The following is a 230686-nucleotide window of genomic DNA, read 5'->3' as shown; positions in this document are numbered from 1 at the left end:
GAGCACTGTGCGCATCTGCGCCTTGTCGTGGAACATGAAGGGCAGGACCGGCACCATCATCGCCGGGCAAATGGTGTTCAGCGTTCCGGCATTGACGCGGATGAAGTCCAGCGCGCCGAGCTTGACCTGCTCGATCGTGTCCTTCTCGCTGCCGAGCTGCGAGTTCGGGAACACCTTGATGGTATATTTTCCGTCCGACGCCTTGCTGAGCGCGTCGCTCATGAACTGCACGGCTTTGACGGTCGGGTAGTCCGGTGCCTGGACGTCGGCCGAGCGGAACTGGCGCGCCTGTGCCGGCGCGAACGTGCCGAGTGCCAGCAGGCCGGCAAAGGCAGCAGTGATGATCTTGCTGTGCGTCATTGTTTCTCTCTCTCCCAGTACGAAACAAAATGGCCGTGCGCTTTGGCTCTGTCAGAGAGCGAGGCGCCGGTTAGGCGTAGAAATCGATGTTGCAGGGGATCGGGACGTTCAAACGCTACTCTACGCCCCGCTGTCCTCCCATGCCGATGCCGAAACCTCCCCGTTCCGGCAAAACCTCAAGCCACCGTGCCGTTGGCAGGCGGAAATCCAAAAAGCTGCTGCGGATTATCGACCAATGCCAGCTTTCGGGCATGGTCATCCGAAAGCCAGCCAAGCACGGTATCCGCCAGCGCAGCATCGTCAGGATATTGCTCCTGCTCCCGCGCCAGATTGTGCGGCCAGTTGGTGCCCCAGACGATCCGCTCCGGCGCATGGGTTGCGATTGCACGGGCGACCGCCGCGATATCGGCAAAGTCAGGACCGCCGGATTTCGACGATTCATAGCAGCCGGCAAACTTAAACCAGCAACGGCCGCCATCGATGAGCCGCTTCAGCGCTGCGACCTCTGGTCCGTCAGGCGCCGCGCCCGCAAAAAACTTGCCGTGATGATCGAGAACCCACCGTGATTTCAGCGTCGCGAGCCGCGGTTCATGGCTGATGATGTCGCTGCCGTCGAACTGTATCGCCAGCATCCAGCCCCGGACACTTGCCTTTGCGTCAATATCCTCGAGAGCCTCCAGCCCGATCCCCCCGCCAGGCAGATCCATGATCCGCGCTCCCACGACGCCGGCCTTAGCGAGCGCGTCGAGTTCGGCGTCGGTCGTGTCTGCATCGATGACCGCAACGCCGCGAGCGCTGCTGCCCATTTCGGCCAGGCAGGCCATCAGGTTGCCATTGGCGCGCTGGTGGGAATTGCCCTGCGTGATCACCACGCGCTCGATGCCGAGCCACCCCATCAGCTGACGATATTGCGATGGTGTCGGCAGGTCGTCGGCGGGCAGAGGCGGTCCGCCGGGAAGTGCCGGGAAGCCGGGCAGGTACATATGCGTCTGGCTGTCGATCGCACCGGCGGGAAGGGCGATGCGCGGCTTGCGGCCGGAGAGGGGACGGACGAGCATGTCAGTCGTCTCCCATGCGGAACTCGGCGAGTGCCGCGCGGTCGATCTCGATGCCGAGCCCCGGACCATCCGGTATCGCCACGACGCCGTCGACGTGTTCGATGGGCGTCGTGATGACGGCCTGGCGGAAAGGATTGTCGGTGCGGTCGAATTCGAGGATCGGCTCGATAGGATTGACCCGCACCGGGTTGGGGATCATCGACGCCATGAACTGCAGTGCTGCGGCGATATGGACCGCAGTGCCCCAGACATGCGGCACGACGCGCACGCCATGCAGCGCCGCCATGTCGGCGATGCGGCGGGCTTCGGTGAAACCGCCTACGCCGCAAAGGTCCGGCTGGATGATGTCGATGGCGCGGCTCTCGATGGGCTCCTGCATGCCCCAGCGCGTGTGCCAGGTCTCGCCTCCCGCCACCGGGATAGGCTGGCCTGCGCGCACCGCGCGATAGGCGCCCAGTTGTTCCGGCACGACGGGCTCCTCGAACCAGTCGATGCCGTGTTCGGCGGCGCGCTTGCCGAGCGACACTGCCTCGATGACATCGTAGCCGTGGTTGGCGTCGATCATCAGCCGGGTGTGCGGTCCGATGGCTTCGCGCACGGCGCGGATGACGCGCAGGTCCTCCTCGACATCGAAACCGATCTTGATCTTGACCGCATGAAACCCTGCCTTGGCATGGGTTCCCATCTCGTTGGCATTGTCCTCAATCCGGTCGACGCCATCGCGTTTGAAGCTGCCGGTGGCATAAGCGCGGACGCTCTTGCGGAAACGACCGCCCAGAAGGGTGGAGATCGGCACGCCGAAATGCTTACCCTTGATATCCCAGAGCGCAATGTCGATGCCGGACAGGGCGGTAATGGAAAGGCCTCGTTGGCCCTGGTCGCGCAGCGCGTTGTAGAGGACCGCCCAGATCTTTTCGGTCTCCAGTGGATCGGCACCGATCAGCCGGCTTGTATAGGCAGCCACAACTGCCGCATTCGGTCGCGCGGGGCCGAGGCATTCGCCCCATCCGATCGTGCCGTCGTCGCAAACGATCTCGACGAGCATATGCGCGCGGCGGTCGAAGCGCATCGATGCACTTTCGAAGGGCACCGGCAGGCGGTATTCGAGCAGGTGCGTGTTGACGGCAGCGATCTTCATCGGCCTAGCGCTTCCAGGGCGAAATGAGCTTCTCGAGCATGGCCTCTTCGTCCCGCGTCAGGTCTTCCAGCGGCGGCCTGACCTTGCCGGCATCGAAACCCTGCAGCCGCACGCCGGCCTTGATGGCAGCGACGGCATAGCCCTTGCGGCGATTGCGGATCGCCATGAACGGATAGAAGAAGTCCTTGAGGATCGTCTCGCAACGGGCGCGATCGCCGGAACGGAGTGCTTTGTAAAAGTCGACGGCAAGATCCGGCACGAAGTTGAAGACGGCCGACGAGTAGGTGGTAAAGCCGGCGCCGAGATAGGCTTCGGCGAAAAGCTCGGCCGTCGGCATCCCGCCGAGATAGGTGAGACGATCGCCGAGGGTCGCGGTGATCTGGCGGACGTTGCCGATCTCGCCGGTGCCATCCTTGAAGCCCACCAGATTAGGGCAAGCATCGCAAAGACGCTGCAGGGTGTCGACCGACAGCACCGAATTGTCGCGGTTGTAGACCATGACGCCGATATCGACCGACTGGCAGATGCGCTTGATGTGGGTGAAAAGACCTTCCTGCGGCGCATCGATCAGGTAATGCGGCAGCAGCAGGATGCCATCGGCGCCTGCCTTCTCTACGGCCTGCGCCAGTTCGACGCCGACATGGGCGCCGAAGCCACAGCCGGAGACGATGGCGGTCGAGCCGGCCGCTTCCTTGGCGGCCTTGACGATTGCCGGAATTTCATCGGGCGACAGCGAGAAGAACTCGCCAGTGCCGCCAGCTGCAAAAAGCACCGGCGCATCGTAGCTGGAAAGCCATTCGATGTGGCGCTGATAGCTTTCCGGCTGGAATTTTTCGTCCGCCCCGAAATGGGTGACGGGAAAGGATAGAAGGCCGGCACCAAGCGCGGTCTTGATTTCTTGTGGTGTCATCGGGTTCCCCTCCAGGCTCCTCCAGCTGCATTTGTCGTATAGGCAGCAGAGCCTATTGTCAACAACTCATCATACAGGTTTGCGTTGCCCGCGCAACAGTGTGCGGTAGCGGTCCTGGCTGCCCCTGAGGTGGCGGCGCATGGCGGCCCGGGCGGCTTCCTCGTCGCCGGCAGAAATGGCGGCGACGATCTGTTGATGCTCGTCGTCGATGAGGAGGATGTAGGTCGACTGGTCGGCTTCGTTCTCTCCGTCACGGATGGCAGCACGGGGAATGATGCGCGGTCCGATCATCGACAGGAATTCGCGAAACCGACCGTTATTGGTCGCTTCGGCGATGGCCAGATGCAGCGCGAAGTCGGCCTCGCTGGTCGGCACCCCGGCGTCGAGACAGTCGCGCACGGCGTGGTGGCGCTCGAAGATAGCCTCTTCCTGGGCCGGCGATCGGCGCAGGGCAGCAAGGCCCGCCGCCTCGACTTCGACGGCTGTTCTTAACTCCAGAAGCTCGATAACCGAGGAAACACGGGCGTGATCGAGGCTGCCGAAGGCCTGGATCTGGGCAGGCGGGTCCAGCACGAAGACACCCGCACCCTGTTGCGCCTCGACCAAGCGGTCGGCGCGAAGAGCAGCGATGGCTTCGCGCACCACCGTTCGGCTGACCCCGTGGGTTTCGGTCAGTTGCGCTTCGCTCGGCAGCTTGCTGCCCGGGGGGAACTGGCCGGCGGCGATGGCGCGGCGCAATGTGTCGCTGAGACGGGCCACCAGGGTCTGCGACTTTGCTTCGGTTTGTGACTTAGGCTGTAGGGCCACGCCGTCGGTTCCTTCGATCTGCAAGACTTCTATCGTGGAAATGCCTATATCATATCGGCGACATAAGCCATGACGAAGCTGCATCGTTGACGCAAATCCGCCAACATGTATGATGAGTTGGAATGGGTTTGGAGGAGTTGGATATGAAGAGATTGCTGGTGACCGGCGCTGCCGGCGGTTTGGGCCGGGCAATGCGCACACGTCTGGCGTCGATGGCGGATGTCATCCGGCTGTCGGATATCGTCGAGCTCGGTAAGGCTGAAGCCCACGAGGAAGTGGTGACCTGCGACCTCAGCGATGCCGAGGCCGTCGATCGGCTCGTGGAGGGTTGTGAAGGTATCCTGCATCTGGGCGGCATCTCCGTCGAAGACAAGTTTTCCAAGATCCTGAATGCCAACCTGCTCGGCCTCTACAATCTCTACGAGGCGGCCCGTGCCCACGGAAAGCCGCGCATCCTGTTTGCGAGCTCGAACCACACCGTCGGTTTCTACAGGCAGGACCAGCACCTCGACACAGTCGCGCCGATGCGCCCCGACGGGCTTTATGGCGTGTCGAAATGTTTCGGCGAGGCCCTCGCGCACATGTACTTCGACAAGTTCCAGCAGGAGACTGCCATCGTGCGGATCGGCAGCTGCATGGAAAAGCCATCCAATCATCGGATGCTGTCGACTTGGATGTCCTTTGACGATTTTGCCAGCCTGATCGGCTGCGTCTTTCGCGCGCCGATGCTGGGATGCCCGATCATCTGGGGCGTTTCGGACAATGACAGCCGCTGGTGGGACAATTCCGCCGCCTCCTTCCTGGGTTGGCATCCGAAGGACAATGCCGAGCGCTTTCGTGCCGAGCTGGACGCGGCCGTCGTTCGCCCCGATCCCCGTTCGCCCATGGCCGTCTACCAGGGCGGGCAGTTCACGCAGGATCCGATCTTCGTCGAGGATTGAGGCAACTCTGCCCACCCGCTAAACCCGGCTGCCTCCTCGAGACAGCCCGCAGTCGCGGCCTCTGCTCGCGGCTGTGTCACACGCATGCCGCATTTTTTTTGCGAGCGCTCTCTGCCCCGAGCCCACGCAGACTGCAAAACCTCCAAATCTTTATAGCTTTTTTATATGGGCCGCCGCGATCACGTCTCGAACGTTTATGCGGATCGGGTGCATATCATTGGTGCGGGAAGCGCGTGCTTTCTCGCCGGGCGTAAGCCCTGTGGCTCCCTGTTTCTCGACAATCTGAAAGGACATGCGCGCGATGGATATCGCCATGCTTGGCATCGTCATCATCTTTTTCGGGCTTTGTTTTGCCTACACCAAAGCCTGCGACCGTCTCTGAAGAGGAATAACACCCATGCTGTTCGACTACATTTTGAGCGGTGCGGTGACCGTCTTCCTGACGGTCTATCTCACCTATGCCCTCATTCGCCCAGAGCGCTTCTGATCCGCCCGGCGCCGGGACCTGAAAGATAACCCCATGACCCTCAACGGATGGCTTCAGATCCTGCTTTTTTGCGGGATCGTCATAGTGCTCGTCAAACCGCTCGGCGGTTACATGACCCGCGTGTTTGCGGGCGAGCGCACCTACCTTTCGATCGTGCTCGGCCCTGTCGAGCGCGGCCTTTACCGCCTTGCTGGCACCAGTGAGCGCGAGGAGCAGCACTGGACCTCCTATGCATTCTCCTTGCTGATGTTCAACCTCTTGGGCGTCGCCGTGCTCTATGCCCTGCAGCGCCTGCAGGCCGTTCTCCCCTACAACCCCGCCGGCATGGCTGCCGTGCCGACCGACCTGTCGTTCAACACCGCCGTGAGCTTTGTCACCAACACCAACTGGCAGAACTACGGCGGCGAAAGCACGATGTCGTACCTGACGCAGATGGCAGGCTTCACGGTCCAGAACTTCCTGTCGGCAGCGACCGGCATGGCCATCGCGATGGGCCTCATCAGGGGCTTTTCGCGCGCCTCCGGCAAGGCGATCGGCAATTTCTGGGTCGATATGACCCGCGCCACATTCTACATCTTGCTGCCGATCTGCATCGTCATGACGCTGGTCTTCGTCTATCTCGGCGTGCCGCAAACGCTGGGCGCCTATGTCACGGCAACGACGCTCGAAGGCGCGCAGCAGACCATCGCTGTCGGCCCGGTCGCCTCGCAGCTGGCGATCAAGATGCTCGGCACTAATGGTGGCGGCTTCTTCAATGCCAACTCAGCCCACCCGTTCGAAAATCCGGATGCGATTTCCAATCTCATCCAGATGGTGTCGATCTTTGCCATCGGCGCGGCCCTCACCAATGTCTTCGGCCGGATGGTCGGCAATCAGCGGCAGGGCTGGGCAATCCTCGCAACGATGGGCATCCTGTTTGTCGTCGGTGTCGGTGTCACCTACTGGGCCGAGGCTGCCGGTAATCCCTTGATGCATGCCTTCGGTCTGCAGGGCGGCAACATGGAAGGCAAGGAAGTCCGCTTCGGCGTAGTGCTTTCCTCGCTCTTCGCCGTCATCACCACGGCGGCCTCATGCGGCGCGGTCAACGCCATGCATGGTAGCTTCACGGCGCTCGGAGGCCTTATTCCGCTGATCAACATGCAGCTCGGCGAAGTCATCGTCGGCGGCGTCGGCGCAGGCTTCTACGGCATCGTGCTGTTCGTGATCATCGCCATCTTTGTTGCCGGCCTGATGGTCGGCCGCACGCCGGAATATCTCGGCAAGAAGATCGAGGCCAAGGAAATGAAGATGGCGATCCTTGCCATTCTTTGCCTGCCGACCGCGATGCTGATCTTCACGGCGATTGCCTCCGTGCTTCCGAGCGCCGTTGCCTCCATCGGCACGGCCGGGCCACATGGCTTCTCGGAGATCCTCTATGCCTACACCTCGACGGCTGCCAATAACGGTTCTGCCTTCGGCGGCCTCTCGGGCAATACGCCCTGGTACAACATCACGCTTGGCATCTCGATGCTGATGGGTCGCTTCCTGGTGATCATCCCGGCTCTGGCGATTGCCGGATCGCTGGTCACCAAGAAGCGGGTCCCGTCGTCCGCCGGGACGTTCCCGACCGATGGTCCGCTGTTCGTCGGCCTACTTGTCGGCACGATCGTCATCGTCGGTGGCCTGACCTTCTTCCCGGCGCTGGCGCTCGGACCGGTGGTCGAGCATCTGATGATGATCGCCGGACAGACATTCTGAGGTCTTCCAGATGATCCTGCGACACATGCTGCGCAAACGTACACGCCCTCGCGCCGGTTCGCCGGCACGAGGGCCGGCAGCCACGACCCGCGCCTCGGACGTCATCCTGATGATGATGGCCATCCTGCTGGTCGTGCTTGCCGCTTTCAAAATCCTTCACGGCTGACCGGCCCATCCGATCACGCTTCCTCTTTCGCTGGAGTCTCTCAATGAGCCAGGCAAAATCTGCGAGTATCCTCGATAGTCGCATTCTCATACCCGCCATCGGCGGTGCATTCGCAAAGCTTAACCCGCGTACGCTTTCCAAGAACCCGGTCATGTTTGTCGTTGCGACAGTTTCCCTGCTGACGACGGTGCTGTTCATCCGTGATCTGGCCACCGGCGGAAGCAATCTCGGCTTTTCGCTGCAGGTCAATATTTGGCTCTGGTTCACGGTCCTGTTTGCCAATTTCGCCGAAGCTGTTGCGGAAGGGCGCGGCAAGGCGCAGGCGGCCTCGCTGCGCAAATCGCGCACGGAAACCCAGGCCAAGCTGCTGCAGTCGGGAAGCCGGGATGCCTTCACCATGGTGTCTGGCACGAGCCTCAAGGTCGGCGATGTCGTGCTGGTCGAGGCCGGTGACATCATCCCGTCGGACGGCGAAGTGATCGAAGGCGTTGCCTCCGTCAACGAGGCGGCAATCACCGGCGAATCCGCCCCTGTCATCCGCGAGTCCGGCGGCGACCGTTCGGCTGTGACCGGCGGCACGCAGGTGCTCTCCGACCAGATCCGGGTCCGCATCACCGCGGCTGCCGGCTCGACCTTCATCGACCGCATGATCGCCCTGGTGGAAGGCGCCGAACGTCAAAAGACCCCGAACGAGATCGCCCTCAACATCCTGCTCGCCGGGATGACGCTGATCTTCGTTCTCGCTACCGCCACGATCCCGAGCTTTGCCTCCTACGCCGGCGGCTCGATCCCGATCATCATCCTGGTCGCGCTGTTCGTCACGCTCATCCCGACCACCATCGGCGCGCTACTGTCGGCCATCGGCATTGCCGGCATGGACCGTCTGGTCCGCTTCAACGTGCTCGCCATGTCGGGCCGCGCCGTGGAAGCTGCCGGTGACGTCGATACGCTGCTGCTCGACAAGACCGGCACGATCACGCTCGGCAATCGCCAGGCAACATCCTTTAGGCCTGTGCGGGGTGTTACCGAGCAGGATCTCGCCGACGCTGCGCAGCTGGCCTCGCTTGCCGACGAAACGCCGGAAGGCCGCTCGATCGTCGTGCTCGCCAAGGAGAAGTACGCGATCCGTGGCCGCGACATGACGGCGCTGTCGGCCACCTTCGTGCCATTCACGGCGCAGACCCGCATGAGCGGCGTCGATGTCGATGGATCGTCGATCCGCAAGGGTGCCGTCGACTCCGTGCTTGCCTATGTCACCGGCGCCGGTGCGTCTTCCGGCAGTGCCGATCATGACGTCGTGCGAGAGTTGCAGGCTATTGCCGACGAGATCGCAAAATCGGGTGCGACACCGCTGGCCGTTGCCCGCGACGGGCGCCTGCTCGGCGTCATCCAGCTCAAGGACATTGTCAAGGGCGGCATCCGCGAACGCTTTGCCGAACTGCGCCGCATGGGCATCCGCACCGTGATGATCACGGGCGACAATCCGATGACCGCAGCGGCCATCGCTGCCGAAGCCGGTGTCGACGACTTCCTCGCCCAGGCGACGCCTGAAATGAAGCTGGCGCTGATGCGCGAGGAACAGGCTAAGGGCAAGCTCGTCGCCATGTGCGGCGACGGCACCAACGACGCTCCGGCGCTGGCCCAGGCCGATGTCGGCGTGGCTATGAACACCGGCACGGTTGCGGCACGAGAAGCGGGCAACATGGTCGATCTTGACAGCGATCCGACCAAGTTGATCGAGATCGTCGAGATCGGCAAGCAGTTGCTCATGACCCGCGGCGCGCTCACCACCTTCTCGATCGCCAACGACATCGCCAAGTATTTTGCGATCATCCCGGCCATGTTCATCGCCTTCTACCCGCAGCTGAAGGCGCTCAACATCATGGGGCTGGCCTCGACGCAGAGCGCTATCCTGTCAGCGATCATCTTCAACGCATTGATCATCATCGCCCTGATCCCGCTGTCGCTGAAGGGTGTCAAATACCGGCCTATCGGTGCCGGCGCGCTGCTCAGCCGCAATCTGCTCATCTACGGTCTCGGCGGCGTCATCGTGCCTTTCATCGGCATCAAGGCAATCGACATGATCGTCACGGCGCTTGGCCTTGCATAACCCGCGTCGCCACCGCCGCATTCTCGCTTTCACCCCAACCAGGGAGTACTCATAAATGCTGAACCAGCTCCGCCCCGCCATTGTGATGATCGTCGTGACCACGGCTCTCACCGGCCTTCTTTATCCGCTGGCAATGACCGGCGCCGCCCAGGCGCTGTTTCCGACACAGGCCGCCGGCAGTCTTGTCGTCAAGGACGGCAAGGTCATCGGCTCCAGGCTGATCGGACAGGCGTTTGCCAGCGACCGATATTTCCACGGACGTCCGTCTGCTGCCGGCGATGGCTATAATGCTGCCAGTTCCGGGGGCTCCAACCTCGGCCCGACGTCGAAGAAGCTGATCGACCGCGTGAAGGCCGACTATGAGGCCGCCAAGGCTACTAATCCGAATGCAGAGGTGCCCGCCGATCTCGTGACCGCTTCCGGCAGCGGCCTCGATCCGGCCATTTCTCCGGAGGCGGCATACTTTCAGGTACCCCGGATTGCCAAGGCTCGCAACTTGGACGAAGCCAAGGTAAAGACGTTGATTGACACTGTCGTCCAAGGCCGCGAACTCGGCATTCTGGGCGAGGCCACGGTCAACGTTCTGGCTCTCAACCAGGCTCTTGACGCCATGGCCACCTAACAGGCCTTGGCCCGCCCCCGGGCATGGGCCAATTGCGAAAGAATGACTTGATGTCTGCAGGCGACCGCGATCAATTGCTGAGACCTTCACCCGACGCCCTGTTGGAGAAGGCCCGGGCGGAAACACGCGGTCGCCTGAAGATCTTTCTGGGTGCTGCTCCGGGGGTCGGCAAGACCTACGAGATGCTTGTCTCCGGGCGAGCCAAGATCGCCGACGGTTTCGACGTCGTCATCGGCGTCGTCGAGACCCATGGGCGCACGGAAACGCAGGCCCTGCTTTCCGGCTTCGAGATTGTCCCGCGCGTCAAGCTGCCCTACAAGGGGCAGCTGCTCGAGGAGATGGATCTCGACGCTATCCTCGCCCGGCGACCGGACTGGGTGCTGGTCGACGAGCTGGCCCACACCAACGCCGAGGGCAGCCGCCACCCGAAACGCTACCTCGATGTCAAGGAGCTGCTTGACCGCGGGATCAACGTCTACACGACCCTGAACATCCAGCACGTCGAAAGCCTCAACGACGTCGTATCGCAGATCACCCGCATCCGCGTTCGCGAGACCGTTCCGGACTCAATCATCGACATGGCCGACGACGTCGAGATCATCGACTTGACGCCGGACGATCTTATCAAGCGCCTGCACGACGGCAAGGTCTATGTCGCCAAGACGGCGGAGCGGGCGCTGACGAACTATTTTACGCCGGGCAACCTCACGGCCCTGCGTGAACTGGCCTTGCGCCGCACTGCCCAGCGCGTCGACGACCAGCTTTTGACGCACATGCAGGCCAATGCGATTGCCGGGCCCTGGGCTGCCGGCGAGCGCATTCTCGTCTCCGTCGATGAAGATCCGCGCTCGGCATCGCTGGTGCGCTACGGGGCGCGGATGGCATCGCGCCTGCGGGCGCGGTGGGCGGCGGTCTATGTGGAGACAAACCGTTCGATCAATCTCTCGGAGACGGAGCGCGACACGATCGCGGCCACCCTGAGGCTTGCCGAACAGCTGGGCGGCGAGGCGATCACCATTCCGGGGCGGGACGTCGCCGAGGAACTGCTGCAGCACGCTGCCAGCCAGAACGTCACCCATATCGTCACCAGCGCACCGCGCAAGCGGCGCTGGCGGGACACCTTCATGGGGTCGGCATCGGACGCGCTGATCCGGCGCGCCGGCGATATTAGCGTCCACGTCATTTCCGGCAACGACAAGGATGCGCCGGTGGCAGGGCGGGGTGTCGCCAGCGCCACAGCCGTTCCGTCGTTCGACTTGAAAGCCTATCTCCTTGCCACCGGTTATGTCGTCATCGCGCTGATGGTCGGCGCACTCCTCGACCAGTTCCTCGATGTCCGCAACCTGGCACTCGTCTTCCTGATGGCGGTGCTGACCTCGGCTGTCATGCACGGGCTGCGGCCGGCGCTCTATTCGTCGGTGCTCGGTTCTCTGGCCTTCAACTTCTTCTTCCTGCCGCCACGCTACACCTTCACGATCAGCGATCCCGAAAGCGTGCTGGCGCTGTTCTTCTTCTTTGGCGTGGCGATCATCGCCAGCAACCTGACCGCAACGGTGCAACGGCAAGCCGCTGCGGCCCGCCATCGAGCCCGGACCACCGAAGACCTGTATCTGTTTTCGAAGAAGCTCGCCGGCACCGGCACGCTGGACGACGTGCTGTGGGCAACGGCCTTCCAGCTGGCCTCCATGCTCAAGGTTCGCGTCGTGCTGCTGTTGCCGGAAGACGGCACGATTGCCGTCAAGGCGGGCTATCCGCCGGACGACACGCTGGACGACGCCGACATCGCGGCTGCGCGCTGGGCCTGGGATCATAACCACGCCGCCGGTCGCGGCGCCGATACGCTGCCAGGCGCCAAGCGCCTCTATGTTCCGCTGCGCACCGGCCGCTCGGCCGTCGGCGTGATCGGCCTCGACAGCGATCGGCGCGACGGCCCGCTGCTGACGCCGGAGCAGCAGCGCCTGCTGGACGCGCTGGCGGATCAGGCCGCACTCGCCATCGAGCGCATTCAGCTCGTCGGCGACGTCGACCGCGCCAGGCTTGCGGTCGAGGCGGATCGGTTGCGATCGGCATTGCTGACCTCCATTTCCCATGATCTGAAGACGCCGCTGGCGGCCATCCTCGGTGCTGCCGGGACGTTGCGCGACTATCTGGATTCGATGACTGCCGAGGACCGCGCCGACCTGCTGTCGACCATCGTTGACGAGTCCGAACGGCTGAACCGCTTCATTGCCAACCTTCTCGACATGACGCGCATCGGGTCGGGCGCGATGGAGCCGAACAGTGCGCTGTACTTCATCGAGGATATCGCCGGCAGCGCGCTTCGGCGAAGCGCCAAAATCCTCGCCCATCACCAGACGCAGCTGCAGATCGCCGCAGACCTGCCGATGGTGCGCGTCGATCCGGTGCTTCTCGAGCAGGTGTTCTTCAACCTCCTCGACAACGCCGCAAAATATGCCCCGGAGGGGTCGACCATCAGTATCCGCAGCTGGGCCAATCCCTACAACGTCTTCGTCGAGGTGGCCGACGAGGGACCGGGCATTCCGGGCGATGACCTCGAACGCGTGTTCGATACGTTCTACCGCGTCCGCAAGGGAGACCAGGTGCGCGCCGGGACAGGCCTCGGATTGTCGATCTGCCGCGGCTTTGTCGAGGCGATGGGTGGCACCGTCACGGCAGCAAACCGTATCGACCGGGCAGGCGCCGCCTTCACCATCCGCCTGCCGCGCGCAATCGACGCTCACCCAATGGAAGATCTCAGATGACAGGCGCAGCGATCAAGATCCTCATCGTCGACGACGAACCACCGATCCGTCGGCTCTTGCGCGTCGGGCTGACGGCGCAGGGCTACGATGTCATCGAGGCTGCCGATGCCCTCTCGGCGGCCCGGCTTGTCAAGAACGAGCCGCCTGACCTCATCATCCTCGATCTCGGACTGCCGGACAAACCCGGTCACGAATTGCTGCAGCAATGGCGCGACGAGGGGGTCATCATCCCTGTCGTCATACTCTCCAGCCGGACGGACGAGGGCGGCATCGTCCAAGCGCTGGAAATCGGCGCTGACGACTATGTGACCAAGCCCTTCGGCGTCAACGAACTTGCCGCCCGCATACGCGTCGCTTTGAGACACCGGTTGCAGCAACAGGGCGAGAAGGCCATTTTCCAGACCGGAGGACTATCCGTCGATCTCGTCAAGCGGATCGTGCGGGTGGATGGCGTCGAGGTCAAGCTGTCGCCAAAGGAGTACGACATCCTCCGCGTCATGGCGCAATATGCCGGCAAGGTGCTGACGCACCAGTTCGTCCTGAAACAGGTCTGGGGACCTGCCGCCGATGTGCAGTATCTGCGCGTCTATGTCCGCCAACTCAGGCAGAAGATCGAGGCATCGCCCGACCAGCCGGTTTATATCACCACGGAAACGGGCGTGGGCTACCGGCTGCGGGCGCCAGACTGAAGCATTAGCTTCAGGCCGAAGGAACGTATCGGCGCTCACGCGATGAGGGCAGGCCTCGGCGGCTATGTCTGAACTAGATCGCGTCTGCATACGAAATATTTATATTGCTCGACGCTAATGTCCTTCACTGGCGCACCATGCAGATTTTGAACGACTGCCTGGTGGGCCGATCCGTGAAGACATCGTGGGGAAAATACCTTGGATCGCGCGTTGGGAGTACCAGTCACATTCCAGGGATGCGCCGGGTTCATCCATGATGGCAGCGGCAGCACCGGAGTAGTCATGCTTCCCGCCTGGGGGTTCGAGGAACTGACGATCCGGCGCGGCTGGGCCGGGTTTGCGGAGAGACTGGCGAAAGCCGGTTATTGCTGTCTGCGCTTCGATTGGCCCGGCGCCGGCGACAGTATCGGAGATACTAAAGCCGGTATCTCCTTGGCCGACTGGCTGGATGCCGTCAAGGCAGCGGCGAACGTCCTGACCGAACGTTATTCGTTGGAAAGGGTCGTCCTCGTCGGCCATGGCGTCGGGGGGCTGCTGGCACCCCACTGCGCCGATCTCGTGTCTGCCGCCGCCGTCGTTCAGATGGCGCCTCAAAGCGAAGGCAGGACTGGGCTGCGCGAACAGGAAATCCTCGGTCGTCTGATCGGCTCTTTCCTCGGCCTGCCCAATGCCCCCTCGAAGGATACGATAGAGATCGCCGGCCACTCCATCTCCATGGCCCTGGCCAAGGAGATCGCTGCGCTACGGCTCGATGAGAGCACCCATCTCCGTTCGGCAATTCCGCTTCTATCCGTGTTGAGGCCGGGCATTCCAGGCGCGGCAGACTGGCCGAAGCGGCTTGCCACTGCAGGATTTACAGTCACGGCTGCGACATATACGGGGTCGGAAGGCTTTCTCGCCTATAACCAGGCGTCGGTTTCGCCGCTCGAATGTTTCGAAAATGTTTGCGCGTGGCTGGTGCAGACGGTGCCGCCGGGCACACGGGAGGTCCCCGGGCAACGGCCATTGGCGGAGGCTCTGCGAGGGGACGGATACAGCGAGAGGCCGGTGCTCTTCGGGCACGGGGGACGCCTGTTCGCCATCCTGTGCCTGCCGGATACATCGCCGCCGCGAGCAACCGTCATAATGATCAATTCAGGCGACAACTACCACATCGGCTGGGCGCGCATGCATGTCGAGTTCGCGCGGAAGCTGGCGCGGCAAGGCATTGCCAGTTTCCGGATCGACACCGGCGGTATCGGCGACGCTGAGGATATCGATGGGCACGCCTACTACGTCGATGGGCAAACCCGCGACGTGATCGAGGCCGTCACGACGGTCGAGGCGCTCGGTCTCGGTCCCGTCCTCGTATCGGGCAGATGCAGTGGAGGATATGCGGCGATCCAGACGGCGGTGGCAGATCCGCGCATCCGAGGACTGGTCGCCGTCAACACCGTACGGCTCGGACTTTCGCCATCAGAGACGTTCGAGCAGATCATGAGCGGCGGAACATCTTCCGTCGCAAACTATCGCCGGCGTGCATTTTCGACGCAGATCGCAAGGGATGTTCTCAGCGGCCGCAAGTCGCTACTGGCAGTCAGTGCAAAAGGCCTGCGTATCGCCAGGAGACAGCTCTCGGCGCGCCTCCCGCCTTTCGCAGGCGCTCTTTCGAGTGCCGGGAGGCTGACGGCTTCCATCCGCCAACAGGCACAGCAACTACAAGACCGCGGGGTTGCGGTGTTTTTGCTTTATGCCGAGAACGATGGCGGCCTGGACGAGCTGGCTCGCCATTTCGGCAAGCGCCATGCCTCCGAATATGACCATGCGACGATCCGTATCGCAGCCGGTGCGGAGCACAACATGACCGCCCGGTACGCTCGCGACGAAATCCTCAAGGAGCTGCTGGCATGTGTCGAGGCGATTGAGCGCCTCGGCAAGGCAGCTCTCGTGCTGCCGCCGGCTGATATGGCTAACAAAGGCTTAACCTAAGGATGTACGGACTAACATAATTTTAAGCTGTCGGATTGTATGAGGAAAGTGGATCAAAGGATTTTCCCGATGCGCGTGGCGATTGTACATGATTGGCTTTACACGATCGGCGGTGCCGAGCGGGTATTGCAGGAGATGCTGCGATGCTTCCCACAGGCCGATGTCTTTTGCCTCTTCGATTTCCTGACGCAGGAAGACCGTGACCGCATCGGTCTCAAGCAGACCAGAACAAGCTTCCTGCAAAAAATGCCCTTCATGCAGCGGGCGCACCGGGCCTTCCTGCCGCTGATGCCGCTTGCCATCGAGCAGCTCGATCTGTCGTCCTACGACCTCATCATTTCCAGCAGCTATGCGGTGGCCAAGGGCGTGCTGGCCGGGCCGGACCAGCTGCATGTTGCCTACGTGCATTCGCCGATCCGCTACGCCTGGGATCTGCAGCATGCCTATCTCGCCCGCAATCGAAATCCCGTGACGCGGCTTTTGGCGCGGCCGCTCCTGCACAAGCTGCGCATCTGGGATACCCGCACCGCCAACGGACCGGATCTGCTGCTGGCAAATTCGCACTTCGTCGCGCGGCGCATCCGCAAGGTCTATGGTCGCGAGGCGAAGGTGCTCTATCCGCCGGCCAATCTTTCGACGCGCCAGCAAGAGGCGGCGAAGGGCGACCACTTTCTCGCCGCCAGCCGGCTTGTGCCTTACAAGAACATCGAGGCGATTGTCCGTGCGTTCGGCGAGTTGCCCGACCAGCGGCTGATCGTGGCCGGCGACGGCCCCGAGGCGGCGCATCTTCAGAAAATCGCTGGAGCCAACGTCACGTTTTCCGGCTTTGTCAGCGACACCGCGCTGCGTGACCTGATGGCCACTGCGCGTGCCTTCATCTTTGCCGCAGAAGAGGATTTCGGCATCATTTCGGTCGAAGCCCAGTCTGAGGGAACGCCGGTGATTGCTCTTGGGCGCGGCGGCTCCTGCGAGACCGTCGTCGACGGCCGGACCGGCCTGTTCTTCGATCGGCCCGAGCCATCCGCCATCGCTGCCAGCGTCCGCTTGTTTCTTGGCCGCGAGGGTGAATTTTCGCCGGAAAACTGCAAGGCGCAGGCCGCGCGTTTCTCCGCCGAGCAATTCCGCTCGGGTCTGCGCGCACATGTTAACGAAACCATTTCAGCGTATAAGTCGTCTGTAGTCGGATACGTTCCCCGCGATAGATTTACGATGGAAGACGGATGACGCAATGATCGACAGGCGTGACATGGCGGAGGATCGGTCGATCGACGCACCGGCTAGCGTTGAGCGCAGCGGTATCGTCGCGACGATATGGCGCCACCGCCTGCTGGCGCTCGCCATCCTTGCGACAGTGGTGCTGCTCTCCGTCGTCGCGACCATCGTCATTCCGCCGCGTTACCTTGCAACCGGCTCGGTCATCGTTGCCGAAGACGATCCGGCCACGCGCACGTCGGATGTCTGGGCCCAGAAACAGGGCGACCCGGCCGATCTGGAAAGCCAGATCATGATCGTGCGCTCCTCGCGGCTGCTGAAGATCGCGTTGGCGCAACCCGGCGTCTATGACGAGGTGATCGCCGAATGCCGCAATGCCGGCGCCCGCTGCGCAACTCTTCCGGCCGATTCCCAGCTGCTGGCCGACACGGTAGCGCAACATTACGCCGTCGCCGCCGTCGGCCGGTCCCGTGTTCTGTCCATCTCGTACAATTCCGCACTTCCGGCCACCGCGATGACGTTGGCGAATGCTCTGGTCACGGCCTATCTGGACGACCAGCGCAGCTCTCAGTCCAACAGCCGTGAAGTTGCCGCAAAGTATCTGTGGCAGGAGATCGCCAATCTCGACACCGAAATTCGCGACAGCCTTGCCAAGATCGAGGCCTTTCGGCAGCAGAACGGACTGGTGCAGGGATCGACTGCAGCGATCAGCTCCGAAGGCCTGACCAGCGTCAGCCAGCAGCTTGCCGCCGCCGAACAGGCCAAGGCGCAGGCACAGGCCCGCCTCGATGCCATCAAGGACACGCGCAACGGGCAGGATGCCTCGACCATGGCGCTGGAAAACCGCACGGTTGCCGATCTCAGGCAGCAGATGGCGACGATCGGCAACCAGCTGGCTGCCAGCAACACAGTGCTCGGACCGCGACACCCGCAGCGTCGCATGCTCGAAGCCTCGATGGAGCTGCTGCAGAAGCAACTGACCGCCGAGATCGACCGCATATCGGCCAATGCCCGCAAGGATTACGAAACAGCCTCCAGCCTGGCGACAGCGCTCAAGGCACAAACCGCCAAGGCCAAGGACAACGCTGCCGATGCACGCTCGCATGAGGCTTCCATCGAAGGTATGGTTCGGGATGTGGAGGCCAAGCGGCAGCTTTATACGCAGCTCTATCAGCGCGCCAGCGAACTGGAGTCGGAGCGCAGGTCGCTAAACGGCGGTGCCCGCCTCGTCAGCCTCGCCGAAATGCCGACCACACCCTATTTCCCGAAAAAGATGCCCATGGTGGCTGCGGGACTGGCCCTTGGGCTGTTCTTCGCTGGCGCAGGCTGCGTGTTCTGGGACCGCTTCCGTGCAGATCTGCAACCACGGGGAAAAATCGTTCGTCCGTTTGCCAGGACGCGGAAGGAGCCGGCGCCAGATCCCGCTGCCGTGGCTGCAGCACCCGATGCGGTCGTTGTCGCTGAGAAGCTTCCGGTCATCGCCGCACTGCCGGCGTCGGGTCTGGCAGAAAAGCCCGACGAGACGCTTTTGACCATGGCGTGGTGGAGTATGCTGTCCGCCGGGTTCCGACAGAGCGTGCGGCAGATGGCGGCCGACCTCGTCGAAACCTCGGGCGGACGGCCGCTGGTGTTCCTGCCCGTCGGCAATGACTCGCGCAATGCGCCGTTTGCCTGTCTGCTGGCGGGACAGGCGTTGGTGAAGGGCGGGCTCAGGGTCCTGATGATCGAATGCGCGCCCTCGTCTCTGGAGTTTGCAGCTGCGTTCGAACTCCCCGCAGATCACCCGACCCTTGGCGACGTGCTGGCTGGAAAGGTCGAACCTGCGGCCTCTGTCTCCCGGACGCAAACGCCCGGTCTCGATGTCATCCCCGGCAGGCCAGCCGATCTCGACCTTTTTGCCACCGCCAAGCGGCAGGGGCTGACGGCGATGATGGACTGGGCCGGCCACTATGACTTTGTGCTGCTTAGCGGCCCGGCGTTGTTCGATTCCCGCTCTAACCATGTCCTTGCCATGCTCGCAGCCCAGCTGCAAATCCGTGCCGTCGTTTGCGCAGACAGCGGTGGCGAGACCGACAAGGAGCTGGATGAGGCGAGCGCAGTGATGGCGGAACTCGGTCTGCTCAGCGTCGGGGCGCTGCTCTTGCCGCCAATTGGCCCGGACAGACACTCGGCGGATATTCCAGCCCGGCTGCAGAGAAGGAGCGCCTGATGGGCGCACCGCGCGTTCTTTTCGTGAACCAGGCAGGGGTGATGTCGGGCGCAGAATACGTACTTGCCAGCCTGACTGTCGGCTGGAAGGATGCTTCCGCATTTCTGCTCGAGGGTGGGCCGCTCGAAGATGTCCTTCGCCGGCAAGGCATCGATGTCTCGGTCGCTTCCGGCGCGAAACTCGGCACGATCAAGCGCGACCAGTCCCTGTTTGCAGCCTTGCCGCTCGTGGCGCGGCTTTTGAGACTGGTCCGCGCGATCGCCGCTGCCGCTCGCCAAAACGACGTGGTCTACGCCAATTCGCAAAAGGCGTTCCTGCTGTCTGCTCTCGCCTCGTTTTTGCTCCGGCGTCCGCTTATCTGGCATCTCCACGACATCATGGACGGTCGCCATTTCGGGTCAATGCAGCGCCGGATGCAGGTCATGCTGGCGACTATGCGGGCAGCCTGCGTCATCGTGCCGTCGCAAGCTGCCGCAGACGCGTTTGTCGCTGCCGGAGGCCGTGCCGGCTCTGTACACATCGTCCCAAACGGGATCGCGCTCGACCAGCCGCCGACGCTCGACCGCGCCGCGCTCGGGCTTCCGCAGGGCCCACTCATTGGCGTCTTCAGCCGGCTGGCGCCTTGGAAAGGCCAGCATGTGGTGCTTGAGGCCCTGGAAGCTCTTCCCGGTGTTCAGTGTATTATCGTCGGCAGTGCGCTGTTTGGCGAGGATGAATACCGCAGTCGCTTGATCGATATGGTTGGCAGAGCCGGACTGGCGGATCGCGTCCACTTTCTCGGCCAGCGTGCCGATGTGCCCTGCCTGATGCAGGCGGTGGATGTCGTTGTTCATCCGTCCGTCGATCCGGAACCATTCGGGCTGACGCTCGTCGAGGCAATGCGCGCGGGGACTCCGGTCATTGCCACCGACACCGGCGCCTCCGCTGAAATTCTGGATGGCGGCAAGGCGGGAACGCTCGTTGCTGCAGGCGACGCCAGAGCGCTCGCAGCCGCCCTGTTACGCTTCCTTGAAAACCGTAAGCCCTTTGGCGAAAAGGCGACGGTCGGAAAGCAGCGCGTCAACGCCGTCTACGACATCGTCACCATGCGGCATACCGTGTCCCGCATCGTGGCAAAGGTTGCGGCGGCATGACGGCCATGAGGATGGATGTGTCCGGCGGGCTGCATGGAAAAAACTGGGGCAGAATTCCTGGCTGGCTCACCGCGCTGGCGTTGATCGGCCTATTCGCGGTCATCGGCAATTTTACCGGCGGGCTTGGCAGGCCGCTGTTCGTTGCCGGTTGCATCGGCGTGGCAATCCTTGCCTGGCGCAACGGCATTGCCTCGCATTTCCAGGCAAGCCTCGTGCTGTTTGCCTTTGCGCCGTTCGTCAGGCGGGTCATCGACAACGGCGCCGGCTACGATGAACTCGGCTTGGTGCTGATCGGACCACTGATGGCGCTTCTCGTGCCCGTCGTCGAACTGCGCCATATCGTCAACCGCAAGGAAAGCTTCGACAGCCGTCTCGGTCCTCTCGTGCTTGTCTGTGGCTGCATCGTCTATGCCGGCGTGCTGTCCCTCCTGCAGGGCAAGATGAACGATGCGGCGAGCGGCCTGCTGAAATGGATGACACCGGTGCTTTACGCAGCCGTGCTGACAATCCGCGCAGACCGCGACGAGATCCTGGATGCCGCCGTGCGCGCCTTTTTCGTCATCCTGCCGATCACCGGCCTCTACGGCATTCTCCAATATGTCGATCCCCAGCCGTGGGACCGCTACTGGATGCAGTTCGCGCCCATCTTGTCCATCGGCGATCCCGTGCCCTATGGCGTCCGGGTATTCTCGACGATGAACAGCCCGGCGAGTTTTGCAAGTTTTACGGCGGCAGGCCTCCTGCTCGTTGCCTTCCTGCGCACAGGGTGGATTTCGTTGTTCGTCGCCGCGCCGTCGATCCTCGCCTTGTTGTTGACGCTCTACCGCACCGCTTGGCTGTCGCTGATCCTGGCCCTGATCTTCTGCCTGGCCTTTACCAGCACGCGCCTGAAGGCGCAGGCGATCGCCATCTTCCTGGTTCTGGCCGGCGCCATTGCCGTGACCATTCCGCCCTTTTCGGATGTCATCGGAGAGCGCCTGGCAACACTCGGTCAAGGCAGCCAGGACGGCTCGTTCCAGGAGCGCCTGATGCAATACTATACCCTGTGGATGCAGCCGGACAGTTCGGTGATCGGCAACGGCTTTACCGTCACCGATGTCGGCTCGGCCGGCCAGATGCCGATCGACGGCATGATCATTGCCTGCTGGATAACGATGGGGATCGTCGTCGGCATTCTGTGCCTCTGCAGCTTCGGCTGGGCGATATCGAACGCCGTCGTGCGGTCCCTCGTGCAGCGCTCGCGCCAGGCGGTCATGATCGGGGCAATGGCGATGGGCAGCCTGCTGCAGATCCCTTTGGCCAATATCACGGCGGCCGAGGCGGGGTTCCTGTTCTGGAGCTTCGTCGTCCTGATGCCGCTCGATCCGCGCCCCGGCGAAACGCGCAGTGGCCCAGCTTCATGACGAAAACAGAACAGGAAAACGAGCCAGCACCGGCGGCAGAGCCTTCGATCAAGAAGGTCGCAGCGAGGCTCTCGAGCGGTGCCTTGTTCAGCAAGACCCTCGGCTTCGTACGCGAAGTCTTCATGGCGCATGTGGTCGGTGTCGCAGCACTCGCCGACAGCTTCCGAAGCTCGATGACGATCATTCTGCTGCCGCTCGCCTTCCTGCAGAACGAGAGCGTTCCCGCAATCCTCATTCCACGCATGCAGGAGGCGGGGCGCAATGGCGAAGCCGCCCGCCGCCTGGCAGCGATGACCGTCGCTCTCTCCGCCATCGGTGCACTGCTGATGGTGCTCACCATCGTTATCGCCGATTTCCTGGTGGATACGATGATGGCAGGCGTTTCGGCTGCAGATCAGCAGGAGACGATCTATTTCGTGCGGATCATGGCGTTCTCGATGCCGGCCTCCGTGGCGATCAATTGCCTGGCAGCGGGCGAAATCGCCTTTGGCAAGACACGCGTGACCAATGCGCGTGCCGCCATGCTCAACATCGGCGTGATGCTCGGCCTCTGCATGCTGGTGCTTACCGGCAAGGGCCAGATGCTTGCCATCGCCTTCACCTTGTCGTTCAACGGCCTTGCGATCTGGGCGATCTGGGCTTTGTGGCGCGAGGGGAACCTTGCCCTTCGCGAGCTCAGCGTCGCTGACATCCGGACCGAGACAAACATCTTCCTCGGCCGCCTCGTGCCGTTCCTGCCGCTGCCGGCCGCCGAACAGACGAGCATCTGGCTCGAGCGGCTGCTTGCCTCAAGGCTGACGACTGGCGCCATCGCATCCATGGATTATGCGCGTACACTGACCGACAGCGCGCTGCTGCTCGTCAGCCAGCCCATAGGGCTCGCGGTCCTTTCCCACGGTGGAGACGGCAAGCTGAAGGAGCAGGCTGCGGCGATTACGCGTTTCGTCGCCATCGTGATGATGCCGGCCTCGGCATTCATCTTCATCTTTGCGCCCGATATCGTCCGCATGATCTTCCAGCGCGGCGCCTTCAATGCGCTTGGCGTCGAATTGACCAGCGAGGCGTTGCGCGGCATTTCCATCGGCCTCTGGGCATCGACGCTTGGATGGATCCTGCTGCGGCTGTTGAACCGGGCCAACCGCAGCACGCTTGCCGCCGGCATCCTCGTCGCCTCCTACCTTGCCAATATCGGCATCAATGCCACCTCGGCGGCGCTGCAGCACACGCATACCTACGGGACCTTCTTCCTGGGGCTCGGCGAGACTGTCCGCAGCCTCGTCATGTGCACTGCCGTCATCATCGCACTCGGCACGCCGATGTCGCTGTTCAAGCTGCTGGCACGGGGGCTCCTGCCGGTCGCGCTGATGGCCTTTGCGGGCAAGGAGATCATCGGCTTTTTCGACGGCGGACTTGCGCGACTTGCCTGCGGTATCGGGGTCTATCTCGTCTCGGTCGTGTTTGCTGCCGCCTTGCTCGCCCCGGAAATATTCGGGAAGCTCTACCGTTCGATAATGTCAAGGAAAGGAACGCCGCCTGATGCCTGACAGCGCTTTGTCGCCTCCATCGTTTTCCTCGTCCATGCTGGCTGCCATGGCGCGGTGGATCGATGCCATGCGCAGTGCGCGGGGCTGTTTCTTCACCTTTCACCGGGGCGCGCCCGCCGCGATGTGGCCAACCCTGCCAAACCGCAACTTCTATCTCGATCTCGATTTTCTCGATGCGTTGCTGAGCTATCTGGCAGCCAGCCGACGCAAGGTGGTGACGATCGAGGAAGGGTTGACGCTGGCGAGAGACCCTCTGACACGCAATAGCTTCGTCAATTTCTCCATCGACGATTGCTACCGCGACACCTACGAGACGGTTGTCCCGCTGTTTCGCCGGCACGGCGTGCCGATAACGCTGTTCGTGACGACCGGAATTCCGGACGGGACCCTCCCGATGTGGTGGATCGGTCTCGAGGAGACGATCCAGCAGAGGGATTACATCATCGTAGACGGCAGCCGTGTTGCGACGGAGACGGCACAGTGCAAAGTCTCGGTGTTCGAGGACTTGCAGAACAGCTGGAGTGGCCGCGAGGCCAACACCCGCTACGAGACGTTCTGCCATGAGAACGATGTCGACGTCGCGGCGGTGCATCGGCGGCATGCGATCACCTGGGACATGCTGTCGGAGCTGGCGAAGGATCCGCTGGTGGAAATCGGCTCGCACACTCTGTCCCATCCCCGGGTTTCCGGACTTTCGCCAGAGGATGCACGGCGCGAACTGGCGGAAAGCCGCACGCGCCTGCGCGAAAAGCTCGGCGTTCCCGTTGCCCATTTCGCATTCCCCTATGGGCGCGTGAACGACTGCGGTCCGCGCGATTTCGAGATTGCCCGCATGTCAGGCTACGAGAGCGTCGCGACGACCACGAAGGGCGTGCTCAAGGCTGGCGACGTTCCATATGCCTATCCGCGCGTCACCCTGAATGGCGCTCACCGCAACCTGTTGATACCGGAGCTTCATATCGCCGGCGCGTCGGCAGCTGCCGCGAGGATGCTCGGTCGTGTCTGAGGAGAAACTGAGGGTCATCTCTATCGCCCATACCGGCGTTTCGCGCGCGGCCGGCCGCTTGCGTTATGCACCGTTCGAAGGTCGAAGCGATCTCGACGTCCACCTGGTCGTGCCGAGCCGCTGGAAGCAGTTCGGTCGCAGCCTGTCTGCCGATCCCGGTGGCGACCCCGGCGTGACCACGCATGTCCTGCCGATCCTGTTCCCTCATGCCGGGCCGTTCAGCTGGTACCTGCACGTCTATCGCGGCCTCGGTCGTCTCATCCGGGAAACGCAGCCTCACGTCATCCACCTCTGGGAGGAGCCCTGGAGTTTCATCGCGCTACAGGCCCGCATGCTGAAGGGCGATGCCGCGCTCGTACTTGAGGTTGACCAGAACATCCTCAAGCGGCTGCCGCCGCCCTTCGAGGCGATCCGCAAGGATGTGCTTGGCCACACCGCCCATCTCCTGTCCCGCAGCAGCGACGCCACCATGGTGGCCCAGGCAAGGGGCTATCGCGGGCCGGTGAGCACGATCGGCTACGGTGTCGACCAGCAGGTCTTCAGGCCGATGCCCGCAACAGGCGATGCCTCCGGATCGTCGCGGCTGGTCCTCGGCTATGTCGGCCGCCTGATCGAGGAAAAAGGCATTCACGATGTTCTTGATGCCATGGCCCTGACGAAAGCGCCGGTTTTACTGAAACTGATGGGCGAGGGGCCCTTCGAAGGCGAATTGCGCGCACGGGCAGAGCGGCTCGGTCTCAGCGACCGCCTGACTATCCGCCCATGGGACAATCCCGAAGGCGTTGCCGACTTCATCCGTTCGCTGGATGCACTTGTGCTCATGACGCATATGACCCCGGCGGTGAAGGAACAGTTCGGGCGAGTCATCATCGAGGCGCAGAGCTGCGGGGTTCCGGTGATCGGCGCGCGCTCGGGAGCCATTCCGGATGTTGTCGGCAAAGGCGGATGGATCGTGCCTGAGCGGGATCCCGGTGCGATTGCCGAGCTTTTGACGCATATCCATCAAAACCCGCAGGCCAGGTTCGACAAGGCGGTTGCGGGGCTCGAAAATGTGCGCAACTCCTTCACCTACGAGGCAATCGCCGACCAGCTCCATTCCGCCTGGAAAGCTGCAGCGGCAGCCCGCCGCCATCGCTGAAGCCTTCAGCGCGTGACAAGTGCCATGTATGTCTCGCCACCGGGAAGGGCTTCGAAGACGTAGCGGTCACCGGAGACTTCGTGGGTCTCCCGAAGACCGTCCCAGCCCCAAAGCTCGATCCGGCGCGCGCCTTGTGGCAGGTCGATGGTCCAGCGACCACCCGAGATATCCGTCCATCCGCGCAGGTTGTGCCATACGAACAGATCCGACTTCGGTCCGGTCAGATGCATCGTTCCGCTGTGGTAGGGATCGGAGGCATCGATGGTCATGTCGCCGGCAATGCCGAGAACACGCTGCATCACCTTGGAGCGCTCCTCCGGCCGCCAGGGTGACTCGCTTGCCGCCATCGCGTAGCCTGGCCCATCGACGCGCGCGGTATCGCCGATATTCCACGGGAATGCGAAGACGGTGACGGGCTGGCCCTTCGCGCCGACGACCCCAAAATTGTCCCAGAAAGCCGTCAGGAAGAGTTTGGCCGAGAGTTTCTCATCCCCCCAGCCTTCACTGCGGGAGATGTTGAATTCCGTAGCGTAGAAATTGATATCGCGCTTCAGGCCCATGTTGGACTTGATCTTGTCGAAGCAGGTCTGCGCGGAAAATTGGCGGCCTTCCGTCAGGGGGTACCAGCGGTCGTTGTAATAGGTGTGCAGGTCGAGGCCATCCAGCTTGCCGTTCTCCAGCAGGTCGGCGATGGCCGGACCGTAGCCCCTGAGCGTGGCATCGCCGTCGATATTGCAGGCGGCAAATCCTCCGGGAACGACTTTGAGCGTCTTGTCGATCGAATGGATGCCGTCGGCCAGTCCTGCGAGCGCGTCGTGATAGTCCTTCTTCGGGATGGTGTTCTGCACATCCGGTTCGTTAATGGCGGCAAAGATCGTTGCGCCGAAATCCTTGATGCCGTTTTCGCGGCCCCAATCGCCGTTCGGACGGAACCGCCGGGCATACTCGGCGCCGGAACGGAACCAGTCGCTGTAGGCGCCGACCGGCTGCGGCGGATCGATGTACTGGTAACTGCCCTCGTATTCCAGAAGCATCACCGGCGTTATGCCCTTGTGAAAGGCTTCCATCATGGCGGCGTCGAAGTCGTGCGGCGTGGGAATGCGCTTAAGATCCCGCCAGCCGTAGGAGTTCATCCGCCCAAGGCGGGCACCGATCGCATGCAGGCCCTCGTAAAGCGGAGCCGTCGCCTCTCCTGTCAGATGCGTGACAATGTTGCCGCTTCCCGTTCGCCACCGCAGCGTTCCCTCGGCGGCAAAAGCTTGCCCGGCGATAGACGCCAGGACGAGGCTGACGCAGCCTGCCCAGCAGAGGAAAGCCCGAGGCAATCGGCTCATGCATATTTCTCCCGGAGCACGTCTTCGGCAAGGCTCACATAGCGCCGGCTTATCTCATTCCAGCTGTAGCTGTCTGCCGTGGCAATTGCACCTGCCTTGAGTGTCTGGAGGCCGCTTTCGCCGGAAAAAACGAGGGCAAGCTTCCTGGCGATGTCGTCCCGGTCGCGGTCGATGCCGTATCCGTTGACACCGTCCTTCAGATACTCCTCGATACCACCGACACGGGTTGCCAATACGGGCACGCCACAGGCCATTGCCTCCATGCAGACCAACGAGAAAGTCTCGTAGGCCGTGGGCAGGACGAAGGCGTCGGCAGCGGGGTAGATGCGCTCCATATCACGGCGTTCGCCGGCAAAAACGATACGGGATGCGAGGGACCCTGCCATGGCGACATAGGGTTTGCGATTGTCAGAGCCGACAACGAGGAGCCACAGGGTCGGATCGTTCAGCGTCTGCATGGCCTGTATGACGTAGGCGAGGCCCTTGCGGCTGAATTCGTGGCCGACGAACAGCAACAGTCTGGCGTTATCCGGAATTCCGAACTCGGCACGCAGCGCATGGCCGCCTCTCGGTTCCGCCCTGAACTTGGACAGGTCTATCCCGTTCGGAATGATGGCGATACGGTCCGATGGAACCCTGTAATTGTCCATCAGCTCGTGCTTGACGCGGCCCGACACGGCCACATAGCGGCGATACCTGAGGCCGCCGATCATCAGCCTGTCGCGGACGGCAACCCAGGCATGGATCGGGTTGAGGAGCCAGCTCCACTGCCCGGCACGTCGCTTTTCCTTCAGGTTCTCGGCATTGACGGCGTGCACCACCAGGATGTCGCCATAAAACGTATCGCCATGGCTGATCAGCACGCTTTCTCTTTTGGGCAGGTTCGCAAAATTGGCCGCGATCGTGAAGATCGGCACGACCACCATCCGCCCGGCATGGCGAAACAGCCCCCGCTTCGGGAGGCGTGCGAGCCAGGGCACAATCGGCCGGAGCTTGACATTGGCAGGGGGAAATTGCGGCGTCGTCGATGCCACGACCGAGTTTACCTGGCCGAGCTGGCCAAAGGCGATCGACAGGTCCCAAGCGACCCGTTCTGCACCCCCCACGGTGTTGAATTCCTGGATGATCTGGACAATCTCGAAGGTCATGGGTGTGGTGGTGCCTGTCGTTTGTCAACGCTTTATTGAGGATAACGTAATAGAAGCCTTATCTAATCATTAACCTTCTCAGATCGCTTGTCGACCGCTTAAGTCATTGATGGTTAATGCCAAAATTTTTTCCCGACATGATACATTTCGGGCTATCCACTGTATTTCTGATGTATTTTTGCATCGATAGGCAGTCGTAATGTTCACTTTTGGCACGCCTCCAGTTCGTCCGAAGTCATTTCTGGCAAGGTGGCGGTGATCTCTTTCGCCGCCCTAGATTGTTTTGGCGCCGTATCACCGAGTTTTGATCGGGGCTCTCATTTTTGCAGCGATGGCGGCGCTCGGACGTTGGCGATAGGGTATGCACGCATCGTCGCCAGCAGGCCGGTGTCCTTTGCATTCCGTCGCGTGTGTCATCGACAAGGATGCAACTGTCGGCGTTGTCATTGGTTCAGTTGGTGCGGAATTGACCGGCTAGTGCTGCCGGCGCGAAAATGGGAGAGAGAAATGGAATATCGGCAACTCGGCCGTTCGGGCCTGAAAGTCTCGACGATCACGATGGGCACCATGACCTTCGGCGGTGTCGGCTGGGCGAAGACCGTCGGTGATCTCGGCGTCAACGAGGCGCGGCGCCTCGTCGATATCTGCGTCGATGCCGGCGTCAACCTGATCGACACGGCCGACGCCTATTCGCAAGGTGTCTGCGAGGAAATTCTCGGCGAGATCATCGGTGGGCCCCGCAAGAACGATGTTCTGGTCGCCACCAAAGTGCGCTTCCCGATGGGCGACGGCCCGAACAGCAGCGGCCTCTCCCGCCAGCACCTGATCGCCGGTTGCGAAGCCAGCCTCAAGCGCATGAAGACCGATGTCATCGACCTCTATCAGGTCCACGAATGGGACGGGACGACGCCGGTCGAGGAAACCATGGAGGCGCTGGATACGCTCGTGCGTCAGGGCAAGGTCCGCTATATCGGCTGCTCCAACTTTTCCGGCTGGCACATCATGAAGGCGCTTGGCGTTGCCGAGCGTGATCGTTACCAGCGCTTTGTCAGCCAGCAGATCCACTACACGCTGGAAAGCCGAGACGCTGAAAACGAACTCATCCCGATCAGCATCGACCAGGGTCTCGGTATCCTGATCTGGAGCCCGATTTCCGGCGGTCTTCTGTCAGGCAAGCATCGCCGCAATCAGGCAGCTCCGGAAGGTACGCGCCAGTTTGCCGGCTGGACCGAACCGCCGATCCGCGACGAAGACCGCCTCTGGAATATCGTCGACGCGCTGGTCGAAATCGGCGACAGCCGTGGCGTGTCTGCCGCCCAGGTGGCTCTTGCCTGGTTGATCGGCCGCAAGGGCGTGACCTCCGTCATCATCGGCGGCCGCACGGAAGTGCAGTTCAGGGACAACCTTGCTGCTGCCGAACTCAAGCTTACCGACGAGGAGCGGGCAGGGCTCGACAAGGTCAGCCAACCCTGGCTGCAATACCCCTACTGGCACCAGAAAAACACCGCCACCGATCGCCTGAGCGAAGCCGACCTCAGCCTGATCGCGCCCTATCTGCAGGACGCATGATGATCACGACATCAGACCCCGGATAGGGTCTGCGCAAACTGCCGGTCAGGCGGGCTCGTCGAGCCGCACGAGGTGACCGGCAGATACTTCGCGGTAGCGGCGTACAGGCGGCTCATAGCCGATGGCACGGATCGGGCTTCTGAGCTCATCCGTCGACATATCCCGCTTGATGCCCCGGCGCGAGGGATCGGGGACTGGAACCGCCGCGATGAGTTTCTTCGTATAGGGATGCTGCGGGTTTTCGAACACCGCCGCGCGCGGTCCGATCTCGACGATCTCACCCAGATACATCACGGCGACACGGTGACTGACGCGCTCGACAACCGCCATGTCGTGGGAGATGAACAGGAAGGCGAGGTGCAGGCTCTGCTGCAGGTCCATCAGCAGATTGCAGACCTGCGCCTTGATGGAGACATCGAGCGCCGAGACGCTCTCGTCGGCGACGATGACCTTCGGATCGAGCGCCAGGGCACGGGCGATGCAGATGCGCTGGCGCTGGCCGCCGGAAAACTCGTGCGGGTAGCGGCTCATCATGTCGGCCTTCAGGCCGACGCGTTCCAGCAGGTCGGCCGCCTTGTCGCGCGCCTGGGCGCGGGTAGCGAGGCCGTGCTCGATCACGGGCTCAGCGACGGCAAAGCCGACGGTCAGCCGGGGATTGAGGCTGGCGAACGGGTCTTGGAAGATCATCTGGATGCTGCGGCGCATCTGGCGAAGGGAAAGTGAATCCAGCTTCATCACGTCGTAGCCGTCGAGATGCACCTCTCCGCCATCGGGCTCTATGAGGCGCATGATGGAGCGCCCGGTGGTCGACTTGCCGCAACCGCTTTCGCCGACAAGCGACAGCGTTTCGCCTTGGAAGAGATCGAACGAGACGTTTTCCACCGCATGGATGGCGCCGGTCTTTCGCCCCAGCAGGCCGCCATGGATATCGAAGCGGGTGGTGAGGTTCTTGACGTCGAGGATCGGCGTCTGGCGGCGATCGACGGTGTCTGCCACCTCGCCCGGTTGCTGGAGGACACCGGTGGCAGCATCGACGACGGGGAAATGCAGCGGCCAGGCCTTGTCCGTCATCGAACCGAGGCGGGGGACGGCGGAGAGGAGAGCCCGGGTATAGGGATGCTTGCCGCGATGGAAGATATCGTCGGTGGCGCCGCTCTCGACCGCTTCGCCGCGATACATGACGATGGTGCGGTCGGAAATTTCGGCGACGACGCCCATGTCGTGGGTGATGAAGAGGACGGACATGCCTTCCTCCTCCTGCAGGATCTTGATGAGGTCTAGGATCTGCCCCTGGATCGTCACGTCGAGCGCGGTGGTCGGCTCGTCGGCGATCAACAGCTTCGGCCTCGAGGCTAGCGCCATGGCAATCATCACTCGCTGGCGCATGCCACCAGAGAACTGGTGCGGATACTCATTGAAGCGCGAGGCGGCGTTGGGAATGCGCACCTTCTCAAGGAGGCGAATGGTCTCTGCCTTTGCCTCGGCCTTCGAAATATCGCCGTGGCAGGTGAGTGCCTCCGAGATCTGGCGGCCGATGGTGAAGATCGGATTGAGTGAGGTCATCGGCTCCTGGAAGATCATCGCGACGTCCTTGCCGCGAACGCCTCTCATTTCCTTGTCCGACAGCGAAAGGATATCGCGGCCGCCAAGCAGGATGCCGCCCTCGATCCGGCTGCTGTTGGCAGCAAGCAGGCGCATGATCGACAGCGAGGTCACACTCTTGCCCGACCCGCTTTCCCCGACGATCGCCACGGTTTCACCGGGCATGACATCGAAGGAGATGTCGCGGACGACCGAACGCCACTGGCCATCGACGCGAAAAGAGGTCGTCAGATGGGAGACTGACAGCACCGGCACTGCACCGGTCATGGTCTTCTCAGCGGCTGTATCGGTCATGGAGTACCTCGATATCTGCTATGGGCGGCCGAGTTTCAAACGGATTTCGGCGAGGTGGCAAAGGAGGCCGACGATAGCCCGGCGGCCTTGCGCTCGGTCTCCATCCGCGCAATTTCCGCATCGATTGCGCTGCGGTCGATCATGCCGCTCGGGTTTTCCCGGGTTGGCGCGGTTTCGGCGACGGGCAGGTAGCGCTCCTTTGCCACGGCGTAGAGACGCCGCAGTTCGGCGAGCGGTTCGGCGTGGTCGTCGACGCGGATGTTGAGCCAGGCATAGTCCTGGTCGCGGTAAATCACGAGCGCTGCAGATTGCTGCCCGCGCTTGTCGCCGCCGGCGTCTTCGCCGGCCTGCATCGCTTCCAGCAGCCGTTCGGCCAACGGCGCTCCGGACGTCTTTTTGAATGTCTCGAGCGTTTTGGCGATCACCTGCGGGCCGGACAGCATGTTGCCGGCAACGGAGACGTTCTCGTCGACGAGATGGCCGGCCCAATCGATGCATTTTCCCCCGGTAAAGGCGGCGTTGCGGCCCTTGCCGTCGATCAGGTGCAATTGACGCTGCTCGTGGCCGTCGTCGCGATTTGTGAGCGCAGCAATGGTCTGCTGCGGCGTCTTGCCCTCGGCCAGCATGATCAGGCCGTCCGTTCCATAGAGCGGGCTCGAGAAAGCCTGCGTCGCGATGGCGCCGACACCCCCGCGTATATGAGGCACGATGCTGCCGACCGCGAAAAAACGCGTGGCGACGGCGATGGCGAGGTGGCCGGTTTCGGGATCGCGGGTAACGATGGACCAGGTCATATCAACGCCCCACTGCATAGGCTTGCATCAGCCGCGGTGTGGCCGCTGCCCGGAGCAAGCCGCAGGCGTCGCGTCCGGCCGCAGTCAGCCGGCCAACGGTCCACTCGTCCGCAACCGTCAACCGGTGACCCTTGGCGCGCAGGGCTTCCAGCACCTCCGACCCGAAATTCGCCTCCACCGTCAAACCGCCTGGCTCGCGGGTGCGGGGATAGAACGAGCTCGGAAAATGGGTCGTGTGGAACAGCGGCGTGTCGATCGCCTGCTGCAGGTTCATCTTGTGGTGGACGTAGTGCAGGAAGAACACCAGCTGCCACTGGTCTTGCTGGTCGCCACCGGGCGTTCCGAAAGACAGAGCCGGGCGGCCCTCGTTGAGTGCTATCGACGGCGTCAGGGTGGTCCTCGGCCGCTTGCCGGGTGCAAGCGACGAGGGCAGCCCAGGCTTCAGCCAGAACATCTGGGCCCGGGAATTGAGGCAGAAGCCGAGGCCCGGAATGGTCGGAGACGATTGCAGCCAGCCGCCCGAGGGTGTCACGGACACCATGTTGCCCTCGCGGTCGATCACGTCGATATGCACGGTGTCGCCGCGCTTTTCGGTCAGATGCGACATGGTCGGCTCGTAGACGGCGCCCGACTTGGCAGCCGAGTTATCCAGCATGGCCATCGTCGCGTCCCACTGGGCCTCGAAACCCACAAGCTTGCCGGGGCGCAGGTCGATCGAGGCTTCGGGTGCGATCAGCTTGCGACGTTCCGCAGCATAGGCTTCCGACAGGAGGTGGTCGAGCGGTACGTCGCAGAAATCGGGATCGCCGTAGTAGATTTCGCGGTCGGCAAAGGCGAGCTTCATCGCCTCGGTGACGGTGTGGACGAAATCGGCGCCCGCCGGGTCCATCGCGGCGATATCGAAGCCTTTCAACAGCGACAGCGCCTGCAGGAAGACGGGTCCCTGACCCCAGGTGTCGGTCTTTGCCACCGTCCAGCCATGATAGTCGAACGTCTGCGGCGCCTCGACGGTCGCCGACCAGCCGGCCATGTCTTCGCCGGTCAGTACGCCCTTGTGCCTTGTTCCGCTCGCGTCCATCACCGCATTGTTGCGCACGTAGCCATCGATCGCCTCGGCAATGAACCCTTTGTAGAATGCGTCTCGGGCAGCATCGACCTGCGCCTCGCGGCCGCGCTTGCTTTCCGCCTCGGCGATAACCCGGCGCCATGTTTCGGCCAGTGCCGGCTGTCGAAAATTCGAATGTGGCTCCGGATGAGAACCGCCGGGAAGCCAGTGGGCATGGGATGTAGGCCACTCCGTTTCGAAGAATTGGGAAAGGCCCTTGATGGTTGCCGAAACCCGGGGAAGGACTGGATGGCCATTTTCGGCGTAATAGATAGCCGGCTCAAGAACATCGCGGACGGTCATCGTGCCATAGTCGCGCAGCATTAGCATCCAGCCGTCGAAGGCGCCCGGAATGACGGTCGATAGCAGCCCATCGCCGGGGATGAGCGTCAGGCCTTCACTCGTGTAGTGCTCGATGGTGGCGCCGGCCGGGGCGGGACCCTGGGCGCAGATCACCTCCACCTTGCCCTTCTTCTTCGAATAGATCAGCGCCGGCAGATCGCCGCCTGGACCGCACAGATGCGGTTCTATGATCTGCAGGACGAAACCGGTAGCAACAGCGGCGTCGAATGCATTGCCACCCTTTTCCAGGATGCTCATACCGACCGCCGAGGCGATCCAGTGGGTGGATGTGACAACACCGAAGGTGCCGAGGATCTCGGGGCGCGTGGTAAAAGCGTTCATGGCAAAGTCCTTTGAGAGTAATCAGGCGTCGCGCGGGTCGAGGGCATCGCGTCCGTCGCCGAGAAGATTGAAACCGATAACGACGAGGAAGATCGCCGCTCCAGGCCACATGGCCATCCACGGCGCCTGGCCGAGAAAGTTCTTGGCGACGTTGAGCATGGAGCCCCAGCTCGGTGCCGGCGGCTGCTGGCCGAGGCCGAGGAATGAGAGGCTCGCCTCGGCAATGATTGCAGTCGCGATGGTTAGGGTGGCCTGTACGAGGATCGGGGCGAGCACGTTGGGCAGGATGTAGCGGGTGATGATGCTGAAGTGACGAAGACCGATCGAGCGGGCGCCTTCGACATATTCCTCGGTCTTGACGGCCATCACCTGGCCGCGCGTCAGGCGGATGAAGACGGGCATGGCGGAGAGGCCGATGGCAATCATGGCGTTGGTGAGGCTTGGTCCGAGGAAGGCGGCAAGCGCGATGGCCATGATCAGGAAAGGCATGGCGAGAAACGCTTCCGTCACACGCGAGATGATCATGTCGATCCAGCCGCCGAAATAGCCGGAGACAAGGCCGAGCGGCACGCCGATGACGACTGCGATGGCCACCGAGAAGATGCCGGCCATCAGCGACGCCCGCGCGCCCCAGATCATGCGCGAAAGGATGTCGCGACCGATGTCGTCGGTGCCCAGCCAATGGGCCGCTGAGGGTGCCTTGCGGATGGAAGACCAGCTGGTGGCGATAGGATTGGGGATGGGCAGCAGGGGTGCTGCAATCGCCATGACGACAAAGAACAGGATGATGACAAGCCCAATGAGCGCGCCCTTGTTGGCTTTGAGCTTGCGCCATGCGCGGTTGGTCAAGCGCGGGCTGGCGGTTGAAACCGGGATGGAAGCGACGGGGTTGATCGTGCTCATAGGGCGGCCCTTAGTCTCGGATTGAGAAGGACGGAAAACACGTCGGCAACGAGGTTCATGAAAATGAAGCCCACGGCGGTGCAGAGCACCACGCCCTGGACGACCGCATAGTCGCGGTTGAAGACGGCATCGACGATCAGCTTGCCGAAGCCGGGAATGGTGAAGATCTGCTCGGTCAGCACCGCGCCCGCCAGCAGTTCGCCGAACAGCAGGGCACTGATGGTGATGATCGGCAGCAGCGCATTGCGAAACGTATGCTGCAATACCACGGCAGATTCCTTGAGACCCTTGGCGCGCGCCGTTCGGATGTAATCGGCGCTGAGCACGCTCAGCATGGAGGATCGTGTGTGGCGCATCAGGGTTGCCGCCAGCGCATTGCCCAGCACGAAGGCGGGCATCAGCATCGTCTTGATCGATTGCAGCGGATCGTCGAAGAAGGGCTGGTAGCCGGAGGCCGGCAGCCAGCCGAGCTTTACCGAAATCAGCAGGATCAACATGATGCCGAGCCAGAAATTCGGGATCGACAGGCCGCACAACGCGACGATGTTGGCGAAAAAGTCGATGATCGTGTTGCGCTTGACGGCCGCGAGGATGCCCATCGGAATGCCGATGACGACGGCAAAAATCATCGACATGATGGCCAGCTGCAAGGTCACCGGCAGTTTCTGGGCGACCAGGGTGAGGACGGGCTGGTTGGTGCGCAGCGAGATGCCAAGGTCGCCCTTGAGCACCGCGCCCAGCCAGTACCCGTATTGATAGACGACGGGATCGTTCAGCCGGTATTTCTCACGCAGGAATTCTATGACCTGCGGGTCCCGCTCTTCGCCCGCCATGGCAAGGACTGGATCGCCGGGCAAAAGCTTCTGCAGCGAAAAGACGAAGATCGAGATGATGATGAGCGTCGGTATGGCGACGAGCAGTCTCTTTCCGATGTAGGTGTACATGGCCGATCCCAACCTTTTGCATCGGCCGCGCGAGAGTTCCCCGCGCGGCTGGCTCGATTAGCCGCTCTTCTTGACGCCGACCATGCGGATCATGCCATCAGGCGAGGGGACAAAGCCGGTGACGGCCTTGTTGTAGGCCCAGATCCGAGCGGAATGGCCGAGATAGATGATCGGCAATTCATCGTTGAGGATGGCGAGCGCCGCATTGTATTTTTGCTTGCGGACTGCGGCGTCTTGCGACTGGCGAGCTTCGACCAGCAGCTTGTCGACCTCGGGGTTGCTGTACTTGGAATCGTTCAGTCCGGCGCCGGTGGTAACGAACTGCTGGATGTTACCATCCGGATCGGCCCGTCCCGACCAGTCGGAGCGGCTGAGCTGATAGTTTCCGGCCGTCTGGGCATCGAGCAGGGTGGCGAATTCCGTCGGCTTCAGCGTTACGTCGAAGCCGGCTTCGGCGACCATCGACTGGATGATTTGCATCATCTGCAGGGTGACGGGATCGTTGGTGACGGCGATTTCTACGGGCACGCGCTCAAAGCCGGCCGCCTTGATCAGGGCTTTGGCCTTGTCCACATCGCGGGCGGGCACCGGGATATCCTTGTCGAACCAGGGGCTATTGGGCGAAAACGGCTGGTTTCCGGCCAGCGCCGTGCCGTCAAAGACGATCTGCATTGCCGCCTCCCGGTCGATGGCAAGCGAGAATGCCTGGCGCAACCGCTTGTCCTCACCCATCGGGTTCTTGGCGCGCGGACCGTTGCCGATGTTGGCGTAGATGCCGAGCCAGCCCGTGCCGACGGCGTCGGCATAGGCGAGCTTGGGGTCGCCCTTGACCGTCGCCACATCGGTGGCTGAAACGCGCTCGATCATGTCGAGATCGCCCGAGCGCAGATTGGCGAGGCGCACTGTCGTGTCCGGGATCGGAAGATAGGTGATCTTGTCGATGAAGATATTGTCCTTGTTCCAGTAGTCCTGGAACTTCTCAAGCACGATGCGGTCCTGTTGCACCCGCTCGACGAACTTGAACGGGCCGGAGCAGACGGGATGATCTCCGAATTTTGCACCGGCGGCCTTGGCGGCTGTGGGCGACACCATCATGCCGGCGCGGTCGGAGAGCTGGGCAAGCAGTGTCACGTCCGGCGCTTTCAGCGTGAACTTCACCTCGTATTCGCTGGTTGCCTCGATGTTGGTGACGGAGGAGAGTTCGCTCTTACGTCGCGATTCCGGCATCGTCTTGTTGCGCTGGATATCGTCTACGACAGCCTGGGCGTTGAAGGGTGTGCCGTCGTGGAACTTGACGCCCTGGCGTAGCGTCATCGTCAGCTCCTTGCCATCAGCCGACCACTTCCAGGCTGTCGCCAGCTGCGGAACGAACTCGAGCTTCGCCGTCACATCGACCAGCTTGTCGCACAAGGCCGTATAGACGATGCGGCCGACGAAGGTACGGGATTGGGCGGGGTCGAGCACATCGGCGTCGTCCTGCAGCCCGATTTTTAGCTCGGCACCGAGCGCCGGCAGGGCGCAGAGGGTGCCGATGGAGAGTAGCGATAGAAATTTGGCGATTTTCATTTTTGTTTCCCCTGTTTATGGCGCGGTCCGGTCAAGGCCGGATCCATCTGTGGTATTCTCAATGCTGCCTCAGGCATCCTCTTGCCGCAGTGCCGGCAGTTGGGCGTCGAAGGAGGTGACGCGGATCAGGCTTTCCTGCAGCAGCAGAAGGTGCTGTCGCATCGCTTCGGCAGCGCCCATCGGGTCGCGTGCCGCGATCGCGTCGATGATGGCCCGATGCTGATCGTGGGTCCGCTCCCGCGTGCGGCTGTTGCTGCGGGCCAATTCGCGAATGGTTTGCCACGCTTCGTCCTGGCGAACGTGATTGATAAAGTCGAAAATTGTCAGGAAGAACTGGTTACCGGCGCTCTGGGCGATCAGCCGGTGCAGGGCGCCGTCCCACAATTCCCGACCGTCCGCATCGTCGCTGCGGTAGATCTTTTGCGCCAGTTCGTACATGCGCCTGATCGAAATGTCCTTGGCGCGGATCGCGGCAAGCTGGGCCAATTGCGGTTCGATCCGCAAGCGGACTTCCATGATTTCCGTAATATCGGTGCTGGCGACGATCGAGCCGACGTGCTCGCTCCAGCCATCGGGGCGCGGTCCGGCATAGGTGCCGGATCCCTGCTTGCGCCAGATCAAACCCTCTGCCTCCAGCACCTCGAGAGCCCTGCGCAGGGCGCGACGGCTGACGTCGAACTGTTCCGACAGCGCCCGCTCGGTGGGCAGCTTGCCGTCTGCATCGAGCTCGCCCGAGTGCAGCAGGCCTCTCAGCCGTTCCAGAGCATAGGTCGAATTTTCCGGCAGGTTGCTCACGGTCATATTCCAGCTCAAGGCGAACCAATGTTTGATTGGTTCCATTCAAGCCACGTTGCAGCGAGGCGTCAAGCGCTTTTTTGTGCATCCATGAAATTGCATAATTATTGGGCTAAGCGCTTAGGCCGCAAATGTGCCCGAGCCGGGTCGGCTCAAGCGTGCTGCCGGGATCGGCTGCCCCGGCAGATGCTGCAGCGCGCTTGGATGGGCGCACGGTGCAAATGACTATTTGTTTTAAAAGACCGAGCCTACTTCCAGCTCTTGCCGTCGGCAGCGGCGCAGCCGTATGGGGGCAGGTTGTTGGAAAACGTCGTCTTCAGGCGCGCGCAGCCCCAGGCGTTGATCGGGGCGGGCATGGAGGAATTGAGCGTGATGCCGACTTCATCATAGGGGCTGTCGGTGTTGGTGACGTAGCGATACCAGCGAAAACCGACCGTCGCGACCAGTGCGATGACGATGACGAGGATCAGGCGAACCAGCATTTTCATAATCTTTTCCTTGCTTCAAAACGCCGCCCTCTAGCAGCCTTGTCGCCAAAGCAAAAGCGTTTGTCTGGGGCATTTAGGGAACGGCGGCTCCGGCGCCGACAGGCCGGAGCAAGGCCAATAGGCGATGAAATGCTTGGAATTGCCGGTGAAGCGCCTCATCTGGCACATTGTTAAAATAAGATATGCTTTCTTCTGTAATCGATAATCGACAGGTGTTAGCTTGTGATCAGACGCATTGGAGCGTCAGCTTGAACAGATTTCCCATGACAAACTCAACAGAGCAAGAGCGCCTCGAGGCGCTATACAATCTCGGGCTTCTCGATACGCCAGCCAGTGAAAATTTTGATCGCATAACGCGAATGGCAAGCAAAATTTTCAACCTGCCGATCGCTGCCGTGTCACTGACAGACGTCGATCGGCAATGGTTCAAATCCCGCGTCGGCGTCGATCACGACTCCATTCCTCGGGATCGCGCGCCGTGCGCGCAAGTGGCGGAATCCAAGGACCTGTTGGTCATTCCGGATATGGCAGGGGACAGTTGCTACCGGGAAAGCGTTCTTGGCAAAAGCGGCATTCGCTTCTATGCCGGCGCCCCTTTGATAACGCGCGAGGGGCACGGCCTCGGCGCCCTCTGCGTCCTTGGAACGGAGCCGCGCACCGCGACGGAGGAAGAGCTTTCGGGCTTGCGGGACCTCGCCGCGATGGTAATGTCGCAAATCGAACTGCAGCATTCCATCGGCCGGATCGACCCGATCAGCGGTCTGCCAAACCGGGTGCAGTTCTTCGACGACCTTTCCGACCTCGTACTGGACGATGCCAGCGGGCTTCAACGTTTTGCCGTTCTGGTCGATCTTGCCGATAGCGCGCAGATCGATACGCTCGCGCGGGTGATGGGTCCGGCCCATGTCGACACCTGCATTCGGGAGGCCGGACGGATCATCCGGTTGTCCCTCGGCCACGCAAGAACCACCTATCACGTGTCATCGACGCAATTCGCTTTCATCGCTCCGAAAGCGGTCCGAAAACAAAAATATCTTGCCAGACTTGGCGTTATGCTGGCGCAGATCGAAGCTGGATTGAGCCTCAGGTTCGTGATGACGCCGGTGATGGGTGTTGCGCCGTTTATCGCCAGAAAAATCATCCCGGCGGAACTTTTGCAGCAATTGAACAGTGCCGCCCAGGATGCACGTAGCACCGAGGCCCGGGTCAGCCTTTTTTCGGCCTCCAGCCACGCCAAGCACGAACGCGCCTTCCGGTTGCTGGAGGATTTCGGCACGGCTCTCGATTCAGACAATCAATTGTCGGTCGTGTTCCAGCCGCGCATAGATCTTGCAAGTGGTCGCTGCGTGGCGGCCGAAGTGCTGTTGCGCTGGCGCCACCCGGACTTTGGCGCCGTCTCGCCCGGCGAGTTTGTGGCGATCGTCGAGCATTCGCCGCATGTGCGGAAAATGACAGCCTGGGTTCTGGATGCCGCCCTTCGCCAGACAAGGGCCTGGAAGGACACCGGCCTGCATATGCCGCTGTCCGTCAACGTCTCTGCAGCCAATCTGGAAGAGGAAGACTTTGCCGAGCAGGTCGGTCTTGCTTTGCGTCGTCACGAAATTTCGGTTGAGATGCTGGAGCTGGAGGTGACGGAAAGCTCGATCATGAAGGACGCGGCAAAGGCAATGGAAAAGCTGCGCTCTCTGGCGGAGGCCGGCATCCGTCTCTCCATCGATGATTTCGGCACCGGCTACAGCAGCTTGTCCTATCTCCAGCTGCTGCCGGCAACCGTCGTCAAGATCGACCGGTCCTTCATCAGAAACCTGGAGGACGGAACGCGCGAGCGCAACCTCGTGCGATCGATGATTTCCCTCAGCCACGACCTCGGCTACCGCGTCGTCGCCGAGGGTGTGGAAACCAGGAAAGCCCGGGACATTCTTGCCGGCATCCATTGCGACGAGGCGCAGGGCTATCTCTTTGCAAAGCCGCTGAAGCCTCGCGAGTTCGAACGCTGGCATGATTCGCAGCAGAAGAGTCTGGCTGCCACCGGCGACACTTATCGGTCGGCTTGAGGCAAGTCCCTGATGTCAATTGCACCCTTGGATGGCGCGGCGCCGCGCCGGTGTTTCTGCCATGGTTGTGACGCGATCCCTAAGGGCGCCCGGATCGTCACGGAGGCCGCTAAGTGTTTGTGTTTTCACTTCTTGTCAATTTACGATATTCCACCACTTTGGAGGTTCTGCTAATTTCTGCAGGGCTGGCTCCGACGGGGCCATGTGACAGAGTGGGGATCAAGGGTGACGGCTTCGTTCGAAGGTATTTCTGGGCTGGCTCTGGAAAAGATGGATGACACGACGTTCGACAGCCTCGCATTCGGGGTGGTCGGCCTCAATGCAGACGGTATCGTCGAACGCTATAATGCGACGGAATCATCTCTTGCCGGACTTCGTCGGGAAACCGTCCTGGGTTCGGACTTTTTCGATGAAATTGCCCAGTGCATGAATAATTTTCTGGTCGCGCAACGGTTCGAGGACGAAGATCAGATCGACGACATCATTCCTTATGTCCTGACATTGCGTATGCGTCCCACCCCTGTTCGGCTTCGCCTGCTGAAAGGGTCGGATTTGGCGCTGAGATACATTCTGATACTGCGCTGATCGGGCACCGTCATGGAACAGTCGCAAGAGATCGAATACGAAAAGCTTCTGCAATTCGTCTACGCATGTCCCGTCGGCCTTGTCGACATGGCGCGCGACGGCGCGATAAACCTGATGAACCCGCTTGCCATGAAACTCGTCATACCGCTGGCGACAGACGGCATCATGACAAACTTGCTGACGGTGTTTGAAAACACGGCTCCCGAATTGCGCTCGCTGATCCAGGATTTTGCCGGCAGGCGGGGAACGATTTGCGATAACCACCGCATTTACGCCGGGCCGATAGCCGCCGACAAGCCCGACGAGCAGCGCATCCTGAACTGCACCATCGTCAAGCTGAAGGACGAGCGTTACGTGGTGACGCTGACCGATGTGTCGCTTCAGGTCCGCCAGGAGCGACGGCTGAGGGAAGCCGAGACGTGGTTCGGGTCGCTGCTGGAGGGTGTCAAGGATTTCGGCGTCGCATCGCTTGGTACGGATGGCGTGATCGATGCGGTAAATTCCACCCTTCTGGAGCAGACCGGCTTCGACGCGTTCGAGTTGGAGGGGATGCCGATTGGCGATCTGGTCGAGCCGCAGCCGGGCGGGCAGGGGGCCTATATGGACCGTCGCCTCGAACACGCACGAAGGGACGGCTGGCATATCGACGAAGGCTGGGGCCTGCGACGCGACGGCGAGCGTTACTGGTGCCAGAGCCTCATCGCCGTATGCGCCGACAAAACGGCTGGCAGCGACACGTCGATCCAGGGATACACCGTCATCATGCGCAAGGTGGAGCGGCGTGACACGGATATGCTGGAACTCAAGCGGCTGTTGCGAACCGACCACCTGACCGGCGCCTACAACCGCGGTGCGTTCTTCGAAGCTGCCGAAAAAGAGTATGTGCTAAGTCGCGGCTCCGGACGATCCTTCGCCATCCTCATGTTCGACATAGACCACTTCAAGCTGATCAACGACAGCTACGGCCACAGCGTCGGCGACGATGTGCTGCGTTCGGTGGCCAACGCATGCCAGACAATGATGCGGCCCGGCGACACGTTTGCGCGCATCGGCGGCGAGGAATTCACAATCCTCCTGCCCGACACGTCTCTGGAGGAATCGGTCGAAATCGCCGAGCGCGTCCGGATCGCCATTGCCTCCGTGCCCGTGAGTGTCGGAGATTCGCTGCTGAAGGTTACGGCAAGCTTCGGCTGTGCAGCCGGTCCCTTGTCAGTCGGAAGTGCGGCAGCACTGCTTGCCGCTGCCGACGGAGCGCTCTACAGGGCCAAGCGCGCGGGCCGCAACCGGACGGAATCCGCACCTATGAAAACCGTGTTGGCCTGATCCTCATGCTCAGCCGCGCTGCGACTGCCCGCGTTCTGCAAAGCCTGATCGAGGCGGAGGTGAAGAGCGCGAGAAACCGGTCAAGCGGAGCCCGCAGCGTGAGAGCCTCCACTGCGGGGTCATGGTCCGAGGACCTGTCCATGGGGCGCGACGACAACGCAGGCCTTGGCTTGGATTCGCTGGAAATGATGATGGTCGGGTCTGCCATCAACGAGATGTTTCACCTCTACGAAGGCGAGCAGGATCTCGATCCGACCGCAATGGACACGTTTGGCGATTGGCTCGATGCTATCGAGGCCGCCTGGGCGGACGGTGTTTCGAAGATGACCTTCCTGACGTCGGGCTCGACAGGCCTGCCGAAGAGATGCGTGCATGGCGCTGCTGTGCTGAACGGGGAGGCTGGATTTCTTGCCGGCCTTTTTACCTCGCGCCGCCGCATCATTGCGCTCGCACCGGCGCATCACATCTACGGTTGCCTGCTGACTGCCTTCCTCGCCGACCGGCTTTCTGTGGATGTCATCTCCGGCGCGACCTCATCTCCACGATTTCTGAACAACGGGCTGTTGCCGGGAGACCTTGTCGTCTCCTTCCCAGACAGGTGGGCGGCAATCGATCGCACTGTCTCCACCTGGGTCGCCGACGTCGAAGGTGTCGTGTCTACCGCGCCATGCCCCGCTCCGCTGATGACGTCCCTGATCGATCGCGGGCTTGGCGGCATGACCGAACTCTACGGATCGAGCGAGACGGCGGGGATCGGCTGGCGCCGGCATCCATCCGACCGATACACCTTGATGCCGCTCTGGAGTTTCGAAAACGGTCGCGGGAATACGGCTTCGGGCGTGAGGCTGCGTCGTTGGGATGGAGCGATCCATGATGTTCCAGATGCCTTGGAGAGGATAACCGACCGGGCGTTTACCGTCGGCAGCAGGCGCGATGGCGGCTTTCAGATCGGTGGAATAAATGTCTGGCCGCAGCGTATCGCGGCCGTGCTGGAGCAGCATCCCAAGGTACAGGCGGCGTCGGTGCGCGTCGCGCAGATGCCGGCCGGCGCTCGCCTGAAGGCGTTCGTCGTCCCCGTTTCGAGCTGTGCCGAAGAGGAACTTTCATCCGATCTCGAGACGTGGTGCAGGCAGCGGCTTTCAGAAGTGGAATGCCCACGCATCTGGACGTTCGGCGCCACGCTGCCCGTTAATGAATTCGGCAAGGCGGCGGACTGGCACAACTAGGGCCGGTGGCTGAGAGGAAGATGCTTCTCTCGTGCCCGGTAGAGACTCTCGCAGCAATCCCGTGACGAATTCACGGATTGGTCGCGGCGTGCGTGCCTGATGCAGCGGTGTCGGCGGGCGGCGCGGTGGCGAGGATCTGCGAGGCATTGTTGTCGTCCGATGTCGGTCCTGCGAGCCACCATCCGATGGCGGCTGATGCCACCATCAAGGTGCCCGCAACCAACCATTTCGATTTTCGCCTATCGTTTTCGGGCTTTGCGCCCTTGCCGGTGTCCATGGGGTCGTCCTTTCCAGAATTTAGATGCTGATGATAACGGGGCTGCTTGCCAGCGGCTGATTGCGCCCGCTGAGCGCTTCGACGGATACCCGCAATAAGGGGCGTTCATCGATGCCTTTATCACTGACGAAAGAGCTGTGGTCGCCTGAGGCTATGCTGCCGCCGACCCATAGCGACCACATCACTTTCGTCAAGAGAACATCCGTCAGTGCCGCAGCTTTCTTGAGGACGTCAAGCAACATCGGTGCCGGGAACAAGACAGCGCCGGCCACGGCAGCGACAATCACGGTGCTCAACAGGATCCTCGCCGAACTGCGCTTGCGGTTACGCGGCGCTGCCCCGTTGTTGCGCCGCAGACCGCACTTGGTCATTGCCATCGGTTGGTCCTTTGCAGGTCTTAACAGCCGGGTCTGTCGCTGGCAGAGGCGTTGGCCGTCGGGTGGGGAGGGACATGCCTCAGCACTTCGCCGAGCGATTTCGCCAAGCCCTTCAAGATATCGGGCGGGACATCCTGGAGGGCATCGACATAGGCGCTGGTGGTGGAGGCCTGCAGATGCCGCAGGTTTTCAGCGCCCTTTTCGGTGAGCGAAACCCGGCCGTTCTCATCGGCAATGCTGCCGCCGTCGCACAGCGACCACATGACTTCAGTCAACAACTCGTCCGTGACCGACGCCGTTCTCTTCAGCGCATCAAAGGTCGTGGGGCCAGAGATGACGAGATGGCGGAGCACGCTGAGTTCGACAAATGTGAATTTGTCGTCCGAGAAGGCCGACGGGATGGTGTCGCAGACAACGCCGGCAACCAACGCGGTTATCCGGTCAAGGCCGATGGCGACGTCAAGCACGGTTCCTTGGTCCAGTTCAGTCATGGTTGGCTCCTGCAAAAGCGGTCGTCTATGTCCGCGGGCCCTTGTCGGTACCCGCATATCCCGCGCCGATCGCAACGTTCAAAGACACGTAATCGGTGGCGCTCTGCTGGATTGCGGCAGCCAGGCTTTCCTTTGCGGTCGCAAGCGAAAGCTGGGCGTCGATGACGTTCAACAGAGACGACGCGCCGTCCTTATAGCTATCGGTCGAGAGCTGCAGGGCCTCCTGGTAGGAATTGACCTGGGCACGCAGGGCGGAGATCGTCTGTGCATCGCGACGGACAGCCGAAAGTGCATTCTCCACGTCTTCGACGGCAGTCAGCACCGTGGACTTCCATGTCAAATAGTCGGCCCGAGCGTTGGATTCGGCGATCTTGACGTTGGCGCGTAGCGAACCTCCGTCGAGGATCGGAAGATTGAGCGTCGGCCCGAACGACCATGAGGTCAAACTGCCATGCGATCCGCTGGATGTGACATAGGAGGGCGAAATCGAGCCGCTGAGCGAGATGCTCGGATAGAGCTTGGCTTCGGCGACGCCGATCTGGGCCGTTGCTGCTGCGAGGTCCCGTTCTGCCTTGCGGATGTCCGGGCGGTTGCGGATGAGGTCGGCGGGAACGCCGGTGGCGACATTGCCGCGGAAGACAGGTTGCCTGCCTCCACTGCGCATGTCGGCAATGACGGTTGTCGGGGGCATGTTCAGCAATGTCGCGATGTGATGGACCTGCTGTCGGTAGCTGATTTCGAGGCCCGGCGCTTCGGAAAGCGTCGAATTGACGAGACCTTCGGCCTGTACTACGTCCAGGCGCGAGGCCGCTCCCGCAACCATCTGGAACTTTGTCAGCTCCAGCGTCTTGCGGCGGGAGGCGAGACTATCGGCAGCGATGGAAATGCGCGCCTGATAATAGCGGGCATTGATATAGCTTGTCACCAGATCCTGGAGATAGGTCAGCCGCGTGACGTCGACCGTGGCGTAGGCGGCGTCGAGCGAGTCGAGTGCCCCTTCGCGGGCGCGGCGATACTGGCCGAAAAGATCGAGCAACCAGGATGCCGTCAGGTCGCCGGCAGTCGAGTTCGTGGTGGCCAGCTGGGTGCGTAGCTTGCCTTTTTCGCCGCTGGTGGTGTTCGACCCATCGGCCGAAAGGCTGGGAAGGGCGCCGGCACCGGCAACCGTGACGTCACCCTGGGCGGCGACCGTGGCCTCGATCGACGACAGGATCGATACGTTCTGGGCGAGGCCGGTGGCGACGAGGCTCTCGAGCTTCTTGTCGTGATAGGCCGTCCACCACTGGCGGCCAGCGATGTCTTCGTTGGCCTTCGTGGTCCCTTCCGAGAAAGTAGGAGGCAGCGGCATCACCGGCGGCTTGTGATCAGGACCGCTCACGCAGCCGGCGAGAAGAAGGAGGATGGCGGGGGAGGCCGCGCGAGGAAAAATCATGAAGCTATCTCACGAATTGATCGAACCGAACCGTTCGGTTCGACTCTCGAGTATAGAGTTTGGCTTGATCCGACAAGGTCGGCGCGTTGGCATTTTTCGCCCATGCGTCTGGTGTCTGGGTTAGCGGGGCAGCAATCCGTTGAATATCATGTCGAAATGCGCCGCGAGAGAGGTCTCCCTGTCGAATGCGCGACGATCGTCGAAGATCAGCCTGAAAACCATGGCCAGCATGATGGGAGACATCACGACTTCGGCCGTCGAGGCAGGTCCGGTCTTGAACTCGCCGTTGCGCTGGCCTTCATCGATGATGGACTGGGCAAAGCTTATCAGCGGTTCGATGAACCGCCTGTGATTCTCGTCGATCACGTGGGGAAAGCGCGTGCCTTCTGCAATCACAAAGCGCAGGAGTTCCCGCATCCGCCGGCTCCCGAGAAAATTGTCGTAGAGGATCTCGATCAGCGTCCGCAGGCGATTTTCACAGTTTCCCTCGAGCTTCCTGCCGCTTGTCAGTATATCTTCAAAAGGCGTGGAGATGTGGTTGATCATGGCTGAGAACAACTCCTCCTTCGTTTCGAAATAGACGTATATCGTCCCCTTCGTGACGCCGACGCGTTCCGCAATGTCTTCAACCCGCGTGGCAACGTAGCCGCGCTCGACAAACTCTTCGAAAGCAGCATCGAGAATTTGCTTTGGCCGCCGTGCTTTTTGCTCGGCACGGGTGATTTTTACTTCATTAGTCATTTGTATGTCTCTCTGCTTAACTGTCTGTGGAGATTTGGTGCAAAAATCCATTGACTGTTGAGTTAGTCAATTATATCAAGCGGAAACTCATAACAAGAGGCCACTTCATGAAAAGCGTTTTTAGCATCGCGCTGCTGGCTTCGGCTGCCGCCGTGCTGTGCTCCTGCGACAAGCAGCAGAGCAGCGAGGCCAAACCGAAGCTGGTGGAGACGGTCGTCGCTTCAACCGCGCCAATTGCCGCGAGCAATTCCATTACCGGCGAGATAGACGCACGCGTCCAGAGCGACCTTTCGTTCCGGGTGAGCGGACAGATTATCGAGCGGCTCGTCGACGTCGGTTCGGCCGTCAAGGCTGGACAGGTTTTGGCAAGGATCGATCCCGCCGAGCAGAAGGCCGATCTGGCGGTGGCAAAGGCCACCCTTGAATCGGCGCAGGCCGTAGAGACGCAAGCTCAGCTCGCCTACCAGCGCCAGCTCAACCTCTTCAAGACGCAGGTGACCACCAAGGCCTCGCTCGACCAGGCGCAGGAGACGCTACTGACGGCACAGGGGACCACCAAGTCCGACCAGGCCTCGCTCGAGACAGCGCAGGACGCTCTCTCCTATACAGAGTTGCGGGCTGACTCCGATGGCGTGATCACCGCAAGGAATGCCGAAGTTGGTCAGGTCGCCCAGGCAGCATCCGCGGTCTTCACGCTTGCGCATGACGGGCCGCGCGATGCCGTGTTCAACGTCTACGAGTCGCTTTTCCTGAAGAACAAGCCCGTCGACAAGGTCACCATCACGCTGCTCTCCGACCCGACCCGCCATGTCGAGGCATCGATACGCGAGATCTCGCCGACGATCGATTCCACGACGGGGACCATCAAGGTCAAGGTTGGCCTCGAAAATGCTCCGACGATGCCACTGGGAGCACCGGTTGCAGGAACGTTCCGCTCACAGGCCGAGCCGATGATCGAGCTTCCATGGTCTGCAATGGCCTCCAAGGCCGGGCATACGGCTGTCTGGGTGGTCGACCCCGCATCCTCGAAAGTTTCCATCCGTCCCGTCGATGTCTCCACTTATGGAACGGGGAAATTCGGCGTCATCAAGGGCGTCGCGCCCGGCGACATCATCGTCGTCGATGGCACCAAGTTCCTGCGTCCCGACCAGGTCGTTTCCTACGGTAAAGGCGCCGCCCAATGAATTTCCGTCATTACATCTTACCCATTCTCGGGCTGGCCATGCTGACCTCCTGCGAAAAGCAGGAAGCCCACCAGGAGCCCATCCGTCCGGTGCTCTCCATCGTCGCCAAGTCCTCGGAGGCGTCCACGCTTTCGCTGCCGGGCACGGTGGAAGCCAGGATCGAGACGCAGCTCGCCTTTCGCGTGCTCGGCCGGGTCATCGCCCGCAACGTCAGCGTCGGCGACCTCGTCAAAAAGGGTGATGTCGTCGCCGCGATCGATCCGATTTCGCTCGAACTTGCGGTCAGGAGCGCCCAGTCCGATCTGGCAAACAGCCAGGCAACGCTTGCCAATGCCGCGTCCAGCCAGGAGCGCCAGCGCGCTCTAGCGGCCAGCAAGTCGGGAAGCCAGGAATCGCTCGACGAGGCGGTTCAGGCCTATAAGAGCGCCATTGCCGGTGTCGGTAAATCGCAGGCCAGTCTTGACAAGGCGCAGGAACAACTCGGCTACGCCAAGCTGCATGCCGAGTTCGATGGCGTCGTGACGGCAACCTCGGCCGAAGTCGGCCAGGTGGTTTCCGCCGGATCGAGTGTCGTGACGATCGCTCGCCCCGACCAGCGCGATGCGGTGATCGATATCCCGGAAGCAAGCTTCGGCAAGCTCACCGTGGGAGCCCCGTTCCAAGTGGCGCTGCAGCTCGATCCGACCGTGGTCGCCAAAGGCGTGATCCGCGAGGTCGCCCCGGAGGCCGAGTCGCTGACCCGCACAAGCCGAACGAAAATCACGCTCATCGACCCGCCCGACGCATTTCGCATCGGCTCGGTGATCACGGCGTCGGCGACCATTCCTTCCCAGCCGTTCATCGTGCTGCCGTCCTCGGCCATTCTGCTGAATGACGACAAGCCGAATGTCTGGCTCGTCGATACGGCTGCGGCCAAGGTCTCCCTTCATCCGGTGACGCTTGACGGACCTGTCGTCGACGGCGGCTCCGTGAAGGTCACGGGCGGCATCAATCCTGGCGCACGCGTTGTCGTCGCCGGAGTTCATAAACTGAGCGACGGCCAGGCTGTCCGGATCGATCAAGGTGAAAATCCGTGAAAAAATTCAATCTTTCCGACTGGGCGCTCGAGCACCGTTCGCTCGTCTGGTATTTCATGATCGTCTTCCTGATCGCCGGTGTGTTTTCCTACATCAATCTCGGCCGCGAGGAAGATCCGAATTTCACGATCAAGACGATGATCATCCAGGCCCAGTGGCCGGGTGCATCGGCCGACGAGATGAGCCGGCAGGTCACCGACCGCATCGAGAAGAAACTCGAAGAACTGGATGCGCTCGACGTCACGCGTAGCGAGACCACAGCCGGGCAAAGCACCGTCTTCGTGGATCTGCTCGATACCACCAAGGCCAAGGATGTTGCGGGGATCTGGGTCAAGGTTCGCAACATGATCGCCGACATCAAGGGCGATTTCCCTTCCGGTGTCACGGGACCGACCTTCAACGATACATTTGGCGACGTTTACGGCAACATGTACGCCTTCATGGGCGACGGCCTGACCCAGAGGCAGCTGCGCGATCTCGTCGAGACCGCCCGCTCCAGTATCCTGACTGTCCCGAACGTCGGAAAGGTCGATGTCATCGGGGCGCAGGACGAAGTCGTCTACCTGGAGTTCTCGACCCGCAAGATCGCAGCATTGGGGATCGATCGCCAGTCAATCATCGATACGCTTTCCAACCAGAACGCTGTCACCCAGTCCGGCTTCGTTGATGCCGGGCCGGAGCGGATCGCCTTGCGCGTCGGTGGCCAGTTCACGTCTGAAGAGAGTCTGAAATCCATCAATCTTCGTGTCAACAACCGCTTCTTCCCACTCTCGGACGTTGCCACGATCAAGCGCGGCTATGTCGACCCACCCTCGGCCCTGTTCCGCTACAACGGACAGCCGGCAATCGGCCTCTCGATCGGCATGCGCGCCGGCTCCAACCTCCTGGAGTTCGGCAAGGGTCTCGATCAGAAGATGGATGCCATCATCGCCGACTTGCCAATCGGCGTGGACGTGGCACGCGTTTCCGATCAGCCGGCAGTCGTCGACGAAGCGGTATCGGGCTTCACACGTGCGCTGTTTGAAGCCATCGTCATCGTTCTTGCCATCAGCTTCATCAGCCTTGGCGCCCGCGCGGGCCTGGTGGTGGCGATCTCGATCCCTCTGGTGCTGGCGATCACCTTCCTCGTCATGTCCTACAGCGGCATCTCGCTACAGCGAATTTCGCTCGGCGCGCTGATCATCGCCCTCGGATTGCTGGTGGACGATGCGATGATCGCGGTGGAAATGATGGTTGCCCGCCTCGAGGAGGGCGACGACCTGAAGACGGCCGCGACCTATGTCTACACTTCGACGGCTTTCCCGATGCTGACCGGGACATTGGTGACTGTGTCCGGATTCATTCCGGTGGGCTTGAACAGCAGTGCTGCCGGCGAATTCACCTTCACCCTGTTTGTCGTCATTGCAGTTTCCCTGGTGGTCTCTTGGATCGTCGCCGTGGTGTTCACGCCGCTCCTCGGCGTCACATTCCTGCCAAAGACCTTGAAGTCCCACCACGACAACAAAGGTCGCGTCGCACGCACGTTTTCCTGGTTGCTGCGGCTCGCCATGCGCTTCCGCTGGATCACCATCGGCCTGACCGTGATTGCCTTTGCACTCTCCGTCGGCGGCATGGGCATCGTGCAGCAGCAATTCTTTCCGTCGTCAGACCGCCCGGAACTCGTCGTCGACTGGAACCTGCCGCATAACAGCTCGATCTCCGAGACCAACAGGCAGATGGCGCAGTTCGAGAAGGAAGCGCTTGTCGGCAACACCGATATCTCGCACTGGACCAGCTACGTCGGCCAGGGCGCACCGCGCTTCATCCTGTCCTTTGACGTCCAGACCCCGACGTGTCGTTCGGCCAGATGGTGATCGTGACCAAGAGCGTCGAGGTGCGCGACCAGGTGCGCACCAAGCTGCAGGCCTATCTGAACAAGACGTTCCCAGGCACCGACGCATTCGTCAAGCTGCTCGACATCGGGCCTCCCGTCGGAAAGCCTGTCCAGTATCGTGTCAGCGGCCCGGACATCCAGCAGCTGCGCGACATCACCCAACGGTTTGCCAGCATCGTCGGCAACCACCCGCTGCTGAGCAACATGACCTTTGACTGGAACGAACCCTCGCGCGTGGTGAAGGTTGACGTTCTCCAGGACAAGGCCCGCCAGTTGGGCGTGACATCCGCCGATATCGCCACTGCGCTGAACAGCGTCGTGCAGGGGTCTTCGGCCACGCAGATCAGGGACGATATCTACCTGATCGACGTCATCGGCAGGGCTCAGGGTGCTGATCGCGGCTCGATCGAGACGTTGAAAAATCTTCAGCTCCCCGGTACCAGCGGCAACTCCGTTCCACTGTCGGCGGTTGCCAACTTCCACTATGAGCTGGAACAGCCGGAGATATGGAGGCGCGACCGTGTGCCGACAATCATCATCAAGGCAGCGGTGGTCGGTCCGACGCAACCTGCGACCATCGTCCAGGATCTGAAGGGGAAGGTCGACGAATTCCGCAAGACGCTCCCTCCCGGCTACAACATCGTCGATGGCGGCGCCGTCGAGCAGAGCGCAAAATCTCAAGGGCCGATCGTTGCCGTTGGACCGCTCATGCTGTTTGCCATGGCAACCATCTTGATGCTCCAGTTGCAAAGCTTCAGCCGGCTGTTCCTGGTGTTTGCTGTCGCTCCGACCGCATTGATCGGCGTGGCATCGGCACTGCTCATCAGCAACTCGCCCATGGGCTTCGTGGCGATCCTTGGCATCCTGGCGCTGATCGGCATCCTGATCCGCAACTCGGTCATCCTGGTGGTCCAGATCGAGCACCTCAGAAGCGAGGGGCGGCCTCCATGGTTTGCCGTCATCGAGGCGACCGAACATCGTATGCGGCCGATCATGTTGACGGCGGCGGCGGCCACCCTAGCTCTCATCCCGATCTCCCGCGAGATCTTCTGGGGACCGATGGCTTACGCCATGATGGGCGGCATCGTCGTCGGCACCGTCCTGACGCTGCTGTTCCTGCCGGCACTCTATGTGGCCTGGTTCCGCATCCGTCGGGAAGAAGAGCCGGCCAGGCACGAGCCCGCCGCCGGATAACCGACTTGTCTGCGAGCGCCGGTGTTATCGTCGGCGCTCACCTATCTCACGAATGATGCCGTTGAGAACGGTGTCGCGCCAACAAGGGCCGTGCCTTCATGATGTTTCCAGACAGATCGTACCGCCGCGCGGTACAATTGACGGTCGTAATGGCTATAGGCCTTTCCGGCTGTGCGTCCCGGCCGTCCGCCGCCGTTCTCGACCCAGCCCGGCTGACCAATCTTCCGCAGAAACGCATCGTTCTCTTGACTGCGACAAACCGCAACGCGCTCGGGCCTTCAAAGGGTTACGGGGTCAACTGGTCCGAGACCGTCGCCTATCAGAGCTATGAGATGTCGGTGCCGCCAGCCCATAAGGTCTCGGCGATCGAGTACCCCACGGATCGCCCGGATCCGCAGAAGCAATTCGTGGTGACGAAACGTCAAGACCTGTCCGAGGGCGATTTCACCGCCGCTGCGGCTCGTTCTGTCGGCAGCGACGGAAGCGTCGAAGTCTATGTTCATGGCTACAATAATTCTTTTCAGGAAGCGCTTTATCGGGAAGCACAAATGATTACCGATTCAGGGCTCGACAGTCCCATCATGTTTTCTTGGCCGTCGCAGGCATCGGTCGTCGGATATGTGGCTGACAAGGACGCTGTGCTCTATTCCCGGCATGATCTTGAAACTGTCGTCAAAGCCCTTTCATCGGCAGACAAAGTCAAGCGCATCGTTCTTTTCGGCCACAGCATGGGCGGCTTTCTCGTCATGGAGGTTGTGCGCCAATTGAGGCTCGAGCATCGTGAGGACGTCATCGCCAAGTTGCAGGTGGTGCTTGCCTCGCCCGACATCGACCTCGACGTCTTCAAGTCGCAGATGAAGGAGATCGGCAAACTGCCTTCTCCGCTCACCCTGCTGATCTCCAAGGACGACCGCGCCCTTGCGGTATCCAGCCTTCTGGGTGCTGAGCGACCGCGGATCGGACGGCTGGATATCAGCGATCCGATTATTCAGCAGGAGGCCGTCAAGAACCACATCCGGGTTGTCGACCTGAGCTCCCTGAAGGCCACCGACGGCGTGGGACATGACAGGTTTGCATCGCTTGCCCGATTCGGTCGGCAGCTTGAAATGCTGGACAGAAAGCCATCGGCTGCGCGGGTTGGCGCATTCGTCTTCGACGCGGCAGGCTTTGCGGTATCGAGCCCGTTCAAACTGGCCTCGAGCGTCGTGACGCCGCGGTAACGTCGCTGCGGGCGGGCACCTCATTTGAATAGGAGGTCCTTGTGGACGCTGCTTATGTTTCGGCCTTTTTCGGCCTGGCTGGTGCATTGGTGGGTTCTGTCACGTCATTCACCACGTCCTGGATCACCCTGTCGTCACAGGTGAAAGAGAAACGGCGCGAGGCCAATCGCACCCGTCGTGAGGCGCTTTTCGAAGGGTTCCTGTCGGAGGCTGCCAGATTATATGGTGATGCTCTCAGTCACGAGAAGGACGATATAGGCGATATCGTCATGATCTATGCGATCCTCGCCCGAATGCACCTAGTGGCGTCAAAGGCTGTCACCGACGCCGGCGAGCGGGTCATGGACGCCATCGTCGGCGAGTACATGACGCCGAACCGGAGCCTGTCAGAGCTCCGTCTTCTTGCTCGCAGCGGTCATATGAACGTCCTCGAAGAGTTCGCTGCCGCGTGTCGCAAGGAGCTGGATGCTTTCTAGGGCCGCAAATCCGAAAACGCGATTGCGAGGCCGCCTATGCTTCAAGCAGCGCGACATGCGGAGCGGCAGTTTTCGGTATCGAGCCTGAAAGCCGCGGATCGGCGATGATTTCGACCATAAATTGAAACGGCTTAAAACCAGACCTACAGTAAAATGCGTAAGCTGATGGATGATCGAAGTGGCAGGTATGCAACCATAGGCGATCGATGTCCCTCGACCAGGCGGCGTTCAGCGCACTGGCCATCAGGTATCGTCCGCCACCTCGGCCGATAGCGCTGGCCACAAGCCCGCAATAGACGATTTCGCACTGGCCCGCTTCTCGAAAGTCGAGTTCAAGGAAGCCGATCTTCTGCGAACCGGCTTCGAGATAGTAGGTCTCGACATCGCGATCCGCGAGGGTTGCGGTGAGTTCGTCGTCCGGCATCTCGAGACGCGATACCCACAGCCAGTTTTCGCCGACCGCTCGATATAGTGCACGATATTCGCCGAGGTCCGGCGATTTCCAGCGCTGAAATGACATGCCGTCTTGCTCCGGGAGGCTGATTTCCGGGCGCTGGCGCATCTCCAGACACGTGACGACGCTTGCAATCTGGCCAGGCGATACGGTCGAGTAGCCAGGCGGTAGCGGCGGCTTCAGTTCCATCAGTCATATTCCTTGTCGCGTACGGGGTAGAATGCGCTGCCCGTTAAAATTAACCTTAATTGATGATGAACAAAGTTTTGGCTAAGTCCCATGGATACCATAGGGCATTATAGGAAGTGATCACCGGGACGCCAGCGCGTTTCCAACAGCATCGAGGTCTCCATGAGCCGCCGTGCAAATCATTATGCCGAACTGTCCGGCCGCATCGTGTCGGCAGCGAAATTTTGCGAATTCCTTGACGCGGGGGGACGGGTGATGACGGGGGAGGACAGCAGCGGCTGGCGCGATGTCACGGCCGATGTCTTGCACAAGGAACGCATCAAGGTGCGAGAGCTCGAACGTATCCGCTCGCTTCTCTACTCCGACATGGTCCGAAAGGACAATGAGCCGAGCTTTATGATGCACTGACGTTGACAGACACAAGCCCCCAGTGAATGGGCGCGCGGAAGCAGCATGGGGCTGGGACGTCGCATTATTGTCCGGTTGCACCCAGCTGCGGTCTGAACCGGGTTCCCGAATGTCCGTTCCTGGCGCGCGCGCGAAACTGCAGAACCTCTGCTCCGTCAACTGATGCCCGCGTTTTCATCATCATTTCGTATTCCGCAACAGCCTTGCACCACGTTTCGTGATCCCTGCCGTTCGGTCTGCCGGCCTCCTCCCAGAGGGCGTAAGAGCGTTTGCTGATCCATCCGTCCCTGTCGATATTCATCCTCTCCTCCTCCTTGGCCAGAATCAACCAGCAACTGTGGTTTCGGTTCCCGGAGGACTGGGGAACCATTGGGCAGAACACAGGTTGGAGCTGTGTAATTGCTGTGGACACGATGGAGGAAAGAGATGGCCAACCCGGACAACCCAAGCAAAGCTAAGGCTGCCGATGTCGAAAAAGACGCCGCCGGCCAATACGGCAAGCTCATCAAATCAAGTGACAATAATGGTGTCGCAAGTGCCAAGCCGCGTGTCCTCACGGGCTCGGACGACGCCACGGTCAACAAGGCACCCGATGGCAAGGAGCCGAAGAAAGACTGGGAGCTGAACTATGACCCCGCCGACATGAACGAAGGTAAGTTCAGGGGTTAACGGCTGGGTTTGGGGCGCTTGCATTCGCCAAGTTGCCCGGACCGGACGGAGGCAGCGATGCGTTCGATTGCGCACACTGGTATTCACCCGGTTACAATATTGACCCGGTTTCGGCCGCTAGCCTTGGCGAGGTACAAGTGTTGGTCCGCAATGGAAAACAGTTCGTCGTACGAAGCGGGGCGTTGGAAGGTGACGCCTCCGACGCTCACCGAAAGCGGGTTTGTGTCGTTTCCGGCGGGAAACTGGGCGTTTCGGATTGTCGACCGAATACGCTCGGCGATCTTGGATGCCTCCGTCACCGCCGCACCTGGCAGAAAAACGCCGAACTCCTCGCCGCCAACCCTGCCGACAAGGTCCGCTGGTCCGAGGCAAAGCTTAATGCTCTGCGAGATGATCTTCAGAGCTTCGTCGCCCTTTTGATGCCCGAAAGTATCGTTGATAGCTTTGAAATGGTCGGCGTCTATCAAGAGGAGTGAACCGGAACGCAGCGTAACCTGCTCCTCGGCTCTTGCCAGATAGCTTTCGACCAGAAGAGTGAATGCGCCTCGGTTTAGGACCGCTGTTAAGCTGTCTGTCGATGCTGTGATGGTCAGTTCGCGGTGGGAGATTGCGAGTTGCTGAACTTTCCTCAACAAGAGAAAAAGCAATGGGCCAGCCAAGCATACGGGCAGAAGGATATCCACGACAAGCGAGCGGTTTATTGCCTCGTCCGTCAAGTTCACGAAATTGAACGAGTCAACGAACACCGAAATGCCTACGCACGCCAGTGTGATGGAGATCGTGCCAGCGATGACCCGCGTCCAGCCGGTTGGCGTCCAGTCCAGTTTCATTCAGAAGTCCTAGTACAATTTCGGCAAGGCGGCATTTATTCGGCAAGGATATATGCATCATAGCTTTAATTCATTAAGCAAATTTGCAGGCCGACGTTGAGCTATGCCCGCCATAACGGTGTGGCTGCGTGCGTCAGAGGGATTATCGAGCGACCGCAGCACCAGAGTTTTTTTAAACATCAGAAGCAATGGGAACAGTCGGCATCCCTTCTATCCGTCAGCATCAATCCGCATTCAGAAAGTCGAGGAGTTTGCTCGCTCGGTGGTGTTTGTAACACTGGCCAATCACAGCGCTAGTGGCAACGTCCAACGCAGCAAACAGCTGCGACGTGCCACTACGAACATCGTGTCCCATGTTGTGGTGTAGCTCCGGCTGTCGCCGTGCCTTCCGGACAGAGCCGGGAACGGATCAGCTTGCGTCTGGCAGGCTAATGAGCGGATCATCGCTCATTGTGGCGATGGTCTCAAGTGTCATGTATCGGGATCGCTGAACGACCCACTCGTCATTCTGCTCAAGCAGTAAGGGCACCGACCAATCTGACGATGGCATCGTGTTGGGGAAGATGCCGACGACCTCAGTGCGCCGTTTGATCTCACCATTGAGGCGCTCGATCGGGTTTGTCGAATGAAGCTTTGCCCAATGCTGTCTGGGAAAGGTCATGTAGGCGAGCACGTCATGCTCAGCGCTATCGATGATATTGGACATTTTCGACACCTTCGACCTGATCTGGTCGGCGACATTGCGCCACTGGTGCTTGCAGCTTCGGGAGTGTCATGGGCAAGGGCCGTTGCGATGAAGGCGGACACGACACGCCGTCCGCTCTTTCCGGCATTGGCCAGGGCGTTACGCACGAAGTGGAAGACGGCACCTCTGCCAAGCGGCGGAGAGCACCTTCGACGCGGCTGCCTTGATACCCTCGTGCGCATCGGCAGACGGCCAGCTTCACGCCCCGCAGGCCCATCAGTGGTATCCTTCAGGTTGGCTCTAAGCAACCCGACCCTAACGGAAAACACTGGCGCCTCGTCAGCGACACCACGGTGGGGGACACGATCGCAACGAATGTGGGTGTGGGTTCGCGCCTCAGCGACGCCCGTCAGCGCAAGTGCTGGAAAATGCCATGGTGATCCCCCGCATCCACGCGGGGCGTGATAAATTCCTCCCAATATTGGTCTGCTTCCGGTGGGTCCAAGCCCTCGTCTCTGCTTATTGTTTCACCATCTTCCATTAATCGGCCTACGCCGCCTCGCGATCTGTATTCTTTTGCAATTTCTAGGTCTCGTTCTTCGGACATCTGAATCTGCTCCGCAATGATGGAATTTCCGCCTTGTCGAGCGAACGCTCGGCACGTGGTAGAGTGATGAAGGTCGTTCGGCGAGTGCATCGCGCTCGGCTCAACGTCTAGAACGCGCTAAGCCCAACGGGCGAAGGTCTGATGGGTTCCGGCTTAAATACAAAAACAAGCCCGGCCGTAGAGGTAGCCAAAACACCGAGCTTTCGGGTCGGCTAGCACTATGGGCGCCATCCAAACAGCGATCGTGCCCGATTTCTGTCCTGGTGATAAGAAAATTCAACACGGCCTTTCAGGTGGATCATCCTCCTTCGGTTCAGTGCGTGTCACCTCTCCAGCATCGATCTGAAGCGAATGAGGTGTTTGTGTCGACGAATCTGAGATTCAAGAACGTTTCCATCTTCATGCTCAGCGTCACCCTCGGCATGAGAAGGCGATCACCTGTCTGAGGCGCCCCGTCTGGAAGTCAGATGTCGATACCGAACCCAGGATCGAAGGTCTGGTAGCATTCCTGGCCGAGGTAACCAGAACCCGCGTCGATCCCACGACGTGGTCCGGCCTGCTATGCAGGCGACGTGGAGCTAAATTTCGGGTCGCGGCAGGCTGCCTTTATGTATCCCAAGTTCCAGGCGTCAGCCGCCGATAGCGGGTCTCCCCGCTGCCGGTCCTCGCCCGAACGCTGGCTCGGCGCGTTGAGAGGCAGGAGCACGAGGCTGCCGTCGCCGCCCTCGCAAACGCTGTCTTCGAGGAACCGTCGGCTGACACCGTGCTTCTGGGCCGTGTGAACCGGATGCAAGGGATTTAACGGCAGCTTGGAATCCTTAGGCAGCGTGTACTCGTCAAGCTCCGCCGCCTTGTCCTCCAGAGTACGCAAGTTTTCGCTTCCCTTGTCGTGACGGCAACCTCGATGCTAACCCCGCAGGAAGGCGCGGCAGGACGCGTGGTTCCCGGCGCAGAAGCCGATCGGCATGCGGGGTGCCACGTTCCCGTCCAGAAGTCGAAGACTTGGAAGGGCGCCGATTGTCAAAACGTCCCCAGCGACCACACAGGACCGGGCAAGCCCTTCGACAGAAGACTTCAGCTAAGGGCCAAATGCTCCGCGTGCAGGATGACATTTGTGAACGCCTATTGAGAAGAAGCACGCCCTACGGCGGCGCAAGAGCGATTTGTTGCGCAGCACAACATTTCATAACTTTACAAAAAAATATAAAGATGTGAAGTAGGCGCGGTCGATAACGATGCGAGCGTAGTCCAGTGACCCAGTTGAAATTCGCCACCCGCCTCAATTCATTTGCTTCCCGGCCGCAGGCGGAATGGCCGGACCTTTCCGGCAAGCCAACCGTTTCGCAGATGGTCGCCCGGGCCGCGAAGGTGAAGGGCCTGACGGATCTGGATCTCAACTACCCCGACCACGTTTCGGAAAATCCCCGCGAGCTGGCCAAAAAGATCAACGATCTCGGCCTTTCCATCAATGGCTTTGCCATGCGCTACTATACCAACCCGGCTTTCAAGATCGGTGCCTTCACCAATCCTGACGCTGCGGTCCGTCGTGAAGCGGTCGAACTGACCAAAAAAGGTATCGACGCAACGCGTGAAGCCGGTAGCAACCTGATGACCATCTGGCTTGGCCAGGACGGTTTCGACTACGCGTTCCAGGCCGACTACGCCACGCTGTGGAAATACGAACTGGACGGCATTCGTGAAGTCTGCGAGCATGACAAGGATTGCCTGATCAGCATCGAGTACAAGCCGAACGAGCCCCGTTCCTATAGCCTGATGCCCGACTGCGCGACGACGCTGCTGGCGATCAAGGACGTCGACATGCCAAACCTTGGCGTCACGCTCGACTTCGCCCATGTGCTCTATGCCGACGAGCAGCCGGCCTTCGCGGCAGCATTGATCGCCCGCTACAGCCGCGTGCTCGGTGTGCACCTCAACGATGGCTACGCCAAGCGCGACGACGGCCTGATGGTGGGCGCGGTTCATACGCTGCAGACCATCGAGCTGCTGCGCCAGATCCGCAAGGACGGCTATGACGGCGCCATCTATTTCGACACGTTCCCAGACATGACCGGGCTCGATCCGGTTCACGAATGCGAGGTGAATATCCAGACCGTGCAGCGGATGCTGAAGGTCGTGGATCGCCTCGAGCAGGACAATCGCCTGTCCGGCGCGATTGACCGACAGGATGCTGTTTCCGCTCAAGCCGTCATCCAGGAACTGATGTTCGGCGCGGGAGCATAACGCAATCTCCGCAGCGCAGACGCTGCTGTTTCCATTTCATATTCGGGAGGAACCGATGAAGACTTTTCTGAAGACCACGCTTGCCGGCGGTTTGGCGGCGACCTTGCTGTTCAGCGCCGCCATGGCACAGGAACTGGCGCCCTTGAATTCGGACACCGAGAAGGACCGCATCGACTGGTCGCAGCTCGATGCGAAGCTCGGACCTCTTCCCAAGCCAGCCGCTGGCACCAAGGCTGGCGCTGTCTCCAAGACACTGACCAATGAATACTGGCGCTCGCTCGGCGATGGCTACAAGAAGTTCGGCGAAAAGATGGGCGTTTCCGTCGCCTACCAAGCAGCCCAGAGCGAGGGTGACCAGCTCGGCCAGCTGACGATTGCCGAAGGCTTGATTACGCAGGGCTTCAACGTGCTGCTGGTATCGCCCCAGACCGATGCCAATCTGCAGCCGGTGATGGAGCAGGCAAAAGCAGCCAATGTTCCTGTCGTCAACGTCAACGATGCCGTCATTCCGCAGGCGGAACACTATGTCGGCAACGTCCAGCGCGATAACGGCGCCCGTGTCGCCAAGTGGTTTATCGAGAACCGCCCTGAAGGTGGCAAGGTTGCCATCGTCGAAGGCCAGGCCGGCGTCTACGCCGCCATGCAGCGCACCGACGGCTTCAAGTCGACGATCACCCAGAACGGCAAGTTCCAGGTGGTTGCCAGCGTTCCCGGCAACTGGGATCGCCAGACGTCCTACGACGCTGCCACCAACATCCTGCAGCAGCATCCCGATCTGATCGGTTTTTATGCCAACAACGACGGCATGGCGCTCGGCATCGTCGAGGCCGTCAAGTCGGCTGGTCTCCAGGGCAAGGTCGCAGTCTTTGGCACCGACGGCATTTCGGACGCCTACAAGTCGATCAAGGCCGGCGAACTCACCGGCACCGTCGACAGCTTCCCGGTTCTGACCGGCGAAGTCGCTCTGGAAACCGCCCTGCGGCTCGTTGCCGGCCAGAAGGTTCCGCGCGTCGTCGCAACGCCCCAGGCGCTGATCACCAAGGACAACATCGCACGCTACCAGGGTGACGACACCGCCATCCGCGCCGTCCTGATGGAAGACGCGGCCAAGGCTCCCTGACATTCAGCGGCCAGTTATCCGACGCCGGCCAGCAATGGCCGGCGTCTCCGAGTACAAGAGGTGCCGAGACATGACGCAGACGCCCAGACTAAGATTTGAATCCATATCCAAGTCGTTCCCCGGCGTCCTTGCCCTGTCGGACATATCCTTCGATGTTCCGCCGGGCGAAATCCACGGGCTTCTCGGGGAAAACGGCGCCGGAAAATCCACGCTACTTCGCATCCTGTCCGGCGTGTTCCGGCCAACCAGCGGCAGCGTGTTCGTTGATGGCGAGGCGGTCTCCTTCCGCAACCCTTCCGACGCCCGCCTGGCCGGCATTGCCATGATCCACCAGGAACTGCAGCAGGTGCCGCATCTCAGCGTCGCCCAGAACATGTTCCTCGGCCATCCCCTGACCACGGGCGGCGGCATTTTCGTCGCACGGCACGAGCAGGAGCGCAGGGCCGCGGAAGCGCTGGCGATGATCGACCCGACCATCGATCCGGCCGCGCCGATTTCGACGCTGAAGGTCGCCCAGCGCCAGATCGTCGAGATCGGCCGTGCGCTGCTCGACCGCGCCAAGATCATCGCGATGGACGAACCGACCTCGAGCCTGACACCCAGTGAATTCGAAAAGCTCGCCGAGGTCATCGCCAATCTTTCCGCGACCGGCGTCTCGATCATCTACGTCTCGCACAAGATGAACGAAGTGTTCCAGATCTGCCAGGGCGCCAGCGTCATGCGCGACGGCAAGTTGGTTGGTCGCGTCGATATCCGCACGGCATCCCACCAGGATGTCATAACCATGATGGTCGGCCGCCAGCTGATGCAGGAAAAGCAGGTGTCGCATGCAACGACCACGGTGAAGCTCGAGGCCAAGAACCTGTCTTCGGCGACCAAGATCCGCGATGCCTCGTTTCGGCTACACCGGGGTGAAGTACTCGGCGTGGCCGGGCTCGTCGGCTCCGGACGCACGGAACTGCTGCGCCTGCTCGCCGGCGTTGACCGCATCACTTCGGGCTCGGTTGAAATCGACGGGAAGCCGCTTCCTCTCCGCAGCCCGCGCGATGCAATCGCTGCCGGCATCGGCCTTGTGCCGGAAGAGCGCAAACGCGAAGGCATCATTCCCGGTCGCTCCGTGACCAACAACATGGCGCTTGCGTCCTTGGGCAGCTTTTCCAAGGCGGGCATCATCCGCAATGGCAAACTTCGGGCGACCGCGACCGACCTGCTGCGCCGCGTCAACCTGCGGCCTTTCCAGTTGGACCGGCCCATCCGGCTCTTCAGCGGCGGTAACCAGCAGAAGGCGATCATTGCGCGCTGGCTGGCCGCCAAATCGCAGATATTGTTGTTCGACGAACCCACGCGCGGCATCGATGTCGGAGCGAAGTCGGAAATCTACCAGCTGATCGAGGCCCTGGCCGCCGACGGTCACTCGATCATCGTTGTCTCCTCCGAGCTGCCGGAAGTCATTCGTCTCTCCGACCGGGTGCTTGTCATGCGCGAGGGGCGGATTGCCGCCGAGATCGAGCGCGCCGATCTGTCCGAAAGCGCCATCGTCGCCCATGCCATTCCCGGCGTCAGTCAATCCCCCATGTCAGCTCCGGCTGCGTGAGCGCTGAAAAGTATAGGAGCTCATCATGAGTCATACGTCACCCGCCGATGCGACAAAGCTTTCCTCCGGTTTCGGCCGCTTCTCCTTTTCGCTGCGTGACGCCGGCACCCTGATCGGACTGATCGTTATTCTGGCGGTGTTTGCAGCGATCGTCCCGGGCTTCATCTCCGAACGCAACCTCGTCAATATCCTGCAGCAGTCCAGCATCAATGCCTGCCTCGCGCTCGGCATGACCCTGGTCATCATTTCCGGCGGTATCGATCTTTCGGTGGGCCCGACGGCTGCCATCGCGGCTGTGATATCGGCAACAATGCTGCTTTCGGGCGTTCCGATACCGCTGGCGATCCTTGCCGGCATCGGCATCGGCGCCGTCTGCGGTTTCATCAACGGCGTGCTTGTCGCCTATGTCGGGCTTCAGCCGTTTATCGTCACGCTGGGTACGCTCAGCACCTACAGGGCGATTGCGCTGATCTACACCGGCGGCAATCCCGTGCTCGGCATTCCTGTCGGCTTCCGCAGCCTGTTCAACGGTAACCTGCTTGGCTTGCCGACGCCCGTCTGGATCGTCGCAGCCGTGGCAGTTGCGGCATGGATCCTGTTGAAAAAGACGCCGATCGGCGAATATCTCTTGGCCGTCGGCGGCAATGAGGAGGCAGCCTACGTCGCCGGCGTCCCCATCGCCCGCACCAAGATCACCGCCTACGTCATCTCCGGCGCACTGGCGGCACTGGCTGCCCTGATCCTCGTCGGCCGCCTCGGTGCTGCGGAACCTATCCTCGGCAATCTCTGGGAACTCGACGCGATTGCGGCCTCTGCCATTGGCGGCGCTTCGCTGATGGGCGGCAAGGGGAGCGTGCTCGGGACGATCCTCGGGGCGATCATCCTCGGCGCGATGCGCAACGGGCTTACCCTGATGAATGTGCAGGCCTTCTATCAACTGCTCGCCACTGGCCTTATAATCCTTGTCGCAATGATGATCGATCGCGCCACAAGGGGACGAGGATGAATACCGAAAGCTTCGATACTAAGGCTGTTGGCCCACGCATCCGGATGATGATGCCGCTGCTGACACCACTCGAAGCAAAGGTCGTCGATACCGTCTTCGCCCTCCGTGACTTCAGCGACAGCACGTCGCTGAAGCAGATCGCCGACGATGCCGGCGTCTCGGAGGCCATGGTGGTGAAAATCACCAAGAAGCTCGGATTTGCAGGATACCGCGATTTCCGCACCGCTGTTAGCCAGTACAACCGCCAGCCGACGGCGGAGATGCATCAGGAACTGTCGGCAGACGATACGTCTCAGGAAATTGTTCAGAAGGTGTTCCGCACATCCATCAATGCGCTTGAGGAAACGCTGTCGATCCTCGACATGGAGGCGTTCGACCGGGCCTCCGACCTCATACACCGCGCAAGGCAGCGCGATTTTTACGGCGTCGGCGGATCGGCACAGATTGCCCGGGATGTTGCGCACAAATTCCTGCGGATCGGCGTGCGGGCGAATATGTTTGACGACAGCCACATGATGCTGATGTCGGCATCGTTGCTCGGCGACGGCGATATCGCCATCGGGTTTTCCCATTCGGGAAATACGACGGCAGTGATCGAGGCGATCCAGCTTGCGCGCCGCAACGGCGCCCGGACGATTGCCATCACCAATTACAATTCTTCTGCCCTGGCGCAATCCGCAGACGTGGTGCTGTGTTCGACTGCGCAAGGTTCGCCCCTGATGGGCGAAAATGCTGCAGCCCGCATAGCGCAGCTGAATATCCTCGACGCCATCTTCGTGTCGGTCGCCCAACGCGATTATCAGGCTGCCGAACGAAACCTCGACCGGACCATGTCCGCAGTTACATCCAAACGGAAAGAACGACCTTTATGACGTCTTCGCCCCTCGTTACCGTGTTCTGAAGCCTGCATTACGATATCGCCGTCAATGGACCTGCGCGACCGCGCAAGGGCGAAACCATTACAGGCGTGTCGTGGCACCCGAAGAGCGGCGGCAAAGGGGGTAACCAGGCGGTGTCTGCCGCCCGCACCGGCATTGCGACCGCCATAATAGGCGCTGTCGCCGATGATGATTTCGGCCATGCGCTGCTTGCCAACCTCGAGCGCAAGAAGGTCGACGCCCGGTTCGTACGGCGCAACGCGTCGCTGTCCACCGGCATGAGCGTCGCCATCTTCGACGCCGACGGCGACTACGGTGCCGTCATCGTCTCCGGCAGCAATCTGACGCTCGGCCACGACGATATCGCCGCTGCTGCGGATGTGCTGCAAAAGACCACGGTCCTCGTCCTGCAGAATGAGGTGCCAGATGCGGCCAACGTCGCTGCAGCGCGGGCAGTGAGGAATGCCGGCGGTCTGGTGCTTCTCAATGCAGCCCCGGCGCGCGCGCTGTCGGACGAGCTCCAGTCTCTTGTCGATGTGATCGTCGTCAACGGGATCGAGGCGGAAATGCTGGCAGGCGTGCCGGTGGTCGAGACACTGGAAGGCGCTCTCGCCGCAGCGCGGCTCTTGTCGAAAAGCTACCGGCAGGCGGTGGTTACCGCCGGCGGAGCAGGGGTTGCCTATGCGGATGCCGATGGCAAGGAGGCTTTCATGGCCGCCCTGCCGATCAAGGTCGAGAGCACCCACGGTGCGGGCGACGAATTCATCGGCGTGCTGGCCGCAGGCATGGCCTCGGGCGATGACATCGAGATCGCTCTGCGTCACGCCAACGAGGCGGCCGCATTGCTGGTCTCGACGCCCGAGCGCGAACGGGGCTAGATGACGCCCTTGGTCAGGATAAAGCAGCCGTAAGGTCCGGGATCGGACGTCCTGACGATGGTAAAGGCGCGCTTGGCGGCATCGTAGAACGCAAATCGCTCCAGCGCCTCTACGGTGATGGGTCGGCCTTCCGCCGCATCGAAGACTGCCTGCATCGCCGGAAAGATCGGCATCTGACCGTCGGGATCGCCGACCACCTGCATGCGCTTGACGGGGGCATCGACGAAAGTATCCAGCGGCATCAGCGTCAAAATTGCTTCAGTCGCCCGCGGCAGACCGCATCCCGATACGTTCAGCAACTGGCCATGGGTCGTCTGCCGTGCGATCGTCTGGGCCGGATGGTTGATATCGCAGACGACAAGCGTATCGCCGTGACCCATCAGCATCAAAACGTGGATGAGTTCCGCGCTGATGACCGGATCTATGCCTTTGAGCATGGCTGTTTCCTCCCGAAAAAGCTTTCCATGACTTCACGAAATACACAATAATCGTGATGCATGCAATCCGGACCTAGAGTGCACCGCAGTGAAATCCCGGTTATCCATTTTCCTTAACCTGCAATGAGGTTAAGATCGAAAAAAGAACCTTTTCAATAGAGACATTTAGGCAATAATGTCAATTCACCAAAACTTTACACTTTACAGTTCGAATTTTACATGTGAAGTTTTGGTCATGTGATTGAGCCTCCCAGGGCAGACTGCACGGGGCGGGTGTCGGTGATCCGGCGCTCGCCACCGCAGGTAGCCGAGACCGATCGCATGCTGCGGGGAGAGCGCGGCGTAATGGGCAGGAGATTTGTTTTTGGCATCGATGAATATCGTCAATGTCGGTAAGGCCTACGGTAGCCTGACGGTTATCCACGGCGTTTCCGTTGAAATCCCGGACGGCGAATTCGTCGTTCTGGTCGGGCCGTCTGGCTGCGGAAAATCGACCTTGCTGCGCATGGTCGCTGGCCTTGAGCCCATCAGCTTCGGTGACATCGAGATCGATGGGAAGGTGGTGAACAACCTGCCGCCCAAGGATCGCGACATCGCCATGGTGTTCCAGAGCTACGCGCTTTATCCCCACAAGACCGTGGCCGACAATATGGGTTTTGCGCTGAAGATGCGCGGCGAGCGCAAGGCCGATATTGACGCCCGTGTCCGCAAGGCAGCCGAGATCCTCGATCTCGTGCCCTATCTTTCCCGCTAGCCGCGCCAGCTTTCCGGCGGCCAGCGTCAGCGTGTGGCCATGGGACGCGCCATCGTGCGGGACCCCAAGGTGTTTTTGTTCGACGAGCCGCTCTCCAACCTCGATGCCAAGCTGCGCGTCCAGATGCGCGCCGAGATCAAGGAACTGCAGCGCCGCCTTGCGACGACGATGATCTACGTGACCCACGATCAAGTGGAGGCCATGACCATGGCCGACCGTATCGTCGTCCTCCGGGATGGCCGGGTCGAGCAGATCGGCTCGCCGCTGACGCTCTACGACAAGCCGGCCAACACTTTTGTCGCCGGCTTCATCGGCTCGCCGTCGATGAACCTTGTCAAGGGCCATATCCTTGCGGGCGAAGAGCCGTTCTTCGAAACCGACGAGGGCATCCGGCTTCCGCTCTCCGGGGCACCGGCAGGGTCCGATCGAACGCCTGCCTATTACGGGATCCGACCGGAGCATTTCGTGCTCGGCGGCGACGTCAGGGCTGATCTCACCATTGTTGAATCGACCGGCTCCGAAACGCAGGTCTTTGCCCGGCTCGGACAGCAGAAGATCATCGGCGTCTTTCGCGACCGCGTCGAGGCTGCACACGGCCAGCCCTTTGCGATGACGCCCAATCCGGCGATGGTGCATCTTTTCGATGCGCAGAGCGGCTTGCGTCTCGACTGAGTTTTCAGGAATGCGCTCCGAGGGGGGAGCGCCAGACGCCACGATGCGTGGCAACTTCAAGGGAGGAGAGAGAAATGAAAGTTGGCGATTACGAACGAATGATGGCCATGGCGCTCAGCCGCCGCGCCATTTTGAAGACGAGCGCAGGCCTTGGTGCGCTTGCGGCCGCTGGCAGCGTGCTTGCACCATTCGGCAATGCCTTTGCGGCCGACGCGTCGCTGCGCTCGCAGATCCTTCAGGTGCCGGGTGTCGGCAAGGGGTCGCCGACCGATGCAGACTGGCAGAAGGTCGGCCAGATGTGCCTCGATGCGACCAAGGCCAACGTCAAGCAGGGTGAGTTCGCCGGTGTCCAGCTCTCCTTCATGGGGCTGAACAACCAGAACCTCCACAACCTCCTCTTCCGCGGCTTCCTGAAGCCCTGGGAAGACTATACCGGCGCCAAGATCACCTGGATCGACCTTGCGCAGGCCGACTATAATCCGCGCCTGCAGCAGGCGATTGCCACCGGCACCGTCGACTTCGACATTCTCGAAATGGGCGCACCGTTCGAGGGTGACGTCTGCGGCAAGGGCCTTGCCTCAGTCATGCCCGACTGGGTCAAGGCGCAGATCGACATGGACGATTACGTCGACTATCTAAAGGCGCCGGTTGGCACCTGGGATGGCAAGACCTACCGCGTCTCCGTCGACGGCGACTGCCACAACTTCAACTACCGCACCGACTATTTCACCGACGCCGACCTTGCCAAGGCCTGGAAGAGCGAAGGCCATGGAGGGGAGTGGGGCGTGCCGAAGACCTGGCAGAAGGTCCAGGAAGTCACCAAGTTCCTGAAGGGCAAGAAGATCGCCGGCGCCGATGCCATCGGCTACCTCGATGCGCCCAAGGCCTGGGGCGGTTTCGGCTTCTACTTCCTCGGCAGCCGCGCCACCGCCTATGCCAAGCACCCGGACGACAAGGCCTGGCTGTTCGACATCGACACGATGAAGCCACGCATTAACAACCCGGCCTGGGTGCGCGCAATCCAGGACGTGGTCGACGCGCTGCCATCGGAGGCGGGCGACCAGCTGAACGCCGATCCAGGCACGACGGCATTCCAGCAGTTCCTTGCAGGCACCGGCTCGATGATCTCCTGGTGGGGCGACGTCGGCCAGAGCGCCCAGACCAGCGACAGTTCCGTGGTCGGCACGACGGTCGCCTTCGACATCCTGCCCGGATCGGACGATGTCTACAACGCGAAGACCGGCAAATGGGACAAGCTCGCCAGTGGGCCGAACTATGCGCCGAACATGGCGTATCTCGGCTGGGGCGTCTACGTGATGGCGCGGGTCGACAGCGACGAGAAGAAGAAGAAGGCTGCCTGGAGCGCTGCCGCCCATCTCGGCGGCAAGGACCTGGCACTCTGGACTGCCGCCTATCCTTCAGGCTTCCAATGCTATCGCAAGAGCCAGTTCGACATCAAGGAATGGGTCGCGGCCGGCTACGAGGAGGCCTACATCTCCAACTATCTCGCCTCGCAGTCGAACTCCTACAACCATCCGAATGCGGCAATCGAACCCCGCATTCCCGGCATCTTCCAATACTACAGCGTTGCGGAAGATGAGCTGGCCAAGGTGTTCGCCGGTCAGGTTAAGCCTCAGGACGGCGCCGATGCTATCGCGGCGGCGTGGGAGAAGATCACCGACCAGCTCGGGCGCGAAAAACAGGTCGCGCTCTACAAGGCCTCGCTCGGCGTCTGATCACGCCGAAGAAGCCTACCCCGTCAGGCGCCGCTGCGTGCGTTGCCTGACGGACCGCGGGACCGAAGTCCGGCCGTCTGCAGATTTTGTCCGGGTTAGCCAGGGATGTGCTTATGTCGCATGCGAATATGCCGGTTATCGGCACGATCGAGCCGGTGGGGGCGCCAAGCCCGTCCGCGCGGCAGGGCCGCGTTCTGCTGATCGGGGCGACCGTCCTGCTTGTGGCCGTGCTCATCCTGCAGATCCTCGATGCATCCGGCGTGACGGCCATTGGGCTCGTCAGCTGGCGACCGCTGGTCTATGCCTATGTTGTCTGGTCGGTGGCGCTCTGTGCAGCCCAGGTGATGATCCGTGGCGAAGCCGGTCAGCGCGCCGCGTTCGTGCTTCCGGCCGTTCTCTTTACCGTGGCGATGGTCATCTTCCCGACGGTCTTCGGCCTCTACATCGCCTTCACCGACTGGAACCTCAGCGCTGCAAACGGTCGGCAGTTCAACGGCCTCGACAATCTCCGCAGCCTGTTTGCGGATGTGTATTTCTGGAACGCGCTGCTGAACATGGTCTATTATGTTCTGTCCGTGCTGGTGCAGTACACGATCGCATTCGGACTGGCGCTGCTTCTCAATGCTGAGATCCGGGCTCGTAAGTTTTTCCGCGTCGCGTTCCTGTTGCCGCTGATGCTGAGCCCTGTTGCCGTCAGCTGGATGATCGGCAAATCGCTGATGGAATATCGCTTTGGCCCGGCGGCAACGCTGGCGCGTCATCTCGGCTGGGAAAATCCCGCCTTCTTCTCGACGCCGGCGCTGGCCCGCGCGTCCATCATGGCGATGGATGGATGGGTGTCCATCCCCTTCATGATGATCCTGCTTTTGGCGGGCCTCCAGGCCCTGCCATCCGAGGTCAAGGAAGCAGCCAAGGTGGATGGTGCCTCGGGCTGGCAGAGCTTCAAGGAAATCACTTTTCCGCTGATGCTGCCAGTCAGCCTGACCGTCGTCATCCTGCGCGTCATCTTCGAGCTCAAGCTTGCCGATATCGTCATCAATGTCACCGCGGGCGGGCCGGGCGGCGCCACCGATACGGTGTCGAGTTTTATCTTCCGCGAATATCGGGATCGCTCGAATGTCGGATACGGCACGATGCTCGCGGAATTCTACCTCGTCGTCATCATCATCTTCGTCTCGCTGATCCTGAAATTGGCGAGCCGGTGGATGCAACGTGCAAATTGAGGGCAGACCGATGTCGACAAGCCAACCCCTTCACGCGCCCACCGAAAGCCAGCCCGGCCTCTGGGCCCGGCGTCCGGCGTTTCTTACCAGCAGCCTTCTGATCTATGCCGCACTGGTGTTCTGGGCGTTCATCTCACTCTTTCCGATCTACTGGACCATCACCACGTCGTTCAAGACGGCTGTGAATGTGACGCAGGGCAATATGATCCCGTTCGTCGACTTCACCCCGGACTGGAAAGGCTGGCGCTCTCTCGGCCTGTCGCCGGACACGATCTTTGTGCAGTCGACCGTGCGCGACGAGTTCATGATGCGGTTCCTGAACAGCATCATCGCATCGTCCGGCGGGGCACTGCTTGCGGTCATCATCGGCTCGCTCGCCGCCTATGGGCTCAGCCGGTTCTCCTACCGGTTTCTCTGGATGCGCAACAAGGATATCTCCTTCTTCTTCCTGTCGCAGTTGATCCTGCCGCCGGTGGTTCTCGCCATGCCTTTCCTCGTGCTCTACAAGCACCTGATGCTGCTCGACACGCTCGTCGGCCTCATCCTCATCTACACGCTGATGGTGCTGCCGATCGTCATCTGGATCATGCGCGACCAGTTTGACACGATCCCGGTCGAGCTGGAACAGGCAGCCCTGGTCGATGGCTGCTCCATCTGGGGCGCCTTCGTGCGCATCGTCCTGCCGATTGCGTTGCCAGGCATGGTGGCGGCGTTCATCCTCTCCGTCATTCTCTGCTGGAACGAATATTTCTTTGCAGCCCTGCTGACCAGTTCCAGCGCCAAGACCCTGCCGGTCATGGTGGCGAGCCAAACGGGGTCGCAGGGGATCAACTGGTGGTCGATGGCCGCCATCTCGACCGCCGCGATCCTGCCGCTGATCCTCATCGGTATTTTCCTCGAGCGCTACATCGTCAAGGGCCTGACGGCAGGTGCGGTCAAGTAACCGGCTTGCGTAGAAGCTGGCAGTTGCGAGACGGTCGATAGGACGGATATGATCCGGCGCAGACACTGAACGTCGACAAGGGGTGGTCATGGTGGGAACAGGCGTTACGATCCTCGGCATCTTCGTGGCCGACACAGCTTATCTGGCACACCGGATGCCGGTTGTCGGCGAGACCATTAAGGGCAGCGGCTTTGCCGTTGGCCCCGGCGGAAAAGGCTCGAACCAGGCGGTCGCTGCCGCCAAGGCCGGCGCCGAGGTCTCGTTCATCTCCAAGATCGGCCGCGATACATTCGGCGATCTTGCGCAGAAAACCTATGCCGATGCCGGGGTTAAGCCGCTGCTGGTGATCATGGACGACGAGCCGACGGGCGCGGCCTTCATCTATGTCAACGATAGCACCGGCGACAACGCCATCATCGTCTATCCGGGCGCCGCCGGCACGATCGGGGTCGATGATGTCGAGGCAGCCCGCGAGGCGATCCGCCAGTCGGCAGTCTTCGTCACGCAGCTCGAGCAGCCGGCCGTCGCCGCACTGCATGCCCTTGCCATTGCACGCGCGGCCCGCGTCACAACGATCTTCAATCCGGCACCCGCCGAAACTTTTCCCGAGGCGATGCTCGACCTGTGCGACTATATCATCCCGAACGAGACGGAGGCTGCAGCCCTCGTAGGCTTTCCCCTCGACACGATCGCGGATGCGAAGCGGGCCGGCGAAGCGCTGGTCGCGCGCGGTGTCGGTGCCGCCGTCATCACGCTCGGCGGGCGTGGCGTCTATTACCATGACGCAGGCACATCCGTGCATGTTCCGGCCATGAACTACGGACCGGTGATCGACACCACGGGCGCAGGCGATGCGTTCGTCGGCGGTTTTGCTGCCGCGATATCGCGCGGTTCGGCGCCGCTCGATGCCGTCAGCTTCGGCTGCGCCACCGCCGGCATCGCGGTGACGCGACGCGGAACAGCGCCCGCCATGCCGACGCGCAGCGAGATCGAGGCGGTGCTTGCTTCGACGAAGTAAATTCTGGTGTAACGTCCCGTCGTCCAGGCCGCAGCCTCAGGATCTAACTGTGGGCCCAGTCCACTGCGCGCGGGAAAACTCGCGCGTGAAATGCTCGATCACGGCCTTGACCCTGAGAGGCCGCAAGGGGCTGGGCGGAGTGACGAGGTAGAGACCCAGCGATGTCGCCGACCACTCCGGCAGGCCTGTTTCGAGCTTGCCCGCCTCGAGGTCGCGCCACACCATGAAATCCGGCTGCAGGGCGAGCCCTTGGCCGGCCAGCAAGGCGGGGTTCAAGATGTCGACATTATCCGTCCACATGGAGACCGGCGGCGCGACGATCTGCTCGCCAAGGACGGGATGCGTGAATTTCCAAACCCCTCTGGAGGGGCCGCCCGTATAGGCAAGCGCCCGATGGCCTGCAAGCTCGCCGGGAGTTTTGGGGCGTCCGTATCTGTCGAAATAGTCCGGCGACCCCACCAAAAGGATCCGCACAGTGGCAAGGCGTCTGGCAAGCAGCGACGAATCCTCCAGGCTGGCGATGCGGAGTGCGAGATCGTAGCCCTCGGCAATCAGATCGACCTTTCGGTCGCTCAGCGAGAATTCCAGCGTGATCTCCGGATAGGCTTTCAGAAGGGGCGGCAAGGTCGCCCCGAGATACGCCGTGCCGAACGACAGCGGTGCGCTGACCCGCACGAGGCCGCGCGGCATATCCGTCTGCTCCGACGCCTCTTCTTCCAGCGCCCGGGCCTCATGAAGGATGCGGGTCGCACGCTCAAGCGACGACCGCCCGGCCTGGGTGACCGAAAGGCGCCTGGACGTGCGGGCGAACAGCGAGAAACCCAGCCGCTGTTCCAGCCGGGAAATCGCCTTTGAGACGGTCGGGTTCGACAGGCCCAGCTCTTCCGCCGCCCGCGAGAATGAACCGAGTTCGGCGACTTTGGCGAAGATGGCCCAGGCTTCAAGATCGGGGAGTCGCGTTTTCATTGTCATTTCAGGAAACAATATGTTTACAATGTTTCTATTTCGTCAAGTGGAAATCAAGGTTATCTTCAGGGTGTCGGAAAACGCGGTTCCTAACCAGCCGCCCGGCCGTCAACGACCCGAGCTCATCATCATCTGAAACCCCAACATTGGAGACGACCATGCCCACGATCACCACACAGGACGGAACCGAAATCTTCTACAAGGACTGGGGTTCTCGGGATGCCCAAGTCATCATGTTCCACCACGGCTGGCCGCTCTCCTCAGACGACTGGGATGGGCAGATGATGTTCTTCCTCGACAAGGGATACCGGGTCATCGCCCACGACCGCCGCGGCCATGGACGCTCCTCGCAGATCGGCACCGGCCACACTATGGACACCTATGTTGCCGACGTCATGGCGCTCACCGATGCCCTCGACCTACAAGATGCCATCCATGTCGGCCATTCCACGGGTGGCGGCGAGGTTGCCCGCTATGTGGCCAATGCCAAGGCCGGGCGCGTCTCCAAGGCTGTCCTTGTCAGCGCTGTTGCGCCGATCATGGTCAAGACGGACCGCAATCCGGATGGCGTGCCCATGGATGTCTTCGACTTCGTTCGCGACCAGACGGCCACCAATCGTTCGCAGTTCTTCTACGATTTCACGATGCAGTTTTTCGGCTACAATCGCGAGGGTGCCGATGTGAAGGAAGGCGTCCGTCGCAACTGGTGGCGGCAGGGCATGATGGGAAGCGTGCTCGCCCATTACCAGGGCATTGCGGCCTTCTCGGAGACCGATTTCACCGAAGACCTAAAGAAGATGGCAGTGCCGACGTTGGTGATGCATGGCGAGGACGACCAGGTCGTGCCGTTTGCAACGACCGGCAAGATCTCGGCTTCGATCGTTCGGGGCGCCGTCCTCAAATCCTATGCCGGTTATCCGCACGGCATGCCAACGACCCATGCCGATGTCATCAATGCCGATCTGCTGGCCTTCGTCCGGAGCTGATCCCCGATGCCATCTTGGGTCCTTCTGAGCCACGATGGCATTCCAATCCTATTCGAGGAATTTTCCCCATGTGCATGCAAACGACAAGAGAACGGGGCCTGCGACTGACTGTGGCTGTGGCAATGCTTGCCTTGCCTCCCATAGCGGCTTTTGCTGCCGACGCCGGCGTTGCCGTGGGTCCGCAATACGACACGACCCACGTCTATCTCGACGTTGGTGACGTCGATCGTTTCATTGCCAGCTTCACGGCGACATTTGGCGGCACATCGACGAAGCAGGTGGTCGCGACGGTGACGCCCACGCCGAGCTCCACGACATCGCAGTTGATCCAGACACCGGCAGGGCTGGTTTCTCTTTTCGGCTTCAAGACGCCGATACCCTATCCATTCGGCACCGAGCGGACCGGCTATCTGGTCAAGGATCTCGACAGCGCCATTGCCGCGGCCCGGAAAGCAGGCGCCGCCGTCGTTGTCGACAGTTATCCCGATCCGATTGGCCGGGATGCCATCGTTCAATGGCCGGGTGGCGTCAACATGCAGCTTTACTGGCATACCAAGGCACCGGCCTATGCGCCGCTTCAAACCGTTCCCGAAAATCGCGTCTACCTGTCTCCAGACGTTGCGGATGTCTTTGTCGCGGATTTCGTAAAATTCTCGCAAGGCAGGGTAGTGTCCGATACCAGTGACGCGGCGGGTACCGACATCGGCCGTGATCGCGCCGACACGTATCGCCGCATCCAGCTGGAATCGGCCTTTGGAACAGTGACGGTGCTGGTGACCGATGGTCATCTGCCTTACCCCTTCGGCCGGGAGACGACAGGCTACGAGGTGACCGACCTTGAGGCAACGCTCGGGAAAGCGACGGCATCGGGTGCGCGAATCCTCGTCCCGCCATTCGCAGCCAACGGACGGGAGGCAGCGATGGTGGAGTTTCCAGGAGGCTATATCAGTGAAATACACAGCGTTGCAGAACGATAGGTTCGACCGGTTAAGAAAGCCTCCGCACGAGCACGGACACTGGCCCGCAGCGCTTCTCCGGAAGCGAGATCAGCAAGCTCATGATCGACAAGTTCGAGTAGCCCGGTAGGCGGCTTTCGAAAAGCACATGCGAGACGAGGACATCCGCCTCGGCCGCGTTCAGGAGCTCACCAGGTCGCTAAAGGAGGTCCTGCCGAAGGGCAGCCGGTCTGCGCCCCGGTCTCGAAGCACAGCAGGTCCGAAAGGGTCGATTGCGTGCGCTCGATCTGGGACGAGAGGGCCGCGTCCTTCCTCACATACATATAGATGAACAGCTCCTGGCGCAGGAGCAGCATGGTTATGCCGTCCAGACCCCCCAAGGCGTGCTCCGCCAGGCTCACGAGGGCGCGCACCATGTCGCCCGCAACGGGCAAGTTCCAGGCTCAGACCGAACCATTACTATAAAGATCCTGTCATTGCAAAACCGAGGGTCAAAGGAGGGGGTATGTCAGAAAAGGTAACCCGTGCCGTGAAGGGCAGGGCGTGCCTATGGCCATTGTCCGGCGAGGAGAGGCTCAAACGCGCTGCTTCCTTTCCAACCCGCTATCTGCCTCTCGGTCGGTACCCTTTTCTGCTCCCCAGTGTAATTATGTTGAAAGTTTATGGGCCATCCTTAGGCTGACCAGCCGAGTCGTCTGTTTTGAAATTTTTTGGAGGAGGTTTTCATGCGGTTGCTTTTGCCTGTTCTCTCGATTGCCGGATGCCTGATCGGCATACCCGCGTCTGCTGTCGATCTGCCGGCGGCGGCGCCCTCGGACCGTCCGTTGAAAGAGTTCGTGACCTCGGTCGAGAAAGACGGATCGATCATCTTCCGCTTGTATGCGCCGTCGGCCAAATCCGTGTCTGTGGTGCTGGGGACCGGCGATCCAATGCCAATGCAGCGTAGCGACACCGGCGTGTGGTCTATGCAAAGCGAACCGCTGAAGCCCAATCTCTATGAATACTACTTTAACGTCGACGGGTTCCGCAGCATCGATACCGGCAGCAATGCGCCCAAACCGCAGCGGCAAGTCAATAGCAGCCTCATTCTGGTGCCCGGAAGTATTCTCGACACCCGCAATGTCGCACACGGCGATCTAAGGCTCGTAACGCTGCATTCGAAGGCTCTGAAATCCGAGCGGCAGATGTATGTCTATACGCCGCCCGGCTACAGCGACGCCTCCAAGCGGCTCCCCGTGCTCTATCTTTATCACGGCTTCGGCGACACCGCCGCGTCCTGGATTAGCCAGGGCAGGGCGCCGCAGATCCTCGACAATCTCATGGCGGAAAACAAGATCCGGCCGATGATCGTCGTTATTCCGGACACGGAGACCGATGTGGATGAGGCCATCGCCGAGAATTTCCCCGCCGCAGACCGGCGCAAGACATTCTATCCCGTCAATGCTGAGGCAGCGGACCGCGAGCTGATGGAAGACCTCATTCCCTATATGAAAAGCCACTACCGGGTTCGCAACGACGCCGACGGCCGGGCCGTGGCCGGTCTGTCGCAGGGCGGATACCAGGCGCTTGTCTCCGGCCTTTCGCATCTCGGCACATTCGGCTGGGTGGCGACCTTCAGCGGCGTGTCGACCACGACTGTCCCCAACAAGGCCGTTGACGATGCCTTGAACGATGCTGCCAGGATCAACAGGAACCTGCGCAATTTCACCGTGACGGTCGGCACCAAGGATCAGGTGACCGGCAAGGACATCGCCGGCCTCAAAGCGACATTGGACAAGAACAAGATCGCTTATGAATACCACGAATATCCTGGCCTGCAGCACGAGATGGATGTGTGGCGGCCGTCGTTCGTCACGTTCCTGGAGAGGCTGTTCAGGAAGTAACGACCTGCAGACTTTCGGGCACGAATATCGAAACGGAGGGCATTGTCCGGCGGATGACGGAATGTTGAACGAGATACCTCGCTTTGCGGTGCGAGGAAAAATGCAAATGTCTGCTGCGTAAAGATCGCATTCAGTCTTTTTTGCTAATCTGGCGTTAGTAATTGGCGCCGGCGCGGTCATTCGCCCGTCTCCATGGGCGATTGTCTTGCGTACGGGTTCTCATGCGTTCATTCATTTTGTCAGCAATCGTCTCGGCCTGCGTGCTTTTGTCCGGCTGCACATCGCGTTCGGCGCCCGAGGCTGCCGCCGCCGCTGTCCCCTCACAGGAGACGACGGGTTCGATCACCCGACCATCGGCCGTGGTGCCGCCGGCCAATGTCGGGCAGTCCGCGCCGAAAGTCGTGGCCGCGCGCGGCCAGTCGAATTTGGCAGGGGCAATGCCGGAACCATTGGGCTTTGCCTCTCCTTCCGGCAACATCGGCCTGCCAGTGCCGGGCTCGCGGCCCGCGCTCCAGGTGGCGATGGCGATGCCGGAGATGCCTTCCGCCGCACGCTCGGCCGGGCAGATCTACGGCCATCGGTTCAGGGATGCCAAGCCGATGAATTTCGGGCGATCCAACCCGCGCAAGCTCGAGGTCCACGGCGTCGACGTTTCGCGCTGGCAGGGCGATATCGACTGGGACCGCCTGCGGACGCAAGGAGCGAACTTCGCTTATATCAAGGCTACCGATGGTGGCGACCATCTCGATCCGATGTTCAAGACCAACTGGCGCAAGGCCAAGGAAGCTGGCGTGCGCCGCGGCGCCTACCACTTCTTCTACTGGTGCCGCACAGCCGGCGAGCAGGCCGACTGGTTCATCCGCAACGTACCACGCGAGGCCAATGCGCTGCCGCCCGTCATCGATGTCGAATGGAACGGCCAATCGGCCTGCAAGCAGCGGATTTCACGGGCAAAAGTGCTCGAAAAGATCCAGGTCTTCGCCGAGAAGCTGGAGCGCCATTATGGCCGCCGGCCGATCATCTACACGGCGCCGGATTTCTACCGCGACAACCTGCAGGGCGAACTGCTGGATTATCCCTTCTGGCTGCGCTCCGTTGCCGCTCATCCGTCGGAACTCTATCCCGGGCGGAAATGGCTGTTCTGGCAATATTCCGGCTCCGGCCTGACGGACGGCGTGCGTGGCAAGATCGACCTCAACGTGTTCCACGGCAGCGGCGGCGAGTGGCAGAACTGGGTCGCGTCGCGCTGAGCGTCACCGGCGCCCCGTGGCGTCGGCAGGCTCAGAAGTCGGCGACCTTGCCCCAGACCGACTTGCTCAGCCGCGCGGGATCGTAAGGCACCGGGTCTACCAGCGGCGGCGTTCCGGCAATGATGTCAGCCACCAGATGGCCGGCACCCGGTCCGATGCCGAAGCCATGGCCGCTGAGGCCGGCCGCGAGGATCAGCCCGGGTAGGCTCGCAATCTCGCCGATGGCTGGAACCCCGTCCGGCGTGCTGTCGATATAGCCGGCCCAGGCGCTCTCTTGCCCGATATCTCTTAGTCCCGGCAGCAGTTTTCGGGCCCGCCGCAGCGTCTCATCGATCTGCGATTGATCCGGCGTCGGGTCGAGGACGCGATTGCGCTCCATCGGGGTCGGGGCGTCGAGCCGCCATCTCGTGACGCTCTCGTGTCCCGATCGCCATCCCTCGGCCCCGCCCAGCGCCAGGCTGCGGCGGCGCTTGGCAAACATCGGAACGAACTCCCGGGCAAAGCGCACCTGTTGCGCCGTTGGATCGACACGCGCCCGGCCGCTGATGGCCAGGGTGTAACCGCCATTGCCCCGACGCGTCACCGAAACCTCGGCAGTGTGAAGCGCATCTGGAATGCCTTCGGCGCCCGGTCCCACCGACAGGATCGACGACCGGACCGAGGCTTGCGGAAAGCGGATGCCCAGCTGGCGGCAGAAGGAGGAGGCCCAGGCGCCACCGGCCAGCACCACGGTCTTTGTTCGGATGGTGCCGGCCTCGGTGATCACGCCGCTGACGCGCCCAGCCTCGGTTTCAACGCCCCGCGCAGCACAGAGCTGGTGGACGGAACCGCCGGCCGCGATGATGCCGCGTGCCACGATCGGTGCCGCACGGGCCGGGTCGGCGATGCCGTCGGTCGGCGAAAATACGCCGCCTTTCCAGCGCTTGCCGGTTGCCTGTCCGCGCTGAGTGGCCTCATCGGCAGTGAGCACGTGCGTCGTGACCCCGACGGTTGCCGCAAAATCGCGCCAGCGGGCCCAGCCGGCTATCTCGGCTTCGTTGACGCTCAGATAAAGCAGCCCGCACCTGGTAAAGCCGACGTCCTCGCCGAGGTCGCCGGCAAGCTTGTCCCACAGGGCGAGACTTTTCGTCGCCATCGGCAATTCGCGGGCATCTCGATTTTGCTGGCGGCACCAACCCCAGTTTCGGCTGGATTGCTCCGCGCCGACGTAGCCCTTTTCGACAAGTGCGACGCGAAAGCCGCGACGGGCGAGATAATATGCCGAGAAGACGCCGACGACGCCTCCGCCGATAACGACGACATCCGCTTCCGCAGGCAAATCCGGTGTTGTCTCGATCTTCAAAAGCGGGGCGGGCATACGATTTCTCCAATGAAGACATAATTATAGCCAGAGGCCTGCGCTAGCGTTTGCCGCAGAGCATGCCCAATCAGCATTTCATGGCGAGACTGCCGTCGCTGGAAGATTATTCTGCTTAACTTGTCAATTGCGCGATTTGCATGGCGAGAGCGGCCTTGCCCGGCTTGATGCATTTTTCATTCCGCATAATATGCTGCAGCAAGCGCGGTGAATGAACACCGGACGTCATGGAGTGCTGATGAAACTCGACCGGATCGACATCAAGATTCTCTCCGAACTGCAGAAGAACGGCCGCATCACCAATGTGGAGTTGGCGGATCTGGTCAACCTGTCGCCCAGTCCCTGCCTGATGCGGGTCAAGAAGCTGCAGGCGGAAGGCTATATTGTCAGCTACTCGGCGCAGATCAACGTTGCCAAGCTCGGGCAGACCCTGACGGTCTTCACGGAAGTGACGTTGAAGAACCACCGGCAGATCGATTTCGCCCGGTTTCTGGCGGCCATCGAGAAGGTCGATTCCGTCATCGAGTGCCATCTGGTCTCGGGCGGATACGATTATCTCATCAAGTTCGTCACCGGCAGCATCACCGAATACCAGACGATCATGGAACGCCTCATCGACATGGATATCGGCATCGACAAATATTTCAGCTTCGTCGTGCTGAAGTCGCCGATCACCCGGTCGCATATGCCGCTGACCAGCCTTTTCCCGATGTAAACCTCAGCGCTTTGCAAAGGCCGCAACAAGTTCAGGGTCCCGCTCGAGGCCGTCGAGCCAGGTGGGATCGAGCTTCGGCACTGAGGAATAGAGGAGCCGCGAATAGGGATGTCCGTCGGGATTGCCGAAGTCGGACGGTGCCATCTGTTCGATCTTTTCGCCGGCATACATCACTGCGATCTCGTCGCAGATCGCCTGCACGACCGAGAGATCATGGCTGATGAAGATGTAGGAAAGCCCGAGCTCGGTCTGCAGCTCTTTCAGCAGATCGATGATCGCCGCAGCCACGACCGTGTCGAGGGCCGAGGTGATCTCGTCGCAAAGAATGAGTTTGGGCTCGGCCGCAAGCGCTCTTGCCAGATTGATGCGCTGTTTCTGCCCGCCCGACAATTCGGCAGGTCGCCGGTATTTCACGCTGCGCGGCAGATGCACCATATCGAGCAGCTGGTCGATGCGGGCTTGCCGCTGGCCCTTCGCCATGCCGTGATAGAAGGCAAGCGGTCGCTCCAGAATGTCCGAGATCGATTTGGACGGGTTGAGCGCGGTATCTGCGAACTGGAAGACGATCTGTAGCTTGCGCAATTCGTCGCGACGGCGGCTGGCAGCGTTTGGCGCCAGTTCCTTGCCGTCGAAAATGATATGGCCGGACGCCGGCGATAGGATGCCGGCTATTGCCCGGGCCAGTGTCGACTTTCCGCAGCCGGATTCCCCAACGATGCCGAGGTTCTGGCCGTAATCGAGTTTCAGGCTGACGGATTTCAGCGCCAGTGCGAGCGGCAATCCATTCGACTGGATCGGGCCATAGCCGGCGGACAATGCATCCACCTCCAGCAGCGGCTGTCGCGCCGCCTGCTCTACAGGGGCCGGCGGGATCCGCAGCGTCGGCTTGAAGGCTGCCACGAGTTGGCGAGTGTAGGGGTGCTGCGGAGATGCCAGGATTTGCGCCGTTTTGCCGATTTCCTGGATTTCACCTTCCTTCAGAACGACGATGCGATCGGCAATCTGGGCAACGACGGCGAGGTCGTGGGAAACATAGACGCCGGCAAGACCGCCCTTTTTCATCACCGACTTGAAGGCCCTGAGCACGTCGATCTGGGTGGTCACATCGAGCGCCGTTGTCGGTTCGTCGAAGATCACCAGCTTCGGATTGCCGATCAGCGCCATGGCGGCTGAGAGCCGCTGCAACTGGCCGCCTGAGACCTGGTGCGGATAGCGCGCGCCGATGGTCTCGGCTTCGGGCAGGGCCAGCGCCTTGAACAGTTCGACCGCCCGCGAGCGGGCCTGGTCGATGGGCATCAGCTTGTGGATGCGCACGACCTCGATCACCTGATCCATGATTGTCTGCGCCGGATTGAAGGCTGCGGCAGCACTTTGCGGCACGTATGCAACTTCCGTGCCGCGCAGGCTGGCGAGGCGCTTTTCGGGCAGGGCGGCCATGTCGTTGCCGGACAATATGACCGAACCGCCGCTGATGCGACAGCCCGGGCGCGTATGGCCCATCATCGTCAGGGCAATGGTCGTCTTGCCCGAGCCGCTTTCGCCGATCAGCGCAACGATCTCGCCCTCAGCGATATCGAAACTGACATCGCGGATGATTGCCACGGTGCGGTTGGCATCGGTTTTCGCCTCGACCTCTAGATTGCGGACTTCGACAAGGTTTGCCATCACATGCTCCGGTCTCTGATTTTATGCGGCAGGTTGTCGATCAGGAGATTGACGCTGATGGTGAGGCTGGCGATGGCGATCGATGGAAAGATCACCGCAGGAGCTGCAAAAGGCAGGCCGCCGATGTTTTCGCGCACAAGAGCGCCCCAGTCGGCGTTCGGCGGCTGAACGCCGAGGCCGAGGAAGGACAGGCCGGACAGCAGCAGGACGATGAAGACGAAGCGCAGGCCGAGATCGGCCAGTACCGGGCCGAGGATGTTCGGCAGGATTTCCGAGCCGATCAAATAGATGGTCTTCTCGCCGCGCGCCCGGGCGACAGTGACATAGTCCATCGTATTGATGTTGACGGCGAGCGCCCGGCTGAAGCGATAGGCGCCCGGCGTGTAGATCACCGCCAGCGTGACGATAAGCACTGGTATGGAGGACCCGACGGCGGCCACGACGACGAGCCCGAAGAGCTTGCTCGGAATGGAGCTCAGGGCGTCGAGGAAACGGGAGAGGCAGGTGTCGAACCATCCGCCGGCGACGGCAGCGCTCATGCCGAGCGCGACCCCGGTGAAACAGGCGACAGCCACGGCGGCAAGCGAGATTCCCACGGTGTAGCGCGCGCCCATCAGGATACGGGACAGGATGTCTCGGCCGAGATAGTCGGTGCCGAGCAGGAATTTTGCCGAGATCGGTCCGAAGTAGTCGTAGTCGACGATATCGCCGATGGAATAGGGGATCAGCAGGGGCGCGAAAATGGCCACCAGTGCCCAGGTAAGGATGATGGTCAGCCCGAGGATGCCGACGATGTTGAAGCGGTAGCCGAAACGTGCCGGGGATACGGAGTAATTTGCCATGGTCAGCGCAGCCTCGGATTGGACATGATGGCGATGATGTCGGCGATCGTGATCAGGATCAGGTAACCGAAACAGAAGATCATCGAACAGGTCTGGATGAGCGGAAGATCGCGCGTCGCCACCGCATCTACCATCATCTTGGCGATGCCGGGATAGTTGAAGATCGTCTCGACGATGATGACGCCGCCGAGAAGGTAGGAAAGCGACAGGGCGACGGCATTGACGATCGGTCCGAGGGCGTTGGGAAGCGCATGCTTCAAGACGATCCGCGTTCGCGATGCTCCCTTCAGAAGCGCCATTTCGATGTAGGGAGTTCCCAGCGTTTCGATCACCGCTGCCCGCGTCATGCGGATCATCTGCGCCGATATGACGAAGCTCAGCGTGATCACCGGCATGGCAAAGACCCGCAGAAGCTCGCCGAAGCTGTGGACCTCGTTGGCGAAGGAGAGCGCCGGAAGCCACTTCAGATAGACTGCGAAGACGAGAACGGCTGATGTCGCGACCATGAATTCTGGCACGGAGATCACCGCGATGGTCACCGTGGTGACGATCCGGTCAAAGATCGAGCCCCTGGCTATTGCAGAGGTGATGCCGAGCGTCAGGGCCAGCGGCACGGAGAAAAGGGCGGTGGCAGTTGCCAGTTTCAGCGTGCTCAGGAAGCGCGGACCGATCAGCTTTGCGATGGCCATGTTGTTGGCATAGGAGATGCCGAGATCGCCGGTGACAAAACCGCCGAGCCAGTGGATGAACCGGTAGAAGGCAGGGTCGTCGAGATGCATCGCGGTCCGCAGACCGGCCACGGCTTCCGGTGTCGCTGCCTGGCCGAGAAGGATCTGGGCGACATCGCCCGGCAACATCTCGGTTGCGAAAAACACGGTGAAGGACACGATCAGCAAGGTGACGACAGCCACGAGCAATCGGTTGATCACCAACACGAGGACGTGGAGGTTCATGGGCGCTCCGCAGGGGGACGGTGCTTTCAAAGCACTGTAGCATGGAGGGAGGCCGGAGACACGATCGATCTCCGGCCGGCTTCATGGCGGTGCTAGGCCTCGAGCCAGACATACTCCGCGAACGCATATCCCATCATGCCGCCGAGCGGGTTGGATTCCAGCCCCTTGAGCTTGGAGGAAATGGCGTCGACATTGGAAATGAAGGCGGGGATGGCCGTGCCGGCCTCTTCCGCGATCATCACCTGCATCGCGTTGTATATTTCCTTGCGCTTTGCCTGGTCCAGCATGCCGCGCGCTTCGATCATCATCTTGTCGAACTTGGGCGACTTGTACTGGCTCTCGTTCCAGGGGGCATCGGAGGAATAGAGGAGCGAGAACAGGATGTCGGGCGTCGGGCGTGGATTGATGTTGCCGAAGTGGATCGGCGCCTTCAGCCAGTAGTTCGACCAGTAGCCATCTGAGGGAACGCGCTGGACGTCGAGCTTCATGCCGATCTCGGCGCCGGCTGCCTGGGCGACCATCGCCATGTCGATGGACGAGGTGGCCGCGTCCGAGGCCACGACGGGGATCGATTGTCCGAGCACGCCGGCTTTCTGGAAGTGGAACTTGGCTTTTTCGGGATCGAAGGCCTTGGGCTTCAGGTCGGCATTATAATAGATGCTGGCCGGGGAAATCGGCTGGTCGTTGCCGATCTCGGCAAGGCCACGCAGCACTGATTTCTGGATCTGCTCCCTGTTGAGCAGGTACTTCATGCCGGTGACGAAGTCGGCCTTGTTACCAGGGCTCATATCGAGGCGCATGTTGAGGTTGGTGTAGTTGCCCGATGTCGTCTTGGAGATGGCGACGGAGGGCTGGGTTTCGAGCAGGCGCATGGAGCGCGGATTGATCGAGGCTGCGAGCTGGATGTCGCCGGAAATCAGCGCATTGACACGGGCGCTGTCGTCGGAGATGGCGAAGAACTCGAAGCTGTCGAGGTGCGGGCCGCCCTGCTTCCAGTAGTTCTTGTTCTTGGTCGCAAGCGAACGCACGCCGGGCTCGAACACTTCGCAAACAAACGCGCCGGTGCCGTTCGCCTTGGAAAAATCTGTCGTGCCGTCGGCCAGAATCATGAAGTGATGCATGGCGAGAATGGTCGGCAGGTCGGCATTGGGGCTGGCGAGCGTGATCTCGACGGTAAGGTCGTCGACGGCCTTGAAACCGGTCATCTGCTTGGCGATCGAATTGACCTTCGATCCGACGGCCGGATCGAGGTGGCGCTTCAGCGAGTAGACCACGTCGGCGGCCTTCAGCGTCTTGCCGTCATGGAACGTGACGCCCTTGCGCAGTTTCACGGTCCAGACCTTTGCGTCCGAGCTTTCGACGCTTTCGGCAAGTTCCATCTGCGTTACGCCGGCCTTGTCGAGGAAAGTCAGGCGGTTGTAGAAGGCACAGCAACGGACGTAGTCAGTCGATAGCGATGCCTTGGCCGGGTCCAGCGTATCGGCCGTCGAGGCCGACCAGCCGGCTGCCTTCAGCGATCCACCGGAAACGGGCGTAGCGGCAATCGCACTGTTGGCGCGGCCGAGGATCAGGCTGCCGGCGGTCGCGGCAAGGCCTCCGGCCATCATCATCTTCAGAAGATCGCGGCGGCTCGCACCACGGCGAATGGCGTTCTCGACCATGGCATCGTCGGAAGATGTCCAGTTGAGGAGTTTATTGTCAGACATGCGCATTCCCCTTTTATTGATTGTTTGAAGGCATTGCCGTATCCGTCCGGGGCCCGTTGAGGCCTCAGGCGGCGTTCGTCTGTTCCACGGCATCCGCAAGCGCCGCCATGGAGGTAAAGTGGAAATCCGGCTTGGTGAAGGCTGCCGGTTCGATCGTGCCGCCATAGCCCTTCTGGGCATGGCGACGCTCGATCCAGCAGTTTGCTATGCCAAGCTGCCTGGAGATCCCGATGTCGTGATACTGGCTCTGCGCGACATGCAGGATGTCTGCGCGGGAGCCGCCTTCTGAAGCTACGAAGGCAAGCACATGCTCGAAAAAGGCCGGGTCCGGCTTTTCCGTGCCGGTGTCGTCGGCGGTAAAACCCTTGTAGAACGGATTGCCGAGCGCCTGCGAAAAGCACTCGAACGCCCAGCGCTGGGCATTTGTCATGGCGATGAGCTTGAAGCGCTTGGCAAGCCGGGCCATTGCATCGGCGCTGTCTGGAAATGCCTTCCACGACTTTGCCGAGTCCCGCAGTCGCTCACCGTACCGGGCATCAGCCGGCAGTCCGAGGGCCGGCGCAATGACTATGTAGACACGCACGAGATCGTCCGGAAAAAGGCCGACATCCGGCATGTAGCGGGCGTTGCGATAGAGGCTGAGCGCGGTCTCGCCATCGACGGACTTGCCGTTTTCCGCAGCGATTTCCTGCAGGCAGCCGACCAGACCGCCCTCGAAATCGATCAGCGTGCCGACCACGTCGAAGGTCAGATATTTGAAGCTTCCAAATGCCTTTTCCAAGCCTCTAGTCCTTTCTCGGTGGACCCTTGGTCCTCCTCTGCAGCGCCGTAACAGAACGATATGCTGTGTGCATTTAAGGCGATACGACCATGTTGAGACCGCCTGATCGCTTTGTTTGCGGCTTTTGACCGCCGGTTGGAGGACAGTGTCTCAGTTAACGGGCACCGAATGCGCTTAAAGACGGAAGTGCCACGGCAGAAAATTCCGAATATTCAGCCGACGCGGTATTTCGGCCCACATGATTTCTCTCTGATGGGGAACCGGTGATCATGCCATGGCGGCGCGGATATCCGGATCTTCCAGCGTCTGGTCCAGCGTCTTGCGGGTCCGCTCGACGATGGCGTCGATTTCGGTCTCCGTGCAGCAGAGCGGCGGCGCATAGCCGAGAATGCCGTTGCCGAAGGCGCGCACGACCAGCCCGTTGTCCCAGGCGCGGTCGAAGATGCGGCGAGATGGGTCCGACGCCGCCGGCAGCGGGGTCTTGCGCTCCTTGTCGGTGACGAGTTCGAGCGCCGCCAGCATTCCGCGACCACGGACCTCGCCGACCAGCGGATGGCTGGCGAGGCTGTGCAAGCCCTCCATCAGTCGGGCACCGACCTTGCGGCCATTCTCCAGCAACCCGCCTTCGTAGAGGCGCAGCACTTCGAGGCCGACGGCGGCGCTGACTGGATGGGCGGAATAGGTATATCCGTGTCCGACTGCAGCGCTGCCGGCACCGTCGGCGATGGTCTGGTAGATCTTGTCCGTCATGAAGACGGCGCCCATCGGCACATAGCCTGAGGTCAGCCCCTTGGCGACGGTCATGAAATCCGGAACGATGTCTTCCTCGCTGCAGGCAAACAGCGGTCCGGTGCGGCCGAACCCGGTGATGACTTCGTCGGCTATGAACAGGATGTCGAGTTCGGTGCAGAGATCGCGCATCGCCTTGATCCAGCCTTTCGGCGGCACGATAACGCCTCCGGACCCCTGGATCGGCTCGACATAGAATGCAGCGACGCGGTCCGCGCCGAGAGCCTCGACCTTGGCACGCAGCGCTGAAGTCGATGCAGCAATGATCGCCGCATCGTCGCTGCCGACCGGGTTGCGATAGGCGTAATGAGACGGGATTTTATGCTGCCAGTCGAACGGGATGCCGAAGCCTGCATGAAACACCGGCAGGGCCGTCAGCCCGGCGCCAACCGTCGATGAGCCGTGGTAGCCCTGTTCGACGGAGATGAACTGGTCTTTCCCGGGCATGCCCTTGGCATGATAATAATAGCGGATGAAGCGAACCGTGCTGTCGACCGCATCGGAGCCGCCGAGCGTGAAATAGACATGGTTGAGATCGCCGGGCGTCCGATCGGCAAGTTCAGCGGCAAGGCGGATGGCGGGCTCGGAACCGAGGCTGAAATAGCCAGTGGCGTAGGGCAATTCGCGCATCTGCTGTGCGGCGGCCTCGACGATGCTTTCCTGGCCGTAGCCAGCATTGACGCACCAGAGCCCGGCAAAACCATCGATAAGCTGATGGCCAGAGGCATCCGTGACCGTCGCACCCTTGCCGGATTTCAAAACCCGCACGCCGATTTTCTCGTGGGTCCTGTAGGACGCGACCGGATGGACGAGGTGGGCGCGGTCGAGTTCGATGAGAGAGTTGCTCAGCATGGTCGTCTCCTGATTTAGCCAAGCGCCTGGCTTGCAAGGGCAAAGGTTTGAAACGCGGATGTCCCGGTGGAAGGCTTGGCATTGCGCTGCATGGCGATGCCGCTGCCGACATTGGCAAGGCTCTGCGCCTCCAGCCACGATGCAAGGCCGCAGGCCTCGGTGGTGTCGACGCGGACGAATTCCCCGTGGCGGGCTTCGATCAGACCGGCGATGAGGGCCTTGGCCTCGTCAGCATTCGCGGCCACCACTGGACCGATGACCTCGCCACGACCGAACGCGCGCATGGCGGCAAAGGCGGTGATCTTGCCGGCGGGGCGCAAGACGGCGATCCGGCCGGCCTGGTGCAGCGCCTCTATAAGGTCGAAGCGTTCGAGGCCGGAGGCTGACTGGTCCAGCGTTGCGCAATCGGCAAGGTCTTCGACACTTGCCCAGTCGAGGCTGGCTTCACCATTTCCAGCACCCAGGGCGCCCTGATGCTGGAGGATCCGACCGGTCTCCTTGAAGCCAAGCTTGGTGTAGAGCGGCAGGCCTTCCTTTGTGGCGTTCAGGCGGCACTCGCGATCGCCACATTCGGCGAGCGCCATATCCATCAGCCGCCGTCCGATGCCACGGCCGCGCATCGCCTCGTCAACGATGACCATGTTGATGGTGGCGGCCGCAGTCCCGTAGGGGGTCACGAAGGTGGTGCCGACTACGCGACCGTTCTCTATGGCCACGAAGCCGACGCTGAGCGAGAGCACCATCGCCCAGTCTTCCAGGCGGTGCGGCCAGCCGGCCTGACGCGAGAGCGTCAGCGCGCCTTCGAGATGGTCGGCAGAAAACTTCACGATGTCGATGTGGCTGGGGTCGATGTGGCTTGGGTCGATGTGGCTGGGGTCGATCTGGTCTGGCGGCATTCTCTTGTTCCGGATAATCCTGTCCTGTCTTCATTGATAGCGCCGGCGTGCAGGTAGAACCTCCTGACCATGGGGTTGGCGGCAACATGTTTGCATCGTCTTTCCGGAGGGGCGCCGCATCTTATGCCGTGGGTCGAGCCATGCCGGGCGACAGGGACGACCGGCCGGGACAGCCGGCGCAACTCTCTGCCAAACGGCTAGTGAGATACGCAACAATCTGCTTTCAGTCACAGCAATTGCGGTCAACGACATATCCGGGACGCGACTATGATCGGGGCAACAAGGCGCCCGGCCATGGCGCCAATATCCCGTCACCAGCCCAAAACCAGTAAGGAATTTGAGAGCGATGTCCCAGTTTCGGCCCAAATACATCACCTTCGACTGCTACGGAACGCTGACCCATTTCCAGATGGCGGAGGCGGCCGAGAAGATCTATGGCGGCCAACTCGAAGCCGCCGCCATGAAGCAGTTCATCAAGAATTTCGCCGCCTATCGCCTCGACGAGATCCTCGGGGACTGGAAGCCCTACAACGAAGTCATCCACAATGCCGTCGAGCGCACCTGCAAGAGGAACGGCGTCGCCTTCAACGATGCGGATGCGCGCTCGATCTACGAGACAGTGCCGAGCTGGGGCCCGCACGCCGACGTTCCGGCTGGCCTTGCCAAGGTCGCCAAGGAAATTCCGCTGGTTATCCTGTCGAACGCCATGAACGAGCAGATCATGTCGAACGTCGAAAAGCTCGGCGCGCCATTCCATGCGGTCTACACCGCTGAGCAAGCCAATGCCTACAAGCCGCGCTTCCAGGCATTCGAATATATGTTCGACATGCTCGGCTGCGGTCCGGAAGATGTTCTGCATTGCTCCTCGTCGTTCCGCTACGATCTGATGTCGGCCCACGATCTCGGCATCAAGAACAAGGTCTGGGTCAACCGTGGCCATGAGCCGGCCAATCCTTATTATGAATATACCGAGATCAAGGACATTTCGGGCCTGCCCGGCGTCGTCGGGCTCTGACGGGGATGGCGATGCAGTTCAAGTCCTACTGGCACGATACAGCGCCCGCTTTCGCGGCGGCCAGCAAAGGCCCGGTCGAAGGCCATTACGATGTGGCCGTGATCGGCGGCGGTTTCGGTGGCCTGTCGGCAGCCCGGCACCTGGCGAAGGCCGGGGTCAAGGTCGTCGTTCTCGAGGCGGCCCATGTCGGCGCGGGCGCATCGGGTCGCAACGGTGGACACCTCAACAACGGCATCGCCCACGGTTTTGCCTCTGCCCGGAAGGAACTCGGGGCGGAACGGGCGAAGGCGCTCTACCGCGCCTTCGACGCTTCCATCGATACCATTGAGCGCATCGTTACGGAGGAGAGCATCGACTGCAATTTTCGCCGTGCCGGCAAGCTGAAGCTCGCCTCGAAGCCGGAGCATTTCAAATCGATCGCCGCCAATTTCGAGCTCGTCAACCGGGACGTCGATCCCGACACGGCCCTGTTGACGGCGACTGACCTGCGGCACGAGATCTGCTCGAACGCCTTCCACGGCGCCATGCTGTCGAAAAAGAGCGCCATGATGCACATGGGCCGCTACGTCGCGGGGCTTGCCAACGCCGCCGTGCGCCATGGCGCGGTGATCTTCGAGAATGCCGCGGTGACGGACCGCAGTGTGGCAGGCGCCAGGCATACGCTGACCACAGCGCGTGGCAGTGTCACAGCCGATGCAGTCTTTGTGGCAACGGGTGCCTATACCTCCGGTCCCTTCGGCTTTTTCCGGCGCCGCATCGTCTCGGTCGGAAGCTTCCTGCTGGCCACCCGGCCGCTGACTGATGCCGAGGTCGCCGACGTCATGCCGGGCAACCGCACCTGCGTCACCTCGCTCAACATCGGCAACTACTTCCGCCTGTCGCCGGACCAGCGGCTGATCTTCGGCGGCCGTGCCCGGTTTTCTGCATCGTCGGATCAACGCTCAGACGACAAGAGCGGCGCCATCCTGAAGGCGAGCCTGCGCCAGATCTTTCCGCAGCTGGGTCAGGTCGAGATCGATTATTGCTGGGGTGGCCTCGTCGACATGACCAAGGATCGCTTCCCGCGCGCCGGCTTTGCCGACGGTGTCTGGTATGCCATGGGCTATTCCGGCCACGGAGCGCAGATGGCAAGCCACATGGGGATCGTCATCGCCGACGCGATCATGGGCAAAGCCGACCGTAACCCAGTCTCCGGTCTTGAATGGCCCGCTATCGCCGGCCATTTCGGCAAGCCATGGTTCCTGCCGATGGTCGGGCTCTACTACAAGACGCTCGACCGGTTCCAGTAAACCAAAGATCTCACGAACAAGGGGCGGAGAGTGATCTCCGCCCCTGTTCGCGTCCGTGTCAGCCAAGTCCACCGATGTGGAAGCTCTTAATTTCGAGATATTCCTCGATCCCGCATTGTCCGCCCTCGCGGCCGATGCCGGATTGCTTGACGCCGCCGAAGGGCGCGACCTCCATCGAGACGGAGCCGGTGTTGAGGCCAACCATCCCGAATTCGAGCGCCTCCGCCACCCGCCATGAGCGTCGCAGGCTCTCGGTGTAGAAATAGGACGCCAGGCCGAACGGGGTGGCGTTGGCGATTTCGATGGCTTCCTCTTCGGTCTCGAACCGGAACAGCGGAGCGACCGGACCGAACGTCTCTTCATTGGCCAGCAGCATGTCCGTTGTGGCGCCACCAAGCACGACAGGGACGGCATATTGCTTGCCATCTGGCATTGCAGGTCTCTCGGAAATGATGCGAGCGCCCTTGGCAAGTGCATCCTCGATATGGCGATCGATCTTGTCGATGGCCGCCGCGTTGATCATCGGTCCGATATCCACGGGTTCGCCGGCCCCCGGGCCGACCTTCATGACGGAGACCCGGGCCGCCAGCTTTTCGGCAAACGTGTCATAGATGCCGGATTGCACAAGAATGCGGTTGGAGCAGACGCAGGTCTGCCCGCCGTTGCGGAACTTGGACGCGAGCGCGCCGTCGATCGCCAGATCGATATCGGCATCGTCAAAGACGATGAACGGCGCGTTGCCGCCGAGTTCCAGGCTGAGGCGCTTGATGCTGTCGGCGGCGCCCCTCATCAAAAGCGAGCCGACGCGGGTCGATCCGGTAAAGGATATCTTGCGCACGATCTCGTTCGCCATCATCTCATTGCCGATCTCGGCCGGCATGCCCGTGACGATATTGATGACACCTGCCGGGATGCCGGCACGCTCGGCCAGCACGCCAAGGGCCAGCGCGGAAAATGGCGTGAATTCAGAAGGCTTGACGACCACGGTGCAGCCGGCCGCAAGCGCTGGAGCGACCTTGCGGGTAATCATGGCGTTCGGGAAATTCCACGGCGTGATGATGGCGCAGACGCCGACGGCCTCCTTCAGCACGATGATCCGGCGATCTGCCGTGGGCGATGGGACGGTCGTTCCGCCGACGCGGCGGGCTTCCTCGGCAAACCACTTGACGAAGGATGCGCCATAGCGGATTTCGCCCAGCGCTTCCGCCAGCGGCTTGCCCTGCTCGAGGGTCAGGATCATGGCGAGATCCTGCTCGTTTTCGAGGATCAAGCGGTGCCAGGCTTCCAAGAGCGCTGCCCGTGCCGCATGGGTCTTGGCCTTCCAGGGGGCGAAGGCTGCCCGCGCTGCTGCGATTGCCTCGCGTGTTTCATCGCCGCTGACATCGGGAACGTGCCCGATAATACCTTGCGTCGCCGGATTGGTGACCGGCACCGACGAACCGGAGGCAGCGTTGCGCCAGATGCCGTCAATGACGCATTGCTGCTGGAAGAGGTTGTTGTCCTTCAGAGTGTCCATTTTGGCGTTCCTTCTCGTCAGCAAAGCGTCGAAAGCACAGCGGCAGTGATCGCGTCGGTTTTGTCGCGGCCCGGCCTTGTGCCGATGCCGCTTGCGGTCGCAGTTTCGATGGCCTTGATGATCCCGGCTGCCGCGGCGGGCTCGCCGAGATGCTCCAGCATCATCGCTGCCGACCAGATGGTGGCAATCGGGTTGGCAATGCCGAGATGGGCGATATCGGGCGCCGATCCATGCACCGGCTCGAACATCGATGGCGCGGTGCGATCGGGATTGATGTTGGCGGAGGCTGCAAAGCCGAGGCCGCCCTGGATGGCGGCGCCGAGATCGGTCAGGATATCGCCGAACAGGTTGGACGCAACGACGACATCGAGACTGTCCGGTGCCATCACCATGCGCGCCGCCATCGCATCGATGTGATAGTTTTTCACCTCGACATCCGGATACTCGGCGGACAGTTGCGCCGTCACTTCGTCCCAGAACACCATCGAGTATTTCTGCGCATTCGACTTGGTGACGGAGGCCAGCATCTTGCGGCGCAGGCGGGCCTGCTCGAAGCCGAAGCGCAGGATGCGCTCCACACCCTTGCGGGTGAAGATCGACGTCTCGACGGCGACTTCGTCGGGCGTGCCGACATGCACGCGGCCGCCGGCACCGGAATATTCGCCCTCGGTGTTTTCGCGGATGCAGAGGATATCGAAGCCCGTCGACTTCAACGGACCTTCGACGCCCGGTAGAAGACGATGCGGACGGATGTTGGCATATTGCACGAAGGCCTTGCGGATCGGCAGCAGCAGGCCGTGCAGCGATACGGAATCGGGCACCTCCGCCGGCCAGCCGACGGCACCTAGCAGGATGGCATCGTGTTTGCGAAGGGTCTCGATACCGTCTGCGGGCATCATCGCGCCGGCTTCCTTGTAAAAGGCGCAGGACCAGGGGAAGGTCGTGCCGTTCAGCTTGAAGCCCGCCTGCTTCGAGGCTGCCTCCAGCACCTGCCAGGCGGCGTCGATGACGGGAACGCCGATGCCGTCGCCGGGGATCAGGGCTATGGAATAGGTCTTCATGGATTTTTCCTTTACAGGTCGATCAGGACGCTTTTGGATTTCCGATTGGCGAGATAAGCGTCGCGGCCGAGATCCTTACCGATGCCGGAGCTTTTGTAGCCGCCTGTCGGAAGGATGTGGTCGCGCGAACGCCCGTAGCGATTCACCCAGATCGTACCGGCCTGCAGTCGCTTCGTCACCCGGATTGCCCGCGACAGGTCGGTCGTGAAAACGCCGGCCGCAAGCCCGTAGGTCGGGTGGTCGGCCAGCGCCAAGGCCTCTTCCTCTTCTTTGAATGTCTGGATCGTCAGCACCGGGCCGAAGATTTCCTCGGTCACGGCAGGGGAGGATGGGGTGACGCCTGCGATCAGTGTCGGTGCATAGAAATATCCGTCGCGCTCCAGCATCTGGCCGCCACGCAGGCATTCGGCACCCTCGGCGACCGATGCCCTGACGATGCTGTCGATGCGGCCGATCTGGCGCTCGGAAATGATCGGCGAATATTGCGTCTTTTCGTCCCATGTCGGGCCTGGGGTAATGTCGTCCATGGCTGATGTAAGCGCATCGATCAGCTGAGCCGCCACCGACTGGTGGACGATCAGCCGCGATCCGGCGACGCAGGCCTGCCCGGCATTTGACAGGATGCCCTGCGCCACGGCCTTTGCGGTGCGGGCAATGTCGGCATCGGCAAAGACCAGCTGCGGGCTCTTGCCGCCGAGCTCGAGCGTCATCGGTTTGATGCCCGTTTGAGCGATGTTGGCCATGATGGCACGTCCGGCCGCTGTCGAGCCGGTGAAGCTGATCTTGCCGATCTCCGGGTGGCCGGTGATTGCAGTCCCGGTCGTCGCGCCATCGCCGAGCACGATGTTGATAAGGCCAGCGGGCAGGCCGGCGCGCACCGAGAGCTCGGCAAGATAGAGCGTCGAAAACGGCGTGAGTTCGGATGGTTTGAGCACCACGGCATTGCCCGCAGCCAGCGCCGGCCCGAGTTTCCAGGCGGCCATCGACAGGGGAAAGTTCCAGGGGGTGATCGCGCCGACCACGCCATAGGGTTCGGACATGATCATGCCGAGGCTGTCCTTGCTCGTCGGCACGAGGTCGCTGCCCTCCTTGTCGGCGAACTCGGCAAAAAAGCGGATCTGTTCGGCGCTGATGGCGATATCGCCCTGGATGAGGTGGCCGACGGGGCGCGTCGAGGGGATTGCCTCAATCCTTGCAAGTGTTTCCGCCTCGGCCTCGATCAGGTCGGCCCAGCGATGCATCATCCGCGTGCGTTCGCGCGGCCTCACATCTGCCCAGCCGCTTTCCTTCAAGGCGCGTTTTGCGCCCTGAACGGCCTCGTCGACAAGATCAGCCCCTGCTATGGGGCAATCGGCGAACGCGGCGCCGTCGGAGGGGCGGTGCATGGCAATTTCACCCTTTGCCGCGATCATCCGCCCGCCGATGAAATGTCCGTGGGGAAGCTGCACGGAATCGGGATTGAAGCTCAGCGACATGGCATTTCCTCTGGGCGTTGGCAGACCACCGAAACTAGCGGTCATTGCCGCGCAGTTTGCGTCGACTGTGGCCCGGGCGGCGATGGAATCTCCCGTTTACCGGTGCGTTCGCAGCGCATTCTTCGGCGGCTTTGAGCGCGGCGATATCGTGCCGCGCGCACTGGCGAGAGATGCTGTCCCGCAGGGGAAAATTCAGTTGACGGTGACGTAGATCTTGCGGACGGTCTCGATCGTACGCCAGATGCCGACGAAGCCGGGCTTCATGACAAAACTGTCGCCGGCGCGATAGGTATAGGTCTCGCCGTCCTTCTCGACGATTTCAACAACGCCGGTGATGAGGTGGCAGAACTCGTAGGTCGTCCCCTTGATCGAATGGGTCTCGCCGGGGGTCGCTTCCCATACGCCGGTCAGCACGCTGTCGTCGCGCGAGGCGTCCTGCGGCCAGGTCTTGAAGGACGGATCGCCGGAGATCAGGCGCTCGGCCGTCGGCTTCGATTCGCGCGGAGCCGTGGTCGGGTTGGTGTCGATAAGCTTGAGAAGGGACATGTGTTTTCTTTCCTTTTTAGTGTCAGTAGCCGCGCTTGCGGTCGACGAGGCCGATCGGGTCCTTCCCGGCCTCGTGACGGTGGATGTTGGCGATGACGGCCTTGGCGGCAGTCTCGGGTTGGGTGACGCTGGCGATATGCGGCGTCAGGATGATTCTCGGGTGTTGCCAGAGGGGATCGCTGGCGGGGAGGGGTTCAGGATCGGTAACGTCGAGCACCGCACCGGAAAGGTGCCCGCTGTCCAGCGCGTCGATCAATGCCTGTTGATCGAGTTGCGGCCCGCGACCCGCATGGATCAGCGATGCGCCGGCCGGCAACTTCGAAAAGAGGTCCGTATTGAGCAAGCCCCGGGTCTGCGGCGTTAGCGGCAGGAGGCAGATCAGGATGTCGGTGCGCGCCAGAAATGCATCGAGCTGGTCTTCGCCGTTGAAGCATGAGACGCCTTCGATCTCACGAGGCGAGCGGCTCCACCCCGCCAGCGAAAAGTCGAATGGCCCGAGGCGCTCCAGCACAGCCTTTCCGAGCAGTCCGAGACCGAGCACACCGACACGCTGGTCTGGCGCCTGACGCACTGGGCGGGATTTCCAAACGCCCTGTTGCTGCTGTGCGAGATAGCCCGGCAGGTCCCGGTGCAAGGCCAGTACGGCTAGCGTCACATATTCCTGCATCATCCGCACGATCCCGTCCTCCACCATCCGCACCAGCTTGACGCTGTCCGGCAGGGCTAGACCGTCAAACTGATCCACCCCGGCGCCGATGGAAAACAGCACTTCGAGATTGGTGTAGCGCTTAAGGTCGTCGGGCGCGGTCCAGGTCAGCAGGTAGCGCACGTCTTCTGGAGCAACCGACTTCGCATCGGTCACGAACGGCAGACGAGGCAGCTCGCGGGCGAACTCTGCGGCAAATATCCGGGCGCGCGCTGCGTCCGAGTTGAATAGAAAGGCCATTCGATTGTCCCGCTCGTTGGTGTGGGAGGTGTCGATCAACTGCCAAGGCAATCTGTGGAGATCGCTCTCAGGCGCATGATCGCCGCCCGAGGTCTTCGATCATCTTCCGGCATGCGGCGAGCTCGCCCACTTCGATATACTCGTCGGCCTTGTGGGCGCGACCGATATCGCCCGGCCCGCAGATGATCGCATCCATGCCGGCGGCCTGGTATAGTCCGGCCTCGGTGCCGTAGCTGACGGCGGCAAGCGGCGGTTGTCCCGTCAACGCTTCCAGTAGGCCTACCAGAGGGGCGTCGGCTGCAAGCGACAAGGCCGGATATTCGCTGAGCAGGTCCCAGCGGGTGGTGAAGCCTTGTGTTTCCAGGGCGAGCAGGGCAGACTTTAGCGGCTGCAACAGTGTCGAGGGCGAAACGCCCGCTATGGCGCGCGCCTCGACGTCGGCGGTGCAGAAATCCGGGATGATGTTGACAGCCTGGCCACCGCTGACGACGCCGACCTGCAACGAGGAGTAGGGCGGCTCGAAGTTGCTGTCAAAAGGACCATTTAGAAGGCGTCTAGCGGAGGCGACTGCCTCGCCGAGCACCGATGCCATCGCATGGATGGAATTCGCGCCGAGATCCGGACGCGAGGAATGGCCGGTGAGGCCGCGGATCTCGATGCGGGCGGCAGCCTTGCCCTTGTGGGCGCGGATCGCACGCAGGCCGCTGGGTTCGCCGATGATGCAGCCCTGAGGTTTGGCGCAGAGGTCGGGCAGCAACCGAAGCAGATGCGGCACGCCTCGGCAACCGGCCTCTTCGTCATAGGAGAAGGCCAGATGCACGGGCTGCGTCAGGGGCATGGCGGCCAGCGCCGGCAGGGCTGCGAGGGCGCAGGCGAGGAACCCCTTCATGTCGCTGGTGCCACGTCCGTAGAGCCTGTCTCCGTCTGCGCGCAGACGGAAAGGATCGGAGGTCCAACCCTGTTCACCGGCCGCCACCACATCCATGTGCCCGGAGAGAAGGATGCCCGGGACGTCTCTCGGGCCAATCGTCGCAAAGAGATTGGCGCGGTCGCCCTCCGGCCCCATCGCCACCGTCACGTTGGCGCCGCAGCTCTCTGCATGGCGACGGATCCACGCGACGATGTCATGGTTGGCAGTGCCGACCACACAGGGGAAGGCGACCAGCCGTTCAAGAATGTCCTGCTCATGCATCGCGCAACCGTCCCTCGTGTGTCGACCGCAGCATAGGGAGACATTCCGGCACGGGTCTCCCGAAGGTTCGTCCGCTGCAGCGCAAACTGCTGAAAAAGACCGTATTTGAAGCGAAATCTTCGGTGTCGAATGGCGGAAAATCGACAGTTCAAGATGGATGTTACGGGGTGGTGACGATTGTCGTCGCCCGCCCGGCTCTCTATCGTGGAGTGCGGGCGACGGAGGGGGAATTGACCACAGAAGAAACGATGCGGCTGGAGTCCTTTGACCTGCAGCTTTGCGACATCGCCGGAACCGATCCCGAAAAGCTGCATGCGTTGTCGCTTGCCGTCGGCTGGCCGCACCGGGTGAAGGATTGGCTGATGCTGCGCGAGATCGGGTCCGGCGTGGTGGCGCAGGACGAGATCGGCCGTGCCATCGGCTCGGCCATGTGGTTTCCGTTGTCGGACGATTTTGTCACGGTCGGCATGGTCATTACCTCGCCGAGGCTGCAGGCGCATGGCCATGGCCGCTGGCTGATGGACCATGTCTTGAGACAAACCGGGTCGCGTCCGCTGCGCCTCAATGCGACACGGGCGGCGCGGCGGCTCTATCTTTCCATGGGCTTCACCGCAGAAAAAACCGTCTATCAGTGCCAGGGAACCGCGGTGCTATCTGGCGAGCCGCCGCTCCCAGAGCAGGCTATTCTGCGCGCTGTGACGCTGGACGATCTGGCGGAGATTGCAGCGCTCGACCGCGCCGCCTATGGCACCGACAGGGCAGCGCTGCTTGGCCGTCTGCTGCATGCTTCCAAGGGCGTGGCGCTGATACGCGGCGGCCGGATCGCCGCATTTTCCCTCGCACGCAATTTCGGACGGGGCACCGTGATCGGTCCGGTCGTGGCCGTCGATGACGCCGATGCGATCGCCGTGACGGCCCCGCACGTCGAAATACATGCCGGCGCCTTCCTACGCATCGATACGCGCCAGGCGATGGGTGACTTTGCCGAGTTCCTGACGCAATCGGGGATGCCGGTCTTCGATACGGTCACCAGCATGTCGCTTGGCGGTCGCTGGTTGCTGGATCGCCCGGGCGATGAACCCCGCCCGACGATCTACGGACTGGTCAGCCAAGCCCTAGGCTGACCAACTCCGGCGAGGTCTAAAGCCTCTGGTTCTCAGGTGCCGGCATAGCCGACGACACCCTTGATCTCGGTAAACTCGTGGATGCCGAACTTGCCGTACTCACGGCCATTGCCGGATTGCTTGTAGCCGCCGAACGGTGCGGCGCCATCCCAGGCAGAATTATTGATACGCACAATTCCCGCTCGCAGCTTTCGTGACAGGGCGCGTGCCTCGCTTGCGTCCCCCTGGATGTAGGCGGCAAGGCCGTACGGCGTGTCGTTGGCAATGGCGACTGCCTCATCCTCGGTTTCATAGCCGATCATGACCAGCACAGGACCAAAGATCTCCTCCCGCGCAATCGTCATGTCGTTGGCGACCTTCGCAAAGACGGTCGGCTTGATGTAGTAGCCGACGTCCAGGTGATCCGGCCGATCATTGCCGCCGGCAATCAGCTCGGCGCCCTCGTTGATCCCCTTGCGGATGAGGTTCTAGATCTTGTCGAACTGCTGCTGGCTGACCACAGGCCCCATCGTCGTTGACGGGTCCGCCGGCGACCCGACGACAATTTCACCGGCGGCTTTTGCCGCTGCCGCGATGGCATCGTCCATCCGTTCCATCGGCACGAGCAAGCGCGTCGGCGCATTGCAGGACTGGCCGGAATTATCGAAGCATCGGCGCACGCCCATCGTCACCGCCGCGCCAAGGTCAGCGCTTCGCAGAACGACGTTCGGTGACTTTCCGCCGAGTTCCTGATGCACGCGCTTGACGGTGGGGGCAGCTGCCGTCGCCACCGATATGCCCGCTCGGGTGGAGCCGGTAAACGATATCATGTCGACATCGGGGTGGCTGGCAAGGATCGTGCCGACTGTCGGGCCATCGCCGTGGATGAGGTTGAAAACACCGGCGGGAACACCTGCTTCGTGCATGATCTCCGCAAACAGGATCGCATTCAGCGGCGCGATCTCCGAGGGCTTCAGCACCATGGTGCAGCCGGTGGCCAGCGCCGGCGCGACCTTGGAGGCAATCTGGTTGATCGGCCAGTTCCAGGGCGTGATCATCGCGACGACGCCGATCGGCTCGTGGATAATGCGCGTGTCTCCTTGCATGTATTCCCAATCGAAGCTTTCGAATGCGCGGATTGTTTCTGCAAAATGGGCAGCCCCAAGGATTGCCTGTGACTGGCGTGCAAGTGCTGTCGGTGCGCCCATCTCCCGCGAGATGACGTCGCCGATCTCGTCGTTGCGACGCTTGAGGACCTCGAGCACTCGCCTGAGCAGGGCAAGCCGCTGCTCTCTCGAAGTTTGCGAGAAGGATGGGAAGGCCTGCCTCGCAGCCGCTATCGCCCTTTCGGCATCGGCTGCATTGCCCATTGCAATCGTCGCGAATGCCTGTTCCGTTGCGGGGTCGGTGACATCGATAGTGGCCTTACCGACGGGGTCCACCCATGCACCGCCGATATAGAATTTGTCCGTATTCTTCATCTCGTGCTCCCGCATCAAGGCGCCCCCGCAACCGGGAATTCCATAGGTCGCAGTTTAAGGCGGGCTGGCGGCAGGTCTTGCCGTAAGCTTGCCCGCTGCGGCCAAATCTGCCGATCGACGCCGCTGTTCAGGCCAATGGTTTCGACAGGGCTTCGATCCGCCAGAGGTCAGCTGCGGAGGTTCAGTTTGTCCCAGATCCTCACGAGGTCGGTCACGGACTTGACGTTCATCTTGCGCATGAGCTGGCCACGTCGCACCTTGACGGTGATTTCGCTGACTCCGAGCTGCCCGGCGATCTGTTTGTTGAGCAAGCCCTTAACGACCAATTCCATGACAGCCTGCTCCGACGTGGTGAGGCTCTGCCAGAGCTCGCGCAGCTTTGCCGATACGATTTCCTCTTTTCGCTGCAGGCGGTGTCTGTCTATGCCCAGCTGGATCGCATCAAGGAGGTCCTGATCGCGAAAGGGTTTCGTCAGGAACTCGATGGCCCCGTTCTTCATCGCCTTGACCGACATGGCGATATCGCCGTGTCCGGTGATGAAAATGACGGGCAGCGTAATTCCCATGGCCGTCATGCGTTGCTGGAATTCAAGGCCGCTTTGCCCGGGCATTCGAACGTCGAGGACGAGACAGCCAGGCGCGTCTGCTATCGGTGCGCTCAGAAATTCGTGTACGGAACCATAGGTCAAGACCGCCAGCCCCACGGATGCAAGCAGATCCTCCAGTGCGGTGCGCACGGATACGTCATCGTCGACCACATAGACGACCGGATCGTCCAAAATATCGAACTGGCCGAGCCCGATCATGATTGATCGTCCTCCTTGGCCGGCAGGCTGAACTGGACGGTGGTGCCCATGCGCGGCGCTGATGTCACCGAGATGCGTCCGCCATGCGCTTCGATGATGGAACGACTTATGGAGAGGCCGATGCCCATGCCGCTTTCCTTGGTCGTCCAGAACGCCTCGAACAGATGATCGATTGTCGATTGCTTCATTCCGATGCCGGAATCGGCAACGATAAAGGTGGCGCCTGTCGCATCGTCATAGGACGAGGAGATGGCCAGCTCCCTTTTGAAGCTCGGGACATCGGTCATCGCTTCGATGGCATTCAGCAGCAAATTGCTGATCACTTGCTGTATCTGGATTTTGTCTGCCATGACCATTGCCATGTCTTGCGCAAGATCGAGCCGCAGTACGACGCTGTTGCGCTCCATCTCGTGACGGGCCATTTCGATTGCTTCCGCTGCGGCCGCGTTGAGGTCGAAGCTTTCCCGATGGGGCACGTCGTTTTTCGCCAGCCCTCTCACCCGCACGATGACGTCGCTGGCGCGCTTGGCATCACCGACAATTCGCTCGGCCGCCTGCCGCGCTCTGTCGAGATTGGGCGGCGAATGGTCCAGCCAGCGGCGGCACGCATCGGCGCTGGTCGTCACTGCGGCGAGCGGCTGGTTGATCTCGTGGGCGATCGAGGCCGTCAATTCTCCTAGCCGTGTCAGACGTGCCATCCGGCCGAACTGCTCCTGCGCGTCATAGACTGCGGCCTGGGCAGCGACAGTCTTGAGGCCCAGATAGGTGGTGATGCCGATGGCGCACGCGCTGATGCCACAGTTGAACAGTCCGGCCTCGAAAGACCCATGCCGGGTCAGGAGCAGGCTAACGACAGTCAGGCAAATGCACAGCACTGCGAGCGCGATAACCCCCCGTGTCGAGAGAAATCCAATGGCGATCAGGATGACTGCAATATAAAAAACCGCAAAGGCGATTTCGAAGTCCGTCACCGTGTCGGCTATAAAGATCGATATCATCAGCAAGACGATGAACGCCGCCCTCAACCGTGGCCTTTTCTGCTGTTTCAAAAATATAGCGTGCATCATTGTCCGGCAGCCATGCCCAATTCTTCGCTCTGTTTTCGCGGCATTTTTCGTCGCTTAAAGCTCAAGCCTTCAGAAAATCTCATGAATGCCAGGCGTGTGAAAAAGCGCGCGCCCTTTCACGCTCAGTAGACCACTTGTGTCCGATCGAACAGCCAGTGGTCAGATCAATTCTGCCGGATATACCATGGTATAGGGTTCCTATGCCTAAGCGTCGCCCCGCTAACCTCAATTCGGATGGCCCGGGCAGGCAAGCTATTCTATGTGTCATCCGTCCCGGTTGGGCGCGTCGAAAGCCCTGCATTCGTGCAGCAGACAAGGTTCGAGCCGTTTTCCCCGCAGTATGCGGTCGTCGGACCCGGGGGATGACAGCGATGTGATCTTCCGGGCAAGCATGCCGTCTTTCTGCAACAAACCTCGGATGGTCGCTCGACCGTCTGGCGATCGCAGTGGCTGCAACTGCCGCTTATGGACGTTCAACGCATTGGCTCTCGAAACAGGAGCGACCCATGAAATTGCAGAAACTTGCGCCGCTCGCCATTCGCCGGTCGTTGATGCCCAGCCATTGGGATGTCATGGCGCTGCTCCTCGTCATTGGTGCCATCGTGCTCTTCGCCTATGGCGCAAGGGTGACGACAGTTCCGCTTTCGGCCCTCGACGTCGCGCCACTCTCGCTCGATCCCGCCAACCTGCCGATCTATGCCCTGCGCACCGTTTTGCGGATGCTACTGGCAATCGTGTTCTCGCTGGCTTTCACCTTCGTCTATGCCGCACTTGCGGCCAAAAGCCGACGGGCAGAGATGGTGCTGATCCCGATCCTCGACATCCTGCAATCGGTTCCGATCCTGGGCTTCCTGACTTTCACCGTGACCTTTTTCCTCAATCTCTTTCCCGGAAGCGTGCTCGGCGCCGAACTTGCCTGCGTGTTTGCGATCTTCACCAGCCAGGCCTGGAACATGACCTTCAGCCTCTACCAGTCCATGCGCAGCCAGCCCAAGGACCTGGAGGAGGTGGCACGCGGTTTTCACCTGAGCGGATGGCAGCGCTTCTGGCGTCTCGACGTACCATTTGCCATGCCGGGGCTCGTCTGGAACACCATGATGTCGATGTCCGGCGGCTGGTTTTTCGTCGTTGCCTCGGAGGCGATCACGGTCGGCAACACCACGATAACCCTGCCCGGGATAGGGTCCTATGTGGCGCTGGCCATCAAGCAGCAGAACATCATGGCGATATTCTATGCCGTCATCGCCATGCTTTGCGTCATCGTGCTCTATGACCAGCTGATGTTCCGGCCGCTGGTGGCCTGGGCCGACAAGTTTCGTTTCGAAACGACGACCTCGGGCGTCGCGCCGACATCCTGGATGCTGGACCTGTTAAACAAGTCACGCGTCACGCGCATTGCCATGGCTCCCTTTCGCTGGATGTCGCGGCAGGTGTGGAATTTTCGCCTGCCCAACCTGGTGCCGGTTGGCTCGAAGGCGAGGGGCGTTGTACGATCGCGTGCGGTAGACTGGATCTGGATCGCTACCATCGTCGCTGCAGCAGCCTGGGGAGGCTTTCTCAGCCTAGACTATCTGCGCGCCAACATCGGTTGGTCGGATGTGGCGACCGCAGTTCTATATGGTTCGATCACGCTCCTGCGCGTCGTTGTCCTGATGACCATCGCTACTCTCATCTGGGTGCCGATCGGCGTATGGATCGGTCTCCGCCCTAAACTTGCCGAAAAGGTGCAGCCGCTGGCACAGTTTCTGGCAGCTTTCCCCGCCAACATCGCTTTCCCCGTCTTCGTGGTGGTGATCGTCCGGTTCGGGCTCAACGCCAACATCTGGCTGAGCCCGCTGATGATCCTCGGCACGCAGTGGTATATCCTGTTCAACGTCATTGCCGGCGCCAGCGCCTTTCCGAGCGATCTCAAGGAGGCCGCCCGCAGCTTCCACATTTCCGGCTGGCGCTGGTGGATCAAAGTCATCCTGCCCGGTGTCTTCCCCTACTACATCACCGGTGCCATTACGGCCTCCGGCGGGTCCTGGAACGCCAGCATCGTTGCCGAGGTCGCCAGCTGGGGCGATACGCAGCTGACGACCCCCGGCCTCGGTTCCTACATCGCCAATGCTACCGTGAACGGCGATTTCCCGCGTGTCGTCCTCGGCATTGTCGTGATGTGCACCTTTGTCACCCTGTTCAACCGCCTGCTCTGGAGGCCGCTCTACGCCTTCGGCGAACGCCACCTGCGGCTCGGCTGATACACCTCCTATCGTAAGGGACAAATCCTATGCTCGACCAAACCGCCAAGGCGTCGCTGATCGATATCCGCAAGGTCTGCCGCTCCTTCCCAAAGGCCAACGGCAATGATGTCGTCGTTCTCGACAATGTCGACGTGACCATCTCCCAAGGCGAGATCGTCGGACTGCTCGGCCGCTCCGGCTCCGGCAAATCGACGCTGCTGCGCATCATCGCGGGGCTGCTTCCGCCCTCGTCCGGCGAGGCCACGTATCGCGGCCACCCGATCGCCGGGCCACCCATGGGTATCTCGATGGTGTTCCAGTCCTTTGCGCTCTTTCCCTGGCTGACTGTGCTGCAGAATGTCGAGCTTGGCCTCGAGGCCAAGGGTGTCGACCGGGCGGAACGGCGATCGCTGGCCTTGGCTGCCATCGACCTGATCGGCCTCGACGGCTTCGAGAATGCCTATCCGAAGGAGTTGTCCGGCGGCATGCGCCAGCGCGTCGGCTTTGCGCGGGCGCTTGTCGTCCATCCGGACCTGCTGTTGATGGACGAGCCGTTCTCCGCACTCGACGTCCTCACCGCCGAGACATTGCGCACGGACATGATCGACCTCTGGATCGAGGGCCGGCTGCCCATCAAGTCGGTGCTGATGGTGACCCACAATATCGAGGAGGCCGTCCTCATGTGCGACCGCATCCTGGTGTTCTCGTCGAACCCCGGCCGGGTCGCCCGCGAGGTCAAAATCGACCTGATGCACCCGAGGAACCGCGTCGATCCGGTGTTCCGGCAGCTGGTCGACAGTATCTATGCGCTGATGACCCAGAGAGCCGAGCCGCGAGCAACCGAGATGGAGGGCATTCCGGGAACCGGAATGGGCATGGTGCTCGAACCGGTATCGACCAATATCCTGTCAGGACTGATAGAGGCGCTGGCAGGGGCTCCCTATCACGGGCGGGCTGACCTTCCCGTTCTTGCAGAAACCCTGCAGCTCGAGGCGGATGAGCTCTTTCATTTCGGCGAAGCCCTGCAACTCTTGCGCTTTGCCCACCTCAGCGAAGGCGACCTCGTGCTCACCGAAGCCGGAACCAAATTCGCCCATCTGGCCACCGACGCCCGCAAGAAGCTCTTCGCCGAACATCTGGTCACCTACGTGCCGCTGCTGGGCCTCATCAGGCGCGTGCTCGACGAACGCACCACCCACACAGCCCCGGCAGCCCGTTTCCGAAACGAGCTTGAAGACTATATGACGGCCTCTCGCGCAGACGAAACCCTCAGGACCATCGTTTCATGGGCAAGGTATGCAGAGCTGTTTGCCTACGACGAACGCAATGAGATGTTCAGCCTTGAAGATCCGGAGTGAAAAAATGGCATTTCGCGAAGCGCGCAAGTGTGACATTGATCATAACCTCAGCCTATCGCGACGATCAATAAATCCAACTTAAATTTATCGCAGTCCTGCGCTAAGTTCCGTCCCGACAGGCGGGAACGATCTTTTGAAAATTTCGGGTTTCATGCGAAATCTTCAAAGGAGGCCGAACTGTTGAAATTCGATGCTCCAGCGCGGACGCATTTTTTCGAGGAGAAAATCATGGACCATGAACCAGCCAGCGCTCAGGGCGCAAAATGTCCCGTTGCGCATACACCGGCGCCGAAACCTCGCTCCAACCGCGATTGGTGGCCCAACCAGTTGGACGTCCAGATCCTTCACCACGGTGCCGGCCGCGCCGATCCTCTCGGCAAGGATTTCAACTACGCCGAAGAATTCAAGACACTCGATCTTGCCTCCGTGAAGGCCGATCTCCATGCATTGATGACGGACAGCCAGGATTGGTGGCCCGCTGATTTCGGCCACTATGGCGGTCTTTTCATCCGCTTGGCCTGGCATAGCGCCGGCACCTATCGGATTACCGATGGCCGCGGCGGCGCCGGCGCCGGCCAGCAGCGTTTTGCGCCTTTGAACAGCTGGCCGGACAACGTCAATCTCGACAAGGCCCGACGTCTGATTTGGCCGATCAAGCAGAAGTACGGCAACAAGCTTTCCTGGGCAGACCTCTATATTCTGACCGGAAACGTTGCGCTCGAATCCATGGGCTTCAAGACCTTTGGTTTTGCCGGTGGCCGCGCCGATGTGTGGGAGCCTGAGGAACTGTTCTGGGGGCCGGAGGGCTCGTGGCTCGGCGACGAGCGCTACAGTGGAGAGCGGGAGCTGGCCGAGCCGCTGGGCGCGGTACAGATGGGTCTGATCTACGTCAATCCCGAAGGTCCGAACGGCAATCCCGATGCCCTTGCCTCCGCCCGTGACATCCGCGAAACCTTTGCCAGGATGGCAATGAATGACGAGGAAACCGTCGCACTGATCGCAGGTGGCCATACCTTTGGCAAAACCCACGGTGCAGGCGATCCTTCCTTCGTCGGCATCGACCCGGAAGGCGGCGAACTCGAGGCCCAGGGGCTTGGCTGGACCAGCAAGTTCAACACCGGCGTCGGTGCCGACGCGATCGGTAGCGGCCTCGAAGTCATCTGGACGCAGACGCCGACACAGTGGAGCAACCACTATTTCGAGAACCTGTTCGGTTTCGAATGGGAGCTGACCACAAGTCCGGCCGGTGCCAAGCAATGGGTCGCAAAGAACGCCGAAGCCTCAATCCCGGACCCGTTCGATCCGTCGAAAAAGCGTCTTCCAACCATGCTGACCAGCGATCTGGCGCTGCGTGTCGATCCTGCCTACGAGAAAATCTCCCGGCGCTTCCTGGAAAACCCCGCTGAGTTCGCCGATGCGTTTGCCCGGGCCTGGTTCAAGCTCACCCATCGTGATATGGGACCGAAGATCCGCTACCTCGGGCCGGAAGTTCCGGCGGAAGATCTGATCTGGCAGGACGTTATTCCAGCCGTGGACCACGTTTTGGTGGATGACGCAGACATCGTCAGCCTGAAGGCCAAGGTGCTTGCCTCTGGTCTCACTGTTCAGGAACTTGCATCGACCGCCTGGGCTTCCGCCTCGACATTCCGCGGCTCTGACAAGCGCGGCGGTGCCAACGGCGCCCGCATCCGGCTTGCGCCGCAAAAAGACTGGGAGGTGAACCAGCCGGCGCAGCTGGCGAAGGTTTTGGCAATTTTGGAGGGCATCAAAGCCGACTTCGACAGGGCTCAGTCGGGCGGTAAAAAGATCTCTCTGGCGGATCTGATCGTCCTTGCAGGCTCTGCCGGTATCGAAAAGGCTGCCAAGGCAGGTGGTCACGATATCACAGTCCCCTTTACCCCCGGCCGCATGGACGCATCGCAGGAACAGACGGATGCGGCCTCCTTCGCGGCGCTGCGACCACGCGCTGACGGCTTCCGCAATTATATCGCCGGCAGGCAATATATGAGGCCGGAAGAAGCACTGGTCGATCGTTCGCAACTGCTGACGCTGACCGCACCAGAGATGGCGCTTCTGGTTGGCGGGCTTCGGGTTCTCAAGGTGGGACAGCCGGAGCATGGCGTGTTCACCGACAGACCGGAGACCTTGACCAACGACTTCTTCATCAACCTTCTCGACATGAACACGGTGTGGTCACCTGTCGAGGGTTCGGAAGGCGTATACGAAGGTCGGGACCGCAAGACGGGCGCACGGCGTTGGACGGGAACGCGTGTGGACCTGATTTTCGGTTCTCATTCGCAGCTCCGGGCGATTTGCGAAGTCTATGCGCAGTCCGATTCCGCCGAAAAATTCCTGCGGGACTTCGTCGCCGCCTGGACGCGGGTCATGAACGCAGACCGTTTCGATCTCAAGAAATAATAGCTGCGTATTCGTCTACCACGAAGGGGAAGGGCCACCGAGGCCTTTCCCCTTTGCGCTTTATGATGCAGTCGAGAGACACTTTGAACTGCCCGCGTCACATCATTTTGTTCCAGCATGACCTGCTCGGTCCGAAATCCGCATAGCGTTTTAGAAACAACATCACCGCGTTATCGCGAACACCGTCGCTGATGCAGTTGTTCGCCGGCCGGCCACCTTCCCCTGTCGGACCGACACACCGCAGGGGACCGCTCCCGCAGACCCGTTGCAAGGCAGTGCAGCGCATTCCCAAGAACGCGGCATCCTCGGGGAGGGGAACCGTTTGTTCATAACGGGATCGAACCCTAATTTGCCCTGAACAGAGAACCCCAGGCCGATAGACAGTTCCCAACGCGAGCACAGCTATGCGCACTTGTCACACCCGCCGCCGAAACGCTGCCAACGACGCTGTACACACTGCAAAATCGGCTTTAGCTGCTTGAGATTGCAGAAAGGCGTGACACACGGCGTGACAGTGCTCATTCACTCCCATTAAGCTGTGGAGAACGCCTTGCAGGTGGCACGCTATTTGTTAATATGCGAACATTCGTATGAGACATCCCATATAGAGCCTCCCATGCACCAGTGCCGGCTTGAAAAATTCTACCAGGCCAATCCAAGGGGTCTGAAGTCGGCTGCGGGCGAAGCGTCGGCTTCCGTGACCGGTACGGGCTGCCAGGACCCGGGTCTTGTCGGTGGATTGGATTCCCAGCGGACCGGTGAGCAGGAGCGGCGGTTGCCGGTCTCACCAGGCAGTTCCCAGTAGGCAAATCCCTGACCGGCATGTTTATCGGACCGTCCCGAGCGGACCAGATTTTTTCATGATCGGTCTTCGGTGGCGCATGATTGCCGACATTGCGCCGTGTGTTGAAGATCGGCTCAACCACCCATGCTCGCTTGACGTATCCCACAGAGGGCTTACGGATCTGATCCGGCCTTGATGCAAACCAACGACCCCAGTGCGGCTCGTTTCCTGTGCGGTGTGTAAGTGATGACGACTGTCGATAATGCGGTGCTGGCAACGGCTGAAGGCCAACGACTGCAGGAGATTAAGCGCGGTGTTGCCTGGCGGCGATGGGGCCCATATGTGTCCGAGCGTCAGTGGGGAACGGTTCGCGAAGACTACAGCGCCGACGGCGATGCCTGGAATTTCTTTCCGTTCGATCACGCCCGAAGCCGCGCCTACCGCTGGGGGGAGGACGGGCTTGCGGGCTTCTGCGACGAGAGCATGCGCTGGTGTCTGGGGCTGGCACTCTGGAACGGCAAGGACTCGATCCTCAAGGAGAGGCTGTTCGGGCTTGCAAACGCCGAAGGCAACCACGGCGAGGACGTCAAGGAAGTCTATCACTACGTCGACGCAACGCCGACCCATTCCTACCAGAAGATGATCTATCGCTATCCACAGGCGGCTTTCCCCTACGGACAACTCCGCTCCGAGAACGCCAAACGAACGCGGCTCGATCCGGAGTTCGAAATTGCCGATACCGGAATCTTTGCCGAGGGGCGTTATTTCGACGTGAGCATCGAATACGCGAAGGCGGGGCCAGACGACATCCTGATGCATATCGTCGTGGAAAATGCGTCGGATGAGGCTGCTGTGCTTCATCTGCTGCCACAGCTCTGGGCGCGCAACACCTGGTCCTGGTCGGACGATCCAAAGCGTCCGCGGCTGGAGGCGCAGGCGAATGGCGACGTGCTTGCCACCCGGACGGCTAAGAAGACGTGGCGCCTCAGCGTCGACCAGCCCTGCGAACTGTTGTTCTGCGAAAACGACACCAATTCGCCGTTCCTTTTCGGCTCTGAGGCCGGCGGGCGTTTCAAGGATGGGATCAACGATTTCGTCGTCTCCGGTGTTCAATCGGCCGTCGATCGGCAGAGCGGCAGCAAGGTCGCGGCACGACAGATCTTCGAGGTGCCGGCAAAGGGCAGGGTCTCCATGCGCCTTCGCTGGCGGGAAGACGGGCTTTCACCCGCGCCCTTCGGCGATTTTGACGCAATCGTCGAACTCCGGCGGCAGGAGGCGGATGCCTTCTACGACGCGGTGCAAAAGGATATTGCCCCGCAATCTGCCCGGGCGGTGCACCGCCAGGCCATTGCCGGACTGCTGTGGTCGAAGCAGTTTTATTTTCTCGATGTTCCCTGCTGGCTCGACGGCGATCCCAATCTTCCGCCGCCGCCCGCAGAGCGTCGCAAGGCGCGCAACGCTGACTGGCGCCATCTTAACAATGCCGACATCATCCTGATGCCGGATGCCTGGGAATATCCCTGGTATGCCGCCTGGGATCTGGCTTTCCATTGTCTGCCCGTGGCGCTGGTCGATCCGGATTTTGCCAAGCAGCAGCTGTTGCTGCTCACCCGCGACTGGTTCATGCATCCGTCCGGGCAGTTGCCGGCCTACGAGTGGAATTTCTCCGACGTCAATCCGCCGGTGCAGGCCTGGGCGGCCCTACAGGTCTATGAAATCGACCGCAAGCTGACTGGCATCGACGATATCTCGTTCCTCGAGCGCATCATGCACAAGCTGATGCTCAATTTTACCTGGTGGGTAAACCGCAAGGACTCGGACGGCCGCAACCTCTTTCAAGGCGGTTTCCTCGGGCTCGACAACATCAGCCCGTTCAACCGCTCGGAGGCTCTGCCTGACAATATGGTCCTCGATCAGGCCGACGGCACCGCCTGGATGGCGATGTACGCGCTCAACCTGATGAAGATCGCCATCGAGCTGGCGTTGAGCGATCCTGTCTATGAGGACATGGCGAGCAAGTACTTCGAGCATTTCCTGCTGATCGCCGGCGCCGTTGCGGATATCGGCGAAACCGGCGAGGGGCTGTGGAACGAGGAGGACGGCTTCTTCTATGACATGCTGCGCCACACGGACGGATCCTCTGTCCCGATCCGCATCCAGTCGCTGGTCGGCCTCATTCCGATCTTTGCCGTCGAAGTGCTGGACAACGATATTTTCGACAAGCTGCCGTCCTTTGCTGCCCGCTCGCGCTGGCTGCTGCAAAACAGGCCGAAACTTGCCTCCCTTGTCTCGCGCTGGACAGAGCATGGCGAGGGGGAGAGCCACCTTCTGTCGTTGCTGCGCGGTCATCGCTTGAAGGGGCTGCTCAGGCACATGCTCGATGAAAAAGAGTTTCTTTCCGATTTCGGCGTTCGATCCCTGTCGAAAATCTATGGGTCCAACCCTTACCGTTTCCAGGCAAAAGGCATTTCCATCGAGGTGCCCTATACGCCGGGGGAGGCGGAGAGCGGTCTTTTCGGTGGCAATTCTAATTGGAGGGGCCCGGTATGGATGCCGGTCAATTTCCTCTTCATCGACGCGCTGCGTAAATTTCATAGCTATTTCGGGCCGGACTTCCTGGTGGAATGCCCAACCGGGTCAGGCGTTTTCATGAGCTTGGACGGGGTCGCCGACGAGCTGAGCAAGCGCCTTGCCCGATTGTTCGTACCCCAAGGGGAGAGCGGCGCTACACCCGTTGGCGACTCTATCCTGGGCTATCAGTTATTTTACGAATACTTCCATGGCGATACGGGCCGGGGGCTGGGCGCCTCACACCAGACCGGATGGACGGCGCTGATTGCCAACCTCATCTCCACGACCGGGCAAGCCCGATGAAAATAGCCGACGAACGACCGTTCGTCGTTCGTCGGCAAAAGGTGAGAAGATATTCTCGACAATCGAAAAAGTTTTAAATTTCCGGTGACAGGCGTCCGCTTCACTCAGCTTGGTAGCCGGGCAACAGGGCTTTTAATCGGCCCTTAACCATTTAATTGCATGATCCGCTTCATGAACTCCGTTTTGGTATGCGCAAACACGCCAACGGCTAGACAAATTTGGGAGCCGAACATGATGAAAAGCTTGATTGGGGCTATTGCCTTGGCCCTGGCTGCGACGACGGCATTCTCTGCCGATCTCTATCAGCCGGAACAGGCCCCGCCGCCAGAAGTTGCCGTTGCGCAATCGAGCGGCTGGTATTTGCGCGGCGATGTCGGCTACGCCTTCAGCGACCTGCGCGGAGCCAACTATTTCCAGGGCTCGAACAGCAACATGCAGGACTTCGATTCTGCCAAACTCGATGACAGCTTCACGCTCGGTGGTGGCGTCGGCTACCAGATCAACGATTACCTGCGCACAGACGCGACGGTCGACTACCTGTTCAAGTCGGACTTCAAGGGCTCGACAAAGGGCGATTGCGGCGGTTGCGGACCGGATTTCTCGGCCGTTGCCGCGACGTCACGTGACCGCTCCTCTCTGACTGCCGTGAGCTTGCTTGCCAACGCCTATGTCGACATCGGCCACTACGGCGCCTTCACGCCTTACGTCGGCGGCGGTCTCGGTGGCACCTATATCAAGTGGGACAAGCTCCACAACACGTCTTGCTCGGATGCCGATTCGTCCTCTTGCGACGAAACCGTAACCCATAACGGCCGTGGTAGCTGGCGCTTCACCTACGCGCTGATGGCCGGTACCGCGATCGACCTGACCTGCAATCTGAAGGCCGACGTCGGCTATCGCTTCCGCCACATCGAAGGCGGCGACATGTTCGGCTTTGCCGAAAATGGTGGTCCCGGTTACGACAAGGGTCTGAACCTGCACGAAGCCCGCATCGGTGCGCGCTACAACTTCGGTGGCTGCCAGACGGCCAGCTACATGCCTCCGGCCGAAATCCCGGTCGCCCCGGCTGTCTACAAGTAAACAACTATCTTGATCGTCGAACGCAAAAGCCGCCCGGTCGCTCCGGGCGGCTTTTGCGTTGTCGGCGCGGGCGACCATCGACTGATACCAATCGGCAACAGGCTTGTCTTCGCGACGACGAAGCAAGGCCGATTAAACCTTCATTAACCACGAATTCCCTATGGTTAATGAAATCAAAACGGTTGGCAGATTCGCCTTGGCGCGCGTCTGGCTGGAATGCGGGCCTTGTGCCCGGTGAGGAGTGCTTGCGATGATCCGCTTCGATGCTTTGGCAGCGGCCGTGGTGATGACTGCATCGGCGGCGGGTGCCGCCTTTGGCGGTGATATGCCCCCCGAGATCACAGTGCCCGAGGTGAGCGTCAAGGAAGCGCAAGGGTTTTACGGCCGTGTCGATCTCGGCTATGCGGTGCAAACCAGCCTGCACGGTGCGCGGCTGCGCAGCTATGACGCCAGCAGCGGCGGTTACGACAGCGAGCGTTTCGACAAGAGCCGCTTTGGCGGCAACGATTTCTCCGGTGGTCTCGGCATTGGCTATCAGTTCAACGATCTCGTGCGCGCCGATGTCACGGGCGACCTGTTCCGCGGCGATTTCAGTGGCAGGTTTTCGACGGCTTCACCTTGTGCTGATGGGGCAGGGGGAGCCAGATGTACCGGCAAGACCTCCGCATCCTTCAAGGCGGGCAGCCTGCTCGCCAATGCCTATGTCGATCTCGGAACGGTGGCCGGTTTCACCCCCTATGTCGGGGGAGGCGTCGGTGCAACCCGGGTAAGCTGGGGCGATGTCCGAACGACGAGCGCCTGCGTCGGCTGTGCCAGCGATGTCGCTTCGAGCGCGCGCAGCTCCAGCGATGCCGACTGGCGCTTCACCTATGCATTGATGGCAGGCCTTGCCTATCAGCTCTCACCGAACGTCAAGCTCGATCTTGGCTACCGCTACAGCCATGTGGCGGGAGGCGACATGTTCGGCTCTTCCGCCGCCAATACGGCCGCCGGTGCCACTGGCACCATGGCCCGCCAGGAAATCCGCGTCGGATTGCGCGTCACCACCTGGTAGCCTTCATAAGATTGCCGCCGCGACAAAAGATCCTCTCGTCACGACACCCTTCTTGACTTCGGCCGTGTCCCCCTTGACCCACAGCGGCGGCCCACCCTTCCCCAACGAAGGAACGTTTTGTAAATACTAACTATCTGTTTTAGCAAACGTAAAAACTTTTTCTTTACGCTGGCGGCATGTGAGCTGAGGGGCTGTAGAGCTCGGAGCGCAGGGTATGACTAAGCAAGACGAAGAAGAATTCGCTCTCGCTGTGCGCAAGCTTCCACAGTCGGTATCTGCTTCACCAATGGAGCTTGTTGCCCATGGTGCGGAGCCATCAACGGCACTGTGACCTTTGGCATGAAGGCATGCGTCGAATGTAAAAAGCCATATGCGTTCGGTCACCCCGACTGGCACCCTGGCAAAGACCCTATCAGCTGGACGCCTTTCCCTTTCTCCGAATTTATCGCTTTGGGCAGTGGAACCTCATTCATTCCAGACTTCTACCCGAACAAGCGCCTTCTCGAAATCGAGTTCCAGCAGACCGAAGAATCGCTTGGTATGTGTGCCGAAGGGATTATAGGCAGCGGTGATTTGATTTGGGATGTGCATTGCGGATTTCGCCGGCCCCGCGGAGAGAGCTTCACGGCTCCCCGTTCAACATCCCATCCAAAATTCTCGTTCACGTCGGGTAGAGCAGCCTGGTCGCTCGTCAGGCCCATAACTTGGAGGCCGCAGGTTCAAGTCCTGCCAGCTTAAGCAAATGTTTTAGGTGACGTCCTACTTGTGGACAACGCATTCGTGCTTTCTAGGTATACCTTCCCGATGATTGCCACCGGTGACCTTGGCAATCTGCCCATGCGGGCATTTGCCATCGTCTGTATAGACGACTTCACCGGCCCTTAAGTTACCGGTACTTGGCGCATTTCTAGCGACAAACGAAGATCCTGTTGAAATTATCAGTGCGAGCAACAGCACAAAACGAAGCGGCATCGCAGGCCTCTATTTTTATTTGGGCGCGGCGCGGGTTTGCGCGGCATCCACAGTAACACACGCATGCGATCGGCAGTCAATCTAAAGCTAGCAGAAGACTTACAAAATGCACAAGGCCTCGATCGGTGTTTGCTTAGTAGTTGCTATCGCGTTAGTGGCGTTCGGCGTGTTGATGCTTCTGGGCCGCGCTCGTTACCAGCCGCTAGGCCGCTTTATATGGAAGACACTGTGACAGTCAGCCCGTATCCACCCAAAAGCCTGGCTGCCGTCGACAATCGCGTCACCTTCATTCCGGCCCCTGATATTGCCGAATGGGTAGTGGCGCCAATCTTCAACGAAGCCTCACGCGTCCACAATCCGGATCACGATCATCTGGCCGACGCCGTCGAGAACTCACGCAAAGGGGAAACGTGTCATCGGTCAATGCGAAGAGGGAAAGCCTCAGGGCGTCATGGGCAAGTGGTCCCGTGCTCGCGCCGAGCAGGTCATGGAATGGTTTGGGCAGATACCAGACTTCATCATCACGCTTGCTGCCAGCTATTGTGCCCAATGTGGCGACGCCAAACTGATGGCGCTTGTCGAGCACGAGCTTTATCCTGCAGCTTAAGATTTGGACGACTTCGGCCAGCCAAAGTTCAATAAGCAGACAGGCCGCCCAGTCTACATCATTCGAGGCCACGACGCAGAACAGTTCATCGGCGTTCTCGGCGGCTATGGAGCAGATGCTTCCGGCGTTCGCGAGATAATCAATGCAACCAACCGGCCGCCTGAGATTGCCCGAGCCCATATCGACCACGCATGCGGCACATGCAATCTGCGCGTGGCCTGAAACTGGATGGCGTCTTGATATTCCCATGAGCAAAGCAAAACGCACCCGCGAGCAGCAAACCTATGTGGCGCAGGCGCTCGCCTCCTTCGACGCGCTATCCGTAGTTGCCGCTGTTCTAAAGAGAGACTTTGGTATCGTCTTTTCGCCTCAGGCTGCCTGGATCTATGACCGGATCGCCGCGGCGTCCGGGAGCGTGCAAATTCTACCAAGACCTCGTTCAAACCCTCAGCGAAGCCGTGGCGATCGTTGCTCGCTACGACTGCGTGAAGGATGCCAACGGTAAGACCCGCCGAGTTAGAAACAAGCGCTATGAGACGGAAAGCCCGGACCCGGAGATACCAGAAGCCGGATTTCTCCCTTGGGACTATTATTGGGAGCTCCGATTATCTGAGGCTTCGGTCTGGTTCGGGCGAGCTTCGATCTCGAATCCCGAGCTTATTAATTGGCTGCAGGTCACAGGCGTCGGGCTGATGCTCGAGGCAAAGAAAAACCCGAGGCGTTAACCTCGGGTCTCATGGGGCCGGCCTTCTTAGAAGCGCCGACTAAGCCGCCGAAGCCGGCTATGGAGTCATACGATGATATTCTGAAGATGCGACAAGGGTAGAGCGACCCATGTCGTGAGCGGCTTCAAGCCAACAACCGAGCGCGTCCTGAACGTTCGCAGCGGCTTCCAAGACCGATTCGCCGTCAGACATGCAGCCGGGAAGATCTGGAACGGTAGCGATGTAGCCGCCGCCATCTTCTTTGGACAGCGGCTCGATGATGATTTTATAATCGTAGCTTGCCATTTGGCAGTCCTGACAGCGTCGATGACGCGATGAGTTTCTTGATGTATACAGCTTTTACGGGCCGTTTGAAACGTATGGTCAAAATCTCATTCTGAGAATGGTGTTTGACCTTGAAGTGGGACCCGTTGGTGGGCTTTTCGCAAGCGATATCATGCTCGCGGCAAACCCCTTCAACATCCTGGATGCTCCAGTCGCCGTGCGGATTGACTCGCATCTTCTCAAGGCGTTTGGAGTTCCGTCTGAATTCGACGACCATCAACCGCCGCCGCCAACCGCAACGCCGCCGCCGTTTTTTTCTCGTTCGATGTGATCTTCCAAGAAATGACCGTAGTCGTCAAAAAGATCGAGGACGAAACTGTAGACTTCCGAGGGGCCAACACGCCTTGGCTATTGCTCTTTTTCAAGGCCTCAAGTATTGGTGACGGCGGGCCACCCTTCCCCAACGAAGGGCTTTCTATCTGAGAGGATAGCCTCATGATTGAGACCGCAAAGCCGGACATCCGTCCGCACAATACCCATTTTTCTTCTGGCCCCTGCTCGAAGCGCCCCGGTTGGTCGCTCAATGCTCTTTCCGATGCGGCGCTTGGCCGCTCGCACCGCGCAAAGGTCGGAAAGACCAAGCTCAAGCAAGCCATAGACCTTACCCGTGAAATTCTGAACGTACCGGCCGATTACCGTATCGGCATCGTGCCCGCCTCCGACACCGGCGCCGTTGAAATGGCGATGTGGTCGCTGCTCGGCGAGCGCGGCGTCGATATGGTGGCCTGGGAAAGCTTTGGCGCCGGCTGGGTGACCGATGTCGTCAAGCAGCTGAAGCTGAAGGATGCGCGCAAGATCGAAGCCGACTATGGCGAGCTTCCGGACTTGTCGACCATCGATTTCGACCGCGACGTCGTCTTCACCTGGAACGGCACCACCTCCGGCGTCCGTGTGCCGAACGCCGACTTCATTCCGGGCGACCGCAAGGGCCTGACGATCTGCGACGCCACCTCGGCCGCCTTCGCGCAGGACCTCGATTTTGCCAAGCTCGACGTGACCACCTTCTCCTGGCAGAAGGTTCTGGGCGGGGAGGGGGCCCATGGGGTTATCATCCTCTCGCCGCGTGCCGTCGAGCGGCTGACGACGTATGTCCCTGCCTGGCCACTGCCGAAGATCTTCCGCATGACTTCGGGCGGCAAGCTGATCGAAGGCATCTTCACCGGTGAGACGATCAACACGCCATCGATGCTCTGCGTCGAGGATTACATCGATGCGCTGCTCTGGGGGAAGTCTCTCGGAGGCCTGAAGGCGCTCATCGGCCGGGCAGATGCCAATGCCAAACTCATTGCCGACTTTGTCGCTGCCAACGATTGGATCGCCAATCTCGCGGTAAAGCCGGAAACAGCGTCCAACACATCCGTCTGCCTGCGTATCGTCGACAGGGATGTCTCGGCGCTCGACGAGGATGGCCAGGCTGCCTTCGCCAAGGGCCTTGTCGCGCTCCTCGAAAAGGAAGCTGTGGCATTCGACGTCGGCCATTACCGCGATGCGCCGTCCGGTCTGCGCATCTGGGCCGGTGCGACGATCGAGACATCGGACATGCAGGCGCTGATGCCCTGGCTCGCCTGGGCTTTCCAGACGCAGAAGGCAACGCTTTCCAAGACCGCCGCCTGACCGAGCGATTCAGGCTCCGCCGAGAGGGCGGAGCCACAACATTTCATTGACTTCATCGCTGAACCCATTCTCAGGAGGCCATCATGGCACCTCGCGTTCTCGTATCCGACGAATTGTCGGAAACTGCCGTCCAGATTTTCCGCGACCGTGGCGTCGAGGTCGATTTCCAGCCGCAACTCGGCAAGGACAAGGACAAACTTGCCGAAATCATCGGCAATTATGACGGTCTCGCGATCCGCTCCGCGACCAAGGCGACGGAAAAGCTGATCTCTGCCGCCACAAATCTCAAGGTCATTGGCCGCGCCGGCATCGGCGTTGACAATGTCGATATCCCGGCAGCGTCCCGCCGCGGCATCATCGTCATGAACACGCCGTTCGGCAATTCGATCACGACGGCCGAACACGCTATTGCGCTGATGTTTGCCGTTGCCCGTCAATTGCCGCAGGCCGATGCCTCGACGCAGGCCGGCAAGTGGGAAAAGTCGAAATTCATGGGTGTCGAAATCACGGGCAAGACACTCGGCGTCATCGGTGCCGGAAACATCGGCTCTATCGTCATTTCGCGCGCCCTCGGGCTGAAGATGCACGTCATCGCCTACGATCCCTTCCTGTCCAAGGAGCGGGCCGAGGAAATGGGCGTCACCAAGGTCGAACTGGAGGAGCTTCTTGCCCAGGCTGACTTCATCACCTTGCATGTGCCGATGACCGACAAGACGCGCGGCATCCTCAACAAGGAGGCGCTTGCAAAGACGAAGCCAGGTGTTCGCATCATCAACTGCGCGCGCGGCGGGCTGGTCGATGAGGCAGCCCTTGCCGAAGCCATAAAGTCCGGCCATGTCGCCGGTGCGGCCTTCGACGTCTTCGAGGTCGAGCCTGCCAAGGAAAGCCCGTTGTTCGGTCTGCCGAACGTCGTCTGCACGCCGCATCTGGGCGCTGCCACCACAGAGGCGCAGGAAAATGTCGCCCTGCAGGTCGCCGAGCAGATGTCGGACTACCTGATGAAGGGCGCCGTTTCCAACGCCATCAACATGCCGTCCATCACTGCCGAGGAAGCACCACTGCTGAAGCCGTTCATCCGTCTTGCCGACGTGCTTGGCGCTTTTGTCGGCCAGGTGACGGACGAGCCGATCAAGGAAATCGAGATCCTCTACGACGGCGTTACGGCCAACATGAACACCAAGGCACTGACATCGGCATTGCTGGCCGGCCTGATCCGTACCCAGGTATCCGACGTGAACATGGTCTCGGCGCCGATCATGATCAAGGAAAAGGGAATCGTGCTATCAGAGGTCAAACGCGACAAGACCGGCGTCTATGACGGCTACATCAAGTTGACCGTCAAGACCGACGAGATGACGCGCTCGGTTGCAGGCACCGTGTTCTCGGATGGCAAGCCGCGCTTCATCCAGATCAAGAACATCAATCTGGACGCGGATGTCGGGCAGCACATGGTCTACATCACGAACACCGACGTTCCCGGCATGATCGGCTTCATCGGGACGACGCTCGGGCAGGCCGATGTCAATATCGCCAACTTCCAGCTCGGCCGCGACAGCCAGGGCGGAGACGCCATTGCGCTGCTCTACGTCGATGGTGCGATCAGCGCGGAAGTGCTCGCGAAGCTGACGGCGAATCCTGCCATCCGCCAGGCGCGGCCTCTGGTCTTCAACGTCGACTGATTTTCATATCTATCAAAACATAAAGCCGGCGCGAGCGATCGCGCCGGCTTTATGCGTTTTTGTTGCTAATCAGAGAATCCGACCGACAGACAGGTAGATGAGGCGTTTGATCTCTCGGCGGGCGCGGGTGGTCATGTCAAGGATGAGGGCGGTGAAGATGCTGAGAAACCCGAGCAGCACCATACCGAGGCTGAGAATTGCCGTTGGCAGGCGTGGAACCAGTCCGGTCTCGAAAAAGGTCATCAGGACAGGCACCATCAGCACGGTTGCAATGGTAAAGAACAGCAGGCCAAACAGGCCGAAGAACATCAGCGGCCGCTCTTCCTTGATGAGCTTGACGATCATCAACATGATACGCGCACCGTCACGCACAGTGTTCAGCTTGCTCACCGAACCTTCCGGCCGTTCGCTGTAGGGTGTCGGCAATTCTGCGCAAGGCATGCGCAGTTCCAGCGCATGTACTGCAAGCTCGGTCTCCGTCTCGAAGCCGCTGGACATGGCCGGAAACGATTTGACGAACCGGCGCGACAGGACCTTGTAGCCCGACAGCATATCGGAAAATTGCGGTCCGAAGATCCTGCGGACGATACCGGACAAAAGCCTGTTGCCGAACTGGTGGCCGGGTCGATAGGCACCGCTGAGTGTCGAGACGCGCGAGCCGTTGACGAAATCCAGCTCGTCTGAAATCAGAGCGTCAATCAGCATCGGGGCAAACAGCGCCGAGTAGGTGCCGTCACCATCGGCAAGAACATAGATGTCGGCATCGATATCTGCAAACATGCGACGAATGACATTGCCCTTGCCCTGCCGCTTCTCCACCCGGACGACGGCGCCGGCAGCACGGGCGATGGCGCCGGTGCCGTCGGATGAATTGTTGTCGTAGACATAGACGGCGGCACCCGGCAGCGACATCTGGAAATCGGCCACCACCTTGGCGATCGTCACGGCCTCGTTGTAGCAGGGAAGCAGCACGGCGATCCGCTTCTTGCCGAAGGCTGCCGACGATGGTTTGAATTCGGTGACTTCCAGCATTCGGCAGCTCCAGGACACAGAGGCTTTCCGTGCCAAAATTTACGAGCAGCACGGGGCCTACAGTTCTAAGGGCGTGTCTTTAAGATTTGGTGCTGATGAGGGTAGCCGCGCCACTATTCCCGAACCGCCGAACGGGGATGGTTTATGAAATCTGAACGTGACTGAGGTGATATCTGCAAGCAACCGCTGTCTGCAGGTTGGCTCGGAATGCAAATTTTGCCGCGCACCCTTTTCTATACCGCACTGCACACTATTTTGGGGGCATGAAGGAATTTCTGGCAAAAGTTGACGATCAATTGAACTGGCTGCCCGGCTGGGTCGTCGGCTTCGTGCTGATCATTGCGGCGATCCTGTTTGGCCTCGTGGTCCACAAGCTGCTTTTCAACATGCTCACGCGGCTGGTCGCCACTTGGGATCTGTTCTGGCGGTCGCTGATCTCGCGCACGGAACGCCCGGCGCGTTTTGCCATCGTCGTCGCGGCGCTGGCTTTCGCGGTCTCGGTTGCCCCGTTAATCGAGGTGCAGGCGTCTTTGTTGCGCCACGTCCTGCTCATCTGCTTCATCGCGCAGGTGGCCTGGATGAGCAAGTCGGCCCTGCACATCTGGATGATCGTCTACCTCCGGCGTTTCAAGCTCGATGCGGAGGACAATCTGCTTGCCCGCAAGCATGTGACGCAATCGAAGATCATGCAGCGCATCGGCGACCTCATGATCGTCATCGTGGCGATCGCCGCAGCGCTGATGACATTTGAGCCGGTGCGTCAATACGGTGTCAGCCTGCTTGCCTCGGCCGGTGTCGCCGGCATCGTCCTCGGTCTTGCCCTCCAGCCGGTCCTGAAGAACCTGTTTGCCGGCATACAGCTTGCGATCACCCAGCCGATCCGCATCGACGACGCACTGCTTGTCGAGGGCGAATGGGGCAATGTCGAGGAGATTACCTCGACCTATGTCGTAGTCAAGCTTTGGGACTGGCGCCGGATGATACTGCCGCTCAGCTATTTCATGGAGAAGCCGTTCCAGAACTGGACACGCGAAAGCTCGTCGCTGATCGGCACAGTCATGATCTATCTCGACTACAGCGTGCCGGTGGCGGCTTTGCGTGCGAAGGTTGAGGCGATAGCGGCGGAATCGGCCTTGTGGGATCGGCGCGTGGTCAATGTCGCCGTCACGGATTTCCGCGAGACTGTGCTCGAAGTCCGCATTCTCGTGTCCGCATCGAGCGCTGGCCGGACGTTCGACCTTCGGTGCGAGGTCCGTGAAAAACTGATCGAGTTCATTCAGTCGGAGTACCCAAAGGCACTGCCGCAGTTGCGCATGGACATGCGCGAACTGATGCCGCGCGAGCCGAACCAGTCGAGCCCTGCGGCGTAGGAATTGCCGCCGTTGTGGACGGATGCGATTTCTAGGTCTCCGGTCGATGCTCGCGGTAGATCCAGGCGGTGGTCTTCCATAAAACACACAGTCGATTGCGTCGCTCAAAGCTGCAGTTCGAACCATTCACGGTAACGCTACGACAAAATCGAATTGAGGGCATTGCGTTTTGTCGCCCGGCGCCTCTATTCCGTCGTCTTTTCGGTGCCGTTGTTCGCACGTCTTTTTCGGTACTGGATGGTCTTTTATGAGGGCAGTGTTGCGTCGCTTTGCATCCAGCATGCTTGTTCATCTCCTGCTTGCGTCCGCTGCCATGGGCAGTTGGGCCTTTTATGCAAACCGCAGGTATCCGATGCCGCAGCCCCTGTCGGCCGGGCTCGTGCAGGGAATGCTGTTTGCGCTGCTCATGGTGATTCAGAAGTCGGCCATAGACGTGCTGGCAAAGCGCTTTCCTGGCAGTGTAGCTCTTTGGGCGCCACCGCTGATTACCGGCCTGGGTTCTGCAGCCGTTCTCATCCTGGTGCATCGTCTGGGCGGCACACCGCGGATCGCACAGACCATTACCCTGCCGCTGATCGTTTCGACGAGCTACGCGACAATCTATACCTTTTGCATCGTTCGCGCGCGAGGCGAGACGCTGTGAGAACGACAAAATGCTCTGTCAGCCGGCCGCCAATCGGGCGGCTGCCTGCGTTTGCGCTCCGGGCCTTGCGTGCAATGCCAATTCTTTCTATATCGTCTGCCAGAAACCGCAGGTTTCCGGAGCCTCTTTTGGTCCGGCAAGCCAGATGTCTTCGATCTGCGGGCATGGCGCGGAACGTCACCAGAACGCGCGACAAGGGAACGGCAGGCAGACCGTGAATTCACTCGATTTCGACAAGCGTCCGGAAGATACCCGCATCGTCGTTGCCATGTCCGGCGGCGTCGACAGCTCTGTGGTGGCCGGCATCCTGAAGCGCCAGGGCTACGACGTGCTCGGCATCACGCTGCAGCTCTACGACCACGGTGCTGCGGTGCATCGTGCCGGGTCTTGTTGTGCCGGACAGGATATCGACGACGCGCGCCGGGTTTGCGAGACGATCGGCATTCCCCATTACGTGCTCGACTATGAGCAGCGCTTCCGCGACACCGTGATCAATCCCTTCATGGAAAGCTATGTGGCCGGTGAGACGCCGATCCCTTGCGTCTCCTGCAACCAGACGGTCAAGTTTGCCGATCTGCTGGCAACAGCAAGGGAGCTCGGCGCCGACGCGCTGGCCACTGGCCATTACATCCGCTCGCGTCCGAACCCCTCTGCCGACAATCCCGGGCGCCGGGCGCTCTACCGGCCTGCCGACGCCGATCGCGACCAGAGCTATTTCCTGTTTGCGACCACGCAGGAGCAGATCGATTACCTGCGCTTTCCGCTCGGCGGCCTGCCGAAGGCCGACACCCGGGCGCTGGCCGAGGAGATGGGGCTTGTCGTTGCCAAGAAGGCCGACAGCCAGGACATCTGCTTCGTGCCGCAGGGCAAGTATTCCGACATCATTACCAAGCTGAAGCCGAATGCGGCGCTCGCCGGCGAGATCGTCCATCTCGACGGACGCGTGCTGGGCAGCCACGAGGGTATTCTGCACTACACAATCGGCCAGCGGCGCGGCATCGGCGTTGCCACCGGCGAACCGCTCTATGTAGTGTTCCTCGACGCCCGCTCGCGCCGTGTCATCGTTGGCCCGAGGGAGGCTCTGGAGACGCACCGCGTGCACCTGCGTGATGTTAACTGGCTCGGCGACGAGGCGCTGGAAGTGGCCGCTGCGGGCGAGGGGTTTGCTTGCTACGCCAAGGTTCGCTCCACCCGCCAGCCGACGCCAGCCGTGCTGCACGTCAACGCGTCGGGCATCTATGTCGATCTTACGATCGGCGAGGCCGGCGTTGCACCCGGACAGGCCTGCGCGCTCTATTCTGCACCGGGCGACAATGCCCGGGTCTACGGCGGCGGCTTTATCGAACGATCCGAGCGTGAGCCATCGGCCGAGGCGTCGCTCGCAGCCCTGCTGCGCCCGGCCTTCGCCGCCTGAGCCTTGCCAAGCGCCCGGAACATGACCTGTTACTCGGCGCGTCGATTTTTGTCTCTGCCGCGCTTGACACTAAGGTGAAGGCGGTTTTATAAGCCGCTCAGCCAAACGGATCTTTCGCCTCGAATTCAAGAGTGTCGCAAAGGTCTTGCGGCGGGGTAGCTCAGGTGGTTAGAGCAGCGGAATCATAATCCGCGTGTCGGGGGTTCGAGTCCCTCTCCCGCTACCAACTTCCAAATGTTAAATAGATCAGTAGCTTGCCATGCTCCGGAGGTTCCGGCTCGTGTGTGACATCTCTCGCTCTTGTACGCGGAGATTTTCATGGCAATTGCATCCTATCTCACCCGACGCGAAGGCCGGTATTACCTGCAGCTGCGTCTGTCGAAGCTGACGGCGGAACTTCTAGGAAAGCCTCTGTATAGGACTTCTTTAGAGACCTCCGACTACATTTCAGCCAAATCCCGACTCGTTCAAATTTTGATTTGGCTGCAACGAATGAATGACAAAAAAAACCTCAGCGAAATGGTTGAAATTCTCAACGAGCAAGCGGAGGAATATTTGCATGACGCATTTCCTCCTAGTGAAGAGCGTTTACTAGCGAGAACCCGCTTCTCTGCATACGCACAACAGACGATCAGAAAATTAGACGTTACTAAAAAGTGGATGTACGGCGATCACGACGTCGAGCTATTCTCAAAGTTGAGGCGCATCGACTTGTTTAACATCGAAGCGCGGAAATTCGCGAGCGAACTTGCGGAGCATGCCTCCATCAGTGCGGCACATGCGCGAGGTAGGACCGAAGCGAAGATGGAACAGGTGCTCAATCGTCTGGCGTTGCAGCATGGAAGAGCTGTGCACCCTAAACCTTCTACTCCTTTAGCCTCCGCTGCACCGCCCGCAGATGTAGCACAAAACCAACCCACACCTGCTGCCGGAATTAAGGTGTCTGATGCCCTGAAGCTCTATTTGGCGGCTGGAAACTCTGCAGGAAAGAGCCGAGACGGGCTTGCGGCTGACGCGTTAATTGTAAATTTCCTAATAGACGAATTTGATGATCCGAAAGTGGGCCAGTTAGGACCAGCGGACTTCACTCGCCTCGACCGAATGATGGTCGACATCCCAAATCGGCCAAATATTCCCAAACAAGAGGCGAGCACGCTTTCAAACAGGTATAGGTACGCCGCCGCAAATGGCTGGGATAATCTGGTTCGTCTTACGGGTGCGCGTATCGAAAAAGGCTATCATAGTAGTTTATCAAAATTCTTTGGCTGGCTCATCTCAGAGGGCCACTACATTGGCAAGAAGCCAATTTTTACCCATGTAAGTGGAGAAAACCTAGTTTCCCTACCGCGAGATTCTTTTCGGCAAGAGGAGGTATTGGAAATCGTTTCCATGCCTCTCTTTGTTGGTTGTGATGGGAAAGACCGCATTTGGAGGCCAGGTGAGTTCTTCGTGCAGAACCATCTGTATTGGGCTTACATTTTGTTGCTGCTTACTGGACTAAGGCCCGGCGAATTAGGACGGCTTAAAATTGCCGATTTCGAGGAGCGTGACGGCATTTGGTATCTCGATTTGCGCGGTTTTGACCCCTCCAAAGGGAGAGTTCCACTCAAGGACGTGGTGCGCTTTAAGACCGCAGAATCCGCTCGAATAGTGCCCCTTCACCCTCTCATCCTGGACCTCGGCTTACTGGAGAGGCTGGAAGCGTTGGAAGAGGTCGGATGCACGGTCGTGTTCCCCGAATGGGAACCCTATCCAAAACCAGATGGCGAGATGCGGTGGGGTCAACCCCTTACTAAGAGTTGGCAATACCTCAAAACGAAAACATCGATACAACGCAAGGATGTCACAGTTTATTCGACTAGACATTTTTTCGCTGATTTAGTCGATGACTCAAACCTGACCCATAGGGCCAGGAAAAGGTTGATGGGCCACTCGAACAAGAGCGACATGCCAACTCGTTATGGATCGAAATCCCGCTTAACCACCCGAGACCTTAAGTCCTGGGTTGAAGCCCAGAATCCGACTATTGATAAGATGTCGGATATTTTATTGGCCGCAAAAGAGCGAGCAGACCGAGGTGAGTTGAAGATAATTAAGCCATGGATCAATAGAATCAGCTGGTCAACGTATTACCGAAGTAAGCACGATAGCAGCAGGAAATAAAAAATAGGTTATATAACATTGACCAGTCGGTCATTGATTAAATTAAGGGGTTATAGCTTTGAAATTACTTTACGGCGGAGAAGAGCTTGATGCTGAATTCGATATTACGGGGGCGGGTAGAGACTATGAGATATTCCTTAAGTCAGCGGGCGGCGGTCGCAACAGGGCCTATAAAAGCGCTCAGCTACTCCTGCTAAAGCGTTGTGGTGAACTGCAAGGCCGTCTTACTGACGCCTGGCTTAAGAGCACCAGCGAGCAAGCCTCAAGACTCTCCCGGGAAGAGTTGAAAATAGCACTGGAATATAGCGTCCGCTTGAGTGAGGTCGACCATGCCGATCTGGTAGCGAAGATACGGAAGTCTGTGCGCAACATGGCTCGGGAGGTTGATGCGGGAGGTTCTGGAAATCCTGAGAAAAGCATTTCTCTCTCTATAAAATTTCCCGAAGAGATCGGGATCGGCGACCTTGCTTCATACATTCGTGAAGGAAGCCTAGATGACGAACAGGAATTAGATCAATTCATCTCCGGCGCTGATGAAAGTAGCCGAGATCAAGCACAGGCTACGCTCGATAGACTTCAATTAGCGTTGGAGCGATATAATACTGTTTCGCCCGACGCAAAAGAGCGGCTTAGTACGCGTATAGAGCGTGGGCCAGTCGGTCAAATTATGAAGGGCCTGATTGGTCACAGGTGCCAGATAGGCGACGCACTCAACATCGAATGTGAGACGTTTATCGGGAAGGACGAGAGACCCTTTGTGGAAGCTCATCACGTAGTTCTGGTTTCGACACTTCAGCCAGGCGTCTTGCGTGCTGCCAATGTTGTAATTCTTTGTCCGCATCACCACCGTGAGGTACACCATGGTCTCAATGCATACATGAGTGATGACGGCCATCAGTTTCGGTTCCGCGTCAGTTCCGGCGGTGGCATCGTTGATAAGCCAAATATTGCTGACTTGCTTTTCAAAGCTCATGGCAAGTTAGGATAGGCATATGATTTGTGCCTTCCGGCTAGATGATGCGCAAAACTGCTGTCGCGATGGTTGTGTACCGCTATCTTTTCGATACATAACTACCTTAACAGATTCTCCACCTTATTTCTGACGAGGGCCCTCACCTGACCGACCTGCACTTTGACGTAAGTAGTGGCTTGAAAAGCGTCTTAGGTAGCGACCTCATCACAGACGACGAAGTTGCTATTTTTGAATTGGTAAAAAACTCTTTCGACGCTCAAGCCACTCGGGTCGATCTAGTATTCGACGATGGGAAAATCATCATCGCCGACAACGGGTCTGGTATGTCGTATGACGACATCCGGAGCAAATGGCTATTTGTTGCATACTCAGCAAAAAAGGAAGTAAACAGGCAGGCCGACTTCCGCGACACTATTGCTGAGCGCAGAAACTTTGCTGGCAGTAAAGGTATTGGTCGCTTTTCCTCTGATAGACTAGGCGCGGCTGTAAGGTTACAGACGCTGCCAACATCAGAGTCTGGTGGCAGGGTTCATTCGGTGTACGTAAATTGGGCTCGGTTCGATCAGGATCATCGGGAGCATTTCGATTCTATAGATGTTTCATATTCCGAAAACTCGGGCGGATTTGAAATTCCTGAATTGGTTCCTTCACTTGAACATGGGACCGTGGTGGCAATTGAACAGACGCGGCAAGTATGGGATCGCGACAAAATTCTGCAATTGAAGTCTGCTCTCGCGAAACTGATAAATCCGTTCGGTGCTTCTACCGATGGATTCAAGATTTATCTGCACGCGCCTGATGAGTGGGGAGCGGATCAGGAAGAACGAAACAACTCACTTCGACGAAACGAAGAACCTAATGATGCCCGGCTCGTGAACGGTGAGGTGGGTAACTTCATTTTCTCAGCGCTGTCGGAGAAGACAACATCCATCGAAGTCGTTATCGATGGGGCACGAAACACGATAGAAACGACACTGATCGACCGGGGAGAGCTTATCTACCGAATCAGAGAGCCTAACCCTTACAATTTGCTCAGTCCTTCCGGGTTCAGATGTCAGGTATTCTTTCTTAATCATTCTGCTAAAATGACCTTTGCGCGGAGAATGGGCGTTCCGTCCGTTCAGTTTGGATCAGTCTTCGTCTTCAGAAATAGCTTCCGAGTTTATCCGATTGGTGAGGAGGGCGACGACTGGTTCAAAATGGATCGCCGCAAGCAGCAAGGTTATGCTCGATTTCTCGGTACCCGTGACGTCATTGGTCGGCTGGACGTGTCCGGAGCAGACGCGGACTTTCAGGAGGCTTCAAGTCGGAACACCGGCCTCATCGAGACACCTGCGGTCGCACAATTGCGGCGATGTTTTCGTGACCATTGCCTCATCCGATTAGAGAAATATGTCGTTCCCGTTACCTTTGTTGATTCTGAGGATAAGAATTTTGGGGATGTCTCGCGGCTAATGACAGACCCTGGTCGCGCAAGAGTTGCGACGGCTGTTGCAAAACTTGTCGACGATAAAGAAGTAGAGCTTCTCGAATATAGCACGAAACTGATTGGGATTTTGAGCGAGAGATCATCCCAATTTGAAAGTTCGCTAACCAGCTTGAGGTCCATCGCCGAAAAGACCAAAGATCAATCACTTTTCACGAGTATCGAACAGGCTGAGCGCAGGTTCGAGGAGATGAGGCTCTCCGAGGAACGAGCCAGACGGCAAGCTGACGAAGAGCGGAGGGCTAAGGAGGCTGCTCTTAAAAGAGCTACCCACGCGGAGCAGATAGTTGAAACCGTCACTGTTCAGCTCACTGAAGAAAAGAAAAGAAATCTCTTTCTGACTTCTGTTTCATCTCTCGACGTCGACACCATATTAAACCTACATCACCAAGTTACGATGTATGCAGTGGACGTTCAGCAAAGGATTGAAAATTTCGTTGTAAGTATAGATGGTAAAGAGTCGGTGTCGAGAGCTGATGTATTGGCAGCTTTAGATGGTATTTCCTTACTAAACCGACGCATCATGGGCGTTACAAAATTTGCTACCAAAGCCAATTTTAGGTTGGAATCGGAAAAGATAGAGGCTGACATCGGCGAATATATCGAGCAGTACATAAATCAGGTGGCAAAAGACTTCCTTTCTGGGCCAATGAGCCTCTCCGTCGTTTCCGATGAGAAATCATTTGCGAAACAATTTAAGCCAATAGATGTCGCAGTCGTCGTAGATAATCTGATATCGAATGCACGCAAGGCGAGAGCTACCAAGGTCAATTTCGAAATCACCCACCCGGGAAAAGACTCGATCCACATCCGGGTGGAGGATAATGGCAGGGGTTTTGATCCCACAATTTTAGAAACAGCGCGGGTATTTGAGAAGGGCTTTACGAAGACAGATGGTTCAGGCCTTGGCCTATATCACGTTCAGCATGTGCTGGGCGAAATGAACGGCACGATAGAAGTAGTTAGCCCCAACGGCGCTCGCGGAGCAGCCTTCTTGATAAGGATCGCACGATAATGAGGCTCGATTTCAATGTCCTATGGGTCGAGGATAATCAAGTCCTTGTCGAGTCCCAAAAGGATAGGATCGCGTCGATTATTCGCAAAGAAGGATTTAGGCTGGCGGTGCAATTTGCACCATCTGTCGAGGCGGCTACCGAATTCCTATCGAATTCTATTTACGGCGACCACATCGACCTTGTGTTGATGGACTACGATTTAGGCGCGGGCAAGAAAGGTGATGAAGGAGTGGCGGAAGTCCGCGACGTCTTCGCCTACAAAGACATAATATTTTATTCTGGTCAGGCGACGACGAACCTTGCTGCTATGATTGCTCAGAAACAGATCGCTGGCGTATTCACTGCACATCGGCCTGAATTGCCTGATGTTGTTGAGGGTGTTTTCGAAAATCTGGTGAGAAAAGTTCTTGATATCGATCACTCTCGCGGCATCGTGATGGGCGCGACAAGTGATATCGATCAAATCGTCAATGTGAATTTGGCTGATCTCTTTGACACCAATCAAGAACTTCAAAGCGACGCGCTGCAAGCGGTGAAGGAAAGAATAGCCAAAAAAAGAGATGATCTAAACAAAGCATTGGACGCTATTGAACAAATTAAGCATCTTAGTGAATTGGAAGAGCACTATCTCCTTTATTCCAGCGACGAACGCTTTCGATTGTTGACAAAGTTACTGAAGGCAGCGGGCTTGCATCAAGATCAGAATGCCAGCTTTGAGACCTATCGAAGCTCCATTATGCCGCGAAGAAATGACCTTGCGCATATTACTGTAGTGCGGGAGGGCTTCTCTAGAAAGCTGTTTGATCGCAACGGCAATGAGATTACCGCCGATACAATGAAGGCTCTCAGGGTTGGAATACTAGACTTTCATGAGATTGTTCACGGATTGTTTGAGAAGTAGAACGTATATCTACTAGAGTTGACGCAAGCATTCTACCTATGGCTTCGGCAATCAGTGGTGGCACAGCATTCGCTACTTGTGTGAAACGAGGAACTTCGTGTTTTCTGCGTTCACCGCCGCTTGTGTACTTGCCTTTGAATTCAAAGAAGTCGGGAAAACTCTGTAGTCTGGCATTTTCGCGTACAGTTAAGGTTCGCGGCTCCGAATAATGGATTAAGTCATCTGGCATGCTGGTGATTGTTGGAGAGGGTTGATCGGGGTCCAAAACGCGAATCGCCGATTTTTTCAGGCCGAAGCTGGCCTTCAACTCGGCCGAAAGTGACTTGTTCAGACGCCCTTCCGAATGACAAAGCTCGATAAACTTGGCAAACCGGATTTTGATGTCAGCGCGATGGTTCGCGAGGCGGGTGTCTTCTATACCAGATAATGTGCCCATACGCATAAGCCGCTGGTACGACGTTATAGGTGAGGAATAGGTGATCTCTTCGAAACCCTTGGTGTCGCGACTTACGGCTTTCCCATTGCGAGCGACCTCTAGATCAGAAATCGCCATTTTAGCGGTTACCGGGGCCACTGCGATCCCCTTGTCACTTAAAAATCGCTGTCGATTCAACTCTAAATTCTCAAACGGGGAAAAATCTTCAAAGCCGCAACCTCGTCGAGCAGCGATTATAAAAAATCGATGCCGTCTTTGGGGAACGCCAAACATTGAAACATCAATGAGTTGTGTCGCTACGTGATAGTCTTGGTCCAGTTTTTCGATAATTCGTTGTGCGTAATTGACCCGGGTTTCGGGGCCTTCCATGAAATCTGAGGTGATTCCTCTAACATTTTCTATCAGCACGATCCGTGGCTTCAAAATGGACACGACTTCCAGATAGGCGTCGACCAACCTATTTCGTGGGTCTTGTGGATTCCTTTTCCCGGCGCTGGAAAAACCCTGACAAGGCGGCCCGCCAACAAGCATGTCGACCGAGCCCGCGAGTCCTGCGATCTTCTCAGAGTAATTTGTAAGCAAGTCGAAGACGCTTATCGGCGTTTTTGGCAACCACAACGGCCAATCATAGCGATGCTTTGCACGCTCCTCTAAAAGATTATGGCCAAGGGTCTGGAAGGCATTTGCGTCATGCTCTACTGCAAACAGTCCTTTCCAACCAGACTGCATCAACCCCAAGCTAAGCCCGCCACAACCCGCAAAAACGTCAATAAAAACCGGTGACCGTGGGGGCATATTCATCGTTACCGCTTTGAGTGTCGAGGCCGCTCACTCGTTTATCGCATTTTCCTTTACAAACTGCCAGGCGATAATACCACGGGCAGGCGCTTTGGCGCAAAAGGATGATAGGCCTCCATTCCGCAAGCGGCTTGCTCCAGTAAAGTAGGCAGATGTACGCAAAATATATTGTGGCAATGATGCTGTTTCCAGTCAGATCGACACGACATTTGCTTCACCCGTCCGCCCGAGCGGCTGCGATACGTGTGTCTTCGCGGCACGGGCGAACTGATCTTCGAGTTCGGAATAAGACGAAAACGGCCTAACCAGCTTGGCGACTAGGCAAGGTGGCAAAGACTTCCGGTAAACCGCGCTTGCCCCTTTCCTACTCCTAGATTCACAACAGCAATCAAAAGTCGCCAAGGCGGGTCACACCGGGAGACGGTACCCAACGAGAAGTGCAAGGTTGAGGAATCAAGCCGGTCTGTCAGCGCGTCATGCAACCAGAAAAACATCCTTCGAGTTTAACTAGGAACAACCTTCACCGCAGGAAGCTCCCATACGAGACCCTGCTTTGCGAATTCATCAATCGCTCTCGGGTACTTAGTTATGATTTCCTGAGCAAATTCCGCCGCGTCTTGCTTATTGTGACGAGCGATTATCCAAGCCAGAATAAGGCCCAAAATGAACAGCCACCAATGCCAGACCATCGCCAGAACGATGCCGCCAAGTAATAGGATAACGGATACCGCTTTCCAGGTGTTCGTTGCCGCCGCGTAGCTGCCGCCGTATGGCTTCATGAGCGCCGGATTTTTATTGAGGGCATCCACGTTCAGTACGCGGACAGTCTGCTTATCCAAGCTTTCCTCAATGATAAGGACGCGGTCGATTTGATCGTTGCGGTTCGGATTTGGCGCAAGCATAACTTTGGCAAGCATAGGCAACCCCATCACAGAACTGAATCTCGGTCTGAGACTTACATGAGAGCGAGGCGAGGTAAAGGAGAAGGAGAAGGAGAAGGAGAAGGAGCTTCGTAGTTGGCTGCTGGATGGATTGAAACAATAGGTCACCCTAATAGTCACCTCATCCTGGTCTCGCAGGGTTATGCTGCATCAGCAGTACCGCCGTTGCAAGATAGAATCGCGCATTAGGGTCTGGTTCCTTGCTTGCTTCGTCGCGACCATGTGATGGTCAAAAGGAGTATTGTCATGAAAACGATCTTAACAGCGCAAATTCTCAAGGAAGAGGCGAGGAAGAAGCGTCGCGCGGAGCACCGATGGCTGCAATATCTTGAGGACATTGAGCAACGAAAAAAGCAATACGAACGCGAGCGTAGGCGTCTGGCGCTACTCCTCATCATATTGCTAATCATCTTCTCCGCGCCGATCAAGCCGGTATTTATTCGGATATACTCCGCACAAGTCCCGCTAGCTCTACCCCCTTCGCGTTCGCTGAAAAAGAACGAACGCCATTCCAGCGAATTCGACTATACGTTGCACATAGAGCGGGATTTTGCGCCCAGATACGGAGAGGAAAATCTCGAAATTATGGATGGTCTGACAGCCGATGACGTCGCTCAAATCCGCAGGCAGCATCAACCCCCAAAAGTAAAAATACCTGGGATGCCGGATAGGTATGCTGATGAATGGCCTCATCCCCACACACTTCTAGACCATCTGCAGCACGACTTTTTCAGAGCTGACGCAATAGCTGCTCTCAAGAAGATCACCCCGGCTCATGTGCACGACTGGCTTGACCAAGCGGCCATTGGCGACGGGTGGAAGGCGCTTCGACTTTCTCGTCAAAAAACCAAAGAAGAAACACTTGCGACCATGCCATTAGAAGCGGCGAGGTGGCGCGAAGACCTGAAGCGAGAAGCCGAAGAGAGAACCCGAGATGAGCAGAATCCAAAGGACAGTGACGACCCAAATGGGTCTAGGTCTCCAATATGATTATTTCCTTCATGAGGAATGATTGATCCGCTGGAAAACAACAGGTTTTCGCTGCCTGCAATATCCCTGGTTGATCGGGTAACGGCCAAGCGTGCGAAGGTGATGACATCGTTTCCACCTTCTCTACCGATCTCGTTTGTCCAATTTTGGAGTCAAAACCATACTCGGTGTTGCAATCACAGGCTTTGGTCTTTTATCGATTGGAAGCAGCGACCAAGCACGATCACGTTCTCTTACAGCGATTACGGCCACTGCTCTTGCAGCTCTGGCCTCCTTTCGCGCTTCAACAGCTTCCTGTTCAGCTTCGCGGCGGCGTTTCTGCTCGGCTTTCAACGAATCCTGAATATTTTTGATAGCAGTTTGAACGCGGTCGATCTCATCCGCAAATTCGCGCTTGATCCTGGTGGCAATTTTCGACTCACTAAGTCCATCCCACAAGGCTCGTAGGCGTCCTCCCACTCCGGAGAAATGGCGAACGTCAGATAAAATGACGGCTGCCTCACTTTGCTTTCTCTGCGCTGAGCTTTCGGAGGCTAGAGCAGCCGCATTTGTTAATCTGGCAACCTCTAATTGCTTCAAAGCTTCAACGCGAACCCTTTCCGCCTGAATTTTCGTTCGTGCAACGAAGCCGTCGCCTGACTCCTTCACTTTGTATGCTCGCTCTATCGCCTTCTTTAGAGCTTGCGCTTGAGATTGCTCGCGTTGCCACTCGTCCCTATTCAGACGACGGCGTTGCGGACCCAGGCGGGTTAGGCCAGAAGGAATACCGACGGTCTCATGGTAGCTATCCTGCCAAATTCGCATCGCTCGTTTGTAAGCTGAATCGCCGAATTTGTTGAGTGCTTTACCGTCATCGCTCGTTTGAGCGCGAAAGGTCATTTCCTCCCGTTTTGCGGTGACGCCCGGATGAAACTTGGTAGCTTTCCAATCACCGTTGGCATCGGGCAGAACGTAGGCATGAACGTGCCAATGCGATTCGTCCTCGTGGCGAATGACAGTTTTCAGATTTTCTCCATACTGGGAATGAAGCCATTTGATTGTTCTTCGTTCCCATTCCTCTACCTCAAGGCGCGTCTCCGAAGACGCGCGAGTTTCTTCCATAGTTGCAGGATGTGACGCGACAACGGTATGCAAAGTCTTTTGATCTCGCCGAATTTTCCTCGACTTACCACCGGCAGTTTGAATGACCGCTGCCGCAACCTCATCGTCGTGCACCTCTCGCAGCGCATCAATGGCTAGCCCGTAAATAACAATTGGCGGCAGTGGATTTGCAACGTGAATCGACGACGCAGTCTTTCTGCTGGCCTCCGAAAGGATGAATTCGACCGACCGACCCTTTGAGTCAGCCTTCCGCGAAAACGACTCCATGTGAATGAATTGATATCCCATCAGTCCTCCTGCCGTCATCGTGGTACTAAAGATTGCAAGAGACAACCGAAGTCAGTAAGCCGTGATTGGCGCACGTATAAGATGATTGGGGAGCGAGTTTTTAAATGGCGACGTTGCAGGAAATAATCGAGGATAAGCTTTCTTTCGTAGATGCCGTCAACCAACCGATTTTTCGAACCGATATCGACTATGATCAGCTGGTAGAAGAACGGTTGGCTATTGCCAGAAAGTGGCAGGCCCTCTCGCCCGCCGAAAAGAAGCAATTCCAAAGTCAGCGCGATTATGAGCAGATTGAGGGTGCAGCTGACCTCAAGTCTCCTGAGCTTGCCCCAGCAAAAAATTTATCCTTGATCCGCAAGGAAGTTGGAAAGCGAATACAGTCGAATAACGTTTTGCAACTGCTACCGATTGACTCGCTCGATTTCGATGACTCTCTTCTCGAATTGTCTGAGTCACTGGAAAACGTTGCGGATATACGTAGCATCTACAAGCTTAGGAAGTTGGCGACCGGTGAATCAGAAAACGCAGGTATAAGTGCTGAGGAGGCCGCGAGAATTAAGAATTGCTTCTCGCAGGGCAGAGAACTGTACATAGCAGGCAAACAAGGCTCGCTCATGGTTAAGCCTCTCAATTTCTTCTACGCGTTAACCGCATATACATATGGCGCAATTGTACTTAACAATCCACTTCGGTACAGGAAAGATATGCTTCCGGGCTCACACGGGATGGCGTATCTCCCAGATGTTGTGCAAGCCCAGTTTGGCGGCGACTCTCCTAGTGGATGGAATCTAACGCTTGGTGCCCGCGTTTAACGGCGGCGATGATTTTGTCGGGATCGGCGGTCCAAGTGAAGGGCTTTGGCTTTTTGTTGTGCTCAACGAGGAAACGGTTGATGGCGGCCTGGAGATCGACGACGGAATGGAAAACGCCGCGTTTCAGACGCCGCTTCGACAGCCTGGCGAAGAAACCCTCCACCGCGTTGAGCCATGAGCTTGAAGTCGGAGTGAAGTGGAAGGTGAAACGCTCGTGACGGTCGAGCCAGGCTCTCACCTTGGGATGCTTGTGGGCAGCATAGTTGTCGAGGATGACGTGGACGGCCTTGTCGTCCGGCACCTGGGCGTTAATGGCGTTGAGGAAGCGGATGAACTCCTGATGACGATGACGCTGCATGTTGCGGCCGATGACGGTGCCGTCGAGCACGTTGAGGGCGGCAAACAGCGTGGTTGTGCCGTGCCGCTTGTAGTCGTGGGTCATGGTGCCGAGCCGACCCTTCTTCATCGGCAGGCCCGGCTGGGTGCGGTCGAGCGCCTGGATTTGGCTTTTCTCATCGACCGACAACACGACGGCGTGGGCTGGCGGATCAACATAGAGGCCGACAACGTCTCGCAGCTTGTCGACGAATTTCGGGTCGTTGGACAATTTGAACTGCCGCCACCGATGAGGTGCGAGGCCATGCGCTTTCCAGATACGCCTGACTGCGCTGGCGCTGATGCCGGCGGCCGTCGCCATCATGTCGGCCGTCCAGTGCGTCGTCTCGCCCGGCGGATCAGCCAGCGTCAGGGCCACCACACGCTCGGCGACATCGGGTCCGAGCCGCACAATACGCGACGGCCGCGTCTTGTCGCGCAGGAGACCCTCGACGCCTTCTGTGGCGAAGCGCTCTTGCCAGCGCCATACGCAGGTCTTCGATTTGCCGGTCTGGCGCATAATCTCGACAGTCCCGACGCCATCGGCACTCAGCAGGATGATCTCGGCCCGCCAGACGTGCTTTTGGGGCGCATTGCGATCCCTGGTCAAGGCCATTAGGCGTTGGTGATCTGTTGGCGAAACGGTGAACGATATTCCTGTGCGCATGCGCCAGACTCGCATGCCAACCCAGCAAATGGAATCCCATACGGGACTCTTATGTCAGGCGGTAACCACTAGAGGCACGTTTAGCGATCTTGTGACCGCGTTCCCAACGCAACTGGTAAAAACATCAAGTATAGAATTTAATATAGATTGTACAAATGCGCTGATCGAATTCTACAAAAGGAGATTTAGTGTTAGCTTGGGCACGTTGTTAAGCCTTGTTCCGGAAATGACAGATTACTATAAACTTACCACCGGGCGAGATAGTCGATGTTACCCTCTGGAGATTGCAAGCGCCAACGACCCAAGAAGTGTGACCTGGGAGTTCCATATCGGGGATGGCGAGAGACGCCCATCTTTGGATGGGATTGAAAGTGCTTTTAACGGCTTTTCACGCTTTGAACGGCACGGAAAAATTGTGATAACCGTACCCGCTTCTCAGGCTCACTCCATATCAGCATGCGTTTACACCGATATACGTGGAAACCTCTGGTATAGATAACCCATTCTTTCCTGTTATACTACCTGAAGTGGCTGTACATTTTTTAATAACAAGCACCTATTCAAATATTATGCGGTACAGGCCAGATGAGTGGGGTAGTGTGCTTCTAAATGAAGTTTCGTCGCAGATATCGCTTCTTACTCGCCATTACTTCTCATCGTTTCAACGGAAGTTTTTTGTGATCGTCCTGCGTTCCATTTCAAGATATCTGCCATATGCCATTTAGATGATCCCATTTATAACTGCAGCCGACATGGAATGAGTTTTGATAAGCTTTAGTGACCGACTACCACTTTTCACTGCGCTCAAAGTGTCGGCTCTCCGAGGGGCCCTCTGGCGGACCATTTTTGGAAACCCCTTCGTCGTCGGGGAGGCGATCTAAGTTGTGGTCACGAAGTGATGCGGTGTATGGTGTTTACCGGAGCGGGGTCTGGGCAGCTCGGCTTTCATTCTCGACCTTATCACCGGTCATGATCCTGGAGGCGGTCGCAGTAGTCTGGCTTCGGCCATTGCTTTTGAGATTTGCCCCGCCGAGACACCAAAGTGTGTTGCAAGCTCGTCTCTCGACATCGCGTCTTTGCCCTGTAAGTAGAGCGCTGCTTGACCCATCCCAATTCGAGCGGCCTGTTGATCCTTCCGCGACTTTACTCCATGTCGACGACGGGATTCTTCCATTCTCTCAACGGAAAGCTCTTGCCTACGAGTGCTGTCGACCAAAACCCGCAGTCCGGCTGCTCTCTGTTCTGCTGGATCAATATGCAGCCATTCCACAATGGTGCTCGCCTTCATCCGATAGCGACAGTCAACTTCGATTCCGCCGAACATGAGCTTTTTGCCGGACGCCGCAAGCCGAGCCCGTTTTATAACGGCCGCCATGCGAGATCGAGATTCACTTTCGTGCCAGCCAGCAGCTTCGTTTGCTAGCGCGGTTATTTCTCTCCCCAGAACCTCGGGCGGCGAAATCCATGAAATCGCAACACTGGCTATGAAAAGCCAACTGTCCCGCTGACCTTCGGTTAACGCGCAATCGGAATAGCGATGGGCCCGCAACGTCTGCAGGTCGGTAAGAACGCATTCCCAATAGGATGCAGCAGAATGAGCGATTGCAGGAGCAGTCCTGTCTTTTACCTCCAATCTTCGCGTCGCCCGCTTGGCACGCAACTCCTCTTGAGTCAGCGGCAAAACCTCATCTGCAAGTGTTGAGAAAACGTGTCGAGTGGGAACCTCAGGCGATCCTTGACACCAGAGGAGCCTTACAACTCGCTGATCCCCTTGCGAACGCGAATTCTCGGTTCCACAGAGGCGGAAAACCCGGGCGGCGTCTAGGGCACGTCTGTCTGCACCAAAGTGTTCCAGTGCCCCAAGAAGGCTCTTCTGCACAGCGTTCCATCTTGGAAGCGCACCACGCGGTAAAAGTTCAGTAAGCCAGACGCACACCAAGCCGCGCCCTGTCGACAAGATGTAAGACGGAGCCGGAATCATCAAGTCGTCCAAATGGACCAAGACAGCGCTGGCAACGTCCGTCGCCTCTCGACCTTTCCAACGTAGGGAATTATGATAATCGAGATCGACAAAACATGCACCAATCGTGGCGATTTGAGAAATCGAACGCCATTTCGTGAAGGTCGCTTGGGACACGTAAATGTCCTCTCGGTTATCCTGGCGACTAAGGCGGTCGGCTTCTAAAATAGCGTCGCCACCGGTTGGGACGGTCCATTCCTGCCATTGCTTTTCTCGACCGTGAACGCGTTGCGCGAAGCTTACTACCCCGTTCCTCTGCCCGTCGCTGTTACGTTGATTGTACGGATGTAGATTTTCGATATGTTGACGAGCGCCGAATTTGCGGTAATCGAAAAACGAATGCGCAGCCGGGCTCACGTTCGCGGCTGATGCAAACATGCCTGTAATACCTTTTCTATGTGGATCGCGACCGCGTCACCCGTCAAAATCAGTTGACCGCCTAAGGCGTGATTTCTGGGGTATTGGCTGGCTTGGCTACCAGCCCGCTCTTCAACTATCCCGTTGAGGGGTCTTTAAAGCGAGGTCGCCGAGGTCGATCATTCAAATATCCCAATTGAACACCGGAGCGTTACTACCCGTTATTGGCGTTTAATAGAGGTTCCGTTCTGGCGGACATCCAGTCAAGCCGCCTTATGTCGAAGGAAAGCGCACACTATGTTTGCTTAGTTAGCCACCAGCAGTGACAATATTTGCGGCTAGCTTCTCAAGTGTACCGACGAGCTGACTGTCGGTAAGGTCCGAGAGAGAAAGGGTCTCATAGATTACCTTTTGGCAAAACTCTTCAAGATTAGCTGCATCAGGTTTACTCAGTCTCAAGGGGACGAAAACGGTCGCCTCTCGGTCTATCCACAACGGTATTTGCTTTACGAACCTTGCCTTCGCGAATTCAGCCGCAAAGCGGGCTCCGTCGACAGCATCAGAACTGTGAAATATAATGCGGTCAGCAATTACCGTTCTCCTATTCTCCCAGAAAGCCTTATTTTTCACGTCTTCGTAAGAAGACTCAAGTTGCGCCGCAATGCGGTCGACTTCGAGAGAAGTTAGAACAATGTAAAATCCAGGGGAAGCTTGTATTTGTTGTACAATGTACGAGATGAAGTCGTACGTGTCGTCAAAGTAGACGCCTCGGTAGACCATTTGTGTCAACTTATCTGTCAATATGCGCCGGATCAGTCTTGCTTCTGTTGCAGGAACGAGGTTTTGATAAACCTGCAAATTGAGTATCTCATTCATCATCTCTACCTTTTTGAAACCGCCTGTCCGCGCAAGATTAGCGGCCGCTGACAATCCAGAATTGGTCGGCGCGGGTTTAAAGCGCCGAACCATGGTGACCATCAAGCTCCTGAGCGCTGATGGAAAATAGTCCGTTACCGGTTTTGACGAAGGATTGCGGCGGCGACAGTTTCAGCGTGTTCACCGCTAACATATTGGAAGCGCTGCCATACGTCGCCTGGCGTCATCTGGTCAGCGAAACGTGAGTAATCTGCCGCGTGCAGTATGGCCTGAATGACCGCCGTCTCACCGGTCGATGCGGGCAGTGTCAAAAAGAAGTCGCCCAGCTTGTGGCCAATCTTACGATCAAGCGCTTGAAATGCCTCCGTATACTCGCCGAAGGTGGCGCATTGGTCGATATTAAGGCCAGCCTTTCGGCAAATCTTGTTGGCGGGGCCGTATTTGAAATCAGTAAAAGTAGGCATCGAGAATCCTTCTTCGATTTTTGGCAAAGCTTCGCTGACTTCCGCGAGCGAAAGTTTTGCAGTTGATAATCAGGGAGTTTTTTGGACGCCCTCTGACAGCTCGCAATTTGCGAACTGATTACGCGATGACGGTGGGTTTTCCCTGCCGATGACACAAAGGTGTAGCATCAGTCGCCATTCCGCAAGCCCTCCAATAAGTAGATTTTTTTGCGAAAATGGGAGTAATCTGCGGTAAAGAGGCCACCAAGGGGGAATAGTGGTATAAATGTCCTAATGCGAACGATAAAACGGCAATTGTTAGAAACGTATTTCTAGACGATTTTCGCACATAAAGCGGATTCGTATTTTCGCAAGAGATTGCAATATTTATTTTCTAGCAGCCCAATTGCATCTTTTGATGAGGCTGCGGGGGCACTCATCGTGGAAACCAGCCAGCTTTTTCCAAGGCAAAACGAAGCGCGTCGATGGCATAAACCATTTGCCACGCTTCATTTTCAGATTGAGAAAATGGTTGCACCCGCTCAATAAATGCTCGTTTGCAAAAGTTGGCTAAGGCCAAGGCTTGAATATCATCAAGCTCAATCTGAATTTTTTCCATTTTCGTCTTTCATGTGGGGATGAAAGAATGGTGTTTTGAAAACACAGACCCGTCAACAGAATTGTGCGACTTGGGTTTGGAACCACAATAAGGCTATAAATTTGTTGACTTATATTTACCGTCGTCTCAACCTCTATCTAGAGTGTTGTTCGCATTTGGCCCTGTTGACAAAGTTCTGCTGCCAATGCACTTCCTGGGCCAGGGGGACTTCATGGCGATACTTAGGATTTATGATCTTAAACAGAATGTCCTCGCGCTTGATCTCAGAGACTTACTGCGGCTTTTGACACCTCGGTCTCTGCAGGCAGATTGGATTGTTTCGACAGTCAAGTCGTCCAGGTCTGGGCACGAATGGTTTGAGGCAACAGGTGAAGGTGGCGAGCAATTGGAGGCATTGGCTCTGGAGAATGCCCGGCTCTCAGGCTCTGATCTAGCTGACTTGGCGGAGAAAACACGGCAGGTAATCTGGGGCGAATTCTATGGCTCCGGACCCACGCGGTCAGACAAGGCGTGGGTTATAATCCGAGCGGTCGACAGCACGTTTTACGAGATCGATACAGACGACAGTGCGGTGCTGAGTAAGATTAGCTCGACCTATAGAGACGTCCGAGCTGGTGGGGCTGCGATCACCTCATGGGTGGTGGAGCGCCACGATGAATGACAGTCAGATACCAACCGCAGGCAGAGCAGGAAACGCGGCGAACGACCTTCACTCTATCATAGTGGATAGGTAAGCGAGGCAACCGCAACTGTCTTAACCTCGTTGTCCCACCAAGTTTTGTCAACTTGCAATGTATTGGGGGCCGCACACCTTGCCTCCCGACGGTCTTAAAGGTACTAACGGACATGTAGTGAGATGTCGGAGACTCGATCAAAACGATGTTTGGTCAATGGCTTGCGGGTGAGTGGAGGTTCTTGTCCCTCTCCCGCTACCAAAAATTCCTTATTAAATTCAGAGCATTAGCGACCAAGAGGTGGCCTACGGGGCCTCTCCATGTTGCATTATTGTTGCAAGCAGCTTCCCTTGGTTTTCAGGTATTTCCACTGACACGCGGCGAATCCACGCAACATGGATTGCAACATGGAAATAGCTCTGTCAGTCATTGCGTAAAAGCCTTCCAAAAATAATATGGACGCTGATGGTCGAGTTTTGGGAATTCATCAAAGGCACCGGGGCACTGGTAGGCCTCGCCACCGGGGCTTTCGTCCTCCAAGAACGTCTATCCAAAGACGCGCCGATTATGTTCATTGTTGGCTTGCCCTATAGCATTCAGGGCACACTTTTTCCGTACTTGAGAGTTGTCAACCAGAGTAGAAGACCCATGGTTTTATCGTGGGCGGTCGGCGTAAGGCGACATGAATTCACATTGAGGACAAACAATTCGACGAGAGCAATCATCAGTTCTTTGATGCCTGGTCACATGTCGATGATTGTTTCGGGAAACACAGAGACGGATCTACCTCTGTCTAATCCTACAAACTTTAATGAGATTTCGTTCGATAATGCAATTGAGCTCAACGTGACATGGCAGCTCGCTCAGCCAATCATATATCAAAGACCGAGGAAAAAGAGGATCGTCATCGTTAAAAAGACATATGAGTTATTACTTAAGGGTGACGCTCGCTTATGACCGAGCCCGCCCGTGTCACCCTTGACGATATGGTCGGCCACGACGAGCTGCTGGAGAGGTTTCCCTGGCTTAGCGCACAGATGCTCAATAAATGGCGGGCTGCCGGCCGTATCCGCTACCTGCACGGGAAGAGCGGGAAAATCGTCTACCCAATCTCGGACATCCACCGCGCTGTCGATGCCGAGCTTAGGATTGATGAGCCCGTGGCGACCCAGAGAAAGCCCCCACCTTCCACGCGCGACCGAGATCAAACTGCAGAGGTCGCCGAGATATTGCGTCGACAATCCCTTGAGAAGATTTTCGGAAAGGGTAGCGTTCCAGAAGAGTACTTGGTGTCCACCGAGTGCGACGCCCTATCGGACATGTCTTCATTCGACCAGATAAGATACCGCCAGTTTTCTGACGAGTTAAACATTCGGGTGAAGCGTGGGGCCGGAAAGACAAAGAAAAGGTTGTCGCCCGATCCAACGTGATCAGCGATCAGGTTCCCTCCATTGGAGGAAACTTCGCATGCGGGGGCTACAGCTCTCACCGCTGAACTCACCTCTCGACTTTGACGCGACTCCAGATAAGGATGCTTCGCGGAGGCGGGCATGGGATTTTTCGACAAACTCTTTGGCGGCAAGGGAACGAAGTCCCTCCCCAGTCGCGATGATCCGGCGCAATCCGCCTCACCACCGGTGAATCCTTCGGCGAGAGTGCGGAAGCCTTCGACAAAGTGCCTAAGCGAAGAAGAGAGAAGGGATGCCGCCGAGCGCCATTCCGCAACCATGAGAGCCAAGTTTTCTGCGTCTGCTGAGCGGGACCGCGAACGATCTGTTGCGCTGGGTGTGACCCATTTCAGGTGGGTGATGAAGACGTATGCGACGACTGTCGCCGGAACGAGGGCAAGCGGTTTGCCTACAAAGCCGTTCCCAATGGGTCTCTCCCTGGCGAGCCTCACTGCCCCTCCGGTTGGTGCCGGTGCGTAGCGCGACCGGTCATCAAAGGTTTTAGCTAAGCGAATACGGAAAAGGCCACTCGACTTTCGCGCGAGCCCCGATAATGATGAACTCCTCTGGAGGAAATCATGAAGCAAAGCCGCGCCGTCTTATCTCTTTCGATCACGCTGGCGGTTTTCGCTTTCCCGCTCCTCTCGCACGCCGAGGACAGTATGGCAGTGCAGCTTCAACTAAGCACTCTTCTGGCCGCAGAAAGTCAATGCGGCATGACCTATGACCAGAACGCAATTCAACAGTTCATCGACAAGAAAGTCTCGGCCGACGATCTCGATTTTGCATCCTCGCTGGCTCTTATGTCCAGAGGCCAGCAAGCCCAGGTCGAGCAAATGTCGGACAGCGGTAAGTTTGCGTTCTGCGCCCAGCAACGCCGTGTAGCGAAGAAACTGAACTTCGTCCAATAGGCGGCCGTGGAGAGTAGTAAGACGATTGGTGTATACATCGATAATAACGTTTGGGATTTCCTGCTCTCGGAGGGACTTGAACTGGCCGCCGAATTGCCTGTCAGCGAATTCAATGTTTTCATCACTCGCGAGGGAGAAATTGAAATCGTCAATATGCCGCTTGAAAAGCAAGAGTTCGTGGCGCGAACGATTGTTGACAATGGGATCAAAACAGATGCGTTTTTTGGGTTCTCCAATCCGGGCTTGAGCCAGTCTGAGCAACGCGTGGCTGGCTTTAACCAAGGCAGGTTCGCGTCAGCCGAGGAAATTGCTTATATCGCTGAGCAAAGGCACCGCGTGAAGCCAACGTCGAGACCGAGGGCCCTATTGGCGAAAAACGAGGGAGATTTGGCGCTAGCGGTTCGATCTATGCGTTCGATTGTTTTTACCAAGGAACGACCGAATAAGAACGGTCCATTGAAGACCGCAGCCGAGCGTGGCGGAAAAGTTCTCTACGTGGACGATTATCTCGCTTCAGGCATGACGTTGGCTGACTTTATTCGATCGAGGGCTTGATGCCTTCCCTTCCGATTTCAGCACGATTGGCGCATCTACCGGCACCAGCTCGACTTGGTAGCAGTTGCGCTGCTCTTCCGCCTGACGATGCCGCCTGATGCGATCGGCCATGATGGCCGCCGATCTTGCCTCGTCCCTGGTCAAACCGTGCTGACGGGCCACAATGCTAATCTGGTAGTTGTTCAGGTGCCGCCTGTGAGTGGTTGAAAGCTCTTCTGCAATCGCGAGCATAGGAGCGCTCATCCCACGATGGCATACAGCGTGTTTGGATCTGGCGACGTCAGCGCATTGTACTGCGCCTGAGTGATTTGAACCGTCGCGATGCCCGTGTGCTTCGTCCAGCCATTGGCAGTGAGCACCAGGCCGTCCTGATCAGGAACCGTCTGGGATCGGCCGACGACGGGCGTGTAGGTGCGACCGTTCACGGTGATCGGGCTCACGCTGTTCGGACCTTCAGTGGGTGGATAGACATTCATTGGGATCTCCTTCAGATAAATGAGACGTCGGTGGGCGAAGGCATCGCCCGGCCGTCGAACGACGAGGACGAATTGCTCCACTGGCTGTTCGAGGCCATATGCTGGCTGACGGCTGTAGCCAGACGCCGGCCGTCTACGTTCAACGCAGTGTGGATGACCTGTGGCGTGTTGTTGTTCGCCGGCGGCACCCAGTTGGTCGGATGAATGCCGCGGCCCCCAGCGGCGGGTGCGCTCCAGACCGGGGCTTCGTTTTGTCCACGAGGAGCGATTGATGGAGGCTGCCATGTCGGAGCGGCTGCACCATCTTTTGGCCGAGGGATTGCCCCTGTCCCGAACATGTTCGTCACGAGCCCGGTCATCTTGTTGATGAAGTCCGCGATCGCGTCATAGATGCCGGTCAGAGTGGCCTTGATGCCCTGCCAGTTGAATTTGACGATGCTAGCGATGATGCCGCCGAGTGCGACGATTGCGACGACGACAGCGCCGCCAGGTAGCAAGGCGGCCGCGGCCGTGAGAACAGCAACAGCTCCAAGGCCGGCTAGAGCAAGCCCAAGCCCTACAATGGCTTCTCCCACAATTTTGACGGCCTCTGGGTGAGCAGCCGCAACGCCTGTCACGGATTTGACGACGTCAGCGATGCTATTCATGGCACTGATGGAGAGCGGCACGAGCGGAGAGCCGAGAGCCGTAAGAAGATTGTCCCACGAGTCGGTGAAGTTCTTCTGGACAGTCTTGGGATCGTTGGCCACCAGGCCCGGTGCCGCATCAAGGCCATGGGAGCCGCCAATGATGCTGGCATCTTTGTTGATGCGCTGGCTTTCGAGAAGCAGGGTAGCGATAGCCTGTGCAGACGTTCGGTTGCCGAACATGCCGCCGATTAAGGAGATGGCACTCTCGTCTCCGGCCTTCACCTCGTGCCCGAGCTTGGCTTCGACTAGCGGCCTAAATACCTCTTGGGCCCAACGATAGGGATCCTTGGTCATTAGATCGGTGCCTTTGACAGCGCCTGGATTAAAACCGACCGGGTCGCCCTTGCCGTCATAAATGACTTTTGACGGGTCCTCGATCATGCCAAGGTCTATCATCTGGCCCAGCGAGCGCTTTGTGACCTTGCCTTGCACGACGGTGCCAAACAGCGACATGAGGGCGGTACCGGATTGGCTGGGCCCCATCTCCTGGATCATCGACGGCAAGATTTTGGTATAGAACTCTTCATCCCAGCCCTTTGAAGCAAGGCGGCCATATTGGGTGGCTTGAAGGAACGACTTCGGCTCGACCTTGCCACCAGACGCCGTGATCGCCTTCGTCATTTGGTCGAAGTATGACACGAATTGATCCGGCCCCTGCAGACCCTTCAACTCGCCGGCACGCGCCATTTCGTAGACTGCTGAAGCCGCATTGTTGCCGGAACCTTCAGTCGTGCCATTCAGAACGACCCGCATTTGCTCGAGGGGCTTGATGAATTCCATGGCGTGCTCGGTCGATCCGAACACCATGCGGGCTTCTTTGATATCGGCCAGGACATCCGAGACCTTCAACCCATATTCCGAGGCTACCTTCCACGAGTCAGCCGTTGCCTTGGCAACATCGACTTGATCAACCCCGGCGGCTGCAAGCTGCTGCTGGACATGGACAAGCTCCTGGCCATGATCGACGAGCTTAGCCATTCCCTCGAGAATCGCTCCCCCGGTGATGATCCCAAGGGCGCCGGCCAGCGCGGGTTTCCAAGCTGTGAAGGCGTGCTCGACGTCGCCGACTTTGCCTTTCAATCCCAGCAGGTCAGCACCAATCAACGCCAGCACCGGTGACATGCCGTTCGTCATGCCGATGTGGACCCCAATCTTCCAGACGTCCATGTCAGCGTCTCCTGCGGCTGGTCGCGATCACCGCATCGGTGGTCGAGTGAAATGGCGATATCCCGGTGTAGGCCTTGGCTGCGGCATCAATGGCAGCTTCGGCCTCTTCGAGCGTTGTCCTGAACCATCCACCGCCAACGGCCCATTCGGAAAGGTTGCCTTCAGCCAAGCGTGAAATCATCTTGGGGTCGACGGCCACGGCCAAGATGTAGCCGATCTTCGAGGCCGGGACTTCGCGCTGAATCGAGGCGATGTCTCGAGCGAGGTTGCTGCTGCGGTAGATGCCGACAAGATCACCCGCCACGATAGCGACGACGTAAGCCACCACCGGTGCGGCCACTGGCGGCCGGCCGATGGCGCGACCGATCGCCGATGTGCCGGCCATGAATGCGGAGCGGAGGGCGGACATGGCAGCTCCTATCCTGGTTCGCCGCGGCGGGCGATCGCCTGAGCATGAGCAGCATCGTTTTCCTGAATGATTCTGATCTGATCCTTCAAAGTTTGAACGCCTCTCGTCGAAGCGGCGCTAACCCTCTCTGCTTTTTCGAGAGTGGCGACCAGCTCGAGCATCTCTTGGAGGCGATCAATGATGTTCACCTGGTCGACGAGAGATTTCCGCATGGGATCAGACCCGCCCTTCCGCAAGCTACTCGAGGCGGCAGCGCGGACAGCATTGAACACCTTGAGTTCTTCCTGATTGAAAACGCTCATGTCATTTCCCCTGCTTCAAGGATTCGAGCTCTGTGAGCCATTCCGAGAAGAGGTTCGGTGCGGGATCACCCATCATCAGCGCCCGGCAATCCGGAAGGCGTTCCAGGCGATGAAAAAGGTCGTGGCCGCCGTGACCGAGGCCTGAATTGCTGATCCGATGGGTTTCCTCGACGATGACCTTTCGCCCCCAGTCCATCGATGCCATCAACGGGATAAGCTTGACGATCAGTTCACGAGCTTCCGCTGTCTTTGCTTCGAGCTTGTCCATCAGGACGACGTTGGCGGCGAGCGCGATCGGCAGATCGAGAGCGCTCACCTTCCGCGCCAATTCGAGATGCTTTGACTTAAGGGCACCAATCGCCGAGCGGTTAGCGGCACTCTTAGCCACGGCTCCGGCCAGGCGCTCATTCAAGGCAGCACGGGCTTTAACATCGACAGCCGGCGGCTCACCATCAGCACCGTCTTGGGCCCACTTCTGGGCTGCAGCGGCTTCCTTCGCGTCGAGCGCGCCAATCTCTGCTCGGATCGCCGCCTCTTCCTGAGGGGCTGCTTCGACCTTGGCAATCTTGGCAAGATTGACCGCTATCCCTTGCACTTTACGTAGATCGAATAGACTGTTTCCAACTTTTCATCTTTGTTGACGGATTCGCGAACGACGCGGCCGGCCGGGCAAGCATGCTTCATCAAACTCAATACCGTTGCACTACGATTGGGCTTATCGTCTGAATGGGATCCAAAACCAACAGTATCGGTAAGGCGTACCACGTAATCGCCATCCGCAGCCCTGGTATTTTCAACATGGAAATTGCCGCTAACCTGTCGAACGGGAGCTTGGCACGACATCAACGCCAAAGAAACGCCAATTAAAAGACTGAGGGCTCGAACTGTCATAATCATCCTTAAGGTGCAAATCCAGATTTTTACGCATTACCCGAATTCCACCCACGCAATGCTTCGCTGTTATCGAACACTAATGCCTCATGTTGAGGAACGTGTGAAGGTCGCACATTCAATTTTTCTGGGCGATCAAAGTAACGTATTAGACCGCTTTTTTCAGCATTCTCCAGCAGAGGTAAATCTGGAACCTCCACGCGAGCGGTCTTTGAGCTTTTACCTTGGTAGTGAGTGAGAGGTATTGCCATTAATACAACGCGTCGCGATCGCGGCCACTCGAGGCTCGAAGTCGCTCGTTCCGCGTTCCATAGGAAAGTAAAGTGAATTGCGAGAAGACCACCGGCACGCAGAGCTACACCACATCAGGCAGTTTGGATTATGAGCCGGAACCTCCGCGCAGCTCGGATAACACGGTGCCTACAATGATCCGGGCATCGAGCCCGAGAGAAAAATTCTTGACGTAGAAAAGATCAGCATGGATCCGGGCGCGTGCCTTGGAAGGGCGTTCTGTAGGGCCCCGCAGGCCGCGCATCTGGGCGAGGCCGGTCAAACCAGGGCGCACGGAGTGACGCTCATGGTATCTTGGTACGAGTTCCTCATACCGGAGACCAGCGGCCAGCATACCGACGGCATGGCAGCGCGGTCCCACGAGTGACATGTCACCCTTCAAAACGTTCCAAAGCTGGGGAAGCTCGTCCAAATTGGTTTTGCGAAGCAATCTGCCCACACGGGTTACCCGAGGATCGTCAGCGACGGTTTGCTTCACGCCTGTCGGATCTCCAAGCTCGCAACTCATGGAGCGAAATTTGAAGACCCGTATCTTTGTATCGTTCCGACCCCACCGTATCTGGCTGAATAACGGAGGCCCTCTGTCCTCGATACAGATCGCAAGCGCTATGCCAATCAGCAACGGGATCAAAACAATCAGCGCCAGAAGAGAAATAATAACGTCAAGTAGACGCTTCAAAAACAGCTGCAGCCGAATTGAATTCATTTCACTGGCTGATGAAGTGTTATCGATTTCTGCGTAATAGTTAAACACAGGCATCCTCAACTGTAAATGAAACGGGACTTGATAAAGCTTGCCTTGGTTTTATTTCTTTAACTCATTGATGTGCGAGCGTCAAAAATAAAGTGAATAAATAATTAATTTTCCAGAGGCCCTTTTCTGGGTGTACTAATTTATGGCAATTGGGTGAACAGCAGCCAACCCGCCAAATAAAATCTCTCCGAGCAAGATCAGGCGTGTGATTGCTGGTTCGGATAATCTTTTCAGGGAGTATAGGTCGAATTTTTCTATTCGGTTCGACACGCCGGCGACGGCAAAGACCGTGACCGAAACAAGACGCGGGACCGGAATCCGAATTTTGGCTTCACTTGGTGGTTTCTGACATCAAGGGTAAATGGCTGTCATCAAGGCTTTCGTTTGGACGCCATGGTCACCGAACCACCGGGATCGGCTCTCGGCATATGGAGAACTTTTCCATTTGCCGATGCACATCCGCGACCTTCATGGCGTTAGTCGCTGTCAAACCTTTGGTTCGGCCGCCGTTTGTCTCGAACTCTTGGCCCTAGGCCCAGTCTCTTGGAAAAGTTAAGTATGGGCAAGTCGCATCTGGTATCCCACAAATGAAAACTCCCGAAGACCGTCTTGACCAAGGCTTCGTCGCCGAAATCGCTGGCGGGGTTTAGCCTCGATTTGATGTCAAATGCACAAACGCCCTAGGGCGCGGCGGAAGCCATTGCGCTATTAGTACTACAGTTGCGTTTGATGGCGTGTTTTGTAATGTGATGTCATTGCGGAAGCCTGATGGGTTCGTCGCCATAGTGACCACGCAAGGATGTGGCGAACCCTGATGGGCGGCGGCAGCAGTAGTCGCGTAATAAGATAGCGGATTTCTGCGACGGTCTGCAATAACGCGAGTGTGCGGGTCAGGCGGCGATTGGAGGATTTGGACTCCTTTCGTTCGGTTTGCCAGTAGCCGCGCGGCGTAGATCAGCGCCGAGCTTGGCGAGGAAAGCTGCGGCAGCCATGACAAGTGTCATGTGTCGGTTCCAGCCATGCCACGAGCGTGCTTCGCAATGATCCAGGCCGAGGTCATCCTTAGCGCGCTGAAAGCACTCCTCCACTGTCCATCGCAGCCCGGCGGCACCCGCCAACTCGCTCAGTTCTGTACCAGCACGCGCAAAGACAAAATAATAGGCGTGTGCGTCGGGTTCGCGCCGGTTGCGACGGATGAGAAGCCAACGTTCCCATTGCCCATCAGGACGAGAGCTCAAAGGAATACGTGCCCAATCGTAGAGCCGAAGGCCCTTGGCACCTTCTCCGGCTGCATGACTGGACCAGGCTCCCGCGTCTAGTTCCGCAGCCATTGTTTCCGGATCAGTTTGCTCGAAGTGTTGCTCACGGACAAAGCGCAGGCGATGATTGGAACGAACTGCCAGACAATACGGCTGGCCGCGGCCTTCCAGCATACGGCGTAACTTGGAATCCGATCCATAGATTGCATCAGCCAACACCCATGCGCAAGGCACGCCAGCATCGAGCGCATCGGCAATGAGCTTGGCTGCAATGGTCGGCTTGGTCGCGAAGGCTTGCTGCTGTGGGATATGAGCCGCAGCACGACGCGCTTCGCTTTCGCTCCAGTCTTTGGGCAAATAAAGCTGCCGATCAATCAGGGTTTGACCAAAACGGCTTGCATAGGCAAGAAAGACGCCGACCTGGCAGTTCTCAATACGTCCAGCCGTGCCCGAATATTGTCGTGCGACGCCGACCGAGTGTGTGCCTTTTTTCAGGAATCCTGTTTCATCGACCACAAGGACGCCGTCCTCATCGCCAAGTGCCTCTGTTGCATACGTGCGAACGACGTCGCGCAACTTGTCGGCATCCCATTGGCTGCGCCCCAACAGCGATTGCATTCGATAGGGGCTCTCCAGACCTGCCTGTTCAGCCATCAACCAGCCGGTCTTGCGCTCAACTCCGGACAACAAACCGTCCAGGAAAGCACTGGCCGATGCCCGAAGTTCACGTCGACCAAAGACCGCGCCTAGCCGCTGCTTCAGTGTATCGAGTTCCTGCCACCACTGAACCGTACGCATCCGAGCTGAACCGCATTGCGGATTTGAGTGATCGTGTGGATGCTCTGTCTATATAGACGGCAATATAGACGGTGCTTTCATGGACATCACAAGCGATCACTCGGGGCGTTTCAGCCGGATGGAGATTGTCGATAGCGGGCGTCGGCGGCGTTTCACGGATGAAGCGAAGCTGGCGATCGTGGCTGAGAGTTATGCTGGCCCGCGGCAGGTAACAGTTACGGCGCAGCGTCACGGGATCACGCGTTGGCAGTTGAATGCCTGGCGCAGGGCCGTGCGGGAAGGACGCCTTGTCCACCGCTCGACGAACGAGTTTGTTCCGGCGATTGTCGTTGCTGCCGAGCCTGTTTTTGCGAGCACGCCTCCTGCGGAAACTGTCGCGGTGCCGTCTCCCATCACCGACCGGGGTCGCATAGAGGTGGTGAGTGCGAACGGCCGGCGTGTGATCATGGGCCAGGATATCGATGTGGACGTTTTGCTACGGATCATGCGTGGTTTGGAGACATTGCGATGAATCCGTTTCCGATGGGGGCGGAGATCAAGGTGTGGCTGTCGACCGGACATACCGACATGCGGTGTGGCTTTCCATCCTTGGCCCTTCGGGTGCAGGAAGTTTTAAAGCATGATCCGCTGGGCGGTCATTTGTTCTGCTTCAGGGGCCGCCGCGGTGACCTGATAAAGTTGATCTGGCATGATGGCCAGGGCGCATGGCTGTTCACGAAAAAATTAGAACGCGGCCGGTTTATCTGGCCGAATGTGCAGGGTGGCGCGGTGGCGATCACACCGGCGCAGCTTTCCTATTTGCTCTCTGGAATTGACTGGCGAGCTCCTCAGGAAACTTGGCGTCCAACACGCGTTTGAGTTTCTTCATCATTGAATTTGTTGAAGAAATATGCTCTTATTCTGGCATGTCGTTACCACCGCTTTCCTTTCCTGACGATCTTGCCAGCGCCCACGCCGCGCTGCTGATAGAACGCGAGTCACGGTTGCGGGCCGAGGCGGAAGCCACCAGCGCCAAGGCAAAACTTTCCAGCATCGAGGCGCTCAACGCCCATCTGCAATTGCTGATCGCCAAGCTGGAACGCGACAAACATGGTCCAAGCCGGGAGCGCACCCAGCGGCTGATCGACCAGATGGAATTGCAGCTCGAGGAGCTGGTTGCCGATGCCACCGAGGACGAGCTCGCTTCAGAAGCGGCGGCGGCCAGAACCCAAGTCGTGCGTGCCTTCACCCGCAAGCGGCCAGTGCGCAAGCCTTGGCCAGAGACTATCGAGCGCGAGCGCGTCGTCATCGACGCGCCCAGTGCCTGCGATCACTGCGGCAGCGAACGCCTGTCGAAGCTCGGTGAGGACACCACCGAGACGCTGGAGGAGATCCCGCGCCGCTTCAAGGTCATCGAGACCGTGCGGGAGAAGTTCACGTGCCGGGACTGCGGCTGCATCAGCCAATCGCCCGCACCCTTCCATGCAACGCCACGTGGCTTTCTCGGCCCCAAGCTACTCGCCACCATCGTCTTCGACAAATTCTCTGAGCATCAGCCGCTCAACCGCCAGAGCCGTCGCTTTCGCAGTGAAGGGATCGATCTGTCCACCCAGACGCTTGCCGACCAGGTTGGCTACGTCAGCGCCGCCGTCACACCGCTGTTCGATCTCATTGAGACCCATGTGTTTGCGGCCGAGCGGTTGCACGGCGACGACACCACCATCCCGATCCTCGCCAAGGGCCAGTGCACGACGGGGCGCATATGGACCTACGTTTGCGACGACAGGCCGTTTGGTGGGCTATCACCGCCGGCGGCCGTCTTCTACGCCTCCAGTGATAGGCGGGGTGAGCATCCGCAACGACACCTGGCCGAGTTCACCGGTATCCTGCAGGCTGATTGCTACAATGGCTTCAATCCGCTCTTCGATCGGACCAAGAAACAGATCCCGGTGACGCCGGCCTTCTGTTTTGCCCACGCGCGCCGAAAGTTCTTCGAGTTGGCAGATGTCTCGCGAAGTGCCCGGCGGGGCAAAGGGGCAAAGCCTGTCTCTGCGACGGCGTTGGAGGCGGTCAAGCGTATCGATGCGCTGTTTGACATCGAGCGCGACATTAACGGCCAGAGCGCCGGTGAGCGACTTGCCGTGCGCCAGGAAATGAGCAAACCGCTGCTCGAAGAGCTGGAGACCTGGTTGCGGCAGGAGCGCGAAGGTTTGTCGCGATCCTCACCGGTGCTTGAGCCGATCAACTACATGCTGTCGCGCTGGCAGGACTTTGCCAGATACGCCGATGACGGCAGGATCTGCATGACGAACAACGCGGCGGAAAGAGCTCTGCGCGGCGTGGCTTGCGGAAGGAAAAACTGGAACTTCGCCGGGTCCGATCGCGGCGCAGACCGGGCTGCCATCATGCTGACCCTTATCACCACGGCCCGTCTCAACGATATCGATCCGAAGGCCTGGCTGGCGGACGTGCTGGCTCGCATCGCCGATCTGCCCGTCTCCCACCTGCACGAATTGTTGCCATGGGAATGGAAGAGGATCAAGGCGGCGGAGATTGCGGTTGCTGCGTAAATAACTGCCGGAAAAGCTCTTCCGATCGGCGTAGACCCTCATCCGTCAGCACCAGCGACTTCGACTTGTTCACCGGATCGCCAATCAAGCCTTTCTGATGCAACCGATCCGTCGTAGCCCAGTCAAAACCCTTCCAGGCGCAACGCTCGTTGTGAAGCGTCAGCCATAGCAGCGCCAGCACAGCATCGTCGATTTTGCCTTCGTCGATCTCCATCCCGCCAATTTACCACGAGCAAAAGCAAAAATCCTGCGGTTCACCTCGGATGGATACACTGAACCGGACCAACCCGCGACAGACATCGAAATCCCTCCCATCAAACATCGGAAGTGAATCACAATTTGAATGTAAACGCAACTGTAGTACTAGAGGTTGTACCAGAGTTGCGGATTGGCGCCGGATTCTATTTTTAACCATGTGAGGTCAGTCCGATCCCAACGCTTGAGTTGGTAATTTCTGTTGTCGAGAACCACATCGCCTAACGTTGTTCTTACGACCAGCACGGTGTGACCGATGCCGCTCGGGGTTTTGGCCACGGCGAGCCGCAGAGCCCTTGCCGGCATTCCGGCCTGGATCAACTCGCTCCGCTTTGACACGGCATAGTCATTGCAATCTCCGGCGAAGGGATTGACTTGCCAAGTCCCAACTCTGGCCGGGTCCTCCCGCGGTACAATTGCACTGTTCACTGCGTTGTTCACACTTTCAAGGGTGGCGGTATTGCTCGCGGTCATCGTCACAACGGAGCTGCCGCCGTTGTTTTTGCATTCGAACGGAGCCTTCATACAAAACGCGACATGGGCAAAGGGGGCAAGGGCACGACCTCTTTCTACCAGAAAGGCATGACCCAAAGGCTTGGGCGGCGGCAAGCCAGCTGTCTCTGTTGCGCAGCCCTCCAGCAAGAGCATGAGAAGGAAGAGCAACCTTACAGATTTCACACTTTTTTCCTATCGCCTTCGAGAGCGAAGTGGTCGCAGACCTCGAGAATCATTGCACAAGCCAGGATACGCAAGCAACCGCTCTGCCGCAATGTATGGCTTGACCAAAGTTAGACTACGTAACGCTCTTCTCGAAAGGCGATGTATTTTTTTGAAACACGTTTTGCTTTTTTTGGCACATCCGTAAAATTGTATGTTTTTATGGCACGGAATGTCCATCGGAGCCGCTTTAAGTTGTGTCATCAACAACGAAAAAGACGGGTCCTCCCATGCGTTCGGTTCAACGGAATAATAGACTGGCAGTTCGGTTTATTGCGCCTTTGGGTGCCATGCTTGCAATCGTTGCGATGCCAGCGATGGCGTCGGCGGCAGGCCCAGCAGGCCTTGTGGACGGCTTTGGCAAAACAGTTGCCCGAATGATCGACGGCGACCGCGCCTTAGCGCCATTCGCGAGCGTCGTGTTCTGCATGCAGCAGTCTGCGCAATGCGCTGACACGGGCGGGCCCGATGTGGTTCAGCTGGGTGAAAGTCAGAGAGCGCAGCTGGTCGACATCAACAACACCTACAATCATTCGATCCGGCCGCAGAATGACGCATCTGGTACAGACGTCTGGAGCGTGGATGTAACGGCTGGAGACTGCGAAGATTACGCACTGACGAAGCAAAAGCACCTTCTTGCGCTCGGATGGCCATCTAGGGCACTGCGCATCGCGGTAGCAAGAACGCCCTATGGCGAAGGCCATGCTGTTCTGGTGGCGAAGACCTCAAAGGGTGATCTCGTTCTCGACAATCGAACCGACAAGATCAAAGATTGGCGCTCAACCGATTTGCAATGGGTAATGATGCAATCCGAGAATAACCCCAGCCAGTGGGTGAGCCTCCAGAAGCGCGCGCCAGATCCGATGCTTGTCTCTGAGCGGTACGAGGCGACTACGACCGCCGGTATCGACGCGCGACGCTCGATGAGGAAGACCCGTAACCGGGACACCATAAACACGCATGGATTTGCTTTGAGAAGAGACGGGAACTATTGAAAACCAGCCCGGCTAAAACCTTCAAGCCGACCGGTGCGCGAAATGCTGTAAAGTTCCACACGCTAATGTTCCGGTCGAAATTGTGAGTTAGATCCTCCGAATGAGTGTTCTTGTGACTTGGGAAGGTTGCCTGTCCTAACTCAGTCGTGCGCATGATTGAAGATGCCAGTAGAGAGTGACATGCCACTGAACTTTCATCCGGCAGCGATTAGAGCCTAGGCGATTTTTGATACGCCAAATGGCGCGGTGTGAGCAACCGGCGGAAACGCGAAGCTTCCATATTGCGTAGCGTTGGAGCCGGTTGCGACGTTGATTCCGGCATAGGCTTGCCGGGGTCTGGTATCCGAGCGATGAGTACGGCCGAAAATGGTTGTAGTCGTCCGCCCATTCAGCAATAGCGCTGCGGGCATGTGGTAGTCTATCAAGCCGTTGAGCGGCAGGTGGTGCTAATCGGGTTCCCCGGCGGTATCTTCACGATCTGCATTAGTCCCGGTCGTAGCAGCTGACTTCAGGAGGCCTGTCTGGACCTGCTCGCTGGATATGGCGTTTGCACATGGTGAAGATGAAGCGGAGTCACTCGTGAGGACGGCCGGACTGCCAGATTGGTGCAAAATCTGCGCGTTGCTACCGAACGGAGTGAAACCTTAGCTGGGAGGCGGTGATGTGGATGCGTTGCGACGATCTTTGAAGCACTTTGCCATGCTCAAACTGCGCGCTGATCTCAAGGTTTCCCTACGCCGCGCCCACCGACTTTCGCGCTGGCACCAATAGTCGTGCGGTCCTGGTGCAGGAGGTGATAGAATATGGCCCCTCTTTTATAAAAATATGGGTCACAATACTATGTCGATTGCCTTCCGCGTAAGACTATGCTGCAATGCATTAGGACAAAGTAAACGTTGGAAAACATCCTTTTCGTACAGATTCAACCATTTGGGCTACTTGACGGGAGCGAGTTGTTGTCGATTTCAGTAAGATTTGGCGACTTGGCTCGCATGGTTCTTCTAAGCATTCTTCTCATCCCTTTAGGCTCTGCGCACGGTTCGGAATTGTGGGAATCTCGAACGGTAAACAGCTGGTTTTCGAGTAAGAGTATTTGGAATATTCCAGTAGGTTCGGACGCTACGTTCGAGGATGTGAATTCACCAGCGACTATGATGCTCCACAACGAGAATGCCGGCGGAGGGGCGAAATCTTATGCTTGGATTGCAGCTGATTCCGTGCCTGTTTATCAAGCTAAGTCAACCGACCCTCAATTCGTGTGGAAATTTGAAAGGCGATCGGCGACAGGGCCTTGGATCAATGGCGGGCCCTATTCAAACGGAACATTCGAACTCCGCGCGCCAGAAAACCTACAATTTACCGGCTTTGATCAATATGCGATAGTCATCACAGAAGATGGCAAGTTTGCTTACGAGGTATGGAAAGGTGAGAAGGATAGCCGACATCAGATTAACGTTCGATATGTTGCAATGAACAAGCTTGATGGGACGGGGATTCCGGCGCTTCGGGGTAGATCTGAAGGCATTCGTGCATTTGGGGGCTCGCTGTTAGGCGGCCTAATCCTCTGCAAGGAAATGGAGGAACGTAATATTCCGCATGGCATTGCAATGCTCCTCAGCCCTAGCCAACTAAGGGCTGGAAAAACAATGGACGACCAACTTGTTTGGCCGGCAAGCAGCACTGACAATAGCGGGCACAATTCATATTCCGGTTTGATCCCAATGGGTGCCCTCGTCGCTATTCCCAAAACGGTTGATTTAGATAAATTGGACTTGAGTCCTGATGGCAAAACACTTGCCAGGGCATATCAACTTTATGGCGGATACGTCACGGACGCTGCGCATAACACTATGATATTAGCGAACTTGGAATTGGGCTGTGAAAATACTTATGTAACTCATCTTCAGGCTGACAAGAGGAAAATTTTGGCGCAGCTAAGGGTTGTAAGCAACAACTCATCCGCAACACCTGGGGGGCCTGGCGAGAGGCTTATTGTTGACAAGCGATAGATCGGCAGCAATCGGACTGCTTGTGCAAATGCAGTTACAGTGCCATCCCACCCTCGCGCTGCTCGTTTCACAATACAGTCCTAAGTCGCACAGACGCCAGCGAACAGTGCCATTGAGATAAGGCGTCGGACCATTCAGATCCGGTCTGAATCCGGCCGCCATTCCGATCATTGCGTGGCCACCATTCCAATTTGCAGCCGGCCCCGGCGCCTTCGTCACCGATCAGCGTAGTGTCGTTCTCGTCGGCGGCACAGTAACAGGCAAGAGCCGCCTCGCCATCACGATTGCCCATGCCTTGATCAGCAATGGCCGCGTGGCAGCTTCTCAAAGGTCGTCGATCTAGTCAATCGGCTAGAACCGGAGACGCGCGGCAGCAAGCAGGGTCGGACAGCAGACTATCTCAATCGCCTCGACTTCATCATTCTCGACGAACTCGACTACCTGCCGTTTGTCCATGCGAGTAATCAGCACCCTGTTCCACCTGATTAGTGGGCTCCACAAGCGCACCTCGATTATCGTCACGACCAACCTGGCCGTCGGGTAATGGCCGACGATGTTAGGTGATGCCAAGATGACGACAGCGCTCCTCGAGCGCCTGACCCATCATTGCGAGACCGTCGAGACCGGAAACGAGTCCTGGCGCTTCAAGAACCTCTCTCAAAGCTAAAGAACGACATCACACCGGCACTTGGCTATAGCGCGGCGATCAGGACGAATCTCATCGTGATTGCCGCTACGCAACTTGGCCTAGCTCTGCAATTCCGGCCAACGCCGGGCAGGGCAAGCGCTGATCTGCAGAATAAGGGGGCAAAATTTCGCGCCTATAAGGGGGTCAACTTTGTGTACTGATTGACCTCCTTTTGGAGGAATGCAGCAGCAACGGCGAGCGAACTGTGGGGCTCGAAACAGCCAAGCAGACGCCGGGCAACGAGACGTGTCTGGAGAGAAGGGTCCATTGAGAAACATGTGCTCTGCTGGACACCTGTCGAGCGATACCGTCTTGCGTGGATGGACATGCCTGACTTTGCCATGTCTTCTGGAGAGCCGGATGCGTAATGAAAGGCGCAAGTCCGGTTCGGCGAGAGGCGATGCGAGACCTGCCGCCGTAATGCGGTGAGGCGCGCATCGCCTACTCATCCGACCTACCTCAAGGTGAGACGTGGCGGCCGTATTGTATCGGTGGTGGCCGGCTGACGGCTCTCGACGTCTGTAGTTGACGCGGCTGTGCGGTTCAGATTTAAAACTACGATGAATCAGTCCGGCGAACCTAGCATTGCAGAACTAATGGCGCAGTTGGCAGCCAATGCTGCCGAGATCGCCGCGCTGAAGGTCGAAAAGGAAGCGCTCAGCGCCCGCGTGGCCAAGCTGGAAGAAGAGCTGACGCTGGCACGGCTCCATCGTTTTGCGCCGAAAAGCGAAAGGCACGTGGATCGTCTCTTCAATGAAGCCGAGCAGGTTACCGTTGAAGATGAGACTGCCAACGACGGCGATCTCGTCGACCTGCCAGACACAGGCTTTGCGTCGACCGAGAAGCCGGAGGGCAAGAAGCGCGGCCGCAAGCCACTGCCGGAACACCTGCCGCGCGAGCGTGTCGAATATGACCTTGCCGACGACCAGAAGGCCTGCCCTTGTTGCCGTCATCAGATGCATCGCATGGGTGAAGCGGTCACCGAGCAGTTCCATATCGAGGTGAAGGCCAAGGTTCTGCAGAATGTGCGGTTCAAATATGCGTGCCGCCATTGCGATCGCACGGGCATCAATACACCTGTTGTCCTTGCACCGATGCCCACACAGCCCTTACCAGGAAGTATCGCGACCGCCTCGACGCTGGCATTTGCTCTGGTCCATAAAAATAGGTCGATGGCACGCCGCTCTATCGTCTGGCCCAGGCCTTCGAACGCGCCAGCGTTCCCGTCAGCCGCGGCGCGCTGGGGCATTGGGTGATCGGATCGAGCGAGAGGCATCTCTCCCGCATCTATGACGCACTGAAACTACGGCTTCGGTCCCAACCGCTCATCCATGGCGACGAGACGACGGTCCAGGTCCTGAAGGAAAAGAACAGGGAGGCCACCAGCACATCATACATGTGGGCCTATCGGAGTGGAGAGGACAGCAATGAGCCGATCGTGCTGCTCGATTATCAACCGGGCCGCGGCCAGATTTATCCGCAGGCCTTCATCAGCGATTACCGCGGCATCCTGATGAGCGATGGCTACACCGCCTGGCGGACATTGACAGGGGCCACTCATCTAGGATGCATGGCGCATTCCCGGCGGCGCTTCGTCGATGCGCTGAAGACAAGGAAGAAAGGTGGTGGCCCGCCGGAGCAGGCGTTGAAGTTCTTCGAACAGCTCTACCGAATTGAAAGTCAGGCTAGAGACAAAACTCCAGATCCCGGAGAGACGAAGGCCGACTGCATCCGCCGTTTCCGCCAGCAGCACAGCGTCCCCATCCTGGACGCTCTCAAGGCATGGCTCGACGACATAGCACCGAAGGTCCTACCTGATACCAAGCTTGGCGATGCCGTGTCCTACATCCTGAACCAATAGGAGTACCTGACGCGCTACACCGAAGACGGCAGGATGCCGATAGACAACAACCTCCTCGAACGCGATATCAGGATTTTTGCCACTGGAAGAAAATCCTGGCTGTTCAGTGACACCGTGGACGGGGCCAGGGCCAGTGCTGTCGTCTACAGTATCATGCTGACCTGTCGCGCCTGCGGCGTGGAGCCCTTGGCGTATCTACGCCACCTCCTCACGGAATTGCCGCAGCGTCCAACCGACGCCGACATCACCGACCTGCTACCATTAAACTTCGCCAAGACCGCTGCTGTCTGATCCCATACGAGTGGCCGACAAGCGCCCCGCTCAAACGGTTCGCGTCAATGCGCATGGAAATTCGCGCTTAGTGCGGCTGCAAAGCCGATGAAAGATAGTTGATGAAAGTTCAACACGGAGAAGAAGTGGCGAATCACTCTGACCCCGAGTCATGCGGGGCACATCGCGAGGTGTGCGTCGAAGCGTTGACAGGGGAAACCGGCAGGCCGGCCATTGGGCCGCGAAATGATCAATTCGGGATGCCGACGCTGTTAAGCGAAGCGGAAGGCAACACGGTGCATGGCGTCAATCGCAAGCCATGTCCCGATCCCGCGCGGTCGGAGACCCTGTGCATGCCGGTAAGTCTTTCATACGGAAGCAGCGAGATCTCATCAGTGTCCAGTGCGAATGGACTGGACGGGACTGGGAAGGTCGTTGACCACAAGCCAGTCATCGACGCTGATGAGAAGTCGGATACGCCCATAGTACTGCAGAAGTTGCCGAACAAAGGAGATGATCCCGCGGAGGCAATAGAGGGAAGGGGTGTAATCGGAGGGAACGCCGTCGAGACTCCAGCGTGCCGGACGCAGAGCCGGATAAAACACGCTTCGATGGGGATCGACGGTGTACGGGAAGCCGCCAAACGGAACCCGAAGATGCGTTTCACGGCGCTGATGCACCACATCACTCCGACGCTATTGGTGAAGAGCTTTCATGCGCTTCGCAAGCAGGCGGCGAGTGGAGTGAACGGCGTGACGTGGTACGACTATGAGAAGACACTCGAAGGGCGCGTGCACGAACTACATCGGGAGATTCAGTCTGGTGCGTATCGTGCACAACCGTCCCGACGGGTCTACATTCCGAAGAATGACGGAAGACTCCGTCCACTCGGTATTGCAGCGTTGGAAGAAAAAGTCGTGCAGACGGCCGTGTCCACGGTTCTGAACGCGATCTATGAGCAAGACTTCCTTGGCTTCTTATACGGGTTCCGACAAGGAAGGGGACAGCATGACGCGCTGGACGCCTTGTGGGTTGGGATCGACAAGCGGAAGATCAACTGGATATTGGACGCGGATATTCGCTCGTTTTACGATGAAATCGATCACGAGTGGATGCTCCGTTTCCTGTCGCATCGAGTTGGTGACCGCCGGCTGATACGTCTGATCTACAAATGGGTGAAAGCGGGCACGATTGAGGATGGCCGCCGCGTGGCATCGACGCGAGGAACTCCCCAAGGATCTGTAATTAGCCCCGTGCTATCGAATATCTACTGCATTACGCATTGGATTTATGGGTCCAGCAGTAACGTACTCGATACGCTAAAGGCGACGTGATCATTGTACGTTATGCCGACGACAGCGTGATTGGGTTCCAGTACGAAGGAGAGGCGCAGCGCTTTCTGCAAGCATTGCGGGAACGTCTCGCTCAGTTCGGCTTGCAACTACACCCGGGAAAGACGCGGCTGATACGCTTTGGGCGGTATGCTGCGCGACAATGCCGGGAACGTGGTATCCGCAAGCCAGAGACTTTCGACTTTCTGGGATTCACGCACTGCTGCGGAGGGCGGCGCAATGATGGAGGCTTCAAGATTGTCCGTCTGACAATTAAGAAGCGAATGCGCACGACGCTGGCGGCCATTCGGGAAACGCTAATGCGACGGCGCCATGAACCCGTGGCTGTAGTAGGTCGGTGGCTAAGGCAAATGTTACAGGGGTATTTGAACTACCATGCGGTGCCCGACAATCTGAGAAGATTGGGAGGGTTCCGCTGGGAAGTTGGTCGCGCCTGGCGACACGCTTTGATGCGTCGAAGCCAGCGACACCGGCTGTCTTGGGATCGTTTCCAAAGGCTGCTTCGCAAGTACCTGCCGCCATGTCGTCTGCTGCACCCGCATCCAGATGCTCGGTTCACCGTCACAACATCCGATAGGAGCCGTATGCGGTAATGCCGCACGTACGGATCTGGCCGGGGGGGCGATGGGCAACCATCGTCCCTACCGGGACCCCATCGAACGCCTAAAGGTGAGATCAAGCGCCGCACCGAGGTGGTTGGCATCTTTCCAAACGAGGAAGGTATCATCCGTATCGTCGGCGCTCTCCTACTCGAACAGAGCGACGAATGGGCGGTTCAGCGATCCCGCTATATGACACTGGAAACAATCGCCCAAATGAGTGATGATCCCCTCATCAACATGCCAGCGGTGGCACGCTTATGTTCCCTCCATCCAGCACCGCGAGGCACTGTGGATGTCACAAGATACGCGACTCTGCGGGACACGATCTCATTCGAACCCGTGCAAGCCATTATTGAATAGGCAATCGGGGGCATTCTAAGCTATCAGGTACACAACTCAATGGGATCCACGTTTTCACCTCCCAGGCGACCGCCTTCCTAAGCCAAAGCGAGACCGAGCAATGCATTGGAAAATAGTTACCCCATTTACCCATTCTTACGAGGTGGGCTGGATACCAAACTACATTGAGAGCGCTGATCAAACGTTCGAAGCGATACCTGCTAGGTATGCGCATGATCGATCCCGGAGGCGGTCCGGGCGTAAGGACTGGTCGGATTATCTTACACACGCAATTACAGCGTGGTTTTCGCCGCGAAAAAATCTTCCAAGAGATGTTGGATACATAACATGTTTTCCCCAATTAGCGTTGGGAGTCTCGCTTTTGAAAAAGTTGTCATTCTCAAAGGCCCCACTTATTGCATGGACATTTAATATGGGGCAAACCTACGGTGGGTTGCGTGGAAGTATTGCTCGCTTTGCTCTCTCCTCAGTTGACTTATTTGTTGTTCACACGACGGCGGAGATTGAAGCCTATAGTAGTTGGCTTAGACTTCCAAAAAGTAGATTTGTTTTCGTTCCCCTGGGTATCTCAGTGCCAACTGGGGAAGTCGATTCGTTGGAGACCCAAGAGCCGTTTGTTCTGTCGATGGGATCTGCGAATAGAGATTACGATTGCTTATTCAGAGCAGTCGGGGAACTAGGCTACAGAACAATTGTTGTCGCTGGAGAGCATTCTACTGAAGGCTTAGATATACCGAAAAATGTAGACCTCAGGAGCGGCCTGTCTTTAAACCAATGTCATGCGCTCTCGCGCGCAGCTAGAGTAAATGTTGTGCCAATAAAGGATGAAGATTCACCTTCAGGTCAAGTTACCTTTTTGGAAACTATGATTTTCGGAAAGGCGATGGTGCTCACCGAATGCGCGGGTACCCGTGACTACGTCACTAGTGGCGAAAACGGAGTGCTCGTCGCTCCGAATACGACGTCTGAAATGCGAGATGCTATCTTCATGCTGTGGAATGATAGGGAATTGAGAAATCGCATAGGTGACGCAGCCAAGCGACGCGTCCTCGATCAGTCAACTTTAGAAGGCATTGCTCCTACGATGCTTCGCCTACTGCAGCGCTTTTAGCACTACTTTGGCAGAAATTTAATTTTTCCCTTGCGGTGATTTCCCTGATTCATAGGGAGCCAGCTTTTTGGGAGGCTGGCGATGACGGAAGATTGGCGTGGCGATCTGGCGGAATGGTTGGTGCCATTCCTCTCGGTATTTCGGCATAAAACCCGGATGCGACTGTGTCCTGCATATATTGCAGGCCTAATTGGCCCAGGTGACCGCAAGAGTATCCAGCCGATGGCAGCCCGTGATGTTGAGTTTGGCTATGACCAACTCCATCATTTTGTCGTTGACGGCGTGTGGGAAAGCGCGCCGCTTGAGGCTATTCTCCTGAGGGAGGCTGACCGCCTAGTCGGGGACAAGTCCGGGTATCTTGTCATCGACGACACAGCGTTGCCGAAGAAAGGCACCCATTCGGTCGGGGTGGCGGCGCAATACGCTTCGTCGCTTGGCAAGACGTCCAACTGTCAGTCGCTTGTTTCGGTGACGCTTGCATCGCGCGAAGTGCCAGTGATGGTGGGGCTGCGCCTGTTCTTGCCCGAGAGTTGGACCAATGATGCCGAGCGTATGGATCGAGCCCGGGTTCCGCAAGAACGCCAGGTCGCCCTGACAAAGCCGGAGATTGCCATTGAGGAAATTGATCGTGTTATAGCTTCTGGTGCCCGGTTCGGTTGCGTGCTGGCCGACGCCGGTTATGGGTCGAGCGGGCCGTTCCGCCAAGCCCTGAGCGAGCGCGGCCTGCTGTGGGCAGTCGGCATATCACGACGCCAGAATGTGTATCAGGCGAACGTCGGACTGATATTCCCGGAAGCTGCGACCGGAAGGCGGCGTAAATACTACGTCCCTGACGATGTTGCCGTCTCTGCCGAAACGATGCTGGCTGATGCGAAATGGAAGAAGGTCAGTTGGCGACGCGGGACCAAAGGCAAGCTGACCTGCCAGTTTGCTGCTTGCCGTGTTCGGGTTGCAGATGGCCACAGGCACCGAATGAGTGACGGCCGTGTCCAGGCCATGCCTGGTGAACAGGAAGTCTGGCTCGTCGGCGAAAGGCGCACAACTGGAGAGCAGAAATACTACCTATCAAACCTGCCTGCCGTCGCCACACTCAAGATGCTTGCCGCGGCTATCAAAGCACGGTGGATCTGCGAACAGGCACACCAGCAACTCAAGGAAGAGCTTGGGCTTGATCACTTCGAAGGCAGATCATGGACCGGATTGCACCGACATTGTCTGATGGCGATGACTGCCTTCGCATTTCTCCAATCCCGCCGCCTCAAAGCAGCGGGACGGAAAAAAAAGAGTCGGGGGGCCACCGCCTCAGCCGACCATGCCGGCCATCAGGAAAGCCATTCTCGACCTCGTCATGCGACCGACACCCCACAGATGCCCCCCACTGCGATAAACTCATCGCCGAGCCCGCATCAAATAATCTGCCAAAGTAGTGCTAATAGGCCGGACTCTAATCCATTATGGAGGAAATTCTCAGTGGCATGTATGGACGGCCTCCGCGTGGCAGGGGGCAATTTGACGTTTCTGACGGATTGGTCGGGTGCAGGCATGTATTCGGCCTTTGATTGCGGCGCGTTCATGCCGCTGGCCCTGATGTAGTCCGCTGATTGGATCCCAGACAGGTCAACGCGCTTTCAAGCGACACCCACTGATCGGGTTTTTCCAATCCCGGCTCGACCGTACGCCATCACACCATCAGCACCTCACCAATTTCTGCATTGTCCCGAGCTGTTAAATGGTGCCGGCAGCTTCAAAGCGCTTTCCCGTTGCCATCAACGCCCACACGATCCGCGCCATTTTGTTCGCCAAAGCAACAGCGACGACCTTTTAAGGCTTCTTCGCCAGAAGATCGGCCGCCCAACGCGTCGGTGCCGTTTTGCGGTTCTTACTGAAGCGAAGGACCGCGTGCGCGCCAACGACGAGAAGACGTCGCAGATAGGGATCACCTTGTTTGGTGATCCTCCCGAGACGGTCTTTGCCACCCGATGAGTTCTGCCGTGGTACGAGACCGGTCCACGCCGCCAATTGTCGGCCGGATTTGAAGAGAGACGCGTCTACCACTGTCGCGGCAATCGCACTGGCTTTAATCGGGCCGATTCCAGGGATCGTGTCCAAGCGACGGCTCAATTCGTTCCCTCGATGCCAAGCATGAATTTGGCAGTCCATTTCGCTGACTTTCTCATGCACCTCTCGTTACTGCTTTACCAGCGAAGAAGTGCGGACCGCGCAAGCGGCGGAATGACATCTTGGTCACCATCTGCGACCAACGCGATAAGCGTTCCGACGCCGGCAACACCCTGCCGCGTAACAATGCCGAACTCTGCGAGGTGTCCGCGCAAGGCGTTCACAAGCATCGTCCGTTGCCGAATCAAAAGCTCGCGAACCCGATGCAGCATCAGCACGCTCTGTTGCTCCTCGCTCTTGACCGGAACGAAGCGCATAGTTGGCCGGGTCACCGCCTCGCAGATCGCTTCAGCGTCGGTCGCATCATTCTTCTGACGCTTCACGTAGGGCTTGACGTAAGATGCCGGCATTAACCGAGCCTCGTGACCCAGTGCTATGAGAACCCGAGCCCAGTGGTGTCCGGTCGCGCAAGCCTCGATCCCGATCAGGCACGGCGGCAATACTTTAAAGAACGCAACGACATCATCGCGGCGAAGCCTGCGACGGCACACGATCGCCCCAGCCTCATTGATCCCGTGAACCTGAAATACCTGCTTGGCAATATCCAGGCCAATAGTAGCAACCTTCTCCATGGATACATCTCCTGATGTGAGTTCGACACCCCACATCTTGGCACATCGTGGTGCCGGGAGCGGAGGCCGTCCATCACATCAGGTCAGTGTCGCAGGCCATGATAAATTGCGCTCAGGCTAATGCAGCTTTACAAACCGCCTTCGTCTGATATTCTGCGACCGCTAGTAAGCCTATGGGCACGTAAGGTTGCGGTGAGGGTCCAACCAATATAGTGAAATAAATTCGGCGAGCTGAAGCCTATCCGCATTATATAGCTTAGGTCGTATATGTTAACTTTCCATAAACCACGATTGACAAGGCCGCTCACAAACTTTTGTCGAGAGTCGACCGCAGATTGGCATTGAGAGCCGGTCGCTGGAGAAGTTGACTGTTACAACGGAGTTACCGTCGATGCTCAAACTGCTAGTTGCCGCCGCGGCAATGATATTGATCGTGTCCGATGCGCTGGCAGATAGTATCACAGTGACGAATCACACCGACTCGACGATTTATTCGCTTTACGCGTGGCCCTCGGAGTTGGCTGCCCATACCTTCAACTTGCTCGGCTTCCCGCTTTCGCCTGGATCGAGTGAGGATATCGAAGTTGATACCTCTTATGGAGCATGTATCTATACGTTCGAAACCAACCCAAACGATCCGGCTGATAAAAAAAAGCCGAAGAAATATTTTAGTCCAAGAAAAAATATCGAGATTAGGGACATCAATATTTGCCTGACTCTGGGAAGGATCAACTTGCTGCCCGAGGCCGATAGGCTCTGATGGAGCATACCAATCGCACCGTCGTACTTTGGCCATACCACATATTTTATTTAGTGGGCTTTTTGATCTGCTTCCGTGTCACGTAGAATGTCATAGCCTGTTCGAGAGCGCCGGCCCGTGGTGCTGGCATTCTTTCTTTCGTACTAAGCTGCCCATGATTATAAATTCATTGCTCCACAGAAGTGGCGCCTCGCAAGAGAACTCCATTAAAGAAACAGGGTAGGCTCCATTGCGTTTTGGAGGCGCCACCGGGTTTGGGCTCACAATAGGTCTTAAGGTAGATTGATCGACTGCGGTCGTCGATCGATTTTCGAGACGAGCGCAGGTATTGGAGTGCCGTCCACATAGGGTTGGCTATTCCTTGCTTGCTGGGCCTGGTAGGCCCTCGCAAGAATCGTATATTGAGCGAAGCCCAAAATTAAAAAGAACCCCAAGGGATAGAGTGCCAACGTTATGTTATACCGAAAACTTCTCATATTTCTGAATTCCGTGGTTTTTACCTGTCCCTCAACTATCGAAGCGTTTTTGCTTTCCCGCGACGGATCTTCAATACGGTGAGGCGACCGGTGGAATAAGCGCCCGTGTCTATGCCGACACGGCCTGAGGAGAAACTTGGCTCCGAGCAAACGGTATGGCCGTGCACGACGACAAAAGGCATCTCTGGACCTCGAGCCAGAAACGGTTCTCGGATCCACATGAGATCTTCGTCGGTCTGCTTTTCGAGCGGAACGCCGGGCCGGATGCCGGCGTGGGCAAACACCAACTTTCCGACCACGAGCATCGACGGCAAATCTGCAAGAAAACGAACATGTCGATCTGGAACGGCTTCTTTCACCATGCGGAGGAGGCCGGACTGTCCACCCCCGCCTTTCAAAGTGTGCTCGGCATCGATTCCGTAAGATCTCAGGGTCTCCAGGCCGCCGAAGTTTAACCACCCCATGTTGTTTTTAGGGTCGCGTAGAAAGCGCAGGAATTCCAAGTCGTGATTCCCGCAAAGACAAACGTGGTAAAGGCCCTCTGGACTTTGCCTCGATAGGAAATCCAAAACAGCTCGCGAAGACATTCCTCTATCGACGTAGTCTCCTAGGAACACAACCAGTTTTTGGCCGGATTGGTCCTCGTTGTCCGCCACGATGCGAGCATAAGCTTCCTTCAGCAAGCCCATGCAGCCGTGAACATCTCCAACAGCGTAGATGGCGGAGAAGTCAGCGGCATCCAAACGCGGCCTTCCACGTTGCTCTTCGGCAGTCTCCGGACTTTCAAACAGGCTCTTAAAAAATGCGAACATAAATGGCTCAACACTGATGGGGTCACACGGCAAGTATCTGGATAGCAAATACGTAAATTGCACGATCAGATAGCGAACCCGATTTCGGACATGAAGGGATCTAGGGAAGGCTCATTCTCACACTTATCATTGCATTAAGTCAGTCTGTCACCAAGAACCGGAAAACCCTTGCAGTCTATATAGTCATTGCTTGGGTTTCCGTCGGCAACGGCTCTCGGGCCCGCTGCGTGGACGCTCGCGATGTCTTTGCAAGACAGATCGAAGACGTCGCTGCCAGAAGTGAAGCTGCATAGGTTGCCATCCCTGGAATCTGAATGGAAAAGTCGACGAGACTATGCAGTCCGACGAGCACAATGACGGCGAGCCCAACAACCGCGTAGGACCTCATTCGACGTCTCTCGCGAAGACCGATGATGTGCGCTGCAATTAAGCTCCCCCCACCGACAAGAACCAGCGCTGGAAACAGAACGCCTAACCCAATATATCCCTCGAGGAAGACATTGTGCGCCCTATCCCAAACATTGATAATTCCGCATGCTGGATCTCTGAACGGAGGGAAGGCATATAAGAATGAGCCAAATCCATAACCGAAAATTGGCTCCCCACGGGCGAGATCGATAATTCCTGGCAAGACGCAATATCTTCCATCGTCGCCGCCTTGAATTTCTGCGCGAAGGATCGCACGGCCACCAAAGATGCTAAAACAGACAATCAAGACAAAAGCAACTATTATGAACCGGATGACACCCTTCCTGCTTGTACGAGGACGCGAAAAGCCTGATTTTCCATCAGCATTTTGATCCTCGAGAGTGAGATAGAGCATCACGCCAAGGGCAAGGAGGGAGCTTGCCGTTGCGCCACGTGACTTTGTAAGCATGAGTGCCATTGCAGCACTTGCAGCACAGGAGACGCTGACAAGAAAGGTCCCAAGGCCCGCGCTGTCAACATTTCGATTTTGAAACCGACGCTTGATTATGCGTCCGACGGAGATCTTTCGTCCGTAGGACCACGCGAACCTTAGTGTAATGAGGGTGACGATACCGAGAAATGTCCCAGCGGTATTGCGATTGACGAATGTTGCTGTGAGGCTATCAAGGTAGCTGTCCTTTTGAAAAAACAGATTTGTCGTCGGAAAGAATGAAAACTGAATGAGCCCATAGATGGCGCACAAGGCGCCTCCGACACCCAGGCTGTTAATAACCATACGCGCATCGCCATCTGTGCGTATGACGAGCAGCCCGGTCAAAAACGAAAGCAACGGTAAGGCAACGAATAGCAACGTTGCGATTGAGTCGGCCGGGACGATCGATATAGAGCCCCGCGCTGCCACTGACGCCATCGGCAAATCATTCCAAAGTTCATTTATTGTGCTCGACGGCAGAAATTGAAAAGTCTGCATCCACACCCAAGAAAATGTCGCCAGACCCAATAGGAGAAATGTCAGAAAGAGTGAGCGCGCACGCTTGGGGCTTCCAAAAATCACCAGCGATAGGAGTGCAACGCCCACCGAAAACATGGTTGCTATCGTCAAAGGAAATAAGCGAACAGCGCCGAATTCCAATACCGGCAGAAATACCGATATGACGTAAAGTGTGCGGAGCGCTTGGGATGTGCGTCTACCTGCCGACGTTTTTATGTTCGACTGAATCATGGCACTCGTCTCTCCAATATGCTGCTTCGCATTAAAACAAGATCAGCAGAGCAACCAACTGAAATCAGGTCCACGGTGAGTCCGCGTCGCTTGCCGCCGTGTATAACCGTAAATCAATTTCGTAAGGATTCTTCAATATAGAATCTATATTGAACATAAAACCTAGCTCATAAATAAGTTATCACACTGAATCTACCTAGATATTGTTGCGACACCGTCACAAATAACAAAAACATCAAGACAACAGAAAAAAACAGCTAGCTTTTTGCATTGGTGTCGCTATTCAAGAAAATAGGGGATATTTCGCGGGTGAAGAATGGTATTTAAGTTGCTCAAGCTGCAGGCGTCAGCGATAGCTATGACAGTCGCACTATCGGGATGCACATCGCTGCCTACGTCCGGGGCGGGAGCAAAAGCCATCGATAGTGGTGCTCTTGTTAAGGTCTCGACGCCAAATCGAAAAATCGGCATCGACTATGCTGTGGTCGATATCAGCAAAAACATTCTCTCCAGTTTCCAAAAGCCTGCCCCATCTTCGATCAAGGATGGCTTCGGCGCTGCGCGCGGCGGTGCGCCAAGCATACCGCTCGGCATCGGCGACGTCATTCAGGTTTCCATTTTCGAAGCGCAGGCCGGCGGCCTCTTCATACCCACGGAGGTCGCGGGCAGCCGTCCAGGCAACTATATCACGCTACCTTCCCAGACCATCGACAGCAGTGGCACGCTCACCATTCCGTATGCAGGACGAATTCAGGCAGCCGGCCGGGGCAAAGAGGAGGTGGAGCTCGATATCGTCGAAAAGCTCTCGAACAGAGCGATCGAACCACAAGTCGTTATCACGACGATTTCCAGCAGTTCGAGCGAAGTTGCCGTTACAGGCGACGTCAACGCTGCCGGCAAGATCCCTGTCACGTCTTCTGGCGACAGAATTCTGGACGTGATCTCTGCCGCTGGCGGTATCAGCAGCAATAGCAAGGAAACGACCGTAACACTGCAGCGGCGGGGCAAGGTTGGAACAGTATCCTACGACAAGCTGCAAAACACGCCTGCCGAGAATATCTATGTTGCGCCTGGGGACACGATCCTGGTCAACAGAGAGCGCCGCACATTCACGGCGTTTGGCGCATCCGGCCTAAATGGCCGTTTCGATTTCGATGAAACCGATCTCAGTCTTGGCGAAGCCTTGGGTAAAGCAGGCGGCCTCCTCGATGGCAGAGCCGATCCCGCACAGGTTCTCGTCTACAGAACCGTCGACCGAAAAACGCTCGAAGGCCTTGGTGTCAATACATCGCATTTCGGCCCCGGAGCAATTCCGGTGATTTTCAGGGCCAACATGCGTGATCCCTCGGCATTGTTTGCAGCGCAAAAATTCGCAATGCAGGACAAAGACGCCATTTATGTCACAAACTCCGACTCGGTCGAATTGCTCAAGTTCCTGAACATTGTAAACTCTGTAACATCGACAGCTTCCGGTGTTTCTACCGATGTTATTACTACACGTGATGCAAACCGCGAGCTGTTTTAACCATGTCTAGTAAAACAGAGCGTGGGAAGCTTTGCCTCTTCCATAAGCGCCGAAATTACTTGTTTTGGTCGGCTCATATGTGTATCAATAAACTAAATGTTAACTATTTGAATCCGGGAATTCGATGATGAAGTCGATTATAAAGTCTCGCTTTATTAAAGGCCTTGCGCTCGTTGCATCCATGTCTTGTGGCGTCAGCGTCGATGCCTATGCGCAGGCAGCTGTTGGTTGCTTCGCTGCTCCTGCCAAAATGTCGGATGGCGATATTGCATCGTTCACTGGTTCGCCGGCGTCGTTGCTGTCGAATTACCCGGTCGGTGGTCTACCTATGACCACCCAGGTCCGTGGCCTCGCCGGCTCGAGCGCAACATCATTGGACGCTCTGGTCGGCCTCGCAGCCCAGGCAAATCCTTCACAGAAGACATCGATCGGTTCTGGCCTTGCTCGCGCGGCAAAATCTTGTCAGGCAACGTCGCCGGACTACGCGCTGCTTATTCAGCAGAAAGTTGCCGCAGCAAATGACAGAGATCTGACCGCCGCTTTTATCGCGGGAATGTCTGATCTGCAGACTGCGGCTCTTGGTGGAGCCAATGCAGGCGGCGGCGGGGCTGCGGGTATTGCCGGTGGTGGTTCGACCGGCGGATCGTCTGGCGGCGTCGGTGGCAACAATTCGACTCCGACTCAGAGCGGGACCTTTAGCGTCGGCAGCGGCGGTAGCTTTACGCGCAGTGTAACGCAGACAAGCTCCATAAGCCCAGGCTAACGATCCTTCGATTTTGTTGTTGGAGGAAAGTATTAATAGGGTCGCATTATAGTGCGACCCTATTCATTTTGGTTTTTAGAGGATCTCGATTTGCTGTCTCCAGATAAAATTACATCCCTTCGGCCAGAGTGGAGTGAAGACAACAGTATCGAAGAAACTATCGACATCGAAAAGATGTTGGCAGTCGCAAGGCGCCAATGGCGTATCCTTGCAGCATCTGTCCTTGTTTCGGTGATGCTGGGTATTGCTTATGCTGTTACCGCCGTCCCACTCTACACTGCAACTGCGGCTTTGCTTATAGACAGCGGCGACAATGGACTTGTCAGTCAGCTGTCGATGGACGCGACGGGCGCCGCCGATGAAGCGACCATTCTCAGTCAGGTCGAGGTACTTAAATCCGACACGATCGGTCTTTCGGTCGTGGATACTCTTAAACTTGGTGAAAACCCCGCTTTCATGGCTGAGACCAGCTCGCCTGTTGGCCTAGCGAAATCTGCCATCACTGGCCTTTTCAACATCCGGAGTTGGTTCGCAGACGATCCTGCCAAGAACTTGACCGAAAGGAACCGCCGTGGGGCCCTCGCGCGCCTGCAAGGCAATATGGACATTGTCCGGGTCGGTCGCACCTACGTCTTGAACGTCAGCTTTACATCTCCTTCTCGCGATCTCTCCGCACAGATAGCCAACGCAATCTCTGACGCCTACATAAACGACAAACTCGATTCGAAATACACCGCAACGCGACGCGCCAGCGACTGGCTGCAGGCGCGTATCGATGAATTGAAAGAAAAAGCGGTGGAGACCGATCTCGCCGTTCAGAAATTCAGAACCGATCACGGCCTCATCACGGCTGGCGGTCAGCTTATCAGCGATCAGCAGCTTACGGAGCTCAACAGCGCGCTTATCGTTGCACAAGCGGTGACTGACCAAGCAAAAGCGAAGTATGAGCGTATTAAACAAATCGTCCAGAGCGGACAGTCGGACGCGATTATCACTGACGTGCTCGGAAGCTCGATTTCGAATGATTTGCGCCAAAAATATCTGTTAGCCTCCAAACTCGAGGCGGATATCTCCAACAGGCTCGGACCTAACCACGTTCGTGCAGTTCAGCTTCGACAAGAAATGGCGGAATACCGCCGCCTGATGTTTGCGGAACTCTCCCGTTACGAGGAAAGCTACAAGAGCGAGTATGATGTCGCACAGTCACGTCAGACCTCTCTTGAGCAAAGTCTGGCAAAATCAAAGGGCGAAAGCGCCTTGGCCAGTGAAACAGGTGTACAGCTGCGCGAACTAATGCGCGCTGCTGACTCTTACAAGAACCTCTATCAGACCTTCTTGCAACGGTATCAAGAAGCGGTGCAGCAGCAATCCTTCCCCATAACCCAAGCCCGCGTCATAACGCGACCGGCGACACCGGACACACCAAGTCGTCCGAAAAAGCCTCTCGTCATTGCTTTTTTTGCCGTTCTGGGAGCAGCTTTTGGATCCGCCATCGGTGGCTTCAGAGAGTTGAGAGATCGGTTCTTCCGCACAGCCGAGCAGGTCCGGGACGAGCTTGGACTGGAGTTTCTCGGCCTGGCACCGCTCATCAGTTCGTCATCGACGCCCCCTTCGTCCATTGAAGGCGATGACCAGCACCTTTTTCACCGAAGAGGCAATCTCTCTTGCTTCGTCTTCGAACATCCCATGTCGGCATTCGCCGAGACCCTGAGAAGTGCCAAGATGGCGGTCGATCTCGAGCGCAAGGGCTCCAAGGCAAAAATCATCGGTGTTGTTTCGACGCTTCCCGGCGAGGGGAAGTCGACAATTTCGATGAATTTAGCAGAACTTCTGGCCATGCAAGGTTCGCGGGCGTTGCTGATCGATTGCGACCTCCGCAATCCGGGTTCAACCCGTGCGCTTGCCGGGCATGCTGACGAGGGGTTGGTTGAGGTGTTGACGGAGGGGAGGCCGATCAACGATTTGCTTCTCAAGAGCGATAAATCGAGCTTGGTGATGCTGCCAGCCGTCGTGAAACGACGCATACCTCATTCGGCCGAGATGCTGGCGTCCGTTGCCATGGAAGAACTCCTGGCGGGTATCGAGACCGACTATGACTACATCATTCTTGACCTGCCCCCCCTTGCGCCGGTAATCGACGCACGGGCGATCGCGGAGCGCGTCGACGCCTTCATCGTTGTCGTAGAATGGGGTAAAACGACACGAAACGTCGTTCGGACAACCCTTCAAACCGATACCGAGATCTCGCAAAAATGCGTCGGCGTGATCTTAAACAAGGTCGACAGCGAAAAGATGAAGCTTTACCGAGCCTATGGATCTAGCGAGTATTATCATTCCCGCTACACGAGTTATTATCGTGAAGACTGATCGCTATTGGAAGAAAAAATATCTTAGGGTAGATTTACTTCTCTGTTTGCTATTTGCAGTCGTCTCATTATTGATTGCAATTTCGGAGTTCCGCGCGACCGCGCGATTTGCGGATATGCTCCATCTCAACACGATACTTACGGAAGAAGACTCGTTCGATGCGAAGATCATCGACAGTTATGCGGAGAAAGCCGATGAAGTCATTGGTCTAAATGAATGCCGCTCAGACATCATAAGGTCAGGAATGGCGTTCGTCATGCGGGATCTTGACCTGCAGGACCCGAACAATCGCTACGACGCGTGGGCGTCGGCAACGGATCGAGCGAACCGTTTTGTCCTCCATAGCCTAGCATGCAATCCGGCCGACGGCGATATGTGGGTCCGTCTGGCGTTGGTCACCCAGTCCATTGGCGAGAACCCGCAGCAGCTATCAGACCTCATGAGGCAGTCCGTTCTTCTGTCGCCCGCGGAGATGCACACGATACGGGCCCGTTTTATGGTCTGGAAGAAGGCAACAAATGCGACACTCTCACTGTCGGATGACGCCGTGGGACACGATCTGCGAACACTCTTGAATTACGGAAAGGCTGGAGACATTAGAGATATCCTTGGAACTGCCACTCCGGACATGCGCACAGTTCGCCTTGGATTGCCCAACTCCGATATCAACCCCTACATATTGGCCGCAGAGCAACTTCTACCTCCGCAACGCACGGCATTTCTCATCGCAAGCGGAATCATCATAACTTCGTCAGAAAACTGATTGTCGCAAGCGGTTTAAATAGGCCCGTACATTTTAAGTTTTTCCGGGAGGGAAGTCTTTGAACCATCACCGTCGGCAGACCTTTATAATATCGTCAAACTGAAGAAGAAGGCGAGCGGGAGATCCCGCCTCCGGTCGTCATCATAGATGGGGCTGCGTCTAATACTAGAGCGTTTCCCTTTCATTCTGGATCATATCCGCAGGAGGTGAAGAAGTTTCGGGCTTCTTGAGGTTCAATGAGGTCGATCAGTTTTCCAATCCTGTCCCAAAGGCCTGCCACAGTGCGTTCTGCCGCCTTGCGCAGGAGTGCTTTCAGCTTTGAGAATGCCTTTTCTATAGGGTTGAAGTCGGGGCTGTAGGGCGGCAAGAACAGCATGCGTGCACCGGCAGTCTCGATCAACGCGCGGGCAGCGGGCCTTTTGTGGCTGGAAAGATTGTCGAGGATGACAACATCGCCAGGCTTCAATGTCGGAACCAGCACCTGTGCGACATAGGCCTCGAACCAGTCTCCGTTTATCGGCCCGTCGATCACGAGCGGCGCAACCATGCCTGTGCTGCGCAAACCCGCCACCAGCGTCGTCGTCTTGCGGTGGCCGTGAGGAAAGCCCATTCGCAGGCGCTCTCCCTTCCTGCAGCGTCCATGGCTGCGAGCCATGTTCGTCGCAGTCCAGGTTTCGTCGATAAAGACGAGCTTGGCGGGATCGAGATCCAATTGGTCGTCGAACCAGCGCTGGCGCTGCTCCAAGACATCGGGCCGGCTCTGCTCTATCGCGTGGCCAGTCTTTTTTTACGCGTCTGGCCGTGCCGGACAAGGAAGCGGTGCAAGGCCGACTTGCTGATCGTGATGCCTTGCTCCGCCAACGCGTCGCGGAGTTCAAACAGGGTTCCGTCCCGATGTTCGGCGAGCCAGGTCATGATCTGTTCCCCATGCGCCTCGGTTTTGCGGGAATTGCGATCCCCGCCAAGCGGGCCAGGCCGCACATCACCCTGCCGCAGTTGCAAATTTCGCCAGCGACTGACGCTTGCGGCACTCACACCGAAACGTTCGGCGGCTTCTCGATGCGTTGCACCAGCAGAAACCGCAGCAACAACACGAACGCGCAGATCGACAGAAAGGAATTTTGACATATCCGCCGACCTCCATCGGCAGATAGCTTGAATCAGACCCGGACCGATTTGCAAAGCCCCAAAGATTCAATCAGTCAGGGAACCGCTCTAGATGTGCGACGTAGGCCTCGACCCAGTCTCCGTTTCGGCCCGTCGATCACGAGCGGCGCAACCATGCCCGTGCAATATGGTTGAAGCATAAAGAGCGTCCCATGCTTCTCTTCGGTGTGCGGTCTATCCATTTCCGCCACCAATATCCGGGGCTTTTCGCTTCATATCCAGGGGGCCGATGCAGTGTATTAAACGTGGTCTTCGATTCGCATCCAACTGTCTCGCATTCGTCCGTCCCGGTCCGGTCGCTTCACCTCACGGACATTGAGGACTTTATCCGCGAACGAACTTCAAAAAACGGTTTTAAAAGGCTTTGCCGCTCGGCACTGCTTGGAAATGATCTTCCCTCTTCCAAAGCCCAAGCAGCAGGACGGCCAATTTGCGTGCTGCCGCCGTTCGCGCCCGCTTTGGGCCCAATCGGTTCGCCAACTTCAACCCCCCAGCTTCGCAAAGTGGACGGCGCGGTCACCGTTGTCAGAAGACAACCCGCTGCATCATTTATACGCGTCCTCATTGATCAGAACCCATCGGCCCATTCTCTGCGTCCGATGGACATGATCCGCCAAGGCTGGCTCTCGAGTTTGCGCCAGGCGTCGCAGCAATGGGCAACGATATCGTCGTAGGATTTGAAGATGCGGTTGGAAAGCCAGTTCTCGCGCATGAAGAGCCAGAGATTTTCAACCGGGTTCAGCTCTGGCGATTTCGGCGGCAGCGGCAGAATAGTGATGTTGGTGGGGACAACGAGTGCGTTGGACATATGCCAACCGGCCTGGTCCATGATGAGGATGGCATGTGCGCCATCGGCGATGTGACGGGATATTTCTGCCAGATGCTGGGTCATTGCGTGGGTATCACACCACGGCATGACGAGAGCGGCGGCCTTGCCGAGCTTGGGGCAGATGGCACCGAAGATGTAGGCGGAGCGGGTTCGCTGGTCATGCGGCGCGAACGGCCTTGAGCCTCGCTTTGCCCAGCGACGGGTGATCTTGTTCTTTTGCCCTATCCGGGCCTCGTCTTGGTACCAAATTTCTATTCGTTTTCCTTGTGCCACTCCGCTCGCAATCTCTGCCACTGCGGCGGGGAAGTTTTTTTAAACTCCTCAATGGCTTGAGGGTCCTGCTCATGATGTTTCGGTCGCGCAGCCAGCTTGCGATAACCAAGGGCACGCACCTCCCGGCTCAGCGTCTGTTGGCTCACCGAGACACGAAAATCTTCCCAGAGCCATTGGGCCAGATCACACAGCCGCCAGCGCACGACCCCGTCGAGATAGGGCGTCGGACCCCGCTCAATGGCCTTTGCCAGTGCGGCCCGCTGAACATCGTTCAACCGTGACCGGGGTCCTGGAGCCTTGCCATCGATCAGCCCCTCGGGGCCATTGGCATTGAACCGCAAGACCCAATCGCGCACGATCTGCAGCGTCACATTGCCCAGCCGCGCCGCATCCGAGCGTGAGCCTCCCTCATAGATCGCGGCAAGTGCCAAAAGACGACGTGCTTGAGCCGCATGCTTGCTTTGGCGGGCCAGACGCCGAAGACCTTCCGCGTCAAAATCTGCACGTAATGAAATCGCCGCTCCCATCGCAAACCTCCAGTTTGTGCCAGAGATTCAGATTCATCGCCTTTTGGGAAGCCCAAGAGTCGAACTCAGCGAGGGCGCGTATTATCCAGGCCGGCCAATTCCACCTCAACCCGTGCAAGCGTATCAAGAAGGGCCGCAATCCCGATATAAAGAGCATCATGTCGGTTGCAGGAAGATCGCACCTCCTCATCGAGATGCTTACCTCCGGCTCGAGCCGAAGTTTTGATGCCGAACGACCGCAACAGCCCACGAACTTGTCCATAAAGCTGCCGCTTGACGTTGACGAGTTCCACACTCGCGCCCAACAGCGCCTTTAGCCGATGTGTTTCCATGATCTTCACATGTCCCGCAGAATACCAGCCGCTCGCCAGCATCTCGGCAAGTGCCTGCGCGTCCGCCTTGTCGGTCTTCTCAGGCCGCGCCTTCAGGGCATCGGCCGCCTGCCGCGCATCCATGCAGATGATAGGAAAGCCAAGATCCGTCAGTTCATGGTAGAGCCAGGGCGTTAGCGACCCTGTCTCAAGCCCGATCTTCGCCAAATGGTCTTTCCATCTCTTCAGTCGCTTGGCGATCATCGACGGCTGCGTATCCGCGCTCTCGCGCCACACCACTCGGCGATCTTGATCCATAACGCAAATGTGTGTGCTCCTGAGGCTGAAGTCCAATCCGAAGTAATATTGCATCGCTGCTCTCCTAAGGTCTTCGACAAACCAAGGCGGATGTTCTCATCAGCCGAGGGGAGAGGAACGTGGGGGGGTGCTGACGGGCCAGATATCTGCCGCCACAGGAGGGTCTGCGCATTCCCCGCCATGCCACCTGGCGATTCTTCTCTCTCAAGCAGTTAGGTGCCTCTGGAGACTGACGTCCACTCCTGCGTAGCGCTGGCCCATGCCCGCGGCTGCGAACCCAAACTTGCCGAAGAACTGGCCAGGACACTCGACGCTGGCGTCCTACACGATCTAGTGGATGGAATCTAACGCTTGGTGCCCGCGTTTAACGGCGGCGATGATTTTGTCGGGATCGGCGGTCCAAGTGAAGGGCTTTGGCTTTTTGTTGTGCTCAACGAGGAAACGGTTGATGGCGGCCTGGAGATCGACGACGGAATGGAAAACGCCGCGTTTCAGACGCCGCTTCGACAGCCTGGCGAAGAAACCCTCCACCGCGTTGAGCCATGAGCTTGAAGTCGGAGTGAAGTGGAAGGTGAAACGCTCGTGACGGTCGAGCCAGGCTCTCACCTTGGGATGCTTGTGGGCAGCATAGTTGTCGAGGATGACGTGGACGGCCTTGTCGTCCGGCACCTGGGCGTTAATGGCGTTGAGGAAGCGGATGAACTCCTGATGACGATGACGCTGCATGTTGCGGCCGATGACGGTGCCGTCGAGCACGTTGAGGGCGGCAAACAGCGTGGTTGTGCCGTGCCGCTTGTAGTCGTGGGTCATGGTGCCGAGCCGACCCTTCTTCATCGGCAGGCCCGGCTGGGTGCGGTCGAGCGCCTGGATTTGGCTTTTCTCATCGACCGACAACACGACGGCGTGGGCTGGCGGATCAACATAGAGGCCGACAACGTCTCGCAGCTTGTCGACGAATTTCGGGTCGTTGGACAATTTGAACTGCCGCCACCGATGAGGTGCGAGGCCATGCGCTTTCCAGATACGCCTGACTGCGCTGGCGCTGATGCCGGCGGCCGTCGCCATCATGTCGGCCGTCCAGTGCGTCGTCTCGCCCGGCGGATCAGCCAGCGTCAGGGCCACCACACGCTCGGCGACATCGGGTCCGAGCCGCACAATACGCGACGGCCGCGTCTTGTCGCGCAGGAGACCCTCGACGCCTTCTGTGGCGAAGCGCTCTTGCCAGCGCCATACGCAGGTCTTCGATTTGCCGGTCTGGCGCATAATCTCGACAGTCCCGACGCCATCGGCACTCAGCAGGATGATCTCGGCCCGCCAGACGTGCTTTTGGGGCGCATTGCGATCCCTGGTCAAGGCCATTAGGCGTTGGTGATCTGTTGGCGAAACGGTGAACGATATTCCTGTGCGCATGCGCCAGACTCGCATGCCAACCCAGCAAATGGAATCCCATACGGGACTCTTATGTCAGGCGGTAACCACTAGCCACCATGCAAATGCTCTTCGGCCCGGACCCAGCGAAGGTACCAACCGTTCATGTGCAGCTCGCATCGCTCACCGGTTAAGAGGCCTCGATCGGGAGGGGAGAAGCCGCATGAAGATCACCCTTGCCCGCGGGGCAAGATCATGCAAAAGACAGTATATGCAATATTTAAAGTCTCGGCCGGGGGTTCCTACAAGTGAAAGTAACAGTCTATCTTCCTACAAAAAACAGACTGGAACTCTTTAAGCAGGCGCTTCTATCTATTCAGTCGCAGACTTATTCAGATATTGAGATTATCGTCATTGATGACGGATCCGAAGATGGCACATTGGAATATCTTAATAAACAGACGAAACTTGACGATCGGATCGTTGCGATTGTTAATCGTGTTTCACAGGGCGCTGCCAGAGCCCGGAATAAAGCGATATTACATGCTTCCGGTGAATTCATAACCGGTTTAGACGATGACGATCAGTTCGCACCTGATAGGGTTTCGTCGTTATTAGGGGCTTGGCAGACTTTAAATGCCATGGGCGGAGAGATGCCGGTAGCTCTATTCACGGACAGTCTCATTGGAAAGCCTGGTCAATTAAGAGCCACCACCGATCGGAAGGACACCGTAGTATTCTTGGATTTATTTCGACACAACTACGTAGGTAACCAGGTTTTCTGCGAGACCTCAACATTACGAAATGTTGGTGGATTTGACGAGAGCATGCCTGCTCTTGAAGACCTTGAACTTTGGATGCGGCTCTTGAAAGATGGAGGTAGAATGGTGAGGTGCGCTGGGCATTCTTATGTATGCCTAATAGACGATCGCCCGAGAATATCGTCTAATAAGAAAAATCACATAATCGCAACAAAACATATTTTTATGAAGCATGGCTCTAATATTAAGAATGCTGAAGCAAATTTATACATGCAGTTGTTTTCACCTTTTTATGGGTTTACAGCTTCACGTTCTGAAATCATGCAAATGCTAAGATGCCGCCCTCCGATTGATATTTTGCTAAGATTTTTTAGATCGCTGTCACGCAATATTATTGTAAAAATCAAGACAAAAAATACTTAAAATCATCAAAAGAAGAAGGCGACTATGGAATTTGGGTTTCTGACGATCGCGATAGGGGCAAAAAAATATATCCGGCAAGCAGAATTTCTCTGCAGATCTTTAAAAAAAAATATGCCGGGCATTCCTATAGCTGTAGTCACTGACTGCGAAAGTTTTGTGGGAAACGTCGATTTCATAGTTCCGCCGAACTCTGATTATAGCATAGGAGCAATACAGAAAATATTAATAGATACTTATTCACCGTTTGAAAGAACGCTTTTTATTGACTCAGACTGTATCGTAACGAAACCCTTCAATGATCAGTTATTAGCATTGAGAGGTTTTGAATTCACGCCCGCGATGGAGCATTTTGTGCCGTCGACCGGCTCTGATTTTTATATTGTCGACTTGGAAAAGGCACTTTCGCTTGTCGGCGGAAGTCGTTTTCCGAAATTTAACGGAGGAATTTACTACTTTGAGCGAGGCGATTTTGCTCGAAAGATCTTCGAAATGGCTCGCGAATATGCCAAGAGTCCTGAAAAACTAGGCATAAAGAGGTTTGATGCAGCGGGCGTTGGAGACGAAACGGTAATCGCGTTGGCGTTAGCGCATTATCATGTCGACAATCTATATTTCGACAGCGGAGAATTGATGAGGACGCCAACTGGACTGGAAGGCAAAATAACCATAGAGCCGTTGGGAGGCGGTTGCAGCTTCACCGGTTCAGAGGGATGGATGGCGCCGGCAATATGTCATTTTGCTGGTAAGTATATAAATCGTTCAGAATATTACTTGGCGAAACAATCCCTAATGCGCAACGTTAGCGTCCAGAGCCTTGGTTCATATCAGTATTTCTTGGCTTTTTGGATTTCAGGATGGCGGTCTTTTATGATGGTTCTCAAATATAAATTGTCCGGGCTCCGTCGACGCTACAAATCAATATCGGCGAGACTTGTTAGGTTAGCTGGTTAGATCTACATCTAGAGCGGTGCTGGGCATGAGAATCGCGATATTTGATTGAAGATTTCGTCGTGATGAAGTGCCACTGAACTTTCATCCGGCTGCGGCTACAGCTTCGGCGGCTTTGAATACGCCAAATGGCGCGGTGTTAGCAACCGGCGGAAACGCGAAGCTTTCATCTTGCGCAGCGTTGGAGCGGGTTGCGGCGGTGATCCCGGCATAGTCTGCCGGGGTCTGATATCCGAGCGATGAGTGCGGCCGGAAATGGTTATAATCCTCCGCCCATTCAGCGATGGCGCTGCGGGCATGATCGAGGCCGAAGAAGAGCCTTTCGTTGAGCAAATCGTCGCGCATGCGTCCGTTGAAGCGTGAGCGCTAAGGCTACCCCACGTAGCATTGAGCAGGAAAATCGCTCATTTTCAGTGTGAATCATGCTGGGAAACCTATGAGTGAAGATATGAAACAGGGTCGTACGTTCGAAATTCTGACGGCTGATCCTGTGCGAACGCGGCGAAAGCCGAAGTTGTGGTCAGACGAGGAGAAAGCTCAGATTTAGGAGCAGGCGCTTGCTCCTGGCGCGAATGTGTCTGCGGTTGGCATGCCTTTATCGATCGAGCCCTCTACTTGCCCAAGAGTTGGGCCAACGACCCCGCGAGGCTTGCTGCCACTCATGTTCCTGAAGCTGTAACGTTCGCGACCAAGCCAGCGCTTGCCGTGGATATGATAGGGCGAGCGCTGGTCGCCAATGTGCCGTTTTCATGGGTGGCTGCAGATGCAGTGTATCAGTGTATGGTGTCGGGGACGTCGAACGAATCCTGCGCCGCGCCGGCAAAGGTTATGTTTTAGGCGTTAAATCCGACCATCATTTCGGCTCTTGGTCAGGTAAGCCTGCGGTGGCACGGCTCAGGAGATCGCTCGCGATCTTGACCCAGGTGCGTGGCAACGTCTGTCCGCCGGTGACGGTACCAAAGGCGCACGACTTCATGACTGGGCCTGTTGCGAACTGGCCGATCTTGACGCAGACGAATATAACGAGATGGGAACGGGGCTCTGGACCCCCAATATTTGGACGAGGGGCCTCCTCATTCGGCGCAACATCAGCGACGGTGATCTCGCATTCTTCACGACCTGGTGCCCAGCCGGAACAGGCATCCAAAACGCTCGTTTCCGTCGAAGGCCATCGCTGGGCAATCGAAGACAGCTTCGAGACCGCCAAGAACGAATTCGGCCTTGACCATACGAAACCCGCTCGTGGCATGGCTGGCATCGTCACGTCTCTCTCGTCATGCTCGCCTTTGCCATGATGGCCGTAATCCGATATCGCGCCAATGTAACGACGCCCCAAAAAAGACCAAGGATGAGGACAATCAAGATTTACTCCGTTGGTCCATCCTTTGTGTCACCGACCCGGCTGATGCCACCGTCCAGATCCGTTTCGCCGGATTGGTACTTCTTCGGCGTCAACCCGAAGTACGCACCGACGATTTGAGATTTTGCAAACCGCGTTGGGTCGTCCACTGCCGAGCGATATGTGATCGCAACGAGCGCGCCAACGCCCGGCGTGGTCATCAGTCTTTGGCAGATCCGATCCTGGCGAACGATCTTCAGCATCTCGCGATGCATTTTGGTAAACTCGGTCCAAAGCGCATAACGGGCCTGCAACATAGCACCTATCACGGTCTTCAATACCGGATGTCCCTCCACGAGCTCAAATATTCGTGCTTCAAATCGGCCGCGGCTTACCTCGCCAACCTTCAAACCATAGCCCCGCAAAATGCCCCGAACGCTCAGTTCCACATCACGCAATTTGGCTTGCAGCAGTTTGCGACCGGTCAAAAGCGCTCGAACATCTTGGCAGCCGGGAGACTTTGAATGAACGGCACGATACCAGCCCATGCGCAATAATTGTGCGATGCCACGTGCATCTTTCCGGTCCGTCTTGATGATCATCGCCGACAGGGCGGCCTTCACGTGACGGGTCTCCAGCAGAACAACATCAAAGCCAGCCTTCGTCAGGCCTTCATGCAGCCATTGAGACAATGGCCCAGCTTCCAGGCCGATCCGCTTCAAAGCAAAGCCCAATGATGCAAAATGGTCGATGAGTGAGAGCATCCGGATCGCTCGCCACCTTCGTCTCGCGGATGATCTTGCCTGCAGAATCCACCAAACACCCACTGCTTGCTTCCAAAGAAACATCAATTCCAGCATAATAGTCCATGGCTGTCCCCCGCTTGATGTTTGGGGTCGACCCACTCGGACCCCGTTTCAACATCCTTATTCCGAGGGACAGCCACCTATATGGCTATAATCTCGGAAGCGCCGGCCCATTACGGCATCTAGGAGGTGTCGGATCGATGGATGGAATATTGATTAATGTCGGGCGTCGATCTACTTTCAGTTCCAGCGTTGGCATAGGCGCACCATCCACATTGGGCTAAAGCTTCCTCTCAACTGGAGCCTTGTACGCGATTCTTTCCCCAAATATCGGCCAGTATGAGCGGATGGCGAAGGTGGCTCCCTGTTTCGAAAAGTGTCCGTAATCTGTATATCGGAAATCTTCGTTGATTTTGTACTGGCATTGACCGCCAAAGCACAGAAACGGCAATGGATCAATAAAGGTCGCTCCGTTTGTGAACGTCATTAGTCTTGTATTGATATTTTCATCGATTGCTAAAGGGGCTGTTTTCAATTTTTCGACGTGAGATCCCAAGAAATAGTCCAGTTTTCGAATATCCGCCGCGAATTCCGGGGACTGCCCTATGACAACCACCTTCAAGCCAATTTTTGTCAATTCATCAATAGTGGACTGTATCCCATCAAATCCACGTCTTTCGTAATCCTCCCATCTCGCGCTCAGCACGACGTACTCATAGCCACCCCCTTTTAAAATATCGATGGCACGTCGGTTGAAATCGGCGCAAGAAGGCCGCGCGTAGGAATAGTAACTCAAAATCGGCGGGCACCCTGCATAAGTGTACTGTTGCACATTCGCTTTGAGGTAACTGCCGTTTTCCGGCATCGACTGGGCATACTGAGCTGCGAAGCTATCTCCCCAGAGAAAGACTGAAGTGCTGAAGCCGCTCGTACGCCAGCAATCCTTTTCGGTCCAGGATGCCAGAGTACCAGTGCTAACAACAAAGCAGGTCTGTTGTTTCCAGTCGCCGACCTCGATCTGCGTCAGTTTAAAGCCGGGAAACCGGGCTGGTAAGCCGGATGTAGCAATTCCAGTCAGTCCGACCAATGCGACCAAAGCGAGAGAAACAGCCGATATCGAAAAAATAGCGTTTGGTTGTGACCATTTGTTGTTTTGCCGAAACGGTTCCTCGACGAATTGCCAAGAAAACCATGCCAAGATTATGCTTAGCACAATGAGAAGACCCGTTTCGGCAAGGGTTGGGTCACGCATACTTCGGTATCGGAAAATAGAAATTATCGGCCAGTGGATAAGATAAAGAGAATAGGAGATCCTACCAACGAAAGTGACAGGCCGCCACCCGATGATGCGGCCCACCAAGGAAGTTTGAGGTTGTTCTCCGGCATAGATAATCGCAGCTGCGCCGAGGCATGGAAGAAGCGCGAGATAGCCAGGAAATGGGTCAGCTTCGGTTAATAGCAAGGCGCTACCAAGGATCAATAGTAATCCGGTCGCTGCAACTAAGTCGTTCGTCAAATTTAGACAGGGCGGCATACGATGGGATGCAAGCATAGCTCCGATCAAAATTTCCCATGCTCTGGTTGGCATCATATAGAAGCTAACCGTGGGAGCGTATTCAGTCCCAAAGATCGAAAACAACAAGCTGACAATTAAGATAGGTAAAATCATTGCGACCCACGCCGCGCGCAAATATTTATAAACAAGATATAGGCCGATAGGCGCGAATATATAGTATTGCTCCTCAACCGAGAGGCTCCACATATGTAGCATGGGCTTGAGTGAGGCGCTGACGTCGAAATAATTAGCAGTTTTCCAGAAATATATATTAGCGACGAATGCTGCACTTGCCATTAGGCTCTGACTAAATCCGACCAGATCATCTGGAAGCAAAATAAAGGCGCAGGCGGCGCACGTAAGTAAAGCCATAAATACGAATGCTGGGATAATGCGGCGGGCACGCTTCCAATAAAATCGTGCGATACTGAATTGTCCCGTTTCAATATCGTCCAATATCGTTCGCGTGATTAAATAACCTGAAATTACAAAAAATACATCGACGCCAACAAATCCACCAGAAACCCAGGATGATTGAAAATGAAAAAGCACAACAGGGATGACGGCCAATGCACGAAGACCCTCGATATCTCGCCTGAGGTTCATAATTATCCCGATTGTTCTAAAAAGTTAGGAAGTAAATCGTGCTGGATATTATCGCCTGTTCAAATAGAACTTTGCAAGTTGTTTTTGCTATGTCGGTTACCGCTGAAGCTCTGTGGGTTTAGCAAGTATATTTGGAAGCCATAGGGCGTGGCGCTTTCCTGGGGGCTAACTAGATGAAAATCGTCGCGCGGATGCAAGCCATGATCCGCGCGAAGGAATTTTCGGCCCGGTGGAGAGCTACATCCCTGCGCGGGCAAGCAAGTAGGCGTAAAGATCGTCCTTCTCTTGCGGGGTCAGCGCCCTATTGATGACGACAGCCTGATGGAGCCTTGTTCCAGCCTGCGGCAGGTGCGTCGCCCCTCAGAGAGGCCGCTAAAACATAGTGACTGACGATCATGTTCCATCCATGGTCTCATTACTTTTCTTCGACACGGCAAACGACGTGATGGTTGCCACCAAGCGACGGTTTGGAGCGATAGCCGAGGACTGCGGGATGTCGAGCGCGGTGCCGATATCGGCGTTCTTCCAGCCGCGTTCCTTGAAGATGGCGACAAGCGTGTGGACGAGATCCGATCGGATCGTCTGTCATCGCTTCAAAGATGTTATCGATTCAACTCTCGATCATACTACGTGAGTACCGAAATATTCAGCTAATAGGCCGGACTCCTAATCCATTCTGGAGGAAATTCTCAGTGGCATGTCAGGAGCTGGATGGTGACGCCGGCGCCACAGGACAGGCACCGACGACGGCCGCTCGCAATCCGTCTTGAGCCCGATTGACAGAATTACCGTCTCGACCTCACATCGGACAGCACCGAAATGATCTTCGACCGTCCGAAGGCCAACATAACGATCATATAGACGACACCTCCGGCCAAGACGTTCATAACGAGCGCGAGATAGGTTTCGGGGAAAGTAAATGTTGTCTTCGCGAAGGAAAGAACGACAATCATAACGATCGTTCCCAGAGCCGGCAGAGCGAGATGCGACAGATAGGCACCGAGCGATATTTTACTGATCCTAAGCGAGGCGAAGGTCAAAAGCGGCCAGAAAATCAATGTTCGCAGCGACAGCGCAACTGCCAAGGGCGTCAGGCCGCGCTTGTAAAAAATGTAGACTACCACCACCGCGCTCACCTGGTCGAGAAGCTGATAGGTCAGGAATACGCCAGGGTAACCCTGGCTTCGGAGGAGGGTGCCCTGCAGGGCAGTGAGACCGCTCAGAAGTCCGATAAGGCAGAAGGCCTGCAGCGGCTGGACTGCGAAGATCCACTGCTGGCCGAAAATCAGGGGAACTGCGACCGGGCTAACAATCGCCAGGCCACCGAAGACCGGGAATATCAGCGTAGAGGAAAGAAAGTTGGAGACCATAAATGCCCTGGCGACCTTGCTTTTCTCCAATTGAAGCGACGAGAGAAGCGAATAAGATACAGGCCCCAGGGCACCGTTTATCGTGTCCGCCAGCATTTGGTATAGACGCTTTGCGAAATTGTACAGCCCTAGCGAATTCGCCCCGAGCGCGCCGCCCACGGCAAGCTGGTCGATGGAGACTAGGTTGACTAGCCTACTTGCCGATGAAAGGCCGCCATAGCGCAGAAGATCCTGTATTGCCTTGCGCCGAAAGCCGATGGACGGCTTCCAGTCGACTGACATCCAATTCGTTCCGCAGTTGACGGCGAAAGACATAAGCTGCGATGCGACGAGCCCCCATATGCCGTATCCGTAATAGATTAGGACCACGCAAAGCAGCGCACTTCCGAGGGACGCGGTGATCGTCCGGATGGCGACGCGCTTGAAATTCATGCTGCGCGACAATAGCGCGCTCGGAATTGCCGTGAAAGCCTCGAATATGACGCGGATGCCGAGTACATAGAGAAGCACCGGAAGGCGTTCGTCGCCGAACCATTCGGCAATATATCCGGCAGAGAAGAACAGACCCAGATAGAGTATCGCAGCGATCGTGGTACAGAAGAGGAAAGCCGCATCGAGGTGCGCCTTGGTGATTTCGCGCCGCTGCACAATGGCGTCGCCGAGCCCGGTGGGGACTAGACCGCTCAGCAGCGTCGCGACACTGGTCGCAAAGGCGACAACGCCGAATTCACTGGGGGTCAGCGATCTTGACGTTATGGCGAAAACCAGTAGTCCGACCACGGCAGGAACAGCGCTGCTTACGCTCGACCAAATCGCGCCCGTCACGGCAGCGCGGGCACGTCCGTCTTTTGGAGCTGAGTACTCGTTAGAGGAAACTTCTTTCACCATAAAAGGGGGATCCTAAGCATTGGACTTGAAGGCAAAGCTGTTGAAACGCCGCATCCGCTTCTTCAGTCCGTCCACCTTGTATCTGTAAAAGCGCTCGAGGCGCTTCATTCGTGAAATCAGCCGAGCACCGAGCCGGACCTTTAGCCCGAGATGTTCTATCGGCACTTTGCTTCGCAAGGAAGTCTCAGTGAGCAGGTATTCCGATCCCAAGATGTAATGGCCTGCAAAGTGACATATCGCCGGTTCGACCACCCTGCCGTATTTTTCAAAACGGGTTCCGCCACCGAGCGGATCGATGAAAAAACGGCCGCGGATGCCAAGCGGCGTCCGCATCAATCTCCCGCCGTCGTCGTAGAGGTCGGTGACGCCGCAATGGGCCATCGCAAGGGCAAGGACGGTTTCGTCGCCCGGACCTCCCTTGTCGAAGGGCAATATCCCAAGAATCTCCGAATTTCGGTAGTAGTGTCTTGCGACGTCGAACACCCTGAGAGCGGTCGGCGATCTCCTGAAGTAGTAGATGCCGCCGTTGAACTTCGCGAACCGGTCGCCCTCGATCATCCTTAGAGTCGACCGAAGATCAACGACATATTGGTCGCTCTGGTTGGGATATACCCATCGCTCCAGCACAGGGGTAAACTCGAACTTTCGAATTTCCCCGAGCTCGTCGTTGAAAGAACGGGTCACCACGCAATCCGAGTCGATGAAAAGCGTTTCCGAAAATGGCGAATATCGGTCGATGATGATCTTCTGCGCGGTGGAGATCGGGAAAGACCGGTCTACGGGGAGGAGGACATCCGCAAGATGGCGCAGTGCATCGCTGTCCGTAACGACGGCAAGCTTCAGATGCGGCATATGCCGCTTGAGGGACAGAAGCAGGACCTCCGCCTGCTTGATGTATCGCGATGCACCCACCGCTATGATAAGGACGCCCAGACTAGAAAATAGGTCTATCTCGCTGCTTTCTTCCGGTATCATCTCGTTCCCTCGCTCGCATTGATTTTTGCCAGAAGTTTATTGACGCGATCAGTATTCCAGCCACAGGCGCAAAGCGGCGACCCTGCCGGCCCATGAGAAAGACATCTATCGCCGACTTCTTGCACCTTAAAGACTTTGTCAGTCCACGCCCCGTGATTGAAAAGACAACTTGGGATGCATGGTCATCCTGGCTAACATTCGCCTTTTGGTCGGCAGTCTTTTCAGGGACCGGCGAGGAGTTAAGAAGGCCCCGATCAGAAACCAGAAATACCAGTTCACCGACAGATAATAGAGAAGATTGTCGGAATAGGCGCAGAGCAGGTATTCTAAAACGACGCCGCCGAGGAGAATTGCCTGCGGCCTATATCGTTTGTAGATTCTCGAGATATGGACGAAAAGCCCGCCAAATATAATGAGGTATAGGCAAAGTCCGATGAATCCAAGCTCGAACATCAGCTGGACATAGATGTTATGGGCTGCGTCGAAGCCGTTGCTGAGCGGAAAAAATTGAGGGGATAGCGGTCCAAAGGATTCAAGCCCGTATCCCATAAGGGGGGATCGGATGATCCATTGCCACGCCGAACTCCAGATCAGCTTTCTCCATTCATAGGAGTCAAGCGCCAGCGTTCCCGACATTTTACCGTTGGCGATGGCCGCCGCCGTATCCACGTCGACCGCCTCGTGGCTTCCCGTAAAGACCTCGAAAAAGCGGTCATGAACGGGGGGAAGCGCAAATAGCAGTAGGCCAAATATCAGCATGAAGGGCAGCAGTTTCGGGCGAAGCAAAGCCGTCGTTATCGCGATGAACAACGTAACGGCGAGCATGGCCGAGCGCGTCTGGGTGAGCACGAGCGACAGCATCCCAAAGAAGAACACGAATTTCAAAGCTCGCTTACCGACGCCCACCTCGAATCGCGGATAGAGAAGTGCGAAAAACGAATAGGATATCGAGATCATCAGAAAAAAGGCGAAGGTATTCGGATGGGTGAACGTCGAAGCCGCGCGTGTGTGTTCGGCGTAGGGAACGACAATCATCTGCAATGGCGTGAGCACAATTGGTATAATAGCAGAGTAGACCAATATTTTTGACGTAAGTTCAATGCCCCGTCCGGTCAGCGAGACCTTGTATCCAAAGTAAAGCGCGCACATGTAGGTGAGGTAGTTGAAAAGAACCTTGATCGCCTCGACGGGAGCGGGTGATCGCATGGCCTCGATGGTGACCCAGGCGAGAAATGGGAACCATGCATAAATGATGATCTTTGGCGCGACGATCTTCGCGCCGTCCCTGAAGGCCCAGGCAATCGGGAGAACCATAGCAAGGTTCATGAAGATACCCGGCGTCACCTGCAACGATCCGAGTTTCAGGGGAATGAGTCCAAGGGGCGCATCCAACGATGCTCTCGTCAGAACGGTGAAATATACGATTGAGAGTGTTGGTATTTTCAAAATGCGCCTTCGCTTAACTCTATGCCGGCAAGCGGCATTTAAAATTTCGCACTCAAACTCGCCCCTGTCATCAGCCGTATGGTGCGCATCTGGCAATCGGAAGACAGGCCGTCCGGCAAGACAACTACCCCCGGTCGGTCCTTCGCCATTGGGTCCGTTTCGTCAGCAGGCGGGGAATGTGCAGGCTTTTACTGATAATGTACATTGGTATGACCTGTAGATCCTTGAAGCCTATCAGGTCACGCCCGGCTTTCACCCAGCTCAAAAAAATGCTGAGGACCAGAAGCAGGAACGGAATGGTAGCAAAACAACCCAACAAGTGCTGCAAAAACAGGACTTCGACCGCGACGCCCAGGGTGGCGACAAAAGCCGTTATCAGGAAAAGCATGACGATGGGAAGCACGAGCAGATCCAGAGCCGAGCCGATCAGGCGGATTTTTCCTTGCCTGATGCCCTTTAGAACGAGAGACGGAAACTCGGACCTCAGCAGGCCGATGTGGCCAGCCTCCCAGCGATCTTTTTGGGCCACAAGGCTTTTCTCTTGCGTCGGAAATTCGCTGAGAACGAGCGCCTGCGGGCAGAACAGGGGATAATTGTCAGAGCGGCTGAATTGTAGCCCCAGTTTAGTGTCCTCTGCGAGGTGCGAGGTCGCGAAGTTCTGCGATCGCAGCAGATCCCACGGCACGGCCATCCCAGATCCCGTCATCGGCGCGGGTATGCCAAGCATCTGGCCGCCCAGCGGTCTAACATAGTTCTTGATCTTGAAGGCGAACTCCCTGAGCTTTGCACCGGCTCCGTCGGACGGGGCAGTCATCAGATAGGCCGCCTGCGCGGGACGTTGCCTGCGGAAGGACAGGCGGATCAGGGCGTCAAGCGCATTCGGCGCGAGCTTGCAGTCCGAATCGACGAAGACGACGATGTCGCGCTTCTCGGACAGCGACCGGATGCCGTAATCCAGAGCATGTCCCTTGCCGATATCGTTCCTGTCGCAGCGTTCAACGACGGTAACTCCGCTGCTCGCCGCGATCCTTGCGGTATTGTCTTCGCAGTTATCGGCCACCACCAGGATAATATCGCCTTCGGCGATCTGTGCTTTCAGGACGTCGAGCGTCGACTTGATACCGGCTGCCTCGTTATGAGCGGGAACGATGATGGCGCAGGAGGGCCTGTCGCCGGGAACCGGCTGTCCGATCCTGGCCCTGTTGAAGAACGATGCGGCAATCTCCGCAAACAAAACCACCACGGGGACGAGGGTGACGGCCGTCAGGATCAACACCAGCGATTCAATGAAATTCGACAAAGTCATGGGATCACCACTTTTACGAGAATAACGACCTGAGGGTTAGCGCGTTTTTGCTGACATCGTGTTTCACCCGGCAAAGATCGTAAGCTTCACGTCCCATGGAGGACAATTCAGCATCGGTTTTGTTCAGGCAATCCTGCATTGCAATAGTCAGGTCCGCCTCAGCACCCGGCGGCACGAGCCAGCCATTGCGGCCATCGCGCACCAGCTCGGCGATCCCGGCGATATTCGTCGTGATGACGGGCGTTTTGAGCGCCATCGATTCCATGATGACGACTGGCAGTCCCTCCGCGAAACTGGACATCACCAGACAGCGGGCACCGATGATGAGGTCGCGAATTTCCGGGGCACTCTTCCAACCCAGAAGCTTGACGCTGGCCGTCAGCCCGAGGCGCTCTATTTCGGACTCCATCTCCGAACGCAGCTCTCCGTCGCCGACGATCCACAGCTCCGCGCCGCTGTTTTCTTCGCAAACCGACTTGAAGGCCGACAGCAAAAGGAGCTGTCCCTTTTGGGCAGACAGGCGGCCGATCGACAGGAAGATGGTCGAAGCTGAATTTTTCGGTGGCTCGATCTGGAAATACTCCGGATCAAGCCCACATCGCACGACTTTGATCTTCTTCCAGTGGTCATGGGGCGTCCATCGGCAGATCTGGCTCTTCGTATAGTCGCTGATCGCCGCGACGAACTTCGCCCTCTTGACCTTATCGGCAAGCGACAGCTGCAGCGGCTGGTCGAATTCGTCTGGGCCGTGAATCGTGAAGCTGTAGGGTATGGTGCCAAGGATCGAGGCAATGAGGGCGACGGCGGCAGGATTCGTTCCGAAATGCGCATGGATGTGCGAGGCATTCCGGCGCCTTGCCAGCCTTGCTAACGAACATGCCTCGACGAAGTAGAACAGATGCTGCGGCAGCATTTCATGTTTCTGTCGATACAATTTCCAGGCGCAAGAAAAAGCCGAGACGAAATTCTTCGGACGCGTGAACAGGAAGAACAGAACGGACCAGAGCAGGTGGACCGGGCTGTCGAGCAGATAAACAGTCCTCTCGCGCTCCTCTTCATCCGTGACATCGACCAGCTGGTCTGCGCTTCGGCGAATGGCGACTCGCGAAACCGTGACGCCCAAGTTTTCCAGCTGTCTTATCTCCCGCTTTATGAAGGTATGGCTCGGGCGCGGGTACTGGTTGATGAGATAGATCATGTTCAAGTGAGATCACTCCGGAGAAAGGGCCGCCATGGCATTAAAGAAAGCTCTTTCCCAAGCCGAGCCGCTGTCGCAATGCCGCCTTCACTCCTCGTTTTATGCCCTGCATCGGCTTTCCCGAAGCCAGCATCAGTCGAAACTCCTGAAGGGTCGGTTCGATGCTGTAGTAGCCGTTGAACATTTGCATGGTGAGCAGCGGGGCGATATTCGGATAGGTAGCGGAATGCTTATCGATTATGAGCCGGGCTGCCTGTCTGACCTTGTCGCCCTTTCCCGATATGCGATCCGCACGGTCGTCGTCATCATAGAGATATGTCGCGCCGTCCACCAGGCATGCTCTGCCGAAGGTCTTCACCATCCGGATGAACAGATCAAGATCCTGCCAGGCCGGCATGTCCGGATCGAAAAGACCAGAAACCTCGTAATGGGATTTTGGCGCAAAAAGCTGGTTTCCTATGTCGTTCTGGACGAACAGATCGCTTAGCCCCACCGAGTTCGGCCGCTGCGAGACCGAGGCTTGGCCCTCGCGCAGCATGCGCGACTGGGAATAGAGGCCGGAGGGCGTGATGCTGAGATCCTGGAACTTGCGCCAGGCATCCATAAACCGCGCAATCCGGGTCTCTTCGAAGGCGTCGTCGTCGTCCAGCCCGGTAATGAAATGTCCTTGAGCGATCGCGATTGCCGCGTTACGGGCGATGGGAGCTCCGCGCGCTGTCGGCTGGTGGATGACGCGTACGCGCTCGTCCTCGGTCTTCATCGTCTCGATGACGGTGTAGGTATCGTCTGTTGAGGCATCGTTGACGACAATCACTTCGAGTTTGCGATGCGTTTGTTGTAGAACAGACCTTATGGCCCTACGCACCGATTTCGAGCGATTTCTGGTGGGAATGTATACAGATACGTCAATTTCAGCTTTGGTCATTCTTTGCCCGAATTGTATTGGCTTGTGAAAACCTCAAAATTTGCGTGCTTACGTTATTGAAGAGCCATCCTGAAACGCTCAACGAGCAGCCATCGTGTATAGATAACGAATATCGCCGGGCATTCGAGAACGTATCTTTTGAAGAAGCGGCCAGGGCTTGTGCTGAAGCGGTAGGCCCATTCGAACCCGAGGACGCGAAGAAAAGCCGGCGACCGCTTCTGAGCGCCAACAAGAAAATCGACGCTGGCGCCTACGCACAAAATGGTAGGAAAGCGGGCACCGTAGCTGCGCCGGAGCAAGGCGGCAACCCGTTCCTGAAGCGGCGCTCCGAGGCAGACGAGTGTAAGATGATAGTCACCCGCGATAGCCGAGCATGCTCGCTCGATATCCTCATCGGAGAACGACTTCTTCCAGGGGAACTCGAACTGCCGGATATGCCGGAGAGAAAACTGGCGCATCAGCTTCTCCTGATAGCTGGCGTGTCCACCGATCAGGCAGATCCGCAAATCCTGAGCGGCCGGGTTGGTTAGGATCTGCGCCGTCAGATCGGAACCAGCGACGAGCGGCACGTGGACATTCGCCAGAAAAAGAAGCCTCTTGATGACGCGGCTATCGCACACGCTCAGATCCGCGCTGTTGTAAAGCTGCTTCGTCTTTGGGTCTTTTTCCGCGCGGACGAAGAAATGTGCATTCGGGGTGACAACCATGCCGAGACGTTTCTTGCTGACGCAGGCCTGAACAAGTTCTCTCATAGTAATCTTGTGTAGCGTAAGCCCCATAGCTTTTACCGAACTGTAGTCGCCAGTACCAAGCATCTAAAAATTCCTCATTCGATACTGGTTTCTTGAGATCAGTAGGTCGCAACACAATGAAAATCGTATCAGAAGTGATCTAGTTTGAAGGTCGCTGGATGTCAAAGCATTTTGCAATGTCAATTTTATTGTTGTAAGTCCACCTCCGGAAAGAGGGCAATTAAGCAATGTATGATGAATACCTTCTGCATTTTTGCGCAGTGAAGACCTGAACATAATTCTTAGTTATTTTATATTTTACAGAAGAGGTATTTCCCATGACGTATTATAAAATAAATATTTCGCAGAGGGGTATTTCCAGAAAGTGATTCAAAGTGTCGAAATTACGTTTTTTGCCCACAACGAGTCATTGAGGATCAAGCCATTTCTGGAAGATCTGGCTTGGCAGTCGATTTTTTATGCGGTAGGATTTTCCGCCCGGCTCTTTCTTCTAGCGAAGGGATGCACGGATTGAACCGTAGACATCGCTCGTGACTTGCGAAGCGCGTTTACAAATCCGGACGATGTTCTGGTCCTCAATCTAGCAGGGGGCGGAAAATCCAAGATCTGGAACACCTTCCTCTACGAGAAGTCGCGAAAAGATGAATCCGTCATTGTGTTACCTGGATGCGGATATCGAATTGCCCGAACCTTCCATCATCGAAAAGCTGATCCGGTTTGTCCTCGACAATCCTCAGATCAAGGCCAGCTCGAGCCGGCCGGTCAAGGACATCCATTACCATCCCACCAAACTGAGCAAAATCGAGAGCCTGATCGCGGCCGGTGGCGGCACCAGCGGCAGAACCTGCGCACGGCGATCTGCGGCCAGCTCTATGCCATGCGGTCATCGATGGCGCGGGAGATCAAGCTTCCCATCGGCCTGCCTGTGGAGGACGGGTTCATCCGCCATTCGATCATCACGACCGTGTTCAGTTAGGCCATCGATCACAGCTTCATCGACCAGACAGACGGGGTCTGGCATGTCTATCCTTCGGAACGGCGGATAGCGGGGCTGATCAGGCACCAAACGCGGATCGTCACAGACAACGCGATCAATACGGCTATATTTGCTCACTTTCTCTGATTGCGGGATGCCGGAAAGTACGAGCAGTTACGCGAAGAACTCGCGGACAGTGCCGTCTCGAAAAGCTGGCTACCGCAAACACTACGACGCCTGCTGCCCAGCCGACGTTTTGGCTGGGTGCCGTTGCCCTGGCTGTACTCATGCAACCTGTCGTTCGTGAAGAACCGTCCATCCACCCGCCGAAGATCGGTCGCGGCCCTAGCGGGTGTGGGAATGGATGTGGTGGTCTATATGATCGCCCAGTTCAAGCTGCGCGCGTGACGGGAGCCGGACAATGGCGAGAGGCTGATACGACCATGTACCTGGGCGGATTCAGTTCAAGCATCGTCTCGATGCGAGAACGAAAACGATGCTTCCGGGACGCGGAGCATTCTACTTGCGGCTTGGCTCTACTTAAGGGATGAAATTTGTGGCGATATAGCTCTGTCCGCGGCATGGTTCATGCGACGCGCGTGAATTCGGGACGGCCGAGTTCCGTCATCCGGTTGAGAACGCGGACGCCGATTTTGGCTTCAGTCGTCTAATTGTCGAGCTTCCTCGCGCTGAGCTTTGGTCTAATCGCAGCCTTCGATCTACCCATTTGCATCTCAACCTGGCTGCGTTGGATGCAGCCGGTGGATTTCTCCCAGACCAACCGCCCCTTGAAATGGATCTCAGCGATGTGGCGGTCGCGAACCGATGGCTGCGGACCCCCATTTTGGGCTAGAAACCGCCGTCTTGGGACGCGGAATAATAACCTCCACGAGTTCGCGAAAACGTGTCGCAAGAAGATCACGGGTAGGCGCTCCATCATAGGCGCCATCTGCAATAAACTTGTCTACGGGGTCATCGATCTGGTCAGGAACTCCTGGTAATCCTGTCGGATCGCCGACATCATCCGTGGAGATTTGAGCAAAAAATCTCTCCGCCGACAAGATCAACACCAAGGTGAAGCTTGCGCCAGCGCTTACGCTTGGCCTTGGTTCTGTGCTTGTTGCCAGCTACTTACCCTTCCCGTGACTTTCAAGCCCGTGCTGCCGACCATCAAATGGACCGGACCTGCGGTCCTGGTTCCGGACTTTGTTGGCGACAACGCCGTCCCGTGCTCCGACGCGAAAGGGTGGAAAAGTCGGGCACGGCAGTATCAATCTCCATCAGTTCCGCGACACCAAGCATCAATCCCGCGGACTGGCGCAGCGGCAGCCTGTAAACAACGCGCAGGGTCAGACATGATGTGATCGCCAGATCCGAGTATTTCGGCTGGCCACCCGGGCGACGTCCGCCTCGGGCCGACCACCAGCAAAGCGCCTCATCACTCACTCACACCGTCAAATTACTGCGTTGTCGAAGGCTTTCCCTATAAGCCGGCCAATTTGTGACCTGATTTTCGTTTGCTTGGCTATCTTGTGCTGCCGGTCGGCATGGAACTTGTGCGACACCGTCTAAATCCGGATCCGGTCACTGAAGAACAAAGCTGAATATCAGTCCATCGGCGATCCGCGCAACGTGGCCTATCTCGGCCATCGGGGCATCCTGTCTAGGGTGAGTTGCAACACAAACCATCCTCTCAGTCAGGGCGCTCTGGTCAAAGCCCGCTACAAATCGCCGCGATCAGCGGCTTAGTTCAATTGCCGGATTAACAAAAAAACGCCCCACGCTCTAGCCTTTCGGTTTCGTAACGAAGTGCCTAGGAGAGAGCGCCCTTGGCGGATCTATCGCCGGGAATAGGGTATCGCATTGGGAGGCACGCAGTCACGTCTCTAAAAACGGCAGGCCGGATCAATCATCTCTTCCGCGGACCCCGTCACTTTCGTCTTGCCGATGACGGACGCCAGAACATAAAAACCATGCTGCCCATCAGCCAAGGTCGCGTTGAACACACCAATGGCCAGATGCGACATGTCAGCTTTACCGTCGCCAACATCCCTTGCGACAGCCTCAAGCGGATTGAGATTTGAGAGATCCTGTCCGGGGAAAAATTTTACCCACCAACCGGGGTTGTTTCTTAGCTTCGTAAAGTGAAACCTGCTGATGTCCAGTTCGTGGCTTTTAAGGACAGCACGAAAACGTGGCCTGGCGCAGCCGATATGGATGTGAAGGCGATCCTGCGTTCTCCAACTCGCCGGATTGACGGCCAGAGCGAAGTCAGGAAATTTAGCATTCACAGAAGACGAACTCATTTCGATCGCGCGCTCTTTCCAAGCGGCTTCAAAAAAATTCGGCGCGTCAGGCTCAAGAAGCCGCGCGTCCTCAGTCCCGGATATGTCTGAAAGCGGCGCCAGGATCGTGCGCTCCTTTTCATCGGGCTCGCGAAGGACTGCGTAGGACGCAAGGGCCGCCGGCATCTCCACAACCTTCATACAGGGAAATGGAGAGCCCGTTACGGTGAAGTTGATTTTGCAAGCCTCAACCACAAGGCCAAGAGCCGAGCGGCTTTGAAAGGAACTGGCGATCATGACAATCAGAGCAAGAGAAAAGGCGGAGCCGGCAACATGACGATTCATGGAATAACTTCTGTTTCGATGTGGGCGTGACTACGACGTTACAAGCTCTCGCGGCGTAACTCCAGCACCGGATACAAGGCGGGCAGGGTGTGCCACGTCAAAGCACACAGTTTCTTGCGGCCGGCCAAATAGCCTCGCCTCGGATTGATGAAGCCACCTGAAACCGCACGATCGACGTGCACCCGACCGATGAACCGCCCCCCACACAAACTTTACCGGATGACGCTACCTTGGCTTCACGGCCTCCGCAATTTGATGCTAGTGGTTACCGCCTGACATAAGAGTCCCGTATGGGATTCCATTTGCTGGGTTGGCATGCGAGTCTGGCGCATGCGCACAGGAATATCGTTCACCGTTTCGCCAACAGATCACCAACGCCTAATGGCCTTGACCAGGGATCGCAATGCGCCCCAAAAGCACGTCTGGCGGGCCGAGATCATCCTGCTGAGTGCCGATGGCGTCGGGACTGTCGAGATTATGCGCCAGACCGGCAAATCGAAGACCTGCGTATGGCGCTGGCAAGAGCGCTTCGCCACAGAAGGCGTCGAGGGTCTCCTGCGCGACAAGACGCGGCCGTCGCGTATTGTGCGGCTCGGACCCGATGTCGCCGAGCGTGTGGTGGCCCTGACGCTGGCTGATCCGCCGGGCGAGACGACGCACTGGACGGCCGACATGATGGCGACGGCCGCCGGCATCAGCGCCAGCGCAGTCAGGCGTATCTGGAAAGCGCATGGCCTCGCACCTCATCGGTGGCGGCAGTTCAAATTGTCCAACGACCCGAAATTCGTCGACAAGCTGCGAGACGTTGTCGGCCTCTATGTTGATCCGCCAGCCCACGCCGTCGTGTTGTCGGTCGATGAGAAAAGCCAAATCCAGGCGCTCGACCGCACCCAGCCGGGCCTGCCGATGAAGAAGGGTCGGCTCGGCACCATGACCCACGACTACAAGCGGCACGGCACAACCACGCTGTTTGCCGCCCTCAACGTGCTCGACGGCACCGTCATCGGCCGCAACATGCAGCGTCATCGTCATCAGGAGTTCATCCGCTTCCTCAACGCCATTAACGCCCAGGTGCCGGACGACAAGGCCGTCCACGTCATCCTCGACAACTATGCTGCCCACAAGCATCCCAAGGTGAGAGCCTGGCTCGACCGTCACGAGCGTTTCGCCTTCCACTTCACTCCGACTTCAAGCTCATGGCTCAACGCGGTGGAGGGTTTCTTCGCCAGGCTGTCGAAGCGGCGTCTGAAACGCGGCGTTTTCCATTCCGTCGTCGATCTCCAGGCCGCCATCAACCGTTTCCTCGTTGAGCACAACAAAAAGCCAAAGCCCTTCACTTGGACCGCCGATCCCGACAAAATCATCGCCGCCGTTAAACGCGGGCACCAAGCGTTAGATTCCATCCACTAGAGCGTTTCCCTTTCATTCTGGATCATATCCGCAGGAGGTGAAGAAGTTTCGGGCTTCTTGAGGTTCAATGAGGTCGATCAGTTTTCCAATCCTGTCCCAAAGGCCTGCCACAGTGCGTTCTGCCGCCTTGCGCAGGAGTGCTTTCAGCTTTGAGAATGCCTTTTCTATAGGGTTGAAGTCGGGGCTGTAGGGCGGCAAGAACAGCATGCGTGCACCGGCAGTCTCGATCAACGCGCGGGCAGCGGGCCTTTTGTGGCTGGAAAGATTGTCGAGGATGACAACATCGCCAGGCTTCAATGTCGGAACCAGCACCTGTGCGACATAGGCCTCGAACCAGTCTCCGTTTATCGGCCCGTCGATCACGAGCGGCGCAACCATGCCTGTGCTGCGCAAACCCGCCACCAGCGTCGTCGTCTTGCGGTGGCCGTGAGGAAAGCCCATTCGCAGGCGCTCTCCCTTCCTGCAGCGTCCATGGCTGCGAGCCATGTTCGTCGCAGTCCAGGTTTCGTCGATAAAGACGAGCTTGGCGGGATCGAGATCCAATTGGTCGTCGAACCAGCGCTGGCGCTGCTCCAAGACATCGGGCCGGCTCTGCTCTATCGCGTGGCCAGTCTTTTTTTACGCGTCTGGCCGTGCCGGACAAGGAAGCGGTGCAAGGCCGACTTGCTGATCGTGATGCCTTGCTCCGCCAACGCGTCGCGGAGTTCAAACAGGGTTCCGTCCCGATGTTCGGCGAGCCAGGTCATGATCTGTTCCCCATGCGCCTCGGTTTTGCGGGAATTGCGATCCCCGCCAAGCGGGCCAGGCCGCACATCACCCTGCCGCAGTTGCAAATTTCGCCAGCGACTGACGCTTGCGGCACTCACACCGAAACGTTCGGCGGCTTCTCGATGCGTTGCACCAGCAGAAACCGCAGCAACAACACGAACGCGCAGATCGACAGAAAGGAATTTTGACATATCCGCCGACCTCCATCGGCAGATAGCTTGAATCAGACCCGGACCGATTTGCAAAGCCCCAAAGATTCAATCAGTCAGGGAACCGCTCTAGACGTAACGATCAGCCCCAGGCGAGCCAAGAGTAGTGACAGTCTTCATTAATGGCAGACGATATCGAAATGCGAATTCAAGTCTACATCATCGCTGTCTTGCTAGGGCTCATCATGTGGGTGGCTTCCTTTGAAATGACGCAAACCGCCTATCGGGATGCTCAAAAACTCGGCGCTATCCCCAATCTCAATATCAGAAACAGGGTCCACCAGATACTCTAGAACGGCCAACGCTGATAGCAGCGTCAAAGAGGTTGGCGAAAGGCAACAGCAAGCAGGGCAAGCTCCTTGACGCGCTGGACACTGATCTCCTGCATGCTAGCATCAAGCCCACGGCGGCCGGCCTCGTTGTTCTCGTTGCTCTGGCGAAACTGGCTCCACTCGTTTTCGATACGTTCAAACATAGCTTGCGGCACTGATGGCATTACTCTTCCTCCGATTGAGTTTGCTGAGATTGTCAGATTCGACGAGACAGGCAATCGGAAACTGCCGTTATTCTTAGCGAGCATGGTAAATTCACGCCTCACTCCCATGAGATTGTTCAGATCCAAACGGCATTGGATAGATGGTCTTCCATAGGATGAGGCAAGAACGACCAGACCTGATTGGCCGAGGTCGGCGGCCTCTTGCTCGCCGCGCAGCATCACGCGCGTCGACCCTTGCCGACCCCCCGAGCAAGATCTACAGAGTCGGCGCTTTGTCGTCTCGATTTTCGGCACAGTCCCTCCACGCCTCCGTTAGCGTTTAACGTTCTAAAGCCACTGGCCCCGACTTCAACCATCTGCCTCGATCGAAATAGGCTGTTGTCAAGCGTTGCTCTGGCGTATCGACATGCAAATCAAGGATAAGATTAAACCGACGTACGTCCGTGAATTCGTGCGAGAATACAATCCTCGAGCCGTAGCTCGACTGCTTGACATTTTCCAGCGCCCATATTTGAGGAAGGATGTCCTTAAGCTCCGTCCATTTCGCCTGGTTGAACAATATTGCAACCAATGTCTGGAATTGGTCACGCATGAGCATGCCTTCGTCGTCATCGGGAAGGATCGACTTGATCCGTACACTGGACACGTCTCCCGACGCGGTCCCCCGCACGAGCACAAACAGCGAGGGGCGGCCAGCTGACGGGGCCTCAACCTCATCTGTCTGAGAACTGCATTCGAATGTCGAAGAATAGAGATCTCCTTCGTGCCACGAGCTCACATTTAAGCCGGCGCTTGAAAGCGCACGGCACAGGTCGTCACCGGACACACGCCAGCGCCTCACTGGGGCACTGGCCGCAACGTGGAAATCTTCGAACAGATGGCGGGATATATTCGATCGTGAAATCTCGCGTGAAAAAGGCAGCCGTTTTCCCCGCCTGGCAGCGGCCATCGGCGCCGTTGTTACCGGCGGAGCGATGCTAATCCATGTGATGTGGTAGCGTTGAACGAGCTGCCGCAGGCCGCGCTTGTCATTGGCAAGCAGGGCCGTCGTGATGATCGCGACGACGATGCCGGTTAGCACCGTCCAGAAAAGCCAGATGTTGCCGCGATTTGTGCCCACTGCCATGTCAGCGCTGTCGGTCCAAATCGCGAGCTGCCCCTGAGCGTTCGCTCAAGACCCGGATTTCCGCATATCGTGGGCGCGCCGCATTGTCGACTTCGTTCACAGTCAAAAAATTCATGTTGGTCCAAAATGATATTTGAACATTACCAACGTTATTGGGCCTACTTGCGTCAAATCTTAAGTGCCTGTTGGACGACCTTGCAATCACCCTATAGCATCCAATCCTTGGCGAAAAATCAAGACGGACACCGTTTCTATCTGTGCTCGCAAAAGAAATGTTTATTCCCAATTAAAATGGCTCTTGCCGCCCGTTGACCCCCCGCCAGATTCATTTAGTCTAAAATAATACATGCCATATCGTCCGTGGCGTCCTATCAGAGGCACAGTGCCGATGAGCGCCATCAGCCTGGTAGGAGCCTTTCGGACATTGAAGGAAAATACATGCGATCGCTCCTCAACCACACCTTTCTGATCGCCTGTGTTTTTTCGGCGGCTGGCAGCGCAGTGGTCCCAAATGTTGCCCAAGCCGACAGCCTTCGGAAGGCGAGTCAAGCTCAGATCGAAGCGTATGTGGCAAAAAAGGCTGACTTGACCAAGCTCAGCAACGGCTGGTCCTATAAGTCGAATGCCAAATATGGATATAAATTTAGCGATGGAGGGATGTGCGTGCGCACGCAGCGCGGATCCGTCAGCTGCACCAAAATCGTTACCGACGGGAAGAAATTCTTTATGGTGTCCCCCGATGGCACAAAGACCCCGTTCAGCAGCGCTGGCTAGGGGGCGTAGCGCCCTTCTTTTAGCAGCACAGATAATGAACAAATCGCGTCAGGCCTGACCTTCCCGTTGCAATTGAGGTCCCGCTGAGTAGGCCTTGCTTGGCACACGGAAAATTAACGGCCGCAACCTAGGATCAGATCAAAGAAATTGGTCCTGATCGATGACGCAGCGCCTAAAATACATCTTTCTTGCCTTTCTCGTCTCCATAGGACTCTGGGGTAGCTTGATCTCCAGCGCTGTATGGATCACCGGCAAATTTACAGACGGGATTGATCAGAACACCACGGCTGCGGTCAAAACTAATCGTTGAACGGGTCGCAATGTTCTGCAGGACTCGCGCAGGGTCTTCAGCCGGCGAAGGGGGGGAAGCGTATTTTTCACAATAGCCCCCGGACCCACAGTACCAAAAAAATGATGCACGCCCACAGCAGCACGGAAACCAGCGTCGCGATCAGAAAGTATTTTAGTCGTTTCGTCATATTGTGAGGCTAGCCGCGCACGACAGATATTGCGCTTCCACCTCTCGAACGGCGTTAACAACGAATAAAGACCGCATGCCGGCGTCCCGAAATGGCACGCATTTATCAACAAGCCGAACAGATGATTCGTAGCTTGCCTGCACATTTTCAGCAAGGTGCGCCCTTCAAATGCGCCGCGGACTCTCTCGCCGAAGCGGCTCTGAAACACCGCTAAAGCTTGACCCAGTCGGCGAGCATCGCGTCAAGGTTGTCGTATTGGGCCAGTATCGTGGATGAGAACTCTACATCAAGAACTTTGATCTGACTGTCAACGTTCTCAATAACTCCGATGGGTATATCAAAGCGGGGCCCACGCCTTCTGCTCCACGGTGACTGTTTAACGTATAGCCTTTTTGTCGAGGACGTGAAGTGCTTGCGCTCTGCGTTTAACCGCTCTTCACTTGCGTTCTTTCTACTTTTCATATCCGTATCTACAATAGTCGTTGTCAATTCAGAATTTCAAAGTTGCATTAAATAGAATTATATACTTAGTTGATATTAGTCAATGCATTCGACGGAGCTATAGAGGTCGTATCTTTAAGTATGGGAAAAGGACAGGTATTAACAGATGCCGATTGGCGTCTGCGTCTGGTGGTGTTGTTTCTTGCGGTCTGTCTACGTCGCTAGGATTTTGTCGTTGGCGCATGAATAGCTCACCTCGCAGACGTCAGCTCTGCGGGTCGGGATCGACCCGATCCCTGCTTGGACTGACAGGGTCGGCGAGATCTGCGTTAGGCATTCAACCAGGATGAAATAGAGGATGCCACGATGTCAAAGCTCTCCAGGCACGCCGCTCGCAAAATTCGACGCCGCGCCGAAAGTACATTTCGCCGGCGGCCGGCCAAGGCCCATCGCAAAACAAAGACAGACCCTCAATGACAGTGAAAAGGTGCACTGCCTGTTCTCGGTCTTTGGGGGTCAGGGGTCGTCACAGCCATGCGTGGCTTATGCATTTCGACATATCGCGGCAGAGTTGGGTGAAAGCAATCACGCGCTTGTCCTTGGAGGCTGCGCGATCCGGTCTATCTGATGGCCGTCCCGGAGAAGCTCTATGCCGTTTCGTGACCCGTATCAGGCGCAGGGCCGGGCTCCTCGTGCATCTTTCCCATCTTGCGGCACCATGTTTTTGCTGAAGACGGCACAGCGAGCGATATGTTCGGGCACAAACCTGACACGCCACTCACGAGATATCCCTCCAGTCGATCTTCCCCTCCGCGATAGGCGGAGGCGTCGAATGGGATCGGCCGCGATGACGCGCATAAAGGTGGAAAATGTTGCCGATCGGAAGGGCGCACGCGTTACCGAACATATGCATTCTGGCGCCATCCTGCGCTTGCCTGTCATTGCGGAGGGGGCGCAGATCAAGATCGAAGTCCAACGCCGTGGTGTGGTCTACGAACCTTCCGCCATCCCGGTCACCGATGCCGCAAAAGACGCAGTGGTTTTCCGAAATCAGCGTCGCGTCCTTCGCGGATCATTTCGCGGGCGAGCTGATTGCTGCCCTCGAGGGACGGCATCCCCGTGGCCTCTACCGAAAGCAAGGCCTGGGCAGCGACCTGCGCGAAGCAGTCCTGTTTTTTTGCTCCATCATAACCGCCCGGAGAGACGAGCCCTCGCTTTGGGCAATATAGTGCTGTTGCGGCAAAGCAATCCGACAGCAAGTGAGTCGCACAGCCCCCATCACCTCTAAAGCGTATCCTCCCTCCACCATCAGGAGGCAGGGATTTTAAATATCTCTCGGACCTAGAGCCCCATTCTGAAACCGCTCCAGGCGAATGTCGGTCTTATCTAAATGTTGTCCCTGGCTCTACATGAAGCCTCAAGAATCAGATTCAGTCATACAACGAAACAAAACTGTTTCATTTTGACACATTTCATTATATTTCTATTAACGAAATCTTTGACCACAGATGGATGCGGTTGCACTTCATTCTGAAAGAAATCGGTGTTTCATGCTAATATTTCTGATCATTTTGCTCGGACTGAACTATTTCTATGTCGGCGGCGGAAACTTTATTGTCAGTCTGTTGGCTTGGCCACTTATGGTCTTCTTTGTCATTTTTACCGGGGGCGCGCTTGTCGGCATCATCCTTGCGATTGGCATCGTCGCTGCATTGAGCGCATTGTCGTTTTTGGCGTCTGCCGGGATCGTTGATGGTGCTCGCCCGCAGGCCCGACATTTTCGAAATCTCGTGTCACAACGTATCAATCCACTGCCTGTCCGATCTGCAGGAAATGAGGACGTGGAGGCATTTCGCCCATCGTGACACTCTGAAGCGGCCATCCATCTCCGGCGATCTGCCGAAACCAGCTCTGTGACTTGCGCTGTTTTCCGCTCTTGCCTCATACCGCGTGGCCTCAACGAGGCTGCGCGACATCGGCCTCTTGTGAGCCAACCGGTAAGCGCCATGGGTCCCCCAACCTTCTGGCGATGCGTGAGTTTCAAAATGCCGTCCAACGCATCAGGAAATCGATACCGTTCATGGGCCAGAACGTCTCACCGACGGCCCGGCTGCGGGATATTCGAGCCACATCCGTTAGAAGTCTTCGATAGCTACGAAAGGGCTGTCCGCCGGATGTCTTCAGCTGCGTTACGTTTCTCGCGCGCATAGGAAGTTCCGAACGCTAGAAAAATATCGTGGGCGAACGGCGAGCCATCGATCGTTGATCGGCGGCTACTATCTGCGACGTAGACTTCGGGGAGCCGCTTGCCAAGGCCGACGAAACCATCTGGGCAGTCCACGCCAGCGTTGACCGAACGATCGAGCAGCGCAATGGCTTGACGCTCGAAGCCTATGGGTTACACGTTGCAGTCAAACGCTAGATCCCGCCTTTATGACACAGCGCGGCAGCCGACGGCTTCGCGCCTTTCAGAAGTCCTTTTCACGTCTGTCGAAACGTACGGTTCATGTTTCTCCGGCGGCCTCGTTCGGCCGTCCGATGCTCGAATATTCGAAGCCGTGCTTTGTGATTTCGTCGCGGCGGTAGATATTCCTGAGGTCGACGAGAACAGGTGCGGCCATGACCCGCTTCAGGCGGGCAAAATCGAGCGCCCGGAACTGGTTCCATTCGGTGACGATGACGAGAGCGTCTGCGCCCTCGGCGGCCGTGTACGCATCGGCTGCGAACATCATGCCTCGATCAGGCCGCGTGCGTTGTCCATGCCCTCGGGATCGTAGCCGACCACCTTGGCGCCGGCATCCTGCAAGGTCTGGATGATCGAGATCGCAGGGCTGTCGCGCATGTCGTCGGTGTTCGGCTTGAAGGTCAGACCGAGGACCGCGACGCTCTTGCCGCGAACGTCGCCACCAACTGCCGCGATCACCTTGCGACCCATGGCGCGCTTGCGGTTATCGTTGATCGAGATGGTCGTTTCGATGAGGCGCACCGGGCTGTCGTGATCCTGGGCGGTCTTTGCCAGAGCCAACGTGTCCTTTGGAAAGCAGGAGCCGCCATAGCCCGGGCCCGCATGCAGGAACTTTGCGCCGATACGGCCATCGAGCCCGATGCCGCGGGAGACTTCCTGGACATTGGCGCCGACTTTTTCGCAGAGATCGGCCATCTCGTTGATGAAGGTGATCTTCATGGCGAGAAAGGCGTTGGCGGCGTATTTGATCAGTTCCGACGTGCGGCGCGAGGTGAACAGCAGCGGCGCCTGGTTGAGGTAGAGCGGCCGGTAGACTTCGGTCATCACGGCCCGGGCACGATCGTCGTCGAGGCCGATGACGATGCGGTCCGGCCGCTTGAAGTCCTCGATGGGGGCGCCTTCGCGCAGGAATTCGGGGTTGGACACGACGGCGATGTCTGCGTCCGGTTGGTGTCGCGCATGATCCGCTCCACTTCATCGCCGGTGCCGACAGGAACGGTCGACTTGGTGACGATGACGGTGAAGTCGTTGACGTGCGTTGCGATTTCGCGGGCAGCTGCATAGACGTAGGACAGGTCGGCATGACCATCGCCACGGCGCGACGGGGTGCCGACGGCGATGAAGACGACATCGCTGGCGGCGACGCTTTCTGCCACTTCCGTCGAAAACGACAGTCGGCCCGAGCGGACATTTTCCGCCACGAGACTTTCGAGCCCCGGCTCGAAGATCGGGATCTCGCCGGCCCGCAGCGCTGCAATCTTCTTCTCGTCCTTGTCGACGCAGATGATGTCATGGCCGAAATCCGCAAAGCAGACGCCTGACACCAAACCCACATAACCAGACCCGATCATCGTGATACGCATCGATTTTCCTCTTTTTCAGACAACGCAAACGCGTTCAACGAAGTTGGCATATATGCACGACCGGATTGCAACGCAGGCGAAACTGTCGACATCTGATCTACTATTCTAAGCTGCGAGAAAAAACCAGCGGCACGCTTCTCCCGGTCTAAAGATCCGATCACTAACGGATCGGCCTTTCAAGGGAACGAACGCCGCCCGGCTTCTCAACCGTCGATGGATGGCGACCAATCCATACGCTGTTGCGGATCGTCGCGCCGATTGGCTTTCATTGCAATCCAGCATAATGCGCGGTTGCCGCAGGGAGCTGCGAGGAACGACCCTTGGGTTCCTGGCAGGTCGTGCAGTCGTGCCGTCAGACGGTAAGCTTTGCTGGCGAGATAGGCGAGCCTTCAATCGGCAACAATGGCGAATATGCGATACCTCGCCCTGGAACGCCGACACTGTCGCGCCGGCACCCAAGGTAAACCAGCAGCTTAGGTTTCGAAACGCCACGCTCCAATTCCGACCCCCTCGTTAACGATCTTCATCAACCATTAACGCAACTCGAGATTGTCATGTCGCTTCATTCTGGTAAGCGTGATCTATTGTCGAGGTAGTGGAATCCACATGTTAGAAGAAGCCATTTCGTTCCCGTATAATATCCGCACCAAACAGCTCCGTTTTGGAAAGTGGATCTATATTATCCAACTGTCTCAGGAGGCCAGCCGGGTCAGTCGAAAGTTCCCAACGCAAGACGCAGCATTGAAGGATGCTCGAGAGTTGCTGTTGTATATGCGCTGACGACAAGGATAGACGATTTTCACACCATGACCTCAGAAGGGTGGTGTTTAAGGGAAAATCTCTCCTATATGGTAGGGGAGGAGATACTCATGAAAATTGCCATTCTCGTCATCTCGCTTAGCCTACGCGCATCGGCCGCCTTGGGGCAACAGTACCGAAATTACGAAGTCCAGCCAGACGGCATGGGCGGCTACACAGGCACCGACGGCAATCGCAACTTCGAAGTGACGCCTCAGAACGGCGGGCGGATTGTCCGCCATCCAAATACGCAGCGAGAAAGATCCGTCAGACGCCCCGGCGATATGAGATCGCAACCGAACTGCGTCGTCGACGGCTACGGGAACGCGATTTGCAGGTAGCAGGACGGAACCGAACCGACATGGTTTATATCGATCCCGATGGGAAATGGAGAGTGTGACTGTCTCCTCACCAGACTGCGGATCAGATCCGTGCAGGTCGTTGACTGGCGGTGCAAATACCGAACCCGGACATCCCACCTCGACCTATCCCTGTCTCGCGACACGATTGTTTTAAAGGGGCATGGCATTTCACTATCGGATTGCACCTGTGGTGCGTGTCGCGGTACTTCAACGCAACTACAAGGCCTTTGCGGACGTGCAGGGCCTATGAGGCAGGGTGAAATGCAACAAGCAATCAACTTTGATCTGGCGAGCCGGTATTTGTTGGCGACGGGTGTCCTTTCGGGTTGCGGAGTTCACGGTGCGGTCTATCGGGGCGGCGTTTCGGATCTGGAAGGCGGCTTCTGGAAAAAGGCGATGATCGACCGAATGCGCGGTGATCGCGGTCCTGCATCATGGGCTGCCGGATTGAAGGCGGTTGACTATATCGACATTCTTACACGTGTCTATGAATCCCAAACGAGCCAAGGTTGATATTCCTGCGCTGGGGTGAAGCATGAATGAGCGAGCTTACCTGTCATCCCCCGTTTTGGATGGGACTGATTGAACACCGTGACAACCGCACCATATTTCAATCCAGCACCAGGAGAAAACCGATGCATCGTTTCACAAAGCCCATATTGATTTTTACAGCATGCATGCTGAATTTCGCGATTCCCGTGAAGTCCGCGGATATGGTCGAAGGCTACACGGCACCGAGACGTGTTGTTGTCCACCAGGGGCCTCGCACGTCGCTTCATCATGAAGTGCGGCTTGCGCGCGCAACCGAACTGGATTGCTCACCGGTGATCTATTCCTATCGGACAAATCCTTCCTACACCGAAGTCAAGACGGTCTGTTCTCCCCCATGGAAAAAGACGACCGGAAGTGCTGAAAGCGGAGGGGGCGCCAGTTCATCATCGGCGTCTTCTGCGGTCACGGCGCAATAGCGCCTCCACGTGGCAAGGAAGCCGTCCGACCAGAATAGGTTCGGTTGACTGCGCCGAATACACCGTTGGTCGGGCTTGCCGACCGGCGGACGCGTAAATGTTGCTTTAGCCATATAGATCGATAGGCGCTTCAGATTAGCTATTGGGTAAGATCAGATGCTTAGGCTCTGGGCAGTCGAAGATGGGATTGCTCCAATGAGAATAAGAAATTCAAAACGAAATGTCGCCGCGTTATTTGCTCTCGTCATATCTGTACAAATCGCGCCAACGTCTTGCTTTGCAATGGGGCCCGGTGGCTTGACTGTCGGGTTTGCCCGCACTGTGGCTGACATTGTCAACGATCATCAGATGCCGCCGCCATTGGCAGGCATATCGCAGTAGAGAAATCGGCTGATCATCGATAACATAAACACACGGGGCTTCGCGCTGCGACGGGACGGAGCCTATTGAAACCCTTAAATCGGTGATCTGCTTTCCTGAAAAGGATGCGGGTCACGTCTCGTTGAACGCCGACCTGTGTAAATAGGATCGTAGCATCGCGTGGCTGGTCGGTGGCTTTAGTCCAGGAGTTTGACCGCTCGTGCTTTGACCGCCTGTAAAACAAAACACCGATACAATCCCCCGAAAGCACTGGGCCCAACCGGTTCAGAGCGAAAGTCTCCAGAGTCGTCGCGATGTCTGCGCCTGAGATCTCAATCTGCGAAGTCTTGCTGGCCGCAGCTTGCCTATACATCTCATTGTCAAGTACAGTCTTGACGATAGACATCCGAATGACGACACGGTAAGAGCACGATGACATAAACATTAACCGTCTCTTATCTTTTATGCTTAATAACCGGTTACCAAATGATCGCCTGTCGATGGAACATGATGTGTAGCAAACGACTTTTTACGACTTTAATGGCTTCAGTCGCACTGCTCACCGCATCCATAGGTCCCGCCGCTGCGGACTCCCTGTCCTGGAGCGGTGCCGTCGATACCGACTGGACGAAAGACGGCAACTGGCTGATCGGGGGTGCTGCGGGCCACGCACCCCAGGCTGCCGACAGCGTCGATATCGACACCCCAGCTTCTGCCATTATCTACAATAATCTCGGAACGCCGATCCCGAATATTGCCGGGTTGACGGTCGGCGATGGTGCAAGCGGCAATCTCACTGTAAACAATGCCCTGAGCTCGACGACCGCAAGCCTTGGCGCTGCAGCCACGGCCGACGGCAGCGTGACCGTCTCCGGCTCGCTCGGCCGCTGGAGCAATGGCGACCTGACGGTCGGCGTTGCCGGCCTCGGCATTGTGACGATTACGGACGCTGGCGGCTACAACGGCAGCGGTTCAGCGACCATCGGCGCCGATAGCGGCAGTACCGGGACCATCGGGGTGAGCGGTGGAAGCTCCTATTTCCAGACGAGTGGACCCTTCGTCATCGGTGACGCCGGCACCGGCCGCTTCGAGGTCGTTACCGGCGCCACAGCATCCACCGCAGAGACGATTATCGCACAGGCCTCAGGGGCTACAGGCACGGTCAATATTGCCGGCGGCGGCACCACCTGGACGGCCGGCGACCTCACCGTCGGCGATGGCGGCCTCGGAACCGTTTCCATCTCAACCGGAGCCACTGTGGTGGTCGACAGCGCCGTCATCGGCAGGCTTGCCGGAAGCAATGGCAGCACGGTCGGTCTCAGCGGCAGCGGCACCATCTTCGAAACACAAGGTGCACTGATCGTCGGCCAAGCCGGCGATGCCAGTCTGACAATCTTTTCCGGCGCCACCGTCTCCAGCGGCAGCGCCATCATTGGTGCTCATGCTAACGGCTCGGTCCGGGTCGGCGGCCTTGGGTCCGTCTGGACGTCCGGAGCGCTCTTGATTGGCGGTGACGGCGGCGGCGTCACTGACCCCGGCAACGGCACGCTCGACATCAGCGGCGCTGGTCAGGTCGAGAGCAGCTCGGCGACCCTGGGATATGCAGGCGGGGATAGCGGCATAGTCACTGTCGACGGTGGCGGCTCGCAATGGGATGTCACAAATTCCGTGATCGTTGGCCGAAGCGGCAGGGGCCTTACAAAAATCACCAATGCAGGGACTGTCCAATCGAATGGGCTCGTTCTGGGTGACAGTTCCAATGGCAGCGGCACTGTCCTTGTGACTGGCGCCGGCAGCACTTGGCGAGACGGCGGTGACCTCATCGTCGGGGGCGCCGGCACCGGTGCGCTGCAAGTCACTCTGGGCGGCGCGCTCAGCGCCTCGTCGACGACGATCGGCCGAGATGCCGGCTCGACCGGCAAGGTGACTGTTACCGGCGACGGCTCGACCTTTTCGACCGCAGGAAGCCTGACCATCGGCGATGCCAGCACCGGCACCGTGACTGTTGCCGATGGCGGGACGATCTCTGCTGGCAGCATTACCATCGCCGCACAGGCGGGCTCGACCGGCACCTTGAATGTCGGCTCCACGCTGGGCCAGACCGCCGCCGGTGCAGCAACGCTCGACACCAGTGCCATTCACTTCGGCGCTGGCAGCGGCACCCTCGTTTTCAATTTCGGCGGTCCGGCCTACACGCTTTCGGCGTCTGTTGACGGCAATGGCGCCATAGATGTTGCCGACGGCAGCGTGTCCTTGAGCAGCGATTCCAGCAGTTTTTCCGGGATCACCACCGTCTCAGGCGGAAGGCTGACGGTAAACGGCCTGCTTGGCGGCACGATGCTCGTCAACAGCGGCGTCCTGTCAGGCACCGGCACCGTCGGAACGACGTCCGTCGCATCGGGCGCCACCATTGCGCCCGGCAGCGGCGTCGGAATCCTCACGGTCGCCGGTGATCTGACGTTTGCCAGCGGCGCTCTCTACACTGTCGACGTCGATGGGACGGGAAGCGACCTTATCAAGGTGAGCGGCACGGCGAGGCTCGTGAGCGGGGCTGCGGTGAGCCTTGGCGATACTAGCGGCCTGCGGGCTGGCAAGACTTACACCGTCCTCTCGGCGAGCCGCGGCGTTATCGGCACCTTCGGCGCCGTCGCCTCGTCTGCCGCCTTTGTCGATACGACGCTCGGCTACGATACAGACGATGTCACCCTGACGCTCACCCGCAACACTGTCGCCTTTGCCTCAACCGCCAGGACCGTTAACCAGCGCTCCGCCGCTGAGGGCGTGGAAAGTCTGGGCGGTGATAATTCGCTTTACCAGTCTGTCGAAACGCTGAGTGCCGAGCAGGCGCGCAATGCTTTTGGTCAGCTGGCCGGCGCGCTGCATGGCGCGTTGACCACCGCCACTTTTGACAACAGCCGCTTCGTGCGCACCATCGGCATCGACCGCCTGCGCAGTGCCTTTGACGGCGTTGGCGCGGCCAGCGGTAGCGTCTTTGTGCTCGGAGGTCCGCCCGGCGGCGCAAGCAGCGCTCTTGGCTATGGCGAAACGCAGAGCACCACGCCCGCGGCACAGGCTGCCGCGGCCATCCTTGCCGATCCCTATAGTGCGCGGGCTGTCGGTTGGGGCCAGGCCTATGGCGGCTGGGGCAGGACGGATGGCGACGCCAACGCCGCCGGTATCAAGGATTCGGTCGGGGGCGTGGCAATCGGCGCGGATGCCCCGTTCCGCGAGACGACATGGCGTATCGGTGTGATGGGCGGCTATAGCAAAGGCAATTTCGATCAGGCCAACGGCAGCGCGTCCGGCAGCAGCGACAATTACGATGTCGGGGTCTATGGCGGCAACCAGTGGGGCCCGCTGGCCTTGCGCGTCGGCGCGCTCTACGAGAGGCAGTCGATCGCAACGCAGCGAAACGTCGAATTTTCTGGCTTTTCACAGAGTTTGGCGGCCGACTACGACGCAGCAACGGCGCAGATCTACGGCGAGCTCGGCTACCGCATCGATGCCGGCAGATTGGCCTTCGAACCTTTCGCCAATGCCGCCTATGTTCATCAGCACAGTGACGCTTTCAACGAGACCGGCGGGTCGGCCGCCTTGAGCAGCGCTGCCGAGAACGCGGGGGTTACTTTTACCACGCTAGGTCTGCGCTCCTCAACCGGGTTCGCGCTGGCCGGTCTTGACGCAACGGCGCGCAGTTCTGTTGGCTGGCGCCACGCTTACGGCGATACGACGACGCAGTCTTCCTTCCACTTTGCCGGCGGCGACGATTTCACCACCGTCGGCACGGCGCTCGACAAAGATAGCCTAGTCCTCGACGCCGGCCTAGATTTCGCCGCCGCCCAGGCATCGACCATCGGCATCACCTATAGCGGCCAATATGGCAGCGGCAGCCTCAGCCAGACGGTCAAGGCCAATCTGGCTGTCAGGTTCTAGCTGGCGAAAGACCACCTGGCTGCGGGATCATGGCGGACGATGATGTTTAGCCACGGGCCACTGTGACCCGAATAGGACGGTCCGATGTGGAGAGAACCAGCGTCCATGGGGAAGTCTCCCCTTGTTTTGTTCGGTGATTCAAGGCCAACTTCGTTGCGAAGTTGGAACCGAAGCGCTTACAACGAGGCGAAGGCGTTTGACAGGCAGAAGACAGGGCCTCCATCTTTGAAGCAATCGAAATGGGAGAATTTATGAAAAAGATCTTGCTGGCCGTTGTCTTGGTGTTGTCCGCCGCGAGCGCGAATGCCGCCGATACATGCAAGTCAAAGGCGATCGACAAGAATGGAAAGCCGCTGGCCGGCGCGGCTCTGACCTCGTCGCTGAAGAAGTGCACCAACGAGGCTGCTGCTGCCTGCGATAGCTCTGCCAAGGATAAAAATGGCAAACCGCTGGCCGGCGCTGCAAAGTCCTCATACACCAAGAAATGCGTCAGCGATGCTGTCGGAGGCTAGTAAGGCGTCCGCAAACACGATGCAAGAGACTTCAGTGCGCCTGATGACCAGGGTCGGTCCTTGGTCCTGATCCGGCGCTTTCTTCGTTGACGCGGCCGTAAGGCTATCAGGCGTGCAGTATCGGATTGCCGTTCTACGCAGGTGACCGCTCGACCGCCGTTGAGCTTTCGAAATAAGAAAGGCTACAGCTTCGCTGCGCGCCCGCACGACTAGAGCCCTTTCAATTTCGGGCGTCGCCCTTTTTGACCCAGGCCGAGTTCCCGAGCGATTTTCGAGCGCGCTTCCGAATAGAGGGGGGCAACCATCGGATAGTTCCCGGGCAACTTCCATTTCCCTCTATAATCTTCGGGCGATATCGAATGGTGCATCGCCAGATGACGCTTCAGTGATTTGAAGTCGCCACCGCATTCCAGGCAGGTGATGTGGTCCTTATGGACCGACTTTTGCACGGAAACGGCCGGTTTTTGTGCTTCGACCTGCGGCGCTGGCAATACCACCAGCGAGCAGCTGTCGAGCGCACGATAAACAGCGGTGATCAGATTTGACATATCTGTCACCGGGACGACGTGCTTGCGCACGTAGCTGGAAACAATTTGGGCGACAAGATCGGCCAGGGTCTTCGGCGTCGGAAGCGGGGCAGGGTGGCTCATAACAGGTCGTCAGGTGTGGCGTAATCCGCACACCTGCAACCAAATCGGCGTCGTGAATATGCCATGTTTCCCTCGCGATTTCGTTGATTGAGAAAGAACGTCGATCACATAATCAATATTTCATTAGAAAGCAGCCACTTAAAAAATCCACTCTAAGTAGCTGTTCCAGTATCGTACATGATGCAGGACTATTCTGAGTCACAATTCGTGATTTGAACAAATAGTCGCCTGTGTGATTCTCGTATTGTAACAAAACGGAGAGAGAAGTGGAAAACTTAAATTTCGATGAGCGACTCGAAGATGATGTAACGAATACTGACTGCCGAACAGAAGTGTACAAGTTCATGTCAGAACTTATTGCAAAGTTAGGAGGCAGGGGTTGGTCTGAAGTTGAAATTACAGTCGCGCTGGCTGATGCCGCGGATGAGCACGTCATGCTGCTGGCGAAGTCCAAACCTGGTGCATCCCACTAGCATAACGACGGGATTTTAACCTTACCTGGTAAGCTTAACAAAGGCTGTCGGTTGCAAGAGCCAAGGGCTGTGCCATCATCCGGCATGACCTATTTTCATCCGCCCAAGTTTAGCGTCGATCAAAAGGAGCGTTCGGTAGAATGTGCGGCCATGTGCAAACGGGCACTCACCGCATTCATCCGTGACGCGGTGGAGGCTGGATGGCGCGAGCAGGAGGCGGCTCTTTTTTTTGCCGACGCCTCTGACGATTACGTTGCCTATCTGGCATCAAAGCCCAACCGAAAGTGGGTTGCGGCAAACTCAAACTGACTGGGGAAGCGCTGCGCCCGCAGAACGGGATGCTGCGCTACGGAGAATATCGGCAAGTGTTCCGACGCCGACACCTGGATCGCTTTTTTCGAGCTGCGCAACGACACTGAAAGACGTACCGGCGCGGGCTGCGAGATTAGACGCGGTGATGCCGCGCCTCAGGCGTGCGTTGCGCATGTTGTGCCCCAGTCTTTAAAGCCCCGATTTGGTCTTTGGCGAAGCCTACATAAATCTCCGTACATGACCGACATGGCTTTGATGTCAGTCATTTTATGATGAATGAGTCGATTTCTCAAATGAGACGAGGTGATGGCTGAGGCGGTGCAAACAGGGGCAATGGGTCAGGTGGGCGACGTACTGCATCTCACCCGCGCAAACGCCAGATCGGTGGCCCCCCAGCATCGATACAATCAGGGCAGAGTAACCCTGCCAAAATTGTGCTCGTTTCGGCGAACGCCCCCGGGCTGTTGTAGGTGGGTGCAGCACGATGAAGTGATCTTGCTCTTACTCCGCCCAAGCGCAAAGGTTTGTGGGATCCTACCCTTTCTTCGGTCCAACCGTGCCACATTGCTCCCCACCACAGTGGGTTAGGGTGCTAGGTAAAGAGCGCCAAAGATTGAAGAACATACCTGAAGGAGCGCGCCGCATGACACCATCGCTACGGCTACCCATCCAATGCGCTTGTACAGAACTACCCGCTTGTTAAGTGCGAGCCGAGTTTCGTTCCTCAAAGAGCCAACGACGAACCCCATTCCGTTCGGCGTGACAATTTCGAACGGCACGCCGAACCGAAATAATAAGATCGCGCCTACCCAGGCTAAAACGACCCCAACCGAGTTCAATATTGCCAACAGCATGATGACCTCCTTTTAATTTGAAGTCATATGTCAGGTTCATGAAGGGCCGCAAGCCATTACCAATTGTGACTAGGGCGCCAGGAAACGAAGCCAGAGGTGGAGTTGCCCCATAAAAACCGGACAGGATCAGATTTCTGTTTGACGGTCTAATCCGGCAGGCTAGCGGCCAGCAGCTCGACCAGGTGGCCCTTGGCGAAGAGAAGGCCGGTCCACCCCATTTCGAGAGCGATGGCGGTCATGAGCCCCGGCTATCGGCTTCCGGCCGAGCCACGATCTTTGCCATCCTGCGGCAGAAGACGGCCAATCTCGACCAGCTAAAGGCCGCTTTCGGCTTTGATGATCCGATCGATTTCCTGCACGCGCTGCTAGTGGTTACCGCCTGACATAAGAGTCCTGTATGGGATTCCATTTGCTGGGTTGGCATGCGAGTCTGGCGCATGCGCACAGGAATATCGTTCACCGTTTCGCCAACAGATCACCAACGCCTGATGGCCTTGACCAGGGATCGCAATGCGCCCCAAAAGCACGTCTGGCGGGCCGAGATCATCCTGCTGAGTGCCGATGGCGTCGGGACTGTCGAGATTATGCGCCAGACCGGCAAATCGAAGACCTGCGTATGGCGCTGGCAAGAGCGCTTCGCCACAGAAGGCGTCGAGGGTCTCCTGCGCGACAAGACGCGGCCGTCGCGTATTGTGCGGCTCGGACCCGATGTCGCCGAGCGTGTGGTGGCCCTGACGCTGGCTGATCCGCCGGGCGAGACGACGCACTGGACGGCCGACATGATGGCGACGGCCGCCGGCATCAGCGCCAGCGCAGTCAGGCGTATCTGGAAAGCGCATGGCCTCGCACCTCATCGGTGGCGGCAGTTCAAATTGTCCAACGACCCGAAATTCGTCGACAAGCTGCGAGACGTTGTCGGCCTCTATGTTGATCCGCCAGCCCACGCCGTCGTGTTGTCGGTCGATGAGAAAAGCCAAATCCAGGCGCTCGACCGCACCCAGCCGGGCCTGCCGATGAAGAAGGGTCGGCTCGGCACCATGACCCACGACTACAAGCGGCACGGCACAACCACGCTGTTTGCCGCCCTCAACGTGCTCGACGGCACCGTCATCGGCCGCAACATGCAGCGTCATCGTCATCAGGAGTTCATCCGCTTCCTCAACGCCATTAACGCCCAGGTGCCGGACGACAAGGCCGTCCACGTCATCCTCGACAACTATGCTGCCCACAAGCATCCCAAGGTGAGAGCCTGGCTCGACCGTCACGAGCGTTTCACCTTCCACTTCACTCCGACTTCAAGCTCATGGCTCAACGCGGTGGAGGGTTTCTTCGCCAGGCTGTCGAAGCGGCGTCTGAAACGCGGCGTTTTCCATTCCGTCGTCGATCTCCAGGCCGCCATCAACCGTTTCCTCGTTGAGCACAACAAAAAGCCAAAGCCCTTCACTTGGACCGCCGATCCCGACAAAATCATCGCCGCCGTTAAACGCGGGCACCAAGCGTTAGATTCCATCCACTAGGTCACCGGTCCCTTCCCAACAGGGCGACGACTGTCTTCATCACCGATTTGCTGGGAAAGCTGTACTCTCAAGGCTGAGTAAATGGCCCACAGAAGTGATCAGGGCGTGCATCCTCTGCGTACTTAGAATGAACCATCTGACGGAAAGCTGGCGATTTGATTGAGGAGCCTCGACCAGCGCTCGGCCTCCTCCTTTGGCAGCTTCCAAAAGACGAAGAACCTGCCATCGACCTCAATTTCAGCCGGACCGGCGGTTCTGGCATCAATCACATGCCAAGATCCGTCTTCATGCGGCGATAGATGATACCTTGAGAGGCTATCCATTGTCCGAGTATACCGTCGCTACAACCTTATAGTCAGGGTGATGGGTGGAAAGCACCAAAGATTGAAGAGTATACCTGAAGCAGCGCGCCGGATGACACCATCGCTAGGGCTACCCATCCAATACGCTTGTACAGAACTCGCCGCTTATTAAGTTCGAGCCGAGTTTCGTTGCTCAGAGAGCCAACAACGAACCCCATTCCGTTCGGCGTGACAATTTCGAATGGCACGCCAAACCGAAATAATACGATGACGCCTACCCATGCTGAAACGACCCCAACCGAGTTCAATATTGGCAAAAGCATGAAGACCTCCTCGAGTTCCGGGACCAGACCTTACGAAAAAACCTTGAACTCCGTCACGGCGTTCAAGGTTTTCAGTTACATGTCAGTACTTTTCGGTCCGGTCATGTCGGCCAATCACGGACAGCCTGTCGGTAACGTCTCAATATGAAACGAAACTGAAAAGCGGTAGTAACTTCATTGGGCGCCGACTATATTTCAATCCGACCACTATCTTTTCCACCACACCAGCCACGACGTGATCAGGGTGATGGGTTAAAGATCAGCTTCATCATCAATCATTTGTTCCGGGTCGTAAACAACCTGACCAAGCGACCTTTGCCACAGCGCCTCAACCTTTGTAGTCTGCTCTGGCGTAGGTTCTCGCCCATTAAGAGCCCGAACCCAATCTTGATGAAGACGCTCCGCCTGATCTGCCGACAGATCGTTAATGCGCTTCTGGGTCACATGAGAGCCTTTGTGATCGGGGCGGGGCTGGCAGAATAGAGGGATTCGGAGTGGATGGCGTTGAACTGTCTGTAACTTGCAACCCCCCATTAAAAGGGTTTGTATGGCCCGTACATTCGTTCGAGAAAGTCCATGCTCGACTTTACGTTGCATTCAAGCCTGTCGTTCTCACATTTCACCGAATAATTTTCGCTGTAAATTATACAGCCGAAACCAACGAGAAAGAAAACACACATTGCAGCCACCATCCACTTTTGCTCGTTATTCAGTTTCGCCATTTGTTTCTCCATTTAACGAGAGCCGGTGGGGGGAGCTCGCGAAGACCAAGTGCTATATTTGATTGGGGTAATAAGCGCAGTCTTGCCCACGCTGCGCTGCTATTGTCCGACCGAACAGTCGTTAAATAGAACTACGAACGGCAATAAGACCATACAGGGGAGCAACCCGTTCGAGACATACGGAAAAAGACGCTGGCGAATTTTGCTTTCACCGGCTCTGTGCTTGCGAATAGGGCCGAATGGTCCTTCCCCCTTTGCTCGGAAGTAACGGTATCCTATCAACGTCCAAATCAAGAGTTCGAAGCTTACGACCGATGCCCCAGCAAAAAGACGGTTAGGAAAGCTTACTGTACAGGCAACAAGGCTGCGTCCGAGATCCTGCCCAGTGCTTATGTAAAAAGCCAGTTCCACCGGCAGCAGCGAGAGACCAAGTACCAGCATAAACAGAACCGCTAACCCTCTGCCGTTTGAGTAATTGGAATATTTCATAACATAAATTTCGAAAGCATATCTAACCTGCTTGAACACCACATTCGAACTTGATGATCAATCCATAGGTGGCGTCGAAAAACAGCCATTCCTTTTGGAAAGCGGGCGAGGGCTCGCTAATTGTTATCAGCAGCAGTATAGCTGGCATGCGTCAGTCCCCGTTTTTTTCCAAGACCATGGACGATGGCCTCGAATGCCAACGCCTCTGTGGCGTCATTGAATCCGATTGCAAATGTCCCTTTGTTTAAAAGTGGCATGACCGTCAAATACCCCCAACGGCGATACCGCGGCATAATGACAACATACACTGCAACTGCCCCTTTAAATATGCGCCAACCTCCGGAGAGACGAAACAACCATGACAACAATCCAACGCGTGGTCCTTGCAAGCAGGCCCAAAGGCGCTCCCACCTCCGAGAACTTCCGACTGGAGAGCGCCGAGCTTGCCGACGCTGCCGAAGGCGAGGTCACACTCAAGGTTCTTTACCTCTCGCTGGATCCTTATATGCGCGGCCGGATGAGCGACGCCAAATCCTACGCGGCTCCCACTCCTGTCGATGGCACCATGGAGGGTGAGACCGTTTGCGAGGTGGCGCGCTCCCGGCATGCCGACTTCAAGCCCGGAGACATCGTGAGTTCCCGTACCGGATGGTGCACGGGTGCCGTGATGAGAGCCGACGCGATCCGCCATGTCGACACGAAAGGCGCACCCATCAGCACCGCGATCGGCGTCCTTGGAATGCCGGGCTTTACGGCCTATTCCGGCATGAAGGTCATCGGTCGCCCCAAAGAGGGGGAGACCGTCGTGGTCGCTGCCGCATCGGGTCCGGTTGGCTCCATGGTCGGACAGCTCGCAAAGTTGGCAGGCGCGCGGGTTGTCGGCATCGTCGGCGGACAGCAGAAACTGGAATACGTCCGCGACGGGCTGGGCTTCAACGCAGTCGTCGATCACCGTTCAAAGGATTTCAAGACGGACCTGGAGCTTGCCTGCCCGAAGGGCATCGACGTCTATTTCGAGAATGTCGGCGGACCTGTCTGGGAGGCGGTCATGCCACTTCTGAACATGTATGCGCGCGTTCCGGTTTGCGGTCTGGTGGCCAACTACAATGGAGCGGCGGCTTCAGAGCAAGACAACGTGCCGGCGATGATGTCGGCCATCCTGAGACGGAGCCTGCTGATCCGTGGGTTTATCCAGACCGAGTTCGTCGTCGAACATTATGCGGCGTTCGAGGCCGAGATCGGTCCCATGGTTAACTCCGGTCGGATCAAGTATCGCGAAGACGTCGTCGAAGGACTGGAGAACGCTCCCGAGGCATTGATCGGGATGCTGCAGGGGAAGAATTTCGGCAAGCTGCTGGTAAAGGTGGCAGACCGATCGTCGAAGGGGTGACTGGCGCTTGCGGCAAGCCTCAAATCACACCAGGAAAGACATCTAAGGGGACCGACAGGTTCCCGCCGCTAGCCTCCATAGGATCATCTCCCACGGTCAGCCAGCTTTGGGCTTCCTGCCCGGTCTCAGTGTTGCCTGGTGCTCCAACGACACTCACTTTGATAGCCAGCCAACCCGGATCGACGGAATTGTTCAAGAGCTGCGGACAGGGGCGGCCAACCGTTGGTGCCAATGCGGCGATCTACAGTTCGGTTACCGCCTAGGCTCGAGACGAATCTCTTGCCGTCCCATCGATCGTCGGAGGTCGACATCTCGACCTCCGCCCCGAGACAGTGCTTTCCTGGCAATAGCGTTCCAACGGTGTCCTTGACCCAGACCCTGGAGCGGCATCACAGCTAGCGGTAGGCATCGCTGATCGCCTTGGTTCCGAATGCCTGGCGGCGCGCAATGCGCACTGAATAAGGAGCGCTGCGGCCTCCTACGACAGACGCAACCATCAGAGCGGTCACACCATCCTCATCGACATCCCACCGTCGATAACGATGGTCTCTCCGGTCATGAACTCATTGCCGATAAGCTGGACGATGACGTCGGCGACATCCTCGGGCCTACCTTCACGCTTCAATGGGATCCGGTTTGCAATGTTGTTCGCTTTCGCGATGTCGGTCATGCCGTCTTGAAACGGTGTCCGGATAATTCCGGGCGCAACGCAGTTCACCCGGATCCCCTCGGCGGCGTGGTCGCGCGCAAGCGCGCGGGTCATCTGAATGAGGGCGGCCTTGACGACCTGATAGGCGGTGTTGCCCGGACATCCACGCAGAGCAGCCGCTGACGAGAGGAAAATCACTGCCCCGCCCCGCGAGGCCAACGAAGGGTGTGCTGCCCGGAACAGATGGAAGGCGGAGTGGACATGGACGTCGAAGGCGTCGGTCCAGTTTTCGGCAGGCATATCGACGGCAGCGCCAGGGGCCGGGCCGCCGGCACAATGGACGACGCTGTCGATCCGGCCGAATTCGGACATGGCCATCGAACAAATTGCGTTGGATGCTTCCGGATCCCGCATGTCCCCCGTAACGTGCAGGACGCGGATGCCAACTTTCTCACCCTCGGCAACCAGCTCCGCAAATCGCGCGCTGGCAGTTCGCGAGTTGATGACCAGGTTCGCACCCCTGCCGATCAGTTCCTTGGCCGTCGCATAGCCGATCCCCGAGGTACCCCCCGTGACGATCGACGTTGTTCCTCTGATGTCCAGCATGCTCTCTCACCATAGCGTAATGATACGAATTCGGTCTTCCATTCCAAAGGTCATATCCCGGATTGGCCCTTAAAGAATTAGTCTAGCGTCCACCGAGCGAAGCTGCGCCCTTGAAGTTGTCCGATATATCTCGATCCCGGAGGCGATCATAGGCAAAACCCCTTACGACGAAAGCGACCGCCATGGCGCGACACGGCGGGCTTCATCCACATCGCAAGGCCAGAGAACGCAACCCGCAAGACCCTCTACGACGCAACGGGACGTCAGACAGACCTGTGCGGGAATTCGCCACGCTGCTCCATGTCGTAAATCGTGGTGTCGGCAAGGGAGACGATCTGGCAGAGTTGATGCCAGCGAATGGTTCGCTCGCACAAGGGTGTTTGCGGATGCGTGATGGCGATACCTCAGATGTATGATCCAAGGACGAGAGAAGCCTGATCGTCGTCAGGGATGGGAATGCCGCGCCGAACGCGTGCGTGGAGGCGGCGGCGGTGGCGTCGAAAACGGAGGGTTTGCCAAGATGCAGCTGGTGGATCTTCCGATCTCGCGCTTCCTCGGCCCCTAATTTAATCACGCGCGTTCAGCACCGCGTCGATCGCTTGAAGGCAGGCGCAATAGATCATATCTGACGAGGTATGGCATTCAACCATTCATATATGATTGTTAGAGCGCCAGAGCGATTTCGGTTTCATCATTCAGAAATGCCGGTTCGTAGGCGCGGGCCAGGCTGCCGGTAACACCGACAAGACGGAACGCCTCGCGCCATTCATCCGAAATGCGGCGTGCGGTTTCCCGGATCGTCCGGCGTGCGTCGGATTCGAGTATCTCGAAGAATTCGCACGCTTCCAAGGCGAGCATAATGGATCGGTCGTGCGCTCCATCCTCCAGAATTGCGGTTTCGAGATGCGGGTTGCGATCAGGCGCAGGGTTCACGTCGAACATCGGCGACAGACGCCAGCGACCCCCGCCGACATAGAGAAAGCCGTGGTTCTTCAGGTGATCATCCTTGTTCGAGACGAGGATGGTGAAGATCAGGCGCAAATAGAGTTCCCGGAAATCAGCCAAAGGTTCGGCCGCGGCCATCCGCATGAAATCGACGATCTCGGTATAGGCGCCTAGTTCCGTCCCGGTCTTGGCCAATGCGGTGCGCGCCGAAATGTATGGAATACGCGCGGTTCCGCGTCGGTCGAACCTTCGCAGCAGCGCGACGGGAAACGGGGTTTCCGTCAGTTCCAGACGCGCCTCTGGCGTGCGAATGCCGCAGGCTTTGGCGAGGCGGAGGGTTGCGACTTCGACGCGCTCGATGGGTTGCTGGTCGTGGACGGAGGTGAATTTGGCGAGCCAGAAGTTCTCGCCATCGATGACATTGGCTTTGGGGCGAGCCCCCCCGAGCCGCCGACTCCAGCGAGCGCTTGCATATCCTGTGCGGAGATCTCCTTGCCCTGCTCGTAGGCCCGGGAGATGGCGGTGATGGCCTGCAGGTCGATCAGCCGCGGCACGGCGTCGGTTTCTCGTCCTTTGATGATCGCTCCATTTGCATCGACGAAGCGCAGAGCGCCCTGTCGGCAAGTATCGTCGGAGAGCGTCAGATATTCAAACTCGGAGAGGCCATTGCCGTAGGTGCGTTCGAGAAGCCTGCGACCCCAGCTATCGGGTGCTGCATCGGAGAAGACGCCTGCGAGCGCGTCACGCGTGTTGCCCGACTGGCCGGAGGCGTGGAAGGAGCCGCCTTCGAGCGGTAAGGTCGGTTGTAGCGCAAAGGCGCGGGGGTTCTCGATCCAGGCGGGATCATACGAAAAGGCGGAAAGCTGGCGCGGTCCGGCCTGCGTGAAGCGCAATCGGCCGACGGGCGTCAGGCTTTCACCAAGGGCGACATGAGCGGCAAAGTCGGGCATCAGAAGGCTGCGCCATCTGGGTCGATGACGTCCTTTTCGTCTTGTTTCGTCTTATGATCCTGCGTTTCCTGCCTGCGGAGTTTTGCGGCAAAGGATTTTCCGCGTCTCGGCAACTGTTCGGCGGCCAACGCCAGACCCAGATCATCCGTGCGTATGTCAAGGAGGTCGGCCAGGCGCTCGACAAGCCCCATGGCGACGAGAACATCGGCAAGCGTACCGATGCCGACACCCCGATCGCCTTTTTCGAGCCTTGCAACGGTACTGGGAGACGTCCCGGCGCGAGCTGCGAGATCAGATACGGCGATGCCGCGGCGCAAACGTGCGTTGCGCAGGTCGTAACCCAGTCTTTCAAGCGCCGATTTCGACTTTGGCGAGGCCAACGCATTTCTCCGTATATGAACGATATAGCTCTAATGGCACTCATATATGACAAATTAATGCCCTCTTCAAGCGAGAATAGATGATAACTGAGGCGTATAGACAAGGGCAACGCCAAATCACTGGGACAACGTGCTGCAACTCACCTTCGCAAACGCCAGATCGGTTGCGATAAACCGCTCCCGCATCGGTGCGATCAGGCGGACGGGATCGGTAGGCGGATGGTCGTTCTCACGGCCGCGCACCTCGAGAGAGGCGGCGAGATCGCGATGCTGTGAAGAGAGTACAATTCTTCTCAAGCCAGCCTTACCCTGCCAAAAATGGTGATTGGTTTGGTGGACGCCGCGGGGCTGAGGATAGAGGCTTTAACAGGTGAGTTGACTGGGCGAATGGACACCGTTCACAAAGATCACCGAAGTCCTTGCGACGGCCGGCATCATCTTCATCGACGAGAACGGATAGGGCGCTGGAGTGCTCTATGAAAAGACTCATAAATGAGCCAAGCCAATCGGCGCGCCCCGACAATGAAATCCATCGGGTGGTCATTCGATCTGTTACACGCTCCGTGCGCGTCTGCGATTGCATCGACGCCGTTGGAAGGCTTGCCGCCTGGGGAGGGTGTGGCGAGCCTTTTTTCTGTTATGCTGCGCTCAACAAATTCGTGACTTGCTATAACACAAAGTATCCGTGACTATTAGCGTGCTGGCCCTGGAGTGTCGTTTCGCTCCAAGCGTGACCCCCCTAGCAATCCGGAGGCCAGCACCTCCCCCCGCTTTGAAGGCGTTGATGAGGCCAAGGGTCGACGAATAACGTCTGACTCGCCCCACCAAGCCCCTACGTCCGTCACCACCGGATCAAACACGACTGTTTATATGCAGAGTTACGATGACCAAAATTCCCGAGACTTATAGGACGCAAGGAAGCCGCAGATTTTTGCGGTCGTCGACAATCGGCGCGATGATCGCACCCGCCGAGGTCAGCAGCAACCTCCTGTAGGGGTGTACTGGACACGGGACCGCAGGATCGGGACACCCCTCAACCCTCTGTCTGGACGCTTTTCCACGAGATGGCTCGCTGGGCGCCGCACGGTGTGGCTTCTGCGGGCAGTTTTGATCGTGATCGTCGCGTTGAAGCTGCGAGTTTTTCCATTCCTTTGCAGCTTCCGTAATGATTACTTGTGGCACGCGGGCGCCGCCTGTTCGTCATCGGTGCCCCAGGTGCTTAGCCAGTTACCGACTTCCGTGACGGTCTAGTGTCGGCCGGCTTCGTGATAGTCCTTCGATGACGCCAAGGCTTCCTGCTAAAAGCTCTCGCGGGCTTTCTCGCGCACACGTACTGTTCGATAGCTTCCAACATGATCCATTGCGCCGAGCGCCGGCGCTGGGTTGCAAGGCGCTGAACGCGCGTTTGAGGCCGTCATCGAACTTAATAGACGTCGCACGCATTTGACTTCCTATCACCCGGTACTACCTTGTGATGATACTTCCCTACTTCCCTACTTCCCTACTTCCCTACTTGCCTGCTGTCTATTGATCTACAGCGCGCCGATCGGTTCGACCGAAGACCTGCCCCAAGCAAGGACACTGGCAAACACAGCAGTGCGCTTATCAGCTGGAGACACTTTTATCTGCACGCCTCAGTGTCGCTCAGAAATTGAAGGGCGGTGTGCCTCAGTCGGGTTTCGTTGCCGGATCCCGATGTTCATCGGCCTTGCCGTCCAGGGAACGCCAGCTGTCGAACCAGGTCGTGGTATAGGATTTCGAAGGGTCGCTCGCATCCTTCACTTCCCTTAGTGTCTGTTCAAGAATGGCGGGCGTGCGCGGGGTTGAGTGAAGGGCGGCAATCAGATTCTTTGTATTTTGCGACAAATACGGAGAGATCGAATGGCCTGGACACCCTTCACCCGGCGTCACCATGACAGAAGCCGCATGCGCTACGCAAGTGATCTGAATGACCGTGAGTGGAGCTTGATCGAGCCCCTCATGCCGAGGCAGCCTCGACTGGGCCGCAGACGCAAGACGTCGCTTCGGGCGGTGATGGACGCGATTTTTTATCTGCTGCAGTCAGGCTGCCAATGGGCATTGCTGCCGCATGATTTTCCACCGAAGAGCACGGTCTACCATTATTTCAAACGGTTTTGCCGGGACGGGACGTGGCGTCGTATCCATGACGCGCTCTACTGCCGAACGCGGCAGCTTGAGGGGCGAGAAGAGCAACCGTCATTTGCCATCATCGATAGCCAATCAGTGAAGACCGGCCCGGATGCTCGTCTCGATATCGGCTATGATGCGGGTAAGAAGATCAAGGGCCGCAAGCGGCACATTCTGGTCGATACTCTTGGCATGCTTCTGAAAGCCGAGGTCCACTCGGCAGGAATTCAGGATCGTGATGGAGCAGCACTTGTTTTCGACAGGCTCGCCAACCGTTTTCCCTTTATCGAGAAAATCTGCGGCGACGGCGGCTATCAGGGCACAACAGTAGAAGAGGCCAGCCCGCGACCGATGGAGATTATCAAACGAAACCAGGCCGGTTTCCAGGTGCTACCAAAGCGATGGATTGTCGAACGAACGCTGGCGTGGCTCGGCATAAACCGCCGAATGGCAAAGGATTTCGAGCGTTTCTCGGCCACAAGCCTAGCCTTCATCCAAACAGCAATGATCAAGCTCATGACAAGAAGGCTCG

192 protein-coding genes, 2 tRNA genes and 18 pseudogenes (2 of these 212 running past the window's edge) are annotated in these 230686 nt (G+C 58.1%); 111 read left to right on the top strand and 101 right to left on the bottom strand.

Translation table 11 applies throughout. The features are described 5' to 3' along the window. The 5 genes from J5289_RS22310 to J5289_RS22290 form a co-directional block, all read right to left on the bottom strand. A protein-coding gene (locus tag J5289_RS22310) for a TRAP transporter substrate-binding protein (protein WP_142831333.1) crosses the window boundary here: on the bottom strand, positions 1–360 show its beginning. The gene continues 615 nt to the left of window position 1, outside the view; only the first 360 of its 975 coding nucleotides appear in the window; it begins with the start codon at positions 358–360; the stop codon falls past the left edge of the window. 176 nt (positions 361–536) lie between these two features. Then, positions 537–1418 carry an amidohydrolase family protein gene (locus J5289_RS22305; protein ID WP_209184756.1) on the bottom strand — a complete coding sequence of 294 codons (882 nt, stop codon included), beginning with the start codon at positions 1416–1418 and terminating at the stop codon, positions 537–539. A 1-nt stretch (position 1419) separates the two neighbouring features. Further along, positions 1420–2556, bottom strand: a complete 1137-nt coding sequence (locus tag J5289_RS22300; protein ID WP_142831331.1) for a mandelate racemase/muconate lactonizing enzyme family protein — start codon at positions 2554–2556, stop codon at positions 1420–1422. 4 nt (positions 2557–2560) lie between these two features. Continuing rightward, positions 2561–3466, bottom strand: a complete 906-nt coding sequence (kdgD, locus tag J5289_RS22295) for a 5-dehydro-4-deoxyglucarate dehydratase (RefSeq protein WP_142831330.1) — start codon at positions 3464–3466, stop codon at positions 2561–2563. 69 nt (positions 3467–3535) lie between these two features. After that, positions 3536–4273 (bottom strand): FadR/GntR family transcriptional regulator, encoded by a 738-nt coding sequence (locus J5289_RS22290; protein ID WP_142831329.1) that lies wholly within the window; start codon positions 4271–4273, stop codon positions 3536–3538. 143 nt (positions 4274–4416) lie between these two features. Between J5289_RS22290 and J5289_RS22285 the strand changes: the two genes are divergently transcribed. The 16 genes from J5289_RS22285 (at position 4417) to J5289_RS22210 (ending at position 25400) form a co-directional block, all read left to right on the top strand. Continuing rightward, positions 4417–5214: an NAD(P)-dependent oxidoreductase gene (locus tag J5289_RS22285; protein ID WP_142831328.1), complete on the top strand. Its 798-nt coding sequence runs from the start codon at positions 4417–4419 to the stop codon at positions 5212–5214. Between the two features lie 397 nt (positions 5215–5611). Continuing rightward, complete coding sequence (kdpF, locus tag J5289_RS22280; RefSeq protein WP_111221508.1) at positions 5612–5701, top strand: K(+)-transporting ATPase subunit F; 90 nt, start codon at positions 5612–5614, stop codon at positions 5699–5701. Between the two features lie 33 nt (positions 5702–5734). Then, positions 5735–7438 carry a potassium-transporting ATPase subunit KdpA gene (gene kdpA / locus J5289_RS22275; protein WP_209187955.1) on the top strand — a complete coding sequence of 568 codons (1704 nt, stop codon included), beginning with the start codon at positions 5735–5737 and terminating at the stop codon, positions 7436–7438. Between the two features lie 10 nt (positions 7439–7448). After that, a complete protein-coding gene (locus tag J5289_RS22270; protein ID WP_162854780.1) occupies positions 7449–7604 on the top strand; it encodes a hypothetical protein in 156 nt (51 codons plus the stop codon). A 43-nt stretch (positions 7605–7647) separates the two neighbouring features. Next, positions 7648–9714, top strand: a complete 2067-nt coding sequence (gene kdpB / locus J5289_RS22265; RefSeq protein ID WP_142831326.1) for a potassium-transporting ATPase subunit KdpB — start codon at positions 7648–7650, stop codon at positions 9712–9714. A 55-nt stretch (positions 9715–9769) separates the two neighbouring features. Beyond that, the gene (gene kdpC, locus J5289_RS22260) at positions 9770–10336 is read left to right on the top strand and encodes a potassium-transporting ATPase subunit KdpC (RefSeq protein ID WP_142831325.1); all 567 of its coding nucleotides are present in this window, start codon (positions 9770–9772) and stop codon (positions 10334–10336) included. A gap of 50 nt (positions 10337–10386) precedes the next feature. After that, on the top strand, positions 10387–13098 hold the full coding sequence (locus J5289_RS22255) for a sensor histidine kinase KdpD (RefSeq protein ID WP_209207244.1): 2712 nt from the start codon (positions 10387–10389) through the stop codon (positions 13096–13098). After that, the gene (locus J5289_RS22250) at positions 13095–13787 is read left to right on the top strand and encodes a response regulator transcription factor (protein ID WP_209187952.1); all 693 of its coding nucleotides are present in this window, start codon (positions 13095–13097) and stop codon (positions 13785–13787) included. Before J5289_RS22255 ends, J5289_RS22250 begins: the two co-directional genes overlap by 4 nt. 210 nt (positions 13788–13997) lie before the next feature. Further along, positions 13998–15755 (top strand): alpha/beta fold hydrolase, encoded by a 1758-nt coding sequence (locus J5289_RS22245; protein WP_209207245.1) that lies wholly within the window; start codon positions 13998–14000, stop codon positions 15753–15755. 69 nt (positions 15756–15824) lie between these two features. Beyond that, the gene (locus J5289_RS22240; RefSeq protein WP_209207246.1) at positions 15825–16979 is read left to right on the top strand and encodes a glycosyltransferase; all 1155 of its coding nucleotides are present in this window, start codon (positions 15825–15827) and stop codon (positions 16977–16979) included. 4 nt (positions 16980–16983) lie between these two features. After that, the gene (locus J5289_RS22235; RefSeq protein WP_209207247.1) at positions 16984–19176 is read left to right on the top strand and encodes an exopolysaccharide transport family protein; all 2193 of its coding nucleotides are present in this window, start codon (positions 16984–16986) and stop codon (positions 19174–19176) included. Further along, the gene (locus tag J5289_RS22230; RefSeq protein ID WP_209207248.1) at positions 19176–20309 is read left to right on the top strand and encodes a glycosyltransferase family 4 protein; all 1134 of its coding nucleotides are present in this window, start codon (positions 19176–19178) and stop codon (positions 20307–20309) included. Before J5289_RS22235 ends, J5289_RS22230 begins: the two co-directional genes overlap by 1 nt. Continuing rightward, a complete protein-coding gene (locus J5289_RS22225; RefSeq protein WP_247749336.1) occupies positions 20306–21712 on the top strand; it encodes an O-antigen ligase in 1407 nt (468 codons plus the stop codon). Before J5289_RS22230 ends, J5289_RS22225 begins: the two co-directional genes overlap by 4 nt. After that, positions 21709–23256, top strand: a complete 1548-nt coding sequence (locus tag J5289_RS22220) for a lipid II flippase MurJ (RefSeq protein ID WP_209207249.1) — start codon at positions 21709–21711, stop codon at positions 23254–23256. Before J5289_RS22225 ends, J5289_RS22220 begins: the two co-directional genes overlap by 4 nt. After that, on the top strand, positions 23249–24262 hold the full coding sequence (locus J5289_RS22215; RefSeq protein WP_209207250.1) for a polysaccharide deacetylase family protein: 1014 nt from the start codon (positions 23249–23251) through the stop codon (positions 24260–24262). Before J5289_RS22220 ends, J5289_RS22215 begins: the two co-directional genes overlap by 8 nt. Beyond that, complete coding sequence (locus J5289_RS22210) at positions 24255–25400, top strand: glycosyltransferase (protein WP_209207251.1); 1146 nt, start codon at positions 24255–24257, stop codon at positions 25398–25400. Before J5289_RS22215 ends, J5289_RS22210 begins: the two co-directional genes overlap by 8 nt. A gap of 5 nt (positions 25401–25405) precedes the next feature. Here the strand turns inward: J5289_RS22210 and J5289_RS22205 are convergent, their stop codons facing one another. Both J5289_RS22205 and J5289_RS22200 read right to left on the bottom strand, forming a co-directional pair. Then, the gene (locus J5289_RS22205) at positions 25406–26734 is read right to left on the bottom strand and encodes a hypothetical protein (protein ID WP_247750723.1); all 1329 of its coding nucleotides are present in this window, start codon (positions 26732–26734) and stop codon (positions 25406–25408) included. After that, on the bottom strand, positions 26731–27882 hold the full coding sequence (locus J5289_RS22200; RefSeq protein WP_224128836.1) for a glycosyltransferase family 4 protein: 1152 nt from the start codon (positions 27880–27882) through the stop codon (positions 26731–26733). The genes J5289_RS22205 and J5289_RS22200 overlap by 4 nt, the downstream gene beginning before the upstream one ends. Positions 27883–28389: 507 nt before the next feature. Here J5289_RS22200 and J5289_RS22195 point away from each other — a divergent pair. Then, on the top strand, positions 28390–29451 hold the full coding sequence (locus J5289_RS22195; protein WP_209207253.1) for an aldo/keto reductase: 1062 nt from the start codon (positions 28390–28392) through the stop codon (positions 29449–29451). Between the two features lie 45 nt (positions 29452–29496). On the opposite strand, the gene J5289_RS22190 is transcribed toward J5289_RS22195, so the two are convergent. The 8 genes from J5289_RS22190 to J5289_RS22155 all read right to left on the bottom strand — a co-directional run bounded on the left by J5289_RS22190 (position 29497) and on the right by J5289_RS22155 (position 38626). Continuing rightward, the gene (locus J5289_RS22190) at positions 29497–31347 is read right to left on the bottom strand and encodes an ABC transporter ATP-binding protein (RefSeq protein WP_247750724.1); all 1851 of its coding nucleotides are present in this window, start codon (positions 31345–31347) and stop codon (positions 29497–29499) included. 35 nt (positions 31348–31382) lie between these two features. Next, a complete protein-coding gene (locus J5289_RS22185; protein WP_209207255.1) occupies positions 31383–32141 on the bottom strand; it encodes a DUF1028 domain-containing protein in 759 nt (252 codons plus the stop codon). Between the two features lies 1 nt (position 32142). Continuing rightward, a complete protein-coding gene (locus J5289_RS22180) occupies positions 32143–33930 on the bottom strand; it encodes a gamma-glutamyltransferase family protein (RefSeq protein ID WP_209207256.1) in 1788 nt (595 codons plus the stop codon). A 21-nt stretch (positions 33931–33951) separates the two neighbouring features. Next, the gene (locus tag J5289_RS22175) at positions 33952–34833 is read right to left on the bottom strand and encodes an ABC transporter permease (protein ID WP_209207261.1); all 882 of its coding nucleotides are present in this window, start codon (positions 34831–34833) and stop codon (positions 33952–33954) included. Beyond that, a complete protein-coding gene (locus J5289_RS22170; RefSeq protein WP_209207262.1) occupies positions 34830–35777 on the bottom strand; it encodes an ABC transporter permease in 948 nt (315 codons plus the stop codon). The genes J5289_RS22175 and J5289_RS22170 overlap by 4 nt, the downstream gene beginning before the upstream one ends. Positions 35778–35834: 57 nt before the next feature. Further along, positions 35835–37343 (bottom strand): ABC transporter substrate-binding protein, encoded by a 1509-nt coding sequence (locus J5289_RS22165; protein WP_209207264.1) that lies wholly within the window; start codon positions 37341–37343, stop codon positions 35835–35837. Positions 37344–37412: 69 nt separating this feature from the next. Then, positions 37413–38144 carry a FadR/GntR family transcriptional regulator gene (locus J5289_RS22160; RefSeq protein ID WP_142831315.1) on the bottom strand — a complete coding sequence of 244 codons (732 nt, stop codon included), beginning with the start codon at positions 38142–38144 and terminating at the stop codon, positions 37413–37415. 242 nt (positions 38145–38386) lie between these two features. Then, positions 38387–38626 (bottom strand): hypothetical protein, encoded by a 240-nt coding sequence (locus J5289_RS22155; RefSeq protein WP_142831314.1) that lies wholly within the window; start codon positions 38624–38626, stop codon positions 38387–38389. Positions 38627–38889: 263 nt separating this feature from the next. On the opposite strand from J5289_RS22155, the gene J5289_RS22150 reads away from it, so the two are divergent. The 4 genes from J5289_RS22150 (at position 38890) to J5289_RS22135 (ending at position 43814) form a co-directional block, all read left to right on the top strand. Further along, the gene (locus J5289_RS22150) at positions 38890–40680 is read left to right on the top strand and encodes a bifunctional diguanylate cyclase/phosphodiesterase (RefSeq protein WP_209187938.1); all 1791 of its coding nucleotides are present in this window, start codon (positions 38890–38892) and stop codon (positions 40678–40680) included. 225 nt (positions 40681–40905) lie between these two features. Beyond that, positions 40906–41265 (top strand): PAS domain-containing protein, encoded by a 360-nt coding sequence (locus J5289_RS22145; RefSeq protein WP_202617198.1) that lies wholly within the window; start codon positions 40906–40908, stop codon positions 41263–41265. A 12-nt stretch (positions 41266–41277) separates the two neighbouring features. Next, entirely contained in the window at positions 41278–42588 is a 1311-nt protein-coding gene (locus J5289_RS22140; RefSeq protein WP_142831312.1) for a sensor domain-containing diguanylate cyclase, read from the top strand. Positions 42589–42686: 98 nt separating this feature from the next. After that, positions 42687–43814: a hypothetical protein gene (locus J5289_RS22135; protein WP_209207265.1), complete on the top strand. Its 1128-nt coding sequence runs from the start codon at positions 42687–42689 to the stop codon at positions 43812–43814. Between the two features lie 70 nt (positions 43815–43884). Here J5289_RS22135 and J5289_RS22130 read toward each other — a convergent pair whose 3' ends face one another. The 5 genes from J5289_RS22130 to J5289_RS22110 all read right to left on the bottom strand — a co-directional run bounded on the left by J5289_RS22130 (position 43885) and on the right by J5289_RS22110 (position 47132). Further along, complete coding sequence (locus J5289_RS22130) at positions 43885–44091, bottom strand: hypothetical protein (RefSeq protein WP_143123244.1); 207 nt, start codon at positions 44089–44091, stop codon at positions 43885–43887. A gap of 20 nt (positions 44092–44111) precedes the next feature. Further along, positions 44112–44468 carry a hypothetical protein gene (locus J5289_RS22125; RefSeq protein WP_142831309.1) on the bottom strand — a complete coding sequence of 119 codons (357 nt, stop codon included), beginning with the start codon at positions 44466–44468 and terminating at the stop codon, positions 44112–44114. A 20-nt stretch (positions 44469–44488) separates the two neighbouring features. Beyond that, a complete protein-coding gene (locus J5289_RS22120; protein ID WP_209207266.1) occupies positions 44489–44959 on the bottom strand; it encodes a hypothetical protein in 471 nt (156 codons plus the stop codon). Between the two features lie 25 nt (positions 44960–44984). Next, positions 44985–46391 carry an efflux transporter outer membrane subunit gene (locus J5289_RS22115; protein WP_209207267.1) on the bottom strand — a complete coding sequence of 469 codons (1407 nt, stop codon included), beginning with the start codon at positions 46389–46391 and terminating at the stop codon, positions 44985–44987. 120 nt (positions 46392–46511) lie between these two features. Next, positions 46512–47132: a TetR/AcrR family transcriptional regulator gene (locus tag J5289_RS22110; RefSeq protein WP_142831343.1), complete on the bottom strand. Its 621-nt coding sequence runs from the start codon at positions 47130–47132 to the stop codon at positions 46512–46514. Positions 47133–47239: 107 nt separating this feature from the next. Between J5289_RS22110 and J5289_RS22105 the strand changes: the two genes are divergently transcribed. The 5 genes and pseudogenes from J5289_RS22105 (at position 47240) to J5289_RS22085 (ending at position 54155) form a co-directional block, all read left to right on the top strand. After that, positions 47240–48316, top strand: coding sequence for an efflux RND transporter periplasmic adaptor subunit (locus tag J5289_RS22105; protein WP_142831306.1), 1077 nt, complete (start codon positions 47240–47242; stop codon positions 48314–48316). Beyond that, the gene (locus J5289_RS22100; protein WP_209207268.1) at positions 48313–49392 is read left to right on the top strand and encodes an efflux RND transporter periplasmic adaptor subunit; all 1080 of its coding nucleotides are present in this window, start codon (positions 48313–48315) and stop codon (positions 49390–49392) included. The genes J5289_RS22105 and J5289_RS22100 overlap by 4 nt, the downstream gene beginning before the upstream one ends. After that, positions 49389–52459 (top strand): annotated as a pseudogene (locus J5289_RS22095) (efflux RND transporter permease subunit). Before J5289_RS22100 ends, J5289_RS22095 begins: the two are co-directional and overlap by 4 nt. A gap of 149 nt (positions 52460–52608) precedes the next feature. Next, positions 52609–53679, top strand: a complete 1071-nt coding sequence (locus J5289_RS22090; protein WP_247750725.1) for an alpha/beta hydrolase — start codon at positions 52609–52611, stop codon at positions 53677–53679. Between the two features lie 41 nt (positions 53680–53720). Then, positions 53721–54155 carry a hypothetical protein gene (locus J5289_RS22085; protein WP_209207270.1) on the top strand — a complete coding sequence of 145 codons (435 nt, stop codon included), beginning with the start codon at positions 53721–53723 and terminating at the stop codon, positions 54153–54155. A 34-nt stretch (positions 54156–54189) separates the two neighbouring features. Here the strand turns inward: J5289_RS22085 and J5289_RS22080 are convergent, their stop codons facing one another. Beyond that, on the bottom strand, positions 54190–54798 hold the full coding sequence (locus J5289_RS22080) for a GNAT family N-acetyltransferase (RefSeq protein WP_209207271.1): 609 nt from the start codon (positions 54796–54798) through the stop codon (positions 54190–54192). Positions 54799–54960: 162 nt separating this feature from the next. On the opposite strand from J5289_RS22080, the gene J5289_RS22075 reads away from it, so the two are divergent. Beyond that, positions 54961–55206, top strand: a complete 246-nt coding sequence (locus tag J5289_RS22075; protein ID WP_142831300.1) for a hypothetical protein — start codon at positions 54961–54963, stop codon at positions 55204–55206. A gap of 64 nt (positions 55207–55270) precedes the next feature. Here the strand turns inward: J5289_RS22075 and J5289_RS22070 are convergent, their stop codons facing one another. Continuing rightward, positions 55271–55507 (bottom strand): DUF2934 domain-containing protein, encoded by a 237-nt coding sequence (locus J5289_RS22070; RefSeq protein ID WP_209207272.1) that lies wholly within the window; start codon positions 55505–55507, stop codon positions 55271–55273. Between the two features lie 125 nt (positions 55508–55632). Here J5289_RS22070 and J5289_RS22065 point away from each other — a divergent pair, with 125 nt between their 5' ends. Continuing rightward, complete coding sequence (locus tag J5289_RS22065; protein ID WP_209207273.1) at positions 55633–55875, top strand: hypothetical protein; 243 nt, start codon at positions 55633–55635, stop codon at positions 55873–55875. A gap of 83 nt (positions 55876–55958) precedes the next feature. On the opposite strand, the gene J5289_RS22060 is transcribed toward J5289_RS22065, so the two are convergent. The 4 genes and pseudogenes from J5289_RS22060 to J5289_RS22050 form a co-directional block, all read right to left on the bottom strand. After that, positions 55959–56705 (bottom strand): GGDEF domain-containing protein, encoded by a 747-nt coding sequence (locus J5289_RS22060; protein ID WP_142831297.1) that lies wholly within the window; start codon positions 56703–56705, stop codon positions 55959–55961. Between the two features lie 235 nt (positions 56706–56940). After that, positions 56941–57048: pseudogene (locus tag J5289_RS29460) on the bottom strand (IS630 family transposase); the annotation flags it as partial. Positions 57049–57114: 66 nt separating this feature from the next. Continuing rightward, a pseudogene (locus tag J5289_RS22055) lies at positions 57115–57664 on the bottom strand (transposase); the annotation flags it as partial. An 892-nt stretch (positions 57665–58556) separates the two neighbouring features. Then, complete coding sequence (locus J5289_RS22050) at positions 58557–58868, bottom strand: hypothetical protein (protein ID WP_209207274.1); 312 nt, start codon at positions 58866–58868, stop codon at positions 58557–58559. Between the two features lie 389 nt (positions 58869–59257). Here J5289_RS22050 and J5289_RS22045 point away from each other — a divergent pair, with 389 nt between their 5' ends. The 6 genes from J5289_RS22045 to J5289_RS22020 all read left to right on the top strand — a co-directional run bounded on the left by J5289_RS22045 (position 59258) and on the right by J5289_RS22020 (position 65714). Continuing rightward, positions 59258–60238, top strand: coding sequence for a sugar phosphate isomerase/epimerase (locus J5289_RS22045; protein WP_209207328.1), 981 nt, complete (start codon positions 59258–59260; stop codon positions 60236–60238). Positions 60239–60293: 55 nt separating this feature from the next. Beyond that, positions 60294–61358, top strand: a complete 1065-nt coding sequence (locus tag J5289_RS22040; protein WP_209207275.1) for a substrate-binding domain-containing protein — start codon at positions 60294–60296, stop codon at positions 61356–61358. Positions 61359–61428: 70 nt separating this feature from the next. Further along, positions 61429–62952 (top strand): sugar ABC transporter ATP-binding protein, encoded by a 1524-nt coding sequence (locus J5289_RS22035; RefSeq protein WP_209207276.1) that lies wholly within the window; start codon positions 61429–61431, stop codon positions 62950–62952. A gap of 25 nt (positions 62953–62977) precedes the next feature. Then, a complete protein-coding gene (locus J5289_RS22030) occupies positions 62978–63958 on the top strand; it encodes an ABC transporter permease (protein ID WP_209207277.1) in 981 nt (326 codons plus the stop codon). Next, a complete protein-coding gene (locus J5289_RS22025) occupies positions 63955–64830 on the top strand; it encodes a MurR/RpiR family transcriptional regulator (RefSeq protein ID WP_142831292.1) in 876 nt (291 codons plus the stop codon). Before J5289_RS22030 ends, J5289_RS22025 begins: the two co-directional genes overlap by 4 nt. Positions 64831–64862: 32 nt before the next feature. After that, entirely contained in the window at positions 64863–65714 is an 852-nt protein-coding gene (locus tag J5289_RS22020) for a PfkB family carbohydrate kinase (RefSeq protein ID WP_247750733.1), read from the top strand. On the opposite strand, the gene J5289_RS22015 is transcribed toward J5289_RS22020, so the two are convergent. Further along, the gene (locus J5289_RS22015; protein WP_209207278.1) at positions 65711–66151 is read right to left on the bottom strand and encodes an RbsD/FucU family protein; all 441 of its coding nucleotides are present in this window, start codon (positions 66149–66151) and stop codon (positions 65711–65713) included. The two genes, J5289_RS22020 and J5289_RS22015, sit on opposite strands and share 4 nt — an antisense overlap. 364 nt (positions 66152–66515) lie before the next feature. Between J5289_RS22015 and J5289_RS22010 the strand changes: the two are divergent. The 5 genes and pseudogenes from J5289_RS22010 to J5289_RS21990 all read left to right on the top strand — a co-directional run bounded on the left by J5289_RS22010 (position 66516) and on the right by J5289_RS21990 (position 72497). Then, positions 66516–67577, top strand: a pseudogene (locus tag J5289_RS22010) (ABC transporter ATP-binding protein). Between the two features lie 74 nt (positions 67578–67651). Next, positions 67652–69313: a sugar ABC transporter substrate-binding protein gene (locus J5289_RS22005; RefSeq protein WP_209207279.1), complete on the top strand. Its 1662-nt coding sequence runs from the start codon at positions 67652–67654 to the stop codon at positions 69311–69313. Positions 69314–69426: 113 nt separating this feature from the next. Next, positions 69427–70536, top strand: coding sequence for a carbohydrate ABC transporter permease (locus J5289_RS22000; protein ID WP_374108591.1), 1110 nt, complete (start codon positions 69427–69429; stop codon positions 70534–70536). Between the two features lie 10 nt (positions 70537–70546). Continuing rightward, positions 70547–71479 carry a carbohydrate ABC transporter permease gene (locus J5289_RS21995; RefSeq protein WP_209207280.1) on the top strand — a complete coding sequence of 311 codons (933 nt, stop codon included), beginning with the start codon at positions 70547–70549 and terminating at the stop codon, positions 71477–71479. Positions 71480–71570: 91 nt separating this feature from the next. Further along, complete coding sequence (locus tag J5289_RS21990; RefSeq protein ID WP_209207330.1) at positions 71571–72497, top strand: ribokinase; 927 nt, start codon at positions 71571–71573, stop codon at positions 72495–72497. A 36-nt stretch (positions 72498–72533) separates the two neighbouring features. Here J5289_RS21990 and J5289_RS21985 read toward each other — a convergent pair whose 3' ends face one another. Continuing rightward, entirely contained in the window at positions 72534–73463 is a 930-nt protein-coding gene (locus J5289_RS21985; protein ID WP_209207281.1) for a LysR family transcriptional regulator, read from the bottom strand. A 158-nt stretch (positions 73464–73621) separates the two neighbouring features. Here J5289_RS21985 and J5289_RS21980 point away from each other — a divergent pair, with 158 nt between their 5' ends. Then, complete coding sequence (locus J5289_RS21980) at positions 73622–74449, top strand: alpha/beta fold hydrolase (RefSeq protein ID WP_209207282.1); 828 nt, start codon at positions 73622–73624, stop codon at positions 74447–74449. Positions 74450–74523: 74 nt separating this feature from the next. Next, positions 74524–75426, top strand: a complete 903-nt coding sequence (locus J5289_RS21975; protein WP_247750728.1) for a VOC family protein — start codon at positions 74524–74526, stop codon at positions 75424–75426. Positions 75427–75623: 197 nt separating this feature from the next. Here the strand turns inward: J5289_RS21975 and J5289_RS21970 are convergent. After that, positions 75624–75839 (bottom strand): annotated as a pseudogene (locus tag J5289_RS21970) (Fic/DOC family N-terminal domain-containing protein); the annotation flags it as partial. 291 nt (positions 75840–76130) lie between these two features. Here J5289_RS21970 and J5289_RS21965 point away from each other — a divergent pair. Both J5289_RS21965 and J5289_RS21960 read left to right on the top strand, forming a co-directional pair. Further along, positions 76131–77288 (top strand): esterase, encoded by a 1158-nt coding sequence (locus J5289_RS21965; protein ID WP_209207284.1) that lies wholly within the window; start codon positions 76131–76133, stop codon positions 77286–77288. Positions 77289–77509: 221 nt separating this feature from the next. Further along, complete coding sequence (locus J5289_RS21960; protein WP_142831282.1) at positions 77510–78538, top strand: GH25 family lysozyme; 1029 nt, start codon at positions 77510–77512, stop codon at positions 78536–78538. A 31-nt stretch (positions 78539–78569) separates the two neighbouring features. Here the strand turns inward: J5289_RS21960 and J5289_RS21955 are convergent, their stop codons facing one another. Then, complete coding sequence (locus J5289_RS21955) at positions 78570–79895, bottom strand: FAD-binding oxidoreductase (RefSeq protein WP_209207285.1); 1326 nt, start codon at positions 79893–79895, stop codon at positions 78570–78572. Positions 79896–80133: 238 nt separating this feature from the next. Here J5289_RS21955 and J5289_RS21950 point away from each other — a divergent pair, with 238 nt between their 5' ends. After that, positions 80134–80610 carry an Lrp/AsnC family transcriptional regulator gene (locus tag J5289_RS21950; RefSeq protein ID WP_111218735.1) on the top strand — a complete coding sequence of 159 codons (477 nt, stop codon included), beginning with the start codon at positions 80134–80136 and terminating at the stop codon, positions 80608–80610. 3 nt (positions 80611–80613) lie between these two features. On the opposite strand, the gene J5289_RS21945 is transcribed toward J5289_RS21950, so the two are convergent. The 7 genes from J5289_RS21945 to J5289_RS21915 all read right to left on the bottom strand — a co-directional run bounded on the left by J5289_RS21945 (position 80614) and on the right by J5289_RS21915 (position 89049). Beyond that, entirely contained in the window at positions 80614–82275 is a 1662-nt protein-coding gene (locus J5289_RS21945) for an ABC transporter ATP-binding protein (RefSeq protein ID WP_209207286.1), read from the bottom strand. Next, positions 82275–83117, bottom strand: coding sequence for an ABC transporter permease (locus tag J5289_RS21940; protein ID WP_209207287.1), 843 nt, complete (start codon positions 83115–83117; stop codon positions 82275–82277). Before J5289_RS21940 ends, J5289_RS21945 begins: the two co-directional genes overlap by 1 nt. A gap of 2 nt (positions 83118–83119) precedes the next feature. Next, positions 83120–84070 (bottom strand): ABC transporter permease, encoded by a 951-nt coding sequence (locus tag J5289_RS21935; RefSeq protein ID WP_209207288.1) that lies wholly within the window; start codon positions 84068–84070, stop codon positions 83120–83122. 92 nt (positions 84071–84162) lie between these two features. Beyond that, positions 84163–85776 (bottom strand): ABC transporter substrate-binding protein, encoded by a 1614-nt coding sequence (locus J5289_RS21930; protein ID WP_209207289.1) that lies wholly within the window; start codon positions 85774–85776, stop codon positions 84163–84165. A 64-nt stretch (positions 85777–85840) separates the two neighbouring features. Next, positions 85841–86557: an HAD-IA family hydrolase gene (locus tag J5289_RS21925; RefSeq protein ID WP_209207290.1), complete on the bottom strand. Its 717-nt coding sequence runs from the start codon at positions 86555–86557 to the stop codon at positions 85841–85843. Positions 86558–86824: 267 nt separating this feature from the next. Then, a complete protein-coding gene (locus tag J5289_RS21920) occupies positions 86825–88198 on the bottom strand; it encodes an aspartate aminotransferase family protein (RefSeq protein WP_209207291.1) in 1374 nt (457 codons plus the stop codon). 14 nt (positions 88199–88212) lie between these two features. After that, entirely contained in the window at positions 88213–89049 is an 837-nt protein-coding gene (locus J5289_RS21915) for a GNAT family N-acetyltransferase (RefSeq protein WP_374108614.1), read from the bottom strand. 391 nt (positions 89050–89440) lie between these two features. Here J5289_RS21915 and J5289_RS21910 point away from each other — a divergent pair, with 391 nt between their 5' ends. Both J5289_RS21910 and J5289_RS21905 read left to right on the top strand, forming a co-directional pair. Beyond that, positions 89441–90109 (top strand): haloacid dehalogenase type II, encoded by a 669-nt coding sequence (locus tag J5289_RS21910; RefSeq protein WP_143123229.1) that lies wholly within the window; start codon positions 89441–89443, stop codon positions 90107–90109. A gap of 11 nt (positions 90110–90120) precedes the next feature. Then, complete coding sequence (locus J5289_RS21905) at positions 90121–91398, top strand: FAD-binding oxidoreductase (RefSeq protein ID WP_209207293.1); 1278 nt, start codon at positions 90121–90123, stop codon at positions 91396–91398. A 58-nt stretch (positions 91399–91456) separates the two neighbouring features. Here the strand turns inward: J5289_RS21905 and J5289_RS21900 are convergent, their stop codons facing one another. From J5289_RS21900 to J5289_RS21890, 3 genes are read right to left on the bottom strand one after another with little or no spacing between them, the layout of a single operon-like run. Further along, positions 91457–92914: an NAD-dependent succinate-semialdehyde dehydrogenase gene (locus J5289_RS21900; protein ID WP_209207294.1), complete on the bottom strand. Its 1458-nt coding sequence runs from the start codon at positions 92912–92914 to the stop codon at positions 91457–91459. 17 nt (positions 92915–92931) lie between these two features. Further along, positions 92932–93975 (bottom strand): tartrate dehydrogenase, encoded by a 1044-nt coding sequence (locus tag J5289_RS21895; protein WP_209207295.1) that lies wholly within the window; start codon positions 93973–93975, stop codon positions 92932–92934. Between the two features lie 11 nt (positions 93976–93986). Next, on the bottom strand, positions 93987–95450 hold the full coding sequence (locus tag J5289_RS21890; protein ID WP_209207296.1) for an aldehyde dehydrogenase: 1464 nt from the start codon (positions 95448–95450) through the stop codon (positions 93987–93989). Between J5289_RS21890 and J5289_RS21885 the strand changes: the two genes are divergently transcribed. Then, positions 95434–95661, top strand: coding sequence for a hypothetical protein (locus J5289_RS21885; protein WP_142831270.1), 228 nt, complete (start codon positions 95434–95436; stop codon positions 95659–95661). The two genes, J5289_RS21890 and J5289_RS21885, sit on opposite strands and share 17 nt — an antisense overlap. On the opposite strand, the gene J5289_RS21880 is transcribed toward J5289_RS21885, so the two are convergent. The 3 genes from J5289_RS21880 to argE form a co-directional block, all read right to left on the bottom strand. Continuing rightward, a complete protein-coding gene (locus tag J5289_RS21880; RefSeq protein WP_111218673.1) occupies positions 95643–95996 on the bottom strand; it encodes a cupin domain-containing protein in 354 nt (117 codons plus the stop codon). The two genes, J5289_RS21885 and J5289_RS21880, sit on opposite strands and share 19 nt — an antisense overlap. 22 nt (positions 95997–96018) lie before the next feature. Beyond that, positions 96019–96942 carry a glyoxylate/hydroxypyruvate reductase A gene (locus tag J5289_RS21875; RefSeq protein WP_209207297.1) on the bottom strand — a complete coding sequence of 308 codons (924 nt, stop codon included), beginning with the start codon at positions 96940–96942 and terminating at the stop codon, positions 96019–96021. 67 nt (positions 96943–97009) lie between these two features. After that, complete coding sequence (argE, locus tag J5289_RS21870) at positions 97010–98134, bottom strand: acetylornithine deacetylase (protein ID WP_209207298.1); 1125 nt, start codon at positions 98132–98134, stop codon at positions 97010–97012. Positions 98135–98382: 248 nt separating this feature from the next. On the opposite strand from argE, the gene J5289_RS21865 reads away from it, so the two are divergent. Continuing rightward, entirely contained in the window at positions 98383–99258 is an 876-nt protein-coding gene (locus tag J5289_RS21865) for a GNAT family N-acetyltransferase (protein ID WP_209207331.1), read from the top strand. A 32-nt stretch (positions 99259–99290) separates the two neighbouring features. Here the strand turns inward: J5289_RS21865 and J5289_RS21860 are convergent. The 3 genes and pseudogenes from J5289_RS21860 to J5289_RS21850 form a co-directional block, all read right to left on the bottom strand. Further along, positions 99291–100718, bottom strand: a pseudogene (locus J5289_RS21860) (aldehyde dehydrogenase family protein). Between the two features lie 167 nt (positions 100719–100885). Then, on the bottom strand, positions 100886–101524 hold the full coding sequence (locus J5289_RS21855) for a response regulator transcription factor (RefSeq protein ID WP_209187905.1): 639 nt from the start codon (positions 101522–101524) through the stop codon (positions 100886–100888). Beyond that, entirely contained in the window at positions 101521–102573 is a 1053-nt protein-coding gene (locus J5289_RS21850; protein WP_247750729.1) for a sensor histidine kinase, read from the bottom strand. The genes J5289_RS21855 and J5289_RS21850 overlap by 4 nt, the downstream gene beginning before the upstream one ends. 524 nt (positions 102574–103097) lie before the next feature. Between J5289_RS21850 and J5289_RS21845 the strand changes: the two genes are divergently transcribed. The 6 genes from J5289_RS21845 to J5289_RS21820 all read left to right on the top strand — a co-directional run bounded on the left by J5289_RS21845 (position 103098) and on the right by J5289_RS21820 (position 114381). Further along, positions 103098–104831 (top strand): ABC transporter permease subunit, encoded by a 1734-nt coding sequence (locus J5289_RS21845; RefSeq protein WP_209207300.1) that lies wholly within the window; start codon positions 103098–103100, stop codon positions 104829–104831. A 29-nt stretch (positions 104832–104860) separates the two neighbouring features. After that, the gene (locus J5289_RS21840; protein WP_209207301.1) at positions 104861–106171 is read left to right on the top strand and encodes an AAA-associated domain-containing protein; all 1311 of its coding nucleotides are present in this window, start codon (positions 104861–104863) and stop codon (positions 106169–106171) included. Positions 106172–106399: 228 nt separating this feature from the next. Beyond that, positions 106400–108589 (top strand): catalase/peroxidase HPI, encoded by a 2190-nt coding sequence (gene katG / locus J5289_RS21835; protein ID WP_209207302.1) that lies wholly within the window; start codon positions 106400–106402, stop codon positions 108587–108589. A gap of 1030 nt (positions 108590–109619) precedes the next feature. Further along, positions 109620–112247 carry a glucosidase gene (locus J5289_RS21830; RefSeq protein ID WP_209207303.1) on the top strand — a complete coding sequence of 876 codons (2628 nt, stop codon included), beginning with the start codon at positions 109620–109622 and terminating at the stop codon, positions 112245–112247. Positions 112248–112478: 231 nt separating this feature from the next. After that, on the top strand, positions 112479–113327 hold the full coding sequence (locus J5289_RS21825) for an outer membrane protein (protein ID WP_143123218.1): 849 nt from the start codon (positions 112479–112481) through the stop codon (positions 113325–113327). Between the two features lie 250 nt (positions 113328–113577). After that, positions 113578–114381: an outer membrane protein gene (locus tag J5289_RS21820; RefSeq protein ID WP_209207304.1), complete on the top strand. Its 804-nt coding sequence runs from the start codon at positions 113578–113580 to the stop codon at positions 114379–114381. Between the two features lie 465 nt (positions 114382–114846). Here J5289_RS21820 and J5289_RS29455 read toward each other — a convergent pair whose 3' ends face one another. After that, a complete protein-coding gene (locus J5289_RS29455; protein ID WP_257625450.1) occupies positions 114847–114972 on the bottom strand; it encodes a hypothetical protein in 126 nt (41 codons plus the stop codon). Positions 114973–115048: 76 nt separating this feature from the next. Here J5289_RS29455 and J5289_RS21815 point away from each other — a divergent pair. Then, positions 115049–115119 (top strand) — tRNA-Met (locus J5289_RS21815). Between the two features lie 21 nt (positions 115120–115140). On the opposite strand, the gene J5289_RS29950 is transcribed toward J5289_RS21815, so the two are convergent. Next, positions 115141–115353, bottom strand: coding sequence for a DUF6719 family protein (locus tag J5289_RS29950; RefSeq protein WP_374108590.1), 213 nt, complete (start codon positions 115351–115353; stop codon positions 115141–115143). Between the two features lie 355 nt (positions 115354–115708). On the opposite strand from J5289_RS29950, the gene J5289_RS29945 reads away from it, so the two are divergent. The 3 genes from J5289_RS29945 (at position 115709) to J5289_RS21800 (ending at position 116685) form a co-directional block, all read left to right on the top strand. Further along, the gene (locus J5289_RS29945; protein ID WP_374108613.1) at positions 115709–115960 is read left to right on the top strand and encodes a putative metallopeptidase; all 252 of its coding nucleotides are present in this window, start codon (positions 115709–115711) and stop codon (positions 115958–115960) included. A gap of 142 nt (positions 115961–116102) precedes the next feature. Beyond that, positions 116103–116465 (top strand): DUF2280 domain-containing protein, encoded by a 363-nt coding sequence (locus J5289_RS21805; protein WP_307877420.1) that lies wholly within the window; start codon positions 116103–116105, stop codon positions 116463–116465. Further along, the gene (locus tag J5289_RS21800) at positions 116347–116685 is read left to right on the top strand and encodes a hypothetical protein (protein ID WP_209207333.1); all 339 of its coding nucleotides are present in this window, start codon (positions 116347–116349) and stop codon (positions 116683–116685) included. The genes J5289_RS21805 and J5289_RS21800 overlap by 119 nt, the downstream gene beginning before the upstream one ends. Before the next feature lie 57 nt (positions 116686–116742). Here the strand turns inward: J5289_RS21800 and J5289_RS21795 are convergent, their stop codons facing one another. Next, positions 116743–116970 (bottom strand): type II toxin-antitoxin system HicB family antitoxin, encoded by a 228-nt coding sequence (locus J5289_RS21795; protein WP_209207307.1) that lies wholly within the window; start codon positions 116968–116970, stop codon positions 116743–116745. Positions 116971–117067: 97 nt separating this feature from the next. On the opposite strand from J5289_RS21795, the gene J5289_RS21790 reads away from it, so the two are divergent. From J5289_RS21790 to serA, 3 genes are all read left to right on the top strand, one after another. Then, positions 117068–117280 carry a hypothetical protein gene (locus J5289_RS21790; protein ID WP_209207308.1) on the top strand — a complete coding sequence of 71 codons (213 nt, stop codon included), beginning with the start codon at positions 117068–117070 and terminating at the stop codon, positions 117278–117280. Between the two features lie 164 nt (positions 117281–117444). Beyond that, positions 117445–118623, top strand: a complete 1179-nt coding sequence (locus J5289_RS21785; protein ID WP_209207309.1) for a phosphoserine transaminase — start codon at positions 117445–117447, stop codon at positions 118621–118623. An 83-nt stretch (positions 118624–118706) separates the two neighbouring features. Beyond that, the gene (serA, locus tag J5289_RS21780) at positions 118707–120302 is read left to right on the top strand and encodes a phosphoglycerate dehydrogenase (protein WP_209207310.1); all 1596 of its coding nucleotides are present in this window, start codon (positions 118707–118709) and stop codon (positions 120300–120302) included. Between the two features lie 69 nt (positions 120303–120371). Here serA and J5289_RS21775 read toward each other — a convergent pair whose 3' ends face one another. Then, positions 120372–121334, bottom strand: coding sequence for a glycosyltransferase (locus J5289_RS21775; protein ID WP_209207311.1), 963 nt, complete (start codon positions 121332–121334; stop codon positions 120372–120374). Positions 121335–121597: 263 nt separating this feature from the next. On the opposite strand from J5289_RS21775, the gene J5289_RS21770 reads away from it, so the two are divergent. The 8 genes from J5289_RS21770 to J5289_RS21735 all read left to right on the top strand — a co-directional run bounded on the left by J5289_RS21770 (position 121598) and on the right by J5289_RS21735 (position 131300). Continuing rightward, a complete protein-coding gene (locus J5289_RS21770) occupies positions 121598–122704 on the top strand; it encodes a mechanosensitive ion channel family protein (protein WP_209207312.1) in 1107 nt (368 codons plus the stop codon). Between the two features lie 352 nt (positions 122705–123056). Then, a complete protein-coding gene (locus J5289_RS21765) occupies positions 123057–123347 on the top strand; it encodes a hypothetical protein (RefSeq protein WP_307877419.1) in 291 nt (96 codons plus the stop codon). A 214-nt stretch (positions 123348–123561) separates the two neighbouring features. Beyond that, positions 123562–124761: a tRNA 2-thiouridine(34) synthase MnmA gene (mnmA, locus tag J5289_RS21760; protein ID WP_209207314.1), complete on the top strand. Its 1200-nt coding sequence runs from the start codon at positions 123562–123564 to the stop codon at positions 124759–124761. A gap of 149 nt (positions 124762–124910) precedes the next feature. Continuing rightward, positions 124911–124987: transfer RNA gene (locus tag J5289_RS21755), tRNA-Met, on the top strand. Between the two features lie 92 nt (positions 124988–125079). Then, positions 125080–126924 carry a hypothetical protein gene (locus J5289_RS21750; protein ID WP_209207315.1) on the top strand — a complete coding sequence of 615 codons (1845 nt, stop codon included), beginning with the start codon at positions 125080–125082 and terminating at the stop codon, positions 126922–126924. Positions 126925–126982: 58 nt separating this feature from the next. Beyond that, on the top strand, positions 126983–127912 hold the full coding sequence (locus J5289_RS21745; RefSeq protein WP_209207316.1) for an HNH endonuclease signature motif containing protein: 930 nt from the start codon (positions 126983–126985) through the stop codon (positions 127910–127912). 161 nt (positions 127913–128073) lie between these two features. Beyond that, a complete protein-coding gene (locus J5289_RS21740) occupies positions 128074–130398 on the top strand; it encodes an ATP-binding protein (RefSeq protein WP_247750730.1) in 2325 nt (774 codons plus the stop codon). Further along, on the top strand, positions 130398–131300 hold the full coding sequence (locus tag J5289_RS21735; protein ID WP_209207317.1) for a hypothetical protein: 903 nt from the start codon (positions 130398–130400) through the stop codon (positions 131298–131300). The genes J5289_RS21740 and J5289_RS21735 overlap by 1 nt, the downstream gene beginning before the upstream one ends. Here the strand turns inward: J5289_RS21735 and J5289_RS21730 are convergent. Both J5289_RS21730 and J5289_RS21725 read right to left on the bottom strand, forming a co-directional pair. After that, positions 131245–132537 carry a DNA cytosine methyltransferase gene (locus J5289_RS21730; protein WP_209207318.1) on the bottom strand — a complete coding sequence of 431 codons (1293 nt, stop codon included), beginning with the start codon at positions 132535–132537 and terminating at the stop codon, positions 131245–131247. The genes J5289_RS21735 and J5289_RS21730 overlap by 56 nt on opposite strands. Before the next feature lie 500 nt (positions 132538–133037). Beyond that, positions 133038–133451 (bottom strand): hypothetical protein, encoded by a 414-nt coding sequence (locus J5289_RS21725; RefSeq protein ID WP_209207319.1) that lies wholly within the window; start codon positions 133449–133451, stop codon positions 133038–133040. 270 nt (positions 133452–133721) lie between these two features. On the opposite strand from J5289_RS21725, the gene J5289_RS21720 reads away from it, so the two are divergent. Beyond that, on the top strand, positions 133722–134465 hold the full coding sequence (locus J5289_RS21720) for a hypothetical protein (protein WP_209207320.1): 744 nt from the start codon (positions 133722–133724) through the stop codon (positions 134463–134465). Positions 134466–134588: 123 nt separating this feature from the next. On the opposite strand, the gene J5289_RS21715 is transcribed toward J5289_RS21720, so the two are convergent. Further along, positions 134589–135854, bottom strand: a complete 1266-nt coding sequence (locus tag J5289_RS21715) for a hypothetical protein (protein WP_209207321.1) — start codon at positions 135852–135854, stop codon at positions 134589–134591. Positions 135855–135958: 104 nt separating this feature from the next. Between J5289_RS21715 and J5289_RS21710 the strand changes: the two genes are divergently transcribed. Then, complete coding sequence (locus J5289_RS21710) at positions 135959–136666, top strand: YaaC family protein (RefSeq protein ID WP_209207322.1); 708 nt, start codon at positions 135959–135961, stop codon at positions 136664–136666. Here the strand turns inward: J5289_RS21710 and J5289_RS21705 are convergent. Beyond that, positions 136629–137708, bottom strand: coding sequence for an IS630 family transposase (locus J5289_RS21705; RefSeq protein ID WP_111223089.1), 1080 nt, complete (start codon positions 137706–137708; stop codon positions 136629–136631). The genes J5289_RS21710 and J5289_RS21705 overlap by 38 nt on opposite strands. 476 nt (positions 137709–138184) lie before the next feature. On the opposite strand from J5289_RS21705, the gene J5289_RS29940 reads away from it, so the two are divergent. Beyond that, positions 138185–138433, top strand: coding sequence for a YaaC family protein (locus tag J5289_RS29940; protein WP_374108589.1), 249 nt, complete (start codon positions 138185–138187; stop codon positions 138431–138433). A 242-nt stretch (positions 138434–138675) separates the two neighbouring features. Here J5289_RS29940 and J5289_RS21700 read toward each other — a convergent pair whose 3' ends face one another. From J5289_RS21700 to J5289_RS21685, 4 genes are all read right to left on the bottom strand, one after another. After that, positions 138676–140106: a hypothetical protein gene (locus J5289_RS21700; RefSeq protein ID WP_209208022.1), complete on the bottom strand. Its 1431-nt coding sequence runs from the start codon at positions 140104–140106 to the stop codon at positions 138676–138678. Between the two features lie 288 nt (positions 140107–140394). After that, complete coding sequence (locus J5289_RS21695) at positions 140395–141063, bottom strand: hypothetical protein (RefSeq protein ID WP_209208023.1); 669 nt, start codon at positions 141061–141063, stop codon at positions 140395–140397. Between the two features lie 32 nt (positions 141064–141095). After that, positions 141096–141425, bottom strand: coding sequence for a hypothetical protein (locus J5289_RS21690; RefSeq protein WP_209208024.1), 330 nt, complete (start codon positions 141423–141425; stop codon positions 141096–141098). A 415-nt stretch (positions 141426–141840) separates the two neighbouring features. Further along, on the bottom strand, positions 141841–142023 hold the full coding sequence (locus J5289_RS21685) for a hypothetical protein (protein ID WP_209208025.1): 183 nt from the start codon (positions 142021–142023) through the stop codon (positions 141841–141843). Between the two features lie 1627 nt (positions 142024–143650). Here J5289_RS21685 and J5289_RS21680 point away from each other — a divergent pair. From J5289_RS21680 to J5289_RS21670, 3 genes are all read left to right on the top strand, one after another. After that, positions 143651–144127, top strand: a complete 477-nt coding sequence (locus J5289_RS21680) for a hypothetical protein (RefSeq protein WP_209208026.1) — start codon at positions 143651–143653, stop codon at positions 144125–144127. Positions 144128–144723: 596 nt separating this feature from the next. Further along, on the top strand, positions 144724–145056 hold the full coding sequence (locus tag J5289_RS21675) for a signal recognition particle (RefSeq protein ID WP_209208027.1): 333 nt from the start codon (positions 144724–144726) through the stop codon (positions 145054–145056). Positions 145057–145062: 6 nt separating this feature from the next. Then, positions 145063–145611, top strand: coding sequence for a hypothetical protein (locus J5289_RS21670; RefSeq protein ID WP_209208028.1), 549 nt, complete (start codon positions 145063–145065; stop codon positions 145609–145611). On the opposite strand, the gene J5289_RS21665 is transcribed toward J5289_RS21670, so the two are convergent. The 8 genes from J5289_RS21665 to J5289_RS21630 form a co-directional block, all read right to left on the bottom strand. Then, entirely contained in the window at positions 145570–145842 is a 273-nt protein-coding gene (locus J5289_RS21665; protein WP_247750589.1) for a hypothetical protein, read from the bottom strand. The two genes, J5289_RS21670 and J5289_RS21665, sit on opposite strands and share 42 nt — an antisense overlap. An 8-nt stretch (positions 145843–145850) precedes the next feature. Further along, positions 145851–146087, bottom strand: a complete 237-nt coding sequence (locus J5289_RS21660; RefSeq protein ID WP_209208030.1) for a hypothetical protein — start codon at positions 146085–146087, stop codon at positions 145851–145853. 11 nt (positions 146088–146098) lie between these two features. Continuing rightward, positions 146099–147943, bottom strand: a complete 1845-nt coding sequence (locus tag J5289_RS21655; protein WP_209208031.1) for a hypothetical protein — start codon at positions 147941–147943, stop codon at positions 146099–146101. 1 nt (position 147944) lies between these two features. Beyond that, positions 147945–148352, bottom strand: a complete 408-nt coding sequence (locus J5289_RS21650; RefSeq protein ID WP_209208032.1) for a hypothetical protein — start codon at positions 148350–148352, stop codon at positions 147945–147947. 8 nt (positions 148353–148360) lie between these two features. After that, entirely contained in the window at positions 148361–148654 is a 294-nt protein-coding gene (locus J5289_RS21645) for a hypothetical protein (RefSeq protein ID WP_209208033.1), read from the bottom strand. 1 nt (position 148655) lies between these two features. Beyond that, positions 148656–149249: a hypothetical protein gene (locus J5289_RS21640; RefSeq protein ID WP_209208034.1), complete on the bottom strand. Its 594-nt coding sequence runs from the start codon at positions 149247–149249 to the stop codon at positions 148656–148658. Between the two features lie 675 nt (positions 149250–149924). After that, entirely contained in the window at positions 149925–150590 is a 666-nt protein-coding gene (locus J5289_RS21635) for a sugar transferase (RefSeq protein ID WP_307877433.1), read from the bottom strand. Positions 150591–151480: 890 nt separating this feature from the next. Next, positions 151481–152647 (bottom strand): IS701 family transposase, encoded by a 1167-nt coding sequence (locus J5289_RS21630; RefSeq protein WP_219276632.1) that lies wholly within the window; start codon positions 152645–152647, stop codon positions 151481–151483. A 79-nt stretch (positions 152648–152726) separates the two neighbouring features. On the opposite strand from J5289_RS21630, the gene J5289_RS21625 reads away from it, so the two are divergent. Genes J5289_RS21625 through J5289_RS21615 form a run of 3 tightly spaced genes read left to right on the top strand, consistent with a single transcriptional unit; the run spans position 152727 to position 155196 of the window. Further along, positions 152727–153158, top strand: a complete 432-nt coding sequence (locus J5289_RS21625) for a transposase (protein WP_142832636.1) — start codon at positions 152727–152729, stop codon at positions 153156–153158. After that, complete coding sequence (gene tnpB / locus J5289_RS21620; RefSeq protein ID WP_219276557.1) at positions 153155–153505, top strand: IS66 family insertion sequence element accessory protein TnpB; 351 nt, start codon at positions 153155–153157, stop codon at positions 153503–153505. The genes J5289_RS21625 and tnpB overlap by 4 nt, the downstream gene beginning before the upstream one ends. Before the next feature lie 47 nt (positions 153506–153552). Continuing rightward, positions 153553–155196, top strand: coding sequence for an IS66 family transposase (locus J5289_RS21615; protein WP_219276556.1), 1644 nt, complete (start codon positions 153553–153555; stop codon positions 155194–155196). Here J5289_RS21615 and J5289_RS21610 read toward each other — a convergent pair. Together J5289_RS21610 and J5289_RS21605 are read right to left on the bottom strand one after the other, a co-directional pair. Continuing rightward, positions 155165–155410 carry a DUF6429 family protein gene (locus J5289_RS21610; RefSeq protein ID WP_142832635.1) on the bottom strand — a complete coding sequence of 82 codons (246 nt, stop codon included), beginning with the start codon at positions 155408–155410 and terminating at the stop codon, positions 155165–155167. The genes J5289_RS21615 and J5289_RS21610 overlap by 32 nt on opposite strands. Positions 155411–155559: 149 nt before the next feature. Beyond that, complete coding sequence (locus J5289_RS21605; protein ID WP_209208072.1) at positions 155560–156129, bottom strand: transglutaminase-like cysteine peptidase; 570 nt, start codon at positions 156127–156129, stop codon at positions 155560–155562. 269 nt (positions 156130–156398) lie between these two features. Here J5289_RS21605 and J5289_RS21600 point away from each other — a divergent pair, with 269 nt between their 5' ends. Further along, positions 156399–157163, top strand: coding sequence for a transglutaminase-like cysteine peptidase (locus tag J5289_RS21600; RefSeq protein WP_247750588.1), 765 nt, complete (start codon positions 156399–156401; stop codon positions 157161–157163). Between the two features lie 215 nt (positions 157164–157378). On the opposite strand, the pseudogene J5289_RS21595 reads toward J5289_RS21600, so the two are convergent. Beyond that, positions 157379–157580: pseudogene (locus J5289_RS21595) on the bottom strand (integrase core domain-containing protein); the annotation flags it as partial. A 479-nt stretch (positions 157581–158059) separates the two neighbouring features. Between J5289_RS21595 and J5289_RS21590 the strand changes: the two are divergent. The 7 genes and pseudogenes from J5289_RS21590 to J5289_RS21560 all read left to right on the top strand — a co-directional run. After that, positions 158060–159172 (top strand): hypothetical protein, encoded by a 1113-nt coding sequence (locus tag J5289_RS21590; protein ID WP_209208071.1) that lies wholly within the window; start codon positions 158060–158062, stop codon positions 159170–159172. 205 nt (positions 159173–159377) lie between these two features. Then, positions 159378–159839 (top strand): annotated as a pseudogene (locus J5289_RS21585) (ATP-binding protein); the annotation flags it as partial. Between the two features lie 581 nt (positions 159840–160420). Further along, a pseudogene (locus J5289_RS21580) lies at positions 160421–162012 on the top strand (IS66 family transposase). A 101-nt stretch (positions 162013–162113) separates the two neighbouring features. Beyond that, positions 162114–163936: pseudogene (gene ltrA, locus J5289_RS21575) on the top strand (group II intron reverse transcriptase/maturase). A 55-nt stretch (positions 163937–163991) separates the two neighbouring features. Then, positions 163992–164197, top strand: a pseudogene (locus tag J5289_RS21570) (transposase); the annotation flags it as partial. A gap of 469 nt (positions 164198–164666) precedes the next feature. Then, positions 164667–165416: a glycosyltransferase family 4 protein gene (locus J5289_RS21565; RefSeq protein WP_219276631.1), complete on the top strand. Its 750-nt coding sequence runs from the start codon at positions 164667–164669 to the stop codon at positions 165414–165416. Positions 165417–165497: 81 nt separating this feature from the next. Then, positions 165498–166790, top strand: a pseudogene (locus tag J5289_RS21560) (IS701 family transposase); the annotation flags it as partial. 351 nt (positions 166791–167141) lie between these two features. Here the strand turns inward: J5289_RS21560 and J5289_RS21555 are convergent. Then, positions 167142–168166 (bottom strand): annotated as a pseudogene (locus J5289_RS21555) (IS110 family transposase). 391 nt (positions 168167–168557) lie between these two features. Here J5289_RS21555 and J5289_RS21550 point away from each other — a divergent pair. After that, on the top strand, positions 168558–168926 hold the full coding sequence (locus J5289_RS21550) for a hypothetical protein (protein WP_209207949.1): 369 nt from the start codon (positions 168558–168560) through the stop codon (positions 168924–168926). A gap of 511 nt (positions 168927–169437) precedes the next feature. Here J5289_RS21550 and J5289_RS21545 read toward each other — a convergent pair. Together J5289_RS21545 and J5289_RS21540 are read right to left on the bottom strand one after the other, a co-directional pair. Further along, entirely contained in the window at positions 169438–170214 is a 777-nt protein-coding gene (locus tag J5289_RS21545; protein WP_209207950.1) for a metallophosphoesterase family protein, read from the bottom strand. Between the two features lie 175 nt (positions 170215–170389). Beyond that, complete coding sequence (locus J5289_RS21540) at positions 170390–171865, bottom strand: O-antigen ligase (RefSeq protein ID WP_209207951.1); 1476 nt, start codon at positions 171863–171865, stop codon at positions 170390–170392. 316 nt (positions 171866–172181) lie between these two features. Between J5289_RS21540 and J5289_RS21535 the strand changes: the two genes are divergently transcribed. From J5289_RS21535 to J5289_RS21520, 4 genes are all read left to right on the top strand, one after another. Next, positions 172182–173390 carry a polysaccharide biosynthesis/export family protein gene (locus J5289_RS21535; RefSeq protein WP_247750627.1) on the top strand — a complete coding sequence of 403 codons (1209 nt, stop codon included), beginning with the start codon at positions 172182–172184 and terminating at the stop codon, positions 173388–173390. 124 nt (positions 173391–173514) lie between these two features. Beyond that, positions 173515–174153: a hypothetical protein gene (locus tag J5289_RS21530; protein ID WP_209207952.1), complete on the top strand. Its 639-nt coding sequence runs from the start codon at positions 173515–173517 to the stop codon at positions 174151–174153. A gap of 90 nt (positions 174154–174243) precedes the next feature. Then, positions 174244–176520, top strand: coding sequence for a polysaccharide biosynthesis tyrosine autokinase (locus J5289_RS21525; protein ID WP_209207953.1), 2277 nt, complete (start codon positions 174244–174246; stop codon positions 176518–176520). Further along, positions 176510–177283: a hypothetical protein gene (locus tag J5289_RS21520; RefSeq protein ID WP_209207954.1), complete on the top strand. Its 774-nt coding sequence runs from the start codon at positions 176510–176512 to the stop codon at positions 177281–177283. Before J5289_RS21525 ends, J5289_RS21520 begins: the two co-directional genes overlap by 11 nt. A 181-nt stretch (positions 177284–177464) precedes the next feature. Here the strand turns inward: J5289_RS21520 and J5289_RS21515 are convergent. From J5289_RS21515 to J5289_RS21500, 4 genes are all read right to left on the bottom strand, one after another. Beyond that, positions 177465–178411 (bottom strand): IS630 family transposase gene (locus J5289_RS21515; protein ID WP_209186540.1). Its coding sequence is split into 2 segments (ribosomal slippage): positions 177465–178072 and positions 178072–178411, totalling 948 coding nucleotides; the frame shifts between segments, so codons are not numbered across the junction. Positions 178412–179018: 607 nt separating this feature from the next. After that, a protein-coding gene (locus J5289_RS21510; RefSeq protein ID WP_374108560.1) for an IS630 family transposase occupies positions 179019–180079 on the bottom strand; the annotation gives its coding sequence in 2 pieces (ribosomal slippage) (positions 179019–179549 and positions 179552–180079; 1059 coding nt in all). Positions 180080–180144: 65 nt separating this feature from the next. After that, complete coding sequence (locus J5289_RS21505) at positions 180145–180762, bottom strand: transposase (protein ID WP_209208110.1); 618 nt, start codon at positions 180760–180762, stop codon at positions 180145–180147. Between the two features lie 276 nt (positions 180763–181038). Then, positions 181039–182118 carry an IS630 family transposase gene (locus tag J5289_RS21500; RefSeq protein ID WP_111223089.1) on the bottom strand — a complete coding sequence of 360 codons (1080 nt, stop codon included), beginning with the start codon at positions 182116–182118 and terminating at the stop codon, positions 181039–181041. Between the two features lie 266 nt (positions 182119–182384). Here J5289_RS21500 and J5289_RS21495 point away from each other — a divergent pair, with 266 nt between their 5' ends. Then, positions 182385–183260: a glycosyltransferase family 2 protein gene (locus J5289_RS21495; RefSeq protein ID WP_209207956.1), complete on the top strand. Its 876-nt coding sequence runs from the start codon at positions 182385–182387 to the stop codon at positions 183258–183260. Positions 183261–183284: 24 nt separating this feature from the next. Next, entirely contained in the window at positions 183285–184211 is a 927-nt protein-coding gene (locus J5289_RS21490; protein ID WP_209207957.1) for a hypothetical protein, read from the top strand. Between the two features lie 81 nt (positions 184212–184292). Here J5289_RS21490 and J5289_RS21485 read toward each other — a convergent pair. After that, positions 184293–184565: pseudogene (locus tag J5289_RS21485) on the bottom strand (transposase); the annotation flags it as partial. 231 nt (positions 184566–184796) lie between these two features. Between J5289_RS21485 and J5289_RS21480 the strand changes: the two are divergent. Next, a pseudogene (locus J5289_RS21480) lies at positions 184797–185562 on the top strand (IS701 family transposase); the annotation flags it as partial. A gap of 35 nt (positions 185563–185597) precedes the next feature. Here the strand turns inward: J5289_RS21480 and J5289_RS21475 are convergent. The 9 genes and pseudogenes from J5289_RS21475 to J5289_RS21435 all read right to left on the bottom strand — a co-directional run. Next, positions 185598–186417 (bottom strand): annotated as a pseudogene (locus J5289_RS21475) (IS110 family transposase); the annotation flags it as partial. A 216-nt stretch (positions 186418–186633) separates the two neighbouring features. After that, positions 186634–188514: an acyltransferase family protein gene (locus tag J5289_RS21470; RefSeq protein ID WP_209207958.1), complete on the bottom strand. Its 1881-nt coding sequence runs from the start codon at positions 188512–188514 to the stop codon at positions 186634–186636. 785 nt (positions 188515–189299) lie between these two features. Then, a complete protein-coding gene (locus J5289_RS21465; RefSeq protein ID WP_209207959.1) occupies positions 189300–190772 on the bottom strand; it encodes a lipopolysaccharide biosynthesis protein in 1473 nt (490 codons plus the stop codon). 12 nt (positions 190773–190784) lie between these two features. Then, positions 190785–191747: a hypothetical protein gene (locus tag J5289_RS21460; RefSeq protein ID WP_209207960.1), complete on the bottom strand. Its 963-nt coding sequence runs from the start codon at positions 191745–191747 to the stop codon at positions 190785–190787. A gap of 138 nt (positions 191748–191885) precedes the next feature. Then, positions 191886–193139 (bottom strand): O-antigen ligase, encoded by a 1254-nt coding sequence (locus tag J5289_RS21455; protein ID WP_209207961.1) that lies wholly within the window; start codon positions 193137–193139, stop codon positions 191886–191888. A 178-nt stretch (positions 193140–193317) separates the two neighbouring features. Beyond that, entirely contained in the window at positions 193318–194499 is a 1182-nt protein-coding gene (locus J5289_RS21450; protein ID WP_209207962.1) for a glycosyltransferase, read from the bottom strand. 13 nt (positions 194500–194512) lie between these two features. Further along, positions 194513–195697, bottom strand: coding sequence for a glycosyltransferase (locus J5289_RS21445; protein ID WP_247750844.1), 1185 nt, complete (start codon positions 195695–195697; stop codon positions 194513–194515). A gap of 40 nt (positions 195698–195737) precedes the next feature. Beyond that, positions 195738–196622 (bottom strand): glycosyltransferase, encoded by an 885-nt coding sequence (locus J5289_RS21440; protein ID WP_209207964.1) that lies wholly within the window; start codon positions 196620–196622, stop codon positions 195738–195740. Positions 196623–196675: 53 nt separating this feature from the next. Beyond that, positions 196676–197437, bottom strand: a complete 762-nt coding sequence (locus tag J5289_RS21435; protein WP_209207965.1) for a WecB/TagA/CpsF family glycosyltransferase — start codon at positions 197435–197437, stop codon at positions 196676–196678. Between the two features lie 472 nt (positions 197438–197909). Between J5289_RS21435 and J5289_RS21430 the strand changes: the two genes are divergently transcribed. Next, positions 197910–198350: a hypothetical protein gene (locus J5289_RS21430; protein WP_209207966.1), complete on the top strand. Its 441-nt coding sequence runs from the start codon at positions 197910–197912 to the stop codon at positions 198348–198350. Between the two features lie 1170 nt (positions 198351–199520). Here J5289_RS21430 and J5289_RS29450 read toward each other — a convergent pair. Next, entirely contained in the window at positions 199521–199796 is a 276-nt protein-coding gene (locus tag J5289_RS29450; protein ID WP_257625518.1) for a transposase, read from the bottom strand. 440 nt (positions 199797–200236) lie between these two features. Continuing rightward, the gene (locus J5289_RS21420; RefSeq protein ID WP_209207967.1) at positions 200237–200980 is read right to left on the bottom strand and encodes a CDP-diacylglycerol diphosphatase; all 744 of its coding nucleotides are present in this window, start codon (positions 200978–200980) and stop codon (positions 200237–200239) included. 330 nt (positions 200981–201310) lie between these two features. Between J5289_RS21420 and J5289_RS21415 the strand changes: the two genes are divergently transcribed. Continuing rightward, positions 201311–202390 carry an IS630 family transposase gene (locus J5289_RS21415; protein WP_219276629.1) on the top strand — a complete coding sequence of 360 codons (1080 nt, stop codon included), beginning with the start codon at positions 201311–201313 and terminating at the stop codon, positions 202388–202390. Between the two features lie 12 nt (positions 202391–202402). On the opposite strand, the gene J5289_RS21410 is transcribed toward J5289_RS21415, so the two are convergent. The 3 genes from J5289_RS21410 to J5289_RS21400 form a co-directional block, all read right to left on the bottom strand. Beyond that, positions 202403–203349, bottom strand: a protein-coding gene (locus J5289_RS21410) for an IS630 family transposase (RefSeq protein ID WP_209186540.1) whose coding sequence is annotated in 2 segments (ribosomal slippage) — positions 202403–203010 and positions 203010–203349 — 948 coding nt in all. Because the reading frame shifts where the segments join, the coding sequence is not laid out codon by codon here. Between the two features lie 334 nt (positions 203350–203683). Further along, the gene (locus J5289_RS21405; protein ID WP_209208078.1) at positions 203684–204085 is read right to left on the bottom strand and encodes a hypothetical protein; all 402 of its coding nucleotides are present in this window, start codon (positions 204083–204085) and stop codon (positions 203684–203686) included. 97 nt (positions 204086–204182) lie between these two features. Further along, a complete protein-coding gene (locus tag J5289_RS21400) occupies positions 204183–204989 on the bottom strand; it encodes a DUF6030 family protein (protein ID WP_209208079.1) in 807 nt (268 codons plus the stop codon). Positions 204990–205427: 438 nt separating this feature from the next. Between J5289_RS21400 and J5289_RS21395 the strand changes: the two genes are divergently transcribed. Beyond that, positions 205428–205763, top strand: coding sequence for a hypothetical protein (locus J5289_RS21395; protein ID WP_209208080.1), 336 nt, complete (start codon positions 205428–205430; stop codon positions 205761–205763). A 689-nt stretch (positions 205764–206452) separates the two neighbouring features. Here J5289_RS21395 and J5289_RS21390 read toward each other — a convergent pair. Further along, on the bottom strand, positions 206453–206704 hold the full coding sequence (locus J5289_RS21390; protein ID WP_209208081.1) for a hypothetical protein: 252 nt from the start codon (positions 206702–206704) through the stop codon (positions 206453–206455). A gap of 1529 nt (positions 206705–208233) precedes the next feature. Between J5289_RS21390 and J5289_RS21385 the strand changes: the two genes are divergently transcribed. Next, positions 208234–208548 (top strand): hypothetical protein, encoded by a 315-nt coding sequence (locus tag J5289_RS21385; RefSeq protein WP_209208082.1) that lies wholly within the window; start codon positions 208234–208236, stop codon positions 208546–208548. A 639-nt stretch (positions 208549–209187) separates the two neighbouring features. Here the strand turns inward: J5289_RS21385 and J5289_RS21380 are convergent. Continuing rightward, positions 209188–210511 (bottom strand): annotated as a pseudogene (locus tag J5289_RS21380) (UDP-glucose/GDP-mannose dehydrogenase family protein). Positions 210512–211117: 606 nt separating this feature from the next. On the opposite strand from J5289_RS21380, the gene J5289_RS21375 reads away from it, so the two are divergent. The 6 genes from J5289_RS21375 (at position 211118) to J5289_RS21350 (ending at position 217444) form a co-directional block, all read left to right on the top strand. Beyond that, positions 211118–211291 (top strand): hypothetical protein, encoded by a 174-nt coding sequence (locus tag J5289_RS21375; RefSeq protein ID WP_209207334.1) that lies wholly within the window; start codon positions 211118–211120, stop codon positions 211289–211291. A gap of 89 nt (positions 211292–211380) precedes the next feature. Beyond that, the gene (locus J5289_RS21370) at positions 211381–211650 is read left to right on the top strand and encodes a hypothetical protein (protein WP_209207335.1); all 270 of its coding nucleotides are present in this window, start codon (positions 211381–211383) and stop codon (positions 211648–211650) included. Between the two features lie 282 nt (positions 211651–211932). Then, positions 211933–212184, top strand: coding sequence for a hypothetical protein (locus J5289_RS21365; RefSeq protein ID WP_209207336.1), 252 nt, complete (start codon positions 211933–211935; stop codon positions 212182–212184). 26 nt (positions 212185–212210) lie between these two features. After that, positions 212211–212639, top strand: coding sequence for a hypothetical protein (locus tag J5289_RS21360; protein ID WP_209207337.1), 429 nt, complete (start codon positions 212211–212213; stop codon positions 212637–212639). Positions 212640–213539: 900 nt separating this feature from the next. Then, positions 213540–216932, top strand: a complete 3393-nt coding sequence (locus J5289_RS21355) for an autotransporter domain-containing protein (RefSeq protein ID WP_209207338.1) — start codon at positions 213540–213542, stop codon at positions 216930–216932. A 251-nt stretch (positions 216933–217183) separates the two neighbouring features. Continuing rightward, entirely contained in the window at positions 217184–217444 is a 261-nt protein-coding gene (locus J5289_RS21350; RefSeq protein ID WP_143123479.1) for a hypothetical protein, read from the top strand. A gap of 209 nt (positions 217445–217653) precedes the next feature. Here J5289_RS21350 and J5289_RS21345 read toward each other — a convergent pair whose 3' ends face one another. After that, positions 217654–218094: a MucR family transcriptional regulator gene (locus tag J5289_RS21345; RefSeq protein WP_209207339.1), complete on the bottom strand. Its 441-nt coding sequence runs from the start codon at positions 218092–218094 to the stop codon at positions 217654–217656. Between the two features lie 266 nt (positions 218095–218360). Between J5289_RS21345 and J5289_RS21340 the strand changes: the two genes are divergently transcribed. Further along, the gene (locus J5289_RS21340) at positions 218361–218567 is read left to right on the top strand and encodes a hypothetical protein (RefSeq protein ID WP_209207340.1); all 207 of its coding nucleotides are present in this window, start codon (positions 218361–218363) and stop codon (positions 218565–218567) included. 69 nt (positions 218568–218636) lie between these two features. Next, a complete protein-coding gene (locus J5289_RS21335) occupies positions 218637–218876 on the top strand; it encodes a hypothetical protein (protein WP_224140311.1) in 240 nt (79 codons plus the stop codon). Here J5289_RS21335 and J5289_RS21330 read toward each other — a convergent pair. Further along, the gene (locus tag J5289_RS21330) at positions 218868–219053 is read right to left on the bottom strand and encodes a helix-turn-helix transcriptional regulator (RefSeq protein ID WP_209207341.1); all 186 of its coding nucleotides are present in this window, start codon (positions 219051–219053) and stop codon (positions 218868–218870) included. The genes J5289_RS21335 and J5289_RS21330 overlap by 9 nt on opposite strands. 862 nt (positions 219054–219915) lie before the next feature. Between J5289_RS21330 and J5289_RS21325 the strand changes: the two genes are divergently transcribed. After that, positions 219916–220116: a hypothetical protein gene (locus J5289_RS21325; RefSeq protein ID WP_209207342.1), complete on the top strand. Its 201-nt coding sequence runs from the start codon at positions 219916–219918 to the stop codon at positions 220114–220116. Between the two features lie 54 nt (positions 220117–220170). Then, positions 220171–221250: an IS630 family transposase gene (locus J5289_RS21320; protein WP_111223089.1), complete on the top strand. Its 1080-nt coding sequence runs from the start codon at positions 220171–220173 to the stop codon at positions 221248–221250. Between the two features lie 877 nt (positions 221251–222127). On the opposite strand, the gene J5289_RS21315 is transcribed toward J5289_RS21320, so the two are convergent. Next, complete coding sequence (locus tag J5289_RS21315) at positions 222128–222319, bottom strand: hypothetical protein (protein ID WP_209207344.1); 192 nt, start codon at positions 222317–222319, stop codon at positions 222128–222130. 1125 nt (positions 222320–223444) lie between these two features. Here J5289_RS21315 and J5289_RS21310 point away from each other — a divergent pair. Beyond that, entirely contained in the window at positions 223445–224476 is a 1032-nt protein-coding gene (locus tag J5289_RS21310) for an NADP-dependent oxidoreductase (RefSeq protein ID WP_209186779.1), read from the top strand. 505 nt (positions 224477–224981) lie between these two features. Here the strand turns inward: J5289_RS21310 and J5289_RS21305 are convergent. After that, a complete protein-coding gene (locus J5289_RS21305; RefSeq protein WP_209207345.1) occupies positions 224982–225731 on the bottom strand; it encodes an SDR family NAD(P)-dependent oxidoreductase in 750 nt (249 codons plus the stop codon). A 412-nt stretch (positions 225732–226143) separates the two neighbouring features. Here J5289_RS21305 and J5289_RS21295 point away from each other — a divergent pair, with 412 nt between their 5' ends. Then, positions 226144–226296 (top strand): hypothetical protein, encoded by a 153-nt coding sequence (locus J5289_RS21295; protein ID WP_153816494.1) that lies wholly within the window; start codon positions 226144–226146, stop codon positions 226294–226296. Positions 226297–226394: 98 nt separating this feature from the next. Here J5289_RS21295 and J5289_RS21290 read toward each other — a convergent pair whose 3' ends face one another. From J5289_RS21290 to J5289_RS21280, 4 genes and pseudogenes are all read right to left on the bottom strand, one after another. Continuing rightward, the gene (locus J5289_RS21290; RefSeq protein WP_247750735.1) at positions 226395–227300 is read right to left on the bottom strand and encodes a type II toxin-antitoxin system HipA family toxin; all 906 of its coding nucleotides are present in this window, start codon (positions 227298–227300) and stop codon (positions 226395–226397) included. 101 nt (positions 227301–227401) lie between these two features. Then, positions 227402–227626 (bottom strand): annotated as a pseudogene (locus tag J5289_RS29445) (type II toxin-antitoxin system HipA family toxin); the annotation flags it as partial. Continuing rightward, the gene (locus J5289_RS21285) at positions 227626–228006 is read right to left on the bottom strand and encodes a helix-turn-helix domain-containing protein (protein ID WP_143123467.1); all 381 of its coding nucleotides are present in this window, start codon (positions 228004–228006) and stop codon (positions 227626–227628) included. The gene J5289_RS21285 and the pseudogene J5289_RS29445, both read right to left, overlap by 1 nt. A gap of 117 nt (positions 228007–228123) precedes the next feature. Further along, positions 228124–228303: a DUF2274 domain-containing protein gene (locus tag J5289_RS21280; protein WP_209207346.1), complete on the bottom strand. Its 180-nt coding sequence runs from the start codon at positions 228301–228303 to the stop codon at positions 228124–228126. Positions 228304–229887: 1584 nt separating this feature from the next. On the opposite strand from J5289_RS21280, the gene J5289_RS21275 reads away from it, so the two are divergent. Next, positions 229888–230686, top strand: partial view of an IS5 family transposase gene (locus J5289_RS21275; protein WP_219276561.1) — the 5' portion only. Its footprint extends 20 nt past the window's final position; 799 of the gene's 819 nt are visible here — the first part of the coding sequence; the start codon lies at positions 229888–229890; its stop codon lies beyond the right edge, outside the window.

It is taken from the genome of Rhizobium sp. B230/85 (genome assembly GCF_019355735.1).
GTDB classification, from domain to species: Bacteria; Pseudomonadota; Alphaproteobacteria; order Rhizobiales; family Rhizobiaceae; genus Rhizobium; species Rhizobium rhododendri.
This window is presented reverse-complemented; position numbering and strand designations above follow the sequence as displayed.

Excerpts from the sequence above, each read along its gene's own strand:
- J5289_RS22305 (WP_209184756.1), bottom strand. The coding sequence starts at position 1,418 with ATGCTCGTCCGTCCCCTCTCCGGCCGCAAGCCGCGCATCGCCCTTCCC.
- J5289_RS22300 (WP_142831331.1), bottom strand. The coding sequence starts at position 2,556 with ATGAAGATCGCTGCCGTCAACACGCACCTGCTCGAATACCGCCTGCCG.
- kdgD (WP_142831330.1), bottom strand. The coding sequence starts at position 3,466 with ATGACACCACAAGAAATCAAGACCGCGCTTGGTGCCGGCCTTCTATCC.
- J5289_RS22285 (WP_142831328.1), top strand. The coding sequence starts at position 4,417 with ATGAAGAGATTGCTGGTGACCGGCGCTGCCGGCGGTTTGGGCCGGGCA.
- kdpF (WP_111221508.1), top strand. The coding sequence starts at position 5,612 with ATGCTGTTCGACTACATTTTGAGCGGTGCGGTGACCGTCTTCCTGACG.
- kdpA (WP_209187955.1), top strand. The coding sequence starts at position 5,735 with ATGACCCTCAACGGATGGCTTCAGATCCTGCTTTTTTGCGGGATCGTC.
- J5289_RS22270 (WP_162854780.1), top strand. The coding sequence starts at position 7,449 with ATGATCCTGCGACACATGCTGCGCAAACGTACACGCCCTCGCGCCGGT.
- kdpB (WP_142831326.1), top strand. The coding sequence starts at position 7,648 with ATGAGCCAGGCAAAATCTGCGAGTATCCTCGATAGTCGCATTCTCATA.
- kdpC (WP_142831325.1), top strand. The coding sequence starts at position 9,770 with ATGCTGAACCAGCTCCGCCCCGCCATTGTGATGATCGTCGTGACCACG.
- J5289_RS22255 (WP_209207244.1), top strand. The coding sequence starts at position 10,387 with ATGTCTGCAGGCGACCGCGATCAATTGCTGAGACCTTCACCCGACGCC.
- J5289_RS22250 (WP_209187952.1), top strand. The coding sequence starts at position 13,095 with ATGACAGGCGCAGCGATCAAGATCCTCATCGTCGACGACGAACCACCG.
- J5289_RS22240 (WP_209207246.1), top strand. The coding sequence starts at position 15,825 with ATGCGCGTGGCGATTGTACATGATTGGCTTTACACGATCGGCGGTGCC.
- J5289_RS22235 (WP_209207247.1), top strand. The coding sequence starts at position 16,984 with ATGATCGACAGGCGTGACATGGCGGAGGATCGGTCGATCGACGCACCG.
- J5289_RS22230 (WP_209207248.1), top strand. The coding sequence starts at position 19,176 with ATGGGCGCACCGCGCGTTCTTTTCGTGAACCAGGCAGGGGTGATGTCG.
- J5289_RS22225 (WP_247749336.1), top strand. The coding sequence starts at position 20,306 with ATGACGGCCATGAGGATGGATGTGTCCGGCGGGCTGCATGGAAAAAAC.
- J5289_RS22220 (WP_209207249.1), top strand. The coding sequence starts at position 21,709 with ATGACGAAAACAGAACAGGAAAACGAGCCAGCACCGGCGGCAGAGCCT.
- J5289_RS22215 (WP_209207250.1), top strand. The coding sequence starts at position 23,249 with ATGCCTGACAGCGCTTTGTCGCCTCCATCGTTTTCCTCGTCCATGCTG.
- J5289_RS22205 (WP_247750723.1), bottom strand. The coding sequence starts at position 26,734 with ATGAGCCGATTGCCTCGGGCTTTCCTCTGCTGGGCAGGCTGCGTCAGC.
- J5289_RS22200 (WP_224128836.1), bottom strand. The coding sequence starts at position 27,882 with ATGACCTTCGAGATTGTCCAGATCATCCAGGAATTCAACACCGTGGGG.
- J5289_RS22195 (WP_209207253.1), top strand. The coding sequence starts at position 28,390 with ATGGAATATCGGCAACTCGGCCGTTCGGGCCTGAAAGTCTCGACGATC.
- J5289_RS22190 (WP_247750724.1), bottom strand. The coding sequence starts at position 31,347 with ATGACCGATACAGCCGCTGAGAAGACCATGACCGGTGCAGTGCCGGTG.
- J5289_RS22185 (WP_209207255.1), bottom strand. The coding sequence starts at position 32,141 with ATGACCTGGTCCATCGTTACCCGCGATCCCGAAACCGGCCACCTCGCC.
- J5289_RS22180 (WP_209207256.1), bottom strand. The coding sequence starts at position 33,930 with ATGAACGCTTTTACCACGCGCCCCGAGATCCTCGGCACCTTCGGTGTT.
- J5289_RS22175 (WP_209207261.1), bottom strand. The coding sequence starts at position 34,833 with ATGAGCACGATCAACCCCGTCGCTTCCATCCCGGTTTCAACCGCCAGC.
- J5289_RS22170 (WP_209207262.1), bottom strand. The coding sequence starts at position 35,777 with ATGTACACCTACATCGGAAAGAGACTGCTCGTCGCCATACCGACGCTC.
- J5289_RS22165 (WP_209207264.1), bottom strand. The coding sequence starts at position 37,343 with ATGAAAATCGCCAAATTTCTATCGCTACTCTCCATCGGCACCCTCTGC.
- J5289_RS22160 (WP_142831315.1), bottom strand. The coding sequence starts at position 38,144 with ATGACCGTGAGCAACCTGCCGGAAAATTCGACCTATGCTCTGGAACGG.
- J5289_RS22155 (WP_142831314.1), bottom strand. The coding sequence starts at position 38,626 with ATGAAAATGCTGGTTCGCCTGATCCTCGTCATCGTCATCGCACTGGTC.
- J5289_RS22150 (WP_209187938.1), top strand. The coding sequence starts at position 38,890 with ATGACAAACTCAACAGAGCAAGAGCGCCTCGAGGCGCTATACAATCTC.
- J5289_RS22140 (WP_142831312.1), top strand. The coding sequence starts at position 41,278 with ATGGAACAGTCGCAAGAGATCGAATACGAAAAGCTTCTGCAATTCGTC.
- J5289_RS22130 (WP_143123244.1), bottom strand. The coding sequence starts at position 44,091 with ATGGACACCGGCAAGGGCGCAAAGCCCGAAAACGATAGGCGAAAATCG.
- J5289_RS22125 (WP_142831309.1), bottom strand. The coding sequence starts at position 44,468 with ATGGCAATGACCAAGTGCGGTCTGCGGCGCAACAACGGGGCAGCGCCG.
- J5289_RS22120 (WP_209207266.1), bottom strand. The coding sequence starts at position 44,959 with ATGACTGAACTGGACCAAGGAACCGTGCTTGACGTCGCCATCGGCCTT.
- J5289_RS22115 (WP_209207267.1), bottom strand. The coding sequence starts at position 46,391 with ATGATTTTTCCTCGCGCGGCCTCCCCCGCCATCCTCCTTCTTCTCGCC.
- J5289_RS22110 (WP_142831343.1), bottom strand. The coding sequence starts at position 47,132 with ATGACTAATGAAGTAAAAATCACCCGTGCCGAGCAAAAAGCACGGCGG.
- J5289_RS22105 (WP_142831306.1), top strand. The coding sequence starts at position 47,240 with ATGAAAAGCGTTTTTAGCATCGCGCTGCTGGCTTCGGCTGCCGCCGTG.
- J5289_RS22100 (WP_209207268.1), top strand. The coding sequence starts at position 48,313 with ATGAATTTCCGTCATTACATCTTACCCATTCTCGGGCTGGCCATGCTG.
- J5289_RS22090 (WP_247750725.1), top strand. The coding sequence starts at position 52,609 with ATGGCTATAGGCCTTTCCGGCTGTGCGTCCCGGCCGTCCGCCGCCGTT.
- J5289_RS22080 (WP_209207271.1), bottom strand. The coding sequence starts at position 54,798 with ATGGAACTGAAGCCGCCGCTACCGCCTGGCTACTCGACCGTATCGCCT.
- J5289_RS22075 (WP_142831300.1), top strand. The coding sequence starts at position 54,961 with ATGAGCCGCCGTGCAAATCATTATGCCGAACTGTCCGGCCGCATCGTG.
- J5289_RS22070 (WP_209207272.1), bottom strand. The coding sequence starts at position 55,507 with ATGAATATCGACAGGGACGGATGGATCAGCAAACGCTCTTACGCCCTC.
- J5289_RS22065 (WP_209207273.1), top strand. The coding sequence starts at position 55,633 with ATGGCCAACCCGGACAACCCAAGCAAAGCTAAGGCTGCCGATGTCGAA.
- J5289_RS22060 (WP_142831297.1), bottom strand. The coding sequence starts at position 56,705 with ATGAAACTGGACTGGACGCCAACCGGCTGGACGCGGGTCATCGCTGGC.
- J5289_RS22040 (WP_209207275.1), top strand. The coding sequence starts at position 60,294 with ATGAAGACTTTTCTGAAGACCACGCTTGCCGGCGGTTTGGCGGCGACC.
- J5289_RS22035 (WP_209207276.1), top strand. The coding sequence starts at position 61,429 with ATGACGCAGACGCCCAGACTAAGATTTGAATCCATATCCAAGTCGTTC.
- J5289_RS22030 (WP_209207277.1), top strand. The coding sequence starts at position 62,978 with ATGAGTCATACGTCACCCGCCGATGCGACAAAGCTTTCCTCCGGTTTC.
- J5289_RS22025 (WP_142831292.1), top strand. The coding sequence starts at position 63,955 with ATGAATACCGAAAGCTTCGATACTAAGGCTGTTGGCCCACGCATCCGG.
- J5289_RS22015 (WP_209207278.1), bottom strand. The coding sequence starts at position 66,151 with ATGCTCAAAGGCATAGATCCGGTCATCAGCGCGGAACTCATCCACGTT.
- J5289_RS22005 (WP_209207279.1), top strand. The coding sequence starts at position 67,652 with ATGAAAGTTGGCGATTACGAACGAATGATGGCCATGGCGCTCAGCCGC.
- J5289_RS22000 (WP_374108591.1), top strand. The coding sequence starts at position 69,427 with ATGTCGCATGCGAATATGCCGGTTATCGGCACGATCGAGCCGGTGGGG.
- J5289_RS21995 (WP_209207280.1), top strand. The coding sequence starts at position 70,547 with ATGTCGACAAGCCAACCCCTTCACGCGCCCACCGAAAGCCAGCCCGGC.
- J5289_RS21985 (WP_209207281.1), bottom strand. The coding sequence starts at position 73,463 with ATGAAAACGCGACTCCCCGATCTTGAAGCCTGGGCCATCTTCGCCAAA.
- J5289_RS21980 (WP_209207282.1), top strand. The coding sequence starts at position 73,622 with ATGCCCACGATCACCACACAGGACGGAACCGAAATCTTCTACAAGGAC.
- J5289_RS21975 (WP_247750728.1), top strand. The coding sequence starts at position 74,524 with ATGCAAACGACAAGAGAACGGGGCCTGCGACTGACTGTGGCTGTGGCA.
- J5289_RS21965 (WP_209207284.1), top strand. The coding sequence starts at position 76,131 with ATGCGGTTGCTTTTGCCTGTTCTCTCGATTGCCGGATGCCTGATCGGC.
- J5289_RS21960 (WP_142831282.1), top strand. The coding sequence starts at position 77,510 with ATGCGTTCATTCATTTTGTCAGCAATCGTCTCGGCCTGCGTGCTTTTG.
- J5289_RS21955 (WP_209207285.1), bottom strand. The coding sequence starts at position 79,895 with ATGCCCGCCCCGCTTTTGAAGATCGAGACAACACCGGATTTGCCTGCG.
- J5289_RS21950 (WP_111218735.1), top strand. The coding sequence starts at position 80,134 with ATGAAACTCGACCGGATCGACATCAAGATTCTCTCCGAACTGCAGAAG.
- J5289_RS21945 (WP_209207286.1), bottom strand. The coding sequence starts at position 82,275 with ATGGCAAACCTTGTCGAAGTCCGCAATCTAGAGGTCGAGGCGAAAACC.
- J5289_RS21940 (WP_209207287.1), bottom strand. The coding sequence starts at position 83,117 with ATGGCAAATTACTCCGTATCCCCGGCACGTTTCGGCTACCGCTTCAAC.
- J5289_RS21935 (WP_209207288.1), bottom strand. The coding sequence starts at position 84,070 with ATGAACCTCCACGTCCTCGTGTTGGTGATCAACCGATTGCTCGTGGCT.
- J5289_RS21930 (WP_209207289.1), bottom strand. The coding sequence starts at position 85,776 with ATGTCTGACAATAAACTCCTCAACTGGACATCTTCCGACGATGCCATG.
- J5289_RS21920 (WP_209207291.1), bottom strand. The coding sequence starts at position 88,198 with ATGCTGAGCAACTCTCTCATCGAACTCGACCGCGCCCACCTCGTCCAT.
- J5289_RS21910 (WP_143123229.1), top strand. The coding sequence starts at position 89,441 with ATGTCCCAGTTTCGGCCCAAATACATCACCTTCGACTGCTACGGAACG.
- J5289_RS21905 (WP_209207293.1), top strand. The coding sequence starts at position 90,121 with ATGCAGTTCAAGTCCTACTGGCACGATACAGCGCCCGCTTTCGCGGCG.
- J5289_RS21900 (WP_209207294.1), bottom strand. The coding sequence starts at position 92,914 with ATGGACACTCTGAAGGACAACAACCTCTTCCAGCAGCAATGCGTCATT.
- J5289_RS21895 (WP_209207295.1), bottom strand. The coding sequence starts at position 93,975 with ATGAAGACCTATTCCATAGCCCTGATCCCCGGCGACGGCATCGGCGTT.
- J5289_RS21890 (WP_209207296.1), bottom strand. The coding sequence starts at position 95,450 with ATGTCGCTGAGCTTCAATCCCGATTCCGTGCAGCTTCCCCACGGACAT.
- J5289_RS21880 (WP_111218673.1), bottom strand. The coding sequence starts at position 95,996 with ATGTCCCTTCTCAAGCTTATCGACACCAACCCGACCACGGCTCCGCGC.
- J5289_RS21875 (WP_209207297.1), bottom strand. The coding sequence starts at position 96,942 with ATGGCCTTTCTATTCAACTCGGACGCAGCGCGCGCCCGGATATTTGCC.
- argE (WP_209207298.1), bottom strand. The coding sequence starts at position 98,134 with ATGCATGAGCAGGACATTCTTGAACGGCTGGTCGCCTTCCCCTGTGTG.
- J5289_RS21865 (WP_209207331.1), top strand. The coding sequence starts at position 98,383 with ATGCGGCTGGAGTCCTTTGACCTGCAGCTTTGCGACATCGCCGGAACC.
- J5289_RS21855 (WP_209187905.1), bottom strand. The coding sequence starts at position 101,524 with ATGATCGGGCTCGGCCAGTTCGATATTTTGGACGATCCGGTCGTCTAT.
- J5289_RS21845 (WP_209207300.1), top strand. The coding sequence starts at position 103,098 with ATGAAATTGCAGAAACTTGCGCCGCTCGCCATTCGCCGGTCGTTGATG.
- J5289_RS21840 (WP_209207301.1), top strand. The coding sequence starts at position 104,861 with ATGCTCGACCAAACCGCCAAGGCGTCGCTGATCGATATCCGCAAGGTC.
- katG (WP_209207302.1), top strand. The coding sequence starts at position 106,400 with ATGGACCATGAACCAGCCAGCGCTCAGGGCGCAAAATGTCCCGTTGCG.
- J5289_RS21830 (WP_209207303.1), top strand. The coding sequence starts at position 109,620 with ATGACGACTGTCGATAATGCGGTGCTGGCAACGGCTGAAGGCCAACGA.
- J5289_RS21825 (WP_143123218.1), top strand. The coding sequence starts at position 112,479 with ATGATGAAAAGCTTGATTGGGGCTATTGCCTTGGCCCTGGCTGCGACG.
- J5289_RS21820 (WP_209207304.1), top strand. The coding sequence starts at position 113,578 with ATGATCCGCTTCGATGCTTTGGCAGCGGCCGTGGTGATGACTGCATCG.
- J5289_RS29455 (WP_257625450.1), bottom strand. The coding sequence starts at position 114,972 with ATGCACATCCCAAATCAAATCACCGCTGCCTATAATCCCTTCGGCACA.
- J5289_RS29950 (WP_374108590.1), bottom strand. The coding sequence starts at position 115,353 with ATGCCGCTTCGTTTTGTGCTGTTGCTCGCACTGATAATTTCAACAGGA.
- J5289_RS21805 (WP_307877420.1), top strand. The coding sequence starts at position 116,103 with ATGCAACCAACCGGCCGCCTGAGATTGCCCGAGCCCATATCGACCACG.
- J5289_RS21800 (WP_209207333.1), top strand. The coding sequence starts at position 116,347 with ATGACCGGATCGCCGCGGCGTCCGGGAGCGTGCAAATTCTACCAAGAC.
- J5289_RS21795 (WP_209207307.1), bottom strand. The coding sequence starts at position 116,970 with ATGGCAAGCTACGATTATAAAATCATCATCGAGCCGCTGTCCAAAGAA.
- J5289_RS21790 (WP_209207308.1), top strand. The coding sequence starts at position 117,068 with ATGGTGTTTGACCTTGAAGTGGGACCCGTTGGTGGGCTTTTCGCAAGC.
- J5289_RS21785 (WP_209207309.1), top strand. The coding sequence starts at position 117,445 with ATGATTGAGACCGCAAAGCCGGACATCCGTCCGCACAATACCCATTTT.
- serA (WP_209207310.1), top strand. The coding sequence starts at position 118,707 with ATGGCACCTCGCGTTCTCGTATCCGACGAATTGTCGGAAACTGCCGTC.
- J5289_RS21775 (WP_209207311.1), bottom strand. The coding sequence starts at position 121,334 with ATGCTGGAAGTCACCGAATTCAAACCATCGTCGGCAGCCTTCGGCAAG.
- J5289_RS21770 (WP_209207312.1), top strand. The coding sequence starts at position 121,598 with ATGAAGGAATTTCTGGCAAAAGTTGACGATCAATTGAACTGGCTGCCC.
- J5289_RS21765 (WP_307877419.1), top strand. The coding sequence starts at position 123,057 with ATGCCGCAGCCCCTGTCGGCCGGGCTCGTGCAGGGAATGCTGTTTGCG.
- J5289_RS21750 (WP_209207315.1), top strand. The coding sequence starts at position 125,080 with ATGGCAATTGCATCCTATCTCACCCGACGCGAAGGCCGGTATTACCTG.
- J5289_RS21735 (WP_209207317.1), top strand. The coding sequence starts at position 130,398 with ATGAGGCTCGATTTCAATGTCCTATGGGTCGAGGATAATCAAGTCCTT.
- J5289_RS21730 (WP_209207318.1), bottom strand. The coding sequence starts at position 132,537 with ATGAATATGCCCCCACGGTCACCGGTTTTTATTGACGTTTTTGCGGGT.
- J5289_RS21725 (WP_209207319.1), bottom strand. The coding sequence starts at position 133,451 with ATGCTTGCCAAAGTTATGCTTGCGCCAAATCCGAACCGCAACGATCAA.
- J5289_RS21720 (WP_209207320.1), top strand. The coding sequence starts at position 133,722 with ATGAAAACGATCTTAACAGCGCAAATTCTCAAGGAAGAGGCGAGGAAG.
- J5289_RS21715 (WP_209207321.1), bottom strand. The coding sequence starts at position 135,854 with ATGGGATATCAATTCATTCACATGGAGTCGTTTTCGCGGAAGGCTGAC.
- J5289_RS21710 (WP_209207322.1), top strand. The coding sequence starts at position 135,959 with ATGGCGACGTTGCAGGAAATAATCGAGGATAAGCTTTCTTTCGTAGAT.
- J5289_RS21705 (WP_111223089.1), bottom strand. The coding sequence starts at position 137,708 with ATGCGCACAGGAATATCGTTCACCGTTTCGCCAACAGATCACCAACGC.
- J5289_RS21700 (WP_209208022.1), bottom strand. The coding sequence starts at position 140,106 with ATGTTTGCATCAGCCGCGAACGTGAGCCCGGCTGCGCATTCGTTTTTC.
- J5289_RS21695 (WP_209208023.1), bottom strand. The coding sequence starts at position 141,063 with ATGGTCACCATGGTTCGGCGCTTTAAACCCGCGCCGACCAATTCTGGA.
- J5289_RS21690 (WP_209208024.1), bottom strand. The coding sequence starts at position 141,425 with ATGCCTACTTTTACTGATTTCAAATACGGCCCCGCCAACAAGATTTGC.
- J5289_RS21685 (WP_209208025.1), bottom strand. The coding sequence starts at position 142,023 with ATGGAAAAAATTCAGATTGAGCTTGATGATATTCAAGCCTTGGCCTTA.
- J5289_RS21680 (WP_209208026.1), top strand. The coding sequence starts at position 143,651 with ATGACCGAGCCCGCCCGTGTCACCCTTGACGATATGGTCGGCCACGAC.
- J5289_RS21675 (WP_209208027.1), top strand. The coding sequence starts at position 144,724 with ATGAAGCAAAGCCGCGCCGTCTTATCTCTTTCGATCACGCTGGCGGTT.
- J5289_RS21665 (WP_247750589.1), bottom strand. The coding sequence starts at position 145,842 with ATGCTCGCGATTGCAGAAGAGCTTTCAACCACTCACAGGCGGCACCTG.
- J5289_RS21660 (WP_209208030.1), bottom strand. The coding sequence starts at position 146,087 with ATGAATGTCTATCCACCCACTGAAGGTCCGAACAGCGTGAGCCCGATC.
- J5289_RS21655 (WP_209208031.1), bottom strand. The coding sequence starts at position 147,943 with ATGGACGTCTGGAAGATTGGGGTCCACATCGGCATGACGAACGGCATG.
- J5289_RS21650 (WP_209208032.1), bottom strand. The coding sequence starts at position 148,352 with ATGTCCGCCCTCCGCTCCGCATTCATGGCCGGCACATCGGCGATCGGT.
- J5289_RS21645 (WP_209208033.1), bottom strand. The coding sequence starts at position 148,654 with ATGAGCGTTTTCAATCAGGAAGAACTCAAGGTGTTCAATGCTGTCCGC.
- J5289_RS21630 (WP_219276632.1), bottom strand. The coding sequence starts at position 152,647 with ATGCGTACGGTTCAGTGGTGGCAGGAACTCGATACACTGAAGCAGCGG.
- J5289_RS21625 (WP_142832636.1), top strand. The coding sequence starts at position 152,727 with ATGGACATCACAAGCGATCACTCGGGGCGTTTCAGCCGGATGGAGATT.
- tnpB (WP_219276557.1), top strand. The coding sequence starts at position 153,155 with ATGAATCCGTTTCCGATGGGGGCGGAGATCAAGGTGTGGCTGTCGACC.
- J5289_RS21615 (WP_219276556.1), top strand. The coding sequence starts at position 153,553 with ATGTCGTTACCACCGCTTTCCTTTCCTGACGATCTTGCCAGCGCCCAC.
- J5289_RS21610 (WP_142832635.1), bottom strand. The coding sequence starts at position 155,410 with ATGGAGATCGACGAAGGCAAAATCGACGATGCTGTGCTGGCGCTGCTA.
- J5289_RS21600 (WP_247750588.1), top strand. The coding sequence starts at position 156,399 with ATGCGTTCGGTTCAACGGAATAATAGACTGGCAGTTCGGTTTATTGCG.
- J5289_RS21550 (WP_209207949.1), top strand. The coding sequence starts at position 168,558 with ATGCTCAAACTGCTAGTTGCCGCCGCGGCAATGATATTGATCGTGTCC.
- J5289_RS21545 (WP_209207950.1), bottom strand. The coding sequence starts at position 170,214 with ATGTTCGCATTTTTTAAGAGCCTGTTTGAAAGTCCGGAGACTGCCGAA.
- J5289_RS21540 (WP_209207951.1), bottom strand. The coding sequence starts at position 171,865 with ATGATTCAGTCGAACATAAAAACGTCGGCAGGTAGACGCACATCCCAA.
- J5289_RS21535 (WP_247750627.1), top strand. The coding sequence starts at position 172,182 with ATGGTATTTAAGTTGCTCAAGCTGCAGGCGTCAGCGATAGCTATGACA.
- J5289_RS21530 (WP_209207952.1), top strand. The coding sequence starts at position 173,515 with ATGATGAAGTCGATTATAAAGTCTCGCTTTATTAAAGGCCTTGCGCTC.
- J5289_RS21505 (WP_209208110.1), bottom strand. The coding sequence starts at position 180,762 with ATGCAATATTACTTCGGATTGGACTTCAGCCTCAGGAGCACACACATT.
- J5289_RS21500 (WP_111223089.1), bottom strand. The coding sequence starts at position 182,118 with ATGCGCACAGGAATATCGTTCACCGTTTCGCCAACAGATCACCAACGC.
- J5289_RS21490 (WP_209207957.1), top strand. The coding sequence starts at position 183,285 with ATGGAATTTGGGTTTCTGACGATCGCGATAGGGGCAAAAAAATATATC.
- J5289_RS21470 (WP_209207958.1), bottom strand. The coding sequence starts at position 188,514 with ATGAACCTCAGGCGAGATATCGAGGGTCTTCGTGCATTGGCCGTCATC.
- J5289_RS21465 (WP_209207959.1), bottom strand. The coding sequence starts at position 190,772 with ATGGTGAAAGAAGTTTCCTCTAACGAGTACTCAGCTCCAAAAGACGGA.
- J5289_RS21460 (WP_209207960.1), bottom strand. The coding sequence starts at position 191,747 with ATGATACCGGAAGAAAGCAGCGAGATAGACCTATTTTCTAGTCTGGGC.
- J5289_RS21450 (WP_209207962.1), bottom strand. The coding sequence starts at position 194,499 with ATGACTTTGTCGAATTTCATTGAATCGCTGGTGTTGATCCTGACGGCC.
- J5289_RS21445 (WP_247750844.1), bottom strand. The coding sequence starts at position 195,697 with ATGATCTATCTCATCAACCAGTACCCGCGCCCGAGCCATACCTTCATA.
- J5289_RS21440 (WP_209207964.1), bottom strand. The coding sequence starts at position 196,622 with ATGACCAAAGCTGAAATTGACGTATCTGTATACATTCCCACCAGAAAT.
- J5289_RS21435 (WP_209207965.1), bottom strand. The coding sequence starts at position 197,437 with ATGCTTGGTACTGGCGACTACAGTTCGGTAAAAGCTATGGGGCTTACG.
- J5289_RS21420 (WP_209207967.1), bottom strand. The coding sequence starts at position 200,980 with ATGAATCGTCATGTTGCCGGCTCCGCCTTTTCTCTTGCTCTGATTGTC.
- J5289_RS21415 (WP_219276629.1), top strand. The coding sequence starts at position 201,311 with ATGCGCACAGGAATATCGTTCACCGTTTCGCCAACAGATCACCAACGC.
- J5289_RS21400 (WP_209208079.1), bottom strand. The coding sequence starts at position 204,989 with ATGGCAGTGGGCACAAATCGCGGCAACATCTGGCTTTTCTGGACGGTG.
- J5289_RS21395 (WP_209208080.1), top strand. The coding sequence starts at position 205,428 with ATGCGATCGCTCCTCAACCACACCTTTCTGATCGCCTGTGTTTTTTCG.
- J5289_RS21390 (WP_209208081.1), bottom strand. The coding sequence starts at position 206,704 with ATGAAAAGTAGAAAGAACGCAAGTGAAGAGCGGTTAAACGCAGAGCGC.
- J5289_RS21385 (WP_209208082.1), top strand. The coding sequence starts at position 208,234 with ATGCTAATATTTCTGATCATTTTGCTCGGACTGAACTATTTCTATGTC.
- J5289_RS21375 (WP_209207334.1), top strand. The coding sequence starts at position 211,118 with ATGTTAGAAGAAGCCATTTCGTTCCCGTATAATATCCGCACCAAACAG.
- J5289_RS21370 (WP_209207335.1), top strand. The coding sequence starts at position 211,381 with ATGAAAATTGCCATTCTCGTCATCTCGCTTAGCCTACGCGCATCGGCC.
- J5289_RS21365 (WP_209207336.1), top strand. The coding sequence starts at position 211,933 with ATGCAACAAGCAATCAACTTTGATCTGGCGAGCCGGTATTTGTTGGCG.
- J5289_RS21360 (WP_209207337.1), top strand. The coding sequence starts at position 212,211 with ATGAGCGAGCTTACCTGTCATCCCCCGTTTTGGATGGGACTGATTGAA.
- J5289_RS21355 (WP_209207338.1), top strand. The coding sequence starts at position 213,540 with ATGGCTTCAGTCGCACTGCTCACCGCATCCATAGGTCCCGCCGCTGCG.
- J5289_RS21350 (WP_143123479.1), top strand. The coding sequence starts at position 217,184 with ATGAAAAAGATCTTGCTGGCCGTTGTCTTGGTGTTGTCCGCCGCGAGC.
- J5289_RS21345 (WP_209207339.1), bottom strand. The coding sequence starts at position 218,094 with ATGAGCCACCCTGCCCCGCTTCCGACGCCGAAGACCCTGGCCGATCTT.
- J5289_RS21330 (WP_209207341.1), bottom strand. The coding sequence starts at position 219,053 with ATGCGCAACGCACGCCTGAGGCGCGGCATCACCGCGTCTAATCTCGCA.
- J5289_RS21320 (WP_111223089.1), top strand. The coding sequence starts at position 220,171 with ATGCGCACAGGAATATCGTTCACCGTTTCGCCAACAGATCACCAACGC.
- J5289_RS21310 (WP_209186779.1), top strand. The coding sequence starts at position 223,445 with ATGACAACAATCCAACGCGTGGTCCTTGCAAGCAGGCCCAAAGGCGCT.
- J5289_RS21305 (WP_209207345.1), bottom strand. The coding sequence starts at position 225,731 with ATGCTGGACATCAGAGGAACAACGTCGATCGTCACGGGGGGTACCTCG.
- J5289_RS21295 (WP_153816494.1), top strand. The coding sequence starts at position 226,144 with ATGATCCAAGGACGAGAGAAGCCTGATCGTCGTCAGGGATGGGAATGC.